Annotated in this window: 215 protein-coding genes, 4 tRNA genes, 7 pseudogenes and 1 riboswitch; of the genes and pseudogenes, 100 read left to right on the forward strand and 126 right to left on the reverse strand. The window is 62.2% G+C overall.

Annotation, left to right across the window (positions count from 1 at the left end):
• Window positions 1–137: 137 nt before the first annotated feature.
• A complete protein-coding gene (locus D0Z70_RS00005) occupies window positions 138–623 on the reverse strand; it encodes an Lrp/AsnC family transcriptional regulator (protein WP_220475603.1) in 486 nt (161 codons plus the stop codon).
• 64 nt (window positions 624–687) lie between these two features.
• On the opposite strand from D0Z70_RS00005, the gene D0Z70_RS00010 reads away from it, so the two are divergent.
• Together D0Z70_RS00010 and D0Z70_RS00015 are read left to right on the forward strand one after the other, a co-directional pair.
• Complete coding sequence (locus tag D0Z70_RS00010; protein WP_239018755.1) at window positions 688–4212, forward strand: indolepyruvate ferredoxin oxidoreductase family protein; 3525 nt, start codon at window positions 688–690, stop codon at window positions 4210–4212.
• Window positions 4213–4221: 9 nt separating this feature from the next.
• Window positions 4222–4833 (forward strand): annotated as a pseudogene (locus tag D0Z70_RS00015) (acyl-CoA dehydrogenase family protein); the annotation flags it as partial.
• Between the two features lie 231 nt (window positions 4834–5064).
• On the opposite strand, the gene D0Z70_RS00020 reads toward D0Z70_RS00015, so the two are convergent.
• From D0Z70_RS00020 to D0Z70_RS00040, 5 genes are all read right to left on the reverse strand, one after another.
• Window positions 5065–6243, reverse strand: a complete 1179-nt coding sequence (locus D0Z70_RS00020; protein ID WP_119743388.1) for a CaiB/BaiF CoA transferase family protein — start codon at window positions 6241–6243, stop codon at window positions 5065–5067.
• Window positions 6244–6386: 143 nt separating this feature from the next.
• Window positions 6387–7316 carry a LysR substrate-binding domain-containing protein gene (locus D0Z70_RS00025; RefSeq protein WP_182913783.1) on the reverse strand — a complete coding sequence of 310 codons (930 nt, stop codon included), beginning with the start codon at window positions 7314–7316 and terminating at the stop codon, window positions 6387–6389.
• Complete coding sequence (gene trxB, locus D0Z70_RS00030; protein WP_119743390.1) at window positions 7282–8304, reverse strand: thioredoxin-disulfide reductase; 1023 nt, start codon at window positions 8302–8304, stop codon at window positions 7282–7284. Before trxB ends, D0Z70_RS00025 begins: the two co-directional genes overlap by 35 nt.
• Window positions 8305–8373: 69 nt before the next feature.
• Window positions 8374–9141: a glutaredoxin domain-containing protein gene (locus D0Z70_RS00035; RefSeq protein ID WP_119743391.1), complete on the reverse strand. Its 768-nt coding sequence runs from the start codon at window positions 9139–9141 to the stop codon at window positions 8374–8376.
• Window positions 9142–9279: 138 nt separating this feature from the next.
• Window positions 9280–10182: a LysR substrate-binding domain-containing protein gene (locus D0Z70_RS00040; protein ID WP_119743392.1), complete on the reverse strand. Its 903-nt coding sequence runs from the start codon at window positions 10180–10182 to the stop codon at window positions 9280–9282.
• Between the two features lie 131 nt (window positions 10183–10313).
• Here D0Z70_RS00040 and D0Z70_RS00045 point away from each other — a divergent pair, with 131 nt between their 5' ends.
• Window positions 10314–11201: a hydroxymethylglutaryl-CoA lyase gene (locus D0Z70_RS00045; RefSeq protein WP_119743393.1), complete on the forward strand. Its 888-nt coding sequence runs from the start codon at window positions 10314–10316 to the stop codon at window positions 11199–11201.
• A 32-nt stretch (window positions 11202–11233) separates the two neighbouring features.
• Here D0Z70_RS00045 and D0Z70_RS00050 read toward each other — a convergent pair whose 3' ends face one another.
• Window positions 11234–12592, reverse strand: a complete 1359-nt coding sequence (locus D0Z70_RS00050) for an MFS transporter (protein ID WP_119743394.1) — start codon at window positions 12590–12592, stop codon at window positions 11234–11236.
• A 499-nt stretch (window positions 12593–13091) separates the two neighbouring features.
• Between D0Z70_RS00050 and D0Z70_RS00055 the strand changes: the two genes are divergently transcribed.
• On the forward strand, window positions 13092–15986 hold the full coding sequence (locus D0Z70_RS00055; protein WP_119743395.1) for a TonB-dependent receptor domain-containing protein: 2895 nt from the start codon (window positions 13092–13094) through the stop codon (window positions 15984–15986).
• Between the two features lie 560 nt (window positions 15987–16546).
• Window positions 16547–16666: pseudogene (locus D0Z70_RS00060) on the forward strand (transposase); the annotation flags it as partial.
• Between the two features lie 23 nt (window positions 16667–16689).
• On the opposite strand, the pseudogene D0Z70_RS25275 reads toward D0Z70_RS00060, so the two are convergent.
• A pseudogene (locus D0Z70_RS25275) lies at window positions 16690–16932 on the reverse strand (oxidoreductase); the annotation flags it as partial.
• Between the two features lie 80 nt (window positions 16933–17012).
• Here D0Z70_RS25275 and D0Z70_RS24735 point away from each other — a divergent pair.
• On the forward strand, window positions 17013–17159 hold the full coding sequence (locus tag D0Z70_RS24735) for a hypothetical protein (protein ID WP_182913784.1): 147 nt from the start codon (window positions 17013–17015) through the stop codon (window positions 17157–17159).
• On the opposite strand, the gene D0Z70_RS00070 is transcribed toward D0Z70_RS24735, so the two are convergent.
• From D0Z70_RS00070 to D0Z70_RS00080, 3 genes are all read right to left on the reverse strand, one after another.
• On the reverse strand, window positions 17146–20232 hold the full coding sequence (locus D0Z70_RS00070; protein ID WP_119743396.1) for an efflux RND transporter permease subunit: 3087 nt from the start codon (window positions 20230–20232) through the stop codon (window positions 17146–17148). The two genes, D0Z70_RS24735 and D0Z70_RS00070, sit on opposite strands and share 14 nt — an antisense overlap.
• On the reverse strand, window positions 20229–21278 hold the full coding sequence (locus D0Z70_RS00075; RefSeq protein WP_119743397.1) for an efflux RND transporter periplasmic adaptor subunit: 1050 nt from the start codon (window positions 21276–21278) through the stop codon (window positions 20229–20231). The genes D0Z70_RS00070 and D0Z70_RS00075 overlap by 4 nt, the downstream gene beginning before the upstream one ends.
• Window positions 21279–21394: 116 nt before the next feature.
• Window positions 21395–22009 (reverse strand): TetR/AcrR family transcriptional regulator, encoded by a 615-nt coding sequence (locus D0Z70_RS00080; protein WP_119743398.1) that lies wholly within the window; start codon window positions 22007–22009, stop codon window positions 21395–21397.
• A 92-nt stretch (window positions 22010–22101) separates the two neighbouring features.
• On the opposite strand from D0Z70_RS00080, the gene D0Z70_RS00085 reads away from it, so the two are divergent.
• Window positions 22102–23556: an efflux transporter outer membrane subunit gene (locus D0Z70_RS00085; protein WP_119743399.1), complete on the forward strand. Its 1455-nt coding sequence runs from the start codon at window positions 22102–22104 to the stop codon at window positions 23554–23556.
• Between the two features lie 134 nt (window positions 23557–23690).
• Here the strand turns inward: D0Z70_RS00085 and D0Z70_RS00090 are convergent.
• The 11 genes and pseudogenes from D0Z70_RS00090 to rpsM all read right to left on the reverse strand — a co-directional run.
• Window positions 23691–24298, reverse strand: a pseudogene (locus tag D0Z70_RS00090) (ATPase, T2SS/T4P/T4SS family); the annotation flags it as partial.
• A gap of 231 nt (window positions 24299–24529) precedes the next feature.
• Window positions 24530–25069: a helix-turn-helix transcriptional regulator gene (locus tag D0Z70_RS25805; protein WP_420820348.1), complete on the reverse strand. Its 540-nt coding sequence runs from the start codon at window positions 25067–25069 to the stop codon at window positions 24530–24532.
• Window positions 24982–25230, reverse strand: a complete 249-nt coding sequence (locus D0Z70_RS00100) for an Arm DNA-binding domain-containing protein (protein ID WP_119743401.1) — start codon at window positions 25228–25230, stop codon at window positions 24982–24984. Before D0Z70_RS00100 ends, D0Z70_RS25805 begins: the two co-directional genes overlap by 88 nt.
• 293 nt (window positions 25231–25523) lie before the next feature.
• On the reverse strand, window positions 25524–27083 hold the full coding sequence (gene guaA, locus D0Z70_RS00105; RefSeq protein WP_119743402.1) for a glutamine-hydrolyzing GMP synthase: 1560 nt from the start codon (window positions 27081–27083) through the stop codon (window positions 25524–25526).
• A gap of 191 nt (window positions 27084–27274) precedes the next feature.
• The gene (locus tag D0Z70_RS00110) at window positions 27275–27928 is read right to left on the reverse strand and encodes a YoaK family protein (protein WP_119743403.1); all 654 of its coding nucleotides are present in this window, start codon (window positions 27926–27928) and stop codon (window positions 27275–27277) included.
• Window positions 27929–27937: 9 nt separating this feature from the next.
• The gene (locus D0Z70_RS00115) at window positions 27938–28525 is read right to left on the reverse strand and encodes a hypothetical protein (RefSeq protein ID WP_119743404.1); all 588 of its coding nucleotides are present in this window, start codon (window positions 28523–28525) and stop codon (window positions 27938–27940) included.
• Between the two features lie 61 nt (window positions 28526–28586).
• On the reverse strand, window positions 28587–30758 hold the full coding sequence (locus tag D0Z70_RS00120; RefSeq protein WP_119743405.1) for a prolyl oligopeptidase family serine peptidase: 2172 nt from the start codon (window positions 30756–30758) through the stop codon (window positions 28587–28589).
• A 101-nt stretch (window positions 30759–30859) separates the two neighbouring features.
• The gene (gene rplQ, locus D0Z70_RS00125) at window positions 30860–31285 is read right to left on the reverse strand and encodes a 50S ribosomal protein L17 (RefSeq protein WP_119743406.1); all 426 of its coding nucleotides are present in this window, start codon (window positions 31283–31285) and stop codon (window positions 30860–30862) included.
• Window positions 31286–31490: 205 nt separating this feature from the next.
• Entirely contained in the window at window positions 31491–32555 is a 1065-nt protein-coding gene (locus D0Z70_RS00130) for a DNA-directed RNA polymerase subunit alpha (RefSeq protein ID WP_119743407.1), read from the reverse strand.
• Between the two features lie 119 nt (window positions 32556–32674).
• Window positions 32675–33064, reverse strand: a complete 390-nt coding sequence (gene rpsK / locus D0Z70_RS00135; protein ID WP_004208752.1) for a 30S ribosomal protein S11 — start codon at window positions 33062–33064, stop codon at window positions 32675–32677.
• A gap of 73 nt (window positions 33065–33137) precedes the next feature.
• Window positions 33138–33506, reverse strand: coding sequence for a 30S ribosomal protein S13 (gene rpsM, locus D0Z70_RS00140; protein ID WP_006967373.1), 369 nt, complete (start codon window positions 33504–33506; stop codon window positions 33138–33140).
• A 299-nt stretch (window positions 33507–33805) separates the two neighbouring features.
• On the opposite strand from rpsM, the gene D0Z70_RS00145 reads away from it, so the two are divergent.
• From D0Z70_RS00145 to arsB, 4 genes are all read left to right on the forward strand, one after another.
• On the forward strand, window positions 33806–34360 hold the full coding sequence (locus D0Z70_RS00145; RefSeq protein WP_119743408.1) for a hypothetical protein: 555 nt from the start codon (window positions 33806–33808) through the stop codon (window positions 34358–34360).
• Between the two features lie 478 nt (window positions 34361–34838).
• Entirely contained in the window at window positions 34839–35171 is a 333-nt protein-coding gene (locus D0Z70_RS00150; RefSeq protein WP_119743409.1) for an ArsR/SmtB family transcription factor, read from the forward strand.
• A 16-nt stretch (window positions 35172–35187) separates the two neighbouring features.
• A complete protein-coding gene (arsC, locus tag D0Z70_RS00155) occupies window positions 35188–35598 on the forward strand; it encodes an arsenate reductase (glutaredoxin) (RefSeq protein WP_119743410.1) in 411 nt (136 codons plus the stop codon).
• On the forward strand, window positions 35598–36626 hold the full coding sequence (gene arsB / locus D0Z70_RS00160; RefSeq protein ID WP_119743411.1) for an ACR3 family arsenite efflux transporter: 1029 nt from the start codon (window positions 35598–35600) through the stop codon (window positions 36624–36626). Before arsC ends, arsB begins: the two co-directional genes overlap by 1 nt.
• A gap of 3 nt (window positions 36627–36629) precedes the next feature.
• Here the strand turns inward: arsB and D0Z70_RS00165 are convergent, their stop codons facing one another.
• The 4 genes from D0Z70_RS00165 to D0Z70_RS00180 form a co-directional block, all read right to left on the reverse strand.
• Window positions 36630–36893 (reverse strand): 3TM-type holin, encoded by a 264-nt coding sequence (locus tag D0Z70_RS00165; RefSeq protein ID WP_119743412.1) that lies wholly within the window; start codon window positions 36891–36893, stop codon window positions 36630–36632.
• 270 nt (window positions 36894–37163) lie between these two features.
• Entirely contained in the window at window positions 37164–37703 is a 540-nt protein-coding gene (locus D0Z70_RS00170) for a glycoside hydrolase family 108 protein (RefSeq protein WP_119743413.1), read from the reverse strand.
• Window positions 37704–37822: 119 nt separating this feature from the next.
• Window positions 37823–38062: a hypothetical protein gene (locus tag D0Z70_RS00175; RefSeq protein ID WP_119743414.1), complete on the reverse strand. Its 240-nt coding sequence runs from the start codon at window positions 38060–38062 to the stop codon at window positions 37823–37825.
• Between the two features lie 161 nt (window positions 38063–38223).
• Window positions 38224–38310: transfer RNA gene (locus D0Z70_RS00180), tRNA-Leu, on the reverse strand.
• Window positions 38311–38479: 169 nt separating this feature from the next.
• On the opposite strand from D0Z70_RS00180, the gene D0Z70_RS00185 reads away from it, so the two are divergent.
• Window positions 38480–38977 carry a hypothetical protein gene (locus tag D0Z70_RS00185; RefSeq protein ID WP_239018757.1) on the forward strand — a complete coding sequence of 166 codons (498 nt, stop codon included), beginning with the start codon at window positions 38480–38482 and terminating at the stop codon, window positions 38975–38977.
• Between the two features lie 4 nt (window positions 38978–38981).
• Here the strand turns inward: D0Z70_RS00185 and gltB are convergent, their stop codons facing one another.
• The 6 genes from gltB to D0Z70_RS00215 form a co-directional block, all read right to left on the reverse strand.
• Window positions 38982–43508, reverse strand: coding sequence for a glutamate synthase large subunit (gene gltB, locus D0Z70_RS00190; RefSeq protein WP_119743416.1), 4527 nt, complete (start codon window positions 43506–43508; stop codon window positions 38982–38984).
• Complete coding sequence (locus D0Z70_RS00195; protein WP_119743417.1) at window positions 43508–44239, reverse strand: DUF2059 domain-containing protein; 732 nt, start codon at window positions 44237–44239, stop codon at window positions 43508–43510. The genes gltB and D0Z70_RS00195 overlap by 1 nt, the downstream gene beginning before the upstream one ends.
• Window positions 44239–45687: an NAD(P)-dependent oxidoreductase gene (locus tag D0Z70_RS00200; RefSeq protein ID WP_119743418.1), complete on the reverse strand. Its 1449-nt coding sequence runs from the start codon at window positions 45685–45687 to the stop codon at window positions 44239–44241. The genes D0Z70_RS00195 and D0Z70_RS00200 overlap by 1 nt, the downstream gene beginning before the upstream one ends.
• Window positions 45688–45852: 165 nt before the next feature.
• Window positions 45853–46662 carry an undecaprenyl-diphosphate phosphatase gene (locus D0Z70_RS00205; protein WP_119743419.1) on the reverse strand — a complete coding sequence of 270 codons (810 nt, stop codon included), beginning with the start codon at window positions 46660–46662 and terminating at the stop codon, window positions 45853–45855.
• Between the two features lie 153 nt (window positions 46663–46815).
• Entirely contained in the window at window positions 46816–47742 is a 927-nt protein-coding gene (locus tag D0Z70_RS00210; protein WP_119743420.1) for a complex I NDUFA9 subunit family protein, read from the reverse strand.
• A gap of 76 nt (window positions 47743–47818) precedes the next feature.
• Entirely contained in the window at window positions 47819–48397 is a 579-nt protein-coding gene (locus D0Z70_RS00215; protein WP_119743421.1) for a TMEM165/GDT1 family protein, read from the reverse strand.
• 18 nt (window positions 48398–48415) lie between these two features.
• A riboswitch (yybP-ykoY riboswitch) is annotated at window positions 48416–48603 on the reverse strand.
• A 33-nt stretch (window positions 48604–48636) separates the two neighbouring features.
• Between D0Z70_RS00215 and D0Z70_RS00220 the strand changes: the two genes are divergently transcribed.
• Both D0Z70_RS00220 and D0Z70_RS00225 read left to right on the forward strand, forming a co-directional pair.
• Window positions 48637–49044, forward strand: coding sequence for a DUF1801 domain-containing protein (locus tag D0Z70_RS00220; RefSeq protein ID WP_119743422.1), 408 nt, complete (start codon window positions 48637–48639; stop codon window positions 49042–49044).
• A complete protein-coding gene (locus tag D0Z70_RS00225; RefSeq protein ID WP_119743423.1) occupies window positions 49041–50618 on the forward strand; it encodes an amidase in 1578 nt (525 codons plus the stop codon). The genes D0Z70_RS00220 and D0Z70_RS00225 overlap by 4 nt, the downstream gene beginning before the upstream one ends.
• Here D0Z70_RS00225 and D0Z70_RS00230 read toward each other — a convergent pair.
• From D0Z70_RS00230 to yajC, 4 genes are read right to left on the reverse strand one after another with little or no spacing between them, the layout of a single operon-like run.
• A complete protein-coding gene (locus tag D0Z70_RS00230; RefSeq protein WP_119743424.1) occupies window positions 50615–50956 on the reverse strand; it encodes an Mth938-like domain-containing protein in 342 nt (113 codons plus the stop codon). The genes D0Z70_RS00225 and D0Z70_RS00230 overlap by 4 nt on opposite strands.
• 56 nt (window positions 50957–51012) lie before the next feature.
• On the reverse strand, window positions 51013–51996 hold the full coding sequence (gene secF / locus D0Z70_RS00235; protein WP_119743425.1) for a protein translocase subunit SecF: 984 nt from the start codon (window positions 51994–51996) through the stop codon (window positions 51013–51015).
• Window positions 51997–52017: 21 nt separating this feature from the next.
• A complete protein-coding gene (gene secD, locus D0Z70_RS00240) occupies window positions 52018–53616 on the reverse strand; it encodes a protein translocase subunit SecD (protein WP_119743426.1) in 1599 nt (532 codons plus the stop codon).
• 7 nt (window positions 53617–53623) lie between these two features.
• Window positions 53624–53959 (reverse strand): preprotein translocase subunit YajC, encoded by a 336-nt coding sequence (yajC, locus tag D0Z70_RS00245; RefSeq protein WP_119743427.1) that lies wholly within the window; start codon window positions 53957–53959, stop codon window positions 53624–53626.
• A 201-nt stretch (window positions 53960–54160) separates the two neighbouring features.
• On the opposite strand from yajC, the gene D0Z70_RS00250 reads away from it, so the two are divergent.
• A tRNA-Pro gene (locus D0Z70_RS00250) sits at window positions 54161–54237 on the forward strand.
• 272 nt (window positions 54238–54509) lie between these two features.
• On the opposite strand, the gene D0Z70_RS24750 is transcribed toward D0Z70_RS00250, so the two are convergent.
• The 9 genes from D0Z70_RS24750 to D0Z70_RS00300 form a co-directional block, all read right to left on the reverse strand.
• Entirely contained in the window at window positions 54510–54686 is a 177-nt protein-coding gene (locus D0Z70_RS24750) for a hypothetical protein (RefSeq protein WP_182913786.1), read from the reverse strand.
• Window positions 54687–55218: 532 nt separating this feature from the next.
• The gene (locus D0Z70_RS00260) at window positions 55219–55485 is read right to left on the reverse strand and encodes a hypothetical protein (protein WP_147418720.1); all 267 of its coding nucleotides are present in this window, start codon (window positions 55483–55485) and stop codon (window positions 55219–55221) included.
• A gap of 31 nt (window positions 55486–55516) precedes the next feature.
• A complete protein-coding gene (locus tag D0Z70_RS00265) occupies window positions 55517–55936 on the reverse strand; it encodes a hypothetical protein (protein WP_119743430.1) in 420 nt (139 codons plus the stop codon).
• Between the two features lie 81 nt (window positions 55937–56017).
• Complete coding sequence (locus D0Z70_RS00270) at window positions 56018–56512, reverse strand: DUF5681 domain-containing protein (RefSeq protein WP_220475604.1); 495 nt, start codon at window positions 56510–56512, stop codon at window positions 56018–56020.
• A gap of 30 nt (window positions 56513–56542) precedes the next feature.
• A complete protein-coding gene (locus D0Z70_RS00275) occupies window positions 56543–57295 on the reverse strand; it encodes a hypothetical protein (protein WP_119743432.1) in 753 nt (250 codons plus the stop codon).
• A 263-nt stretch (window positions 57296–57558) separates the two neighbouring features.
• On the reverse strand, window positions 57559–57981 hold the full coding sequence (locus D0Z70_RS00280) for a hypothetical protein (protein WP_147418721.1): 423 nt from the start codon (window positions 57979–57981) through the stop codon (window positions 57559–57561).
• Window positions 57982–58658: 677 nt separating this feature from the next.
• Window positions 58659–60008 (reverse strand): AAA family ATPase, encoded by a 1350-nt coding sequence (locus tag D0Z70_RS00290; RefSeq protein ID WP_119743435.1) that lies wholly within the window; start codon window positions 60006–60008, stop codon window positions 58659–58661.
• A gap of 204 nt (window positions 60009–60212) precedes the next feature.
• Window positions 60213–60449, reverse strand: a complete 237-nt coding sequence (locus D0Z70_RS00295) for a helix-turn-helix transcriptional regulator (RefSeq protein WP_119743436.1) — start codon at window positions 60447–60449, stop codon at window positions 60213–60215.
• A gap of 440 nt (window positions 60450–60889) precedes the next feature.
• Window positions 60890–62218, reverse strand: coding sequence for a tyrosine-type recombinase/integrase (locus D0Z70_RS00300; RefSeq protein ID WP_119743437.1), 1329 nt, complete (start codon window positions 62216–62218; stop codon window positions 60890–60892).
• Between the two features lie 362 nt (window positions 62219–62580).
• Between D0Z70_RS00300 and D0Z70_RS00305 the strand changes: the two genes are divergently transcribed.
• Window positions 62581–62859 carry a hypothetical protein gene (locus D0Z70_RS00305; protein ID WP_119743438.1) on the forward strand — a complete coding sequence of 93 codons (279 nt, stop codon included), beginning with the start codon at window positions 62581–62583 and terminating at the stop codon, window positions 62857–62859.
• Between the two features lie 783 nt (window positions 62860–63642).
• On the opposite strand, the gene D0Z70_RS00315 is transcribed toward D0Z70_RS00305, so the two are convergent.
• Window positions 63643–63855, reverse strand: a complete 213-nt coding sequence (locus D0Z70_RS00315; RefSeq protein ID WP_119743440.1) for a hypothetical protein — start codon at window positions 63853–63855, stop codon at window positions 63643–63645.
• Here D0Z70_RS00315 and D0Z70_RS24755 point away from each other — a divergent pair.
• On the forward strand, window positions 63854–63994 hold the full coding sequence (locus tag D0Z70_RS24755; RefSeq protein ID WP_182913787.1) for a hypothetical protein: 141 nt from the start codon (window positions 63854–63856) through the stop codon (window positions 63992–63994). The two genes, D0Z70_RS00315 and D0Z70_RS24755, sit on opposite strands and share 2 nt — an antisense overlap.
• Window positions 63995–64159: 165 nt before the next feature.
• Entirely contained in the window at window positions 64160–64705 is a 546-nt protein-coding gene (locus D0Z70_RS00320) for a hypothetical protein (RefSeq protein ID WP_147418722.1), read from the forward strand.
• A gap of 422 nt (window positions 64706–65127) precedes the next feature.
• On the opposite strand, the pseudogene D0Z70_RS25280 reads toward D0Z70_RS00320, so the two are convergent.
• From D0Z70_RS25280 to D0Z70_RS00370, 9 genes and pseudogenes are all read right to left on the reverse strand, one after another.
• Window positions 65128–65298: pseudogene (locus tag D0Z70_RS25280) on the reverse strand (IS21 family transposase); the annotation flags it as partial.
• Window positions 65299–65353: 55 nt separating this feature from the next.
• Window positions 65354–66196, reverse strand: coding sequence for a sulfotransferase family protein (locus D0Z70_RS00335; protein WP_119743442.1), 843 nt, complete (start codon window positions 66194–66196; stop codon window positions 65354–65356).
• A gap of 3 nt (window positions 66197–66199) precedes the next feature.
• Complete coding sequence (locus D0Z70_RS00340) at window positions 66200–67405, reverse strand: polysaccharide pyruvyl transferase family protein (protein ID WP_220475605.1); 1206 nt, start codon at window positions 67403–67405, stop codon at window positions 66200–66202.
• Between the two features lie 67 nt (window positions 67406–67472).
• Window positions 67473–69356, reverse strand: coding sequence for a glycosyltransferase family protein (locus D0Z70_RS00345; RefSeq protein ID WP_147418723.1), 1884 nt, complete (start codon window positions 69354–69356; stop codon window positions 67473–67475).
• Between the two features lie 53 nt (window positions 69357–69409).
• Window positions 69410–69586 (reverse strand): hypothetical protein, encoded by a 177-nt coding sequence (locus D0Z70_RS24760; protein ID WP_182913789.1) that lies wholly within the window; start codon window positions 69584–69586, stop codon window positions 69410–69412.
• A 224-nt stretch (window positions 69587–69810) separates the two neighbouring features.
• Complete coding sequence (locus D0Z70_RS00355; protein ID WP_182913790.1) at window positions 69811–74745, reverse strand: glycosyltransferase; 4935 nt, start codon at window positions 74743–74745, stop codon at window positions 69811–69813.
• A gap of 171 nt (window positions 74746–74916) precedes the next feature.
• Entirely contained in the window at window positions 74917–75564 is a 648-nt protein-coding gene (locus tag D0Z70_RS00360) for an ABC transporter ATP-binding protein (RefSeq protein WP_119743447.1), read from the reverse strand.
• A complete protein-coding gene (locus D0Z70_RS00365) occupies window positions 75561–76358 on the reverse strand; it encodes an ABC transporter permease (RefSeq protein WP_119743448.1) in 798 nt (265 codons plus the stop codon). Before D0Z70_RS00365 ends, D0Z70_RS00360 begins: the two co-directional genes overlap by 4 nt.
• A gap of 2 nt (window positions 76359–76360) precedes the next feature.
• The gene (locus tag D0Z70_RS00370) at window positions 76361–77524 is read right to left on the reverse strand and encodes a KpsE/RkpR family capsule polysaccharide export protein (RefSeq protein WP_119743449.1); all 1164 of its coding nucleotides are present in this window, start codon (window positions 77522–77524) and stop codon (window positions 76361–76363) included.
• A gap of 220 nt (window positions 77525–77744) precedes the next feature.
• On the opposite strand from D0Z70_RS00370, the gene D0Z70_RS00375 reads away from it, so the two are divergent.
• Genes D0Z70_RS00375 through D0Z70_RS00400 form a run of 6 tightly spaced genes read left to right on the forward strand, consistent with a single transcriptional unit; the run spans window position 77745 to window position 83176 of the window.
• Window positions 77745–78866 (forward strand): polysaccharide biosynthesis/export family protein, encoded by a 1122-nt coding sequence (locus D0Z70_RS00375; protein WP_338054895.1) that lies wholly within the window; start codon window positions 77745–77747, stop codon window positions 78864–78866.
• Between the two features lie 32 nt (window positions 78867–78898).
• Window positions 78899–79465 carry a dTDP-4-dehydrorhamnose 3,5-epimerase gene (gene rfbC / locus D0Z70_RS00380; protein ID WP_119743451.1) on the forward strand — a complete coding sequence of 189 codons (567 nt, stop codon included), beginning with the start codon at window positions 78899–78901 and terminating at the stop codon, window positions 79463–79465.
• A gap of 3 nt (window positions 79466–79468) precedes the next feature.
• Window positions 79469–80530: a dTDP-glucose 4,6-dehydratase gene (rfbB, locus tag D0Z70_RS00385; protein ID WP_119743452.1), complete on the forward strand. Its 1062-nt coding sequence runs from the start codon at window positions 79469–79471 to the stop codon at window positions 80528–80530.
• Complete coding sequence (gene rfbD / locus D0Z70_RS00390) at window positions 80527–81414, forward strand: dTDP-4-dehydrorhamnose reductase (RefSeq protein WP_119743453.1); 888 nt, start codon at window positions 80527–80529, stop codon at window positions 81412–81414. Before rfbB ends, rfbD begins: the two co-directional genes overlap by 4 nt.
• Before the next feature lie 22 nt (window positions 81415–81436).
• The gene (gene rfbA, locus D0Z70_RS00395; RefSeq protein WP_119743721.1) at window positions 81437–82306 is read left to right on the forward strand and encodes a glucose-1-phosphate thymidylyltransferase RfbA; all 870 of its coding nucleotides are present in this window, start codon (window positions 81437–81439) and stop codon (window positions 82304–82306) included.
• A 54-nt stretch (window positions 82307–82360) separates the two neighbouring features.
• Window positions 82361–83176, forward strand: a complete 816-nt coding sequence (locus D0Z70_RS00400; RefSeq protein WP_119743722.1) for a class I mannose-6-phosphate isomerase — start codon at window positions 82361–82363, stop codon at window positions 83174–83176.
• A gap of 209 nt (window positions 83177–83385) precedes the next feature.
• On the opposite strand, the gene D0Z70_RS00405 is transcribed toward D0Z70_RS00400, so the two are convergent.
• Window positions 83386–84879, reverse strand: coding sequence for a phosphomannomutase (locus tag D0Z70_RS00405; protein WP_119743454.1), 1494 nt, complete (start codon window positions 84877–84879; stop codon window positions 83386–83388).
• A 49-nt stretch (window positions 84880–84928) separates the two neighbouring features.
• Window positions 84929–86014 (reverse strand): mannose-1-phosphate guanylyltransferase/mannose-6-phosphate isomerase, encoded by a 1086-nt coding sequence (locus D0Z70_RS00410; RefSeq protein ID WP_119743455.1) that lies wholly within the window; start codon window positions 86012–86014, stop codon window positions 84929–84931.
• A gap of 630 nt (window positions 86015–86644) precedes the next feature.
• Between D0Z70_RS00410 and D0Z70_RS00415 the strand changes: the two genes are divergently transcribed.
• Window positions 86645–87811, forward strand: coding sequence for a nucleotide sugar dehydrogenase (locus D0Z70_RS00415; RefSeq protein ID WP_119743456.1), 1167 nt, complete (start codon window positions 86645–86647; stop codon window positions 87809–87811).
• A 34-nt stretch (window positions 87812–87845) separates the two neighbouring features.
• On the opposite strand, the gene D0Z70_RS00420 is transcribed toward D0Z70_RS00415, so the two are convergent.
• The gene (locus D0Z70_RS00420) at window positions 87846–88667 is read right to left on the reverse strand and encodes a phosphotransferase (protein WP_119743457.1); all 822 of its coding nucleotides are present in this window, start codon (window positions 88665–88667) and stop codon (window positions 87846–87848) included.
• 453 nt (window positions 88668–89120) lie between these two features.
• Between D0Z70_RS00420 and D0Z70_RS00425 the strand changes: the two genes are divergently transcribed.
• The 4 genes from D0Z70_RS00425 to D0Z70_RS00440 all read left to right on the forward strand — a co-directional run bounded on the left by D0Z70_RS00425 (window position 89121) and on the right by D0Z70_RS00440 (window position 94194).
• Window positions 89121–90743 carry a glycosyltransferase family 2 protein gene (locus tag D0Z70_RS00425; RefSeq protein WP_182913791.1) on the forward strand — a complete coding sequence of 541 codons (1623 nt, stop codon included), beginning with the start codon at window positions 89121–89123 and terminating at the stop codon, window positions 90741–90743.
• A 2-nt stretch (window positions 90744–90745) separates the two neighbouring features.
• Window positions 90746–91522 (forward strand): DUF5672 family protein, encoded by a 777-nt coding sequence (locus D0Z70_RS00430; protein ID WP_119743459.1) that lies wholly within the window; start codon window positions 90746–90748, stop codon window positions 91520–91522.
• Window positions 91523–91567: 45 nt separating this feature from the next.
• Entirely contained in the window at window positions 91568–92542 is a 975-nt protein-coding gene (locus D0Z70_RS00435; protein WP_119743460.1) for a phytanoyl-CoA dioxygenase family protein, read from the forward strand.
• Window positions 92543–92754: 212 nt separating this feature from the next.
• On the forward strand, window positions 92755–94194 hold the full coding sequence (locus D0Z70_RS00440; protein ID WP_119743461.1) for a hypothetical protein: 1440 nt from the start codon (window positions 92755–92757) through the stop codon (window positions 94192–94194).
• 50 nt (window positions 94195–94244) lie between these two features.
• Here the strand turns inward: D0Z70_RS00440 and D0Z70_RS00445 are convergent, their stop codons facing one another.
• The 4 genes and pseudogenes from D0Z70_RS00445 to D0Z70_RS00460 form a co-directional block, all read right to left on the reverse strand.
• Window positions 94245–95456 (reverse strand): DUF1501 domain-containing protein, encoded by a 1212-nt coding sequence (locus D0Z70_RS00445; RefSeq protein WP_239018760.1) that lies wholly within the window; start codon window positions 95454–95456, stop codon window positions 94245–94247.
• A gap of 10 nt (window positions 95457–95466) precedes the next feature.
• The gene (locus D0Z70_RS00450) at window positions 95467–96978 is read right to left on the reverse strand and encodes a DUF1800 domain-containing protein (RefSeq protein ID WP_119743462.1); all 1512 of its coding nucleotides are present in this window, start codon (window positions 96976–96978) and stop codon (window positions 95467–95469) included.
• A gap of 105 nt (window positions 96979–97083) precedes the next feature.
• Window positions 97084–98085, reverse strand: coding sequence for an NAD-dependent epimerase/dehydratase family protein (locus D0Z70_RS00455; RefSeq protein WP_119743463.1), 1002 nt, complete (start codon window positions 98083–98085; stop codon window positions 97084–97086).
• Between the two features lie 253 nt (window positions 98086–98338).
• Window positions 98339–99289 (reverse strand): annotated as a pseudogene (locus D0Z70_RS00460) (IS630 family transposase).
• A gap of 647 nt (window positions 99290–99936) precedes the next feature.
• Between D0Z70_RS00460 and D0Z70_RS24530 the strand changes: the two are divergent.
• The gene (locus D0Z70_RS24530) at window positions 99937–100902 is read left to right on the forward strand and encodes a hypothetical protein (protein WP_182913792.1); all 966 of its coding nucleotides are present in this window, start codon (window positions 99937–99939) and stop codon (window positions 100900–100902) included.
• A 285-nt stretch (window positions 100903–101187) separates the two neighbouring features.
• Window positions 101188–101639: pseudogene (locus D0Z70_RS00465) on the forward strand (transposase).
• A 142-nt stretch (window positions 101640–101781) separates the two neighbouring features.
• On the opposite strand, the gene D0Z70_RS00470 reads toward D0Z70_RS00465, so the two are convergent.
• Together D0Z70_RS00470 and D0Z70_RS24765 are read right to left on the reverse strand one after the other, a co-directional pair.
• Window positions 101782–102612: a TonB-dependent receptor gene (locus tag D0Z70_RS00470; RefSeq protein WP_220475606.1), complete on the reverse strand. Its 831-nt coding sequence runs from the start codon at window positions 102610–102612 to the stop codon at window positions 101782–101784.
• Window positions 102527–102817, reverse strand: coding sequence for a hypothetical protein (locus D0Z70_RS24765; RefSeq protein ID WP_182913793.1), 291 nt, complete (start codon window positions 102815–102817; stop codon window positions 102527–102529). The genes D0Z70_RS00470 and D0Z70_RS24765 overlap by 86 nt, the downstream gene beginning before the upstream one ends.
• 391 nt (window positions 102818–103208) lie before the next feature.
• Between D0Z70_RS24765 and kdpF the strand changes: the two genes are divergently transcribed.
• From kdpF to D0Z70_RS00500, 6 genes are read left to right on the forward strand one after another with little or no spacing between them, the layout of a single operon-like run.
• Window positions 103209–103298 (forward strand): K(+)-transporting ATPase subunit F, encoded by a 90-nt coding sequence (gene kdpF / locus D0Z70_RS00475; protein WP_037492487.1) that lies wholly within the window; start codon window positions 103209–103211, stop codon window positions 103296–103298.
• A 15-nt stretch (window positions 103299–103313) separates the two neighbouring features.
• Window positions 103314–105017 (forward strand): potassium-transporting ATPase subunit KdpA, encoded by a 1704-nt coding sequence (gene kdpA / locus D0Z70_RS00480; RefSeq protein ID WP_119743465.1) that lies wholly within the window; start codon window positions 103314–103316, stop codon window positions 105015–105017.
• Window positions 105018–105030: 13 nt separating this feature from the next.
• Window positions 105031–107067: a potassium-transporting ATPase subunit KdpB gene (kdpB, locus tag D0Z70_RS00485; RefSeq protein ID WP_119743466.1), complete on the forward strand. Its 2037-nt coding sequence runs from the start codon at window positions 105031–105033 to the stop codon at window positions 107065–107067.
• Between the two features lie 26 nt (window positions 107068–107093).
• Complete coding sequence (gene kdpC / locus D0Z70_RS00490; RefSeq protein WP_119743467.1) at window positions 107094–107684, forward strand: potassium-transporting ATPase subunit KdpC; 591 nt, start codon at window positions 107094–107096, stop codon at window positions 107682–107684.
• Window positions 107681–110350, forward strand: a complete 2670-nt coding sequence (locus D0Z70_RS00495; protein WP_119743468.1) for a sensor histidine kinase — start codon at window positions 107681–107683, stop codon at window positions 110348–110350. The genes kdpC and D0Z70_RS00495 overlap by 4 nt, the downstream gene beginning before the upstream one ends.
• Complete coding sequence (locus D0Z70_RS00500) at window positions 110347–111054, forward strand: response regulator (protein WP_119743469.1); 708 nt, start codon at window positions 110347–110349, stop codon at window positions 111052–111054. The genes D0Z70_RS00495 and D0Z70_RS00500 overlap by 4 nt, the downstream gene beginning before the upstream one ends.
• Before the next feature lie 16 nt (window positions 111055–111070).
• Here D0Z70_RS00500 and D0Z70_RS00505 read toward each other — a convergent pair whose 3' ends face one another.
• The 16 genes from D0Z70_RS00505 to D0Z70_RS00580 form a co-directional block, all read right to left on the reverse strand.
• Complete coding sequence (locus D0Z70_RS00505; protein WP_119743470.1) at window positions 111071–111571, reverse strand: L,D-transpeptidase family protein; 501 nt, start codon at window positions 111569–111571, stop codon at window positions 111071–111073.
• The gene (ribA, locus tag D0Z70_RS00510; protein WP_119743471.1) at window positions 111568–112641 is read right to left on the reverse strand and encodes a GTP cyclohydrolase II; all 1074 of its coding nucleotides are present in this window, start codon (window positions 112639–112641) and stop codon (window positions 111568–111570) included. Before ribA ends, D0Z70_RS00505 begins: the two co-directional genes overlap by 4 nt.
• A complete protein-coding gene (gene xth, locus D0Z70_RS00515; RefSeq protein ID WP_119743472.1) occupies window positions 112641–113438 on the reverse strand; it encodes an exodeoxyribonuclease III in 798 nt (265 codons plus the stop codon). The genes ribA and xth overlap by 1 nt, the downstream gene beginning before the upstream one ends.
• A 259-nt stretch (window positions 113439–113697) precedes the next feature.
• Window positions 113698–114333 carry a LolA family protein gene (locus tag D0Z70_RS00520; protein ID WP_119743473.1) on the reverse strand — a complete coding sequence of 212 codons (636 nt, stop codon included), beginning with the start codon at window positions 114331–114333 and terminating at the stop codon, window positions 113698–113700.
• Window positions 114334–114411: 78 nt separating this feature from the next.
• Window positions 114412–114771: an aspartyl protease family protein gene (locus D0Z70_RS00525; RefSeq protein ID WP_182913794.1), complete on the reverse strand. Its 360-nt coding sequence runs from the start codon at window positions 114769–114771 to the stop codon at window positions 114412–114414.
• Window positions 114772–114811: 40 nt separating this feature from the next.
• Window positions 114812–115060: a DUF5678 domain-containing protein gene (locus tag D0Z70_RS00530; RefSeq protein WP_119743475.1), complete on the reverse strand. Its 249-nt coding sequence runs from the start codon at window positions 115058–115060 to the stop codon at window positions 114812–114814.
• A 100-nt stretch (window positions 115061–115160) separates the two neighbouring features.
• Window positions 115161–117479, reverse strand: a complete 2319-nt coding sequence (locus D0Z70_RS00535; RefSeq protein WP_119743476.1) for an FtsK/SpoIIIE family DNA translocase — start codon at window positions 117477–117479, stop codon at window positions 115161–115163.
• A gap of 250 nt (window positions 117480–117729) precedes the next feature.
• Window positions 117730–118224 carry a GNAT family N-acetyltransferase gene (locus D0Z70_RS00540; protein ID WP_119743477.1) on the reverse strand — a complete coding sequence of 165 codons (495 nt, stop codon included), beginning with the start codon at window positions 118222–118224 and terminating at the stop codon, window positions 117730–117732.
• Complete coding sequence (locus D0Z70_RS00545) at window positions 118225–119124, reverse strand: DMT family transporter (protein WP_119743478.1); 900 nt, start codon at window positions 119122–119124, stop codon at window positions 118225–118227.
• 5 nt (window positions 119125–119129) lie between these two features.
• Window positions 119130–119507 carry a type II toxin-antitoxin system VapC family toxin gene (locus tag D0Z70_RS00550; RefSeq protein WP_182913795.1) on the reverse strand — a complete coding sequence of 126 codons (378 nt, stop codon included), beginning with the start codon at window positions 119505–119507 and terminating at the stop codon, window positions 119130–119132.
• Window positions 119504–119752: an AbrB/MazE/SpoVT family DNA-binding domain-containing protein gene (locus D0Z70_RS00555; protein WP_119743480.1), complete on the reverse strand. Its 249-nt coding sequence runs from the start codon at window positions 119750–119752 to the stop codon at window positions 119504–119506. The genes D0Z70_RS00550 and D0Z70_RS00555 overlap by 4 nt, the downstream gene beginning before the upstream one ends.
• A 53-nt stretch (window positions 119753–119805) precedes the next feature.
• Window positions 119806–120966, reverse strand: coding sequence for a flavodoxin-dependent (E)-4-hydroxy-3-methylbut-2-enyl-diphosphate synthase (gene ispG, locus D0Z70_RS00560; RefSeq protein ID WP_119743481.1), 1161 nt, complete (start codon window positions 120964–120966; stop codon window positions 119806–119808).
• A gap of 51 nt (window positions 120967–121017) precedes the next feature.
• Window positions 121018–122313 (reverse strand): OmpP1/FadL family transporter, encoded by a 1296-nt coding sequence (locus tag D0Z70_RS00565; protein WP_119743482.1) that lies wholly within the window; start codon window positions 122311–122313, stop codon window positions 121018–121020.
• A 397-nt stretch (window positions 122314–122710) separates the two neighbouring features.
• Window positions 122711–124081: a phosphoglucomutase/phosphomannomutase PgmG gene (gene pgmG / locus D0Z70_RS00570; protein ID WP_119743483.1), complete on the reverse strand. Its 1371-nt coding sequence runs from the start codon at window positions 124079–124081 to the stop codon at window positions 122711–122713.
• Window positions 124078–124503 carry a J domain-containing protein gene (locus D0Z70_RS00575; protein ID WP_119743484.1) on the reverse strand — a complete coding sequence of 142 codons (426 nt, stop codon included), beginning with the start codon at window positions 124501–124503 and terminating at the stop codon, window positions 124078–124080. The genes pgmG and D0Z70_RS00575 overlap by 4 nt, the downstream gene beginning before the upstream one ends.
• Window positions 124503–125309 carry a division plane positioning ATPase MipZ gene (locus D0Z70_RS00580; RefSeq protein WP_119743485.1) on the reverse strand — a complete coding sequence of 269 codons (807 nt, stop codon included), beginning with the start codon at window positions 125307–125309 and terminating at the stop codon, window positions 124503–124505. Before D0Z70_RS00580 ends, D0Z70_RS00575 begins: the two co-directional genes overlap by 1 nt.
• A gap of 110 nt (window positions 125310–125419) precedes the next feature.
• On the opposite strand from D0Z70_RS00580, the gene panC reads away from it, so the two are divergent.
• Window positions 125420–126265, forward strand: a complete 846-nt coding sequence (gene panC / locus D0Z70_RS00585) for a pantoate--beta-alanine ligase (RefSeq protein WP_119743486.1) — start codon at window positions 125420–125422, stop codon at window positions 126263–126265.
• Between the two features lie 6 nt (window positions 126266–126271).
• On the opposite strand, the gene D0Z70_RS25635 is transcribed toward panC, so the two are convergent.
• From D0Z70_RS25635 to hemE, 3 genes are all read right to left on the reverse strand, one after another.
• Complete coding sequence (locus D0Z70_RS25635) at window positions 126272–126400, reverse strand: hypothetical protein (RefSeq protein ID WP_275402196.1); 129 nt, start codon at window positions 126398–126400, stop codon at window positions 126272–126274.
• 175 nt (window positions 126401–126575) lie between these two features.
• Complete coding sequence (locus tag D0Z70_RS00590; RefSeq protein ID WP_119743487.1) at window positions 126576–127016, reverse strand: CopD family protein; 441 nt, start codon at window positions 127014–127016, stop codon at window positions 126576–126578.
• Complete coding sequence (gene hemE / locus D0Z70_RS00595; protein WP_119743488.1) at window positions 127016–128071, reverse strand: uroporphyrinogen decarboxylase; 1056 nt, start codon at window positions 128069–128071, stop codon at window positions 127016–127018. Before hemE ends, D0Z70_RS00590 begins: the two co-directional genes overlap by 1 nt.
• Window positions 128072–128360: 289 nt before the next feature.
• On the opposite strand from hemE, the gene D0Z70_RS00600 reads away from it, so the two are divergent.
• The 11 genes from D0Z70_RS00600 to D0Z70_RS00650 all read left to right on the forward strand — a co-directional run bounded on the left by D0Z70_RS00600 (window position 128361) and on the right by D0Z70_RS00650 (window position 135478).
• Complete coding sequence (locus tag D0Z70_RS00600; RefSeq protein ID WP_119743489.1) at window positions 128361–129188, forward strand: pyruvate, water dikinase regulatory protein; 828 nt, start codon at window positions 128361–128363, stop codon at window positions 129186–129188.
• Window positions 129185–129778 (forward strand): Maf family protein, encoded by a 594-nt coding sequence (locus D0Z70_RS00605; protein WP_119743490.1) that lies wholly within the window; start codon window positions 129185–129187, stop codon window positions 129776–129778. The genes D0Z70_RS00600 and D0Z70_RS00605 overlap by 4 nt, the downstream gene beginning before the upstream one ends.
• Window positions 129775–130599 (forward strand): shikimate dehydrogenase, encoded by an 825-nt coding sequence (gene aroE / locus D0Z70_RS00610; protein WP_119743491.1) that lies wholly within the window; start codon window positions 129775–129777, stop codon window positions 130597–130599. Before D0Z70_RS00605 ends, aroE begins: the two co-directional genes overlap by 4 nt.
• 11 nt (window positions 130600–130610) lie before the next feature.
• Window positions 130611–131204, forward strand: a complete 594-nt coding sequence (coaE, locus tag D0Z70_RS00615; RefSeq protein WP_119743492.1) for a dephospho-CoA kinase — start codon at window positions 130611–130613, stop codon at window positions 131202–131204.
• Window positions 131205–131236: 32 nt separating this feature from the next.
• Window positions 131237–131938 (forward strand): DNA polymerase III subunit epsilon, encoded by a 702-nt coding sequence (gene dnaQ, locus D0Z70_RS00620; RefSeq protein ID WP_119743493.1) that lies wholly within the window; start codon window positions 131237–131239, stop codon window positions 131936–131938.
• Between the two features lie 76 nt (window positions 131939–132014).
• A complete protein-coding gene (hpf, locus tag D0Z70_RS00625) occupies window positions 132015–132623 on the forward strand; it encodes a ribosome hibernation-promoting factor, HPF/YfiA family (RefSeq protein WP_119743494.1) in 609 nt (202 codons plus the stop codon).
• 131 nt (window positions 132624–132754) lie between these two features.
• Window positions 132755–133222: a PTS sugar transporter subunit IIA gene (locus D0Z70_RS00630; RefSeq protein WP_119743495.1), complete on the forward strand. Its 468-nt coding sequence runs from the start codon at window positions 132755–132757 to the stop codon at window positions 133220–133222.
• Window positions 133182–133679: a PaaI family thioesterase gene (locus tag D0Z70_RS00635; protein WP_119743496.1), complete on the forward strand. Its 498-nt coding sequence runs from the start codon at window positions 133182–133184 to the stop codon at window positions 133677–133679. Before D0Z70_RS00630 ends, D0Z70_RS00635 begins: the two co-directional genes overlap by 41 nt.
• On the forward strand, window positions 133669–134022 hold the full coding sequence (locus tag D0Z70_RS00640; RefSeq protein ID WP_119743497.1) for a DUF1491 family protein: 354 nt from the start codon (window positions 133669–133671) through the stop codon (window positions 134020–134022). Before D0Z70_RS00635 ends, D0Z70_RS00640 begins: the two co-directional genes overlap by 11 nt.
• A gap of 178 nt (window positions 134023–134200) precedes the next feature.
• Entirely contained in the window at window positions 134201–134872 is a 672-nt protein-coding gene (locus tag D0Z70_RS00645; RefSeq protein WP_119743498.1) for a cell wall hydrolase, read from the forward strand.
• 111 nt (window positions 134873–134983) lie between these two features.
• Window positions 134984–135478, forward strand: a complete 495-nt coding sequence (locus tag D0Z70_RS00650; protein ID WP_119743499.1) for an MmcB family DNA repair protein — start codon at window positions 134984–134986, stop codon at window positions 135476–135478.
• A gap of 102 nt (window positions 135479–135580) precedes the next feature.
• Here D0Z70_RS00650 and D0Z70_RS00655 read toward each other — a convergent pair whose 3' ends face one another.
• A complete protein-coding gene (locus D0Z70_RS00655; RefSeq protein WP_420820349.1) occupies window positions 135581–136207 on the reverse strand; it encodes an ankyrin repeat domain-containing protein in 627 nt (208 codons plus the stop codon).
• 41 nt (window positions 136208–136248) lie between these two features.
• Between D0Z70_RS00655 and D0Z70_RS00660 the strand changes: the two genes are divergently transcribed.
• Genes D0Z70_RS00660 through D0Z70_RS00675 form a run of 4 tightly spaced genes read left to right on the forward strand, consistent with a single transcriptional unit; the run spans window position 136249 to window position 138293 of the window.
• A complete protein-coding gene (locus D0Z70_RS00660) occupies window positions 136249–136902 on the forward strand; it encodes an SCO family protein (RefSeq protein ID WP_119743501.1) in 654 nt (217 codons plus the stop codon).
• 3 nt (window positions 136903–136905) lie between these two features.
• Window positions 136906–137331 carry a YcgN family cysteine cluster protein gene (locus D0Z70_RS00665; RefSeq protein ID WP_119743502.1) on the forward strand — a complete coding sequence of 142 codons (426 nt, stop codon included), beginning with the start codon at window positions 136906–136908 and terminating at the stop codon, window positions 137329–137331.
• Complete coding sequence (locus D0Z70_RS00670) at window positions 137312–138028, forward strand: M48 family metallopeptidase (protein WP_119743503.1); 717 nt, start codon at window positions 137312–137314, stop codon at window positions 138026–138028. Before D0Z70_RS00665 ends, D0Z70_RS00670 begins: the two co-directional genes overlap by 20 nt.
• Window positions 138029–138032: 4 nt before the next feature.
• A complete protein-coding gene (locus D0Z70_RS00675; RefSeq protein ID WP_119743504.1) occupies window positions 138033–138293 on the forward strand; it encodes a hypothetical protein in 261 nt (86 codons plus the stop codon).
• Between the two features lie 42 nt (window positions 138294–138335).
• Here the strand turns inward: D0Z70_RS00675 and trhO are convergent, their stop codons facing one another.
• Window positions 138336–139172 carry an oxygen-dependent tRNA uridine(34) hydroxylase TrhO gene (trhO, locus tag D0Z70_RS00680; protein WP_119743505.1) on the reverse strand — a complete coding sequence of 279 codons (837 nt, stop codon included), beginning with the start codon at window positions 139170–139172 and terminating at the stop codon, window positions 138336–138338.
• Between the two features lie 64 nt (window positions 139173–139236).
• On the opposite strand from trhO, the gene pdeM reads away from it, so the two are divergent.
• Window positions 139237–139896: a ligase-associated DNA damage response endonuclease PdeM gene (gene pdeM, locus D0Z70_RS00685; RefSeq protein WP_119743506.1), complete on the forward strand. Its 660-nt coding sequence runs from the start codon at window positions 139237–139239 to the stop codon at window positions 139894–139896.
• A 189-nt stretch (window positions 139897–140085) separates the two neighbouring features.
• A complete protein-coding gene (locus D0Z70_RS00690) occupies window positions 140086–142881 on the forward strand; it encodes a TonB-dependent receptor (RefSeq protein ID WP_119743724.1) in 2796 nt (931 codons plus the stop codon).
• Here the strand turns inward: D0Z70_RS00690 and D0Z70_RS00695 are convergent.
• Complete coding sequence (locus D0Z70_RS00695; protein WP_119743507.1) at window positions 142859–143605, reverse strand: YggS family pyridoxal phosphate-dependent enzyme; 747 nt, start codon at window positions 143603–143605, stop codon at window positions 142859–142861. The genes D0Z70_RS00690 and D0Z70_RS00695 overlap by 23 nt on opposite strands.
• Before the next feature lie 23 nt (window positions 143606–143628).
• Here D0Z70_RS00695 and D0Z70_RS00700 point away from each other — a divergent pair, with 23 nt between their 5' ends.
• Window positions 143629–144186, forward strand: a complete 558-nt coding sequence (locus tag D0Z70_RS00700; protein ID WP_119743508.1) for a thiamine phosphate synthase — start codon at window positions 143629–143631, stop codon at window positions 144184–144186.
• Window positions 144187–144214: 28 nt separating this feature from the next.
• On the opposite strand, the gene D0Z70_RS00705 is transcribed toward D0Z70_RS00700, so the two are convergent.
• Window positions 144215–144598, reverse strand: a complete 384-nt coding sequence (locus D0Z70_RS00705) for a hypothetical protein (RefSeq protein WP_119743509.1) — start codon at window positions 144596–144598, stop codon at window positions 144215–144217.
• 550 nt (window positions 144599–145148) lie between these two features.
• Window positions 145149–145871 carry a hypothetical protein gene (locus D0Z70_RS00710; protein WP_119743510.1) on the reverse strand — a complete coding sequence of 241 codons (723 nt, stop codon included), beginning with the start codon at window positions 145869–145871 and terminating at the stop codon, window positions 145149–145151.
• Between the two features lie 272 nt (window positions 145872–146143).
• On the opposite strand from D0Z70_RS00710, the gene D0Z70_RS00715 reads away from it, so the two are divergent.
• From D0Z70_RS00715 to D0Z70_RS00755, 9 genes are all read left to right on the forward strand, one after another.
• Window positions 146144–146593 (forward strand): DUF3576 domain-containing protein, encoded by a 450-nt coding sequence (locus D0Z70_RS00715; RefSeq protein WP_119743511.1) that lies wholly within the window; start codon window positions 146144–146146, stop codon window positions 146591–146593.
• 135 nt (window positions 146594–146728) lie between these two features.
• Window positions 146729–149257 carry a leucine--tRNA ligase gene (leuS, locus tag D0Z70_RS00720; protein ID WP_119743512.1) on the forward strand — a complete coding sequence of 843 codons (2529 nt, stop codon included), beginning with the start codon at window positions 146729–146731 and terminating at the stop codon, window positions 149255–149257.
• Window positions 149258–149479: 222 nt separating this feature from the next.
• Complete coding sequence (lptE, locus tag D0Z70_RS00725) at window positions 149480–149983, forward strand: LPS assembly lipoprotein LptE (protein WP_119743513.1); 504 nt, start codon at window positions 149480–149482, stop codon at window positions 149981–149983.
• The gene (gene holA, locus D0Z70_RS00730) at window positions 149980–151005 is read left to right on the forward strand and encodes a DNA polymerase III subunit delta (RefSeq protein WP_119743514.1); all 1026 of its coding nucleotides are present in this window, start codon (window positions 149980–149982) and stop codon (window positions 151003–151005) included. The genes lptE and holA overlap by 4 nt, the downstream gene beginning before the upstream one ends.
• Window positions 151006–151047: 42 nt before the next feature.
• Window positions 151048–152136: a type III polyketide synthase gene (locus D0Z70_RS00735; protein WP_119743515.1), complete on the forward strand. Its 1089-nt coding sequence runs from the start codon at window positions 151048–151050 to the stop codon at window positions 152134–152136.
• Window positions 152133–152819 carry a methyltransferase domain-containing protein gene (locus D0Z70_RS00740; RefSeq protein WP_119743516.1) on the forward strand — a complete coding sequence of 229 codons (687 nt, stop codon included), beginning with the start codon at window positions 152133–152135 and terminating at the stop codon, window positions 152817–152819. The genes D0Z70_RS00735 and D0Z70_RS00740 overlap by 4 nt, the downstream gene beginning before the upstream one ends.
• Window positions 152810–153880, forward strand: coding sequence for an NAD(P)/FAD-dependent oxidoreductase (locus D0Z70_RS00745; protein ID WP_239018761.1), 1071 nt, complete (start codon window positions 152810–152812; stop codon window positions 153878–153880). The genes D0Z70_RS00740 and D0Z70_RS00745 overlap by 10 nt, the downstream gene beginning before the upstream one ends.
• Window positions 153881–153911: 31 nt before the next feature.
• The gene (gene msrB, locus D0Z70_RS00750; RefSeq protein WP_119743518.1) at window positions 153912–154313 is read left to right on the forward strand and encodes a peptide-methionine (R)-S-oxide reductase MsrB; all 402 of its coding nucleotides are present in this window, start codon (window positions 153912–153914) and stop codon (window positions 154311–154313) included.
• A 116-nt stretch (window positions 154314–154429) separates the two neighbouring features.
• Complete coding sequence (locus D0Z70_RS00755) at window positions 154430–156514, forward strand: transglycosylase domain-containing protein (protein WP_119743519.1); 2085 nt, start codon at window positions 154430–154432, stop codon at window positions 156512–156514.
• Between the two features lie 112 nt (window positions 156515–156626).
• Here the strand turns inward: D0Z70_RS00755 and D0Z70_RS00760 are convergent, their stop codons facing one another.
• On the reverse strand, window positions 156627–157616 hold the full coding sequence (locus D0Z70_RS00760; protein ID WP_119743520.1) for a retroviral-like aspartic protease family protein: 990 nt from the start codon (window positions 157614–157616) through the stop codon (window positions 156627–156629).
• A gap of 265 nt (window positions 157617–157881) precedes the next feature.
• Here D0Z70_RS00760 and rho point away from each other — a divergent pair, with 265 nt between their 5' ends.
• Together rho and D0Z70_RS00770 are read left to right on the forward strand one after the other, a co-directional pair.
• Window positions 157882–159138 (forward strand): transcription termination factor Rho, encoded by a 1257-nt coding sequence (rho, locus tag D0Z70_RS00765; RefSeq protein WP_119743521.1) that lies wholly within the window; start codon window positions 157882–157884, stop codon window positions 159136–159138.
• 16 nt (window positions 159139–159154) lie between these two features.
• Window positions 159155–159877 (forward strand): YjbE family putative metal transport protein, encoded by a 723-nt coding sequence (locus tag D0Z70_RS00770; protein ID WP_119743522.1) that lies wholly within the window; start codon window positions 159155–159157, stop codon window positions 159875–159877.
• Window positions 159878–160037: 160 nt separating this feature from the next.
• Here D0Z70_RS00770 and D0Z70_RS00775 read toward each other — a convergent pair whose 3' ends face one another.
• Both D0Z70_RS00775 and D0Z70_RS00780 read right to left on the reverse strand, forming a co-directional pair.
• Window positions 160038–161006: a quinone oxidoreductase family protein gene (locus tag D0Z70_RS00775; RefSeq protein ID WP_182913797.1), complete on the reverse strand. Its 969-nt coding sequence runs from the start codon at window positions 161004–161006 to the stop codon at window positions 160038–160040.
• Window positions 161006–161704, reverse strand: a complete 699-nt coding sequence (locus D0Z70_RS00780; protein WP_119743523.1) for a dienelactone hydrolase family protein — start codon at window positions 161702–161704, stop codon at window positions 161006–161008. The genes D0Z70_RS00775 and D0Z70_RS00780 overlap by 1 nt, the downstream gene beginning before the upstream one ends.
• A 148-nt stretch (window positions 161705–161852) precedes the next feature.
• On the opposite strand from D0Z70_RS00780, the gene D0Z70_RS00785 reads away from it, so the two are divergent.
• The 7 genes from D0Z70_RS00785 (at window position 161853) to pepN (ending at window position 170343) form a co-directional block, all read left to right on the forward strand.
• Window positions 161853–162101: a DUF6489 family protein gene (locus tag D0Z70_RS00785; protein ID WP_119743524.1), complete on the forward strand. Its 249-nt coding sequence runs from the start codon at window positions 161853–161855 to the stop codon at window positions 162099–162101.
• A gap of 15 nt (window positions 162102–162116) precedes the next feature.
• Entirely contained in the window at window positions 162117–163400 is a 1284-nt protein-coding gene (mnmE, locus tag D0Z70_RS00790) for a tRNA uridine-5-carboxymethylaminomethyl(34) synthesis GTPase MnmE (RefSeq protein WP_119743525.1), read from the forward strand.
• A 61-nt stretch (window positions 163401–163461) separates the two neighbouring features.
• Window positions 163462–165312, forward strand: a complete 1851-nt coding sequence (gene mnmG, locus D0Z70_RS00795) for a tRNA uridine-5-carboxymethylaminomethyl(34) synthesis enzyme MnmG (RefSeq protein WP_119743526.1) — start codon at window positions 163462–163464, stop codon at window positions 165310–165312.
• Window positions 165309–165953 (forward strand): 16S rRNA (guanine(527)-N(7))-methyltransferase RsmG, encoded by a 645-nt coding sequence (gene rsmG, locus D0Z70_RS00800; protein ID WP_119743527.1) that lies wholly within the window; start codon window positions 165309–165311, stop codon window positions 165951–165953. Before mnmG ends, rsmG begins: the two co-directional genes overlap by 4 nt.
• Window positions 165950–166732, forward strand: coding sequence for a ParA family protein (locus tag D0Z70_RS00805; protein WP_119743528.1), 783 nt, complete (start codon window positions 165950–165952; stop codon window positions 166730–166732). Before rsmG ends, D0Z70_RS00805 begins: the two co-directional genes overlap by 4 nt.
• The gene (locus D0Z70_RS00810) at window positions 166729–167652 is read left to right on the forward strand and encodes a ParB/RepB/Spo0J family partition protein (protein WP_119743529.1); all 924 of its coding nucleotides are present in this window, start codon (window positions 166729–166731) and stop codon (window positions 167650–167652) included. Before D0Z70_RS00805 ends, D0Z70_RS00810 begins: the two co-directional genes overlap by 4 nt.
• Window positions 167653–167745: 93 nt before the next feature.
• Window positions 167746–170343 (forward strand): aminopeptidase N, encoded by a 2598-nt coding sequence (gene pepN / locus D0Z70_RS00815; RefSeq protein ID WP_119743530.1) that lies wholly within the window; start codon window positions 167746–167748, stop codon window positions 170341–170343.
• 11 nt (window positions 170344–170354) lie between these two features.
• Here the strand turns inward: pepN and D0Z70_RS00820 are convergent, their stop codons facing one another.
• Entirely contained in the window at window positions 170355–170870 is a 516-nt protein-coding gene (locus D0Z70_RS00820; protein ID WP_119743726.1) for an outer membrane protein assembly factor BamE, read from the reverse strand.
• Window positions 170871–171034: 164 nt separating this feature from the next.
• On the opposite strand from D0Z70_RS00820, the gene D0Z70_RS00825 reads away from it, so the two are divergent.
• From D0Z70_RS00825 to dinB, 3 genes are read left to right on the forward strand one after another with little or no spacing between them, the layout of a single operon-like run.
• Window positions 171035–171562 carry a ubiquinol-cytochrome C chaperone family protein gene (locus tag D0Z70_RS00825; protein ID WP_119743531.1) on the forward strand — a complete coding sequence of 176 codons (528 nt, stop codon included), beginning with the start codon at window positions 171035–171037 and terminating at the stop codon, window positions 171560–171562.
• A complete protein-coding gene (locus D0Z70_RS00830) occupies window positions 171559–172089 on the forward strand; it encodes a DUF177 domain-containing protein (protein ID WP_119743532.1) in 531 nt (176 codons plus the stop codon). The genes D0Z70_RS00825 and D0Z70_RS00830 overlap by 4 nt, the downstream gene beginning before the upstream one ends.
• A gap of 57 nt (window positions 172090–172146) precedes the next feature.
• Window positions 172147–173235: a DNA polymerase IV gene (gene dinB / locus D0Z70_RS00835; RefSeq protein ID WP_119743533.1), complete on the forward strand. Its 1089-nt coding sequence runs from the start codon at window positions 172147–172149 to the stop codon at window positions 173233–173235.
• A gap of 87 nt (window positions 173236–173322) precedes the next feature.
• Here dinB and D0Z70_RS00840 read toward each other — a convergent pair whose 3' ends face one another.
• Window positions 173323–174108, reverse strand: a complete 786-nt coding sequence (locus D0Z70_RS00840; protein WP_119743534.1) for a DUF1134 domain-containing protein — start codon at window positions 174106–174108, stop codon at window positions 173323–173325.
• A 234-nt stretch (window positions 174109–174342) separates the two neighbouring features.
• On the opposite strand from D0Z70_RS00840, the gene D0Z70_RS00845 reads away from it, so the two are divergent.
• Window positions 174343–174434 (forward strand) — tRNA-Ser (locus D0Z70_RS00845).
• A gap of 20 nt (window positions 174435–174454) precedes the next feature.
• Complete coding sequence (locus D0Z70_RS00850) at window positions 174455–175006, forward strand: arsenate reductase/protein-tyrosine-phosphatase family protein (RefSeq protein WP_119743535.1); 552 nt, start codon at window positions 174455–174457, stop codon at window positions 175004–175006.
• Here the strand turns inward: D0Z70_RS00850 and D0Z70_RS00855 are convergent.
• The 4 genes from D0Z70_RS00855 to D0Z70_RS00870 all read right to left on the reverse strand — a co-directional run bounded on the left by D0Z70_RS00855 (window position 174975) and on the right by D0Z70_RS00870 (window position 180119).
• Window positions 174975–176189: a carboxylate--amine ligase gene (locus D0Z70_RS00855; protein WP_119743536.1), complete on the reverse strand. Its 1215-nt coding sequence runs from the start codon at window positions 176187–176189 to the stop codon at window positions 174975–174977. The two genes, D0Z70_RS00850 and D0Z70_RS00855, sit on opposite strands and share 32 nt — an antisense overlap.
• Window positions 176186–177166 carry a polysaccharide deacetylase family protein gene (locus D0Z70_RS00860; protein WP_119743537.1) on the reverse strand — a complete coding sequence of 327 codons (981 nt, stop codon included), beginning with the start codon at window positions 177164–177166 and terminating at the stop codon, window positions 176186–176188. Before D0Z70_RS00860 ends, D0Z70_RS00855 begins: the two co-directional genes overlap by 4 nt.
• Before the next feature lie 160 nt (window positions 177167–177326).
• Window positions 177327–177824: a flavin reductase family protein gene (locus D0Z70_RS00865; protein ID WP_119743727.1), complete on the reverse strand. Its 498-nt coding sequence runs from the start codon at window positions 177822–177824 to the stop codon at window positions 177327–177329.
• A gap of 33 nt (window positions 177825–177857) precedes the next feature.
• Window positions 177858–180119 (reverse strand): NADP-dependent malic enzyme, encoded by a 2262-nt coding sequence (locus D0Z70_RS00870; RefSeq protein WP_119743538.1) that lies wholly within the window; start codon window positions 180117–180119, stop codon window positions 177858–177860.
• Between the two features lie 111 nt (window positions 180120–180230).
• On the opposite strand from D0Z70_RS00870, the gene mutS reads away from it, so the two are divergent.
• Both mutS and D0Z70_RS00880 read left to right on the forward strand, forming a co-directional pair.
• Window positions 180231–182882: a DNA mismatch repair protein MutS gene (gene mutS / locus D0Z70_RS00875; RefSeq protein ID WP_119743539.1), complete on the forward strand. Its 2652-nt coding sequence runs from the start codon at window positions 180231–180233 to the stop codon at window positions 182880–182882.
• Between the two features lie 9 nt (window positions 182883–182891).
• A complete protein-coding gene (locus tag D0Z70_RS00880; protein WP_119743540.1) occupies window positions 182892–185654 on the forward strand; it encodes a [protein-PII] uridylyltransferase in 2763 nt (920 codons plus the stop codon).
• On the opposite strand, the gene D0Z70_RS00885 is transcribed toward D0Z70_RS00880, so the two are convergent.
• Genes D0Z70_RS00885 through D0Z70_RS00900 form a run of 4 tightly spaced genes read right to left on the reverse strand, consistent with a single transcriptional unit; the run spans window position 185651 to window position 189239 of the window.
• Window positions 185651–186262 (reverse strand): ABC-type transport auxiliary lipoprotein family protein, encoded by a 612-nt coding sequence (locus D0Z70_RS00885; protein ID WP_119743541.1) that lies wholly within the window; start codon window positions 186260–186262, stop codon window positions 185651–185653. The genes D0Z70_RS00880 and D0Z70_RS00885 overlap by 4 nt on opposite strands.
• Window positions 186263–186279: 17 nt before the next feature.
• Window positions 186280–187242, reverse strand: coding sequence for an MlaD family protein (locus D0Z70_RS00890; protein ID WP_119743542.1), 963 nt, complete (start codon window positions 187240–187242; stop codon window positions 186280–186282).
• 3 nt (window positions 187243–187245) lie between these two features.
• Entirely contained in the window at window positions 187246–188130 is an 885-nt protein-coding gene (locus tag D0Z70_RS00895) for an ABC transporter ATP-binding protein (protein WP_119743543.1), read from the reverse strand.
• Window positions 188130–189239 carry an MlaE family ABC transporter permease gene (locus D0Z70_RS00900; protein ID WP_119743544.1) on the reverse strand — a complete coding sequence of 370 codons (1110 nt, stop codon included), beginning with the start codon at window positions 189237–189239 and terminating at the stop codon, window positions 188130–188132. The genes D0Z70_RS00895 and D0Z70_RS00900 overlap by 1 nt, the downstream gene beginning before the upstream one ends.
• 98 nt (window positions 189240–189337) lie before the next feature.
• On the opposite strand from D0Z70_RS00900, the gene D0Z70_RS00905 reads away from it, so the two are divergent.
• Window positions 189338–190012 (forward strand): HAD family hydrolase, encoded by a 675-nt coding sequence (locus D0Z70_RS00905; protein WP_119743545.1) that lies wholly within the window; start codon window positions 189338–189340, stop codon window positions 190010–190012.
• An 88-nt stretch (window positions 190013–190100) separates the two neighbouring features.
• Here the strand turns inward: D0Z70_RS00905 and D0Z70_RS00910 are convergent, their stop codons facing one another.
• The 3 genes from D0Z70_RS00910 to D0Z70_RS00920 all read right to left on the reverse strand — a co-directional run bounded on the left by D0Z70_RS00910 (window position 190101) and on the right by D0Z70_RS00920 (window position 194261).
• Complete coding sequence (locus D0Z70_RS00910; protein ID WP_239018762.1) at window positions 190101–191945, reverse strand: AsmA family protein; 1845 nt, start codon at window positions 191943–191945, stop codon at window positions 190101–190103.
• A 65-nt stretch (window positions 191946–192010) separates the two neighbouring features.
• Window positions 192011–192940, reverse strand: a complete 930-nt coding sequence (locus D0Z70_RS00915) for a 2-hydroxyacid dehydrogenase (protein ID WP_119743546.1) — start codon at window positions 192938–192940, stop codon at window positions 192011–192013.
• Between the two features lies 1 nt (window position 192941).
• The gene (locus D0Z70_RS00920; protein ID WP_119743547.1) at window positions 192942–194261 is read right to left on the reverse strand and encodes a cystathionine gamma-synthase family protein; all 1320 of its coding nucleotides are present in this window, start codon (window positions 194259–194261) and stop codon (window positions 192942–192944) included.
• Window positions 194262–194448: 187 nt separating this feature from the next.
• Between D0Z70_RS00920 and D0Z70_RS00925 the strand changes: the two genes are divergently transcribed.
• The 3 genes from D0Z70_RS00925 (at window position 194449) to D0Z70_RS00935 (ending at window position 199318) form a co-directional block, all read left to right on the forward strand.
• Entirely contained in the window at window positions 194449–196857 is a 2409-nt protein-coding gene (locus D0Z70_RS00925; RefSeq protein WP_119743548.1) for a ligase-associated DNA damage response DEXH box helicase, read from the forward strand.
• A 145-nt stretch (window positions 196858–197002) separates the two neighbouring features.
• Window positions 197003–198670: a catalase gene (locus tag D0Z70_RS00930; protein ID WP_119743549.1), complete on the forward strand. Its 1668-nt coding sequence runs from the start codon at window positions 197003–197005 to the stop codon at window positions 198668–198670.
• A gap of 93 nt (window positions 198671–198763) precedes the next feature.
• On the forward strand, window positions 198764–199318 hold the full coding sequence (locus D0Z70_RS00935) for an ankyrin repeat domain-containing protein (RefSeq protein ID WP_119743550.1): 555 nt from the start codon (window positions 198764–198766) through the stop codon (window positions 199316–199318).
• Here the strand turns inward: D0Z70_RS00935 and D0Z70_RS25285 are convergent.
• From D0Z70_RS25285 to gyrB, 3 genes are read right to left on the reverse strand one after another with little or no spacing between them, the layout of a single operon-like run.
• Window positions 199315–199617 carry a hypothetical protein gene (locus tag D0Z70_RS25285; protein WP_239018763.1) on the reverse strand — a complete coding sequence of 101 codons (303 nt, stop codon included), beginning with the start codon at window positions 199615–199617 and terminating at the stop codon, window positions 199315–199317. The two genes, D0Z70_RS00935 and D0Z70_RS25285, sit on opposite strands and share 4 nt — an antisense overlap.
• 43 nt (window positions 199618–199660) lie before the next feature.
• Entirely contained in the window at window positions 199661–199834 is a 174-nt protein-coding gene (locus D0Z70_RS25290) for a hypothetical protein (protein WP_239018764.1), read from the reverse strand.
• Between the two features lies 1 nt (window position 199835).
• Window positions 199836–202325: a DNA topoisomerase (ATP-hydrolyzing) subunit B gene (gene gyrB, locus D0Z70_RS00945; protein ID WP_119743729.1), complete on the reverse strand. Its 2490-nt coding sequence runs from the start codon at window positions 202323–202325 to the stop codon at window positions 199836–199838.
• A gap of 86 nt (window positions 202326–202411) precedes the next feature.
• Here gyrB and D0Z70_RS00950 point away from each other — a divergent pair, with 86 nt between their 5' ends.
• Entirely contained in the window at window positions 202412–202894 is a 483-nt protein-coding gene (locus tag D0Z70_RS00950; RefSeq protein WP_119743551.1) for a hypothetical protein, read from the forward strand.
• Window positions 202895–202897: 3 nt separating this feature from the next.
• On the opposite strand, the gene D0Z70_RS00955 is transcribed toward D0Z70_RS00950, so the two are convergent.
• From D0Z70_RS00955 to yczE, 3 genes are all read right to left on the reverse strand, one after another.
• Window positions 202898–203404, reverse strand: coding sequence for a DUF1993 domain-containing protein (locus D0Z70_RS00955; RefSeq protein WP_119743552.1), 507 nt, complete (start codon window positions 203402–203404; stop codon window positions 202898–202900).
• Between the two features lie 14 nt (window positions 203405–203418).
• Window positions 203419–204600, reverse strand: a complete 1182-nt coding sequence (locus tag D0Z70_RS00960) for an NHL repeat-containing protein (protein WP_119743730.1) — start codon at window positions 204598–204600, stop codon at window positions 203419–203421.
• Between the two features lie 69 nt (window positions 204601–204669).
• A complete protein-coding gene (yczE, locus tag D0Z70_RS00965) occupies window positions 204670–205272 on the reverse strand; it encodes a membrane protein YczE (RefSeq protein ID WP_119743553.1) in 603 nt (200 codons plus the stop codon).
• A gap of 89 nt (window positions 205273–205361) precedes the next feature.
• On the opposite strand from yczE, the gene yczR reads away from it, so the two are divergent.
• Complete coding sequence (gene yczR / locus D0Z70_RS00970; RefSeq protein WP_119743731.1) at window positions 205362–206825, forward strand: MocR-like transcription factor YczR; 1464 nt, start codon at window positions 205362–205364, stop codon at window positions 206823–206825.
• Between the two features lie 85 nt (window positions 206826–206910).
• On the opposite strand, the gene D0Z70_RS00975 is transcribed toward yczR, so the two are convergent.
• Entirely contained in the window at window positions 206911–207954 is a 1044-nt protein-coding gene (locus D0Z70_RS00975) for a quinone-dependent dihydroorotate dehydrogenase (RefSeq protein ID WP_119743732.1), read from the reverse strand.
• Window positions 207955–208304: 350 nt separating this feature from the next.
• Between D0Z70_RS00975 and D0Z70_RS00980 the strand changes: the two genes are divergently transcribed.
• From D0Z70_RS00980 to D0Z70_RS01030, 11 genes are all read left to right on the forward strand, one after another.
• On the forward strand, window positions 208305–209249 hold the full coding sequence (locus D0Z70_RS00980; RefSeq protein ID WP_119743554.1) for a helix-turn-helix domain-containing protein: 945 nt from the start codon (window positions 208305–208307) through the stop codon (window positions 209247–209249).
• Window positions 209250–209343: 94 nt separating this feature from the next.
• Window positions 209344–209754, forward strand: coding sequence for an RrF2 family transcriptional regulator (locus tag D0Z70_RS00985; RefSeq protein WP_119743555.1), 411 nt, complete (start codon window positions 209344–209346; stop codon window positions 209752–209754).
• Complete coding sequence (gene sufB, locus D0Z70_RS00990) at window positions 209751–211238, forward strand: Fe-S cluster assembly protein SufB (protein WP_119743556.1); 1488 nt, start codon at window positions 209751–209753, stop codon at window positions 211236–211238. Before D0Z70_RS00985 ends, sufB begins: the two co-directional genes overlap by 4 nt.
• A 98-nt stretch (window positions 211239–211336) precedes the next feature.
• Window positions 211337–211738, forward strand: coding sequence for an endonuclease domain-containing protein (locus tag D0Z70_RS00995; protein WP_275402197.1), 402 nt, complete (start codon window positions 211337–211339; stop codon window positions 211736–211738).
• On the forward strand, window positions 211735–212190 hold the full coding sequence (locus D0Z70_RS01000) for a hypothetical protein (protein ID WP_119743558.1): 456 nt from the start codon (window positions 211735–211737) through the stop codon (window positions 212188–212190). Before D0Z70_RS00995 ends, D0Z70_RS01000 begins: the two co-directional genes overlap by 4 nt.
• Window positions 212191–212193: 3 nt before the next feature.
• Entirely contained in the window at window positions 212194–212940 is a 747-nt protein-coding gene (gene sufC / locus D0Z70_RS01005; protein WP_119743733.1) for a Fe-S cluster assembly ATPase SufC, read from the forward strand.
• On the forward strand, window positions 212937–213689 hold the full coding sequence (locus D0Z70_RS01010) for a SufD family Fe-S cluster assembly protein (protein WP_119743559.1): 753 nt from the start codon (window positions 212937–212939) through the stop codon (window positions 213687–213689). Before sufC ends, D0Z70_RS01010 begins: the two co-directional genes overlap by 4 nt.
• Before the next feature lie 118 nt (window positions 213690–213807).
• Window positions 213808–215016, forward strand: a complete 1209-nt coding sequence (locus D0Z70_RS01015) for a cysteine desulfurase (protein WP_119743560.1) — start codon at window positions 213808–213810, stop codon at window positions 215014–215016.
• Window positions 215013–215465 carry an SUF system Fe-S cluster assembly protein gene (locus tag D0Z70_RS01020; protein WP_119743561.1) on the forward strand — a complete coding sequence of 151 codons (453 nt, stop codon included), beginning with the start codon at window positions 215013–215015 and terminating at the stop codon, window positions 215463–215465. Before D0Z70_RS01015 ends, D0Z70_RS01020 begins: the two co-directional genes overlap by 4 nt.
• Window positions 215465–215824 (forward strand): HesB/IscA family protein, encoded by a 360-nt coding sequence (locus tag D0Z70_RS01025; RefSeq protein ID WP_119743562.1) that lies wholly within the window; start codon window positions 215465–215467, stop codon window positions 215822–215824. Before D0Z70_RS01020 ends, D0Z70_RS01025 begins: the two co-directional genes overlap by 1 nt.
• A gap of 11 nt (window positions 215825–215835) precedes the next feature.
• On the forward strand, window positions 215836–216642 hold the full coding sequence (locus D0Z70_RS01030; RefSeq protein WP_119743563.1) for a Rossmann-fold NAD(P)-binding domain-containing protein: 807 nt from the start codon (window positions 215836–215838) through the stop codon (window positions 216640–216642).
• Between the two features lie 249 nt (window positions 216643–216891).
• On the opposite strand, the gene D0Z70_RS01035 is transcribed toward D0Z70_RS01030, so the two are convergent.
• From D0Z70_RS01035 to paoA, 12 genes are all read right to left on the reverse strand, one after another.
• Window positions 216892–217308 carry a hypothetical protein gene (locus D0Z70_RS01035; RefSeq protein WP_119743564.1) on the reverse strand — a complete coding sequence of 139 codons (417 nt, stop codon included), beginning with the start codon at window positions 217306–217308 and terminating at the stop codon, window positions 216892–216894.
• Window positions 217309–217381: 73 nt separating this feature from the next.
• On the reverse strand, window positions 217382–217918 hold the full coding sequence (locus D0Z70_RS01040) for a hypothetical protein (protein ID WP_119743565.1): 537 nt from the start codon (window positions 217916–217918) through the stop codon (window positions 217382–217384).
• A 13-nt stretch (window positions 217919–217931) separates the two neighbouring features.
• Complete coding sequence (locus D0Z70_RS01045; protein WP_119743566.1) at window positions 217932–218486, reverse strand: demethoxyubiquinone hydroxylase family protein; 555 nt, start codon at window positions 218484–218486, stop codon at window positions 217932–217934.
• Window positions 218483–218968: a disulfide bond formation protein B gene (locus tag D0Z70_RS01050; protein ID WP_119743567.1), complete on the reverse strand. Its 486-nt coding sequence runs from the start codon at window positions 218966–218968 to the stop codon at window positions 218483–218485. The genes D0Z70_RS01045 and D0Z70_RS01050 overlap by 4 nt, the downstream gene beginning before the upstream one ends.
• 149 nt (window positions 218969–219117) lie before the next feature.
• Window positions 219118–220464, reverse strand: coding sequence for a S41 family peptidase (locus D0Z70_RS01055; RefSeq protein WP_119743568.1), 1347 nt, complete (start codon window positions 220462–220464; stop codon window positions 219118–219120).
• A gap of 121 nt (window positions 220465–220585) precedes the next feature.
• Window positions 220586–221803: a murein hydrolase activator EnvC family protein gene (locus tag D0Z70_RS01060; RefSeq protein ID WP_119743569.1), complete on the reverse strand. Its 1218-nt coding sequence runs from the start codon at window positions 221801–221803 to the stop codon at window positions 220586–220588.
• A gap of 22 nt (window positions 221804–221825) precedes the next feature.
• The gene (locus D0Z70_RS01065) at window positions 221826–222248 is read right to left on the reverse strand and encodes a 23S rRNA (pseudouridine(1915)-N(3))-methyltransferase RlmH (RefSeq protein ID WP_119743570.1); all 423 of its coding nucleotides are present in this window, start codon (window positions 222246–222248) and stop codon (window positions 221826–221828) included.
• A 117-nt stretch (window positions 222249–222365) separates the two neighbouring features.
• The gene (gene rsfS / locus D0Z70_RS01070; RefSeq protein ID WP_119743571.1) at window positions 222366–222755 is read right to left on the reverse strand and encodes a ribosome silencing factor; all 390 of its coding nucleotides are present in this window, start codon (window positions 222753–222755) and stop codon (window positions 222366–222368) included.
• 12 nt (window positions 222756–222767) lie between these two features.
• Complete coding sequence (locus D0Z70_RS01075) at window positions 222768–223400, reverse strand: nicotinate-nucleotide adenylyltransferase (RefSeq protein WP_275402198.1); 633 nt, start codon at window positions 223398–223400, stop codon at window positions 222768–222770.
• A gap of 40 nt (window positions 223401–223440) precedes the next feature.
• Window positions 223441–225648, reverse strand: coding sequence for an aldehyde oxidoreductase molybdenum-binding subunit PaoC (gene paoC, locus D0Z70_RS01080; protein ID WP_119743572.1), 2208 nt, complete (start codon window positions 225646–225648; stop codon window positions 223441–223443).
• On the reverse strand, window positions 225645–226601 hold the full coding sequence (locus tag D0Z70_RS01085) for an FAD binding domain-containing protein (protein WP_119743573.1): 957 nt from the start codon (window positions 226599–226601) through the stop codon (window positions 225645–225647). The genes paoC and D0Z70_RS01085 overlap by 4 nt, the downstream gene beginning before the upstream one ends.
• Entirely contained in the window at window positions 226598–227233 is a 636-nt protein-coding gene (paoA, locus tag D0Z70_RS01090) for an aldehyde dehydrogenase iron-sulfur subunit PaoA (RefSeq protein WP_119743574.1), read from the reverse strand. Before paoA ends, D0Z70_RS01085 begins: the two co-directional genes overlap by 4 nt.
• A gap of 351 nt (window positions 227234–227584) precedes the next feature.
• Here paoA and D0Z70_RS01095 point away from each other — a divergent pair.
• Window positions 227585–227659 (forward strand) — tRNA-Gly (locus D0Z70_RS01095).
• 589 nt (window positions 227660–228248) lie between these two features.
• Complete coding sequence (locus D0Z70_RS01105) at window positions 228249–228572, forward strand: helix-turn-helix domain-containing transcriptional regulator (RefSeq protein ID WP_119743575.1); 324 nt, start codon at window positions 228249–228251, stop codon at window positions 228570–228572.
• Between the two features lie 497 nt (window positions 228573–229069).
• Here D0Z70_RS01105 and D0Z70_RS01110 read toward each other — a convergent pair whose 3' ends face one another.
• From D0Z70_RS01110 to D0Z70_RS01120, 3 genes are read right to left on the reverse strand one after another with little or no spacing between them, the layout of a single operon-like run.
• Entirely contained in the window at window positions 229070–229690 is a 621-nt protein-coding gene (locus D0Z70_RS01110) for a glutathione S-transferase family protein (RefSeq protein WP_119743576.1), read from the reverse strand.
• Between the two features lie 23 nt (window positions 229691–229713).
• Window positions 229714–230175 (reverse strand): MarR family winged helix-turn-helix transcriptional regulator, encoded by a 462-nt coding sequence (locus D0Z70_RS01115; protein ID WP_119743577.1) that lies wholly within the window; start codon window positions 230173–230175, stop codon window positions 229714–229716.
• Entirely contained in the window at window positions 230175–230600 is a 426-nt protein-coding gene (locus D0Z70_RS01120; RefSeq protein ID WP_119743578.1) for an organic hydroperoxide resistance protein, read from the reverse strand. The genes D0Z70_RS01115 and D0Z70_RS01120 overlap by 1 nt, the downstream gene beginning before the upstream one ends.
• Between the last annotated feature and the right edge of the window lie 86 nt (window positions 230601–230686).

Here is a 230686-nt window from a genome sequence, read left to right on the forward strand (position 1 = left end):
CGCTGGTCAGCGCAATCCGCACCGCCTCCTGCTTAAACTCTTCACTATGCTTCATCATCTCGTCGGTCTCCTGTCACGAACATAAAACGCTCAAGTGACCGGCGCAAAACCGTTACAAGTCCATTGAATAGCCGAACTTAGCTCGAGTTTGCCGGTTCGATTCGCTGGGTAAAGGTCTTGAGCACGAAACTTGATTGAATGTGGGCGATGCCCTCCAGCCGCGTAAGCTGGCCCAACAAGAGTCGATAATGCTCGAGATCTCGGACAAAGGCGTGCAGCATGTAGTCCGAACCGCCGCTCATCAGATAGCCGCCCATGATCTCGGGTAATGCAAGGACCGCAGTTTCGAACGCGCCGAGAACTTCGTCAACTTGCCGTTCCAGGGTGATCGATATGAACACTGCCATCGACCCGATCAGCCGCGTCTGATCGATCTGGGCAGTATAGCCTTTGATGATTCCCTCCTGCTCCAGTTGGCGAACGCGCCGCAGCGTCGGCGTGAGCGAGAGACCGATCCTTTCGGCGAGATCCCGCCAACTGATCCTGCCATCCTTCGCTAGTGTTTTGAGAATCTCGCTATCGGCGCGATCGAGGGGTCGCAGTTGAGTATATTTGTTGGTCATAGCCATAAGAAATTAGCGCAAATCTACTAAGACATTCAACTTTTATTGCTAAATTTGGTCACAAATGCACGAGAAGGAAGGATATAAGCGGTTGGGTGAGGAGAATGCCGTGAAACACGACCGCGTCACCAGCCTGCATGAGATCTATAACGCGGAAATCGGGCCCACTTTCATGACCGGTATCCAGGCGCTCGTGCGCCTGCCGATGATGCAGCGCCGGCTTGATCGTTCACGCGGGCTGAATACGGCAGGTCTCGTCTCCGGGTATCGCGGCTCACCGCTCGGCGCTTATGATCAGCAGCTCTGGAAGGCGGAACAACAGCTCGCCGCCCATGATATCGTCTTCCAGCCAGGCCTGAACGAGGATCTCGCCGCCACCGCTTTGTGGGGCGCGCAGATGCACAGGGCTTACGGCCCGACCAAGGCTGATGGCGTATTCGGGATCTGGTACGGCAAGGGCAACGGCGTCGATCGCACCGGCGACGTATTCCGCAATGCCAATATGTTGGGCACGGCGCCGCTGGGTGGCGTGCTGGCGGTCGGTGGCGACGATCATGCTGCCCAATCATCGATGTTCCCGCATCAGACCGATGGAATCTTCCAGTCGGTGATGATGCCCGTTCTCCAGCCCGCGAATGTATCTGAAATCCTTTCCTTGGGCCTCGCAGGGATCGCCATGTCGCGCTTCTCCGGCGTGTGGGTGGCGATGAAGACGATCGCCGAAGTGGTGGAGAGCTCTGCCACCTTCGAGCTTCCCGACGCCTGTCCCGAATTTCTTTCGCCGGCGGATCTCGTGCCGCCGCATGGCCTCAACTGGGATCCGACGATCGCGTGGCCCGGCCAGCGGGCCGAATATGAAAGGCGCATGATCGAGGAGCGTATCCCGGCCGCGATTGGCTGGGCGACCGCCAACCGGATCGATCGCCCGGTGTTCGAGAGCGCTCGCAAGCGTCTGTGCATAGTGACTGTCGGCAAGGCGCATCAGGATGTGATGCAGGCGCTCTCCAGCCTCGGAATCAGCGAGGACGAGGCCCAGGCGGTCGGGATCTCGATCTACAAGGTGGCGATGAGCTGGCCGCTTGCCGCCGATCCGCTGCTGGCCTTTGCGGGGGACGCCGACGAGATACTGGTGGTCGAGGAAAAGGGCCCGACCGTCGAGGTCCAGATCAAAAACGCCCTGTTCAATCGCGCCGGCAGGCGCATCCGCGTCACCGGCAAGACCGACGAGGTGGGCAAGCCGTTGCTGCCGGTGGTCATGGAATTCACGCCGCTGATGATCGCACAGGCGATCGTAGGGCGGCTTGACGCCGATAATTCGGTCGGCCTTGGCAATCGCCTCGCGGCGCTCACCGCACGCGGCCAGCGCGGAGAGGTCATTCCCTTCCCAGTGCGAAAGCCGTTCTTCTGCTCGGGCTGCCCGCATAACAGCTCGACCAGGACGCCCGACGGGTCGATGTCCGGGGGTGGTATTGGCTGCCACATCATGGCGCTGGCACAGCCCGCGCTCAAGACGCCGACCTTCAGTCAGATGGGCGGTGAAGGCCTGCAATGGGTTGGCGCGGCACCGTTCTCGCAGACAGGACACATCTTCCAGAATCTTGGCGATGGCACCTATCAGCATAGCGGTCTGCTCGCGATCCGCGCAGCGGTGGCATCAAAGGCCAACATTACCTTCAAGATCCTCTACAATGACGCGGTCGCGATGACCGGTGGTCAGCCTGCCGAAGGCGTGATCGAGCCCCGCCGGATTGTCGCGCAGTTGCTGGCCGAAGGCGTCGGGGACGTGCGGCTGGTCAGCGACGACCCCGACAAATGGCAGGACCTGCCTGGGGGGGTGAAAGCACTGCACCGTGACGACATGGACGCGATCCAACGCGAAATGCGCGACATTCCCGGCGTCTCGGCAATCGTCTACGAGCAGACCTGCGCGGCCGAAAAACGTCGTCGCCGCAAGCGCGGCGCGTTTCCCGACCCCGATCGTCGCCTCTTCATCAATCCGCGTGTCTGCGAAGGCTGCGGCGACTGTTCGGTCCAGTCGAACTGCATCGCCGTCGAGCCGATCAAAACCGATTTCGGGACCAAACGCCGAATCAACCAGTCCGCGTGTAACAAGGATTTTTCCTGTGTAAAGGGCTTTTGCCCGAGCTTCGTGGAGATCGACGGGCCCGTGCTGCGCAAGCCCGATGGCGACCGGATCAGGGCGCTGGAAGCCGATCTGTTTGCTACCCTGCCGGAGCCGGCGCGCGTTGCCATCGAAGGCAGCTACAACGTCTACGTCGCGGGTATCGGGGGTCTCGGCGTGCTGACCATCGGCGCCTTGCTCGGCACCGCCGCCCATCTGGAAGGGCTTTCCGCGACGGTTCTCGACTTCACCGGCCTCGCGCAGAAAAACGGCGCGGTGGTCAGCCAGGTGCGGATCGCACCGCACGGCACCGCCATCCATGCCGTGCGGATCGGCGCCGGTGAGACCGACCTGCTGCTGGGCACGGACTCGGTCGTCGCAGCTAGTCCGGATTCACTGGGCAAGTTCGCCGAGGGGCGCGGTGCCATTGTCCTCAACGCCGACGAGACGCCGACAGCGGATATCGTTGCCGATCGCGACGCCGCCCTGCCGACCGCCCGGATGATCGATGTCCTGCTGACGCGCGCCGGCGACAGGGGGTTCCTCCTCAGCGCCACCCGCATCGCGGAAGGGCTGTTCGGCAACAGTGTCGCGGCGAACACGCTGCTCGTCGGCTATGCCTGGCAGAAGAGCCTGCTGCCGCTGTCGGCCCAGGCATTCGAGGCGGCGATCGAGGCGAATGGCGCAGCGGTGGCCCTCAATAAGCGAGCTTTCTCCTGGGGACGGCTTGCAGCAACGGACGCGGCCATGGTCGAAAAAATCGCTGGCATGAGCGGTGCGGGCGACGAGATCGAGGAGGCGCTCGATACATCGATCGACCGGCGCATTGCCGATCTGGTTGCCTACCAGGACCAGGCTTATGCAGCGCGTTACGTCGCGATAATCGAGCGCGTACGAGCCGCGACCGAGGGACTCGGCGCGGAAGGCAATGATCTGCTTCGCGCAGTGGCGGTGAACGCTTATAAGCTCATGGCCTACAAGGATGAGTATGAGGTCGCTCGCCTCTATGCCGATCCGACATTCCGGCAGACGCTGGCGACGCAGTTCACCAAAAGCAAACGCGTTTCGATCTGGCTCGCCCCACCGATCATTTCGCGGATCGATCCGCGCACGGGCCGGCCGGCCAAACGCAAGTTCGGGCCGTGGGTGTTCACCGCCTTCGCCGCCCTTGCAAGGATGAAGGCATTGCGCGGTAGTTGGGCGGATCCGTTCGGCCGCACGCACGAACGCCGCGCCGAACGCGCCCTGCGCGACGACTACCTCGCAACGATCGAAGCGCTGTGTGATGGCCTCAACGAAGCAGGACTCGCGCATGCCACAGCGCTGGCAGGCTTGCCGGACATGGTTCGTGGCTATGGGCCGGTAAAGGAGCAGGCGATGGCGGAATACGAAACGAAGCGCGCCGCGTTGCTGGTGAAGACCAAAGCCGCGCCCACGTCCGCCTCGCGCGCCAGCGAGGCGGCCTGAACGATGACGATATTGTCGGAAACGCAAGTCGCGATCCGCGACTTGGTGCGCGGTTTCGCGCAGGAACGGGTGCGCCCGCATAGCCAGCGCTTCGAAGCCGAGGGCGGTTATCCCGCTGCCTTGTTCCAGGAGGTCGCGGGACTGGGCCTGATGGGCATGACCGCACCCGAGCACTTTGGTGGCGCGGCGGCGGACTATGTCGGCTATGCCCTTGCCCTTATCGAGATCGCCGCGGCGGACGGCGCATTGTCGACGATCATCTCGATTCAGAACAGCCTCATCGTATCGGGTCTCCTCAAGGACGGCACGGCCGAGCAGCAGGCGCGTTTCCTGCTCGAATTGATCGCCGGTCGGATGATCGGCGCCTTCGCCCTGATCGAAGCCGACGCCGGTTTCGATGCAGCGGCGATGCACTGTCGAGCGACCAAGGTCGAGGGCGGCTATCGATTGAACGGCGCGAGACAGTTCATCACTTCAGCCAGCATCGCAGGCCTTGCCATCGTCTATGCCGTCACCGATCCTACGGTCGGCAAGCGCGGCATTTCCGGGTTCCTCGTTCCCACCGATCGCGCGGGCTATGTCGTCGACAAGGTCGAACATAAGATGGGTCAGGGGGCATCCGCATGGCTCCGCGATAGCTAAAACTCACTTTTTATTATGCCGGCACGTTTGACCGAACGCGGTGCGGTTTCGCTTTGGTTTCATTAATGAAAATGTGACCTTGCACATGCGAGTCACGCGGCGCCCTGCGGCCGGCCTGGTAATCCTGCGATGCGGCGGGGATGCCCATCCGTAACCGTTCACTTTTCGGGCTACGAGAATGGCTGCGCTCATGCTGGCAACGGACCGTCTTCACGCAGCATGTTCCGTCCGCCCCACTATGACCGCTGCCTCAGCCGACGAGTACCCAAGTTCGGTCAGGACATTCATCGTGTCGCCACCGAGCAAGGGCACCTGAGTGAGCGTTTCGATGGAATGCTGGTCAAACTCCAGCGGCAGCGCGGGAACCTTGATGATCTGGTCGTCGACGCCCCGCATCTCCACCAAGCCACCGGGCCGGCGGACATGGGGATCGTCGAGCAGATCCTCGGGCGCGTTGATGGGAGCGAATGGCAGTCCGAGTTCGTCCAGCTTCACTAGCAGCACGTCCAGTCTATCCTGCGCGATACGCAGCGCGAAACGGGGAATCAGTTTGGGTCGGGCCAAAATTCGGTCGGATACGGTCTGTAGCTCGGGATCAGTCAACAGATCCTCAAAGCCAAAGGCGGTGCAGAACGCCTGCCACTGCCCGCTCGTCGTCGCCGCTACGAACAGCTTGCGGCCATCGGCGGTCTCGAAAATGTCATAGACAGGCCATGCAGCCGCCTTCTGCGCCATGGGCGGCACCGGTATGCCGGTCATCTGAAACTGCACAATATGTTGCGCCACGGTAAACAGGCAGTTCTCGAACAAACCGATGCGAACTTCCGTACCTCGCCCCGTGCGGTCGCGGTCGCGAAGCGCACTGAGTACGCCGATCACGCCGAACATGCCTCCCATGATATCGTTGACTGAAGCGCCCACTCTGAGCGGCTTTCCCGGTAGGCCGGTCATATGGGCAAGCCCCGTCATCATCTGAACAACTTCGTCCAGCGCCGGGCGGTGCTCGTAAGGACCTGACAAAAAGCCCTTGTGTGCCGCGATGATAAGCCGAGGATACCGTTCCGCGAGTTGGCTCGCTTGAATGCCATTGCGCGCAATCGTTTCATCTTTGAAGTTCTCGACGAAGACGTCTGCCGTCGCGAGCAGCCGGTCGAGCGCTTCTCTTCCGTCGTCCGAGGCGAGGTCGAGCACTATGCTGCGCTTGCCACGATTGAATAAGGGAAAGAAGCTGGTGGCCATGCCCGTGAGTTCACGCGTTTTGTCGCCTGCGGGCGGTTCGACCTTGATCACGTCGGCACCCAGCGTGGCCAGCAACATGCCACATGTCGGGCCCATTACCATGTGGCTCATCTCAACCACCCTGATCCCTTTTAGGGGCAACTGGTCCATTCCATCTCCTGACGCGGCAAAATCTTGTAGGCCGCATCCTATACGGGTGGTGGCATCAGGGCCGCATGGTCGTTCGCGCAGTCAGCCTTCGCAAGACGCGAAGGCATGCTGACATTTCAATTCTTGAATAGCGGGGAGCGGCATCAACTGCTCAATGTAACGCCCTGCCAGGCCCCGCCCTTCACGAGATCGATGATGACGGTTCGTAGCAGAACAGTCACCACGTCCGTCGCGATACCCCGTGCACCCTGGGAGGAGGTGCAGATCGATAAGGGGCGTGAAAAGGCGGGCGTCTTTACGCGCATCACATGGACGTCCCCGGCGGCCTCCTCCTTACTTACGACGGACCAAGGGAGAAATGTCGAGGCGACGTCCTGCGCAACGCACGCCTTGAGCAAGATCAGCGAGTCCAGTTCGGCGACGGGTTCGATGCCGATTCCTGCCTTCGCACACGCCGCGTCGACGATCCGCCGCATGCTGTTGCCGACTTCCGGCATGACCAGAGGTGTCTGAACGGCATCGGCCAATGTGATCGCTGTCTTGCCTGCCGTGGCATAGGCACTTCTTGGGGAGCAGACGTAGAAGAGTTCCTCTTCGAGCACGGGCATGGCCTTAAGGCCCGCCGGCGCCTGCCCAACGAAGAGGATGGAAATATCGAGCCGCCCGCTCGACATGAAGTCGACAAGCAGGCTGCTCACGCCCTCCACGATACGCAATCGCACCAAAGGCAGCCGCTCCGCACACGCCCGGATCATCGCCATGCCGACCATTTCCGCCATGGCCGATGGCAGGCCAAGACTAACAGTTCCGGACGGGACCCCTTCGCTATGCGCCACCTCTTCTCGTGCGATTTCCGACTGCCGCAGGATGGTCCGGGCATGTCTGTACAGGATCCGGCCTGCATCGGTGATTTCGACGCCTCTGGAACGACGCAAAAACAAAGTGCTGCCCAGTTCATCCTCCAGCGAAGCAATTTGCGCGCTGACTGCCGATTGAGTGACGTTCAGCTGGATACTGGCCTTCGAGATGCCGCCAACGTCAGCGACTTTCAGGAAGTATTTCAGCTGCCTCATATCCATAATCGGGAATTCCTGCTCCAGCGGCCGATCCCGCTTCTTCCTCCAGGAAGCGATGGACGTCCAGTGCTGCCATGCAGCCGGTGGCGGCGCTTGTCACCGCCTGCCGGTAAATCTGATCCTGCACGTCGCCGGCTGCGAATACCCCCGGTACGCTCGTCATCGTCGCCAGGCCGCTGGCGCCGCCGCGCGTCACGATATAGCCGTTCCGCATGTCCAGCTTGCCGTCGAAGATGCCGGTGTTGGGTGAATGGCCGATCGCGATGAAGCATCCCTTCACATCGAGATGCTGGGTCGTCATGTCATCAACGCTCTTTACACGAACGCCCGTAACTCCCGATTCGTCGCCGTGGACATGGTCAAGCGTCCAGCCGAACTTGAGCGAAATCTTGCCCTGCGCCACCTTGGCCATCAGACGCTCTACAAGGATCGGCTCCGCCTTCAGACGGTCGCGGCGATGTATTAGCGTTACGCTGTGCGCGATGTTGGAGAGGAGCAGCGCCTCCTCGACGGCGGTATTCCCGCCCCCGACGACGCAGACATCTTCGTCCTGATAGAAAAAGCCGTCGCATGTCGCACAGCCCGAGACGCCACGACCGGCAAACTCCTGTTCCGATGGCAGCCCCAGCCAATTCGCCGAAGCGCCGGTCGCGATGATGAGAGCGTCACAGGTATAGCGTCCCGCCCCACCTTCCAGCGTGAAAGGCCGTTGATCCAAAGAGACTGCGCGAATGTGATCCTCGACCACGTTCGTCTGGAATCGCTTCGCGTGCTTGCTGAAACGCTCCATCAACGCCGGCCCTTGCACCCCGTCAACGTCGGCCGGCCAGTTTTCGACGTCAAGCGTCGTCGTCAGCTGCCCCCCCGGCTCGTGCCCGGCGATCAGGGTCGGCTTGAGGTTAGCACGCGCCGCGTAAAGCGCCGCGGTGTAGCCGGCGGGTCCCGACCCGATGATGATGACCTTGCTGTGCTGTGGAGATTTCATGGCCTGACCTTGATAGTTAGCGAAACCGCCATGCGGGGCATCAGCGGCGAGATAGCGGACCGCAGGCCACTATTCCCAGAGCCCCTTTGGCATCGGCAGGCCCGCATAATCGGCCTGATCGAGCTTTTTGGGAACATCGATGCCATGCTCCTCAAGGCGCGCCAGGAGCTGACGGGTATGTTGGGCGCAATGCCAGGTCGACCGCTCAAGAAACTGGTGCAGCGGGTGTTCGCCATAGAACATCTTCAGAATGCGTGTGCACGATTTGTCCTCCAGCGTTTCCCACCAGCGATCGAGCCTCTCCTTGAGCGGCCAGGCCTCGCGCAGCACGTCTTCTCTGGTGTTGATCCAGTCCGGCGCTTCGATATTGGCGACGGTAGTCCAGTCCTCCAACCCTTCCTCGACGGTCTGCACGAACGCATCGACGACCTGGACGACATGATAGCTCAGGTGGAGATAGGAACGCTCGCGACCTGGAAAAACCTCGGCATGGAGAAGTTCGTCGGGAATGGCTGGCACCATCGTGAACGCGACATCCAGGATCTTGTCCCATTTGGCGAACAATTGCTCCGGCGGCAACCGGTCGGAGATCGCGTCCATGCGATTGACGAACTTTGCGACGTCCTCGATCGACTGCGCATAGGTGAACTCGTTTCCGCGAGACACAATCGGCACCGATCGCGCACCAAGGCGCTTGAGTTCCTGCATGCCCGTTTTGTCGGCGAGCACATCGATGGACTTGAACGGCACCCCGATTTTGGTGAGAAACTCTTTGGTTCGCACACAACTTGAGCAGCCTGGCTGCCAAAAGACGCTGATTTCCGATGCCGCTTCCATGATGCTCTCTCCCAGTGGTTTCCCTCCTGATACCCACTGCAGCAATCGGAAAAAGTCTTATATTAAGATACCGCCATCGGAAATACCGAAACTTTCGTGAGCGATACGACGCCGGTGTCGATAGAATATCGCTCCTGCTCATGCATTGAACGCGCGGCTGCACAGGTGCTCGAGGAGCAGTTTTGCCGCGCTGGAGAGCATCTCGGTTTCCCGGTGGCAGATGTCGAGGACCCGCCGCGTCCATGCATCCTCGATGTCAATCGTGACGATGCGGCCAAGCTGCCGGTCGCGATCAATTGTTGCGATCGGCGCCATGCTGATGCCATGACCGGCTTCGACCATGCTGACCATCGCGTCGAAGCTCGGCACTCGGATACGCATTCGCAGCGGCTTGCGCGCAGAATGAGACGCCGCCACCAGATAGTTGGTCCAGACCTGCTCGGAATGAAGGCCCACGAAATCAAAATCGAGCGCTTCCTCCATCGTCACGGCGTCATAATCGAGGAGGGGGTGGCCCGGCGGGACCACCAATACCATGCGGTCTGCGTTGTAGGGATGAACGCTAAGCTTGTGCGGCACCATGGAAGCGATACAGATGCCCAAATCGGCACTGCCCTCTGACACGCCGCGGATCACCGCCGGCGTGGCCGCTTCGCGCAGCGCAATCTGGATGTCGGGATGGCGTTCCCTGAACAGGCGCAGATCACGCGGAAGAAATTGTATAATCGACGATATGTTGGCGAGCAGCGTGACATGACCCCTGATCCCTCGCGTATAATCCGCAAGGTCGATCTCGGCCCGCTCTACGCTGCCCAGAATCTGTTGCGCGTGATGGTAGAGCGCCAGGCCGGCCGGCGTGGGTTCGACGCCGCGTCGCAGGCGATGGAACAACCGGGTCTGAAGGTTGGCTTCCAGATCGGAAATGCGTTTGCTTAAGGCCGATGGAGCAACGTTGCGGACCAACGCTGCTTGCGTGAGGTTCTTGGTCTCTGCCACCGTCACGAAGAGCTGGAGCGTGTAAATGTCCAGCCTGCTACTCACGGCACTCCCCCCTCAATTAATCTGACTTCTTGTATCACGAAGGCTCCGCTCGGCAAAGGCCGCTTCACAGTGCGCCACCAGTGCGCCAGGTGCGAGGCATGATATCGACTAAAGGCAGAGTAGGAGCACCGATGGTGCAAATTGTGGAAGTCGGGCCGAGAGACGGATTGCAGAACGAGAAACGACTGCTGTCGACGGCAGACAAGATCCTTCTGATCGCACGGCTGATCGAGGCGGGTGCCAAGCGAATCGAAGTCGCCAGCTTCGTCAATCCAAAGCGCGTGCCGCAGATGGCCGACGCCGAAGCTGTGGTGCAGGGCCTTCCAGCCACGAGCGATTGCTCCTACATCGGCCTGGTGCTGAACCGGCGCGGGGCCGAACGAGCATTGACCGTGCCGGTGGACGAACTTGGCATGGCCGTCCCGGGTAGCGAGACCTTTGGCATCCGCAATCAGGGACAGAGCGCGATGGAAGCCATCGCCCAGTTGAAAGACATCGTCGATCTGGCGCGCGGCAGCGGCGTCACGGTCCATGCGTCCGTATCGTTAGCGTTCGGCTGTCCGTTCGAGGGGCAGGTACCCGTTGAACATGTTGTCGATCTGGCGAAGCGGATCGCGGATCTCGACGTTACGGAGATCGGGATGGCGGACACGATCGGGATCGCCGTGCCGGCGCAGGTGACCGACCTCTTTGGTCGGCTGCGTGAGGCCATCCCGCACAGACGGTTACGAGCACACTTCCACGACACGCGCAACACCGGCATTGCCAACGTATGGGCGGCCGTTCAGGCGGGAGTCGATGTGATCGATGCATCCGTGGGTGGCTTGGGCGGCTGTCCGTTCGCGCCCGGCGCGACCGGCAATGTACCGACCGAGGACGTGTGCTACCTTCTGGAATCGTCGGGTGTCGCGACTGGCCTTGCTCTCGATAGACTGGTCGACACCGCGCACTGGATTAATGGGTTGCTGGGTCGTGCCCCGACCAGCGGGCTGTCGCGATCGATGTGCGAACAAGTATAGCCGCGATCGCAGACTGACAGAAACTCTTCCGATCAAGACTGTGCCGGCTCGCCTAACGGCTCGATCGCCAAAGTCAGTATAAGGAATGCCAGACCTGCTCCGGCTGAGATGGCAATGAAGACTGCGTTCCAGCCGTAATGATCGAGCAATAGCCCAGCCGTCAGAGGCACAACAGCCGCACCCAATTGTCCACCAGTGCTGATGTAGCCCATAGCAAGCGGAAACCGCTGCTGATCGCAGAGGCGGGACGGATAGATGACGAATGCAGCGAGGCCGATGCTCAGAAAAAAACCTATCCCGAAAAGAAGGATCGAGAGCGCGAGTGGCTCGTTCGGTGCCGACGTGAGCAGATACATGCTCACCATGGTGAAGACGGCGCTGATCATCATTGCTGGTTTGCGACGCCCTCCAAGAAGCCGATCGGAGATCAATCCGCCTGCCACATTCCCCAGCACTGCCCCCACGAAGGGCGACGCCGCCACGAACCCGACGTTCATGATCGAAAATTTCTTCACTTCGACGAGATAGGTAGGGAGCCATGCCAGGATAAAGCCGGCGGTGCCCTGGATGAAAAAATACGCAACGGTGATAGCAATGAAATTGAACGAGGTGAGGATTTCGCGCGGGGTTTGCAGGAGTGGCGCTTTTCGGGCTCGTAGAAAATAATCAAGGCGATCGAACTTTGTGCGAGGCATGCCGTCCAAAGTCGCATTTTGCAATGAGACTGGAGACGGCTCGTCCGCGTCGATGAAGTCGGCCTCACTCGCAGTGACAAATCTGCTCTTTCGGGGGCCATCTGCCACAAAAATCGCCCAAATCAAGGCCAGGAATGTACCCGGTACGGCCAGCGTCAAGAACACCCAGCGCCATCCAAGCGACACGAGAATCAGCGCGCCCAGCGGAGGAACAATCAACGGAGCGAACTTGGTTGCGGCGTATAAAATGCCCGTCGCCGTTCCCTTCTCCTGTTTGGGAAACCAGTTGTTGATCGTCGTCACCGCAGCGACGCCAAGGGGCGACTCGGCCAGGCCCAATAGAATGCGCAAGCCAAACAGCGCGACCAGGCCCGATGAAAGGCCGGTGCCCAGAGTCACCAACGATGTCAGAATAAGGAAAAGTGGAAGGATCCGCCGAACGCCAAACCGGCTGATCAACAACGCGCCCGGCACCTGGAAACCAGCATATATGAATGCGAACGCACTGATGAGGACGCCAGCCTGCGTATTTGTCAACCCGAACTCAGCCTTGATCGACGGCAGCGTGATACCGATCGCGGCTCGGTCGCAATAAGCAGCGGTATAGACGATGAAGACCAGAGTGACGACAACCCAGCGATATCGTCCCGGTCGGCTGCTCGTCTCAACAGGGGATTGAAGCCAACTCGATGCCATCTGACCGTTCTATCCTCTCGCATATGTTCAAGCCTCGCGCAGTTGCTACCTGCAGCTTGCTCTATTGGACGTCCGATGCGTCGATCGGCAGTTTGTCCTGCCCGCAGCAAAAAGATAGTCGAGAACTCCGAACACTGCGTTCGCATACTGCGATGACACGAAGGAGATGGGTCTTCTTTTGAGGTGATCCACGACCGGCGGGCGCAATCGTCCCCCGGGTTGCCTGCTGAAGCATCCTGTGCTTGACGATGTATATGCGCGCGCAATGAGTGGCGGCTGAGCGGCGGATTAGCCCGCAAAACGATTATTATCCACGATGGTGCGGTTCAGATCGTAGACTAGCGGCGGCAATGACCACAGCGGCTCCATGCCCTTTCAGCGTTTCCATATTGCGAAGCCACGCTTCGCTAAACGCCATTAGTGACGCAGCTTGAAACTGTGCTTTCTAGCTTCAGAAGTGTTGCGGCCTGCCAGCAGCACCATCAGGCGAGGATGTTTTATGAAGGCGCTCCGACTCTTGAATTCTTCCTGTCGTTTACGACTGCTCCACGGTGTTGCAGCTACTCCGCTGTTTCTTGGATTGATGTCGTCGCCTGCTTTTGCGCAGGACGCAGTACAGGCGCAGCCGTCGTCAGTTCCTTCCGGCGCGCCTGCCCCCGCCGCAGCGACAGCGGACGAATCGGTTGCTACGCCCGCCGACGCCGACGGGCAGACTTCTGGTTCTGTCGCTTCGCGCGGGCAAATTGCAGACATTGTCGTCACCGGATCCAGGATAAAGCGTAATGGCGGCCAATCGCCAACGCCTGAAACAGTCATAACAAGCGCCGACATCAAGGTTGCTGCGCCCGCGAACATCGCCGATTACGTCAATGATCTGCCGCAGCTAGCCGGCTCCAGCACGCCGCGCAACAATCCTTCCAGCGTGTCCAGCGGCAGTAGCGGCTCCAACTTCCTCAACCTCCGCGGGCTTGGCGTCAACCGGACACTGGTATTGCTGGATGGCCGCAGGGTCGTTGGGTCCGGTGCGACAGGTCGCGTGGACATCAACACGCTACCGTCCGCGCTGATCTCGCGCATTGACGTGGTAACTGGCGGTGCTTCCGCCGCCTATGGATCAGACGCGGTGGCCGGCGTCGTGAATTTCGTTCTCGATACCAAATTCACTGGCCTCAAGCTCGAAGCGATGAACGGCGTCACGACTTACGGCGATAACTACCGCAGATCGGTCGAAGCTGCAGGTGGATTGGCGTTCGCCGACGGCCGGGGCCATGTCATCGCATCGGCGACATGGAGCAAGAATGACGGTGTCTTGCAGGCGCAAAGCCGTCCCTGGTTCAACGGCGCTAAAACCATTCCCAACCCCGCTTACACCGCGACGAATGCGGAGCCGCTGTTGATTCAGCCGACCAACGCCAACACCGGCAACGCATCGCTCGGTGGGCTCATTACGACCGGTGTCCTTGCCGGCACCCAGTTCGGCCAAGGCGGAAGCATCAGCCAGCGCGTTTTCGGAACCCCGGCGGGTATGTACTCGATCGGCGGCGAGCTTCAGGACATGGCCGCCTATCAGACCCTGGACATTCCGGTAGAACAGTTCACGGCCTTTGGCCGCGTCAGCTACGACCTATCTGATGCCGTGGAGATCTTTGGAGAGGCCAGCTACGGCAAAGCGACGGTAACCAATCTCTCTGCGTTCAACTGGCGCTTCGGCGATATCACCGTCTCTGCCGACAATGCCTATCTTCCTACCGAACTCCGCACTCGCCTCGCGGCGGCCGGTCAGACAAGTTTCCGTTTTGGCACCTTCAACGGCGACATCGGACAGTGGCGGGTTCGAAACGAGCGCGAGTTGCAGCGCTATGTCGCGGGGGCGAATTTCAAACTCGGCGCGGGGTGGACTGCGGATTTCTACGGCACGTACGGCAGGGTGGACGCACACACCGCTGTCTCCGGCCTCATCAACAAAGCGCACTACGCCTCGGCCATAGATGCCGTGGTCAACCCCGCGACAAATGGGATCGTCTGCCGCTCGACGCTCACAAACCCGGCTAACGGGTGCGTTCCGTTCAACTTGTTCGGCATTGGCGTAAATACGCCAGAGGCGCTTGCCTATGCGACGGGTACATCGCAGCTCGACTCGAAGATCCAGCAAACGGTGGTATCGGGCTCAGCGCAGGGCGAACTTTTCTCCACTTGGGCGGGGCCGGTGTCGGTCGCCTTCGGCGCGGAATATCGTAAGGAGCAAGTTAGCGGCGTCGCCGATCCCGTATCGCTGGTGAACGGCTACTTCGCGGCAAATTACAAGCCAACGAACGGGCAATATGAGGTGAAGGAAGGTTTCGTCGAGGCCGACATCCCGCTCGCGAAGGATCTCCCGTTCTTATACTCTCTGAACCTCAACGCCGCCGCCCGCTACACACATTACAGCACCAGTGGCGGCGTTAAGACGTGGAAGGTCGGGGGCACCTGGAACCCGATCCATGATCTTCGATTTCGAGCGACGCGATCCAGAGACATTCGTGCGCCCAACATCGGCGATCTTTTCCAGGGCGGTGTCGTATCGACGGGCAACACCGTACTGGACAGAGGCACCTCGACAGGCGGCATCCTTGTGACGACCGTGGGGAATCCCGCCCTGAAACCGGAGAATGCGGACACCACGACGGTGGGCGTAGTCTACACCCCCTCCTGGCTACCGGGCCTGTCGATTTCGGTCGATTATTACAACGTCAAGATATCCGATGCGATACTGACGCTTTTGGCACAGGATACGGTGAACCGCTGTAATGGCGGAAATACTGTCTATTGCAGCTTCGTCACGCGCACCAACGGTACGATCACCTCATTGACACTGACCCCCACCAATGTGGCGCAGGAAGTCGCAAAGGGTCTCGACATCGAGGCGAGCTATCAACACCGATTTGCTTCCGATGCGCAGCTTACCCTCCGCGCACTTGCCACCTATGTAGATCAGCGTTCCATCGACGATGGCCTCACCATCAACTATCAACAGGGCGAGAATAGTCCTGACAATATTAGCGGCAGTATCGCGCGCTGGCGTGTTATCAGCTCCGCAGGCATAAGCGCTGGCCCTTTCAGCGGCGTGATCACCGGCCGGTATGTTTCCCCTGGAAAATTCGATAATGCTTATACCAGCAAGCAACTCGCTAATAACCGTATCGCCGGCGCGACCTATTTCGATTTGTCGCTGACAGCCAAATTCCCGGCGATGTCCGGCGATGGCGAGATTTTTTTCAACGTCGATAACCTGTTTAACAAAGATCCTGTAATCATCCCCCAGCAGAGCCAGCCATTTTATCAGGCTCCGGTCAATTCGCTGCTATATGATACGCTAGGGCGCGAATTTAGGGTCGGCGTTCGGCTCAAGTTCTAGATCGCTGATTCCCGCGAAGTGGCGCATGGACTATGATAGTCCGTACGACGATTGAATTTTTTGGGTTTAATGTTCCGGGGGGCAGCGCTGGTTTCGACTTGACCTGCCCCGAACGGGACAGGTCAAGTTCTGATCCGACAGGATATTCCGGCAGGTTTCCGAGGTTGGCACCAAACGTACGGATTTGACGTTGTGATTCATATGTGGACGCCCCCTTGGCAAGGGCATTGTGCCGTGGTGGGTTTTGATCGGTTGCTTTCATATGTCCGGCCTGTTTGCGCGGCGTTGTGGCTACCGCTGACCCTGATGGAAATCCGCCGGTGAGGTCCCTAATCAAGGTCGCGCGCGTTTAAAGCGCAGTGAATCACGCGGGTTGGCCTTACCATTGGCTCGATCGTTACTCATCATCGACTGCCATTACCATTTCGGTTGACTTGAGGTTGATCAGGTCAATTGCGCATAGGGGTGGTAGGCTTCCTTCCGGGTAAGCACTGGACTTGATGTAACGGTTTTGCGCCGGTCAACTGAGCGATTAGAGCTCGCAACAGGAGACCGACGAGATGATCAAGCACACTGAAGAGTTCAAGCAGGAGGCGGTGCGGATTGCGCTGACCAACGGATTGCCTCGCGACCGGGTCGCATCAGATCTGGGGATAGGGAAGTCGACGCTGGGCAAGTGGGTATAGGCGATGCCAAGACCGTCGAGCGCTTCCACTATATGGTTGAACTGCGGTTGCTCGTCACTCGACGGGACGATGCCGCCTGCCGGCGACACCGGCGAGAGGCGCACGCCCGTACGCGGCGCACCGATCTCGCTCGCCACGGCGGCAGTCACCTCGATCAGCAGCCGGGCGCGGTTCTCAACCGAACCGCCATAGGCGTCCGTGCGGACATTGGCGGTTTCGCGCAGGAACTGATCGAGCAGATAGCCATTCGCGCCGTGCACCTCGACGCCGTCGAAACCGGCCGCGATCGCATTGGCCGCAGCCTTGCGTAAATCCGGCTGTCAGCGCTCGCACTCGCACGTTGCTGGCCGACCTTCGCGACGAGTGGGTCAGGCTCGACCAACGGGTCAAGGCGCATGACAACGAACTCGCCACGCTGACGCGCGAGGATGTGCAGGCGCGACGGCTGGCGACTATCCCCGGCATCGGCGTCATCAAGGGGGGGTGATACGATACCAAAGCGCATAGAGGGCTGGCAGGAACAGCAGGGTCAGGACCGTGCCGCCCAGCGTGCCGCCGATCAGCGTGACCGCCATCGATCCCCAGAACACCGAACTGATGAGGGGCACGAACGCCAGGACCGCTGCTAGCGCGGTCAGGATGACGGGCCGAGAACGCTGCACCGTCGCCTCGACCACTGCGTCGAACGGTGTGAGGCCCGCGCGCTCATTGTCATGGATCTGGCCCATCAGGATCAGCGTGTTGCGCATCAGGATGCCGGCGAGCGAGATGAGACCCAGGATCGCGTTGAACCCGAAGGGCTGGCTCGTCAGCAGCAGGATCGGCACAACCCCGACCAAGCCGAGCGGCGCGGTCAGCAGCACGATCCACATTGCCGACAGGCTGCGGACCTGCAGGATGATGACGATCATCATCAGCACGATCATGATCGGGAAGATCGGAGCGAGCGCCGCATTGGCCTTGCCTGCTTCCTCGATCGAACCGGCCATGTCGATATGATAGCCTTCGGGCAGATCGACGATGATCGGCTGAAGCTTCTTCATCATCGCGGTGGACACATCGGGAGGCTGGAGCCCGTCGGCGATGTCGCCGCGCACGGTGATGGTCGGGACACGGTCGCGGCGCTGGAGGATCGGATCTTCCATGCGCACGTCCATCCGGCCGATCTGGCTGACAGGGATGTGCTGGCCCTGGGCGCCGGTCAGCGTGTAATCGCCAATGCGCGCGGGATCGAGACGATCCGTTCCGGTTGAGCGCACGACGACGTTGACGGTGCGGATGTCCTCCCGCGCCTGGCTGACCGTCACGCCGGTCAACAGGAACTGCAACTGCTGCGCGACGTCGCTCGATGTGAGACCAAGGGCGCGCAAGCGATCCTGATCGAGCACGAAATGGAGTGCCGGCGCGCGTTCGCCCCAATCGCTGTTGACCGTGCGCATCATCGGATCGGCCTGCAGGACGTCCTGGACCCTGGCCGCAATGGTGCGAACCGTCGCGAGGTCGGGGCCGTTGACGCGGAACGCAACAGGGAACGGCGAATAGGGACCGAAGACGAGTTGGGTGGCACGGACCCGCGCGGTGGGAGCGAGACCGTCTGCAGCGGCCTGACGCAACCGGACCTTGAGCGTGTCGCGTGATTCTTCATCCGGCGTGCGCACGATGATCTTAGCGAAGGAAGGATCGGGCAGTTCGGGCGAAAGCGACATGAAGAAGCGCGGTGCGCCCTGGCCGATATAGGTGGTAACGACCTTTGCCTCGGGCTGCTTGCTCAGCCATGCTTCGACCTGCTCGGCCGCCTTTTGCGTCTGTGCGATCGCGGTGCCCTTGGGCATCTGCACCTCGACCAGCACCTCGGGACGATCGGAGGCGGGGAAGAACTGCTGCTTGACCAGCGGCATTCCCGCACCGGCGACAAGGAATGCGCCCAGGGTCGCTAGCGCCACCAGCTTCTTACGGCGCACAGCCCAACCGATGAGCCTGCGCACCTTTTGATAGCGCGGCGTTTCGTAGATCGCGGCATGCCCGCCCTCGACGGGCTTGATCTTGGGAAGCAGCTTCACGCCCATATAGGGGGTGAAGATGACCGCCACGAACCACGAGGCGATCAGCGCGAACCCGACGACCCAGAAGATGTTGCCGGCATATTCGCCTGCGGTCGACTGCGCGAACCCGACCGGCATCAGGCCGATGACCGTGAGCAGCGTGCCTGCGAGCATCGGCGCTGCGGTATGGCTCCAGGCATAGGCCGACGCCTTGATGCGGTCATAGCCTTCCTCCATCTTCACCACCATCATCTCGATGGCGATGATGGCGTCGTCGACGAGGAGACCGAGCGCGAGGATGAGTGCGCCGAGCGTGATGCGATCGAGGACACGCCCCGTCGCCCACATGATGACGAGCACGACTGCCAGCGTCAGCGGCACGGCGGCCGCCACGACGATGCCCACCCGCCAGCCCAGGCTGACAAGGCTGACGATCATTACGATTGCGAGCGCCTCGAGGAAGGTATGCATGAACTGATCGACGGCGTCGGAAATGTTCACTGACTGATCCGTGACCGGTGTCAGGCTCATGCCCACCGGTAACTCTGCCGAGATCTTCTCGATCTCGGCCTTGAGCGACTTGCCAAGGTCCAGGCCGTTCCATCCTTCGCGCATGACGACGCCGAGCAGCAGGGCCGGTTCGCCCTCACTGCGCACGAGGAAGGTGGCGGGATCCTCGTAACCGCGATCCACTTTAGCGATGTCGGACAGGCGCAGCGTGCGGCCGCTCGCGACGATGGGAATGTCGCGAATCCTCGACAGGTCGTCGAACGCGCCATCCAGGCGCACGAGCGTCTGCTGGCCTTTGGTCTCGATCGAGCCGGCGGGCGTGATGAGGTTCTGGCTGGCGAGCGCAGTGAAGATGTCGCGCGGCGACACGCCCAGCGTGGCGAGCCGTTCTTGGGCGAACTCGACATAGATACGCTGAGGCCGCTCGCCGATGATGTTGATCTTGTTGACGCCGGGCACATGCAGCAATCGCTGCCGCAGGCTCTCGGCCTCGCGGGCGAGATTGCGCTGCGGCTCGCCCTTGGCCTTGAGCGCATAGAGGGCGAAGGTCACATCGCCATATTCGTCATTGATGAAGGGGCCGACGACGCCTTGCGGAAGCTGCGCGGCCTCATCGCCCAGTTTCTTGCGCGCCTGATAAAATTGCTCCTGCACCTGGTCCGGTGGGGTCTGATCACGCAGCGTCAGCGTGGTGAAGGCGAGGCCTGGCCGGGTGAAGGTCTCGCTGCGATCATACCAGCGCAGTTCCTGCAGCCGCTTCTCGAGCGGCTCGGCGACCTGGTCCTGCATCTCCTGTGCGGTCGCGCCGGGCCATGCGGTCACCACGGTCATGACCTTGATGGTGAAGCTCGGATCTTCCGCCCGGCCCAGGCTCAGGAACGAGAAGATGCCCGCGCCAACGATCGCGATCAGGAAGAACAGCGTGACAGACTTCTCGCGCACGGCGAGGGCAGAGAGGTTGAAGCGCCCCTTTTCGGGCGCGGAGATCTCGGGACCATGCTCGCTCATCGCGCCGCTCCAGCCACGGGGGCGGCAATACGGACAGCTTGGCCCTGATGCAGCATATGCGCGCCCATCGCTACGACCCGCTCGTCGGCCTTGAGGCCCGATGTGATGGTGGCTGCCTCTTCCGCGACCCCGGAAATGCGGACGGGCCGCCATGTGATCGTCGCGGGGGAATTGCCTTTGATGACCCAGACGCCCGATCCCTTGCCGGCATCATGGATGGCGCCAAGCGGCACGACGGTCGCCGCCGACTCGCCCGGCTGTGAGAGTGCGACCGTCACGGTCGAGCCGAGCGGAGCCCGGGCAGCGGCACCGTCGAGCACATAGCGCGCCTCGAATGTCCGGGTTGCCGGATCGGCGGCATCAGAAAGCTGCCGCAAACGCGCGGTTCCTTCTTGGCCGCTATAAGTGCGCGCATCAGCGGTCGAACCGATCGCCGGACGCACCGTCTCGGGCAGTTGCACCAGCGCCTCGCGGGGACCGGACCGGGCCAGCCTCACGACGATCTGCCCCGCCGCGACGACCTGACCGGGTTCGGCGAGCGTTTCCACAACGGTGCCGTCGGCGTCCGCTATCAGTACGGAATAATTGGCTTCGTTGCGCGAGATACGGGCTTGCGCTTCTGCTGCCGCGAGTTGCGCGCGGGCGGAATCCGCTGCGGCCTTCGCCTGATCGTAGGTTGACGCGGACACTGCCCCGGCGCTGACCAGATCGCGCAGACGCCGTTCATCGGCCGCGGTCTGCACGGCGCGAGCCCGCGCGGCCTGCACCGTCTCCTGTGAAGCCCGCGTGGCGAGCGCGAAGTCGGTCTGGTCGATCCGCATAAGCGGTTGGCCACGACGGACAACCTGTCCGGCATCGACAAGGCGTTCGATCACCTTGCCCCCTACCCGGAAGCCGAGATCGCTCTGCACGCGGGCTGCAACAACACCGGTGAACTCGCGATTGGCCGAGCCCTCCGCCGTGGGCGTCATCGCCCGAACCAGCGGCGGCTCGCGACGCGGATCGCTCTGCGCCTTCTGGCACGCCGCCAAGGCAATAGGGAGCATGAGGGCGGACAAACCCGCCGTGATGAAACGACTCGACAAAGAATAAGTCCTCCGAACTTTGGAGGACTATTTGTTTCCTTGTGACTCATATGTCAATGGGTCACTCGTCATTTCCGCTATGGTGCTAGGCTGCGCAGGATAAGACTGGTGACCTCATTGGGCGCATCGGGCAGCAGGTCGAGATTACGCTCCAGGTGAAGCGGATCGATAAACGGCATCATGGCGTACAGGATCGCCCGGCAGGTCTCGTCGAGCGGCGTCTTGCGCTCGAACTCGCCGTTTTCCCTGCCACTTTTAATGATCTCCGCCAGCATGCCCTGGAGTGTCTGCTTATAGGCCTGTGACGATCCCCACTGCTCCGCAGCCGAATGGGCAGTGATGTCATAAATTTTGCGGTCATGGAAAAAGAGATCGACGCTGCGGACCGTCAGACTCCTGAACATACGCCGAAGGCGGTCCGTCGCGCTGTCACCCTCTTCGATTGCCGCACGGGTTTCGGTGACGATCTGTTCGAGACGCGAGCCACAGATTTCTTCGCCGATCGCCTGCTTCGACTCGAAGAAGCGGTAGATATAGGCTTTCGAGAACCCGATCTCCTTGGCGAGGTCGGAAACAGTCGTTTTGGCGTAGCCGTAGCGGGCAAAACATTCATGGGCTGCCGCGATGATCTGGTCGCGCACGGCATGTTCAGCAGGGCCGCGGTTCGGGAGGTCGGTGGTGAGATTGGTCATGCCCTAACCATAATAACAGCGGCCGACATTGACAACATGTGACTATCATATATATCAGTCACAACATTGTAACTGATGCTTTGAGGAAACGAATGCGGCTCCTGAACCCGATCCTGTCCACTGTCGGCGGCGCTGCCCTCCTCGCCGGCTGCGCGGTCGGACCGCGCTATGTGTCGCCGGTCGTGACGCAGCCGCCCGCCTTTCAGGGTGGGCCGTCCGTAGAGGCGCGCGCTTCCGCTGCCGAGACGGCAAATCTGGTCTCATGGTGGCGCGCGTTCGACGATCCACTTCTCACCAGCCTTGTGGAGCGAGGCCTCGCGCAGAATCTCGATCTCCAGCAGGCCAGCGCCCGCGTCGTTCAGGCGCGCGCCGCGCTCAAGGGCACGAATGCCGCGCTGATGCCGTCGGGGCAGGTCAGCGGACAGGCAGGTGAGGTTTACCAATCGAGGGAGACACCGATCGGACGGATCGGCAGCGCTTTTCCGCAGTTCGAGCGCTCGACGGAAACCTATGAGCTGAACCTTGGCGGCAGTTGGGAAATCGATCTGTTCGGCGGACGCGACGCCGCCCGGGACGCGGCCCGAACCCAGTGGCAGGCGTCACAGGCCGGCGCAGTTGCCGCGCGTCTGTCGGTCGTAGCACAAATCGCCGACACCTATGTTGCCATTCGCATGTTGCAGGCGCGGCTTGATGTTGCGCGAGCGCAGCTTGATACCCGGCAGCGTCTGGTCGATCTCGTGGGGCTCCAGTATCGCAAGGGCGTCGCTGCCGAATTGCAGTTGCGTCAGGCGGAGGGCGCCCTGGCCCAGGTCCGCGCGTCCGTTCCGGCGCTGCAGAACGAACTCGACATGGCGATGAACGCGCTCGACGTGATGCTTGGCGTTCAACCCGGCACGACACGCACGGAATTGGCGATCCTTGCCCCGATACCGCTTGCCCCCGCAGTATCTGCCGCGGGCGGGCCGGCTGCGCTGCTGCGACGCCGGCCCGATATCATCGCGGCCGAACGGACATTGGCGGCATCCAACGCGCGCATCGGGGAAGCGATCTCGGAATATTACCCGAAGCTCTCGCTGAGCGGCCTGCTCGGAACGGCCTCTACCGCTGCGGGCGGTCTTTTCACCGGCAACGCGACGCAGGCCAACGGCATATTTGGGCTGCGTTGGCGGCTCTTCGATTTCGGGCGGGTGGATGCGGAGATCAAGGCTGCCAAAGGCGCCAATGCCGAAGCACTGGCAGCCTATCGCCTGACAGTGCTTCGCGCGTCCCAGGATGTCGAGGACGCCTTCTCCACGCTGGTTCAGCAGGAGGCGCGTGCGGCCGCGCTTGTTCAGGGCGAGAACTCGCTGTCGCGCGCGCGAGACTCCTCCATGGCCGCCTATAAGGGCGGGATGGCGAGCCTCATCGAAGTGCTCGATGCCGATCGGCGTCTGCTGGAAACACGCGATGGCGCGATCCAGGCGCGCGCGGCAGCAGCGCGCGGCGCGATTGCGTCGTTCCGGGCGCTGGGCGGCGGGTGGGACGGCGCTAAGATAACGTCATCATAGTGGCAGCGGTAAAGGCGGAATAGCCAGTTCATACCCGGATAACAGCAGACTGACCTGCGTCAGGATAGCAGTAAGCAGTAGAGGAAACACGCATGTCATCTCCAACGCTCTCAAAGATTTTCGTTGTTGGCGGCACGGGCGCGCAGGGCGGATCGCACGAGATCGGACAGCGTAGCGACGCCATCCTTGGTTCGCATCGCGATCAGGTTGGGAGATGTACACTGGAGCTCGCGCGTATCCTCAATGAGGACGATCCTGTCGGTCGTCCTGGCGACCTCGGCCAGAAGCGCGTTGGTGAGCGTCGTCTTGCCGGTCCCTGTGCCACCGGCCACCAGGATGTTCTGGCGCGTGGAGACGGCTTGCGCCAATATGTCGGCTTGGCGCGCAGACATGATATTGGCGGTGACATATCCGCGAGCGTGAATACAGCGACGGCGGGCTTGCGAATGGCGAATGTCGGCGATTGGACGACGGGCGGGAGCAGCCCCTCGAACCGCTCGCCGGTATCGGGAAGTTCCGCCGACACGCGCGGCGCGCCGTCATGAACCTCCGCGCCGTCATGATGCGCCACCAGACGGATGATCCGCTCGCCGTCGGCCGCCGACAGGCAGGCCCCGGTATCGCTGAGGCCTTCGCCCAGCCGATCGATCCAGACATGACCGTCGGGATTGAGCATGATTTCGATGACGCACGCATCGTCGAGCCAGCCGATGATCGCCGAACCGAACGCCGTGCGGAGCATGCGCGAGCCGCGTGTCCTGGCCTCTGTACGGAGCGGATATGCTCATGGATCGACCCTGCCAATTGCCGGACCGTTGGCGGCCCAGCTCAGGGGATGATCAAGAAAGCCACATTACCTCTATCCGCAACATCGAAATCGCTTCGGCGTAGGCTGGCGCAGAAAGACAGGGAAACGGCGGTTTTACAGGTACCATTTGACGAGGGGACGGCGCACCACCCCCTCGAGATGACGTTACCAGTATTTGTGGCGCTGGAAGATTTCGGAAAAAGAGATCAGGCCGTCGAACAGCGCCCGGATCACGAGCGACGTTCTCTTGCGCACGCCATAGCGCTCGCGCGCGAACTTAAGATGCTGAATCACGGTTTCCTTGGAGATGCCCAATATGTCGGCAATCTCCCCGTCGGTATTTCCGCGAGCGGCCCATAGAACGCAGTCGCGTTGACGTTCCGTGATCGCGGAATCCCCAGACAGTGTCGTGCGGCCCAGAAGGTGTTGCCCGCGTTCGAACGCGAGCCCGCCGATCAGTTGCGCGGTCCAGATCTGATCGCGAGGCAGCGGCTCGTCGGCTCGGGTGACGAATGTACAGGATCCGCTGACTTCGCCTGGGATGTGCGAAGGGACGGTAAAACCTTCACCAAGCCCATGAGCTTGTCCGGCAGCAAGTACCGCGCGATCGGCAGGCGTCAGTGTGAGAAATCGTGGAATGCTGAGCCAGGCAAAGCCCAGATGGGTCCGGTGGCTCGCTCGTCGGATATGCCCGAGGGGCCGTATCTACCGAGGGTCACCGTCTCTCGCCGCCCATTCAGACGGTAGTCCAAGCGGAACGAAATAGCCCCGCCAGTGGTGACCCTTACATACATGCCATCCCGGTCCGAGACCTTATATGCTTTCTCTTTTGATTTCAGGTTCTTAAGTGCTGCATCCGTAAGCATTGTGGGACCTCCGCGATAAAAATACCGTCTGCCCGAAAACGCACCCCTCCCGGCCGAAAAAGCTTTGCTTTTTCAGTGGTTATGGAAGAAAAAATACCGTCAGGGACTGTGTTGACCCTGACGGTATCGAGCAATTTGCGATGAGACAAGAGCAGCCGGGACCGTCAGCTTGCGCGACAGATGCGAAGGCTACCCACCGATTGTTATTGAATGTCCGTGATAATAAACTATTTTTTATCAGTTACTTACGTCGTATAATGGCGTAGTTCCAGCCCCCTCTGGAGGGGCCAAAATCATTCCCACTCAATGGTTCCCGGCGGTTTGGACGTATAGTCATAGACCACGCGGTTGATGCCCTTTACCTCATTAATGATCCGGGTCGCGACCCGGCTGAGGAAAGCCGCATCGAACGGGTATATGTCCGCGGTCATGCCATCGGTCGAGGTGACGGCGCGCAGCGCGCAGACGCTGTCATAGGTGCGCAGGTCGCCCATGACGCCTACGGTGCGGACGGGGAGCAGCACGGCAAAGGCCTGCCAGATCGCGTCATAGAGGCCCGCATTGCGGATTTCCTCCAGATAGACCGCGTCCGCCTTGCGCAAGATGTCGCAGCGTTCCTTGGTCACTTCGCCGGGGATGCGGATCGCAAGGCCCGGCCCTGGGAAGGGATGACGGCCCACGAAAATCTCCGGCAGGCCCAGTTCCCTGCCCAGCACGCGCACTTCATCCTTGAACAGTTCGCGTAAGGGTTCGACCAGCTTCATGTTCATGCGTTCAGGTAGGCCGCCGACATTATGGTGCGACTTGATCGTCACGCTGGGGCCGCCGGTGAAGCTCACGCTCTCGATCACGTCGGGATAGAGCGTCCCCTGCGCCAGGAAATCGGCTCCGCCAATCTTCGCGGCTTCCTCCTCGAACACGGCGATGAATTCGCCGCCGATGAACTTGCGCTTCTTTTCGGGGTCGGTCAGCCCTGCCAGACCGCCCAGAAAGCGATCCTCCGCATTCACATGGACCAGTTTGATGCCATAATGCTCACGGAACAGGGTGACGACCTGCTCCGCCTCGCCCAGCCGCATCAGGCCATGGTCGACGAACACGCAGGTCAGCTGATCGCCGATCGCTTCGTGGATCAGCACGGCCGCGACCGCGCTGTCGACACCGCCCGACAGGCCGCAAATCACCCGGCCTTCACCCACCTGCGCGCGAATTTCGGCGATCTTGGTCGCGCGGAATTCCGCCATGGTCCAGTCGCCCGCGAGGCCGCAGACATGGCGGACGAAATTGGCGAGCAGCTTGCCGCCATCGGGCGTGTGGACGACTTCGGGGTGGAACTGGGTGGCGTAGAAGCGCCTGGCTTCATTGGCGGTGACGGCGAAGGGCGCGCCCTCGCTGGTGGCGACGACTTCGAAGCCGTCGGCCAGCTGCGTCACCTTGTCGCCATGGCTCATCCACACCTGGTGCTTCTCACCCGGCGCCCACAACCCGTCGAACAGGGCGCAGGGTTTCTTGACTTCAATGAAGGCACGGCCAAATTCGCCGCTCTCGCCGCCTTCCACATTGCCGCCCAGCTGCTGCATCATGGTCTGCTGGCCGTAGCAGATGCCCAGCACCGGCACGCCCGCATCGAAAATGGCTTGCGGCGCACGAGGGGAATCCTCCCACATGACCGAGGAGGGGCCGCCCGACAGGATCACGCCCTTGGGCTGCATCCGGGCAAAGGCTTGTTCCGCACTGTTGAACGGGGCGATTTCGGAATAGACCCCCGCTTCGCGCACGCGCCGGGCGATGAGCTGGGTCACCTGGCTGCCGAAGTCCACGATGAGGATGGAATCCTGAAGGGGCAGCGTCATCGAATCGCCTTTATGTCGAGCGGTTGAAGGGATTCGCGTCCGGTTAGTCGCCCGGTCCCGATATGTCCAGTTTTCGCGACCTGTGCTGCGTCAACCTCCAGCCCGCGCCCGGCAGCGCAGCCGCAACCAGAAAGGCGCTGCCGATGAAAGCAGGGGGCGGACATGTGTCACCGCCAGGAGCGAAGCGGCCTTCATGCCAGATAATTGGCGCGCGGCAGCGGTCCCAGCCGGACGCTCCAGAGCAGCAACAACCCGCACCAGCCGCAAGCGATCCACAAGGCTCCAAGATCCATCCGTCCAAACAGCAACGCCCCCGCCACAGCGCCCGCCACCAGTCCAAGCCAGAGCAACACATGCGGCACCCATCCGAACAGCGGGCCACCAGTCACGGCGCTGGCCAGTGCCTGCCCCAGCTTCACCAGCGCGCCGGTCATATAAGTGACGCCGATGCTCACCTCGCCATCGCGCTGGAAAACATTGTTCACCGCGCCCATCGCCGCCGCCATCAGCAGGGTCAGGCCGTCGCCAGCCGATCCGGCCAGCGATGCCGCCATGGTCAACAGCGCCAGAACGAGTCCCAGCACGGCCTGCTTGCGCCACCGACCGGCCGCCCGCGCCAGCAACGCGCCGACAAAGACCCCGCCGACAAATGCGCCGATCAGCCCGATCGCCGCCCATGCCAGCGTCGGCTCGGTCGCGATGCCGACCGCCATCCGGGTCGAATTGCCGCTCATGAAGGACACGAATAATCCGCCGAGCTTGAGCAACCCCAAAGCATCGACCATCCCCGCCAGCGCCGCCAGGCCAAAGGCCAGAACATGGCGCGAGGGAGGATGGCGATGCACGGTTGCGGCTTATTGCATCACGACATCGCGACTCAGATAGACCTCTGCCACGCGGCCATCCTTGATCGTGCAGGTGAAACGGCGGGTGGTGCCGGTTGGGGCGCGATAATTGGCGCGGGATTCGACCTCACCGTCGATATTATAGCCATCTTGCGCCGCGCGCGGTTCGTCCATGCGCCGTACCTCGGCATAGCCACCATTCGCGCCCTGCGCCTCATCCCGCGCGGCGACAGCGCAGGCATCGGTCATCTGGTCCTGATCGCCATTGGCCGAGGCTACATCGGAAAAATCATCGTCGCGCCTGACATCCGCGCCATAGTCAGTGCCGTTGGCAGGCGGGGGTGCCGCATCGTCGCCATTGCGCGCGACCTTCTTGTCCTTCGACATGGAGGAGGCGACGATCGCCACCGCGCCGATCAGCGCCGCGACTCCCACGGCATCGCCGAAACCAAAGCCATTGCCGCGATCGCGATGATGATGACCCCAGCCCCGATCATGGCCGCGATCATAGCGCGGACGCGCCTGCGCCGGGGCGATGCTGCCCACCAACAACGCCAGCCCCACCAGCGATCCTGTCATCCAGTGCGTCTTGCCCATGCCTCTATCTCCTGCGGTCAAGCGGTCTCTATCCGCGTCCGGCTGTCGCGCGGCTGAACGATTATTGCGGATCGGCCCTAATCTGCAAACCCGTGAATGACGCCAGAAAGGCATAGCTGTCGGCATATTCGTCGATCAGCTTGTCGATCGGCTTGCCCGCGCCATGACCCGCCCGGCTTTCCACCCGCAGCAACCGGGGTCTGCTGCCGACATCGGCGGCCTGCAAGGCGGCGGCATATTTGAAACTGTGGGCGGGAACCACCCGGTCGTCGGTGTCGGCGGTGGTGACGAGGATTGCGGGATAATCCTTGCCCGACAGGATGTTATGATAGGGCGAATAGCCGTACAGCAACGGAAAATCCTCCGCCCGGCCAGGCGATCCATAATCATCGACCCAGTAGCGCCCGGCGGTGAAACGATCAAAGCGCAGCATGTCCATAACGCCCACGGCAGGCAGCGCGGCGGCGAACAGATCAGGCCGCTGATTGACCACTGCGCCGACCAGCAGGCCACCATTGGAGCGCCCCTCAATCGCCAGCCCGTCGGGCGTGGTATAGCCATTAACCTTCAAATATTCGGCTGCGGCGATGAAATCATCGAACACATTTTGCTTGTTGGGGCCACGTCCGGCTTCATGCCACGCCTTGCCGAATTCGCCACCACCGCGCAGATTGGCGATGGCATAGACCCCGCCCTGCTCCAGCCAGGCCAGCCGCGTCGCCGAATAGCCCGGCGTCAGGCTGATGTTGAAGCCGCCATAGCCGTAGAGGATGGTCGGCGCCGCGATCGCCCGGTCGGCCAGTGCCTTCTTGCGGATCACCGTCATCGGCACACGGGTGCCATCCTTGGACACATAGCTGATCTGCTCCACCCCGAATTCGTCCGGGTTGAAGGGCAGGTCGGGCTGCGCGAACAACTGGCTTTGCAGGGTAGATGTATCGAAGCGATAGATGCTGGAGGGGGTGGTGAAGCCCGAAAAGCTGAAAAATGTCTCCGGGTCGCCATCGCGCCCGCCAAAGCCCGCCGCCGTCCCCATGCCGGGCAAGGGCACGTCGCCTACCTTGCGCCCGTCCAGTTCGACCAGTTCGGCAATCGTTTCGGCCTGCGTCATATAGGCCAGGATCAGCCGGTTGCCGACCAGGGACCCGCCAGCCAGCGCATCGGCGCGCTCGGCGACCACCTGTTGCGGTTTGCGCCGTGGTTGTGCCGCGTCGAGCGTCACCACACGCAATCGGGGTGCATGATCGTCCGTGATGAAAAAGAGGGTCGATCCCCGACTGCCGATCAGCCGCCAGTCCTGCACCGGCCCCTTGACCAGTCGGCGTGGCTTTACTGGCCCGCCGTCCAGCGCCGCGACATGGACTTCGCGGCGCGGATCGATCCCCTCGAACGAGCTGATCACCAGCCAGCGCCCGTCATTGGTGACCTGCGCGGTATGGCTGAGTTTCGGACGGTCGGGTGTGGCGTAGATCAACTGATCCTGCGCCTGCGGGGTGCCGACGCGATGATAGAAAAGCTGCTGATCCTCATTGGCGGACCGGAAAGCGGTATCGCCCTGCGGCGCGGGATAGCGGGAATAGAAGAAGCCCTCGCCACGCCCGTCCCAGGCCAAGGTCGAAAATTTGACCCACTCGATCCGGTCGTCCAGCACTTTGCCCGTGTCCACGTTCAGCAACCGCAGTGTCCGCCAGTCGCTGCCTGCTTCCTGAACCGCAAAGGCCAGCGTGCGACCGTCGGGGGACGGGGTCCATTCGGCCAGCGCGCTTGCCCCGTCCTTCGCCCAGTCATTGGGGTCGATCAGCAAACGCTGCGGTCCGTCCAGCCCTTCCCGCACATAGAGCGGGGTCTGGTTTTGCAACCCCTTGTTGTAGCCGTAGAAATAGCGCCCGCCCGCCTTGCGCGGAACAGTATAGCGCCCATGCGAGAGCAACGCCTGCATCCGCGCCTTGAGCGCCGCGCGGCCCGGCAGTCCGTCGATATAGCGGCGGGTCAGCGCATTTTCTTGCGCCACCCAGTCCCGCACTGCGGGGTCGGCGCGCAGGTCATTTTCCAGCCAGCGATAGGGGTCGGCGACCTTCACGCCGAAATGATCCTCGATCAGGTCGAGCCGCTTGGCGGCTGGATAGCGCAAGCCCTGTCCGGCCGCGTCGATCGCAGCCGTTTCCGGTCCCGCAAGGACCGGGCTAGCCGCCAGCAACAGCGGCAGCAGGAACAGGCGAGCCGTGACGCGCATCCTCTTTCCGTCTCTTTTTATCAAACAGAACAGGCCGTGGCTCCTAAAGAGCCACGGCCTGTCGGTAAAGCATCCAGTCCTCGTCAGGAGGACCGCACCAATCAGGCGGCTTCGAATTCATCCTCGTCAGCAGTCTGCACCGGGCCACTATCCTGCCCCTTGGCGCTGACGTCACGGTCGACCAGTTCAATGATCGCGATCGGCGCAGCGTCCGACGCGCGGATACCGGCCTTGATCACGCGGGTATAGCCGCCGTTGCGATCCTTGTAGCGCTGGACCAGGACTTCAAACAGCTTGGCCAACTGCGCATCGTCCTTCAGGCGGGCATCGGCCAGGCGACGGTTGGACAGGCCACCCTTCTTCGCCAGCGTGATCAGCTTTTCCACATAGGGACGCAGTTCCTTCGCCTTGGGCGTGGTGGTCAGGATCTGCTCATGCTTGATCAGCGAGGCGGCTAGGTTGCGCAGCAGGGCGACGCGGTGACCGGTGGCGCGCTGGAGACGACGTTGACCCATTCTGTGACGCATAATTCATTCCTTCGTTCGTTAAGGGCCCGTTTCAGGTAGCCCAGACCAGGCGGTGATAAGGGCCACCGCCGACACCCATCCTGTCTCCCGGCAACCGTCACGGGAGTAAATCCCGTGACGTCAGTCGGCGCTATGCGCCGCTGGCCGGTCGTTCGCGTTCGCGTTGCGAACCGCCGCGCTGCTGCGCTGCGCGGCTCGCTCCGACTTACCCCAGCAGCTCTTGTTCGAGCTTCTTGGCCATTTCCTCGATATTCTCAGGCGGCCAGCCGGGGATGTCCATGCCCAGGCGCAGACCCATGGACGACAGCACTTCCTTGATTTCGTTCAGCGACTTGCGACCGAAATTGGGGGTGCGCAGCATCTCGGCTTCAGTCTTTTGGACCAGATCGCCAATATAGATGATGTTGTCGTTCTTGAGGCAGTTGGCGCTGCGGACCGACAGTTCCAGTTCGTCCACCTTCTTGAGGAGGTAGCGGTTGATCTGGTTGGTGTCGCTTTCGCCTTCCGACGCCGATGCGACCGCATGGCCACCCTGCGACGGCGCGGCGGTGGGCAGCGCGTCCTCGAAATGGACGAACAGCTGGAGCTGGTCCTGCAGGATGCGCGCGGCAAAGGCGACCGCGTCCTCCGGCGTGACGGTGCCGTCGGTTTCGACGGTCAGCGACAGCTTGTCATAGTCCAGTTCCTGGCCGACGCGGGTGTTGTCCACCTTGTAGGCAACCTGACGGACCGGCGAGTAGAGCGCGTCGACCGGAATCAGGCCGATAGGCGCGTCTGCGGGACGGTTGGCGACGGCGGGGACATAGCCCTTGCCGACGTCAGCGGTCAGTTCCATGTTCAGCGTTGCGCCCTGGTCGAGGTGACAGATCACCAGGTCCGGGTTCATCACTTCGATGTCGCCAACGACGCTGATGTCGCCAGCCTTGACCACGGCCGGGCCGGTAGCCGACAGCTGGAGCCGCTTGGGACCATCGCCTTCCATCCGCAGCGCGACCTGCTTGATGTTGAGGACGATGTCGGTGACATCTTCACGCACGCCGGCGAGCGACGAGAATTCATGCAGGACGTTCTCGATCTTGATCGAGGTGACCGCCGCGCCCTGAAGCGAGGAAAGAAGAACCCGGCGCAGCGCGTTGCCAAGCGTCAGGCCGAAGCCGCGCTCTAGTGGCTCGGCGACGAAGGTCGCCTTGCGCTTGCCGTCGCTGGTTGGCTTGATTTCCAGCGCGTTGGGCTTCTTCAATTCCTGCCAGTTCTTCATGTTGACAGTCATGTAATTCCCCTGGGGATGTGGCCGAAACGCTTATGATCCTGGACCCGACAGGACGTTGCGGCCGATGCAGACGGGTAACGGGCGGCGCGTCCGCCGCCCGCCATATCGCTCAGCCGAATTTAGACGCGGCGGCGCTTGGACGGACGCACGCCGTTATGCGGGATCGGCGTCACGTCGCGGATGGAGGTGATGTGGAAACCCACGGCCTGGAGGGCACGCAGGGCCGATTCACGACCTGAACCGGGACCCTTGACTTCGACTTCCAGGGTACGGACGCCATGTTCGGCGGCCTTGCGGCCGGCATCTTCCGCGCACACCTGAGCGGCGTACGGGGTCGACTTGCGGCTGCCCTTGAAGCCCATCATGCCGGCCGAGGACCAGGAAATCGCGTTGCCCTGGGCGTCGGTGATGGTCACCATGGTGTTGTTGAAGCTGGCGTTGACATGTGCCACGCCCGCCGAGATGTTCTTGCGCTCACGGCGCTTAATGCGCTGGGGTTCGCGTGCCATTTTGCTCTATCCTACTCGAAATGCTGATAAAAGAAGCCGGGAGGGCGAAACCGAAAAGCTCGCCCTCAGACCCTTACTTCTTCTTGCCTGCGATCGCCTTCGCCTTGCCCTTGCGGGTGCGGGCATTGGTGTGCGTGCGCTGGCCACGAACCGGCAGCCCCTTGCGATGACGCAGGCCGCGATAGCAGGCCAGATCCATCAGGCGCTTGATGTTCATCGCGGTGTTGCGGCGAAGATCACCTTCGACGGTCAGATCGGCGTCGATCGTTTCACGGATCTGCAGCACTTCGGCGTCAGACAGGTCCTGCACACGGCGGCTATGGTCGATACCCAGCTTCGTGGCGATGTCGACGGCGGTCTTGCGGCCGATGCCGTGAATGTAGGTGAGCGCGATGATTACGCGCTTGTTGGTCGGGATGTTAACACCCGCAATACGTGCCATGGTCAATTAATCTCCTGCTCCACGGGGCGATTGGCGTCACCCCATCTCAAAGCGTCAGGGTTGAGCAGTCCTTGGCGTGGATGCGCAACCGATGTATACCCCCGGACGCAAAAAAGACGGCCAGTGCGCGAAGCACTGCCGCTCACCAGCGTGTCGGGATGTCCGCGCCCTAGCGATTCGGGTGCGTGGTGTCAATATCGGCAGCGGCAAGCCTTGATGTAGCCCAGCCCGACCTCGCCCCCTTCTCCGCTCATCCTTTTCCGGTTGAGCCGCCCGCACGGTGCAGGCATGGGTGGACGATGCGCTTTACCACAAACCTCGCCCTCGCCGCGCCCTTCCTCATCCTGCTTGGTTCCTGCGTCGGACCTGCGCCGCGTCAGGCCAATCTAGCCCCAAGCCCTGCGCCCCGGCCAATCCCGACACCCGCGCCGATCCAACCAACTGTTCCTCCCGCGCCACTGGCCAGCGAGTGGCAGTATCGCGCGACCGCGCCGGGCGACTGGCGCTGGCAATCCGATGCAGCCATATCGGTCGCCCGGTTCGGTCCGACCGCTGCCGACACCCGCCTGACCATCCGCTGCGATCGGGCCGCGCGCCGGGTCAGCATCATCCGCACTGGGGCGGGTCAGGGGACGATGACGATACGGACCAGCTATGGCGCGACGAGCTGGCCTGCAACCGCATCGACCTCACCAACGCCGCAAGCCGTCGCCGTCCGCGCTGCCGCGGACACGGCGCTGGATCAGATCGCCTATAGCCGGGGCAAGTTTGCGGTCGAGGTGGCTGGGCCGGAGCCTCTGATCGTCCCCGCCTGGCCGGAAGTATCGCGCGTGATCGAGGATTGCCGGGGATAACGACGCAGGCCGAACTTGCGGACGCGAAAGTATGATTCGAAAAAAGAATAATACAAGTCTTGATCATGCCGCGCGTCTGATTCACATTCCATCCCGTGGCCGCACGAAGCGCAGTCGAAGTCGGCCATAACGGGCTTCAACATAGCGAAAGGAGGTGATCCGATGTCTCATGGTTCAGCAATGGGGTCGGTCAAGTCCATTCGGGGAACGCGCCGCTGAGCGACGCCACGCCGTCGATCTTCCTCCACATCGCGAGATAAAGCGCGCCGATATACAGGCCGTCTCCCCGTGGAGAAGATAGCGCGACCTTAGTTTCCCACTAGGCGTTTCCCCTGGGCGGCACTTCCGGCCGCTGACCATGCACATGATGGGCCGTCGGGCTTAGACCCGGCGGCCCCTCTCATTTGCACTTATCCTCCATCGATGCTGTTTCGCGAAAGAGGCTTGCTTGGCATTATATATCCATTAATCTGGATGTATGGAAAACGAATCCGCCATCGCTGCTCTGGCCGCGCTTGCCCAGTCCACGCGGCTCGACAGTTTTCGGCTGCTCGTGCGCCACGAACCCAACGGTCTGCCGGCGGGCGAGATTGCCCGGCTGGTCGGGGTGCCGCAAAATACCATGTCGTCCCATTTGGCCATCCTGTCCCGCGCAGGCCTGGTGCGATCGGAGCGGCATAGCCGGTCGGTCCATTACCGCGCAGACCTGGGCGCGCTGGGGACACTGACCCTGTTCCTGCTCAAGGATTGCTGCGGGGGCAACGCCACCCTGTGCGCGCCGATCGTTGCTGAACTCTCCCCCTGCTGCTGACCCAAAGGAAACCCCCTTGGCCACCGACATCATCATCTATCATAACCCCGCCTGCGGCACGTCGCGCAACACACTGGCGATGATCCGCCATGCCGGGATCGAGCCGCATGTCGTGGAGTATCTCCAAACACCGCCCTCGCGGGCGTTGCTGGAGCAACTTATCTCCCGTGCCGGCATCACGCCCCGCGCCCTGCTGCGGGAGAAGGGAACCCCCTTCGCCGATCTGGGCCTCTCCGACGAAAGCCTGTCCGACGCGGCGCTGATCGACGCGATGATGGCGCACCCGATATTGATCAACCGCCCGCTGGTCGTGTCGCCCAAAGGTGTGCGGCTGTGCCGTCCGTCCGAAGCGGTGCTGGACCTGCTGCCCCATCCGCTGCCGACGCCCTTCGTCAAGGAAGATGGCGACGTGGTGAGCGCCGCCTGATGTCGCTGTTCGAACGCTATCTCAGCCTCTGGGTCGCGCTGTGTATCGTCGTGGGGATCGGGCTGGGGCAGCTGTTTCCGTCCGCCTTCGCCCTGATCGCGGGGGCTGAGGTCGCCCGCGTCAACCTGCCCGTCGCGGCGCTGATCTGGCTGATGATCATCCCCATGCTGCTGCGAATCGATTTTGCCGCGCTGGGCAGTGTGCGGCGGCACTGGCGCGGCGTGGGGGTGACATTGTTCATCAACTGGGCGGTCAAGCCTTTCTCCATGGCGTTGCTCGGCACCTTCTTCATCAGCTATCTGTTCGCGCCCTTCCTGCCTGCCGGGCAGGGGCCGTCCTATATCGCAGGCCTGATCCTGCTGGCCGCCGCGCCCTGCACCGCGATGGTGTTCGTCTGGTCCAACCTGCTGGATGGCGATCCCGGCTATACGCTGAGCCAGGTGGCGCTCAACGACCTGATCATGGTCTTTGCCTTCGCGCCGATCGTCGGGCTGCTGCTGGGTGTCGCGTCGATCAACGTCCCGTGGAATACGCTGCTGCTGTCGGTCGGTCTCTATATCATCGTCCCGGTCATTATCGCGCAGTTGCTGCGCCGGGCGCGGTTGCGGGCGGGCGGACAGGCGGCGCTCGACCGGCTGCTCGCCGCGCTGGGACCGGTGAGCCTTGTCAGCCTGCTCGCCACGCTGGTGCTGCTCTTCGCCTTTCAGGGCGAGCAGATCGTCGCCCAGCCGCTGGTCATTGGGCTGATCGCGGTGCCGATCCTGTTGCAGGTCTATCTGAACGCGGGCCTTGCCTATTGGCTCAGCCGCCGTTTCGGTGTCGCCTGGTGCGTCGCGGGACCGGCCGCGCTGATCGGCGCGTCCAATTTCTTCGAACTGGCGGTGGCGGCAGCGATCAGCCTGTTCGGGCTGCACTCCGGCGCGGCCCTCGCCACCGTGGTCGGCGTGCTGGTCGAGGTGCCGGTGATGCTCTCCATCGTCGCCCTCGTGAAGCGATCGCGGGGCTGGTATGAGAGGGCGGCGGCATAGGTGCTACCGCTCCGCCCCCTTCGCCTTGCCCCAGGCGCGCGCGGCGGTGTAGCCCAGATAGCCGGTGCCAAACAGCGCATAGAGCGGTTCGGGCAGAGCGTTGAGATAGTCGCGCATCCCCGCCGTGATGGCCGCCGCAATGTCGGGCCGCCAGCCCGCGATAAGCCCCATCGGCAGCGACCAGAGCAGCAGCGCATAGATGACATAGAGAAAGGCGGGCCTCGCGCGGCTGGCCCAGGGATCGGTGGTTGGGGTGTCGGTGGTCATGGGGTTCAAATCCTGACTGAAGGGGCTGTTAGGGGCGAAGTTCACACCGTCATGGGAGGCTGGCCCGCCTCCCAACCTCCGTTCGCCCTGAGCCTGCCAAAGGGCCGTCCTTCTTGCGCAATAAGGACAAGGCTTCGACAAGCTCAGCCCGAACGGAAATTGGGTTCGGGCGCTCTCGCGGGGCAAAGTTCACACCGTTGCTGGGACGCGCAAAACGGCGAAGTTCACACCGTCCCTGAACACAAAAATTCCAGATCAAATCATGGTGCATTAACCGATCCGGTTGGCCAGCCAGCCATAGAGAAAGGCCTCATTGGCCGGACGGCTTTCGGCCAGCGCGATATAGCGTTCGCCCTGCATCGCCTCGATCGCTTTGAGCAGCACTGCCTCGCCCGCCTTGCCCCGCAAGGCCCGGAAGGCGCGCAACGCTGCCAGCGTGCGGCCGCCGATCGCCCGGTCAACGATCAGGTCGGGATAATCGCGTCGATTGCGGTTAAGCGCATTGAGCGCGCGCTGGAGAAAGCCGGTCGCGGTGCCAACGCCCATGTTGACGGCTGTGTCGAACAGCTCGGCGGCCAAGGACGGCGCGGCGTCCGCGACAAAGGCATAGCCGGGCTGATCCCAGTAGAGCCGTCGGTAGATTGCCACCGCCGTGGCGCGTGGCAAGGCCCGCATATCCCCGGCATAGCCATTGGCGCGCGCCACCGCATGGGTAATCCCCCAATTGGTCGGCCCGCCCCGGTCAGCGGGATGATTGGAATAACCGCCTTCGCGGGCGATCACTTCGTCAATAAGGGTCTGAATATCCATGGTGCGCCTCCCTGCGTGAAATGAGGCGAATCATTTATCCCATATGGTTTGTTGTAGGACAGGGGAAATATCTGGCTGAGGACGGCGCAGACTGCCCCATGCCCTTAAAGTTGGATTGATCAGCCTTCCGCACGCAGGCGTTCGGCCAGTTGCGCGATTTCATCCGGCTCCAGCAGCCAGGTACGCGTCCGGCGGCCTTCGCGATGGACCGGCTGGGTCAGCAACACGCGGGCCTGCGCCTTGGCTTCCGCCTTGAAGATCGCGAAATGCTGGGCGCACTGGCGGATCGTGCCGATCAGCGGCGCCTTGCCGTCCAGATCGATCATGGTGGCTGGCTGGTCCCAGTCTATGGCGGACATGGCGGCATCCTTTCGTGATGAGGCGGGCGGTCCCGCGCGTTTGCGCCAGATAGGCAGTCGGGCGCCGTCCCCGCAAGGCCCTGCGATCACGCGCAGCTATCCCGGCCCTTGCGGGGGCGGGGGACTATCCATTTGAGCTGACCTGCGTGTAAGCAGGTGAATGGTGCGGCCAAGAAGACTCGAACTTCCACGGGCTTTCGCCCACAACGACCTCAACGTTGCGCGTCTACCAATTCCGCCATGGCCGCACATTCAAAGGGAAACCGGCAGGACCGGCATCTGGTAGGCGCTGGCCATTAGCAAAGGCTTTTACCCCATGCAACAACCGATCTGCATCTGCGTTATGATTGATCCATGGGCAAGACGCAGTGAGCCGAGGGGCTGGCAGCGGCGCGCGAGAGGATGGAAGGCAGGACAATGCACCATTGGATGCTGTCGGGCATGACAGTGGCCGCCGCGACGGTCATGGGGCTGGGTCTTGGTGCCTATGTCACCAGCCCGCAAACATCCACGCTGCCCGACGACGCGGGCGCAGTCTATGCCGATTCCGGTGACAGCGGCGCGTCGAATTATGCCACCGACCCGGTCGATCACGGTCCCGGCGAAATCCGATGCACCGGTTGTGGTCCCAGCCTGGCCGACCGGCGCAGGGCTTTGGATATGGCGGGGCTGGACGCAGACGGCATGATCGATGGTACGAGTGATCCGGTCGTGCGGGACTATCTGGCGCAAGGAGAGGAGACGGACACGGCTTTCCCCGCGCCACCGCCGCCATCGCCAGTTCATCAACTGCCTCAAACGATTGCACGCTTCGCCGCCGGAGAGGCGGTCACGCCTCCTCCGGTTCTGCAACCTGCGCAGGCGGAAGGCGTCCCCGCCACCGTCGCAACGACAGCGGGCGACTCCCTGCCCTAAGCGCTTATTCGGCGGCGACGACCTCCGCCTGCGCATCGCTGAGCGGATGGGCGAGGCGGTTGATCATCTCCTTGGGACAAACCTGCCAGATATAGCGCCGCCAACGGTCCCAATCCTCCAGGATCGTGCCGGACCATTTGCTGTCGGTTGCCTTGGCGTGCTGGGCGATCAGATCCTTGACCTGCGCTTCCCAATATGCGCTTTCCAGCCGCTGCCAGATGATGCCTTCGGGGTTGGCGCGCGACGGGAAGCTGCCATCCTCGTCCAGGATGAAGGCCATGCCGCCGGTCATGCCCGCGCCGAAATTGGCGCCGGTTTTGCCCAGGATCACCGCCGTGCCGCCGGTCATATATTCGCAGCCATTGGCACCGCAGCCCTCGACCACGACCTGCGCGCCCGAATTGCGGACGGCAAAGCGTTCGCCCGCCTGCCCCGCGGCGAACAGCTTGCCGCTGGTCGCGCCATAGAGGACGGTGTTGCCGATGATCGTATTGTCCTTGGACGACAGTGGGCTGGAGACAGTCGTGCGCACCGTGATGATGCCGCCTGACAAGCCCTTGCCGACATAGTCGTTGGCGTCGCCGAAGATTTCCAGCGTGATCCCCTTGCACAGGAATGCACCCAGCGACTGGCCCGCAGACCCGCGTAGCCGGACGGTCAGATGGCCGTCGGCCAGCGTCGACATGCCGAACCTGTCGGTCACCGCCGACGACAGCCGCGTTCCGACCGCGCGGTGCGTGTTGCGCACCGTATAGGTCAGTTGCATCTTCTCGCCCCGCTCGAACACCGCCTTCGCGTCGCGCATCATCTGCGCGTCCAGGCTGTCGGGCACGTCGTTGCGCCATTGCTTCAGGCTGAAGCGGCGCTGGTCGTCGGGCGCATCCACCTTGGCGAGGATCGGGTTGAGATCCAGATCGTCCAGATGCTCGGCACCACGGTTGACCTGCTTGAGCAGTTCGGTCCGCCCGATCACCTCGTCCAGGCTGCGGAAGCCCAGCCGCGCCAGCACTTCGCGCACTTCCTCGGCGATGAATGTCATCAGGTTGATGACCTTTTCCGGTGTGCCGGTGAACTTGGCGCGCAGTTTCTCATCCTGCACGCACACGCCGACGGGGCAGGTGTTGCTGTGGCACTGGCGCACCATGATGCAGCCCATGGCAACCAACGACAGCGTGCCGATGCCATATTCTTCCGCGCCCAAAATCGCCGCGATCACGATGTCGCGCCCGGTTTTCAGGCCGCCATCGGTGCGCAGCTTCACCCGATGCCGCAGCCCGTTGAGGGTCAGCACCTGATTGGCTTCGGACAGGCCCATTTCCCATGGCGTCCCGGCATATTTGATGCTGGTCTGCGGGCTGGCGCCAGTGCCGCCGACATGGCCCGCGATCAGGATGACGTCGGCATGGGCCTTCGCCACGCCCGCCGCGACCGTGCCGATGCCGGCCTGGCTCACCAGCTTGACGCAGACCCGCGCGCGCGGGTTGATCTGCTTGCAGTCGTAGATGAGCTGCGCCAGATCCTCGATCGAATAGATGTCATGATGGGGCGGCGGCGAAATCAGCGTCACGCCCGGCGTCGAATGGCGCAGCTTGGCGATGAATTCGGTCACCTTGAAGCCGGGCAGCTGCCCGCCCTCGCCGGGCTTGGCACCCTGCGCGACCTTGATCTCGATCTCTTCGGCCGATGCCAGATATTCGGCATGGACGCCAAAGCGGCCCGACGCGATCTGCTTGATCACACTGTTGGCATTGTCGCCATTTTCATAGGGCTTGAAGCGCGCGGCATCCTCGCCGCCTTCGCCCGACACCGCCTTCGCGCCGATCCGGTTCATCGCGATCGCCAGCGTTTCATGCGCTTCGGGCGACAGCGCCCCCAGCGACATGCCCGGCGTCACGAAACGCTTGCGGATCTCGGTCGTCGCTTCCACCTCGTCGATCGGCACGGCTTCGCGCGCGAAGTTGAACTCCATCAGGTCGCGCAGATAGACGGGCGGCAAATCGCGCACGCCGCGCGAAAATTGCAGATAGGTGGAGTAGCTGTCGGTCGCCACCGCCGTCTGCAACAGGTGCATCAGCTGCGCGGAATAAGCGTGCGCCTCTCCGCCGTTACGCTGGCGATAGAAGCCGCCGATCGGCAGCCGCACGACCGATGCGTCATAGGCCTGCTGGTGGCGCAGGATCGCGCTGTAATGGAGCGAGGCATAGCCCTCGCCCGAAATCTTCGCGGGCATACCGGGGAACAGATCGTTGACCAGCGCGCGCGACAGGCCGACCGCCTCGAAATTATAGCCGCCACGATAGCTGCTGATGACCGCAATGCCCATTTTGGACATGATCTTGAGCAAGCCTTCGTTGATCGCGACGCGATAACGCTCGAAGCAGGCGTCCAGATCGAGCGACCCGAACAGCCCGCGCGCATGGCGATCTGCAATGCTGGCTTCGGCCAGATAGGCGTTCACCGTCGTCGCGCCCACGCCGATCAGTACCGCGAAATAATGGGTGTCGAGCGCTTCGGCACAGCGCACGTTGATCGACGCATAGGAGCGCAGCCCCTTGCGCACCAGATGCGTGTGGACCGCAGCCGCCGCCAGCACGCCCGCAATCGCGGCGCGTGTCTCGCTGACGCCCTCGTCAGTCAGGAAGATTTCAGTCCGCCCCTCCCGCACCGCCTGTTCGGCTTCCTCGCGGATGCGGGCGATTGCCGCGCGCAGCTGTTCCTGCCCGCCGGTCGCAGGGAAGGTGCAATCGATTTCCGCCACCGCCGGGCCGAAATGCGCCTTCAACCGCGCCCATTCGGCACTGGTCAGCACCGGCGAATCCAGCACCAGCACATGGCTGTTCTGCGCGTCCTGCTCCAATATATTGTGCAGGTTGGAAAAGCGCGTTTTCAGGCTCATCACATGCCGCTCGCGCAAGGGGTCGATCGGCGGGTTGGTGACCTGGCTGAAATTCTGGCGGAAGAAATGGCTGATCGTGCGCGGCTTGTCGGAAATGACCGCCAGCGGCGTGTCATCACCCATCGATCCGATCGCTTCCTTGGCGTCCTCGACCATCGGCGCCAGGATCAGTTCCAGATCCTCCAGCGTCAGATTGGCCGCGACCTGCCGCCGCGTCAGCTCCGCCTTGTCCCAGCCGGGCAGCGCGGTCGGCGCATCGGTCAGGTCGCCGATCGCCATGAAGTCCTTGATCAGTTCGCCATAGGGGCGCTCGGCAGCAATCCGGTCCTTGATCGCAGCGTCATCATAGAGTTCGCCTTCCTGCAGGTCGATCGCGATCATCTGGCCCGGACCCATGCGGCCCTTGCGCACGATCGTCGTCTCAGGAACGACGACCATGCCGGTTTCGGACCCGACGATCAGCAGATTGTCGCCGGTCAGCGTGTAGCGCAGCGGGCGTAGCGCGTTGCGATCCACCCCGGCCACGACCCAGCGCCCGTCGGTCATCGCCAGTGCAGCGGGGCCGTCCCATGGCTCCATGACGGAGGCGAGATAGTCGTACATGTCGCGATGCGCCTTGGGCAGTTCGCCGCTATCGGCCTGCCACGCTTCGGGGACCAGCATCAGCTTGGCAGTCGGCGCGTCGCGGCCCGACCGGCAGATCGCCTCGAACACGGCGTCGAGCGCAGCGGTATCGGACGCGCCCGCCGGGATCACCGGCTTGATATCCTCCGACTGCTCGCCGAAGGCCAGCGAAGCCATCTTGATCTCGTGGCTCTTCATCCAGTTCTTGTTGCCGCGGATCGTGTTGATCTCGCCATTATGCGCCAGCGTGCGGAACGGCTGGGCCAGCCACCATTGCGGGAAGGTGTTGGTCGAATAACGCTGGTGGAAGATCGCCACCCGGCTCTCGAACCGCTCATCTTGCAAATCGGGATAGAATACCGACAGCGACTCCGCGAGGAACAGCCCCTTGTAGATGATCGACCGGCACGACAGAGAACAGACGTAAAAGTCGTTGATCTGCGCCGCGATCACCTGCTTCTCGATCCGGCGGCGGATCAGATAGAGATCCTTCTCGAACTCGGCCTGATCGCGCACTTCGGGCATGGGCCCGGCGATCATGATCTGCTCAATTTCGGGCCGCGTGCGCTGCGCCTTTTCACCGATGACCGACACGTCCACCGGCACCTGCCGCCAGCCATAGATGGTATAGCCCGCGTCGATGATCTCGCTCTCGACGATGGTGCGGCAGGTTTCCTGCGCGGACAGGTCCGTGCGCGGCAGGAAGATCATGCCGACGGCCAGGCGATTGGGCAGCGGCTTGTGGCCAGAGTCCGCAATCGCATCGTCAAAGAAGCGCACCGGCAGGTCGACATGGATGCCCGCGCCGTCGCCAGTCTTGCCATCGGCATCGACCGCGCCGCGATGCCATACAGCCTTGAGCGCATCGATTGCGGAGGCGACGACACGGCGGCTGGGGCGGCCATCGGTAGCGGCCACCAGGCCCACGCCACAGGCGTCGCCTTCAAATTCGGGGCGATACATGCCGACTTCGGCAATGCGGAGGCGTTCGGCTTCCATGCGGTCGGACATCACTTTTGTCCCTTTCCAAAGCTGGCGATATGGGCGGAAACCGCCTCGATGACTTTCGATTGCACGACGGGCATTGTGTTACGAATCAGGGCATTGGTGCCATCGACGCAAATTTTCTGAAGCGCACTGCTATGTTGACCAAATTTTCGCCCAATCGGACTGATACCGAACTGCATGATGCTGGCCAGTTCCGCCTGACTCAATTGAGCGAGCGCAGCCGGGTTCATTAATCCTTGAACATCTGCTGCTTGCATTTGGAATGCATCGGGATTTGCCTTTGCACGCTCGGCAAGCTTAGTGGTGTCAGCTCCTGCCAACATGCTCCGCATCAGTTTCTGACCTGTTGCTGACCCATAAAAGTCGTTAAGTTTGGTCAGTTCGCTCGATGAAAATTGTTGTTCAAGATAGAGAGCCAGCGCATTTTGCATGTTGGGCAGATCACGATCGTACGCCGCGTTTAACACGGCAAGACCTGCACGCTTTCCTGCGGCTTTCAGGCCGGGGAACTGGGCTTCCATCGCGCTATTGCCAGCCGCGCCATCGAAACTGGCGTCGAAATTCTTGTCAAATTCGCGCGTACCGGTTTCTTTGACCAGGTCTGTTGGCAGATAATGTTTGGCCAAAGTCTGGGCTGCCGATGCCGTCGTTGCAGGAACTGCTGGTGCCTGCGCAAGCGCCGTCAGCGACGGCCCCATTGCAAGCAGCGCCAGAACTATGAAGTCGCCCCGCATCACGCCGCAACCCTTTCGCCCGCCGCCTTCGCCTTGGCCTTCAAATAGCGGTGCATATGCTCGGTCACGTCGCGCCCGTCGCGGATGGCCCAGACCACCAGAGACGCCCCGCGCACGATGTCGCCCGCCGCAAACACACCGTCCACGCTGGTCATCATCGTCTTGTGGTCGACACGCAGCGTACCCCAGCGGGTGACCGACAGATCGTCCGCGCCGAACAGCTTGGGTAGTTCTTCGGGGTCATAGCCCAGCGCCTTGATGACGAGGTCCGCCTCCAGCGTATGTTCGCTGCCCGGATCGGGTTCAGGTGCGCGGCGGCCCGATGCGTCGGGCGCGCCCAGCCGCATCCTGGTGACCTTGACGCCGGTGACATGCTCGGTGCCTTCAAAGGCGATCGGCGCGGTCAGCCAGACGAATTCGACGCCTTCTTCCTCGGCATTGGCGACTTCGCGCTGCGATCCGGGCATATTTTCCCGGTCACGGCGGTAGAGGCATTTGACCGACTTGGCACCCTGACGGATCGCGGTGCGGACGCAGTCCATCGCGGTGTCGCCGCCGCCGATGACGACGACATTCTTGCCAGTCGCCAGCAGCGTGCCATCGGCATGTTCGGGCACATCGTCGCCAAAGCCCGCCTTGTTGGAGGCGGTGAGATAATCGAGCGCCTTGACCACGCCCGGCGCGCCCACGCCCGGCGCGCGAATGTCGCGGGGCTTATAGACGCCGGTGGCGATCAGGATCGCGTCATGCTTCTCGCGCAGCGCTTCCAGCGTCGCATCGCGACCGACCTCGAAATTTTCGTGAAAGACGATGCCGCCATCCTTCAAACGCTGAACCCGGCGCATGACGATGTCCTTCTCCAGCTTGAAGCCGGGGATGCCATAGGTCAGCAACCCGCCTGCGCGATCATGCCGGTCATAGACATGCACCTCATGCCCCGCTGCGCGCAGATATTCCGCCGTGGTGAGGCCCGCCGGTCCCGCGCCGATCACGCCGATCGACTGGCCGGTGGGCTTGCCCGCGACCAGCGGTTCGACCCAGCCTTCCTTCCAGGCGGTGTCGGTGATGAACTTTTCGACGCTGCCGATGGTCACGGCGCCATGGCCGGAAAATTCGATGACGCAATTGCCCTCGCACAGCCGATCCTGCGGGCAGATGCGGCCGCAGATTTCGGGCATGGTGCTGGTCAGGTTCGACAGCTCATAGGCTTCGCGCAGGCGGCCTTCGGCGGTCAGGCGCAGCCAGTCGGGAATATGATTGTGTAGCGGACAGTGCGTTGAACAATAAGGCACGCCACATTGCGAACAGCGCGACGCCTGTTCTTCCGCCTTGTCGAGGATGAAGCTGCGGCTGATTTCCAGAAAATCGTCGGCGCGGGCATCGGCATCGCGCTTGTCGGGATAGGCTTGTCCCTTGCCTACGAATTTCAGCATCGGATTGTCGGCCATGTCTCGCCCCTGACTCAAGTTGCAAGGGCGCGCATAGCATAAAGACCCGCAGAGTCACGCGGATTCTGCATTATAGGTCAGTATAACTGACTAATTATCGACCTATGCAAGACCTATTTGCGAAACAATCGCAAAAACTTACCCTATAAATAGACCGTTTCGGCCCTATCTTGTCCCCAGCCACACTAAAGCCGCGATTCCCGCCACGATTCGATACCAGGCGAAAGGCGCGAATCCATGTTTCGACACCAGCCCTACGAACCAGCGGATCACCAGCAGCGCGACGATGAACGACACGACAAAGCCCAGCGCGATACTGTCCCAACCGACCGCCGCGCTGGTGATCTGATCACCCTTTTTGATCAGCTCCAGCGCCGTCGCCCCCAGCATGGTGGGGATGGCGAGGAAGAAGCTGAACTCGGCCGCCGTGCGCCGCTCCACGCCCAGCATAAGCGCGCCCATGATCGTCGCGCCCGACCGGCTGACACCGGGGATCATGGAGACACATTGGACAAGGCCGATACCCAGCACCCGGATGGCTGGAATATCGGCGATGCCGTGGAACCGCTGTTCCTTGACCGCCCGTTCGATCAGCAGGATCGCGATGCCGCCGACGATCAAGGCCCAGGCGACGACCTGCGGCGCGCCCAGCAAAATCTCGATATAGTCGTGGAGCGCCAGCCCGATAATGGCGGAAGGGATGAAGGCGATCAGCAGATTGCGCAGGAACCGCCAGCTTACCGGCTCCCGCCGCAACAGCCCCATGCCGACCGCCCAGAAGGTGCGCCAGTAAAGGACGACGACTGCCAGAATCGCGCCCAGCTGGATCACGACATTGAACATCGCCCAGGTCGACGCATCATAACCCAGCAGTTCGCTGGCCAATATGAGATGCCCGGTCGAGGACACCGGCAGAAATTCGGTCAGCCCTTCGACAATACCCAGCAGGATGACGGTCAGATAATGCAGGTCCATAGGTGGGATCATCCTCCGATAATCCTCCCCTATAAGGGGAGGTGGACCGCTCGCGAAGCGAGTGGTGGAGGGGTGTCCCGCTATCGATAGGGGGACACCCCTCCGTCAGGGCTTCGCCCTGCCACCTCCCCGACAAGAGAAGGATTTACGTGTTCAGGCGTTCGCCCGACCGGCGAAGCGACCATGCCGCCGGTAACGGACCATCCATTTGTCCGCGACCCCGGCCATTGGCGTGGCCACGACGCCGAGCGCGTCAAGACCCTTGGTCCCCGGTGCCACGACATTGTCGCGCCCCAGCATCGCCAGCTGATCGCTGGTGATCGGCCCGCCCGGCATCATCGCCAGCAATTTCGCTGCGGCATGGGGTACATCGACCAGCGGCTTGTTGCGGCCCGTCGCTATGGCGATCCACTGGTTGATGTCCTTCATGCTCTGCACCTGCGGCCCGCCCAACTCATAGGTCTGGCCGCCATGGACGCCCGGCTGCTCGGCGGCGTTGGCGATCGCCTGTGCAACATCGGCGACATAGACGGGCTGGAATTTGGTCGCCCCGCCGATCACCGGCACCACCGGCAGCATGGCGATGATCTGCGCGAAGCGGTTGAGGAACTGGTCCTCCGCGCCGAAGATGATCGACGGACGAATGATGGTGGCGGTAGGGAAAGCGGCCTTGACCGCCGCTTCGCCCGCCACTTTCGATCGGCCATAGGCGGACGGACTGTCAGCATCCGCGCCGATCGCGGACATATGCACCAGTGCGCTGACGCCTGCCTCCGCCGCCGCCTTGGCGACATTGGCCGCGCCGCGATGGTGGAAGGCGTCGAAATCGCCCTTCAATATGCCGACCAGATTGATGACGACATCGCTGCCCGACACTGCCCGCGCCACGCTGGCGGGGTTGCGGATGTCGGCGGCGATGAATTGCACCTGGCCAAGCCCGCCCAGTGGCTTGACCCGCAGCGCTTTCGATGGATCGCGCTGGGCAATCCGCACCCGCGCGCCACGCGCCAACAGCACCTGCGCCACCTGACGACCGACAAAGCCGCCGCCGCCGAATATCGTAACCAGATCGTCTTTCATCACCTGACCCACGTTCGTCTGAGAGGGAATATGCTGCCCATTCCCTTGCCCCAGCCGCGTCGCGCTGACAACCGCTTTACCCGATCCAGCCTGCCAGATCGGCGATCATCCACAGCCCCAGCAGCAGGAACAGCAGAGCCGCGCCGACCTGCAACGCGCGCATCGGCACTTTCTTCGCCAGCGCCTCTCCGAACAGCACGGCAGGCACATTGGCGAGCATCATGCCCAGCGTCGTTCCTATCGTCACCGCGACCAGATTGTCGAACCGTGCGCCCAGCGCGATCGTCGCCACCTGCGTCTTGTCGCCCATTTCGACCAGGAAGAAGGCGACCAATGTGGTCACGAACACGCCCGCTTTTGACGGCGCTTTCAACGGCGCATCCTCGTCAATCTTGTCGGGCACCAATGTCCAGGCAGCCATGGCGATGAAGCTCAGGGCCACGGCATAGCGGAACCAGTCCTGCGTCAGCACGCCAGCGATCGAATGGCCCAGCAGAGCGGCAAGGAAATGATTGGCGATCGTCGCGACCAATATGCCAAGGATGATCGGCACCGGCTTGCGAAAGCGCGTAGCCAGCAGCATCGCCAGCAATTGCGTCTTGTCCCCCATTTCGGCAAGGGCAACGAGCGCAGCGGAGGTGAACAGGGCTTCCATCAGATCATGTCCGGGGCCGGGCGGAAGTGATAGACGCAATGCCACCGTCGCTCCCCGCCCGGCCGGACAGAAAAGCGCCGATGCCATTGGTCTCGCCTTACGCGGTGTCCGCGTCCCCCATGCCATGACCTCTCGGCCAAATATGTTGACATGAGGCCCGCTCCTTTTGCCTCGGAACGGCTGGCTACTCCCCAGATGACGCGCTAGCCTCTACGCGCTGAACGTGGGGATGACAAGCCATGGGGAATAAGACGATTGAGACGGATAGCGATGTAGCGGCGTTCCTGGCTGCGGTCGAGCCGCCCGAACGGCGCGAGGACGGGGAAAGGCTCGTTGCGCTGATGCAGACGGTGTCAGGGCAGCCGCCAAGGCTGTGGGGCTCCTCGATCATCGGCTTTGGCAGCTATCATTATCGTTATGATAGCGGGCGCGAGGGGGACGCCTCCCGCATCGCCTTTTCCCCGCGCAAGGCGGAGCTGGTGCTGTATCTGTCGGGCCTAGCGGATGAGGATTGCGTGCCGCTGGGCAAGCACAAGCGCGGCAAGGGCTGCCTCTATATCAAGCGGCTGTCGGGTATCGACATGGCGGTGCTGGAGGCGCTGATCGTTCAAAGCTGGAACCATATGGAAAGCGCCTATCCCGCATGATCCGTTCCCTTTGCCTCCTTGCCGCCTTGCTCTGGACCTTGCCGGTCGCCGCGCAGGCGGTCGAGGAGGCGACGATTATGTCATTGTCCGCCGATCTCGCCGCCGGGCGAACCAGCAGCGAAGCAACAGTGCGCGCGCTGCTCAAGCGCGTTGCGGCGATGGATCGCAACGGGCCGCGCCTCAACAGCATCATCGCCCACAACCCCGATGCGATCGCACAGGCAAGGACGCTGGACACGGAGCGGCGCGCCGGGCGCATCCGTGGCCCGCTGCATGGCGTGCCGATCCTGCTCAAGGATAATATCGAGGCGGCCGGGATGCCGACCACGGCGGGATCGCTGGCGTTGGCGCGTAACGCGCCGGGACGCGATTCGCCGGTCGCCGCTGCCTTGAAGGCGAAGGGCGCGATCATCCTGGGCAAGACCAACCTGTCCGAATGGGCCAATTTCCGCTCCGAACGCTCGATGAGCGGCTGGAGCGCGATAGGCGGCCTCACTCGCAATCCCTATGCACTGGATCGCACCACCTGCGGATCGTCCAGCGGATCGGGCGCTGCGGTTGCCGCAGGTTTCGCGCCCGGCGCGATCGGCAGCGAAACCAACGGGTCGATCATTTGCCCGGCATCGATGATGGGGCTGGTCGGGCTGAAACCGACCATCGGCCTGATTCCGCGCAGCCATATCGTCCCGATCAGTCACAGCCAGGACACAGCCGGGCCAATGACCCGCACCGTGCGCGATGCCACCATCCTGCTGTCCGCGCTGATCGCCAGCGATCCGGCTGATCCGACGACAGTGGACGCCATGGCCCACGCGCGCGATTATGCCGCTGCGCTCGACCCGACCGCTATCGCTAAAATGCGGATCGGCGTGCTGCGCGGCGGAGCGCAGCCGGAATTGCTGGCCCGTTATGATGCCGCAATCGCCGTGCTGAAGGGGCTGGGCGCGACATTGGTGGATGTAAAGAAGCCCCCGATGGATGGCATGTCAGCGGCCAGCTACGATGTGCTGCAATATGAGTTTAAGGCGGACCTTAACGCCTATCTCGCCTCCACCCGACCGGATCAGGTGGAAAGCCGGACGCTGGCCGACCTGATCGCCTTCAACGCGGCGCACCCGGCGCAGGAAATGCCGCTGTTCGGGCAGGAAATTTTCACCCTGTCGCAAGCCAAGAAGGGTCTGGACGATCCGGCCTACACAGCCGCGCGCGAAAAATCGTTGCGGCTGGCGGGCGCGCAAGGGATCGACGCCATGCTGGCCGCCGACCGGCTCGATCTGCTGATGACGATCAGTTACGGCCCGGCCTGGCCGTCCGACACGGTGTGGGGCGATCAATATGAGGGGCCGAGCGGTTCGACCGGCCCGGCGGCGATTGCCGGCTATCCGCACCTGACCGTGCCGATGGGGCTGGTGCGCGGGCTGCCGGTGGGTTTGAGCTTCATCGGCGCACCCTATCAGGAGCAGCGTTTGCTGGACGCAGGCTATGCCTATGAGCAGGCGGCGGGCCTGAAGCTGAAGCCCGATTTCCGACCGAGCGTCGATACCGGCCCGGAACTGGAAGGGGTTATCCGCTAAAGCGGCAGCAGCGCCGCAACGATCCACCGTTCTTCCGCGCGCAGCACGCCCCAGGCGCGGGCAGCCGCGCGGCTGTCCATTGCCTCTACCCCGATCCCCAGCGCCTCGACCGCGCGAACGAAGGCGCGAGGTGGTTGGCGCAGTCCGGCGCCGGTGCCGAGCAGCAGGAACTCCGGCCGCGGGTCGCCATCGAACAGATCGCCCAGCGCGCCGAGCGTCAGCGCATCGATCGTGGGCGCGTCGTCCCACGCCATCGCGCGGACCGGGCTGAGCAGCAGCCCGGTGGGAAACACATCGTCGCGCACCCGGAAACCGCGCCCCTGGAAACCGGTGACGATCGGACCCTGACCGCTATCGTCGCGGCGCAGTTCGATGCCGATGCGCTTGTCGCCGCTCAGGGCTGCGCTCCGTCGCGCGGGCCGACCCGTTCCGCCTGCGCGGCGATATTCGCCTTGCCCGCCTTCTTTTCCGACGACATCGGGGTCAGCCCCAGCGAAATCAGCAGCGAGGAGGAGACATAGACCGACGAGTAGGTGCCCACGATAATACCCAGCATCATCGCAGCCGTGAAGCCACGCAGCACATGGCCGCCAAACAGCAGCAATGCGCCCAGCGCCAGCATGATCGTCACCGATGTCATCACGGTGCGCGGCAGGGTTTCGTTGACCGACAGGTCGATCAGCGCCTTCATGTCCATCTTGCGATATTTACGCATATTTTCGCGGATACGGTCGTCGATCACCATCTTGTCGTTGATCGAATAGCCAACGATCGTCAGCACGGCCGCAACGATGTTGAGGTCGAACTCCAGCTGCGTCACCGCAAAAAAGCCCAGCGTCATCAGCACGTCATGGACGATGGCGACGAAGGTGGAGACGCCGAACTGCCATTCGTAGCGGAACCAGCTGAACACCGCGATGCCCAGGATCGCCAGCACGACGGCGAGCACGCCATTCTGGATCAGCTCGCCCGACACCTTGCCCGACACCGTATCATAGCGGGAGAAGGTGACGCCGGGAAATTGCGCGGTCATCGCGTTGCGGGTCTTTTCCACCACGGCATTGGCCGCGCCAGCACCGCCCTGTTCGGGCAAGGGCAAGCGGATCTGCACCGTCTTGGGATCGCCAAACTGCTGGAGCGAGCTTTCGCCCACGCCCAGCGTGCCGATGGTCGCGCGGACCTTGTCCGTCTCCACATTCTGCGGAAATTTCGCTTCGATCATCAGGCCGCCGACAAAATCGACGCCCATGTTGAGGCCTTTATAAGCCGTCGCGCCAACCGCCAGCACCGTCAGCAAAGCGGTGAGCGCAAACGCCCATTTCCGCATCGCGACGAAGCCAATATTGGTATTGTCGGGGACGAGTTTCAGAAGTTTCATGGGTGTGTCCTCCCGCCCCTCTTAAATGGTGATGTCCGTCGGCCGGGTGCGGCGCACCCAGTTGGCGACGACCATGCGGGTGAAGGTGACGGCGGTGAACACGCTGGTCGCGATGCCGATCAGCAGCACAATGGCAAAGCCCTTGACCGGGCCGGAGCCGAGCGCGAGCATGATGCCGCCTGCAATGGCGTGGGTCACGTTCGCCTCGAAAATCGTGCGGCTCGCTTCCTTGTAACCATGTTCGATCGACTGGACGACATTGCGCCCGCGCCGTCGCTCCTCGCGGATGCGCTCGTAGATCAGCACGTTGGCGTCCACCGCTGTGCCGATGGTCAGCACGAAGCCCGCGATGCCGGGCAGAGTCAGGGTCGCGCCCAACATGCCCATCACGCCCAAAATCACCGCCACGTTGATGGCGACCGCCAGATTGGCATACATGCCAAAGCGGCCGTAGCTCACGAACATGAAGATCGCGACCGCGACCACCGCGATGATCGACGCGATCAGCCCCGCGCGGATCGAATCGGCGCCCAGCCCCGGACCGACCGTACGTTCCTCCACCACGGTCAGCGCGACCGGCAGCTTGCCCGATCGCAGTGCGATCGCCAGCTGGTTGGCGCTTTCAACGGTGAAATTGCCGCTGATCTGCGCGCTGCCGCCCAGGATCGGTTCGTTGATATTGGGGGCGGACAGCACCTTGCCGTCCAAAATGATGGCGAAGGGGCGATTGACGTTCTGCGAGGTCACCTGTCCGAATTTGCGCCCGCCAGACCCGTTGAAGCGGATGTTGACGATCGCCTGGTTGCTCTGGTCATAACCCTGCGTCGCGTCGGTCAGATCCTCGCCCGACACCATCACCTGCCGCTTGACCGCGATCAGCGGCACGCCCGATGGATTGTCGGGATAGGGCAGCACTTCGCTGCCCACCGGCGCACGACCCTGCGCCACTTCGGCGGGGTTGGCGGTGAAATCGACCAGCTTGAATTCCAGCTTCGCGGTCTGGCCCAGCAAATCCTTCAGCGCCTTGGGGTCTTGCAGCCCCGGCACCTGCACAACGATGCGATTGTCGCCCTGCTGCTGGATCGTGGGTTCGCGCGTGCCCATTTCGTCGATGCGCTTGCGGATCACCTCGGTCGCGACTTCCATCGCGCTCTTGACCGCATTGCTGATGCCGGCATCGGTCGGTGTGATGACGATGGTGGAACTGTTGACCACCTCGACATTGAAATCGCGCTGGCCGGTCAACCCCGCGCCCTGCGTCAGTGGCCGGATGCGCTCGACCGCGGCATCCACCTGGGACGGCTCGCGCACCATGAAACTCAGCTTCCCGTCGCGGCTGGAGATGTCGCCGATCGCGATGCGGGGATCAGCCCGGCGCAATTCGGTGCGAACCTGCTCCTCCATATTGGTCAGCCGCTGCTTGGCGACATCCTGCGTGCTGGCTTCCAGCAGCAAATGGCTGCCACCCGACAGGTCAAGGCCCAGATTCACGCGGGTCTGCATGAATCCCGGCAACCGGTTGACGACCGAATCCGGCAGGAAGCTGGGAACGGCGCACAGCACGCCGATCGCCAGTGGCAGGATGATCGCAAAGATCGTCCAGCGCGAAAAATTCAGCATCGTGGGATCAGTCGTTCGCGGGCTTGGCGGTGGTCGGGTCGAGCACGTCGGTCAGGGTCGACTTGACCGCCTTCACCTTCATGCCCGGCGCAATTTCGACTTCGGCGTAAATCTCGTCAACGCGCATGACCTTGCCCAGCAGGCCGCCGCCGGTGATGACCTGATCGCCCTTTTTGACGGCGTCGATCTTGGCCTTGTGCGCCTTCATCCGCTTTTGCTGCGGACGGATCAGCAGGAAATAGAATACCACGAAGATCAGGACCAGCGGCGCCATCTGCACCAATATGCCGCTGCCGGATGCTGGCCCGCCCGCAGTCTGGGCAAAGGCTGTCGATATGAACATGGGTGGGACTTTCCTGAAGCAGGTCGCGCCTTGGTTTCTGTCGACCGCAAGACGCACGCAGCGCCCACGGATCAAGCCGCGGCGGCTACCACAGATGCGGGCGGTGAGGCAATATGATTAGGGAAATGCTTGGCCCTTGCAAAAGCCCGCATCGAATCCCTTGCAACTTACGTCATGTGCTTCTAAGAGCCGCCCTCCGGTCGGGACGTAGCGCAGCCTGGTAGCGCATCACACTGGGGGTGTGGGGGTCGGAGGTTCGAATCCTCTCGTCCCGACCAAAAATGCTAGCTTTTACAAGCGCTTAGCGGGCAGCGAAAGCTGCCCGTTTCTGTATGTGCGCGCGGTGTAAGGGCAGTGTAAGAACGGCCTCTAGCGCTTATTGAAAAAGGCGGCCCTTTCGAGCCGCCCTTTCCTTAATTGCTGCATTGGTCTGATCGTCGATACCGACTGCTATGAACAGGTTCCAGCGTCTGGCTGTTCTGTTCTGGCTACCGCCTGCTGGCCTTTGTTAGGAACAAGCCGGGTCTTGTCGCGCCTCCGCTAAATGAGATTACTTATGCTTGGTCGGATCGACCAGCACGTAACCCATACCCGGCTTCGGCGTCGGCGGCAGGGGCTCGCCCCGCGTGACCGTGCGCTCTGCGCCAGTGTCGCCACCGCGCGGGCCGACAATGCCATACTGACCCGAACGGGGCGCAGTTTGACCAGGCTTCATAGTCTTGCTCATGTTTTTCTCCTTTCTACCGTCATAAAACACAATATGTTGTGCCTCCTTACCTCGGTAGGCACATCATGAACGAAAAAACGATTCGCGCAATATGGTAAATGACAGAAGAACGAATTAAATACGTTTGGCTGACACAACGTGAACGCTCAAAACAACGCCCCGCTCGCGAGAGCAGGGCGCTGCACAGCGTCAGGACCGTAGGAAGAAAGCCAGTCCCCGCTGCTGCGGATGTTCGATTATCGAGGGACCGTCCGCTGATCCTCGGCGCGGGTAATGAAGAAAACCCCGCACAACCCTAGCTGCCGCTCACGCTCACCGTCAGCTTCCATATAGCCCCTCCCAGCCGCGCAGCGCTGCAACGATGACAATCATATCGTGCTGGTCCAGCGCCCCGCTCTCGATGCCGGGAAGAATTTGGTTCTCAACCCAAGCGTCAAACGACCCATACCAAAGAACGATAGGCGACGGTCGCGGCTTCCGGCCCTCCTCAATCCGCTTAACCCTGCGGCTGAGAGCGCGGAGGCTCATGTGGTTAGCTAAGCCCGAACCGCTCGCGCAGGTTGTCCGGTCGCGCGCGCTGGGTGATGACCACAACGGGCGGCGCTTCCACAGGCGCGGGTTGCGGCTCCGTTGCTGGCATCGCCATCGGCGCAGGCGTCACCGACCGCCCGTCGAGCAGCGCCTTGGCGATACATGCCGTGCGGAGGTTGTGGTCATCCACACCGGCGGCGATTTGATCCCGCTCATCCATAAGGTCAAAGTGGCGCTCCACCATGCGGCGTGACTCGTCGGTGGACATGCCAAACTTCACGATGGGCGGGCACGGTTCATCAGCTTTCATAAGTCACCTTGAGTTGGCGCAGCACCTCGAACATGTCGGCGCGGATTCCGGGGTCGTCGCTATCGCGCATCACTTCGCAGCATGTGGTGACCACGACCTGCCGCATCTGCCCGCGCTCCTGATCGGTCATGCTGGCAACGGCATCGCAAATGGGCTTGAAGCGTCCCGTGTTGCGAATGTCGCTGTAGCAGAGCGGCACGACATGGATGGGATACGCCATCTTGTCGGCCATGCTGACCGCCCATGCGACGGCAGCGTCGTAGTCGCTGATGGGCTGGTATGGCAGGTGGCGCACTGTCAGCCTGCCGGGTTCGTCACCGGGCACCGTCAAGGACACGCGCACGAACACGTCATCCGCTTCCGGTTCCTCTGTGATGACCCTGTTACGCTGTGTGGTTATCGTCGTCATGAGCCGGTGCCCCTAGGAGTGGATTTTCGGTGATGCCGGTCGATCTCGGCTTTCTTGCAAGCGACGCGCATTTTGCTGAAACTACCTTCGGGCATCGCTCGCCGCCTCCAATGCTTCGATCCGAGCGGCCAGCTCTTCACTCGCTCGAACATTTGCGAGGATGCCGATGCTGTCACATATTAGTCTCCCCACATCGGGCGCGACAACACCAGCGGCGATAGCGTCAAGAACCTGTGCAACCTGATCGCCAATTGGGGCAGTGGCATCAAAGTCGAAGTTAACCTTCTCAGCCTGTGCCTTAATTGATGGAAGGCACTTGGCTAGGACTATACTCGCAGCATTCGTATCTCCTTCAAGCGCCTTTCCAATGAGGACGGACACTATCGCCCTCATTTCATCGAGCATCTGTTGGGTAGCGAGAAGCCGCTTGTCGGGACGACCTGGAGGTCTGCCGTTCGGATTCCCAGAAACGCCGGGCTGCCAAGCGGGATTGCCGGGGCCGCGCGGTGCCGATGACACTGGCGCAGGCGCAGGCTTCCAATCAGTGCCCCAAGGGGGCTGAACTACAGCGGTCATCGAACTGTCTCGATTTGATTAGAACAAGGGTCAGATTGCGAACGGCTTGTTGGATTTGTCCCGTTTTGCACGCAATTGCGCCGGGGTGATCTCGCCTGAATACTGACCATGAAGGTCGAAGGTGTTGCCCTTGATTTTGATGGTGCCGACGGCCTTGCTCACCTCCTTGCGCAGCACGCCCAGCTTACGGTCAATAAGATCGCGGGCGGCGGTCACAGCGCGCAGGCGCTTAGTCAGGCCGGGGTTGAACCTCTCGTGATACTCACGAAGCAGAATTTGCTTCATCTCTTCATCGATGCCGCTCAACATGGCGGGCGCGCCAAGCACGGCGGACGCCACAACAGAATCTCCGTCGCGGATCGCTTGGGATATGGCGACCATGCGCTCGCCCGTCTTAAGCCCCTTAAAATGCGCGCGAACCTCACTGCTGACCTGCTGCGATGCCTGAGACACAACCTCTCTGCTCATCTCCTTCTCCCACGCCTCCACCTTGCTATTGAGGCTGGTCGATGCCGCGTCCCACGCGGGGTAGACCTTCGCGATCATGCGCTTGTCGGCAAAATCAGCGACCTTCAGCAAAGCCCCTGCTTCCGTGAGCGTCGGATCTTCCGCGACCGCTGTCTTGGCGTCGTGAATAGCGCGAAGCACGTTGTACGCCTCGGTGAATGCCTTCTTAGCAGGTTCAACGTAAGAACTTGTCTCATCGTCGTAGTCAACGATGGTTGCAATCGCAGCTTCCGGGTCAAGATCGAGACTGACACGGGTGTCAATTTCATTGGCCATATCGAACTACACTTTCGGATTAAAGATACACTACCCTTACAAGGTAGCTATCCACGCTGTAGGTCCGCAATATGATACCAATAAAAACAATTAGTTCAGTTCATTTTCATTTAGCGACCCTCAAACAGCATGTTTGCGCGCCGACAATTTGGGCGAGATAAACACATGCGGGCGGGGCGCTGTGGGGCACGGCAAGGGGTTGCCCGTGCATGGGTGGCGAGCCGCGTGCTTTCGCGCCCCAGCGCGGCGCTGCGCGGCCTGTCCTATGCGTCTCGCTTAAGGCGCAGGGGGTAGTAGTTTCCGCCAGCCTTGCGCTTTCGCCCGAAGAGCGATCCCATCATTTTTCCCCAAGCCGTTTCGGTCGCCAATTCCTCTTTCGCGAGCCGCTTATCGGGCCGGTTTGCGCCGTAGGTCTTGGCGTGGCGGAGATAGCTTTCATACAGCGGCGTGGCGCGGGTCCATTCGCGCGGCTCGCTCGCGGTATCGGTGCAACGGCGCACCCAATCGTCAAAGGCATCTGAGCGCAGCACTGCGCTGTATTCCTCCACCCTCTTGCGGGCGGCTTTCAGTTTCTTGAGATTGGTCGTCGTTGGCTTAGGGGGAGCAGGCGGTTCGGGAGGCTGGTCGCCCCACGGCGTTGGCGCATCCCATATGGCAGTTATGACCACGCGGGCTTCATCGTCCAAGCCTTCTAACGGATCAACCCGCCTCTCTTGCATCGCTAGTGAGCCGGGTTTGGGCTTAGGGCGTGGCGGTAGGGGAAACTCAATATCGCTCATGGAGCGATGTATGGTGTGTATGGTTTAATGAGACGTTTCACCCCACCAAAACTATACACACCATACATCAACAAGACGGGCTGATTGCTCGACGGAAACAGATGTGCGAGATGGAGGCATGGAAGCAAGTAGACGAGAACGGATAGTCCTCTTGGGCTTGGTGCCGATATTGGCGGCAGGGCTGGGGGCGGTGGCAACCGTGCTGGCGCAGAAGTATTTGGGAGACAGCGGCCAGCCAACTGATGCCGTAATAGCAGTGCTTAAGATGCCTGGGCTAACTGCGGCTGACCGCATTAAACTGATCGACGCCGTTACGCGAGATAGCGAACGCTTTTATAGCTTCCTACACCTTATGCTTGGCGCTCTTGGCGCACCGCTCGGCTTCTTGCTCGTGAGGTTTGCCCCTCGCTGACGACATGCGTGGCGCGAGGAAGCTGTTACATGAGCCGCGACAGGCAAACTCATGTAACAACGGTAACATCGGTAACAGCGAGGCTTAAAAAGCATCTAATTATCAAACAACTGTTACCGTTGTTACCGTTGTTACCTCGCTGTGGTCATAGAGGGCGAATGTAACAACTCTCCTAAGCCTGCTTCACGTAATGCACCTTGTTCTGCGGGCCGTTCTCAATGACGACGCGGTATTGGAACTGCATCAGCTTTAGTCGTTCGTCCACCTTGCCCCACTCGCGCCGACTAATTTCCCGGCCAAAGAGATTGTGGACTTGCTCGCGTGTGACGGGCTGACCAGTCCGGTAAACAGCTTCGACCAGCACATCCATCGCCTTGCCAACGAGGCTCTCCTTCTTGCCCCCGCCACCCTCGCCTTCGCGCTCCTCAGGGGGCTTTCGGGTGGCGTCCTCGAACACCTCCATCGACTCGTCTTCACCCCAAACCGTCAAGCCGATGTTTACGCGGACCAGCACGGAGTTTGCGCCCTCCTCTCGCTTGTGAAGAGTATGAACCGGCTCAGTGCTATACAGCGTCGTGAACCGTGTGGTCAGGTTAGACTTCGCCACCCGCATCACGTTCGAGTGCTCCTCGCGAATGTCGCGGGCATGGACGAATGACAAGCGTGGTGAGTTCGTCCATGCACTGGAGCCAGCCACCGTGTCGGCGAAGTATTCATGCTTCGCCTTATTCGAGTGACCGATGATGGCGATCGTGACGTCATACCGCTCTGAAACGCCTTGCAGGTATGCCAGCAGCTTCTTCACCGAAGCATCGTCGTTCGGGCTTTCACCCTTCCGCCAGCCCGTCAGGCCAACCGCCGTATCTAGCACGACCAGCTTGAGCGGGCGCGGCGGAATATACATGGAGTCGGCACCGCGCTTCGCTTTCTGGATTGCTGGCTCCAGATGCTCATAAACATCAATGCTCGACCCGATGGTGCGACCCTGCGCGTCCGCCTTTTCCGGTGCAGCGGTGACGACGAACAGCGTGCCTTCGACACCGCCAATCTTCATATGGCGGACCCTGATCCAGTCGTTCGGTTCTTCAACGCTGATCCACAACGTGGACGCCACGTCACTTATGTCCGCGCCCATTGTGGCCAAGAACGATGACTTGGCGACGCTACCACGCCCAAAGAACCCGACAACGCACCTGCTCGGCAGGAACGGGTCCACGAGGTATTGCAACGCCACGGTGGCGGTATCGCTGTTCATGGCGACCTCCATTGTGATTGAGTCCATCGGTGCCATCGGCGGGGGGATAGGCACTCCACTTTTCAGTTCTGCCTGTTTGGCTTTCGCCTCTTCGATGCGCGCCGTCTTCTCCAACAGCATTTCAAGATGCTTGGCTTCGGCAGCTTTCTCTTCCGCGTTCTTGAAGCTGAAGTCGGGCATTGGCTTGGCAGCATGAATACCAGCATCCCAGTCAGTCTTACCATCAGGCGTCAGTGGCACAGTCCATGGTGGCGTTTGCTCAGACATGATGAGCCTCCCGCCGGGTCGGGCTAGTAGTCAATCTGTCGGGGATACCGATCGCATCCGACAAATTTTTACGCGGCGGTGAATTTTGCCCGAAAACATTCGGGTATTGCGGACCCATAGCAGGGTCGCATAAAATGCTGCTGTTCACGTTGATACCTTTCGGCGGCAGGGGTGGCTCCCTGCCGCTATTCGCGACGGGATGGCTCACGCCGATCTATTGGCGACGGTGTAGCTGCTGGTGCTGGCGTGCAGATGCGCATGGAGCCACGCCATTACGCGCGAACGCTGATAGCGGATGGGCGATGAGGGGTGCTCGCCTAGCTTGATGAACGCCGGGCCTTTGCCCTTGCATCGCCAGATTTCGAGGGTGTTCGGTTTCAAACCGAGAATGGCGGCGGTCTGCTCGTTGCTGAGCAGGTCGTCCAATTCCACTGTGGCCATGTTGGGCCTCCTGAGAGACCTGCCAGTGTGGTCATCATCTGGCAGGCAAGCTGCCGCAGGTGACCCAGAGCGGAAATGGGGTGAACAGTCAGGCGATTAGCGCCGAACCCGATAGCGATGCCCCGCACATTGCAGGGACAGCGGTGTTTTACGTTGCTTGCTTTAGGTCATGCAAGCGACATTTGCGCTGCTGCTTGTCCCGTTCCGGGTCGACGGTCGACAAAATCGGCACCCAGAATTTCGGTTCAAAAAATACGTGAGGGGGATAAGCACCGCATTCGAGGGCTACTGCGTTTTTTGCCCAATTGGTTAGATTGAACTGAGGGACTGGCGGCCGGCTGTAGGGGCGGCGTGGGGCGCGATCGCCGTGCTGCCCTCCCTTACCCGGCGGCGCAGCGCGATCGGGGCTGTGCGCGAGGCTGCGCGGCCCCTTCCCTGCATCACGCTCGCTGCGGCAGCGCCACCACGTTCCCGCCTGTAGCCTTCGCCCGTGCAATCAGCCCCTCGCGCTCAATGTGGTCACTGATGCGCTGCGTCTCTGGATGCAGATATTGCAGGCGGGAGGTTTGCAGGTAATGGCGCGCCGTCACCCCCTCGGGCACATGGTTCGTAAGCAGTTCCATCTTGAACAGTTCGACGTTACAGGCGGAAAATCCGACCGTGACATGCGTGCGGCGCAGGTCGTGGGCGGACAGACCATCCATCCCAAGTGCTTTTTGGAGCCGCTCGAAAGGCGCGCGCGTGTCAGATACATGCCCAGCCTTTGCGCGAGAGGGGAACACAAACGGACTATCACCCTTCCCCAGCTTCTTGGCCTCATCTGCCAGTTTACGGCGCTCCTTGAGCAACGCCACTGCCTGCGACGACAAGGGAAGCTGCACCTCATTGCCGGTCTTGTTGTCCTCCTCGCGCAGATGCCACCAGCATTTGGAAGCATCTTCGTAAAGGTGAACCCGGTCCCATGTCAGAGCAGCCGCTTCGGTGCGGCGCGCTCCGGTCAGGAGCAAAAAACGCACAAGGTCGATAGCCGCAAGAGCATCCGTGTTTTTCGGTGCCAGACGCATTTCGTCCAGCGCATACCATGCCTGCCCTACGTGGTTCAGGTCGATATGGCGCGTGCGCGGCTCAAAGGTCTTCCAATCGTCCTGCGCCATCGCCTTTACCGGGTTCACCGCGATAAGGGGCGACCCGTCCGCACGCGGATAACGGCGGTTGGCGAAGTTGATGAGCGTGCGGAGCGTGACCAGCGAGATTTGCGCCTGTCCGGGCGCTGGGCGACCGTCGATGCCGCTCTCGCACATTTCCCGGTGACGTTGGCGGCAGCCCTCAATCGTAATGGACGCTATGGGCCTGTCCCGCCACTTTGCGAACACCTTGTCGATATGGCGGTTCATTTCCGCCTTGGTGCTTTCCCGAAGCGGTTGGCTAGGTCTGTCGAAATACGCATCTGCGACTTGGCGAAGCGTAATCTTCTCCGCCTCGTCCTGCTTCTTCTGCTCCACCGGGTCGATGCCGTCCTCAAACTGGTGCATTATCTCCTCGGCACGGCGACGTGCGTCGTCCACCGTCCAAGCACCGTAGGTCCCGATTGTGACGCGCCGTTCCTTGCTATGCCCCTTCACCGTTCCTTGCACGATGAAGCTGGCGGCGCCTGACGCGGTGACCCGAAGGCCGAACCCTTTGGTCCGAGTGTCGACGTAGATGACCGTTCCGGCACCGCGTTTGGCAACCTTGTCGATGTTACCCTTTGTAAGCTGGAGTTTGGGCATGAAAACCTCGTGTAAGACCTGTGTAAGAGCTGCGCGTAAAGTTACGGCAATCACCACAAAGTCCGCAAGGACATTCAACGTGTTGTTTTAGAACAGTTTATACAGTGTCGCCAAGCAGCATAAAGTCACCTAAAGTGAGGCTCCTGAACACTGGGGGTGTGGGGGTCGGAGGTTCGAATCCTCTCGTCCCGACCAAGATTACCAGAAAAAGCAATGGTTTAGCGAGCATCCACTGGCAGCGTCAGTGGCACCCCTTGGGGTCGTCTAGCACATATCTAACAGCGCCGCTGATTCACGCTGTCGTAACAACCCTCTTCCATTGTTCCGCATTCGTTCTTGTGCTGGCACCAAGGAGGAATCACATGACCGACACTGACTTCACGGTCGGCGATCTGCGGCGGCAGCTTGCGTATTGCAGCGACGATACGAAACTCACGTTCGGCGGTGGGCTTTTGACCTTCTATCGGGTCAAGAATTATGCCGACGATGAAGTGAACATCGAGTTCAACGAACCCCAAGCCGACCTCAACCCCGCATTCAGAAAGCGCAACCCACATATCAAGGTTGCCTATGTTGACACTGATACCGTCAATTGGGACGAGAACGGCATTATCGGTTCGGTCGACGTTTCAATTCGCTAGGGGGACCGTCGCTATGGTGCAGCGCATGGATTTAGGGCTTACGGACAATCACATTGGCGGGAACTTCGAGTGGGAGCGAGAACCCTGCTGCGACCTGCTGAAAGGTGCAGTTGATGACGAGCAATTCGTTTTCGTGAGCAACTTCGTCTCAGGCCAAGACGGGCCAAACAGCTTTTACATTATGACGCTGGATGCAGACGGTCGCTTAGCGCGAAGCGATGGGCTGTCGATTAGCTACTGTCCTTGGTGCGGCACTAAGATTGACGCGCGCAAGCGGTATCCGACGAGCTAATGTAGCAGCATCCCACGCCCGAAGGCGCAGGGTGCTGGCAGCGTCAGGCAGGAGAAGAACCTGTCCCCGCTGCTGCGGTCGTTGGATTATCGAGGGACGCACCGCTATGCCTCGGCGCAGCGTCAAAATGGAACCGCCGCGCTAACTGAACCTGTCCTCGTCCTCCCTGCATCCTTGCCCACCATCGCACAGCCGCAGGCGCAGCACGTCCTCTGAAAAAATGGGCGACGGCACTTCAAGCACCGCTGCCAGCCTACCTTCCTGACGACACGCGGCGGGCTGGCATCAGCGTCCAGCACCGGCTCCCGGCGCACGCATCCGTCATACTCCCATCGCTTCGGCACAATCATGCCCTGCCAATCAACGCCCGACTTTGCGGGAAGCTGAAAGTGTCACGGGGAGCATATGTCACCAACGGGCGCTCAGGCTTGGGCGAAACCCGCTGCTGATGGTCGCGCTCGCGCCATGCTACCAGCCACGCGGGTTCACCGTCAGCGAGCATATAGCGCCTCACAACCGCGAAGGACGGCGACCACGTCCACAATGTCGTCAGGTTCCAGCGCTCCGCTCTCAACGCCGGGTAACACGTCCTGCTCAACCCATTCGTCAAACGATCCATACCAAATCGCAATGAGCGACGGCTTCGGCTTCCCTGATTCCTCCATCCGCTTCACGCGGCGATTCAGGGCGCGGGAGCCTGCCATGTGGCTATCCAATACCGAACCGCTCGCGCAGATTGTCTGGGAGGGCGGTTGGGTGATGGACACCACGGGATGCGCTGGTGCTGGCACTGAGATTGGCATTGACGTCGCCGCTGCAACGGGTGGACGCTGGGCTGGCTGACCGTTGAGCAGGGCGTATGCGATGCAGGCTACGCGGAGATTGTGGTCCAGCACACCGGCGGCGATTGCCTGCTATTCCTCCGCGACGATGACGTGGCGGCGCACCAGTGCAAGACCCAACTCCGCGCCCATCATTGCAGCACCCCCAGTTGACCGGGCAGGTCCAGTGCCAACTCGCGGTCATGCGACTCGTGGCACTCGCACAGCACGTCAGCCCGGCTTCATCGCATGGACGCTCTTTACGGGCGCGGCAGGTGCAAGTGAGCGTGTCGATCTGGTCGCTTGGACGGATCTCCACAGCGCGCTGGCCGGAGCGCGAATGGTCGGCACTGCGGCGGAGTTTGCCGACTTTCGTGCCTCGGTGGCCAACGTCACGAGCATGGTGCATTATGTGCCTCCCTTGCTCGATCCGCAGCCAGTCGCGGCGGGCAGCGGCGTCGAGGTTGGTCGCTTCAGGTTGAAGCCCGATGTTGAGGAAGGCGCAATGCGCGACGCCTATGATGCCATGGTATCGCGGCACCTTGGCCGTCAGCCAGGCTGGCGGCGCCAGCATCTCGTGAAGTTGCAGGACGGCACCTTCGTCGATCTAGCCTTCGCGAGTGACCGGGATCGTGCCGAAGTGATTTGCGGAAGTTGGGCAGGCAATGGGGATTGCGACCGGTTCCTCGCGATGATCGAACCTGTCAGCATGGAGTTCGGCGCTATCATATGAGACAAGTTACCTGCCGACGCCGCTCCTGCCTGCGCGCAACGACACGGCAGGCGTTCGACGATCATATGTTGTCCGAACATCGACGATGCCAGCCACCAACTTCAAACCTCAAGAATGTACGGGGACGGTCAGACGCCGGAGTTGAATTTCAAGCCCCTTGCGTGTCAATCGGCGTCCAATCGCCCTCCTATCGGCGCGCAAAAGGAATCCCTTTGGGGTTACGTGGCTCGACTGATGCTGGGCGCGGGTTTCGCGCTGCTGGCGGCGCAGAAAGGGCGTAGCCAGACCGGAGGCGGCAGCAGCGCGAAGGCATTTTCTGGGGGTGTCAGCTGCAATGTTTGAAGCGCCCGCCGTCGTTGCCGGTCTCGACGAACGCGCCGGCCATGCCCTGGAGGCCAAGCCCGCGCATCGCCTCGATCTTCTCATGACGCTGCATCGAGGCCTCCCACAGAGTCGTAGCGGGCGCAGTCCGCCGTTGGCGGGTGGCTGAGCTTGAGATTTACGACTATGTAGAGGGGCCGGTCGGATGCCGGCTCGCGGTATCGGGCGAGTATGTTGAGGATCACCTCGTCACTGGCGGCACCGGCATCGAGCGGTGCGCGCCAAAGTCTGTATCAAATAACCGGTTTTTGCAGCTGGTCAGCCGCGTCATGACGACGGCCTGAAAGGGGAATATCTGGAATATCCCATCACCATCATTGCGTTGATGCAACGCGATTCTATCTCCTTGATCTCGGCCAACTCCAATTCTTCCATCCAGCCATAGGCTTCCCCTACCCTGTAGAAATCCTTTCGGGTCTCATGTTTCAGGGTTCCCGCCTCGACGGATCGAAGCTTGTCGATGCCATTTTCCTCGATAATGTCGCCAAGTAATTGCTTGGATGTCTTAAGGTCAGCCCATTTCAATATATTTGACAAATGCTTTGCCGTATCCGCCTTCAGACTTTCATAGCTGACGCACATGAGGCGTTTTTCAGACATGTAACTGCGCGCAGCGAGGTAAGCGGTTATGTAGGATATCCATGATTGGCAGAAATCGGCGATAGACTTGCGCGTCCATCCGCCCCAACTCTCCTGGCTTGCCGCCTTGAAAGACGCATACACCGCCCTTGGATCGCGGACGACGAACAGGAGTTGGGCGTCGGGCTGGATACGCGCGACAAGTTCATGATGCAGGATGTTGCCAGGCGTTTTTTCGAGAATGATCTTTGCCTGATCGGCCTTGGCCGCGATGCGCGAAAATGTCGTCAGCACGATGGGTGCCAGAATCGTGTCGATAAACTCGACCTCGGTGAAAATCGCGCTCAGGCCGTCTGGCGCTTCCAGACTATATTCGTGATCATACCAATCCTTCAGCGGTCCGACATATTTGTCGTAAACATGCGTTTCCCGGCAGGTGACGGTATCAGGATGGGTCGCCAACATGAAATGAACCCAAGACGTACCACTTCTCGGACAGCCACCGACGAGAAGGGTTTTCGCCTTTGCCACGGATCACGTCCCGCTGGCGATTTCAAAACTCGATACCCAGACACCCAGATGCCTGACATCGTCGCCCATGCCATGTTCTACCGGTTTGGAGGCATTCTCGATCTTGAACCGCAATGACAGTTCGCCACTTGCAGGCATGTGGGGCAGCGGGATTTCTATGATTTTGGAAGGTTCGTTACGCATGATACGATGCGTATCGATGACTTTGCCCCCATGGACGACGCGGAAAACGACAAAACCGCCGGTGCCCTTGGGCAGCGTACCTACATTCAGCCGCAGCGTCAGCGGGGATGTAGGCGGCTTCTTGAACAGCACCTCGAAATCGGTCCATTGATCGACCGACCAGACGGCACCGCCTTCGGGCTTGGCCCAACCGGTCGTGAACGGGCCTTCGCCATTCGGCAGGTCTGCCACCTGATAGCATTTATTCTCTTCCACATCGAAGAGGTTGACCGCCAGAACATCCCGTAGTGCGGGATCGAGCAACGGGAACGCCCGCAGGAGCGGTTCAGGATTCCAGACGAGAGGGGCCACCAGTTCGCCATCCAGGCTGCTTTTCAGATCGCGATAGGCCCGGGGGGCCACGCGGTCTGTACCTTCATAATAGTCCGTATATTTGAAATCCGCCTCGAACTGGCTCGCCATGCGCGTGATCGCCTTGCCATAGACGTCTGCGAACACCAATCCATGAAGGGAACTGCTGATGACCCTTTTCGATGCCGAAATATAGGCCGCAACCGTAATGGGGTCCAGGTTGGGGCGGATGAACATCAGATTGTCTTTGAACGGCGCTGTGAAATAGGGAAGAAACCGGTCGTCATTTATGTTCGGAATGACAATCGTTTCAGGCATCGGCACACCGATGGCCTGTGCGGCTTTTTCCAACTGCCCGCGACGGGTCCTGATCTGCTCGTCAAACAGCATCGGGAATAGCAAACCTGGATCGCCATAAACTTCCGGACAGTCAAACCCCTGATCTCGCATCATGAAGCGGGTTAAAGGTCCACGAACCGAATTGAACCGGATATTCGCATTACGGGGCAGAACGGACCGATGCTTGGAATTGACGCCGACGCCCCACACGACATCATCATCCTTCGCTTCATGAAGGATCGAACCGATAGCGAGTATCTTGGAATGGGTGGACAATACCGTCGGGATAATATCATAGTCGAGCTTGAATTTCCGGCACAATGCCTGCACCACCATGGGGCCGATCTCATCCCCGAAATTGATGCTGGTGGCTGGCTTCCAAGAATAAACGTAAACATTCATCTTAGCTGACAACCTCAATCTCGCGCTTGGCATGTTCGGCGACGGCCAATTGGTAAGCGGCCTTGTGCGCCATGCCGACATTGACAGGATCCTGCCGCCAATAGTTGAAGGCATTGACCTTGAACTGCTTTACCATTCTGGCCACAGGATCCCCTTCGAAAGTCTGCTTGATGACAGAGACGGCCGATTTGACGTCCTCGGGAATGAAAATGCCACCGGCCTCAGCCTTTCTCTGCACCTCACCCATCGAATTTTGATCGGGTACGAATACCGGCTTCAGCAAGGAATGACCCAGGAACTGGACACCCGAATTGAGACGATCAAAGCGGGGGACAAGTAATGCATCGCACTGGCTCACCAGGCTGATAACCTGTTCATTGGGCACCTTGAAATGAATGCGCCGGGTCCGTCCGTCCCATTCGTCCCGAAGTCGATGGATTTCCTTCCAGTGGATAAGGTCAGGATGAATGGCCCCGGCAAAGATCATCTGGTATCGCTCTTGGCCCAGCGTTTCGCTGACCTCCAGGCAAAATTTAAGTTCTTTTTCGGTCCTGATATGGCCGAACACCAGGATCTTGATCTTGTCGGATCCAAACACCTTGTCTTCGAATGGCTGGTTATCCAAACGGAAATAGGGTTGATAGTCGCCATGCGGCACGATCGCCGTCTTGACGTCTTTCAGACCATTGATCTTGCCGTGATGGCGGCCATAAGGCTCAATATTATCTGAACTCAAATGGCATATGACCGTGGCATAGTCCGCCAAAGCCTGCATCATGCGCGCCCTGTTCTTGCCATAAGTCGGCATCAGGTCGAAATTATGCGCTGTATAGACAATAGGAGATATAGAGGCGATCTGCTGCATGCGCCGCTCGAACAACCGAACCTGTTCGTCGCTCGGCACTTTCCAGTGGAACAGGGATTCGATCCACTCGATATGCAAAATGTCGCCCGACACGAAATCATGATCCCAGAAGGATGCGACGCCGGTCGTGACATTATCCGGGCCCAGAACCTGTTGCAGGCCGTCGCGCAACGTGACGACATAAGCATTGGGCGAACTGTCCTGCACATCTTCGGCCACATAGACATGGAAGTCATCCTGCTTTGGCGGAAGCGAGGAATATTTCTGTGGAAAGGCGATTTCCTTGGGGATGCGCCACAACTCATCGAAAGATGCAAAACATTCCGCCGGGGCGGAACGCTCATAGACTTCCTTCAATTCAGAAAATGACGTGAGGATATCAGCGTTATCCATCGCCTTGGATTCACGAAGGGCGTCGAGAATCCCGTCCCATGCGATCTTAGATTCGCCTTCGAATTCATATTCGGCGCGCAAAGGCCCCGTATAATGACGCATATAGTCACGCAAATCGGGATCGTAGGTGTTGTTCCAACGAGTATCGATCGGGATGATATTATATTCCTCGACCAGCCGGATGAGATGGCCATTTTCTCCCCAACCAACGTCATGCCGGCCGGAAATAGGCTTCCCCAGACTGGCAACCCATTTCGCGAAAAAATCCAGCGACAGCGGATTGCGATAGGCGAAGATGACCCCGGCGTTCACCCGCCCGGAATGCCCTGCGACGACGCCGATCGGTTTTTCACTCGAAACGGCGAGATGGATCGGAGGACATCCTGGCTGGATGCCGACGTCGGTATCCAGATACAGAACATAGTCATTTTTCAACAGCGCCCCGTAAAGAAGGAGCGCTTTCAGCCATATATTCTCTCGACCGAGAGCAGGGCTACCGTCTTGGGCAACACAGACGTAGCTATATCCATGGCGCTCGCAATATTCTCGCTGGCTTTCGACCGCCGAAGCAAAAGCGACATCATAGCCGCCCTGCCCAAGAGAAAAAACGAGAATACGAGACGCCATGAATATACCTATGCAATTTTGATCATTTACGGCAGGCAGATGCTATAAATGCATCAATACCAGGTACCCGTCTTTATGATCTGGAAACGCTTGATCGCCACCCACGTAACTTCATCGTTGTGGCGCAAATAACCAAGAGTGATTTCACCACTTTTCTGACTGCTGACGCTAACAACGCGGTCCATGTTGACGAAGAGAAATTTTCCGTCACTCAGTTCACACTGGATCATTTATCTAGTCCCTTTCCTGATTGTACTACTATGTGAATACGACCATTAATTGCCAACCTCAACTGGTTTTCAGTCAAAGCACCCGTATCAACGGGTTAGCGCCCTTGTCAGGAGACTGAATTGCTCCGAGAACGCCCCCTCCCAACGTGACATACTGACCATACAAGATCGCTGGACATCTCATCCGCGCAACGCCGTAAGCAGCCATCTGTTAGTCCCGGCTATCATCCAATAACGCTATAAAACAGATTTTCCATCGCCTGCATAGAATAATGCCTGTTGGTATAGGCCCAGGCATTCCGCGCGCGCGCTGCTGCTTCGTTGCGGTCAGTCAAAGCTTGAATGACGGCTTCGGCAAATGCGTCTGCTTCACTTGCCAGGAACATGAGGGATGCGGGATCCTGCAACCCTTGAGCCCCAATAGGCGTCGTGACTAACGGAACACCAAAAGCCATGGCCTCGATCACCTTGCCCTTGACCCCGCCGCCAAAACGCAGCGGCGCGACCACGAGAGAGGTTTCCTCATACAGGGTCAACAGGCGGTCGTCGCTGACGAAGCCGGCGATATCCACCCCGTCACTTTCCAGCGCTAGAACGCTTTCCGGCGCGTTGGAACCAACGATTGTCAGTTGCACCTTGCCCAGCTTCCTCTGCACAATCGGTAGAATGTTCTGGACGAACCAGATGATGCCGTCCGCATTGGGCGTATGGTTGAAGCCGCCCACAAACAGCAGGTCGAATGCCGTCTTCTGGATGATGCTGTTCAACGTCCGCTCACTTTGAGCAAATATGTCCTTTTCAAAGGCATAGACCGGCAATGCCTTGTAGGTCCGATCACCACCCAGTTCCTGTTCGACCAGATCGACTTCGGTCTGGTCGGGATAGAAAATGACATCGGCCTGCGAACAGACATCCAACTCCTGGCTGCGCATCAGGCGGATGTCCAGGTCGGACACCGACTCGCCAATGGATTGTGCTGTCATCAGGCGCTTGAAGTGGAGATCATGACCATAATAGATGATCTTGATTGCACTATTCGTCGCCCGGATGATCTTCAGGTAATTGGGCGCGATATGGGGTCTGTTGACGAATACGGCGTCATAAAGATCACGGCGCTTCTGCAGAAATTCGCCAAATTTATCGCGATATTCACTGCCATAGATAACTTCAACACCCATTTCCTGAAGTGTGGGCGTATATTGCGGATCGCGCCACAGATTGTCGGGCCAGAATGTCACCGCATAGCCCTGGCCCAGCAGCGCCTTTATGGCCATCAAGGTTGAACGCGATCCGGCGTCGCGGTCCCATTGCGGCACATAATGGTCGATGACCAGGACATGCTTCTTTTTGAAGGAACGGTCGCGTGCACGCAGTACATTCTGCGCATTGGGGTAATGATCGCGCGCCAGCACCGACCGCCAACGTTCCAGGAAGGTCTCTTGGTTTTTGATCTGATAGGCCTTGATCCCGGAATTGAGGTCACGGCCATGGCTGCGGCCTTCATGATGCAGCACTTCCGAAGCCGGATTCAACACGGTACGATAGCCTGCCTCGCGTAGACGGAAGGCAATATCTGCGTCCTCGCAATAGGCCGGGGCATAGATTTCGTCGAAGCCACCCATAGTGCGCCAGACATCGGTCGGAACGGCAATCGCAGCCCCGGAGATATAATCGACATCCTTTAGATAGTTGAATTCGGCCGCACGGGCATTCGCACCGCGCCCGAAATTCCACGCCGACCCGTCGTTCCAGTAAATGCCACCCGCTTCCTGCAGGGTGCCGTCCCAACTTATGAGCTTGGATCCAGCAAGGCCAACCCGCTCATGCATCTCGAACGTATCGAGCAGTGTGTCGAGCCAATAAGGCATGACCAGCGTGTCGTTGTTGAGAAAAATGACATGGCGACCGCGGGCCTGCTTTGCCGCTTCGTTGCAATTGCCGACAAAGCCGTAATTGCGGGGCTGGCGCAGATAACGGACGACGCCGCCGAGCGTGGCGATGAGTTGGGGGGTCGCATCGCTTGACCCGTCGTCAGCGACGATGATCTCGTAGGACGCCGAAGCTCTGTCCTCCAGCACAGAACAAATGCACAATAACGTGTCGATCACGTTGTTATAGACCGGGATAATGATCGATGCGTCGGGCTGATCTGGAAGGGCAGCGACACGCGCCGCCGACTGTGCCTTGATCCTGTCCGAAATCTCCAGGCAATGGCTGGATGACGGGAAAGTCTCCGGCACTTCCTGATAGGCAGCCATGACCGAACAGAGATAGGTGTAGAGGTCAATCTCGCTCTCGAGGTGACCGTCGACAAGAAAATCGCGCAGCTTTTGCGGAATCCAGAAATCGTTCAATCGCTCTGGCGGCCATTTTGCAGGAACCACTGCCGAAGCTTCTGGCGTGAATTCTTCTGCGGGCAAGGCAAGGGGCGGATTGTCCAGCATGAAGTCAAGCAGGCCGAGCGAACGATCCGTGCCGGTCAGCAGCGACTCCCATGCCGGGTTCACGGACGAGAGCGGGACTTCTCTCTTTTCCGCGCGACCGTAGACGATATAATGGGTTAGAGGCTCAAGCCCCGCCTGCGCTACATCTGGATAGCGGTCCAGATAGGCTTGCGGATTGAAGAGCGGATTGGGCGCACGTCCTTCGCGCCAGCCATGCTCCAGATAATGTTCGAGCGGGCTGACTGCCAAATTCGTCAGCAGGTCCCGATTCTGGTTCAGATACCAGTCGTTAAGGAAATAGGGATGCGGATTGCGCCCTTCACGCCAGCCCATCTCCAGATAATGGCGCAGCGGGCAAACGCCTTCCGCTGCGACGTCAGGATTTTTCCGCAGATAATAAGAGGATGCGAACAGCGGGTGCGGATCCAGCGACCACAGGCTGGGATCGCGCAAATAGCGGCCCAGGCGCACGCCGACGGCATCGGCCGATTGCGTTGCCAGCCAGTGGCTATCAAACAATTTTGTACGGAAACGTGTCGCGTCGCGATCGAATTTCCGCCTCAACCGCCTGACCACCGATTCCTGGACCGCGGGCCTTGGCTGAGGGACGATATGTCCGCGCACATCCTGCCCCGCAACGACGATCTGCTGGCGGATGTTGCCATGTATCTGGACAAAGCGCTCCAATTCCCTGCGCGCGCCGGCATTCTGCCTGGCGGCGACCTTGGCAGCGCTAGTCTGGGCCAGCCCGGAACTCGCGGAACGCGACTGTGCGTCGGACTTGGTGCGTGGCGGGACAGATTGTGTCGTCGGCGACGCAGCGCGCGCCTGCTCAGCGCCCTGCTGCGCGCGTTCCAGCGCCGCGTTTGCCTCGGCCAGCTGCCGCCGCAGAATCGCCATATCCTGCTCGGATGTCGTCAACGCCGCCCGTTCGGCTGCGATCTTGGTCTTGGCTTGCTGGCTATTTTGGCGTTCAATCTCAAGCAACGCCTGCGTTTCTGCCAGTTTCGTTTGGATCTCGGTAAGTTGCGTACTGGTCGCCGCCGCACGTTCCTCCACAATGGCGAGCTGAGCTTCGAAAGCCTTGGCTGCCTCCAGTTGATTACGCAAGGCTGCAAGCGCTTCATTGGCTTGGCTAAACCGGTTCTGGAACTGACGGGCCTCAGCCTGCTCCTTCTCAAGCGATGTCCGGGTATCGGTGAGCTCCCGGTTCCTTTCTTCAAGGCGTAGTCGGATATTCTGGAGTTCACTGCGTTCCTGAGCCAATAGAGCGTTGGCGACTGCCAGCTCGGAACTAACCTGAATGACCTGGTTCTGCCGGGCTGCCGCATCCTCTTTGGCAAGGTCCAACTGGTCGCGCTGCGCCGCCATGATATGGTTGAGCCCGCTAACCTGCGCTCTCAGGCCTTCGGCTTCGCCTCGCTCCCGACCCAGCTGGCTATTGGCATCCATCAGCTGCGCACCCACTTGCGACAACTGCGCCTGATGAACGGCCACGGCTTTGTCTGCGGCATCCAGCTTCGCGCGCATGCTGCCAGCTTCGCGCTGCTCCTGGTCCAGCATCGCGTTCACATTGACAAGGCGCAACTGCGTCTCTGCCAGTTGTTCGCGCAAGCTCGCCATAGTGCTTTCTGCAGTCGCGAGAGTGTCGGACATCTCTTGCGTCGCTTCTAGCTGGCTGCTTTGCGCCGCCATGAGCTGGTTGAGGCTGAACAGCTTTTCGACGATGGAATCGGCATTGGTCGCGACCATCGTGCCGGTCATCCGCGCCAGAAGCCGGGAGAAGGTCACGGTTGAAGCGGCATCGATGTTCAATTGATTATAGCGCACTTCAAGCTGCGCCTTGTCCTCCAATGCCTTGTTCAAATCGTCCCGCAGCGCCTGCATCTGGTCCTGCGCATGACCCAGTTCGACGCCCAGGACCGGATCCTCAGAGCCTGGTCCTGTCATCTCCGCCGGGATACTGCCGGCATGATCCAGCCAGCGCGCCTCGTCGCGCGGCATGAACAGGCTGGCCCCCGTCTCTTCAGCAGACAGGGAGTGCATGGAACAGAGCGCGATGATCAGATCCGGTTGCTCTGATGATATTTCGTCGGCCTGTACGTCCGGGACGCCCTCGTTGAAATCACCCAGAAAGGTCAGAGCGCTGGGCCGGTTGGTCCGCTGTTTGTGCTGGTCCAACCTGAAGCTGAGCGAAACCCTGCCCTGGCGCAGCCCGGTCAGTTGGACGTGGCTGAACTGGCGGCTCAGCATTTTTCGGAATGGCGCGGGATCGTTAGCGCTGCTTCCCGACAGTTCGACATCGGCCCGACTCTCGCGGATGGAAGCACCGGACGATGTTGTGATGAAGAGACCGTCCTCCTTGAGCACGCGCTTCAATTCTATAATCAGGCTCTTCTGATCCTGCGCAAGAGCCATGATGTCTTTGCAGATGACGACATCGAAATGGCTGTCATCAAAGGGAAGATCGGCAAGATCACTAAACAGGAAATGGATGTTCTGACCGGAATGCTGCTTTTCCGCGTCGGCAACGACGTCGTTGTCAATACTGACTACCGTGACTGAAGCCGCGCGCTCGTTCAACAAATAAGTGCCGTAGATTGCTCCGCCCACAATATCCAGAACGCGCTTTCCATCGACATATTCACGACAAAGCGTATAAAAGTGGAGATGTTCGCAACTAATCCGGCTTGCTCGCTCTGCGGTGTCCAACATTTCCAGTCCTTGTGACATTATGTACAGGGCCTCGCCTTTGTCATTTTATATATGCTACATGAAAAATGGTCAGAATATTGATACTGACCTTTCATGCGTATTCAAAAATCCGAAACGAATTTCATTCTTAATGCAACACCGTTAGCGGCATGTTACATCTATCAAAACATTTCACAGGTTTGAATAATCTTCAATTGCTGTGTCGATATCGTCATAAATGGTCGCATCGCCTTTGTGAATAACAACGGCCTTGGTGCAAAATTGCCTGACGAATTCGGTGCTGTGGGACGCAACGATCATGCCCCGGTCGGTGCGCTTGTCGAACATTTCGGCTTGGCATTTGCGTTGGAAATTCTGGTCGCCCACCAGGATGATCTCATCGATCAGATAGCATTCGAACTCAATCGCAAGTGACAGGGCAAAGGCGAGGCGCGCGCGCATACCGGACGAATAGGTCTTGACCGGCATCCGCAATTGACGACCTAGTTCGGTGAATTCCTCCACGAACTGCCGGACCCTGTCATAGTGACGATTGTAGATTCGGGCGATGAACCGGGCATTGTCATAACCGGTCAGGCTGCCCTGAAACGCGCCTGTAAAGCCAAGGGGCCAGGATACCGACATCTTGCGGATGATCCTGCCGGACGTGGGCAGTTCCACGCCGCCGATCAGTTTGATAAGCGTGCTCTTGCCGGCACCGTTCCGTCCCAGCAATGCGATCCGTTCACCCGGTTGCACGATGAGGTTAATACCATTCAGAACCTGCTTGCGCTCGCCATGATGCTTGTAGGATTTGGTGATGTTGTCACAAATAATCATTCGACGCTCAACTTCCCGCGCACGACGCGACACAGGATCAGGCCGAACATGGTAAAGACAATCGTACAGCCAATGGGATTCCAGATATTATAATAGGCTGTAATATTCGCGCCCCATATGCCCTTACGCATCATTTCCATGCAATTGACGAATGGCGACAGGAGCAGGAAGTCGCGCACACTCGGATGCATCCAGGATACAAGGTAAAGTAGCCCGGAGAAAGGGATCATCACGTAGGTCGTCACAGGCACGAATTTTTCCATCGCTTCTGATACTTCGGACAGCGGCGCGATGATCAGGCACAGCGAAAAACAGAATAGGGCGTAAAGGAACCAGCCTGCAATCAGCAATCCAATATCGTCGGGAACGGGAAATTCACCGACGGCATGTAGCACGATGCCCATGAAGAGATAGGCCATCATCCCACCGAGCAGTTCGATGTTGAACCGGGCGATGATGAAGTCCACGATCTTGATCTGGCGATGGTATAGCAGGCTCTGATTGACGGTGAAGACCGCTACGCTGCGCGATACGCTGTGACGGAACAGGGTGATGGGAATATAGCCGGTCGCCACGAATGCCATGATGCCTATTCCATGTTCGGTCGGCCCATGGGTGAAATGCCAGATTATGCCGACCAACCCGCCAAATAGCAGCGGTTCGGCCATGATCCAGAGAAAGCCAATATTTTCCCGGCCAAAGCGGGTGATCAGCTCACGGATCATCAACGCATGGATGACGCGGATCTGGGCCGCCCATCCGTCGCGAAGTTTATGCAGGCCGCTTTTTGCCATGCTCACTCGTCCGGCGCGTGCTCGAGAATGCCGATTCTGAACATCCACATAATGAAATACAGGCAAAATGCGGCGGCTGCGACGGTTATGATGTTGATCAGCCGCTTGGGCAATAGCGGCATGTCTGGCAGGTTGGGATTGACCACGCGCTCCAGATAGAATTGCTGACGCTGCGCTTCGGACCGGGCCTGAACCAGCGCGGCGTTGGCCGCATTCAGGCTCTGGGTAGCAAATTCCTGCTCCACCAGCAGATTTTCATAACCACCCATCTTGGATGCAATGCCGTTGCCACTTCCAACGACTCTACTATCCTGCCCGGCAATCTGCACCGAAATGGCATTGATGCGATTACGCAAGGCAGGGATTGATGGATTGTTCGGCGCGACTTGCCGCATCAGATCCAGCTGGGCCTGCAACGTGGCCCGCTCGGCCACCATGGCGTTGGCTATCTCCAGCACCCCAACCGCCTGCTTGCCTGGATCGATCAGTGACTGACTGTTGCGATATTGCGACAGAAGTATACGCGCGCTCCTCGCGCGTTCGGTAGCAAGGGCCACCTGGGCCTGGGCTTCGGCAATGGCCTTGCTTTGTGCTCGGGCGTTAAGACGGTTGACCAGCGCCTCGCTCAACTCCAACAATCGGCGGTTAATGACATAGGAGTCCTGGGCCGTGAAAGCCTTGACTTTGATGGTTGCCGTGCCTGTTTCCGCGTCCATCCGCGGATCGACCATCTTTTCATAAAATTTAAACAGGCTTTCGAAGCTGTTGTCGGAAAAAGGCTTGGGAAAGCGGCTCAGAAAATCGGCCTGCGGCGACGAAAATCTCTCCCGGACCTGGATGTCCTTTTCCAACTCCCTGAGAGCGTCGCGAGAGCGGACATAGGCAAGCACCTCATTCGCCTGTTCCTGCCCGCCCGACAGGCCTGTCGTCTGCACAAGATTGGCCAGCGACGAGATTTGCGATCGTTTCTGGTCGGCACTCTTGATGGTGAACCGCGATTCCGAAATGTATATGTCAGCGGCGATCAGACCATAATATAGGATGGCAAGGGCGGTCGGCAAAACGACACAAAACAGGAACATGCGTCGTTTTTTTACCCATTGCAGGGGCGTAGCATGACGAACCGGCATCTCGGCATCAGCGGAGAATGAGGGATTGACGTTCATAAATTTGCGCAGCGCCTCATACGGTAATCTAATCACCCTTGCGCTAGGCCAACATCACCTCAGGTGCAAGGCCAAGAAGCATGAAGGACAAACATGTTGGATAAAGTGACGCAGGCGCAAGAGGAACTATTGTCCATTCTCGGATCGCAATGCTAAGGCGTAGCGTTGATAAGCCGCAGCTTCGAGATATTTATCCATGCACGCAAAAAATAGCATTTATTTGGCCCTGCTCACAGGCCTTGCAGGCTGCGCCACCCTGCCTTCGAGTGGCCCGACCGGCGGGCAAATCGAAAAATCGGCCGTTGCGTTACAGGATGGCACTCCTATCCAGTTGGTCCAGATCAAGTCCGGGGCCGATGTTCCGGTACCAGTCAACGCTCCATCGCCCTCGACGTTTCTGCCGGTTCTGGCGCCCACGCCGACCAACATGGTGGGGCCGGGCGATATATTGGACATCAACATTTATGAAGCGGGCGTCAGCCTGTTTTCGAGCGGTGCCACCGGCGGATCACTGTCCCAGGTCTCCACCATGCCTGGCGTGCAGGTGCAGAAACTGCCGCCGACGCGCGTCGACGACCAGGGCAACATCACTATCCCCTATGCCGGGAAGATGCAGGTCGCGGGGCTGACGACCGCAGAGATTGAAGCGACGATCCGCAATTCGCTTAAGCGCCTTTCGCAAAATCCGCAGGTGTTGGTAACATTGAGCCAGGTGATCACCAACTCGATCATCGTGGGCGGTGAAGTGGCGAAGCCGGGACGCCTCGTACTACAGACGAATCGCGAAAGCCTGTCCGACGTTATCGCTCTTGCTGGCGGGTATCGTGGGGATTCGAAGGACCTGATGGTCCGCATCCTGCGCGGTAATTCCAGTGCGGATATTCGCATAAACGATATGGTCGAAGATCCCACGCTCGACATTCGCATCCGCCCTGGCGACCGGCTGATGCTGGTGGACGATCCGCGGACCTACTCCATTCTCGGCGCTTCGGGCCGGGTCGAACAGGCATCCTTCCGCCGCTCGTCGGTATCCCTGGCCGAAGCGGTCGCTACTGCCGGCGGCACCAATCCCAATCTTGGCAATCCTGCCGCGATCTTCCTGTTCCGCTACGTCAAGGATGCGGAGGGCAAGGAAGTGCCGATCGTCTATCATATCAACATGATGCAGACCGGCTCCTATTTCCTCGCTCAGAAATTCACGATGCAGGACAAGGACGTCCTCTATTTTGGCAATGCAGCAGCCAATCAGCCCAGCAAGCTGGTTCAACTCATCAGCCAGCTCTTCTCACCCGTGCTGAGCGTCACGAGCGCGGTTTCCGTGATTCAGAACAGCGGAAACTGATCAGAACCGGCTCGCGCTTTTTGAGAGATACTATGGAAGTTCAGACCTACGCTATTGCAGGCGTCAAGCTTTTGATCCCTCGCCACATTGGCGACGATCGGGGCTATTTTGCGGAAACCTTCCGCGCCGATTTGTTCGCTGAGCAAATCGGCGAATATTCCTTCCTGCAGGACAACGAATCGCGCAGTGCCAAAGCAGGCACGATCCGCGGCCTGCATTTCCAGAGCGAGCCCTATGCCCAGGGCAAGCTGGTTCGCTGTACTGCCGGTGCCCTGTTCGATGTCGCGATCGACATCCGCCAAGGGTCGCCCACATATGGCCAGTGGGTCGCCGAAACATTGACCCCCGACAATGGCAAGCAACTCTGGATCCCACCGGGATTCGCTCATGGCTTGTGCTCGCTCGAACCCGATACCGTCATCGCCTATAAAGTCACGGGCAGCTATTACAGCGTCGAATGTGACAGGGGCATTGCCTGGAACGACCCGGCGATCGGTATCCAATGGCCCGATGCGGCCGACCCCGAAACCCTTTCGGCAAAGGATCGCAACCATCCGTTGTTGGCCGATCTTCCTGCCTATTTCAGCTGGAGCAACTAATCCATGCGTGTAATCGTCACCGGCGGCGCCGGTTTCATTGGCTCGGCCCTTGTCCGCTATCTGGTGCTGGAAAAGGGTTATAACGTCCTGACCATCGACGCACTGACCTATGCAGGTTGCGAAGCCTCTCTCAAGGAGGTCGAGGGCAAAAACACCCACCAGTTCCTGCACGCCAATATCTGCGATCGCGACGCGATGGATGCGGCGATCACCGGGTTCAAGCCCGACCGCATCATGCATCTGGCCGCCGAAAGCCATGTCGACCGCTCGATCACCGGCGCGGCCGATTTCATCCAGACCAATGTCGTAGGCAGCTTCACCCTGCTGGAAGCCGCCCGCGCCTATTGGAACGGCCTCGACGCCGATGCCAAGGCTGCCTTCCGCTTCCTCCATGTCTCGACCGATGAAGTCTATGGTTCGCTGGGCGATGAAGGCCTGTTCGAGGAAACGACCCCCTACGATCCAAGCTCGCCCTATTCTGCGTCCAAGGCAGCGTCCGATCACCTCGCGAAAGCGTGGCAGCGTACCTACGGTCTGCCGGTGGTCGTGTCCAACTGCTCGAACAATTATGGGCCGTATCACTTCCCCGAAAAGCTGATCCCGCTGACCATCCTCAACGCGCTCGAAGGGCGCAAGCTGCCGGTTTATGGCAAGGGCGAGAATATCCGCGACTGGCTCTATGTCGATGATCATGCCCGCGCATTGGACATCATCATCGAAAAGGGCGAACCGGGCGAAACCTATAATGTCGGCGGCCGTAACGAGCGCAAGAATATCGACGTCGTGCTGCGCATCTGCGCCGTGCTGGACGAACTGGTGCCGACCGATACGCCGCGCGCCAATCTCATCGAATATGTCACCGATCGTCCGGGCCATGACGCCCGTTATGCGATCGATGCAACCAGGCTGGAGAATGAACTGGGCTGGCGCGCGCAGGAGAATTTCGACACCGGCATCGAAAAGACGGTGCGCTGGTATCTGGAAAACAAGTGGTGGTGGCAGCCGCTTCGCGAACAATATGACGGTCAGAGGCTCGGTCTGACCACGGCCAAGGTGCCTGCGTGAAGATTGCCGTCACCGGGAGGACAGGCCAGGTCGTCACCAGCCTGATCGAACTGGGTACGGCCGCCGGGCATGAAGTGATCGCAATCGGCCGCCCTGATCTCGACCTGGCCGACCCGGCGTCGGTCGCGCGGGCGCTGACGGCAGCAGCGCCCGACGCGATCGTGTCCGCCGCCGCCTATACCGCGGTGGACAAGGCTGAAAGCGAAAGCGATCTCGCTTTTGCGGTCAACGGCGCAGGGCCGGGCGCGGTGGCGCTGACGGCCAAGTCGCTTGGCGTACCGCTCATCCACCTCTCGACCGACTATGTGTTCGACGGGATGCTGGACCGGCCCTATGTGGAAAGCGATCCGACCGGTCCGACCGGCGTCTATGGCGCGTCGAAGCTGGCAGGGGAAAAAGCGGTGCTGGACGGCCACGACAACAGCGCCGTCCTGCGCGTCGCCTGGGTCTACAGCCCGTTCAGCAGCAATTTCGTCAAGACCATGTTGCGTCTGGCCGGCGACCGCGACGAAATCGGCGTAGTGAGCGACCAGGTCGGCAATCCGACCAGCGCGTTGGCGATCGCCGGCGGCATCTTCCAGGTAGCTACCAATATGGTCGCTGATGCTAGCCCGTCGTTTCGCGGCGTCTTTCACATGGCAGCGCAGGGCGAAGGCAGCTGGGCCGATTTCGCGCAGGCAATCTTTGCAGCATCGGCAGCGCGCGGCGGCCCGTCCGCATTGGTGCGGCCTATCGGCACGGCCGACTATCCCACGCCTGCCGCACGGCCTGCCAATTCGCGGCTCGACTGCGGCTTGATCGCCCGCATCCATGGGGTAACGCTACCGGACTGGCGCGGGTCGCTGGACGATGTGATGGATCGTCTGCAACCGGCCAACAACTGATTATCTGAGGGACCATATGAGCATGAAGGGTATCATTCTTGCCGGGGGCAGCGGAACGCGCCTCTATCCGATGACGCTGTCGACCTCAAAGCAGCTCATGCCAATCTATGACAAGCCGATGATCTATTATCCGCTCAGCACACTGATGCACGCAGGTATCAGGGAAGTGCTGATCATCTCCACCCCGCGGGATCTGCCTGCTTTCCAGTCGCTGCTGGGCGACGGTTCGGCCTGGGGCATGACCATCGACTATGCCGAGCAGCCCAGCCCGGACGGTCTGGCGCAGGCCTATATCATTGGTGCCGATTTCGTCGCGGGCCAACATTCCGCGCTAATTCTGGGCGACAATATCTATCATGGCCATGGCCTGCCCGAAATTCTCGCCAGCGCATCGTCGCGGACCAGCGGGGCGAGTGTGTTCGCCTATCATGTCAACGATCCCGAACGCTATGGCGTGGTGAGCTTCGACGATGCCATGAAAGCTGTCTCCATCGAGGAGAAGCCGGAAAATCCCCAATCCAACTGGGCCGTCACCGGCCTCTATTTCTATGACGAACAGGTCGTGGACATAGCCGCAAACCTCCAGCCTTCGCCCCGTGGCGAACTGGAGATTACCGACGTCAACCGCGTCTATCTCGAACGCGGCGAACTGAACGTGGAAATCATGGGCCGCGGCTATGCCTGGCTTGATACCGGCACGCCCGACAGCCTGCTCGACGCCGCCGATTTCGTTCGCGTCCTCGAAAAGCGCCAGGGTTTCAAGATCGCCAGTCCAGAAGAAATCGCTTATCGGCAAGGTTTTATCGACGGGCCACAACTGGAAAGGGCGATCGTCAAGCTCGGCAAATCCGATTATGGCCGCTATTTGCGGAACTTGTTGATCGAACGCTGAGGTACCCGATTACCCCTTGGTTCCACAGAAACGGATATGACGGATATGGATGAGATGCAGATACAAAAGCTTTCTCCCCATTATGTCGAAAAGCCGTGGGGCCGGACAGACCTCCCATCACTCTTCGCTGCGGGCGCGGGCCGCCAGATCGGGGAAGTCTGGTTTGAAAGCCCCGATCGGCGCGACCTTCCACTGCTGGTCAAATATATCTTCACCAGCGAACGGCTGTCGATCCAGGTGCATCCCGACGACGTGCAGGCCGTGGCCAAGGGGCTGCCGCGCGGCAAGGAGGAAATCTGGTATATCCTCGATTGTGAGCCGGGCGCGACCTTGGGTATCGGCCTGACGGCCCCCATGTCCCCCGACCAGTTCCGCACAGCGGCGCAGGACGGATCGCTGGAACAATGGATCGACTGGAAGCCGGTGAAACCGGGCGACTGCTATTTCATTCCCGCTGGCACCGTCCATGCCATCGGCGCGGGCATCACGCTCGTTGAAATCCAGCAAAATGCGGATATCACCTATCGACTCTATGATTATGGCCGTCCCCGCGAACTGCATCTGGACGATGGTGCCGCCGTCAGCCGCCTCCAGCCCTATGGCCGCGCCCTGACCGAAGCGCCGCTGGGCAGCGAAGCCCGGCTGATCGCCGACAGCGAAGCGCCCTTCTCACTCGATCTGGTGCATTGGACGACGGATCAAAGCCTCTCCCTGCCCGATGGCAAACTGCTATGGTTCACACCGCTGACTGGCGCAGGCACGGTCAATGGTCTCAGCTGGGAAAAGGGCGACTGCCTGCTGCTGGAGGGCGAGTGCATCTTCACCCTGACGGCAGGGCCGGTATCGGCCCTGCTCGCCATCCCGCGCTGAACCGGCCGATATATTGCCCGCCTCCGCCTGCGCGTAAAATGGGCAACCGGCCAATATCCGCAAGCCCCTGATTGTAAAGGGAAATAGGATTATTCCGGCTACATCTGGAACGGAGCAGCCAAAATAAATCGTTGATTTACCACGATTTGCTGTTGTGCAAACAGCCAGTCATTGTCCAGCTCACTGTCGGCTTTTCCGCTGATATCAGGTCAGACCACGATAGTGTAATCGCGAACCAGTTTCAGAGCCTGCTCGTTAAGGGTCGCGGCCCGCTGGACATTGTCGCTTTCGGTGTAGCAGCGCAGTTCCGGCGCATTGCCGCTGGGTCGTAAATGGATGATGTCGCCGCCAGTAAAATGGATGCGCAGTCCGTCGGTCCGGTCGATCCTGTCCGCTTCGCCCGCCAGCGCCCCGAACATATCCGTCAGCCGCGCCAATATCTCCGCCTCGCTCCCTTGCTCCAGATGCGCGATCAGCGCCTGGCTCTGGGCTGTTGGGTAATTCTCCAGCCGCTCGCTGAACGTATAGCGCGCCGGCAATTGTGCCTGTAGCGCGGACAGAGTGACGCCCCGCCGGCGCGCATCGACCAGCACCGACAGGATCGGCAGCACTGCGTCGCGCGTCGGCAGCGCGGGCAGAATGCGTCCTTCCGCCTCGACCGGAGTGGCGATCAGGAAACCGCCATTGGCCTCATAGCCGCAAACGCTCCCCTGCCCTTCTGCGACCAGCCCGTTCATCGCCTCGATCACGAAGGGCGATCCGATGCGGGTCCGCCGCACGGACCCAAACAGGCCCGACAGTTCGACCGCGCTGTTGCAACTGACCGGCGTTGCAATCGCACCGATCCCCAGCGCTCGCGCGCTCAATATGCCCAGCACATCGCCGCGCATCCACAGGCCATGCTCATCAGCCAGCAAGGGCCGATCGGAATCCCCGTCAGTGGACAGGATCGCGTCCAGCTTGAGCGCCGCCGACCATTCCTGCGCCAGCGCTTGGTCCTGAGGGCGAACCGCCTCGGTATCGACGGGAATGAATCGGTCGGACCGGCCCAGTGACACTGCATCCCCGCCCAGCGCCTTGACCAGCGCAACCAATAAGTCGCGGCCGACGGCGGAATGTTCATATATGCCCAGTTTCAGTCCGGCCAGCGCCTGCCCACCGAAGAAATCGACATAGCGCGCGATATAGGCGGTTGCGACATCCACCAGCGGCGCTGCGGGCTGCGCATCCTTCAGCATCCCGTCCCCATCGAACAGGTCAGGCAGGGACACGCTCTGGGTGCGAATGGCCAGTTCGTCGGGTTTCAGCACCTCCCCGTCGATGCGGTTGAATTTGATGCCGTTGCGGTCGTCGGGAATATGGCTGCCCGTCACCATCAGCGACGGGATGCCCCGCGCGAACCCGTAGGCTGCGACTGCGGGCGACGGCACGAAACCGCAATAATCGACTTCCCCGCCCATATGCCGCACCGCCGCCGCGCAGGCCGCCATGATGCGAGGGCTGGAAGGACGCAGATCACCCGCGATCGCCACATGGGTGCCGGGTGAGAACTGCCCGATATCGGCCAGATGCTGTAGGAAAGCACAGCTATAGGCGAAACAGACCCGGTCCGTCATGGCGCTGACCAGCCCGCGCGCTCCACTGGTGCCGAACGCGACGCCGGACTGCGTCATCAGGTCGGCGATGGAGGCGGATTGCATCATATATTTCCTTATGCCCGCATGTCTGCGCGGCCGTGCGATGGAAAGAAAATCAGTGTGTGGTGGTAGCGGCCGTGAGGGACTTGAGCGCTTCAGTCACCTTGCGCACTTTCTGGGATTCGCCGCGCTTAAGGATCATGACATCGCCGTCCGACACGACGACGATCAGGTCGTCGACATCGACCAGCGTAACCCGCGGACCGTCGCTGTGAACAAGGCAATTTTGAGCACCCAGCAGCAGCGCTTCGCCCCGCACCGCATTGTTGGCCGCATCTCTGGCGCTGATGGCGTGCAGGGAATCCCAACTCCCCACATCCGACCAACCCATGGCGACAGGGACGCAGGCGACATGCGCTTCGCGTTCCATGATCGCATAGTCGATCGAGTCCGAAGGACAGGCATGAAAGGCCATGGCTTCGGGAAAAACATGCGCGCCATCACGCCTGGCCTGCGTCATCGACGTCCGAACAGCCGCCAGCATATCCGGTTGATGCCGTCCCATGGCGGCCAGATAGGCGTCGGCGCGAAACAGGAAGATGCCTGCGTTCCAGACATGGTTGCCTTCTGCCAGCATCTTTTGCGCATTGGCGACATCGGGCTTTTCTACGAAGCGCACGACCTCATGCACCGCCTCGCCGCAGGACTGGCCCATCTGGATATAGCCATAGCCGGTTTCCGGGCCGTCGGGGGTGATACCGAAGGTCACAAGCGACCCTTTGCCAACCAGCGGCAAGGCGCGCGCGATAGCTGCGTGGAACGCGGGCAGATCGGCGATGACATGATCACTCGGCATCACCAACAGTGCATCATCAGCCTGCGCTTCTAGCGCAGCAAGCGCGATGGCGGGCGCGGTATTCCGGCCGATCGGTTCCAGAATGAGAAGATAATCTTCAATTCCGCTCTGTCGCAACTGGTCATCGATAATGTCCGTATGTGCAGCGTTCGCCACCAGGATCGGACGGCCGATCGGTGCGGAGTCAAAACCTTCTAAGCGCATAGCTGTCAATTGAAGCATGGTCAGTTCGGCGGTCAACGGCAGCAATTGTTTGGGATGTTCCGGCTTGGAAACGGGCCAAAGCCGCGTACCCGATCCTCCAGACAAGATGACGGGAACAATATTCATGAGGTCGCTAGCCATGTTTCGCCTGAATTAATCAAAAGATATTGCTGCTTTGCAGGCTCATACCGCAACCTGCCTAAACGTCATGTGTGCAAAGTGAAAGCTTGCCAAGCCTTTAAAAGCTCCCACAGCAATGTGAAACAGCAGACTTTGTGATCCGGCCGCAACCTTTAGTCAACCATGACCGGGTCAAGAAACGCAAAGCTAGATTCGTTCACTCATAAGGCCGACCTTCTGACCATAGCGGCTCTCGCGGACCATCGGTAACCGGCCGTGTCGGCATGTAACGGGGCCGCGTGCCCGCTACATGATGAACAGTGCCATTGCTCGATTTTTAGCCTTCAGTTGCATGTCGGAATTGATATGAGCAGGCCCAAAATCCAATATACGCCTAAAATGCCAATCGATGGAGGCACGAACATCGAAACAAAACGCAGCGATTATGTGATCAGTTCTTTGTGACATATAAATGAAAAGAAAGGAAAAAATTTGCGCTTGTGCTTCGCCCCGCGAACGGCTGTAAGCTGACGGCATCGGTCACAATGATGTGTAAACTCGGATGGCTTACATTCAGGTTTGCGTGAGAATCGGGTCCGCACCCTAATGGCGCAAAATTCGCCACCACTGTCGCGTGATGCGGGGGAAAGAATGAAGATCGCAGTTTTCGGGATCGGCTATGTCGGGCTGTCCAATGCCGTCCTGCTGGCTCAGCATAATGAGGTTGTGGCTGTCGATATCACGGCCGAACGCGTCGACATGCTCAACGCGCGCAGATCGCCGATCATCGACGCCGAACTGGAAGAATTTCTCGCAACCCGGCCGCTCAACCTTGTCGCCACGCTCGATCCGCAACAGGCTCTGACCGGCGCCGACTATGTGGTCGTTGCCACGCCGACCAATTATGACGTCGGAAGCAACAAGTTCGACACATCCTCGGTAGAAGCCGTGATCCAGACCGCCAAGGTCATCAGCCCCGACGCAACGATCGTCATCAAATCGACCATCCCCGTCGGTTTCGTAGAAGATGTCCGTCGGCGTCTGACGACCGATCAGGTCATTTTCAGCCCGGAATTTCTTCGCGAGGGGAAGGCATTACAGGATAATCTCCACCCTTCCCGCATCATCGTGGGCGAGCGGTCGGAACGGGCGCGCATCTTCGCCGACCTGCTGTTGCAGGGCGCGATCAAGAAGGATGTCGACATCCTCTTCACCGATCCCAATGAGGCCGAGGCGATCAAGCTGTTCGCCAACACCTATCTCGCCATGCGGGTCGCCTTCTTCAACGAACTGGACAGCTATGCCATCGCGCATGGCATGGACTCGCGCCAGATCATTGTCGGCGTCGGCCTCGATCCACGCATCGGCTCTCATTATAACAACCCCAGCTTCGGTTATGGCGGCTATTGCCTGCCCAAGGACACCAAGCAGCTGCTAGCCAATTATTCCGAGGTTCCGCAAAATCTGATCCGCGCGATCGTCGACGCCAACCATACCCGCAAGGATTTCCTGGCCGACCAGATCATCGCCAAGGCACCGCAAAGGGTTGGCGTTTTCCGTCTGGTCATGAAGGCAGGATCCGACAATTTCCGCCAGTCGTCCATTCAGGGCATCATGAAGCGGATCAAGGCCAAGGGTATCGAAGTGGTGATCTACGAACCCGCCATGCAGGAGGAAGCATTTTTCGGATCGCGGGTGGTGCGCGATCTCGCTGCCTTCAAACAGGAATGCGACATCATCATCGCCAACCGCATGACGTCGGATATCGAGGATGTATCGGACAAGATATTTACGCGCGACCTGTTCGGATCGGATTGAGCGCAAGGCACCGCACTATAGTATAATTATATAGTTACTCCTGGTGCAGACGCCCAATTCCGCTGCTACGCAACGCGTCATCCAGATAGCGATGAAATGCCGGCGTCCGTCCAGCGTTTCGTGCTCGTAGCCAGGCTAGCGCCACGACGGGTCGCCAAAGGTCCATGTCGCGGGGCGTTAGGGTACCCGCTGCCAAATAGCTTTTGCGCAATCGCCCCGCTGCCCAGTCCCGCCACAGATTCGTCACCCAGTCGCTAGGTCCGATACCGAAACGCATCAGCATCTCGGATCGCACGGCATCGGCCGCCGGATGCCCCGCCGCCGCCTTCGACCAGTCAATCACCTTCATCCCCTGTGGCGTCATCATGACATTGCCCAGGTGAAAGTCGCCATGGGTTAGCGCGTCCCCGTCGGGCAGCGTTTCGAGATAGGCAATAGCCGTCCGTTGCAGCGCGATCGAGGCAGGGCCATATGCAATGTCGGTCGCCAATACCTGTTTCAAAGGCCGCAACGCCCCTCCACTCTCCCGATGCATCGCGGCTTGGATGGCCGCCATTCTATCCAGTGCCCATCCGGCCCGCATCGGATTGCGGCGGATCCAGGCCATCAGCGTCCCGCCGTCGAGCCGGGGATAGACGATGCCGCGTCGCCCGTCCCATGCCCGCCGCCCCACCGCGGCTGCGGCAGGTACGCCGCAGGCATAGGCATGACAGGAGGCGTCAACTTCCCGCGCGATCATCTCGTCCGACACGCTATCGCGAAACAGTTTGAGCACCTGGCCATTTCCAAGGTCAAACAGTTGCGCGCTCTCTCCTCTGGCCATCAGGCGTGGCTGTTCACCAAACGGTGCAGACATGCTAGTGGGACTATCCATATCGGCCTACCCATGGCGGCAAATTGCCCGTTTTTCCACCGCAGATAATGCAGATCATGAAGATGGCATGACATTGTACCAGCTTGCCTGAATGATCTGATGATGTAGCCGCGTTCCATACTGGATCGGACAAGCTGCGCCCCGTCAATCCATCAATCATAACGAGAATCTTGTGGCTGAATAAGACGGCTCGCTTTGCCCAGTGATCATTTGCCGATCCACCTAGTTTGGCCAGTGCGCCAGATGCGAATGGCCCAGGATGTTCGGAACGGCCAGGAAGCGAAAGTCGAAATATTTGTACGCATCCATAGCGCCATGAAGTTGTGGCGATTCGACGATATCGGGCAGCTATCTGGAATCGGCTGGTAGGAGTCGCATCCGATCAGACGGATTTTCGTTGTCATCCAGTCCGAAGTCGCTATTTGGTGGGTTTCCATGCAATCGAAATCGACAGGCTATTATCTCGGACGGATTGCGGAAATCTGGCTGACCATATTGGTTCATTTCGATGCCTTCCGTGCTGAGCCGCGGGCTTACCTCACTGCAACGAAATGGTGGTTGAAGCGCAAGCGAGTCCGCGCGCGCGGGCAATTCGCGCCACTGCTCAGCCGGTCGTCGCGGGCTTATCGGCTTTGGATCAGGCGGCAAGACCGAAATGGCAGGCCGTTCAGCCTGCCCGATGCAGATCACCCGATCATCGTCCTGATCGACCTTGAGGGCGGCTATGAGTCCAAGGATTTGGCGGCCTCACTGGAGAGTCTGGCTGCTGAACGCCTGCCTGTGCTTCTGATCGGGTCTCCTGAAACACCAACACTGGGTGCTGCAATCGACCGGATCAACTGGTGCGATCATCCATGGTTGCTGCCTGTCAGCCCCGGCGACAGGATCGCACCCGGTGCTGCCGCCGCCTATCGAGCGGCGATGGAAGAAACGGTCGCGCGGGTCATTTATGCCGATGATGATCTGCTGATCGGTCGCCGCCGCCAACGGCCATATTTCAAGCCGGATTGGAACAGCGAACTATTTCGACATTGTGATTATATAACGGGTGCCTGCATATTGCGGGCGTCCCGATCTGACCTCGAAGCAGTGGCAGACGAGCCAGACTGGCCGGAGCGACTGGTCCGCCGCCTGGCCGGGAAGGAACCACCGCTGCATGTGCAGGTGATGCTACACCATCGCCGCTGCCGTCCTAAGCCCAGGCTGTCAGCAAAACCGCTCGACGTGGCGACCGCCCTGCCTCGAATCTCCATCATCGTGCCGACTCGCAATCGGGTGGACCTGCTGCGCACATGTCTCGACGGCGTCATGTCGACCGACTATCCTGATGTAGAAGTCATTGTGGTGGACAATGACAGCGACGATCCTGATACGCTGGCCTATCTGGCTGCGCTTGATCCGAAGCGATATCAGGTGCTGCGCCATGGCGGCGCATTCAACTATTCGGCAATCAACAATCGGGCAGCTCATGCAGCGCAGGGACGACTGCTCTGCCTGCTCAACAATGATATCGAAGTGACGGAGCCACATTGGCTCGCCACTCTGGCAACACAGGCGCTCCGCCCGGAAGTCGGCGCAGTCGGCGCGCGCCTGCTTTATCCCGATGGGCGCATCCAGCACGCAGGCGTGGTGATCGGCATTGGCAATGCCGCAGGCCATGCTCACCGTTTCCTTAGGCCTGAGGCCGAAGGGTATTTCCATCGCCACAACTTGCCGCAATTCACCATGGCAGTGACCGCCGCCTGCCTGGTGGTCGAGCGCGACAAGTTTCTGGCCGTAGGCGGTCTGAATGAGCGGAATTTCGCTGTCGCGTTCAACGATGTCGACCTCTGCCTTCGCCTGAACAAGCAAGGCTGGCAATCGCTCTATGAGCCGCGTGCCACGCTGATCCATCATGAATCGGTATCGCGCGGCCTGGATTGCGATCCGGTCGGGGTTGTGCGCTTTGCCGGAGAGTTGGCAGCGCTCAAGCAATTGTGGAACACAGACGAGATATACGATCCCTACCATCACCCACAGCTTAGTCGGGCCAGTGAGCAATTTGCGGTGGCGCTCTGATAATGCGTGACCCGTCACCCCGCCTTCATCTGCCGCAGGTCACGTTGTGTGCGGTCAGCTCGGTCAATGTCGCGGCCACCATCCTGGCGCTGGAAACCTGTTTGGGGCAGATTGACGTCGCTGCCTGCAAACTGTTCACCGACAGTCCGGTCAATGTCGTTCATCCCGGGATTACCGTGGTGCCAATCGCACCCATTGCCTCCTCGCGTGCCTATTCCGATTTTCTGCTTTCGCAGATGGTCGATCATGTCGACACGACGCACTGCCTGATTGTCCAGTGGGACGGGCATGTTCTGGATGCGAAATGCTGGCGTTCGGACTTTCTCGATTATGATTATATCGGCGCAAGTTGGCCCCAGTTCACCGATGGACATGATGTCGGCAATGGCGGCTTTTCCCTGCGCAGCCGGCGCCTGATGGAAGCATGTCGTGACCCTGCCTTTCGCCCGCACCATCCCGAAGATGTTGCGATCGGGCGGATCAACCGGACTTGGCTGGAAAGCCAGGATATGCGCTTTGCCCCGCGCGATCTGGCCGATCTGTTTTCGGCGGAACGGGCAGGGGACGTGTCGCGCAGCTTCGGCTATCATGGCGTCTGGCTCATGCCTCGCGCGATCGGCGTGGATGCTTTCTGGGCTCTATATCGCGATCTGGACGATCAGCGTACGATCCGGCATGACTTTTCTGCTATTTTGAAGCAGGTCAGCAGGGGACGAGGATCAATAGGACGAACCCTGCGCCTTCTTTTGGACCAGATGGCCCATCGGGTCGGACGATGATCCTTTCTCGTTACCAATTGCCCACTGGATAAGAGACCGCTGCGCTTGACCAATATCTTTCCTGGCCTGCCTCTGATCGAATCCCCGATATTCGCCGCGTTGAAGGCGGATTGGGGGCTGAATGCGGAAGAAGAGCGGATCGCCACCAGCCTGTATGAAAAGGGCTATGCCGTTTTCGACTTCCCCGATATCGGGCTGGACGATCGCATCGCCCGTATTCAGCATCATCTGGCACCGCGCTATGGCGTCGATTTCTCAGATCCCGGTGCCGACAAGACGTGTGGCGAACGCCGCATCCAGGACGCCTGGACTTTCGATGAGGATGTACGCGCCATCGCCGCCAACCAGGCCGTCATCGACCTGCTGGGCAAGCTGTATGGCCGCACGGCCTTTCCCTTCCAGACGCTGAATTTTCCGGTCGGGACGCAGCAAGAGGCTCATTCGGACTCGGTCCACTTCTCCAGCCTGCCTGAACGTTTTATGTGCGGCGTATGGCTGGCGATGGAGGATGTAGGCCCGGATGCAGGGCCGCTCTTTTATTATCCCGGATCGCATCATTGGCCAATCATGACCAATGCGCTGATCGGGCGCCAAGGCTTTGGCAGTATTCTGGAATCGGCGCAGGATCCCTATGGGCCCGGCTGGCGCGCCTTGTGCGATGCTCACGGCGCGCAGCCGGAAACCTTCCTTGCCCGGAAGGGGCAGGCTCTGATCTGGTGCGCAAACCTCCTCCATGGTGGCAGTCGCCAGAATAATCCGATGCTGACCCGCTGGTCACAGGTCACCCATTATTATTTTGACGATTGCATCTATTACACGCCAGCCTTTTCGGACGAGGCGATCGGCAAGCTCGCCATGCGCAATCTGGTCGCCATCAGCGACGGGGAACCGCGGCCCAACCAATATCTAGGGCAGGTGGTGAAAAATGGAGACAATCCTGAAGGCAAGGCTATGCCTTGGCTCAAACGGCTGAAAGGCTATGCAAAAAGGATGGGCTTGACAACCGGCCACCAGAGCTGATTTTCCAGCTTGCTCTCTCGATCAAAACGGCCTGTAATTTATGAGAGAATATTATATGGAGAGTGTTTATACCGAACATTCGATCAGCGCTGATTTTTTATTGCCCGACAGCAGCAAGTGATATCGGAAAAGAAATTCCCTAAGTTCAAAGTTTGATAAATATATTTTTATCACTAGCGCGTTCTATATATTCTGTAACGAGACAGATTTAAATGCAAAAATATTTCAATATCGATGTTGACTATGGTTCATACGATATTCTTCGTTTTAATCCGGATAATATCGATGATATTGAGAAGGAAATGCAATCCTATGGCGCTCCATATATTCGGAGCCTTATAGAGGAAATCAGCAAAGCGAATCAGTGGTCGTCAAAAAATGTTAGGCAATATGTCTACGACATTATTGAACTGACGTCTTTTTGTATAACTGATCCAATGAATGGATCCATACTACGTCTGGGTGCGACATATACGTTTGATGATTTTCAGACTATATTTTTCTTTTTTGGAAAAGAAAATGTCATAGGTGTCGTTGCAAGTGATCTTGCGGCGGGATTTCCACTTTCGACTATTATATTTTTTAACAGCAAGACAATAGTCCATTTGACGGAGAGTTTCTGGGGCTTGGGGGAACGGCATTTTCAGACGCTGTCTGCACGGGGTGAGCAGGTCATTCGCGAGCGCCCTGCCGATTGCGGCATATGTTTGGTGACGGGTGATGCGAATTTCGCGCACCATGCTTGGAACGAACTGAGCGCGCTTCAGGAAATTGTCGAGGCAGGGCTTGATCGTAAGACATCGCTTGTCACTGTTCATGAACCATTGGGGCCGGTGAACGATGTCCTTGGTTCGCAATTCAATGTCGTTTTCAAACTGACCAAAGCGGAAGTACCGGAGGTAAATCGCCTAGGGGCACTGACTTTCTGCGCAACGGGCACCTTCATTGATGCGGGCCTAGTGGATAAAATTATTGATTTCGCAGAAGGCAATCTAAGTTCTTATGCGGTCAAGGTGAAAGAAGATCTGATATCGTATGCCGGGCGCAGCCTGTGGGTCAGCGTAAGGACGAGAAATAGAACGCTGAACCCGCAGACCGACATATTGGCAACGGTGATCATCGACTATTTACAGGGTCGTAATGATCGGATGGTTGTGATCGATGGTCATTCACTTCCCTTCGATCAAGAACTTGATGCACCTTATATACAAGAATTGAATGATGCGATCGTCCAGGACGATAATATCGTCGCAGATCAAATCATTGCCACTGTCAGACAAGCTTTGCCGACAGCGAATATAGTCAAATTCCTGGGCCAGAAGATTCACGAGAGCATTGCGGTCGGTCGCCATGTCGGATTTTATTTCTGTCACCACGGCACAGTGCAACATAAACTGGGATGGTTCTCAGACGTTCAGGGCATCGTTCACTGCAATCGTGAAATCATGGCAATTCAGCCTGATATTTGGGTTAGTCGGCAATCCGAGATTGCCGCTCTTCCAGTCTATGTCCCGTCTGATCTTATCGAGGAAGTCGATCAAGATGAGGAGATAGGCGAGCTACAGCTTCACCTCAAGCATATCGATTACAAGATTGCCGATGCTTCGCGATTGGCGAGGATCATCGCAGAGTTTGCACAGAAGGTTGAGTAATTAGCCTGATTGTTGATGCCATTCGCAAATGTAAATGACACCATGCCATCCTAAATCAGGCGCAGATTTGTCGGCGGTGCACCGGGGAATAGTCTGCCAATCTGACTCGCATTCAGGCCAAATTGCTGCATCGCGAGCCCGCCGATCAGACCGCGATAGTCGGTCAGGACCGGCAGATCGCGTCCCTCATTGAGGGTCTGGGGCGACAGGGCAACCTGTTCGCCCGCGATGCGCCCGCCCGAGACACCACCGCCCAGCACCCAATATATGCTGCCATGGCCATGATCGGTTCCCTTCGCACCATTCTCACGGAAGGTGCGACCGAATTCGGACACCACAACCACCGTCGTCGTGCGCCAGGCTTCTGGCCCGATCGCGTCGGCAAAGGCGACAAGACCCTGCCCGAAATCGCCGATCCGGTCGGCCAACGTGCCGGTCAGCCCGCCCTGATTGACATGGGTATCCCAACCGCCGACATCGGCAAAAGCCAGATTGTAATGGTTCCGCATCAGCGTACCCATGCGCCGTGCCGCCAGTTGGAACCCCTTGCTCGTCACCGCACCTCGGCCAGAGGCCTTCATTTCATCGTCGAGCGTCTGAAAGGCCATATCTCGGACTTGGAAACCCTCCTTCACCGACTGGGCCAGCCCTGCATGGCTCTGATACATGCTTTCTATCAGTTGCGCCTGCCGTGGATTGACCGGCTTGCCGACATTGGCGAGCGCCAAATTGGGAATGGGCGCGCCGCTGCCGCGAAAGCATAGCGGCAGCTGATCGGTAAAGGCGATCGACGCCCCCTGTCGTTCTGTCACGCTGGCCAAGCGCGCCATGAAGCCTGACGTATAGTCGCGCCGCTGGCCGACCGACTGCCCCATTTCGATCGTATCCTGGGTTTCGAAATGGCTGCGGCTCACATCGTTGGTGCCGGCAAAGGGGATGAAGGCGATCTGCTTTTTCTGCCAGAGCGGCAGGATGCTCTGCTTGAGCGCGGGATGCAGGCTCCAGTCGCTGTCCAGCGGCACGGGCGTGCCGGGATCATGGGGATCAGGCCTGGCTAGGCCGATAGTGGGTCGCGCTTCATAATAGAAATCGGTGCCGGTCGGAATGACGACATTGAGCGCGTCATAGGCGCCGCGAAGAAACACGACGAGCAGCCGACTACCTGCATTGGGAGCGGCGAAGGCGCGGCCGAAGGTCATCATCGGCCCCATCGCCATCATGCCAGCAATCATGTCCCGGCGGCTGAAACTAGCTCTGCTCACGGACGATCTCCTATCGATACATGAATTCGGGGGATGACAGGAACAGGATGTTCCATTCACGGTCGTTGATCGCCTTGGCCAATGCGGCCTGGGTCTGGGCGCTGAATTGGCTCCCCAGTCCGTCATGGTAGAAGCGAGTGCGGATATCGGGAAAGACAGGCTGATCAGTTGTGTCACCAGCAGGGCGGAATATTCCGCCCGCGCCGACCCCGATCTGGCGGGCAATGTCGAACCGGCTCGCCATCTGTCCCGGTGACGACCAAGCGTCGGACGTCATGCCATAGCCATCCGGCGTCTGGCGTCCATATAGGGTGCCGCCCATATAGGCGATCCAGCGCACCACCGTCTGGGCGTTTACGACGACGCGGTCGCCATAGGACAGGCGCAGCGCGGAAATGGCATATTGAACGGGGTTTTTGAAACTCTTGCCCAGCGACGCGGCAAAGGCGGGGTCGTCCACCATGGTGCGGATCACCTGGGACATGTCGCCTTTGGTCTGCTGGAATGTCTGCGCCATCTTAGCTATAATGGCGGCCGGCGGATTGTCGCCCATGAAGAAGATTGCCAGTTGGCTGGAGATATGGCGCGCCGTCGCGGGCGACCCGGCGATCAGGTCGAGCGCTTGCTCCACTTCTCCCATGCCGCTGCCCTTGATCACATGACCCAGGAACAGCTTGTCGCCAAAGTCGTGTTTGGCGGGATTGAATTCGAACAGCCCCGACCGGATATAAAGTGGCTGCCATTGCGGCTTGATCGTCGGCCTTTCGGGACCGATGCGCACGCCCACGCCGGTCAGGATGCGGGCCAGTTCCTGCACATCCTTCTGGGTATAGCCGGTGCCTACGCCCATACTATGCAATTCCATGATTTCGCGGGCGTAATTTTCATTGATATGGCCGACCGAATTCAGGTCATTGTCGAGGTAGCGCAGCATGGCGGGATGCCGCAGCGTCGCTTCCAGCAGATCACGGAAATTGCCTAGTGCGCGGGTTCGCAGCACGTCCTCATAGTCGCCGACCATCGCCCTTATGTCGCGTTTGGTGGCGAATATGTTGAAATGGTTGAACCAGAACCACGTCATTTGTTCCCGCAACTGGTCAGGCGCATAGAGCGCCCGCAGGACAAAACGCTGCCGCGCCTCGTCAGCTAGGCCGTTCATGCTTTTTTCGTAGGCGACCCTGGCCGCCTCTCTTTGCGCGACGTCCTTCATTGCCGTGAACGCATGATACCGGGCGAGCATGTCCTGCGCCAATTGTGGCATCGGCGTCTTTTCGATCTGCATCGCGGTAATTTGTTCAGCCGCCTGCGGAGGCAGGGCGCGGGATGGCTTACCAAGCTGACCAGACAGCCACTGGTCGATGCTACCGCTCGATGACATGGATGAGGTGGCCCCCCAGGTCAGCCGATTTGCCCAGCGCATATCCATGGACACGCCATTTGCGGCCCAAGCGACGCCTGCAGGGAAGGACCATAACAGCAGGCCGGCCGTGACTAGGCCTACCACGCCATACGATCGACTCATGTCCCACTCCCTCATCAGAGATCAGCAAGACCAGCATAGCGAAGGTGAATACAGGCTGTAGGATGCGGCGAAGCGTTCGCCTTCTTGGACCGTAGACTGATTGCTTCAGGCAGCACCGGTTCCAGCAGGCGGGAAAGCGTCGCGATTCATCGTATGTGGAAGCTCTGAATAGTTGATTCGCGACATTAGACCCGCGTCCTGCAAAATCTCGCTGAGGCCGTCCTCAAGGCGGATTGTAGGCTGCCATTGGAGAACATTTTTTGCGCGTGAGATGTCCAATCGGGCGAAGTCAGGATCGCTCACATCAGCCTCAACACTTATCTTGTTCAGTTCGCGTCCACTTAACGTCTCAACCATCGCGATCAACTGGTTGATCGATGTGCCATGACCTGTGGCGATATTGACGATCCCGGCACCCTTGGCGCGGACAGCTGCGGTGATGGCTCTTTGGACGTCAATCACATTGACATAATCTCTTTGCATCTCACCATTTCCCAAAACCGTGAACGCCGATCCGTTCTTAAGGGCGCTGATCATGGTGGGAATGACACCGAAACCGGGCTTTATGGTTTGCCCTTGGCCATAGGCATTAGATATCCGTAAGATCGACACGTCGAGACAGTTCTGCGCGGCGGACAGAAGAGACGTCTCGACGATCATTTTCTCGAGACCATATTCGGTTTGCGGATTGCAGGGCGACTGCTCGTTCAGGGACGTAAGGGCAGTATTGCCGTAAATGGCACCACCCGACGACAGATAAATATAATGTATGTGGCTACGATTGTTGAGCAGGCCATCAATTATTCGTAGATGCGGCCTGATCCGTTTGTTGATATCCCGATGTTGAGTCGCGCGTGCACGACCTTGTGAGACAAGATCGATAATGACATCAGCTTGGCTTAACCATGAAAGATCAATATTCTCAAAATCTTCTACTATGTGGGGTTCAGGAAGGCCGGGAATATCTGGCGAACAGGATTTTTTTCTTTTTATCCAGTGAAGGTTAACGCCTTGATCCAGGACAAGTTGGTTAAGAAGTTTAATTCCGATGAAGCCAGTCCCACCAAGGACTATGACGCTTTTTTTTGTACCCTCATCTCTCGGCATTAAAAATCCCCAAATCCGCACTTTTGGTTATGGCGATGGCGTAACTGCGGCAGATATTTTTCCACAACGCAATAGGCATCGCCCGGCCTCTAAAGAGACCCCCCCTCCCCATCATCTCATTATACCGCGCCTGTTTGTGCAACAAAGATTTTCTGGATCGGCACTCTTGCTGTATTTCTGGAAAATACAAAGTCGGTTTTGCCAAATTTTGCGGCGTGAGTCCATCCGACTGTACGGCTAGAGCATTTTTCTATCATTCTGGCTTATATCCGCATGATCTGAAGTAGTTGGCACATTCTATTGGCTGGACGATGCCGACGAGTTTCCCGATCAGATCCCAGAGGCTGCTGACGGTTCGCTCTTCGGCCTTTCGCAGCAATGCTGTGAGTTTGGGAAAGGCTTTCTCGATCGAATTGAAGTCCAGGCTGTAAGGCGGCAGGCACCGCAGTGTGCGCCCGCCGCTTCAATCAGTTCGCGCCCACAAGCGCGCTTGTGGGTCGATAAATTGTCCATGATCACGACATCACCGGGCTTCAAATCGGGGATAAGGATCTGGCTCACACAGGCTTCGAACCAGCCACCGTTGATCGGGCGGTCGAGCACCATCGGCGCGATCATGCCGCTCATGCGCAATCCAGCCACCAGCGTGGTGGTTTTGCGGTGGCCATGCGGAAAGCCCATGCGCAATCGCTCGCTCTTCGCGCAGCGGCCATGGCTGCGGGCCATGTTGGTGGCGGCCCAGGTTTCATCGATGAATAGGAGGCGTTCTGGCTCCAGATCGATCTGACCATCGAACCACTCACGACGTTGTTTCAGGACGTCTGGCCGGTCCTGCTCGATTGCATGAGCAGTCTTTTTTGCGCGTCATGCCACGGCGCACGAAAAAGCGGTGAATACCGGCAACCGAAACGGGCAGACCAATCCCAGCCAGGCCAGCGCGCAGTTCCTCCAGTGTGATGTCTTTGCGGCCCTCCCACAGGGCGAGAATATCCTGCCCTCGTCCTCGATCATGCAAGAGCGCATGCCCCCCCCCCTTGAGGCTTGAGGCTTGAGGCTGCAATGCGGTCGCCCGCCACTGCGCCTGCCACCGGATCGCCGTCAATGGCGCAACGCCAAACCGCGCCGCCGCCGAACGACTGCTCATGCCGCCATCAATCGCAGCCAGAAGCCGGACACGCAAATCCATAGACAAAGGCTGCCCCATCCATGCTGGCCTCTTCCACAAGCATGGATCCTGAATCAGAATATCATGCCCTTGGGAACCCTGGTCGATTCATGACAATCGAAATCCGCCCTAATACCGTCTTCACAGATATCAAAAGGTAACTCGCGCGTATCGGGGTAGATCGGATGCTCCACCAGGACGTAAATAGATGCGCTCTTTCAATGCCATTCCGGCTGCGGAATCTCATTCTTGACAACACCGCCCCGTAAATCATTGAATAAAAATTATTTAGTAAAATAGCTGATTATGGTTCCAAACCGGCTGACTGAAGAGAGCAAAGAAAATTTTGACGTGCGAAAATTTTCTCGCGATGAACGTCTGATATATTGATACAATATTTTCACGGGGCGTTTTCAATCGCTCCGCAAAGCTTCCTATGGTGCGCGATTCACGCTCGGGGCATACCAAAAAATCCCTAGCTTATGCTTAATAGGTCGGTAGAGTTTGATCAATTTATAATATATTATAAATAATTTATGTAATATTATTATTAAAATTTGTTAATTATTAATTTATACTTTATATTCACGATAAATTTCTAAGAAATTACTATATAAAAATCAAGTAATCAATTTACATAAGAGGAAATATTGAACATTCTATTCTATGGCGGATGCCACGCATATGTGTTAAAAAACACGTTTGAATCCTTTTCTTTGGGAGATCATAATTTTGATTGCCTAATTAACTTTGATCTTATAAGAAAAAATAAGCCTTTCCCTTGGGCAAAGGCGCGAAAATATGATGCAATTGTTTTTTCTCCTATCCAGCACGCCGATTACAGAACAGAGTTGCTCAAAGAATTTTGCGAAAAACATGGTATCAAGTATATCTCTTATCCTTGGATGCAGTGGAATGGATATTTTCCTGAAGCAAAAAAGGGAGAATTTCTAGGTGGTGTTTCATGGATGTATCCTGTTCTCTATGATAAGAAGAAAAATAACTTTAAAAATAAATATTTTATAGAAAACTTACGCCATTCTGATAAACTAATTCAAGATTTTGAAATAAAGCATGAAGTTGATATACGAATTTCGAATTTTATAGAAAATAATTTTAGAAATAAAAGATTATTCCTTACACCAGATCACCCTACTGCGTTCATGTACAGATATCTTGTCAATGAAGTCGCGGATAAGCTTTCTATAAATATGGACATGTCATACTGGTTGTCAGCTTATGAGCCGCAGGGAGGTATAAAACTACCAATCAGACCTGGTGTTGCCGAAGCCTTGGATCTAGATTTTGTAGATGCGGATTTTGAAAACTGTACAGCCTTTGGAGATTTGACCATGCCATGGTCAGCATATCTTCAATTGTATGATATGAAGGACGGAGTAATTCTCGAAGCTAAATCAACGACGATTATCAAGGATCGTGCTGTAACAAGGACTGAATTGGCATCAACAGAGTTTACAGTTGTAAGCCCAGGTGACATAATAATTTTCAGCACCGATGGTATGCCGTCGATTGATGGTCATGTTTTTGGAAAATCTCTTCTGGCTAAAAGATCAAAATATGCAAAATTCTCAAATTACAAGGGATATTTATTCATAAATCATTGGATAGAGAAAAAGATAGGTCTCATTTAATTGTGTCAAGTCTGAGACATTATGTAGTAATGGTAGGAGTTTGCAGTTCAACATCATCGCGAACACTTCCGCATATGTAGGCATAGTCTATGTGCGAACAAACCTTCTTCCTTGCCCTTGCCTGTTTTATCGAGGCTATCCGGGGCAAATTAAGGTGGTGCAGAATATCTGGACGGGATTGACCCATCTCGACCTTAGACGCTGTGTCAGGACGCATACGTAATGGTGGACGATCGAGTTTCGATATGATTCCGAGGGGTTGCGACACCAACCTTGGAAATCATCATGTGGAACCCGACCGCCGTGCGCATCATAGCCGTGCGCAGCTACGGTATGAAAGTGATCTTACTGACACGGAATGGCGTTTGATTGAGCCATATCTGCCTGTGCCTTGCCATTGCGGTCGCCGACGCCGCTGGCCGATGCGGGAGATCATGGAAGCCATATTCTCCCTTCTACGGGCAGGCTGCCCTTGGCGACTTTTGCCCGACAGCGCCTACAATGGCGATCGCGTCCGTGACGCCACCTCCATCGCGATCGAAATTGTCCGCAAATTCGCCGATCAGACCGGGTTCGTCGTTCATCCCAGACGATGGGTGGTCGAACGCACTTTCGCATGGCTCAACCAAAATCGCCGCTTGGCCAAGGACTTCGAGCGAACAATCAAATCCGCAACTGCTCTTCTCTATGCTGCCGCAGCCAGCGTTCGCATCAGGCGCATCGCTCGTTACGCTTGAGATTCAAGACAGGCTCTGAGAGGGATTGATCGTCGGCTGGCCATTGGGCGCGATAATCCCGCGGCTTGGCGCGACAAAGCGGTTATAGTTTACCAGAAACGGGATACCGGTGACCTCTGGCGCATTCCCAACGGCGACCAGCTTATTGGGGGCAGAATGCGCGCGCGCGCGCACGGGTATAGTCGCCACCAATGTCTATAGTGACCGCGTCGTTTGGCTGGAAACGCAGTTTTGCGCGGATCATGTCCGCATTGCGATCTCCCTGGTCAGTGCCGTCGATCAACCTCGTGACATAGCCGTCCCGGTTAATGGTTGCCGCCGACAATCGGATGGCGAGCTTGTCCTGGATCAGCGGCACGTTGATCGCGCCCTTTACGTCGATGCGATTGAAACGTCCAGTGGTCCCTTCGATCCGGCCACTGACATCGTCAAGATCGGGATTGGCAGTGCTAATCAGCATCCCGCCGCCAATAGTGTTTTTGCCGAACAAAGTTCCCTGCGGCCCGCGCAGAACCTGCACACTCGACAGATCAACAGCATCGAGGATGTCGCCTATCGATCGCGCATAATAGACATCATCGACATAGATGCCCACGCCCGGATCGGAAAAGATCGCAAAGTCGTTCTGGCCCACGCCGCGAATGAATACAGTCGCGTTATAATTGCCACCCGACAACGCCGCAGCACCGTCGAACCGGATATTCGGCGTGTATTTTGCAACCTGGTCGAGCGTATCGATCGACCGCTTCTGCAGGGCGGCTTCCCCGAAGGCGGTCACCGCAACCGGGATATCCTGCAGATTTTCCGCGGTGCGCCGGGCAGTGACAATGATTTCTTCGTCACTCACCCCGACCGGCGCAGTCGCCTCCAGCCCCATTCCGGTGGAGTCAGAGGCGCTGCTTTGCGCGATTGCCTGAAACTGCCAGGCCGTCGTCGTCAGTAGAGCCACGAGCGTCACAGTCTTGCTTGTCATTTCTCCCTCTCCCGTTGCGTGATGACAGGCGCTTTGGCGCGCTCTTCTTGTCTGGGGTGTTGGACTTGGCGGTGATTTCATCGACGATCGCAAAAAACGAAGCTTCCGCCTCTTTACCCATCCACCCGAAAATCTTGTCGTGCAGCTCGATCTCGACCTGAAGCGCTGCACGGAATGCCTCTTCGCCCTCGGGGGTCAGGAACAAGGCGTTCGTCCGTCGGTCGGGGCCGGGTCTCCGCTCTACAAATGCGTGGATTTCAAACTTGTCGGAGCGCCACAGGCGCTCGACGACAACATTATCGCGCCACGCTCACCCGCCATCCATGCTTGTGGCGATCTTTTCCCCGAGCAGAACACCAGTGAGCCGTGTCCTTCCATATGCAAATACTATGCGCTTGGGATATCCTCCGTCTCGAATTCCAACGACGCCCTGCAATATCTAGGCGACTGCAGATGACTCATGCGGCTTCCTTCGCGCGAGCACTGTGGGAGACAACCCATGCAGGACATCCTCTGGATCGGCCTCATCCTCGCTCTGCTCGGCGCTAGCCTTGGCTATGTCGCCCTGTGCGACAACGCGTGAGGGTGGCCCGACAATGACCCTTGATCTCTGGCTCGCGGCGATCACCGCCCTTGGCCTCCTTCTTTATCTGGTCGCCGTACTTGTGCGGCCCGAACGCTTCTAGACAAAGGAAGCTCTCATGACTTTCCAGGGATGGCTGCTGATCGCGGCCTTTGTGGGCATTTTGCTGGCGCTGACCAAGCCGGTCGGCCTTTGGCTGTTCGCTCTGTATGAGGGACGCCCCACACCGCTTCATGCCATACTCGGCCCGGTCGAGCGTGGGTTTTACAAATTGTCGGCCATCGATCCGAACGAGGATCAGAGCTGGCGGCGCTACGCCGTCCATATGCTGATCTTCAATGCCGCGCTGCTGCTGCTGACCTACGCCATATTGCGGTTGCAGGCAGGGCTTCCGCTCAATCCGCTGGGATATGCCGGGCTGAGCGAACATCTCTCGTTCAACACCGCGGTCAGCTTCACCACCAACACCAACTGGCAAAGCTATGGCGGCGAATCGACCATGTCGAACCTCAGCCAGATGCTTGGCCTGACCATCCATAATTTCCTGTCGGCCGCGACCGGCATCGCGCTCGCCTTTGCCTTTTTTCGCGGATTCGCGCGGCGCAGCGCGGCGGGTATTGGCAATTTCTGGGCCGATGTGACGCGGGTGACGCTCTATCTGTTGCTGCCGATCTGCATCGTTTATGCGCTGTTCCTGATTGCCAGCGGCGTGCCGCAGACATTGGCCGGTTCGGTCGATGTGACGACCCTGGAAGGCGTGAAGCAGACACTTGCGCTTGGCCCGGTCGCCAGCCAGGAAGCGATCAAGATGCTCGGCACCAATGGTGGCGGCTTCTTCAACGCAAATTCGGCCCACCCGTTCGAGAACCCGACCGCGCTCACCAATTTCGTGCAGATGGTGTCGATCTTCCTGATCGGCTTCGGCCTGACCTGGACCTTCGGCAAGGCGGTCGGCAACACGCGCCAGGGTTGGGCAATCCTCGCCGCGATGCTCACCATCTTCCTGATCGGCGTGACGGTGGTCTATACGCAGGAGGCGGCCGGTAATCCGATCCTGCACGGCCTGGGTGTTTCCGGCGGCAATATGGAGGGCAAGGAGGTCCGCTTCGGCATCGCCGCTTCGGCACTCTTCTCCGTCGTCACCACGGCGGCGAGCTGCGGTGCGGTCAATGCGATGCATGACAGTTTCACAGCGCTGGGCGGCATGATTCCGCTGTTCAACATCCAGCTGGGCGAAGTCGTCGTCGGTGGCGTCGGTGCCGGTATCTACGGCTTCCTGCTGTTCGCCATCCTGGCCGTGTTCGTCGCTGGCCTGATGGTTGGCCGGACGCCGGAATATGTCGGCAAGAAGATTGAGAGCCGCGAAGTGAAGCTGGCGGTGCTGGCCATTGCCGTTCTGCCGCTCATCATTCTTGGCTTCACCGCTATCGCCTCGGTCATGGATGCCGGACTCGCCGGACCACTCAACAAAGGGCCACACGGCTTTTCGGAGATACTCTACGCCTTTACCAGCGCAGTCGGGAATAACGGGTCGGCTTTTGCGGGTCTTACCGCCAACACGCCCTTCTATAATGGGCTGCTGGGCATCGCGATGTGGCTCGGGCGTTTCTTCGTGATCATTCCGATGCTGGCGATCGCAGGCAGCCTTGCCGCGAAAAAATATACACCGGCGACAGCGGGCAGCTTCCCGACCACCGGACCGCTCTGGACCGGCCTCCTGATCGGCATCGTGCTGATTGTGGGCGGCCTCACTTTCCTACCCAGCCTCGCGCTTGGTCCCATTGCCGATCATCTTGCGATGATCCGCGGCCAGCTTTTCTGATCGGAGCATAAAGATGGCACGCACAGCGTCCAAATCGCTCTTCACCGCAGACCTGATCGTTCCGGCGATCGGCGATGCATTCCGCAAGCTCAACCCTAAAAAACTGATCCGCAATCCGGTGATGTTCACGACCGCGGCGGTGGCTGTTCTTCTGACCGTCCTTTTGGCTGTCGGGCAGGACGGACTGACGGTCGGCTTCAAACTGCAACTGGTCATCTGGCTGTGGCTGACAGTGTTGTTCGGCACCTTTGCCGAAGCCATCGCAGAGGGGCGTGGCAAGGCGCAGGCCGTGTCACTGCGCGCGACCAAAGCCGACCTGACCGCCAAGCGCCTGAAAGGCGACGGCCGCGAGAGCGAAAATGTGCCGGCGAGCGCGCTCCGTATGGGCGACATCGTCCTGGTGGAGACAGGCGACCTGATCCCTGCCGATGGCGAGGTCGTGTCAGGCGTCGCGTCCGTCAACGAAGCGGCCATTACCGGCGAAAGCGCGCCTGTCATCCGCGAAGCTGGTGGCGACCGGTCGGCGGTCACGGCAGGCACGCGCGTCATTTCGGACGAGATTCGCGTCCGCGTCACCGTGAACCCCGGCCAGGGTTTCCTTGATCGGATGATCGCCCTGGTCGAAGGGGCCGAGCGGCAGAAAACCCCCAATGAGATTGCTCTCACCATCCTGCTGGTGGGCCTGACCATCATCTTCCTGATCGCGGTGGGCACCATTCCCGGCTTTGCAAGCTATGCTGGCGGGTCGATTCCCGTCGCGATCCTGGCCGCATTGCTGATCACCCTCATTCCGACAACGATCGCGGCGCTCCTGTCCGCGATCGGCATCGCCGGCATGGACCGGCTCGTGCGCTTCAACGTGCTTGCCAAATCCGGCCGTGCCGTCGAGGCTGCTGGCGACATTGACGTGCTGCTGCTCGACAAGACCGGCACCATCACGGTCGGCGATCGGCAGGCGACCGAGTTCCGCCCGGTCGGCGGGGCAAGCCAGGCTGCGCTCGCTGAGGTCGCCCTGCTCGCCAGCCTGGCCGACGAGACGCCGGAAGGCCGCTCCATCGCCCTGCTCGCCCGTGACAAATGCGGCCAATCGGCGCAGGCTTTGCCCGACGGCGCGGAGGTGATCCCGTTTACGGCACAGACGCGGATATCCGGTGTGAAGGTCGGCGGCAGCGTGATCCAGAAGGGGGCGGTCGATTCCATCCTTCGCGCCAATCCCGGCCTGGACAAGAAACCGGCCACGCAGGAACTGCGCCGCATCACCGACGAGATTGCACGCGCGGGCGGCACACCGCTGGCGGTTGCCAAGGACGGCAAGCTGCTGGGCGCGATATTCCTGAAGGACATCGTCAAGGCGGGCATCCGCGAACGGTTCGGCGAACTGCGCGTCATGGGCATCCGCACGGTCATGATCACCGGCGACAATCCCCTGACCGCCGCGTCGATCGCCGCCGAAGCTGGCGTCGATGATTTTCTTGCCCAGGCGACGCCGGAGGACAAGCTGGCGCTGATCCGCAAGGAACAGGAGGGCGGACGCCTGGTCGCCATGTGCGGCGACGGCACCAATGATGCGCCAGCGCTCGCCCAGGCGGATGTCGGCGTCGCGATGAATACCGGCACCCAGGCAGCGCGGGAAGCGGGCAATATGGTCGATCTGGACAGTGATCCGACCAAGCTCATCGAGATAGTGGGGCTTGGCAAGCAGCTGCTGATGACCCGCGGCGCGCTCACCACCTTCTCGGTCGCCAATGATGTCGCCAAATATTTCGCGATCATTCCGGCCATGTTCGTGGTGCTTTATCCGGGCCTGGGCATTCTCAACGTCATGAAGCTTGCGACACCGCAGAGCGCGATTCTGTCGGCGATCATCTTCAATGCGCTGATCATTCCGCTGCTCGTGCCGCTGGCGTTGAAGGGTGTGACCTACCGCCCCATCGGCGCGGGACCGCTGCTGGCGCGCAATCTCGCCATCTACGGGCTTGGTGGCCTCCTGTCGCCGTTCGTCGGCATCAAACTCATCGACCTGGCCGTCAGCGGCCTTGGCCTCGCCTGACATCATCGGGCCTGAAGGAAAGCATCATGGGCAAGGACTTCCTCACCTCTCTCCGGCCAGCGTTCACGCTGACCATCCTCTTCGCGCTTCTGCTCGGCATCGTCTATCCGCTGACAATGACGGGCATCGGCCAGACCCTCTTCCCGCATCAGGCCAATGGCAGCCTGGTCGAGGAGCAGGGCAAGCCCGTCGGCTCGTCGCTCATCGGCCAGGGCTTTGCCGACCCGCGCTATTTCTCCTCGCGCCCGTCCGCGGCTGGCAAGGGCTATGATGGACTTGCCTCATCAGGTTCCAATTTCGGTCCGACAAGCCAGGCGCTGGTCGATCGCACGAAAGCCGATGTCGCCAAATTTCAGCAAATGTCCCCCGGTCTCCCTGTTCCGTCCGACCTGGTGACAGCCTCCGCCTCAGGCCTTGATCCTGATATCTCGCCTGAGGCGGCTTTTTATCAAGTTGCGCGTGTCGCCGCCGTTCGCGGCCTGCCCGCGGCGCGCGTTCGCGCCCTGGTGCAGGACACGATCAGGACGCCGTTCCTGGGCTTCCTGGGCGACCCCAGCGTCAACATTCTCGATCTTAATCGACGGCTGGACCGGATCAGCGCTACAACAGCACAGTGAACGACACCGACAAACGCCCTTCGCCAGAGTCCTTCCTGCGGGTAGCCGCGCAGGAAGGACGCGGCCGTCTCAAGCTGTTCCTCGGCGCGGCGCCTGGCGTCGGCAAGACTTACGAGATGCTCAGCGACGGAATGCGGCGGCTCAAGTCGGGCGTCGATGTCGTCGTTGGCGTTGTCGAGACGCATGGCCGACGCGAAACCGAAGCGCTGATCGTTGGTCATGAAGTAATACCAAGGCGGCAGATCGACCATGGGGGGATCAGCCTTGGCGAAATGGATCTGGATGCCATCCTTGAGCGGCAGCCAAAGCTCGCCCTGGTCGATGAACTGGCGCACAGCAATGCACCGGGCAGCCGTCACCCCAAACGCTATCAGGACGTCGAGGAACTGCTCGACGCCGGTATCGACGTCTATTCGACGATCAATATCCAGCACATAGAGAGCCTGAACGACGTCGTCGCATCCTTCACCCATGTGCGCGTGCGCGAAACCGTGCCCGATTCGATTCTGGAAACCGCGGAGATCGAGGTCGTCGACATATTGCCCGACGAGCTGATCGAACGGCTCAAGGAGGGCAAGGTCTATATCCCGGCAGAGGCGACGCGAGCGCTCTCCCATTTTTTCTCCAAGTCCAACCTCACTGCCCTGCGCGAACTGGCGCTGCGCCGGGCCGCGCAGGCGATCGATACGCAGATGCTCGATTATGTCCGCGCCCACGCGCTGGCGGGCAGCTTCGCGGTGGGCGAGCGCGTCGTGGTCGCCGTCAGCGAGCAACCGAGCGCGCCGGGTCTGGTCCGCGCGGCCAAACGCCTCGCCGATGCACTCAAGGCGCCCTGGACTGCGGTGCATATCGAAACCCGGCGCGCGCAGGCCTTTTCCGACGAAGAGCGCAAGGCGCTGGCCGATACGCTGGCGCTGGCATCGCGACTGGGCGCGGCGACGGCCAGCATTCCGGCGGAAAATGTTGTCGAAGGTCTGCGAAGCTTCGCCGCCGATGCGCACGCGACTCAGATTGTCATCGGCAAGTCGAGCCGATCCTGGTGGTTTGAGCTGCGCCACGGCTCCGTGGTGGATCGGCTTGTCCGCGATATCGGGTCGGTCGCGGTCCATGTCCTTCCATCCGACGACGATCTTGCGCCGCCGCGCAGCCGGCATTCGACCCGCATGGCATGGGGCAAGCCGACCGACTATCTCTGGTCGGCGCTGATGATCGCCGCGATGACGGTGGTTGGCCGCCTGCTGCTGGAAGTCATCGACCTTGGCAATATCGCCTTGCTGTATCTGGTCCCGGTCATGTTCGCCGCAGCAACCTACGGCCTGCGCGCCGGGCTGTTCGCTGGGCTGGTATCGAGCCTTGCCTATAATTTCTTCTTCCTGCCGCCGACCGGCACGTTGACCGTCAACAACCCGGAAAATGTCATCTCCATCCTCGTGCTGCTGGGCGTTGCGATCGTCACCAGTCAGTTTGCCGCGCGGGTCCGCGGGCAAGCCGATCTTGCACAATCCAGTGCCCGCCAGAATGCGGCGCTTGCCGGTTTCTCCCGACAGCTGACCTCCGCCGCCAGCCAGGATGATCTGATCCAGGCGATCTGCGCGGAGATTGCGCGGCTGCTTGACGTTCGCACGGTCATGCTGCTGCCGTCCGACGCCGGTCCCGCGTTGCGCGCCGCCTACCCGCCAGACGACAGGCTTCAGGAAATCGAGCGGGCAGCGGCGCAATGGGCGATGAACAATGCCCAGCCTGCGGGCCGCGGATCATCGACGCTGACGGCGTCCGACTGGCTGTTCCATCCGCTGCGCACCCAGCGCGGTGTCCTGGGCGTGCTGGGGATGGCGCGCGACGACGCAGGCGAACCGCTGCGATCGGATCAGACGCCCCTGCTCATGAGCCTTCTCGATCAGGCGGCCATTGCGCTTGACCGCATGGCGCTGGAGGAAGAGATGCAGGGCGCGCGGCAGATTCACGAACGCGACCGTCTGCGATCCGCGCTGCTGTCCTCCGTCAGCCATGACCTGCGCACACCGCTCACGACGATCATGTCCGCGGCGCAGGAATTGCGGAGAAAGCAACCATCGGCGTTGCTCGACACGATCGAGGGTGAAGCGCAGCGCCTCAACCGGTTCGTCGCCAACCTGCTGGACATGGCGAGGGTAGAAGCCGGCGCCCTGCCGATGAAGATCGAGCCGACCGACCTGTTCGACGCGGTGGCCAGTGCCATCAGGGACACCCGCCAGTCGCTTGTCGGCCACGAGGTCAGGGTCGACATTCCTTCGGACATTTCGCTGGTGCGCGTCGATCCGGTCCTGCTGCACCACTGCCTGATCAACCTGCTCGACAATGCGGGCCGCTATGGTGAGCCGGACACCCCGGTCACGATCAGCGGCAAGCGGGTCGCCGATGCCATCCTGCTATCCGTCATCGACGAGGGACCGGGCATCCCGGTCGGCGCAGAAAAGAAGGTGTTCGATACGTTCACGCGTCTCGAAGGTTCGGACCGGGTCAAGCATGGCACCGGGCTTGGCCTGGCCATCGTCAAGGGTTTTGCAGAAGCGATGGGCTTGGGCGTCGATGCGTCTACCAACAGCGAACCACGCGGTGCCTGCTTTACATTGCGCATACCCGAACATCTCATCATCAGCGATTTTCCCGGCGAGCCACTGACATGACCATCCGCCACAAGGTTCTTATCATCGATGACGAGCCGCAGATCCGCAGGCTGATCAACGCGGCGCTGAGCCGCGCCAATTATGCGACCGTAGAGGCCGAAAATGCGCGCGACGCGCTGGAAAAATTGCGGACCGAGCGACCGGATATCAGCCTGCTTGACCTGGGCCTGCCCGACCGCGACGGACTGGAACTGGTGCCGCTGTTCAAGCAGAAGAGCGATACGACCCTGATCATCGTGTCAGCGCGGGACGCCACCGAAGAGAAGGTCGCAGCGCTCGATCTGGGCGCGGACGATTATCTGACCAAGCCCTTTGATACGGACGAATTGCTGGCGCGGGTTCGCGTGGCGCTGCGCAACCGCATGACCAAGGGCGGCGGCGTCCCGTCGGTGCGGGCGGGCAATGTCGAGATTGATCTGCTGGGCCGGGTAGTGAGGAAGGCCGGGCAGGAGGTGCATCTGACGCCCAAGGAATATGCGGTGCTGGCCCAGCTCGCCCAATTTCCCGGTCGCGTGATCACCCATGGCCAGATCATGAAGGAGGTCTGGCCCAAGGAACATGAGCATCATGTCGAATATCTGCGCGTCCTTGTCCGCACCTTGCGGCAAAAGCTTGAGGATGATCCGCAGCGCCCGCAGATTATCGGCAATGAGCTGGGGATCGGTTACCGCCTCCGCTTCTCAAATGAGCTGTCCGACGGTTAAGGTGACCAGCCCGATCTCAAACAATCTCCATCGCATCGTCCGGTTGCAGCAGCGGTAGCAACCGCAGCATATCGGCCCGCTCTACCGCGACACAGCCTGCAGTCGGTCGGCCTTCGGACAGGTGGAAGAAGATCGCACTGCCCTGCCCCTGCACCGGCGGCCGGTCGTTATGGCCCAGGGTGACGATCACATCATAGGCGTCGTCGGCGCGGATCAGGCTTTCGGCAGAGAAACCGCGCGGCAAGTGGACCGGGCGATTATAGGCGGGATCGGCCGGGTCATCCGACCAGCCATCGCCCGCCCGCACCCAGCGCCAGGGTAAACGCAGCCCCGCCGGATCGACCGTGCCCAGTCGCAGCAGCACGCCCCGCAGCGGCCAGACGCCCAGCGGTGTGCAGCCGTCGCCCTCGCGCTTGTCGCTCGCCGCGCAAACACCGCTCCGACCAATGGTGCAAGCCATGGAGATCGCGCCAAAGGTCAGGCGACCCGCGCCGCTATCGACGCGGATCAGGCTCATAGCTGGTGGCCGGTCCGGTCGCGCTTGGTGGCGAGATAGCGTTCGTTATGCGGGTTGGTCGGCAGGATGATCGGCAGCCGTTCGGCCACGCTGATCCCCGCCGCCTCCAGCCCCGCCACCTTTTGCGGATTATTGGTCAGCAGCCGCACGCTGCGCACCCCGATCAGGTCCAGCATCCGCGCTGCGACCGAAAAATCGCGCGCGTCGATGGCAAAGCCCAGCCGGACATTGGCGTCCACGGTGTCGAAGCCCTGATCCTGCATCGCATAGGCGCGCAATTTGTTGACGAGGCCAATGCCGCGCCCTTCCTGACGCAGATAGAGCAGCACGCCCCAGGGCGCGTCAGCAATCTGGTGGAGCGCTTCGTGCAGTTGCGGGCCGCAGTCGCATTTCAGGCTGCCCAGCACATCGCCGGTCAAGCATTCGCTGTGCAGGCGGACGACGGGGGGTGAGGAGTCGCGTTTCCCGACAATGAGTGCGACATGTTCGCGCGGTTCATCGGGGCTGCGGAAGGCAATGATTTCCGCGCTTTCGCTGGCCGACACCGGCAGGCTGGCGCGGGTAGCGATGGCAAGGTGGACGGCATCATCATAGGCGTCGATCGCGTCGGCGCTGACATCCACGTCCCGGTCGCCTTCGCCATCCAGCGCGAAATAGGCGGGGAGGATGCCGGCCAGGCGGGCGAGGCGCAGCGCGGCCTTCGCCGCCAGTGGCGCAGTGAGGGTGCGGGCCTGAAATGGTCCCTTAAGCGGGGAGGCAAGGTCCAGCACCGGGTCGGAGATGGCGGTCGCCACATCGGCGTCGATCCACGGCGCGCGGGCGATCAGTACCGGCATGTCGGGATCGGCCGCCGCGATCTGGTTGGCGAGTTTGAGCGTCTGGCCGCGCGCGGCGGAGATTAATATGTCGGCTTTGCCCGCAGGATCAAAGTCGGCCAACGTGACCGCGTCCGCGCCCTCCACCGCCATCAATCGCAGCGCGCCATCGGCGGCCGACACCCGCACCGCCCAGCCGCGGCGCAGCGCGTCGATCGCCCGCGCCGCGTCGCGCCCGATCGCCCGCCTGTTCATCAGAAGGCGAATTCGGTAATGATGGGGATATGGTCGGACGGCTTGCCCCAGTTGCGGGCGGGTTCGACGACGCGGTGGGCAACCGCCTTTTCGGCGACGTCGCGGGTCATCCACATATGGTCAAGCCGGCGACCGCGATCCGATTCGGCCCAATCCTTGGCCCGATAGCTCCACCAGGTATAGAGCCGCGCTGGTGCAGGGTGGAAATGACGGCCAATGTCAACCCAGTCGTTCGATGCCTGCAAGCGGGCGAGGATTTCACACTCGATAGGCGTATGGCTGACGACGTTGAGCAATTGCTTGTGACTCCACACATCGCATTCCAGCGGCGCGATGTTGAAATCGCCGGTCAGGATGGTCGGCTTGTTATCCAGCGCCGACGACCATTGAATCATACGTTCGATAAAATCGAGCTTCTGGCCAAATTTGGGATTCTGCTCCCGATCGGCAATGTCGCCTCCGGCGGGAACATAGACATTTTCGATCCGCACCCCATTGTCGAGACGGACGCCGACATGGCGTGCCTCGCCATTGGCCTGCCAGTCGAGCCGGTCATCCTCATATATCGGCACCCGGCTCATGATCGCGACGCCATGGTGCATTTTCTGGCCGTTCAGCACCTGATGAACATAGCCCAGACGGCGGAACATATCGGCGGGGAAGGTCTCGTTCACCACCTTGGTTTCCTGAAGGCACAATATGTCCGGCGCTTCCTGCGTCAGGAATTGTTCGACAATGTCGATGCGCGCGCGGACGCTGTTGATGTTCCAGGATGCGATGGAAAGAGTGTCGGCCATGGTGTCGCACTAGGAGGCTAATCCGCACCATGCAAGACGGCTGCGCGCACTGCGGACAAAGTAAGACCCCCGCTCCGGGGGCATGGAACGGGGGTCTCGATCGCGCCCTTGAAGCGCTTTGCGACGGGAGGACTGTGCCGGGTAACAGGGGGGAAATCCCGGTTGGCCTCTCGCCGTGGAGTTCTAAATAGCGCCCCGGATATGAGCGGCAGATGAACGGAACGGCAAGTTTTTCCGTCCATCGTGCGGGGCGGTCGTTTCAGCCGCCCGCCGAGCGGCCCTTTGGCCGGGGATCGGTCCAGCGGAAGGCGGAATCGGCGATTGGCACGCCATAGCGCTGGTTGGACAGGCGGATGGCGGTGCGGTTATTCTGCGAATCGAGCGCGACCCAGCCATAGAGTTGCAGGCCCGCCGGGCTGGCGGCATCGCGCCGAAAGATCATGGTGATGGTGCCATATTCGGGCCGTTTGGGATCGCGCGCCTGCACGCTCAGGATCGACGGGTCGCCGGTCGGCACGACCTTGCCAAATTTGGACAGATCCTTGCTGGGATCCAGCAGCGCGCCCAGCGGCGAATTGCCGATCGGCCAGCGCTGCACCTGCCGCACTTCATAATCAATCATGGTCAGCGCCTTGCCATCGCCGACAATCAGCAATGGCACGCCCTTCTGATATTGAAAGCGGATCTTGCCTGGCTGCTTGAGCGTCAGCTGGCCGGTCAGCGTCTGGCCATTGCGGTCGGTCTGGCTGAAATCGGCGGTCATGCTGCTGACTGCGCGGATATAGGCATTGACACGGCTGAGTTCAGACTGGCCCTGCTGCGCCAGCAAGGGCGCGGCGAGCGGGACGGCAAGGACGACAGGCGCGGCGGCCAGCGCGAGACTGATGCGCTTCATGAATACTCTCCGGTTGTTACGGATGCGGTGTAGGATGAAGCGATTGAACGACCTGTGAACCCGCCCGTTCCCTGCCGTTCAGCCAAAGACGAGCCGACATCTTCCATACCGATCGATCGAGAAATCACATTGGCGCAGTATGTCCATGCCGATCAGTGCAGTAAAATGCTGGCTGCCCGTCAGACCGATTCCGTAGCTGGCATCAAAGATGAACGGCAAGCTCGTCTCGTCAGAGCCGTCCGACATCAGCCCGATACGAAACATGAATCGTTCTGTATGCGCCAATCCGTGTGCCGACTGGAGTGGTCGCTTACCAAGCGGCTCCAATTCTAGCTTTTCCGCAATGCTATAGTCGATCCCGCTGACTGTTGCACCGGTATCAACAAGTGCGACAGCCTCAAGAAATGTGAGGTCGAACGGATTGTCGGCCCGCATCATGCGAACCGGCAATGTTATCCTTCGTCCGTCGTGCGACCAGTTAATTTCCGACATGCGAGAAGAAACCCAGATCGATGGGTTCGTCGGTCACTTCCTGAATCGAGAAAACACCATCTGGGATGCTCTCACGCGCAAATTGATACGCCTCTCCGGGCTGGTCGAAGAAATCGACGACTTTCCGACCTTTCAGCACCGCATAACGGCCTGCATGGTCAGTCAGAAATTCGCCAAGATGGCGAAGGAAATAGTCGTAATTCGCATCGACCTCGGCAGCTTGGCTATGGCTCATTCCTTGTCCCCTTTAGAGAAGAGGCTATCATTGTTTCGCGATGATCGGCGCTGCGGGGCGCGCAAAATGCGCCGAAGCGATTCTTTCCTGAGTCGAACCGTTATAGCGGATTCCCATTCTCATCGCGCAACACTTCGCGGCGGCCGACATGGTTGGGGGGGCCGACCAGCCCTTCTTCCTCCATTTTCTCGATCAGGCGCGCAGCGCTGTTATAGCCGACGCGGAGCTGGCGTTGCAGCCAGCTGGTCGAGGCTTTCTGATTCTCGAACACCAGCTGGCACGCCTTGCGGAACAGCTGCGCGTCGGGGCTGTCGTCGCCAAGGTCAACGCCGTCTAGGGCGAAGCTGCCTTCTTCGGGTTCTTCGGTGACGGCCTGGATATAGTCGGGCTGGCCCTGCGCGCGCCAATGGTCGGCGACGACGCGGACTTCATCGTCCGAGACGAACGGCCCATGAACGCGCATCAGCCCCTTGCCGCCATGCATGTAGAGCATGTCGCCCTTGCCCAGCAACTGTTCGGCCCCCTGTTCGCCGAGGATGGTGCGGCTGTCGATCTTGCTGGTCACAAAGAAGCTGATCCGGGTCGGCAGGTTCGCCTTGATGACGCCGGTGATGACGTCGACCGAGGGGCGCTGGGTTGCGAGGATCAGGTGGATACCGGCGGCGCGCGCCTTTTGCGCGAGGCGCTGGATCAGGAATTCGACTTCCTTGCCTGCCGTCATCATGAGGTCAGCCAGCTCGTCCACCACGACCACGATCTGCGGCAGCGGCTGGAAATCGAGCTGTTCTTCCTCATAGATGGGCTTGCCATTTTCGGGGTCGTAGCCGGTCTGGACGCGGCGGCCCAAGGGCTTGCCCTTCGCTTTGGCGGCGCGGACCTTTTCGTTGTAATTGGCGAGGTTACGGACGGAGATGGACGCCATCATGCGATAGCGATCCTCCATCTGCTCCACCGCCCATTTGAGCGCGCGGATCGCCTTTTGCGGTTCGGTGACGACCGGGGAGAGAAGATGCGGAATGTCGTCATAGGTCGACAGTTCCAGCATCTTGGGATCGATCATGATCAGACGCAGCTGGTCCGGCGTCATGCGGTAGAGCAGGGACAGGATCATGGCGTTAAGTCCGACTGACTTACCCGACCCGGTGGTGCCCGCGATCAGCAGATGGGGCATGGGGGCCAAGTCGGCGATGATCGGTTCGCCGGAGATATTCTTGCCCAATATGATCGGCAGCGTCCCTTCGCCGCCAAATTGCTCGCTGGTGATGAGTTCGCGGAAGGACACGCCTTCGCGATGGGCGTTGGGCAGTTCGATGCCGATGACGGTGCGGCCCGGAATCGTCGCGACACGGGCCGACAGCGCCGACATGTTGCGCGCAATATCGTCGGCCAGCGCGATCACCCGGCTGGCCTTGATGCCCGGCGCTGGTTCCAGTTCATACATGGTGACGACCGGGCCGGGGCGGACCTCGACAATATTGCCCTTCACATGGAAGTCGTCGAGGACGGATTCGAGCAGCCGGGCGTTGCGCTCCAGCGCTGCCTTGTCGATCTTGCCGCCCTGGCTGGCGGGAACCGGGTTGAGCAGGTCGGGCGAGGGCAGCGAGCTATGGCCGAACAGATCATCCTGGCTGACCGGGGCCATGGGCCGCTGGGCGGGCGCGGGCTTGGGCGTCTGGATGGTGATCGGCGGCTTGGGTTCGTTGGACACGGTCTTGCGCGGGGCGATGACCCGTTCGCCGACCTCTTCCTCCTCCTCATCATCCGCCGCGCTGTTGCCCGCAAAGCCAAAGCTGGGCTTGGGCAGGCTGAGTTTGGGCAAGGCCGGACGACGCAGGGCGATGATCGGCCTTTCCAGCGCCAGACTGCGATAGCAGGCGAACAGGCCACCAATCATGGCGATGATCACGATAGCGCCAGTGATCCATGGCTGCGCCACCGGCACTTGCGCCGTCAGGCTCAATATCCCCTTGGCAGTGACCAGCGCGATCACCCCGCCCCAGCCTGCGGGCAGGCCGACCAGCGGATTAGTCTGGAACAAGGCCAGCGCGATCCCGATCAGGATGATGCCGAACAGGCATTGGCCAAACTGGCCCTTCCACGCGCTCATATCCTGGTCACCCCACAGGCGGCGCGCGGTGACCGCCATCAGCGGCAGGATCAACGCGATGGGTACGCCCAGCAGCCAGAGCAGGAAATCGGCGGTCCAGGCGCCCGGTGCCTGCATGACATTGGCCACATGATCGCCCGCGACCGTATTCATCGACGGGTCGCTGGGCGTGTAACTGAGCAGCGCCAGCGCCAGGAACAGGGTCGCCAGCATCAGCGCGATCGCGCCGATCAGCGCGCCGCTGCGGAGCAGGCTGCGCTTGAGCATTTCGCGCCATTCGGGCGTGCGCTTCACTGTGCGGCTGACAGCCATGTTAACCCCGTGTCCCCCAAATGTTCCGTTTGCGCACAATGCGCCGGGCGGGGAGTCGGCGTCAAGGGTGCGCGCCCACGGCTCGTCCCGACTGATCCGTAACATTCCGTATGGCGGGCGGGGTCTGCGGCGGGGCAGGAAGAGGCCCGAAAGGAATTCGCCATGATCGCCGATTATTTCCCTGCCGTCGTTGCCCTGTCGCTGGGCGCCTTTGCCGCCATGCTGATCTTTGTCAGTGTCGAGGACGCGCTCAAGCGGTGATCGGGGCGGTGGCGGCGAGTGCGCGGAGCGCTTGGCCGTCCAGCCGCTGCACCGTCCATTCGTCCATCGGCTGCGCGCCGATGGCACGATAGACGGCGATGGCGGGTTCGTTCCAGTCCAGCACCGACCATTCCAGCCGGGCGCAGTCGCGATTCAGCGCCATCTGCGCCAGCCGGGCGAGCAACGCCCTGCCCGCGCCGATGCCGCGCGCCTCCGGCTGCACGAACAGATCCTCCAGATAGATCCCCGGCCGCCCTTCAAAGGTCGAGAAATTGTGGAAGAAGAGCGCAAAGCCTATGGCCGCGCCGTCGCTTTCAGCGATCAGCACTTCGGCCATAGGGCGCGGACCGAACAGGTAGCGGGCCAGCGTGGCTGGATCTGCTTTCACCGCATGGGCCAGCTTTTCATATTCCGCCAGCGCGTGGATGAAGCGGACGATCGCGTCGAGATCGTCCGGCGTGGCGGGGCGGATGGTCAGGGTCATTCAGGCGGTTCCCGGTTCGACATGGGCGATGGCCGCCCGCTTGCCGCGTGCGGTTATCAGGCAGGCAACGATGATGAGGGCGGCCCCGGCTACCGTCGTCAGGGTCAGTCGCTCGCCAAAGGCCAGCCAGCCGACCACCGCCGCCCAGAGGAAGGCGCTATATTCGACCGGGATCAGCCGCTGCGCTTCCGCCCGAGCATAGGCCCAGGCCAGCGCGGCAAGCGAGGTGAACGCCAGCACTGCCGCCAGCAGGATCAGCGGGATGGCTGACGGGGCGGGCAGCCGGGCGTAGAAAGGTGCGCCGATGGCAAACACGCCCAGCATGACGAGATGCTGGAAGAAGGCGACCTCGATCGGCGAGGCGCGCTGCGCCTGCTGGCGTTGCAGGATGAGGTTCCAGGCGAAGAGGACCGCCGACAGCAGCACTGCCAGTGCGCCCAGCAAGGCGTCGCGATCATAGTGGCCCTGCAAACGCCCAGACAGGATCACGCCGACGCCGACCAGCCCCAGCACAGACGCACCGATTGCCTGCCGCCCGATCGTTTCGCCCAGCAGAAGCGCGGCGAGATAGAGTGCGATCAGCGGCGCGATGAAGGACAGGGCTATCGCTTCGGCGAGCGGCATCCGCATCAGCGCCCAGAAGAACAGCCCGGCCATCAGCGCCACGACCGATCCGCGCAGCATGTGGAGGCGCAGCACCGCGGGGTCGGGCCAGCGCTGGCGGGTGAGGAGCATCAGGCCAAGGCCAAGCAACGTCCCCGTGACCGCGCGCCACAACAGGGCGTTGTAGAGACCGATGGCAAGGCTCAGCCCCTTCATCGCCGCATCCATCACGGAAAACAGCGCCACGCCGACGCAGCAGACGGCAAAGGGAATGAGGAAGCTGGTGCGCGCGGGCATGGCGGTCAGCGGATGAGCCGGATGTCGATGCCGATGTCCAGTTCCGCCCAGACCTGATCGGCCGTCAGAACCGGCGCGTCGAGACTGCGCGCCAGAGCAAGGCAGGCGCGATCCCCCAGGGACAAGCCTCTGGACCGCGTGACGGCGCGCAAGTCAGCGGCGATCAAAGCCTGGTCCCGATCGAAAGGCCGGATATCTACGCCGAATCTTTCAATCTGCGCGACGAGTTTTTGTGCCGCATGTCCCTGAGCGATGCCACGTTCCAGCGTTTCGGAAAGGTTGACCGAGGACAGGATGGATTCGCGCATGACGGGCAGGACCGCGTCCGCGCCCTTTTCACCAAGAAGGACGGCCAGCAGCGCAGACGAGTCGAGAATGATCAATTCTCTTCGCCCCACATGGCTTTGCGCTCAGCCAGAAATTGGTCGACGGAATAGTCGTCACCAACCAAAGCACGAAATTCCGCCTGGGCTTCACGCACGACCTGAAAATAGGATTTAAGGACAAAAGCGCCCTTATCGTCACGCTCGATCACTAGCGTATCGCCATCCTTGATCCCCAATTCGCGCCGCAATTCCGCCGGGATGACGATCTTTCCGCCTGAAATCACCTTCGCGCTGTAGGACATATCTGCCTCCCCAAGACCTGATCCTATCACAGGTCTGATTATACAAATAGGACCTATTCCGCCGCTTCGGCCTTGCCTGCGTCGGTCATGTCGGATTCGGCGTTGGCTGCCTCGATCTCCGCTGCCTTGGCCTCGACCAGCCGGACGATATGATCGACCATATTTTCGTCCTGAATGGTGTGGTCGGTGATGCCCGACAGATAGACCATATGCTTGCCATTGCCGCCGCCGGTCAGGCCGATATCGGTTTCGCGCGCTTCGCCGGGGCCGTTGACGACGCAGCCCAGCACCGAGAGCGACAGGGGCGTGTGGATATGCTGGAGCCGTTCTTCGAGCGCTTGGACGGTACGGATGACGTCGAAGCCCTGGCGCGCACAGGACGGGCAGGAGATGACCTTCACCCCGCGGGTGCGGATGCCCAGCGATTTGAGGATCTCGTAACCGACGCGGACTTCCTCTTCGGGTTCGGCGGACAGGGAAACGCGGATCGTGTCACCGACCCCGGCCCAGAGCAGATTGCCGATGCCGATCGCGCTCTTCACCGTGCCGCCGATCAGGCCGCCCGCTTCGGTAATGCCCAGATGCAGCGGGCAATCGACCGCGTCGGCCAGCTGCATATAGGCGGCGACGGCAAGGAACACGTCGCTGGCCTTTACCGCGACCTTATATTCATGGAAATCCTGGTCCTGGAGCAGCTTGATATGGTCGAGCGCGCTTTCGACCAGCGCTTCGGGACAGGGTTCGCCATATTTTTCGAGCAAATCCTTTTCCAGACTGCCGGCGTTGACGCCGATGCGGATCGCGCAACCATTCGCCTTGGCCGCGTCTACCACTTCCTTGACGCGGGCGGATGATCCGATGTTGCCGGGATTGATGCGCAGGCAGGCGGCACCAGCATCGGCGGCTTCCAGTGCGCGCTTATAGTGGAAATGAATGTCCGCGACGATCGGCACGCGCGCGGCGCGGACGATCTGCTTCAGGGCAGCGGTCGATTCCTCGTCGGGGCAGGATACACGGATGATGTCCACGCCCGCCTCTTCGCAACGGCGGATCTGGTCGATCGTCCCCTTGATGTCATGGGTCAGCGTGTTGGTCATGGTCTGGACCGTAACCGGCACACCACCACCCACCGGGACATTGCCGACCATGATCTGGCGGCTCTGGCGGCGGGCAATGTCACGCCAGGGGCGCAGGCCGGGATTATGGTCGGACATCTATGAACGGCTCCATCAATATGGAGCCGCTATAGGGATGTTTGGTGACGGTTAAAACCGGATCGTTAGGGAAGCGGCCAATTGATCCGCATTGCCGCTGGCGCTCGACAGCGTCGTGGTGGTTACCGTGGCGGGGGCGGGATAATAATGGTCCGGGCGGATGATGTTCGCTTTTTCCACGAAGGTATGCGCGTAGCTGAGGTTCAGCGCCAGCGCGGCGGACATATTCCAGGTCGCGCCACCGCTCAGCCAGACGCGGTCGCCATCGGGCACGCGGGTGGTCAGAAATTGCGGATTGGTGGGCGTGCGATCGAACATGGTGCCGGCGCGCAGGGTCAGGCGGTCGCTGACATCATATTCGCCGCCAGCGCTGACGCTGTAGCTGTCATGATAGTGCATTTCCTTGACCGAAGTGCCGGTCGCGGTGTTGATCGTGATCGCCTTGAACACAGACCAATTATACCAGCGCGCCGTCAGCATCGCCCGCAATTTTGGCGTCAAGCGGTGCATGATGCTGACCGTGACGATATCGGGCAGTTCCAGCGGCGCATTGGCGGCGAAAGTGCCGTTGGCCCCGGCCAGCGGGCCAAGAAGCCCCGAAATCTCCTGCTCACCCTTCAGCTTGTGGGTCATGCCTGATCGATAATGGACGCCGAAATTGGTATTGCCGGTCGTATAGAACAGGCCTGCGTTCCAGCCGACCGACAGATCGTCGCCCTCGATCGAGGCATGGCCATCGGCCAGCAGCGGGGAGAGTTGCGGCAGGGCGTTGGTGAGCGTCACCTTGACATATTGCACGTCGACGCCGCCGCCGATCGAAAGATTATCGCTCAGCTTGTAGGCGGCGGAAGGCTGGACATTATAGGTTTTCAGGTCGGTATGGAGGGAATCGTACCGGCCGAAATAGCTTTCGTCATAGTCCAGCTTCAGTCCGAACGGCGCGTTGACGCCCAGGCCCAGCCAGAGGCGGTCGCTGAGTTGCGCGGTAGCGTAGAAGCTGGGGATCGGGATGATTTTGGCAAACGGATTGCCGCCATCATTGCCGGTGACCGGCACGGATGTAGGCAAGCCCGGCACCGAACGGCTGGACCCGCGATTGCCCTGCTGGGCGGTCGCGGACAGGATGATGCCGCCCACCGAGGTCTGGATGCCCGACAATTGGGTCATCGCCGCCGGATTGAAATAGATGGTCGATGGATCGTCGCCCGCCGCCGCGCCACCGGACAAAGCGCGACCGGTTTCCTTGGGTGATTGTTCCTGCAGGTAGAAGCCGCCCGCCAGCGCCGGAACCGGGGCCGCCAGCACGCCTGACAGCAGGAAGGGAAGAAGGCGACGGCTGAGCGACATGGACGATCCTCTATTCAATATCGTGCCGGCACCCGCGCGCTATCCTGCGCGCTGGCCGACTTTGCGCAGCGCGGATAGCAGTATCATGGTTAATTTCCAGTATCGAGCCTGCCCGGTTCATCGCATTTACAGGCGGTTGCGACGGTCAACGACAGTCGGACGCTACGGCAGGAACGCTATACAAAGGACAAAAAAAAGCCGCCCCGAAGGACGGCCTTGAAGTTTTAGGAGAGGATGCCTGAAAGGCGAGTTTCTTTTGCGGTGCAGCAGCGATTGTCGCAAATGCGAAATATGACGGGGTGATTGCAGAAAATGCAATCATGTCCGCGTTTACAGCTTTCCGTAAGGGAAAGGCCAAGGGCGCGGTGATAGCGATATCAACTTTTTTATCGGACAATCATGTAACGGGCCGCCTGATTCCCGATTCGTGCAGCTGTGCGTCGATCTGATCCATGAGTCGGGCCAACCCTGCGCCGTCTTGCGATTCGGCGCGGGCGACCAGCGCCGCCTGGGTATTGGAGGCGCGCAGCAGCCACCAGCCATCCGCCGTGCTGACACGCGCACCGTCGATCGCGTTCACATCGGCACCACTGGCGCGCAGCCGGGCCAATATTTCGTCGATCACCGCGAATTTGCGATCCTCCGCCACCGCAAAGCGCAGTTCGGGGGTGTTGGCAAGGTCAGGCATCGCGCTGCGCAGATCGGTGATGCTGCGATCCGGCCGGGCGGCGCGGATCAGGCGGACGGCTGCATAGAGGCCGTCATCATAGCCATAATAGTCGTCGGCGAAGAAGAGATGCCCGGTCATCTCGCCGCCTAGCGGGCTACCAATCTGCTTCATTCTGGACTTGATATGGCTGTGGCCGGTTTTCCACATATCGGGTCGGCCACCCAGCGCCGCGATGCCGTCGAACAGTGCCTGACTGGCCTTCACATCGGCGACAATGGCGGCACCGGGACGTTTTTCCAGCACGCCTGGCACGAACAGGCCCAATAGCTGGTCGCCAGCAATCACCCTGCCCTGCCCGTCAATCACGCCGATCCGGTCGCCATCGCCATCAAAAGCCACACCGAAATCGAGCTGCTTGGCAAGGACAAGGGCGCGCAGGTCGGCCAGATTCGTTTCCTCGGAAGGGTCGGGATGATGGTTGGGAAAATTGCCGTCTATGTGGGTGAAGAGCAGATGATGCTCACCGGGCAGGCGCTGGACCAGCTTCTCGACCACCTGGCCCGCCGCGCCATTGCCCGCGTCCCAGCCAATGCGCCACGCTATTCCATCAAATCCCTCGACCAACCGATCGACATAGCGGTCGATGATCGTGATGCTGTGACTCTGGCCAAAGCCATCGTCCCAGTCGCCCGCCGCTGCCATAACGCCCAGTTGCTGGATCGCTTCGCCGAAAAAGGGCGCATGACCCTGCACCAGCTTGAAGCCATTTTGATCGCCGGGATTATGGCTGCCGGTTATCTGAATGGCGCCGTCCACCTGACCGACCATTTCGGCATAATAGAGCATCGGGGTCGGCCCCAGTCCGATGCGCAGCACGTCGATACCGCTGGCGCACAGCCCGTCGATCAGCGCAGCTTCGAGCATCACTGAACTCAACCGTCCGTCATAGCCCACGGCAATGCGCGATCCCCCTGCCCGCGCGACGACGGTGCCGAAGCTGCGCCCCAGTGCCCAGGCGTCGGCCGCGTTCAGCGTTTCGTCCACCGTGCCGCGCATATCATAGTCGCGCAGCAGGGTCGGGTCGAAACGGTGAGTCACCTCTCCGCCTGATGGCGCAGCAGCAGGTCGCGGGCGGCGTTGATCTGGGCCGCCAGCGCCTCCGTCCCGCCCTTGTCGGGATGGACCGAGGCAATCAGGCGGCGGTGGGCGGCGCGAATCATGTCCGCGTCAGCATCAGGCGCTACGCCCAGCAGGACGCGGGCCTGCGCAATATCCTGCGGTGGCAGGGGTTTGGGCGCGGCGGTCTTGCCTTTGCCGCGCAGCTTGCCTTGTCCTACGAAGAACATGGCCGCGCCGATCAGCAGCGGCGCGCCGATCACCGGCTTGCCCTTGGCCGCCAGCACCGCGCCCACCAGCGCCACGCCCAGCGCCATTCCGTCTTTCGCGCTCATGCGTTGCAGCCTTCCTGTCCAGATCAGCCAGCCTGCAAGGCCCGCCAGCAGCAGCGCGAGCCAGCCCATCAGGCCGCGCCGATCAAGTCCATGGAGCCAACGCCGCTGCGTTCGGGGAGAGCAAGGCCCGCCACCATTTCGCGCAATTCCTGCCGCGCGGCGATGTGGCTGACGCCCAGTTCGCCCAGATGCCCCTTGTCCAGCAGGGTCAGGCCCGACGGGAAAAGTTCGCGGAAGATCACGCGCTCCGACAGGCCCGGAATGACGCGGAAACCGACGCGGCGGGACAATTCCATCAGCGCGTCGCCGACCCGCTTCTTGTTGCGGGCGTCCTGATGCTGGACGCGGTTGCGCAGCACGACCCAGTCGATCGAGACGCCATCGGCCTTGGCCCTGGTCTTGCGCGCTTCAAAGATAAGTTCGGAATAGAAGGACAGGCGCTTGACCTTGAAACTTTCGGCATCGACCTGCCCGATCAGGTCGAAATCGACGAAACTGTCGTTCATCGGCGTGACCAGCGTGTTGGCGCGCGCGGCCATATGGCGGGCGAACAGATCATCGCGGCCGGGCGTATCGACGATCAGGAAATCCGTGTCCTGCGACACGGCAGCGACTTCGGATTCGAGCGCGTCGATAGTGTCGCCCTTCAACACCGCAAAAGCCGGCGCGACCAGTTCAATGCCGCGGCGGCGCGCGGTTTCGGCGCGATTTTCCAGATAGCGGGTGACGGTGCGCTGGCGCGGATCAAGGTCGATCATGCTGACGCGATGGCCCAGCGCCGTCAGCGCGATCGCGGTGTGGACAGCAGTGGTCGATTTGCCGGTTCCGCCCTTTTCATTGGCGAACACGATGAGATGCGGCTGCGAATTGGCCATTGGACCCCTGATAACCCCGTTGATTGTCGCAATGATTCTTGACCGTCCAGCGACTGCGCGCCTAGCAGGACGTCCCTGTCACCCCTGCCCTTATCGGAGCCGTTCCTCCCGTGCAAACCCTGTCTGACCTGCCCGCGCTGCGCGCCGCCATCGCTGCGCTGAAAAGCGACGAAAAGCCGCTGGTTCTGGTGCCGACCATGGGCGCTTTGCATGACGGGCATATGGCATTGGTCGAGGAAGCGCGGCGGCACGGGCGGCATGTCGTCGTGTCGATCTTCGTCAATCCCAAACAGTTCGGGCCGAACGAGGATCTGGCCGCCTATCCACGGCGCGAGGCCAAGGACGCGCAGATGCTTAGCGCCGCCGGGGTCGAGATTTTGTGGATGCCCACGGTCGAGGTCATGTATCCGGCAGGCTTTGCCACCAACATCAGCGTGAGCGGGGTCAGCGACGGGCTGGACGGGGCAGCGCGACCGGGCCATTTCGATGGCGTCGCGACGGTGGTGACCAAATTGTTCAACCAGGTGCGGCCCGATGTCGCGATCTTCGGCGAGAAGGATTATCAGCAGCTCGCCGTCATTCGGTGCATGGTGGCCGACCTCGACATGGGCATAGAGATTGTCGGTATGCCGACCCAGCGGGCCGAGGATGGGTTGGCCCTGTCATCGCGCAATGCTTATCTCAGCGACGATGAGCGCAAGGCGGCGCTGGCTTTGCCGCGGGCGCTGGGCGAGGCCAAGCGGCAGATGGAGAAGGGCGGCGCGGTCGAGGAGGCACTGGCCAAGGCGGTCGCGATGCTGAGCGCCCAGGGCTTTGACCCGGTCGACTATGTGACTTTGTGCGATGCGGTCACGCTGGAGCCGATGCATGTGCTGGACCGCCCGGCCCGGCTGCTGGGGGCAGCGAAGCTGGGCAAGACGCGGCTGATCGACAATATCGCCGTCAATCCGGCCTGATCTGCGTCAGAACAGCTGTTTGGCAAGGATGGCGGCCGCTACCAACAGGCCGATGATAGCCCAGCCTTCCCAGCTACGCGGACCCCATCCCCAACCAAGACGCTTGCGACCAAACCAGAGGCGGGGATGATTCATCGGACGACTCCATCCTGATGCTTAACTTCGCACTTTTCCCGGTAAATCGGACATTTTATTGCGCGGGTCTGATCCTATCGGAAAGCGACAGCGGGATTATAGCAGCGCGGCAGGGTGTAGGATAGACACCCTTCCACCACCCTGCGGGCGGTCCCCCTCCCCGTGCCGGGGAGGATCAGAAGGGCTTGACGATCACTGCGATGACGATGACTGCGGCGGCCACGCCGGGGACTTCGTTGAACAGGCGCAACTGACGGTCGGTCAGGGTCCGCTGTCCCCTGGCCAGTTTCTTCCTATAGCCTGCAATCCAGCCATGATAGGCTGACAGGCCCAGCACGAAGAGCAGCTTCAAGTGGAACCAGCCAGAACTCCACGCGCCAAGCTCCACCATCAGCATCAGGCCGAAAATCCAGGTCAGCACCAGCGAGGGGTTGAGGATGATCTTGAGCAGCCGCTTTTCCCGCTCGATCCATTTGCGGTCCTCGTCCGATCCGGGCGCGCTTTCCTGATGATAGGCGAAGAAGCGCGGCATCATGAACAGGCCCGCCATCAGGAAGATGACGAAGATGACATGGGCAGCCTTTACCCACAGATAAGCGGCACCAAGATAGGCCATCAGACATGCTTTCCATTGCGGACACAGGCGATCAGCGCCTCGACATGCGCGATCGGCGTGTCGGGGAGGATGCCATGGCCCAGATTCATGATGTGTGGACGGTCAGCAAAGGCGGCGCGGATATTGTCCACCGCCTGTTCGACCGCCTGCCCGCCCGCGATCAGTGCCAGCGGATCGAGATTGCCCTGAACCGGCAAGCCCTGGGGCAGGACGCGGTTGGCCCAGTGGGGATCGACCGTTTCATCGACGCCGATCGCATCGACCCCGGTGCCAGCGGCATAATCGGCCAGTTTCGCGCCCGCACCCTTGGGGAAGCCGATGATCGGGATAGTGGGATGCAGTGCCTTCAACTTGCGCACGATCGCGGCATTGGGCTGGATCACCCAACGGTCGAACTGGAGCGGGGCGAGGCTGCCGGCCCAGCTGTCGAATAGCTGCACCGCCTCGACGCCAGCCTCGATCTGGCCAGACAAATAGGTGACGGTCGCATCGACAATGGTGTCGATCAGCGCGCCGAAGCGGGCGGGATCACCATAGGCGAGGCGACGGGCCGCGCCCTGATCCTTGCTGCCCTGCCCAGCCACCATATAGGTGGAGATCGTCCAGGGGCTGCCTGCAAAGCCAAGGAAGGTGACCGAGGGGTCGAGCGCTGCCTTGACCTGCCTGACCGTTTCATAGACCGCCTCAAAGCGGCTAAAATCGGGTTTAAGGGTGCCAAGATCCGTTTCAGCAAGGATGGGAGCAAGGCGCGGGCCTTCGCCCGCCTCGAACCACAGATCCTGTCCCATGGCGTAGGGGACGATCAATATGTCGGAAAAGAGGATGGCGCCATCAAAGCCGAACCGGCGCAAGGGCTGGAGCGTGACCTCCGCAGCGGCCTCGCTGTCATAGACAAGTTCGAGGAAGCCGCCCTTGTCCGCCCGCAATGCGCGATATTCGGGCAGATAGCGCCCGGCCTGGCGCATGAGCCACATCGGTGGCACGGATGGGACATCGCCCTGGAGGACGCCAAGCAGAGGCTTGGTAGCAAGGACCGTCGGCGCGTCGAGGCTCATCTATTCTCTCTTAATATAGATTTAAGTAGGATGATGGAGATAGTAGGGACGTTGGCAGCGGGGTTTATGCGCTGTGCCCGGATTTGCCAACAACTTGACTCCCTCGGCTTACGCTTTGCCGCCTGAGTCAGTCACTCTATCCCCGTTATCCACAGGCTGTGGATGAAAAATCGGGTCTGTTGGGGGGCTGTGGGTAAGATTTGCGGTGTCGTGGACGGAGCAAAAGCGGGGATTTTGTCCCCAACTCCTCCCTTGCTTTATCCACAGCCTGCCCACACAGATATGGGCCATGTCGCGCATCCACCTGCACCTCCTGTCGGACTCCACCGGTGAAACGCTGGAGAATATCGCCAAGGCCGCGATCGGCCTGTTCGAGAATGTCGAGGCGATCCGCCATTTCTGGCCGATGGTGCGGTCCGAAGTCCATCTCGACCGGATCATGCAGGAAATCGCCGCCAATCCGGGGCTGGTGCTGTTCACCCTGACCAACCATGTCTTGCGGCGGCGGCTGGAAACGCGCTGCCGGGCGCTGGGCCTGCCCCATGTCGCCGCGCTCGACAGCGTGGCCGACGCGCTGTCCAACATATTGGGGCAGGAAACGCGGACCCGGCCGGGGCGCAAACATATTCTCGACGAAGCCTATTTCGCCCGGATCGAGGCGATCCAGTTCACCATCGCCCATGATGATGGGGTGGGCCATGAAAATTGGGAGGAGGCGGACATCGTGCTGGCGGGCGTGTCGCGCGCGTCCAAGACGCCGACCTCCATCTACCTCGCCAATCGCGGCTACAAGACCGCCAATATCCCGCTGGTGCCGGAATCGCCGCCGCCCAAAAGCCTCTATAGCCTGAAACATCCCATGATCGTCGGCCTGACCGTCAGCCCCGATCGCCTGATCCAGATCCGCCGCAACCGGCTGCTCTCGCTCAATCAGGCGCCGGAGACGGCCTACGTGGATAATGAGAAGGTGCAGGAGGAGCTGGCTTTCGCCCGGCGGATGTTTGCAGATAATGGCTGGCCGGTGATCGACATGACCCGCCGGTCGATCGAGGAAGCGGCCGCGGCGATCATCAACCTGTTCAACGACCATGTTCTGGGTGAAGGGGCGGCATCATGATCGTGCTGGCATCGCAAAGCGCCAGTCGCCGGGCGCTGCTGGAGGCGGCGCAGGTGCCGTTCGAGGCGCTCTCGCCCGGCGTGGACGAGGAAGCGGCGAAGGATGCCTTGCGCGCCGACGGGCTGGACGCGCGGGCGCTGGCCGATGCGCTGGCGGAGTTGAAGGCGCTCAAGGTTTCGCGCCGGGTGCCGGGCGGGCTGGTGCTGGGATGCGACCAGACGCTGAGCCTGGATGATGGCAGCATGATCGACAAGGCGGTCGACCGGGCCGATGCGGCGCGGATACTGCGGTTGCTGTCGGGGCGGGTGCATCATCTGCACAGCGCGGCGGTGATCGTGCTGAATGGCGAGCCGATCTGGCGGCATGTCGAGCGGGTGCGGATGACGGTGCGGCCCCTGAGCGATGGCTTTATTGACACCTATCTGAACGGCGACTGGGACGAATGCCGCTGGTGCGTGGGCTGCTACCGGATCGAAGGGCCGGGCGCGCAATTGTTCAGCAAGGTGGAGGGCAGCCAGTTTGCGATTCAGGGCTTGCCGCTGCTGCCGCTGCTTGACTTTCTGCGCGTGCGCGGCGTTTTGGCGGCATGACCGACACGCTCCCCTATGCCGAAGTGATTGGCGATCCGATCGCCCACAGCAAATCGCCGCTCATTCATAATTTCTGGCTGAAAGCGCTGGATATCGAGGCGGAATATCGCAAGACCCATGTGACAGCCGAGGGGCTGGCCAGCTATTTTCTGCAACGGCGCGCCGATCCCGACTGGCTGGGCTGCAATGTCACCATCCCGCACAAGATTGCGGTGATGGAGTATACCGACGATCCGGGCGGGGTGCGCACGCGGATCGGGGCGATGAACACGATCGCCAGCGAAACCGGCGGGCCGCTGATCGGCACCAATACCGATGCGGGTGGCTTCCTCCAGCCCTTGCTGCGCGACAAATGGAAGGGGCAACGGGCCGTCCTGATTGGTGCTGGCGGCGCGGCGCGGGCGATCCTGTTCGCATTGTCGAGCCTGGGCGTGCCGGACATCACGATCATGGCGCGCGATGTCGCCAAGGGGCAGGCGCTGCTCGACCGGGCGGGGGTGAAGGGACGGATCATCAGCCTGACCGATCCGCTGCCGGCCTGCGACCTGCTGGTCAACAGCACGTCGCTGGGCATGGTGGGTCAGCCGGTGCTGGACCTTGACGTTGCCCCCCTGCCCGCCAGCGCGACCGTCTATGACATTGTCTATGCGCCGCTGGAGACCGATTTGCTGAAAGCGGCGCGGGCGCGGGGTCTCAAGACGCTCGACGGTCTGGAAATGCTGATCGGGCAGGCGGCACTGGCGTTCGATATTTTCTTCGATGCGCAGGCGCCGCGTGAGCTGGACGCCGATTTGCGCGCGCTGCTGCTGGCGGCGGACTGACGGGCGATCCCATGAAGATTTACGGCCTGACCGGATCGATCGGCATGGGCAAGTCGGCGGTGGCGGCGATGTTCCGGCGCGAGGGCGTGCCTTTGTTCGATGCCGATGCGGAAGTGCATCGGTTGCAGGGACCGGGCGGCGCGCTGATCCCGGCGATCGAGGCGCGTTTTCCCGGCACGACCGGACCCAGGGGGGTGGACCGGGCGAAGCTGGGCGCGGCGGTCTTTGGCCATCCCCATGAGCTGCGGGCGCTCGAAGCCATCGTTCATCCGGCGGTGCAGGCGGCGCGGCGCGCTTTCCTGCGGCGGCACCGGTCGCGGCGTTTCGTGATTCTCGATATTCCGCTGCTGTTCGAGACGCATGGGCAAAAGCGGCTGGCAGGCGTGATCGTCGTCACCGCGCCGGCGTGGAAACAGCGCAAGCGGGTGTTGGCGCGACCGGGAATGACCCCTGCCAAATTTCGCCGGATCGTCCATCTCCAGACCCCGGACGCGGAAAAAAGGCGGCGGGCCGATCATATCATCCACACCGGCACCACCTTTACCCAGACCCGCGCGCAGGTGCGGCGTCTCGTCGCTTGCCTTGGCGCAAAGATGGGTCGATAAGGGTTTGCCCAAGAGTCGATATGAAGAGGGCGATGCGCGAGATTATTTTCGATACCGAAACGACCGGATTCGATCCGGCATCCGGCGACCGACTGGTCGAGATCGGCTGCATCGAACTGATCAATCGCGTGCCGAGCGGCCGCACCTTCCATGCCTATTATAACCCGCAGCGGGACATGCCTGCCGCGGCGGAGGCGGTGCATGGCCTGTCGTCGACTTTCCTGAAGGACAAGCCGCTGTTCGCCAGCGGCGTCGATGATCTGCTCGCCTTTCTGGAGGATAGTCCGCTGGTCGCGCATAATGCGCGCTTCGATTTCGGCTTCCTCAACCATGAATTGCGGCTGTGCGGCCGCGCCGATGTGTCGATGACTCGCATGATCGACACGGTGGCGATCGCACGGACGCTGCATCCGGGCGCCAAGCACAGCCTGGACGCGCTCTGCACCCGCTACGGCATCGATCGCAGCCATCGCATCAAGCATGGCGCGCTGCTCGACGCCGAATTGCTGGCGCAGCTTTACATCGAACTGACCGGCGGCCGTCAGATCGGCCTGGGTCTTGCACAGGAGGAGGAAAAAGCAGCCAGTGACGGGGAACTTGGCGCTGGCGCCATGGTTCGCCCTGTTCGTCCCGCGCGCGTTTTTGCAGCGAGTGCGGCAGAGCTGGAACGGCATGGCAGGTTCATTGCGACCCTGGACAAGCCGATCTGGCTGGAGGAGGCGCAGCCGGGCTGACAAAAACGGTCCGTGTCCGTGCCTCCAGGTCATCCGGGCCGCTTCCTGCGACCCGGCAAGAATAAGGAGAAGGCATATGGATATTCGTGTTTCCGGGCATCAGGTCGACACGGGCGATGCGCTCAAGCAGCATGTCGCCGACCGCATGGAGGCGATGGCCGAGAAATATTTTTCCCGCACGATTTCGGCCCATGTGACCTTTCGACCCGCGCCGCACGGCGCCTTCCACTGCGACATCGTCTGTCATGTCATGACTGGCCTGATCCTGAAAGGGGCAGGCGAGGCGCAGGAGGCGCATCCGTCCTTCGACCAGGCGGCGGACCGGATCGAAAAGCAGCTGCGCCGTTATATGCGCCGTCTGAAGGACCGGCACAGCCAGGCGACCGCCGCGGAGGCGCAGCGGGTCAGCAGCTTCAGCGTCGATGATATTGACGGGGCGGGCTACACGATCTTCGCCTCGCCCGTGGACGAGCATGAGGAGGTGGTCGAGGATTCGCCGCTGATCGTCGCGGAAACCCGCGTCGATATTCCCGAAGCCAGCGTGTCCGACGCGGTCATGATGCTCGACCTGCGCAACACCAATGCGCTGCTGTTCGTCAATGCCGGGACCGCGGCCTACAACATGGTCTATCGTCGCCATGACGGCACCATTGGTTGGGTAGAGCCGCGTTTGACGGCGGGCTGAGCCGGGCCATCTGCCATGGGCCGCCTGTTGACCTGATGGTGCAGGCGGCTTATGGGGCCGGGCTTTATATTCCCCGATCGCCGCGCATCTAGACCCCAGGCTGGGCGCGGCCCGGCTGGTTCGGACAGACCATGGTTGATTTCCACGACATCGTTTCAGCGGACGCGCTCGCCACGGGCCTTTCGGTGAACGGCAAGAAGCAGTTGTTCCAGAAGATCGCGGCGCTGGCGTCCTGCGCCTATGGGCTGGACGCCGACGAGGTTGGCGACGCTTTGTTCGAGCGGGAGCGGCTGGGTTCGACCGGCTTTGGCGGCGGTGTCGCCATTCCCCATGCCAAGATTGCCGGGCTGGAACGGATGTGCGGCATGGTCGTGCTGCTCGATCCGGCAGTGCCATTCGATGCGGTGGACGATGCGCCGGTCGATATCGTCTTTGCCCTGCTCTCGCCCGTGGATAGCGGTGCTGAACATCTCAAGACGCTGGCGCGGGTGTCGCGCTATCTGCGGGACGAAAATCAGGTCGTGCGGTTGCGCGGGGCCAAGTCTGCCGCCGCGCTCCATGCGCTGCTGGCTGGTGGCGGGGCGCGTGACGCTGCCTGAGACAGGCGCGCCCGCCAGCGGCGAGGTCGCGCATTTCCGTGCGCTGGAAAATCTCTATCGCTCCGCGCCGATCAACCGGCTGTTCCGGTCGGAGATCGCGATTCAGGAGCCGGGCCGTTGCATCATCGATTTCGATGTCGATGAAAGCCAGTTCCACGCCGCCGGCGCCGTCCATGGCACCGTCTATTTCAAGATGCTGGACGATGCGGCCTTTTACGCGGCCAACAGCCTGGTCAGCGACCGATTCCTGCTGACCACCGCCTTCAACCTGCTGTTCACCCGCCCGATCGCGCCCGGCCGGATTCGCGCCGAGGGGCGCTGGATCAGCGGCAAGCGCCGCGTCTATGTGGCCGAGGCGAGTCTGGTCGATTCGGACGGCGAGGAAGTCGGGCGCGGCACCGGCACCTTCATGCGGTCACAATTCCCGCTCTCATCGTTGCCGGGATATGGTGGCTGAGTCGCAGGACAGTGCGCGGCTGACCAGTGCGATTCTGGTCAATGCGCTGGTGCGGCGGACGAACGCGGCGGGCGGCTTTGCGATGGTGCTGGTCAAGGGCGACGCGACCAGCGGCGTGATCCTGATACAAGCCCTTGAAAAAGGTAAGGAAACCGGGTTGTTCGAGCGGGTATCGAACTTTGCCGGGGGTCATGCGTTGATGCGCTGTGGACCTTCCCCGGAGGAGGGGCCGGAGGCGCTTGCCACCTATGTGGCGCGCCGGCGCAGATCGGACCCCGATCTGTGGATCGTCGAACTCGATATCCCGGAAGCAGAACGGTTCGCCGCTGAAACGATCTGCTGATCGTTGACATAGCGCAATGGCCTGTGCGAGAGGCCCGCCCACGCTGAACGCGCAGGTTGCTGCATTCGTCCAAGGGGGGTGAATGTCGTAAACACGCAGACGGGGGGCGGCCCAACGTCAGGGAATATGCGTTAAAAAACGACGTTTAAGGCCAAGAACCGCACGTTTTTGAGTAGTAATGAGTTTTCGTCTGAGAGCCGCGATCATCGTGGCATTTGCACTGTCCGCCACTGCGGCAGTGACCGCTTCCGACATGTCGATCGCCAGTGAGTCGGTCCAGTCGGTAGCCTCCCTTTCCAGGGATACGGTGCTGATTCCAGCGCCTGTGGCCGCCCAAAAGCCCGCCATCACCTTTGCCGCGCCGCGCGAAATCGTGCAGCCGCTGGCTTCGGCCTCCAAGGCCGACCTCACTTATTCCCCCGAATCCGACGTCCAGGTGAGCAGCCTGTCCGCGCTGGTTGCTGCCCATGGCGACGCCGAAGCCGTGGACGGCGACATGAAGTGCCTGGCCGGCGCGGTCTATTTCGAATCCAAGGGCGAAAGCCTGGAAGGTCAGCTGGCCGTGGCACGGGTGATCATCAACCGCGCCAAGTCCGGCCGTTTCGCCGACAGCCTGTGCGGCGTCGTTTATCAGCCCAGCCAGTTCAGTTTCGTGCGTGGCCACGGGATGCCGCCGATCCGCATCGACAGCCGCAGCTGGCGCGAAGCCGTCGCCATCGCCCAGATCGCGATGAACGACAGCTGGAACAGCCCGGCCGAAGGCGCGCTTTTCTTCCACGCCCGCCGCGTTTCGCCGGGTTGGGGCAAGGCCAAGCTGGCGATGATCGACAATCATATCTTCTATCGTTGAGGGACGGCGCGCGATTGGCGCGCATCTTTTGGGGTGGATCATGAAAAGGCCGATTTGGTGTTTACCGAATCGGCCTTTTCTTTTGTTCCCGACCTGTTCTAAAGTCGCGCAATGAGTAGCGCCCCAATTGATAGCTGTTCCCCGTTGACCGACGGCACCGCGCTGGCGGTGGCGCGGGGAACGTTGCGGCTGTTCTTTCGCCATGACATGAGCGGCATATTGGAAGTGCCGCTGCCCAATGGGCGACGAGCCGACATCATGGCGATCGACGGGGCGGGGCGGCTGACGATCGTGGAGATCAAGTGCAGCCGCGCGGACTTGCTGGGCGACATGAAATGGCCCGACTATTTCGACTATTGCGATCGCTATTATTGGGCGGTGCCGATGGGGTTCGACCTGTCGCTGTTCGATAGTGAAGCGCTATGGCCCGCGCGCACCGGGCTGATCGTTGCGGATCAATATGACGCTGAACTGGTCCGCCCCGCGCCGATCGAGCCATTGGCTGCGGCCCGGCGCAAGGCGGAGACGTTACGCTTTGCCCGGCGCGCGGCGCGGCGACTAACCGTGATCAGCGACCCTGATCATGCGGCGGAGATCGGGTGGTAGGGGGTAGCTGGCACGACGCGCAGACGCCCTCACCCAGCTTCGACTAGGCAGCACGCTGCCAAGTCTGCGCAACCCTCTCCCTCAAGGGAGAGGGGAAAATGGTCAAAACACCGGACCCTGCACTGGTCCCTTGGGCGTGGTGCTGGTCTTGGCGGCGGCGAGGGCTTCGGCGAGGCCGGGGGTGCGGTTGTCGCGGTTGGCATAGTCGCGGGCGGACATGCCGGCGATGCTGTCGCGCTTGTCGGGATTGGCACCCTGCGCCACCAGCAGCCGGACGAGGCCGAGGTCGCGCAACTGCACCGCCCGGATCAGCGGGGTTTCGCCGCTGCCATTGGTCTTGTCCACCTGCGCGCCATGGGCGATCAGCGTGCGCACGCCTTCCTCGAACCGGCCCTGCACCGCCTTCATCAGCGGGGGATTGCCTTCATTGTCGGCCAGATTGGGGTTGGCCCCCTTGGCCAGCATGAAAGCGAGCCAGGTGGCGTCGCGCCGGGCGATGACGATGTGCAGCGCGGTTTCGCCGGTCGTGACGTCGCGGCTGTTGACCACGGTGGAGCCGGGTTTTTGCAGCAGGTCGGTGACCTTCTGACCGTCGGCATCCTTCACGGCTTTCAGGAAATTATAGCTGTCGGAAAATTGCGCCTGCGCCGCGACCGGGGACAGCAGCGCCAGCGTCAGCGCGGCGGCGCGTCCCAGACCCATCCATGCGCTCAACCCGGTCTTGATCATCATTGGCCCCGTATCATTTGCAAATCGGCCCATAGCAAGGCATGGCTGGCGGCACCATGAACAAAGCAAAGATTGCGATCGCCCTGCCGCTGCTGGCCTTGCTGGCTGCGTGCAATATGGGGGCGGATGGAAACGCATCAAGCGGCGATAGCGCGGCAGGTGAACTGGCAGGCGCGCGGATCGGCGCGCCCTTCACCCTGACCGATCAGGATGGCAAGCCCCGACGCTGGGACGATTTCAAGGGCCGGTATCGGCTGGTCTATTTCGGCTATACCTATTGCCCCGATGTCTGCCCGGTCGACCTGCAACGCATCATGCAGGCCTTTGCCCAGTTCGAGAAAGCGCAGCCCGCGCTGGCGGCGAAGGTCCAGCCGATCTTCATCAGTGTCGATCCCGCGCGTGATACCCCCGCAATCCTGAAACCCTATGTCGCCGCCTTTCACCCGCGCCTCATCGGCCTGACCGGCACGCCGGAGCAGATCGCCAAGGTCGCCAAGGATTTCGTGGTCCTCTACAATGTGGAGGGCAAGCCTGGGGACAAGGACTATCTGGTCAGCCACAGCCGCACGCCGTACCTGTTCGATCAGCAAGGCAAGCCGGTCGCGTTGGTGCCGGTCGATGATCAGGGGACGCCGGACGTGGACGAGGGCGCGCCGGACAAGGTGCTGGCGTCGCTCGAAAAATGGGTGAAATAGGGCTTGGACTTCTGGGAAAAGCCTCTCCACACGCTGGACGCCGCCCAATGGGAGGCGTTGTGCGATGGCTGCGGCAAATGCTGCCTGCACAAGGCGGAGGATGAGGATACGGGGCATATCTACCCCACCAATGTCGCTTGCCGCCTGCTCGACCGCCATAGCGGCCAATGCACCAGCTACAAGAATCGCCGCAAATTCGTGCCGGACTGCGTGCGGCTGACCCCGGCCAAGGTGAAGCAGATCAGCTGGTTGCCGCGCACCTGCGCCTATCGCCTGCGCGAGGCGGGCGAACCGCTGCCCGACTGGCATTATCTGGTGAGCGGTGACCGGGAAGCGGTGCATCGCGCGCAGGAATCGGTGCGCGGCTGGACCGTGGCGGAGGCGGAAGCGGGCGACCTGGAGAATCATCTTGTCGACCGGGACATCTGATCCTGACGCCGCGATCGTTATCGACGGTGTGGCGATGCCGGTGCGGGTGCGCCGGTCGGCACGGGCGCGCGCCTACCGGCTGACGATCGACGGGGCGCGGGGCGAATTGCGCCTGTCGATGCCGGTGCGGGCGAACCTGAAACGCGCGCTGGGCTGGGCGCAGCAGCATGAGGGCTGGGTGCGCACGCACATGGCGGCGCAACCGGCGGTGACACTGCTGGACGATGGCGCTTGCCTTCCGCTGGAGGGGCGGGAGGTGCGCATCTGCTGGGTCGAAGGCGCGTCGCGCACGATAAGGCTTGAGGGTGATCGGCTGATGCTCGGTGGTGCGGCGGAGTCGGTGAGTGCGCGGGTGCAGCGCTGGCTGGTCGGACGGGCGAGGGCGGTGCTGGAGACCGAGACGCAGGAGTTGGCGCGCGACCATGGGCTGATCGTTGCGTCGGTCGGCGTGGGCGATCCGCGCAGCCGCTGGGGCAGTTGCACCTCAGCCGGCGCGATCCGCTATAGCTGGCGGCTGATCCTCTGCCCGCCCGACGTGCGGCGATCGACTGTGGCGCATGAGCTGGCGCATCTGCTGCATATGGACCACAGCCCGGCCTTCCACGCCGCCCATGCGCGGATTTATGGGGCGGACCCGCGACCTGCGCGGGCCTGGTTGCGCGCAAACGGGGCGGGGCTGCACCGCTATCGGGGATAGGCGAATGGCACGCCGGAGACGCTATCTGACTGCCACCATGCCGGACGGCTATGTCAAGACGATCGGGCCGACCGCGGACCCCTTCACCCATTATTGGCGGATCGTCGCCGTGCTGGACAATGGCAAGACGGAAGTGTTCTGGGGCCATGTGCGCTCGCTCGCCGAAGCGAAGAGGAAACGGGCGGCGGCGGCGGATGGCGCGCGGATGCGCGGCTGGAAAAGCTATGCGTTCGAGATTGCGGAGCTGGTGGAGACGGGGGGATGATACGGCGTGTTCCCGCGCAGGCAGGAACACGCTGTGTTTATTCTAACCCCGATGTGGCCACACCCCTGAGCCGTCGGCGGCGCACGCATGGGCTGTATCGTTGGGATAGGGCAGGCCGCAGGCGCGGCAGGTGCTGTAGTCGCCGACTTTCAGCCCATGGCCCACCGCCACCCGTTCATCGAACACATAGCAGTCGCCCTGCCAGCGGCTTTCGGACTCCGGCATTTCCTCCAGATAGCGCAGGATGCCGCCCTTGAGGTGATAGACATTGTCAAACCCGCGCGCCTTGACCAATGCGGTGGACTTTTCGCAGCGTATGCCGCCGGTGCAGAACATCGCGATCTTGGGACTACGGCCTTGCGCCTTCAAGTCGGCGGCAAAGGCGTCGAACCAGCCGGGAAAGTCGCGGAAGGCGCGGGTGCCAGGGTCGATCGCGCGATCGAAGGTGCCGACCGCGACTTCATAGGCGTTGCGGGTGTCGATGACGATCGTGTCGGGATCGGCGATCAGCACGTTCCAGTCGACCGGGTCGAGATGCGTGCCGGCCTGATGCGCAGGGTCCAGATTGCCGACGCCCAGCGTGACGATCTCCGGCTTCACCTTCACCTTCATCCGGGCGAACGGGGCGACATGGGCCGTCGCATATTTGACGTCGAGATCGGCGCAGCCGGGCAGCTGGCGGAGATGATCAACCAGCGTTGCGATCGCGTCGGCTCTGCCCGCCACGGTGCCGTTAATCCCCTCGCCCGCGACGATCAGCGTGCCGCGCGTGTCGAGCGACGCGCAGAGCGAGCGCAGATCCGCCGCGATGCCCTGGGGATCATCGAAGCTGGCGAAGCGGTAGAGGGCGGCAACGGTGAAAGGCGCAGTGTCGGACATGGCGGCGCTATAGGCGTTCGTTGGCCCTCTTGAAAGCGGGACCGCATCGGCGCATAGCCGGGGGATGGTTCCCCTTTCGTTCGCTGGTGAGGCGTTTCTGGCGCTGCCGCAGGCCGCGCTCTATTGGCCTGCGCGCGCGGCCTTGCTAGTCGCTGACCTGCATTTTGAAAAAGCGAGCTGGTATGCCCGCTTTGGCCAGTTCCTGCCGCCCCATGACAGTGAGGCGACGCTGGACCTGATCGAGGCGCTGGTGGCGCAGACGGGCGCGCGGTCGGTCTGGTCGCTGGGCGACAGTTTCCATGATGCCGGGGGGGCGGCGCGGCTGGACCCGCGCGCGCGCCAGCGGCTCGATTCCCTTACGGAAAGGGTGGACTGGACCTGGATTACCGGTAATCATGACGTCGGCGTGGCGGACATGCCGGGGGGACGCAGGCTGGTCGAGGCGGAACTGGGCGGGATCATCCTGCGGCATGAGGCGCAGCCGGACGATCCACGGCCCGAAATATCCGGCCATTTCCACCCGAAATTCCGCCTGTCGGTGCGCGGTCGCCATGTGGCGCGCCGCTGCTTCGTGGAATCGGCCACCAAGCTGATTCTGCCCGCGCTTGGGGCGCTGACGGGGGGACTGGATGCAGGCCATGGGGAGATTCGGCGTGTGGTGGGACCCGGAGCCAGTGCTTTGGTGCCGGTTTCGGACCGATTGTTACGCTTTCCGTTATCGTAAAGAAACGCTACGGAAACCGGATTTTAAGCCGTTGCCGATAAGCAACAGGGTGTGAATATCACGCCACCCAACCCCGCAAAAGGCGCAGAAAAGCTAGGCTCTCTTGCCTTCGCCGGGCTGTGGCAGCATAAACAGGCACAGCACCCGACACGCCGAAAAGGCGTGCGGGCCAGGAGAGGATCGACCATGATGACAGACAAGAGCCTTTGGCTGACGACCGCCGGCATGATCGCATTGACGATGGCGATGCCCGCCGCCGCGCAGGAGACGGCCGCGCCGCAAGCCGCCGTCGATCAGGACAGTTCGGAAATCATCGTGACCGCCACCCGGCGCGCCAGTCCGCTGTCCGACGTGCCGATCGCGGTGTCGGCTGTGAGCGCGCAGGCGATGCAGAATAGCGGCGCCAGCGACATCCGGACATTGAACCAGCTCGCCCCGTCGCTGCTGGTGTCATCGACCGGATCGGAAGCCAATGCGTCCGCGCGTATTCGCGGCATCGGCACGGTTGGCGACAATCCGGGGCTGGAAAGCTCGGTCGCGGTGTTCATCGACGGCGTCTATCGTTCGCGCACCGGCGCGGGCCTCAATGAGTTGGGCGAGATTGAGCGGGTCGAAGTGCTTCGCGGGCCGCAGGGGACTTTGTTTGGCCGCAATGCGTCGGCGGGCCTGATCAACATCATCAGCAAGGCACCGGAACGCACGTTCAGCGCCAAGGGTGAGATCACCTATGGCAATTATGATTATTGGCGGCTGTCGGGCCGTGTCACCGGGCCGGTGGCGGACGGTATTGCGCTCAGCCTGGACGGGGTATGGTCCAAGCGCGACGGCTTCTACAAGCTGGTCGATACGGCAGGCAACACGGTTGGCGACACCAATGACCGCGACCGCTATTTCCTGCGCGGACAGGCGCTGATCGAGCCGAATGACGATCTGTCGATCCGCCTGATCGGCGATTATACCAATCGCGACGAAAGCTGCTGCGGCGCGGCCTATACCGAAGCGCGGGAACGGACCCCGGCGGCGGGCGGCGGATACAACACAGCCAGCTTCAACCGGATCGCCGCGATCCTGGCGGGGCAGGGCAGCGTGATTGCCGCCGACCCTTATGATCGCGAACTTACGACCACGCCGGGCCGCGATTATGTGAGCAAATTGAAGGATTGGGGCGTGTCGGGCGAGGTCAATTATGACCTGGGCGGTGCGAAGCTGACCAGCATCACCGCCTATCGCGATTATAAGTCGAGCGACTATGGCGATTATGACTATAATCGCGCCGACCTGCTCTATCGCGATCCCAACACCTATCGCCAGTTCAAGACCTTCACCCAGGAATTGCGGGCGCAGGGCTCTGCCTTTGGCGAGATGCTCGACTGGCTGGTTGGTGGCTATTATGCCAATGAGCGGCTGACCTTGCAGGATAATATCCGCTTTGGCGCCGATTATGGCCGCTTTTCCGCCTGTCGCCTGATGGCGGGGGCGGGCGTCAACAGCAACTTCCCGCCATCCACGCTGGCCGCCTGTGGCAGCGGACTGGCGACCGGGGCGCTGATCACCGGCACGCAGGCCAATCTGAATGCTGGTCTGAACGCGGCCTTCCTGAACGCTGGCCTGCCTGCGCCAGTCGCGGCGGGGCAGGCGGGCGCAATCTCGACGGGTCTGGGCAATGGCCTGCGCGCGCTGGCGGCGATCCCGTCGGGCACCGGCGACATTGCATCCATCTATCGCCAGAAGAGCGAGAATTGGGCGCTGTTCACCCATAATATCGTCCACATCACCAAGCGGCTCGATCTGACGCTGGGCCTGCGCTACACGCATGAGAGCAAGACATTCTCGTCCGATTTCAACAATAACAATGCGACCTGCGCGGCGTTGCAGCCGGGGCTGGCACCGATCGCCAGCAATCCGGCACTGGGCAGCGCGGCGGCATTGGCGGCCGGCATATTGACGCTGGGGTGCCTGGGCAATGGCTCCACCAGCCTCAACGCGCTCGACCTGAACGACAAGATCAGCGACGGCGAATTTTCCGGCACGGCGGTGCTGTCGTGGAAGGCGACCGACGACCTGATGGTCTATAGCAGCTATTCCAAGGGCTATAAGGCGGGCGGCTTCAACCTGGATCGCTTCCAGCTGGGATCGACCGGGCTGAACGTCATCCCCGCCGTATTCGCGCCGCGCACCAATGCCGACGTGACCAGCCTGCGCTTTGCCGCGGAAAAGGTGGATTCGTTTGAGGTGGGCCTCAAATATAGCGCGCCCAAATGGAGCGTGAATCTGGCCGGATTCCGGCAGGAATTCAAGAATTTCCAGCTCAACACCTTCAACGGCACCAGCTTCGTCGTCCAGAATATCAATGGCTGCGACGGGGCGCTGAGCGCGGCGCGGACCTGCGCGGCGGATGATGTCGGGCCGGGCCTGATCAGCCAGGGTATCGAACTGGAATGGTCGGTCACCCCGGCGCGCAATTTCCGCGTGGCGGGCGGCGCGACCTATGCCGAGGCGAAATTCGCCAACCGGCTGGTCGGCAGCGGCAATGGCGCGGTGCCGCTGGACCCGGCCTTGTTCCTGCTGCCCGGCGCGATCAACAGCAATGCGCCCAAGATGGTGACGACCGCCAGCATGGCCTGGACGCCAGACATCGGGACGAGCGGCCTGTCAGCGCTCTTCTATGTCGATGGCCGCATGACCAGCGACTATAATACCGGGTCGGACCTGTTCCCCGAAAAGCGGCAGGATGGCTATGCCATCTTCAATGCGCGCGTCGGCATTCGTGGTCCCAACCAGCGCTGGGCGGTGGAGTTCTGGGGCCAGAATATCTTTAACCAGGACTATACCCAGGTGTCGTTCAGCAGCCCGCTCCAGTCGAGCAGCCCGGCGACCTCCACGACGGGCCAGTTCGCCGCAGGCGCGCCGATGGCGAACCAGCTGATCTCCTCCTACCTCGCCGAGCCGCGCACCTACGGCATCACGCTCCGGGGGAGTTTCTAAGCATCCCCAGCCCGCTCCGGGGTACGGGGCGGGCTGGCGGAGGCCGATCGCCGAACAGGGCGGTGCCGACGCGAATGTCGGTCGCCCCCAGCATGATCGCGGTTTCATAGTCGCTGGACATGCCCATAGACAGTCGGGGCAAACCTTCCTCCCGCGCCATTTTTGCAAGCAGCGCGAAATAGGGGGCAGGCTCCACATCGGCGGGCGGGACCGCCATCAGGCCGAGCAGGGGAATGTCGGCGGCGCGGGCAGCGGCGATCAGCGCGGGCGTGTCGGCGATCGCGCAGCCGCCCTTTTGCGGCTCCGCGCCGATATTGACCTGAATATAGCAGGGGACACGCTTGCCCGCCGCGTCCATCGCCTTGGCCAGCGCGGTCAGCAGCGAAGGGCGGTCAAGGCTGTGGATGACATCGAACAGGGCGACGGCATCGGCGGCCTTGTTGGATTGGAGCTGGCCGACCAGATGCAGGCTTATGTCGGGATGCGCCTGTCGCAGCGCGGGCCATTTCTCCTGCGCCTCCTGCACCCGGTTTTCGCCAAACACGCGCTGTCCTGCCGCAATCAGCGGGCGGATGGCGTCGGCATCCTTGGTCTTGGAGATGGCGATCAGGGTGACGGCGTCGGCGGTCCGGCCGGTCAGGCGGGCGGCCCTGGCGATGTCGTCCTGGATGGTGGCCAGGCGGCTGGCGGCGTCATGGGTGGCAATGCTGCTGTCTGTCGTCATGCGCGCTGCTATAGGGCAGGGTCATGACCTGTCGCCACCGCAAAAATATGCCCCTGATCTGGTTGATGACCGACGAGCGGATCGGCGACGCCGCTTTGCTGGCGGCAGTGGCGCGGCTGCCCAGGGGGCGGGCGGGGATCATCTTTCGGCATTACCGGACGGATTCGGGGGTGCGGCGGGCGCTGTTCGATGCGGTCCGGGCGATCGCGCGGCGGCGGCGGCTGGTGCTGATGCTGGCGGGGACGGCGCGGCAGGCGGCGGCTTGGGCAGCGGATGGCTGGCACGGGCGCGACGCGCGCCGGGCAGGGCGACCGATGCGGCACAGCGCGCCAGTGCATGACGCGCGGGAGATGGTGGCGGCGGGGCGGGGCGGGGCGGATATGGTGTTGCTGTCGCCCTTGTTTCCTACGCGGTCACATCCGGGTGGGGCGAGTCTTGGCCGGGTGCGGTTTGCGGCCCTGGCGCGGGGGGCGATGATGCCGGTTGTTGCGCTGGGTGGCATGACGCGGGAGCATGGCCGGATGTTGCGCGGCATCGGGGCTGCGGGATGGGCGGCGATTGATGGGTTGGCTGGGGAGTGAGCGGCGAATTGGGGTGGATTGCGGATTGTCAGGTGTCGGGAACAGACGGAAACAAAACGTCTTGCTCCAAAGCCATCGACGATCCCTCCATGCGCTTTTGCGCGCAGTCGAAATGGGCGTAGATTATTTGTGTCGGCGGTTCGTCACATTGATCGGACCAGAGATCGCTAAGACCAATGGCTAACGCCTGACGACCATTCTGCTCAATACCTTCGCCACAAAACCAACATTCATAGGCTGGACCAAGTAGACTATTGGCTATTCCGTGAGGATTGTCGACCTCGACCGCGCCGAGTAGTTCAACTACCCTTTCCCTACTCTTTTCGTCGATTGCTGCGTCGAACTCATCAAGGATGCCCGCTGCAAACAAGCGTTCGTTCAACGTCATTCCCGAATAGTTGGTTTTCTCCATGCCGGATCCTTAGCCGACCTTTGGGAGGTCCGCTATCGGGCTTGGCCTTGGTAACTATGGATGACTGCAAATGGTCGAGGACGCTCGTCACTAATTTAGAAGAAAATTAGTGGCGTCGCGACAAAGGCCCGGCTCCCACCATTTCCCACCCATGTCCAAGCAAGTGTCTATGGCAACCTCTCCTCTGAGGAACCAGCCAGCCGCTAAGCCAACGATTAATGCCAAGGCAATGGGCAGAACGCGCTTCCACATCGTGTCACGCTACAGCCATTTTGAATGGCAGCAAAGAGGACAGAGCAGAGCGTGCTGAAAAGGCCGCAAATGTCATTGCCTACCGACAACCGCCGTCATCCTGACGACCCGAAGGGCAGCGTAGCTAACGTCAGGAGTCATTGGCGCCTTCTTCACGCACAATCGCAACGCTTGCGTGAATGGATCCCGGATCAAGTCCGGGATGACGGCGGCGGAGAAGTCTGCCTTTTCGAGACATCGACTTTTAACGCGATCAGGCAGTATACTCGACGTTCCGCAATCCCAGCCTTTCAGCCGATCAGAATTTGAACACAGTGCCCAGATAGACGGCCTGGCTGTCCTGACGGTCGTCGGTCATCGGGGTCAGGCGGCCTGCGACGCTATTGTTGTAGCGCACGCCCGCAGTGACGTTCAGGTTGCGCGTCAGCGAATAGGAGCTGGCGAGATCCAGCGAATAATCCTTGTCAGCCGCAGGCCCTCGCGTCGCGGCGATGGCGTCGCGGCGGGTTTCGATCAGCATCTTGGTGCTGAAACGATCCTTCTTGCTGCTATCCAGCGAGAAATTCTTGGCATCGACCATGGTTTCGACCGCCACCGGATCAAGCGCCTTGCGGCCAACCGCTTCGGGCAGGGCGAACTTGCGCCAGCCATGGGCGCCGTTCAGGCTGAAAGCGACCGGGGCGATATTGACCGGGGTCAGGGTGCTGTTCACCGCAACCCGATCATTGCCGCCCGCGCGCACCATCACGGTGATTGCGCGCTGGCCGCTGAGCGAGCCGCTGGTGGGCGTGAAGCGGAAGCCCTGACGGCTGGCCGACGCGGCAATCTTTGCATAGGCGGCGGCAAGGCGCGGGTCTTTGGTCGTGGGCGTGAAGGAGGAGATGCTGCCCAGTGCGCCGAGCGACACCGGCGATTGCATACGCACCAGATCGGTCGCTGCGCCGATGGCAGGAGACAGCATGAAGCCAGCCACGGCAACCGCCGCGCCCGCCAATGCCAAATGTCCCCTATTCACACGCATGACTCGATTCTTTCCCCACCGACTTATAGTCCATAACGCTCTACACGCCCAAAGCCGCCACTGGCTAGTGCCACCCCCATGATATCCCCCTTTTTGTCTGAGCTGTTGCACGGAACACACAGGCGCGCCGCAATGATCCATGCCCGTTTGCGATCGATTGCGCCCGATCGCGCGCGGGCCTGCCCGCCGCGCCTTGCTCCCCCTTGCTCCTGCGCGCGGTGCCACTATAGAAGGCGCGAGCTTTTTTCGTCTTTTCAGCTAGGACATGCCTGATGGCCAGCCGCCTTTTCCGTTCCGTTTCCGCCGCAATGCTGCTGACCGCCCTGTTGCCGCTGGCCGCCTGTGGTGGCGGGTCCAAGGACCGGCCCAAGGCGGATCTGGCCGCGTCGAAGGTGACCACGATCGGCGTCAACGCCTATCTGTGGCGCGCGAGCCTGGATACTTTGTCCTTCATGCCGATGGTGCAGACCGATTCCAACGGCGGCGTGATCGTCACCGACTGGTATGCCAACCCCAACAGCCCCAATGAGCGGATGAAGCTGACCGTATCGATCCTGGACCAGGATCTGCGCGCCGACGCGCTGCGCGTTGCGGCCAGCCGTCAGGTGAGCCAGGGCGGCCAGTGGATCGACGCGCCGGTGCAGGCTGCGACCGTGCAGAAGCTGGAAGAGGTCATCCTGACCAAGGCCCGCGACCTGCGCCGCACCGCGATTGCGGGCTAAACATCGGACTATTTTTTCCGTTCGGGCTGAGCGAAGTCGAAGCCTTCCGCCGAACGAAGCGAAGTGCCTTCACTTCGTTCTGGCGTGCCCTTCGACTTCGCTCAGGGCGAACGGATGTGAGGGAACAGGATAATCATGCAAAGGCGCTTCAATCCGCTGGAGGCCGACGCCCGCTGGCAGGCGATCTGGGACGAGAAGCAGAGCTTTCGGGCGGACGATGCGTCGCCCAAGCCGCGATCCTATGTGCTGGAGATGTTTCCCTATCCGTCCGGGCGCATCCATATCGGCCATGTCCGCAACTATTCCATGGGCGACGTGCTGGCGCGATTCCGCCGGATGACGGGCCATGAAGTGCTGCACCCGATGGGCTGGGACGCCTTCGGGATGCCGGCCGAAAATGCCGCGATGGAGAAAAAGGTTCATCCGGGCAAATGGACCTATGAGAATATCGCCAACATGAAAGCGCAGCTCAAGAAACTGGGCTTTGCGCTGGACTGGAGCCGCGAACTGGCGACCTGCCACCCCGATTATTATGGCCATGAACAGGCGCTGTTTCTGGACATGCTGGACGCGGGGCTGGTCTATCGCAAGGAGTCGGCGGTCAATTGGGACCCGGTCGACATGACCGTGCTGGCGAACGAACAGGTGATCGACGGCAAGGGCTGGCGGTCGGGCGCGACGGTCGAGAAGCGCAAACTGTCCCAATGGTTCCTGAAAATCACCCAATTCGCCGACGATCTGCTGGAGGGACTGAAAGGCCTCGACCAGTGGCCCGAAAAAGTGCGGACGATGCAGGAAAACTGGATCGGCAAGTCGGTCGGGCTGCAATTCAAGTTTCAGCCGGTCGCGCCGTTCGATCAAGCGATCGAAGTCTATTCGACCCGGCCCGACACGATTTTCGGGGCGAGCTTCGTGGCGATCGCGGCGGACCATCCCGTGGCGCAGGCCGTGGCGGCGGACAATGCGCAGGCGCAGGCCTTTATCGACCTGTGCAAGGCGGGCGGGACTACGGCAGCGGAGCTGGAGACGGCGGAGAAGCTGGGTTTCGACACAGGCCTGACCGTCACCCATCCGTTCGATCCCGACTGGCAGTTGCCGGTGTTCATCGCTAATTTCGTGCTGATGGACTATGGCACCGGCGCTGTGATGGGCGTGCCCGCGCACGACCAGCGCGACCTGGATTTTGCGCGCAAATATATGTTGCCGGTCGAGCGCGTCGTCGCGGCCGAGGGCGATGAAACTGCGCCGATCCACAATGAAGCCTATGTCGGGCCGGGCAGGCTGGTGAACAGCCGCTTCCTCAATGGCATGGCGGTCGAGGAGGCCAAGGCCGCCGTCATCGCCCGCGCGCAAGGCGAAGGCTGGGGCGCGGGCAAGACGGTGTTCCGCCTGCGCGACTGGGGCGTGTCGCGCCAGCGTTATTGGGGGACGCCGATCCCGGTGATCCATTGCGATGGCTGCGGCGTGGTGCCGGTGCCAAAGGCGCAGCTGCCCGTCGTGCTGCCCGACGATGTGACCTTCGACATTCCGGGCAATCCGCTCGACCGCCATCCGACCTGGAAGCATGTGGAGTGCCCGGCGTGCGGCAAGGCGGCGGTGCGGGAAACCGACACGCTGGACACGTTCGCCGATTCAAGCTGGTATTTCATCCGCTTCGCCAGCCAGCCCAAGGACAAGCCGTTCGACCGGGAAACGGTCGAAAAATGGCTGCCGGTCGGCCAATATATTGGCGGGGTCGAACATGCGATCCTGCACCTGCTCTACGCGCGCTTCTGGACGCGCGCGCTCCAGCATATGGGGCAATTGGGCTTTGCCGAGCCGTTCACCGGCCTGTTCACGCAGGGGATGGTGACGCATGAGACCTATAGCCGCGAACAGGGCGACGGCCTGCCGCCGGTCTATTTCGCGCCGGGCGAGATTGAACGCGCAGCCGACGGCGCGACCCTGATCGCGGACAAGGCACCGGTCGAGGTCGGCCGGGTCGTCAAAATGTCCAAGTCCAAGAAGAATGTCGTCGATCCCGATGACATCATCGCCCAATATGGCGCGGATGCGGTGCGCTGGTTCATGCTGTCCGACAGCCCGCCCGAACGCGACCTGCCCTGGACCGAAAGCGGGATCGAGGGATCGTGGCGCTTCGTCAACCGCTTGTGGCGCCTGTTCGGGCAGATCGAGGCCGGGGCGGAAGGGGCGGAGAAGGCACTCGACCGCAAGCTGCATCAGACCATCGACGGGATCGCCAAGGATATTGAGGCACTGTCCTTCAACAAGGCGGTCGCCAAGATTTACGAACTGGCCAATGCGGTGGAGAAGGCCGCGCCGTCCGCGTCGCGCAATGCCGCGATCCGCGCGCTGGCGCTGCTGGTCGCGCCGATGACGCCGCATCTGGCGGAGGAGGCCTGGGCCGACATGGGCGAAACCGGCCTGATCGCCGATGCGGCATGGCCCGCAGTCGATCCGGCGCTGCTGGTGGATGATGAAGTGACCATCGCCTGCCAGGTGATGGGCAAGCTGCGCGACACCATCACCGTGCCCAAGGGGACCGACAGGCAAGAGCTGGAGCGGCTGGCGCTGGCCGCGCCCAATGTGGTCCGCATCCTCGACGGGGCGACGCCCAAGAAGATCATCGTCGTGCCGGATCGTCTGGTGAATCTGGTTATCTAACAACAAGGTGCGATGATTGCGGCCCCCCTCCCCGGCGGGGAGGGGTCGGGGGAGGGGGAGCAAGGCGAAGCCGCGCGTCCACACTGGCGGCAGCACACCCCCACCCAACCTCCCCCTCAAAGGGGGAGGGGTCTTATCGGTCATGATCATGGCAACTTGCTATGCCAACAACACGTCAATCCCGCTTTCGCAGGAACGATGGAGGGTTTAAGGGTTCAGGTCATGAAGCGCATCATCCCCCTCCTCGCCGTCCCGCTCCTGCTCACCGCCTGTGGCCTGCGCCCGGTCTATGGCGGGGGCGCGAACGGGACGGTGGCACAGGCGTTGGGCCATGTCGAGGTGCAGCCGATTGCGGGCAAGAATGGCTGGTTGATGCGCAACGCGCTCAACGACCGGCTGGCCGCGATGCAGCAGGGCGGGTCCGGGCCGCGCTACAAGCTTGTGGTCAAGCTGGACGACCAGATTACCGGCTTCGGTCTGCGGTCCGACGCTGCCGTCACCCGCGAACGCCGCACCTTGCGCGCGCGCTATCAGCTGGTGGATGAGGCGACGGGCGCGCAATTGCTGGACGACAGCGCCGGGTCGGACGCGGGCATCGACGTCACCTCCAGCGAATTTGCCACGATCGCGGCGGAAGATACGGCGCTGGAACGCCTGTCCCAGACGGTGGCGGACCAGATCATCGCGCGGCTGGCCCTTTATGCCAACCGGGATCGCACCCCTTGAAGGCCAATCGCGGCCAGATCGAAAAGGCGCTCGACGCGCCATCGGCAGCGCTGCGCTTCATCCTGCTCTATGGCCCGGACGAAGCGGCCAGCCAGGCGCTGGTCCGGCGGCTGGAGCGGGCGATGGGACCGGGGGCGGAGCGGGTGGACCTGGACGGATCGACCCTGCGCGATGATCCGGCCCGCCTGTCCGATGAAGCCGCGTCCTTTTCCATGTTTGGCGACAAGCGCTGGATTCGCGTCCATGGCATGGGCGAGGAATCGCTGCCCGCGCTGACCGCGCTGCTGGAGGCCGAAGCGGCGGGCAATCCCGTCATCGCGGTGGCGGGCGCGCTGAAAGCCACGTCGAAGCTGCTCAAGCTGGCGCTGGATCACAAGGCGACGCTCGCCTTCGTCTCCTACCAGCCCGATGCGCGCGAATCGGAGCAGATTGCCATCGGCATCGCGCGCGAGGGCGGGCTGCGGCTGTCGACCGAACTGGCGCGGCGGATCGTCGATCTGGCCAACGGCGACCGGGCGCTGATGAGCGGCGAGGTGGAGAAGCTGATCCTCTATCTCGACGCCGCGCCGGACCGTCCGCGTGAGGCGACGGCCGAAGCGCTGGATGCGCTGTCGGCTGACAATCCCGATACGGAGGTTGCGCCGCTGGTCAACGCCGTGCTGGGGGGTGACCTTAAGGCCATGCACCGCGAACTGACCAGCCTGTCGGAGGTTGGCGCGAGCATGGCGTCGGTCATCCGCCCGCTGCTGACCCGCGCCATGCTGCTGGCCAATATCCGCGCCGATTTCGACAGTAGCGGACGGCTGGAGGGCGCGGTCGAGGCGGCAGGCAAGGCGGTATTCTGGAAGGAAAAGGGCGTGGTGACGCGGCAGGTGCGGCTGTGGGACGCGACCGGCATCGCCCGCGTCATACAGCGGCTGGCGCAGGCCGAGCGCGCCACACGATCGGGCAGGGGGACCGGCGACCTGCTGGTCCGGCACGAACTGCTGACGATCGCGCGGCAGGCGGCGCGGGAACGATAGGCGGCGACAGGCGCTTTGACGGCTAAACAGGTCGCGACACGGATGGCAGGACCGGGCCACCGCGCCAGCGCGCAACAAAGGCAGCGCATCATTTCGTCCACCGCCACCATCCACGCCATCGGCACCGCTGTTCCCATGACTGACGTCCACCCGGCCTTTATCGACTGGGCAGGTGCGCGCATTGCCGACCGGCGAGAGCGGGCGCTGTTCGTGCGCATGGCGCAGCGCAGCGGGATTGCGCATCGCTGGTCGGTGCTGGAATCGCCGACCGCGCAGGGCGGATTTTATGGCGCGGCGTGGCCGACCACGGCGCAGCGCATGGCCATTTATGCCGACGAAGCGCCGCTATTGGCCGCGCGGGCTGTGTCGGCGTTGGGGGAGCAGGTCGCGATCGACGGCATCACCCATCTGGTGGTCGCCAGCTGCACCGGCTTTACTGCGCCGGGGATCGACCAGCGGCTGATTACGCTGCTGGGGCTGGCCCCTTCGGTCGAGCGGCTGATGGTTGGCTATATGGGCTGTTATGCCGCGATCGTCGCGCTGCGCTCCGCCCGGCACATCGTGCGGTCGGAACCGGGCGCGCGGGTGCTGGTGGTGTGCGTGGAACTGAGCAGCCTGCATTTGCAGGACGATGCGCGGGTCGAGCCGTTGCTGGCGATGCTGCAATTTGGCGATGGCGCGGCGGCGGCCTTGGTAAGCGGCGGGCCGGGCGGGATTGCGCTTGGGCAACCCTTTGCCATGACGGTGCCGGATACGGCGGGCCTCATCCGCTGGGATCTGGGCGACCATGGTTTTGCCATGCATTTGTCGGGCGAAGTGCCGGGCGCGATCGCGCAGGCTCTGGCGGGGACGGTGACGCTGCCGGTGCCTGCCGAAAGCGTCGATCTGTGGGCGGTCCATGCCGGGGGACGCTCCATCCTCGACGCGGTGGCGCGGGCGCTGGATCTCGCGCCGGACGCGCTGGAGCATAGCCGGGCGGTGCTGCGCGCCTTTGGCAATATGTCGTCGGCGACTTTGATGTTCGTGCTGGCGCGGATATTGGCGGGCGGCGAGACCGGGCAGGGGATCGCGCTCGCCTTCGGACCGGGGCTGGCGGCGGAGGGGCTGACCTTTCGTCGCGAAACGCCATGAAGCGGTCGCTGGCCCAGGAACAGATGGACGCGGTCGATCTGCCTGCCGATATCTATGCGCGGGTGCTGGTCGATCTCGACCGGGTCAACCGGGTGACGCTGGCGGCGCGACCGACGCTTGGCTTTCTCGATCGCGCAGCGACCGGGCCGTTTCGGCTGCTCGACGTTGGCTATGGCGATGGCGGGATGTTGCGGCAGATCGCGCGATGGGCGAAACGGCGCGGCATGGCCTGCGAACTGGTGGGTATCGATCTCAATGCACGCAGTCAGGCCGTGGCGCAGGCGCACACCGACCCGGCCATGGCGATCGACTATCGCACCGGCGACTATGCGGCGCTTGGGGCCGCGCTGGCGCATGAACCATGGGACATCATCATTTCCAGCCTGGTGACGCACCATATGGATGATGCGGAGCGGCTGGCGTTCCTGCGCTTCATGGAGGATCAGGCGCGCATGGGCTGGTTCGTCAACGACCTGCACCGCCATGGTTTCGCCTATCATGGCTATCCATTACTGGCCCGGCTGCTGCTTGTGCATCCGATCGTGCGGCAGGATGGGCAACTCTCGATCGCGCGCAGCTTCGTGGCGGACGAATGGCGGACGATGCTGGCCGCAGCGCATATAAGCGAGGCGCGAATAGAGCGCGTCTTTCCCTTCCGGCTGTGTGTATCCCGGTGCCGATAATCATCGGGGCAGGCCCGGCTGGCGCAGCAGTGGCGATGCGGCTGGCGCGGGCAGGGGCGGCACCGCTGTTGATCGATCGGCAGGTCGTGCCGGGTGATGCGCTATGTGGCGGGTTTCTCAGCTGGGCGACGGTCGCGCAGATCGCGGCGCTGGGGATTGAGCCGGTAGCGCTGGGTGGCCACAGGATCGACAGGCTGGCGCTGTTTGCGGGTGGGCAGGAGATCGTCCTGCCGCTCCCCGCGCCGGGCATGGGCCTGTCGCGGCACCGGCTCGATACGCTGTTGCGCGCCGCTGCGCAGGATGCGGGGGTGACGTTCCGCCTCGGCCATGCGGTGCGGACGCTGTCGTCCACCACCATCATGATGGATGATGGCGACGCGATCGACTGGGACAGCCTGTTCCTGGCGAGCGGCAAGCATGACCTGCGCGGGGCGGCGCGGCCCCATGGCGGGGCGGACCCGGAGCTGGGGTTGCGCCTTCGCCTGCCGCCCAGTGCGACGCGGCATCGGCTGATCGGTGGCCGGATCGAACTCCACTGGGTCGATGGCGGCTATGTCGGCCTGTTGTTGCAGGAGGATGGCAGCGCCAATCTGTGCATGGCGATGCGCAAGAGCGCCTTGGCAGCGGCGGGCGGGCGTCCGATGGCGTTGATCGCGCAACTGGCCGATCAGGCCCCCGCACTGGCGGATCGGTTGGGGGATGTGCCGGGTGATGCGCCTGTCGATGCGATCGGCGACGTTCCCTATGGCTGGCGCGCGACGACCAGCTGGCCGGGTCTCTACCGGCTGGGCGATCAGGCGGCGGTGATCCCTTCGCTGGCCGGGGAGGGGATCGGCATCGCGCTGGCCAGTGCAGAGGCGGCGGTGGCGCAGTGGCAGGGAGCGGGGCGCGAGGGCGCGGCGCGATATCAGCGCGATTTTGCCCGGCGGGCGTTGCTGCCGCTGCGCGCGGCGGCGGGATTTCGGGCGTTGGGGCGCAGGCCGGGGCTGCTCCGTCTGCTGGCGGCGACGCCGGGCGCGGCGCGTCTGGCGATGCGCCTCACCCGTATCGCAGGCGCTTGATCGGCGCGCTGCCTGCGCCCATATTGCGGCCATGGACAAGCTCAACCTGACCGACGCCGAATGGCGCGACCGCCTATCCCCCGAACGCTATCATGTGTTGCGCGAGGGCGGGACGGAACGGGCCTTTACCGGCAAACTCAACAGCAACAAGGCCGACGGCGTCTATTATTGCGCTGGCTGCGGCGCGGAATTGTTCGACGCGGAAGAAAAATATGACAGCGGGTCGGGCTGGCCCAGCTTTACAGCGCCGGTGGACATCGACGCGGTCGAGGAAATTCGCGACGCCAGCCATGGCATGATCCGCACCGAAGTGCGCTGCGCCACCTGCGAAGGGCATCTGGGCCATGTGTTCCCCGATGGTCCGGGCGTCAATGGCCTGCGCTATTGCATGAACAGCGCCTCGCTCGACTTCAAGCCGCGCGAGGAAGAATAACCGTTCATGCCATGTAAAGCGGTGATCTTCATGGAGACGGTCACGGCAATTTTCCGGGCAGGGCGCATGAAACACGCTGGCCGGGGCCGGGATTAGCGGGTATCCGGGGCGCACAGATGGCAGGATCAGGCAAGAGCAAGGGCACGCCGGGCAAGGCGAAGCGATGGCTGGTTCGCGGCCTGAAGATCAGCGTCGCGGCCGGGGTCGCCGGGCTGCTGGCGGTGGTGATCGCCGTCGTCATCGCAATGCAGTCGTTGCCCGACTATGACAGCCTCAAATCCTCCCCCAATGGCCAGATGATCCGCGTCCACGCCGCCGATGGCAGCGTCATCGTATCGCTGGGGCCAAGTTTCGGGCGCTGGATGGATTATGACCAGATTCCCAAGGTCATGGTCGACGCGATGATCTCGACCGAGGACAAGCGTTTCTACCTCCACCCCGGCGTCGACCCGATCGGCATGGCGCGCGCTGCCTGGGTCGCGGTGGAAAATCGCGGCAAGGGTCGCCGCTGGCAGGGTGCGTCCACCATCACCCAGCAGGTGACGCGCAACATTTTCCTCAACAACAGCTATAGCTGGGGCCGCAAGGTGCGGGAAATGGTGCTGGCGATGGCGCTGGAGCGCAAATTCTCCAAGCGCCAGATCCTCGAACTCTATCTGAACAAGGTCTATTTCGGCGGTGGCGCCTATGGCATCGACGCTGCCAGCCGCAAATTTTTCGGCCATCCCGCCACGACACTGAACCTGCCCGAAGCCGCGATCATCGCGGGCCTGGTCAAGGCGCCGTCGAGCTACTCGCCCACCGCCGACGCGGACGCCGCGATCGGCCGTGCGGGCGTGGTGCTGGACCTGATGCGCGACAATGGCGTGATCAGCGCGTCGGAGCGCGCGGCAGCCGACATAGACGGGGTCAAGCTGGCCCCCGAACCGCCGCAGAACAGCGTGCGCTACTTCACCGACTGGGCGCTGCCCCAGCTTGACGTGCTGATGGACGAGCCGAACGAGCCGCTGGAAGTCTATACCACCATCGACCTCAACATGCAGAAGGCGGCGACCGCAGCGATCCAGGCCAATGTGCCTGCGGGGACGCAGGGCGCTTTGGTGTCGCTCGACCGCGACGGCGCGGTGCGGGCGATGGTCGGTGGTCTCGATTATGTGACGTCCAACTATAACCGCGCGACCACCGCGACCCGCCAGCCCGGATCGGCGTGGAAAATCTTTGTCTATATGGCAGCGCTGGAGGCGGGCTATACCCCCGACACCGGCGTCAGTGACGAGCCGGTCGATATTAACGGGTGGAAGCCGCGCAACAGTTCCGGGCGCTTTTCCGGCGATATCGATATCCGCACCGCCTTTGCCTATTCGATCAACACGGTCGCGGCGAAGCTGGGGGTGGAGGTCGGCTTCCCGACCGTTGCCGACATGGCGCGCCGCTTTGGCGTAACCACGCCGATCAACACCCACCCTTCGATGGTGCTGGGTACGTCGGACGTGCGCTTGATCGACATGACCCGCGCCTTCGCCTCGATCGCGCGCAAGGGGATTGCGGTCACCCCCTATGGCATCACCAAGGTAACGACAGCGGATGGCCGTACCCTCTATGAGCATCAGGACGATACCAGCCGCGTGCTGGTCGCCCCCTGGGTCGCGGCGGGGATGACAGACCTGATGCAGACCGCCGTGTCCACCGGCACTGGCAAGGCGGCGCAGATCGGACGGCCCGTGGCGGGCAAGACCGGCACGACCAGCAGCAACAAGGATGGCTGGTTCCTGGGCTTTTCCAGCGGCGTCACCACCGGCGTATGGATGGGCCGCGACGACGCACGCGCAGTCGGCGTGTTGCAGGGTGGCCGCGCGCCAGCCCGCGCCTTTGCCGATTATATGAAGGTGGCGGTCGCCAAACGCCCGGTCGAACCGTTCGAGACCGAAGTGACTTTGCCGGAATGGCAATTGGAGCCGGACGCCGAAGCCTATTATGGCAGCCCCGATAATGGTGCCGACAGCGGCATGATGGTGGATGAGAATGGCCTGCCGATCGAGCGCGCCCGCCCGACCGCCCCGGACCCGCGCGATGATCAGGATCTGGAGGTCGATCCCCAGGATCGACTGTCGTCGCAGCGGATCGACCAGCAATGGATCGACAATGTGCTGGGCCGCGACCGGCAGCGCCAGCCGCCTTCGCGGCCTGCGCCTAGTCCGTAGGGTTTGATCACGTCACCTTGATCCGTTCGTTTCGAGCGAAGTCGAGAAACCGCGCGCTGCCGTTTCTCGACTTCGCTCGAAACGAACGGAGGTTTTTGCTCCGCTCGCTCGATTATTGAACGGGCAGTGTATCCGGCGGCACAACCGCCGCCAGCTGTGTCTGGCTGATCACACTGGCATCGGGCAGCAGGAAATCCACCTTCCCCCGGCCAAAGTCGATCGCCACCTTGTCGAAGATGCGCAGCGCGCTGATCCCCAGCAGCAGGGCGGGCTTGTCCTTCATCCCCAGTTCGGCAAAGGGGCTGGCGTCGGCGAACAGCACCGGCACCTGGGTCAGGTTGACCCGCCCCATCCGCACCGACTTGATCCGCCCGACTTGGCCCGTCAGCTGCCCGCCGGTCACGCTGGTCAGGACCGCTTCTGCCATGTCCGGCGCGCGCTTTTTGGCGATCAGCCGGTCGCGCAGCGCCAGATTGCCGATGCTGAAATGGCTGCCAGTGTCCAGCATGACCGCGACCTTCATGCCGTTCACCTCGGAATCGAGCAGGATCAGCTGGCCGCGCCGCCGCCGCGCCTCCACCACGATTGCATCGGGGTCGATCGCCACGCGGCGGCGCGATCCGCTGGCGCTGATCTCCATCCGTCCGGTGCGGAAATTGAGCAGCAGCCGCTTGGCGTGCAGGCTGTCCAGCCCCAGCAGGCCGGGTGCGCCCAGATGCTCGCCCTCCAGCACCGGTGCCTCGATATCGTCGATCGTCCCGCCGCCAAAGCCAAGGCGTGGCACAGCGACAGTCCCGGCCTCCGACCGGCCGGTCATGCTCAGGATCGTTACATTGGCGCGGGGGGACAGCGCCAGCTGCTCGGCCAGATCGCGGGCGATGACGGTGCGTTGCGATCCGGTGTCGATGATGAAGTTCCACGGTCCCTTGCCATCGATATGGATGGGGATCGTTACCCGTTCGTCGGGCGAGGGGCCGGTGCGGACGATGGCGGGCGGAATGGCCGGATCAAGCGCAGACATGTCCTGCGCGGCCAGCGGCAGTCCGGCAGTCATCAGGCCGATCGCCAGCCCCGTGAGCCGCATCGCCCGGTGCCATCCCATTGCCGCATCCTTTCCCGATTTTATGGCACGACTATAGCATGAAGCCGGGTGGTCGCACCAGTGACACCCCTTAACCCGAATCGACGCTGCGCCGCCATTTTCCCTGGTCCCGCGCACAGTCCTGCCTTGACTTGGACCGGCCCGCTTCGCTAAATGCGCCCACTATCGACCCTGCCTGTCCTGGGCAGGCGTCTGGCGGCGTCCTGCTCGCCTGTGTCCCGCCGTTTCCGGCGCTATTCTCCTCTCGTCATCGGACCGACTCGCAATGCATCTCAAGGACCTCAAGAAAACCGCGCCCGCCGACCTCGTCACTATGGCAGAGGAACTGGGCGTCGAGGGCGCGTCGACCCTGCGCAAGCAGGATCTGATGTTCGCGATCCTGAAGGCCGAGGCCGAAAATGGCGAGCAGATCATGGGCGAAGGCACGATCGAGGTGCTGCCCGATGGCTTCGGCTTCCTGCGCAGCCCGGAGGCCAATTTCCTGGCCGGTCCCGACGACATCTATGTTTCGCCCAATCAGGTGCGCCGTTTCGGCCTGCGCACCGGTGACACGGTCGACGGCGAAATCCGCGCGCCCAAGGATGGCGAGCGCTATTTCGCCCTCGTCAAGCTCAACACCGTCAATTTCGACGATCCCGATGTGGTCCGCCACCGCGTCAATTTCGACAATCTGACGCCGCTCTATCCCGAATCGAAGCTGACGCTCGATCCCTATGATCCGACCCAGAAGGACAAGTCGGCGCGCGTCATCGACATCGTCTCGCCCCAGGGCAAGGGCCAGCGCACGCTGATCGTCGCGCCGCCGCGCGTCGGCAAGACGGTGATGCTCCAGAACATCGCCAAGGCCATCACCGACAATCATCCCGAAGTGTTCCTGATCGTCCTGCTGATCGACGAGCGCCCGGAAGAAGTCACCGACATGCAGCGCAGCGTGAAGGGGGAGGTCGTCTCCTCCACTTTCGACGAACCGGCCACCCGCCACGTCCAGGTCGCCGAAATGGTGATCGAAAAGGCCAAGCGCCTGGTGGAGCATAAGAAGGATGTGGTGATCCTGCTCGATTCGATCACCCGTCTGGGCCGCGCCTACAACACGGTGGTCCCCTCGTCGGGCAAGGTGCTGACCGGCGGTGTGGACGCCAACGCGCTCCAGCGGCCCAAGCGCTTCTTCGGCGCTGCGCGTAATATTGAGGAGGGCGGCTCGCTCTCGATCATCGCCACCGCCCTGATCGACACCGGCAGCCGCATGGACGAAGTCATTTTCGAAGAATTCAAGGGCACCGGCAACTCGGAAATCGTGCTGGATCGCAAGGTCGCCGACAAGCGCATCTTCCCGGCGCTGGACGTCGGCAAGTCCGGTACCCGCAAGGAAGAATTGCTGGTCGACAAGGCCAAGCTCAGCAAGATGTGGGTGCTGCGCCGCATCCTGATGCAGATGGGCACGATCGACGCGATGGAGTTCCTGCTGGACAAGATGAAGGACAGCAAGACCAACGAAGATTTCTTCGATTCGATGAACCAGTAAGCGGGGCTGCGACACTATGTTCGACCTTCTCACGACCGCCGCCGCTGCCGCTCAGGGTCTGGGTTCGCCCGCCGATATCTGGGGGCATATCGTCCATGATTTCAGCAATATAACATCGCCCAGCGCGCTGGCCGCCTTTGGTCAGGTGCTGATGATCGACATTTTGCTGGCGGGCGACAATGCCATCGTCGTCGGCGCTCTGGCCGCTGGCCTGCCCGCTGCGCAGCGCAAGAAGGTGATCCTGATCGGGATCATCGCCGCGCTGGTGCTGCGCATCGGTTTCGCGCTGGTGGTCAGCCAGCTGATGCAGATTGTCGGCCTGATCCTGGCCGGTGGCCTGCTGCTCCTGTGGGTCAGCTTCAAAATGTGGCGGGAGCTTCACCCCAAGCGGGGCGGGGATACGCCGGGCGACACCAGCGACGACGATATATCGGGCCTGCGCCCGGCCAAGAGCTTCGCGGCCGCCGCCTGGGCCGTGGCCGTTGCCGATGTCAGCATGAGCCTGGACAATGTGCTGGCCGTCGCTGGCGCGGCCAAGGACCATCCGGGCATCCTGATCATCGGGCTGATCCTGTCGGTCGCGCTGATGGGCATCGCGGCGAACATCATCGCCAAATATATCGAACGCTTCCGCTGGATCGCCTATCTGGGCCTTGCCGTCATCATCTATGTCGCGGTCAAGATGATCTATGACGGCTTTGTCGATCATCAGGTGGGGATTTTGACGCTGTTTGGCTGAAGGCCCGACGCAGCGACGCGACAAAAAGGGGGCGGAACCACACAGGTTCCGCCCCCCCCTTTTTGTTTCTGCGCTACCGACCGGTCGTTTCGAGCGAAGTCGAGAAACGCTGGCGCGGCGCTTTTCACTTCTCGACTTCGCTCGAAGCGAACGGATGTTGTTAAGGGATCAACACCGTCGACCCGGTCGTCTCCCTTGCCTCCAGCGCGCGATGCGCTTCCGCCGCATCGCTCAGCGCAAAACGCTGGCCGATCACCGCCTTCACAACCCCGCGTTGCATCCGGTCGAAAAGCCGCTCGGCGGTGTGCGCCAGTTCCTGCGGCGTCGCGATATAGTCGAACAGGGTGGGGCGGGTGACGTAGAGCGATCCGCCCCGGCTCAGCTCCAGCAGGCTGACAGGCGGCACCGCGCCCGACGCATTGCCATAGCTGACCATCAGCCCGCGTCGTTTGAGGCTGGCGAGCGAGGAAGCCCAGCTATCCTTGCCCACGCCATCATAGACGACATCGACGCCCTTGCCGCTGGTCAGGTCGCGCACGGTTGCGGCCAGGCCATCGAAGGGTCCGTGCAGGCTATGGTCGGCATCGACCAGCGCCGCTTTTTCTGCCGATCCGCAATGGGCGATGACGATGACGCCCTTGTCGCGCAGCCACGGCACCAGCACCGATCCGACCCCGCCCGCCGCCGCATGGACCAGCGCGACCTGTCCGGGTTCCAGCCTGATCATATCCTCGGCCAGATAGCAGGCGGTCATGCCCTTGAGCATCATCGCCGCGGCATCCTCGTTGGATACGCCATCGGGGATTTTGACCGCCTTGTCGGCGGCGATGATGCGGTGGCTGGCATAGGCGCCCAGGCCGCTGGCGCAGCCGACCCGGTCGCCGATAGCAAAGCCGGTGACGCCAGCGCCCACCGCCACGATCTGCCCCGCACCCTCCGACCCCAAGGGGACGGGCAGGGGCGCGGGATAGAGGCCGGTGCGGTAATAGGTGTCGATAAAGTTGAGGCCGACCGCGTCCTGCGCGACCAGCAATTCGCCTTCACCCGGTGCGCCCGGATCGAAATCCTCCCGCGCTATCACCTCCGGCCCGCCATGGCTGCGGGCGACCATGCGCCACCCGCCGCTCATCAGGCGAGATGCTCGGCGAAGAAATCCGCCGTCCGCTTATCCGCCAATTGCGCCGCGGCCTCGTCCCGGCGATTGCCCATTTCGGCGGCAAAGCCATGATCCAGCCCGTCATAGTCGTGCAGCGTCAGGTGGCGATTATCGTCCAGCCCGGCGTGCATCGCTGCCTGTGCTTCGGCCGGAACGAAGCCGTCAGCGGTCGGGATATGCAGCAGAGTCGGCTTGCCGATCGCATGTTGCTCGCCCAGCAATCCGTCGATGCCCACGCCATAATAGGCCACGAACGCATCGCCATCCGTCCGGCACGCCGCCATGAACGCCAGCCGCCCGCCCAGGCAATAGCCGACCAGCCCGACCTTGCCGCCGCCCGCAGCCGCGCGCGCCGCCCGGATCGTCGCTTCAAGGTCGCGGATCGCCTGATCCTGATTGAGTTTCTGCATATGGCCGATCGCCGCCTGGAAATCCTCCGGCACGTCGGCGTCGAGATCCACATGCGGCTTTTCCCGCCAGAACAGATCGGGCGCATAGGCGACATAGCCCGCCTTGGCCCAGCTGTCGCACTTGCGGCGGATGCCTTCATTCACGCCGAAAATTTCCTGGATGACGATGATCGCAGCGGTGGCGTCCTCTGCCGGCTTGGCCACATAGGCGTCGAATGCGCCGTCGCCTTCCAGCGTCGGGACGGAAATAAAGCCTGCCATGGGGAATCCCTTCCATTTGTTGTGCCGCCCATATTGGCCTGTTCGCGGGGCAGCGCAACGGGCGAGTCACCCAAAAAATTTGCCATGACCGCCCCATTTGCGGCATGACGGGCGCAACGGAATTTTCCGTGCTGGAAGGGCTTGGGATATGAAGGTGACCGTTGATGTCGATTGCAGCCCGGCCGAAGCCCGCGCCTTTCTGGGCCTGCCCGATGTAACCCCGATTCACGACAAATATATCAAGACGATGCTGGAGGGATTTGAAGGCGTCGCCAATGTCGAGCAGATGGAAACATTGTTCAAAAGCTTCTCCCCCATGGGTGACGCGGGGGTGCGATTGTTCCAGCAGATGATGAATATCGGCCTGTCGGGCATGTCGGGCACCGAGAAGAAATAGGCCGCGCCACCTCCCGTGACCGATACGATTTTCGCCCTGTCGAGCGGCGCGCCGCCCGCAGGGATTGCGGTGATCCGCGTCAGCGGTCCCGCCGCCCGCACCGCGCTGGAGACGTTGGCCGGACGTGTGCCGCCGCCCCGCACCGCCAGCCTAGCGCTGCTGGTCGATCCGCAGGATGATGCGCCGCTCGATCGGGCGCTGACGTTATGGTTGCCTGGTCCGACGACCGTGACCGGCGACGATCTGGTCGAACTCCACTGCCATGGCGGCCGCGCGGTAGTGGCGGCAGTCGAAGCGGCGCTCGGCGCGATGCCGGGCCTGCGCCGGGCCGAGGCAGGGGAGTTTACCCGCCGCGCCTTCGCCAATGGCCGGATGGACCTGAACGCGGTGGAAGGGCTGGCCGATCTCCTGGCCGCCGAAACACAGCAGCAACGCCGCGCCGCGCTGATGATGGCGGAGGGGCATTTTTCGCGCCGGATCGAGGGCTGGCGCGCGACCCTGCTTGACCTGTCGGCGATGGCCGAAGCGGCGCTCGATTTTTCCGACGAGGATGATGTCCCCGATGCGGCGATCGAGACGCGGATCGGTGCAGGGATTGCGGCACTGGCGCGTGACGTGACTGCCGTGCTGGCCGCGCCATCGGCCGAACGCTTGCGCGATGGGGTGCGGGTGGTGCTGGCCGGGCCACCCAATGCGGGCAAATCGACCCTGCTCAACGTGCTGGTCGGGCGCGATGCCGCGATCGTTTCCGACATTGCCGGGACGACGCGCGACAGGATCGAGGTGCCAGCGGCGATCGGCGGCGTCGCTTTCCTGTTCACCGACACGGCGGGGCTGCGCGACGAGACGGGCGACGCAATCGAGGCGATCGGCATTGACCGGGCGCGATCGGCACTGGCGGCGGCGGACATCATATTGTGGCTGGGTGACGCAGCGGACGCGCCGCGCGAGAATGCGCTGCTGATCGCGGCGCAATGCGACCGGGACGGGGAGGGGGATCGACCCGGCCTCCGCCTGTCGGCCCGCACTGGCGAAGGGATGGAGGCACTGGTCGCGCTGCTACTCGATCGTGCGGCAAAGCTGTTGCCGGGCGAGGGCGACTATGCGCTGCACGCGCGACAGCGACAGCGAGTCGGACATATTGCAGCCTTTCTCGATTCCGCCGCCAACGCCCATGATCTGCTGATCCTTGCCGAGGATTTGCGACAGGCGCGGCGCGAGATCGACGCGCTGACCGGGCAGGCGGGGACTGAGGATATGCTCGACCGTCTGTTTGCAGGATTCTGCATCGGCAAATGAGCCACATGTTCCACGTGGAACGCTTTTGCCCCCGCCGCGCCTTTCTGATAAGGGCGGCACCATGCGAACAAGCTATGATGTGATCGTGGTCGGTGGCGGCCACGCCGGGTGTGAGGCGGCCGCCGCAGCAGCGCGCAAAGGCGCTGCGGTGGCGCTGCTCACCTTCGAGCGCGCGACCGTGGGCGCGATGTCGTGCAACCCGGCAATCGGCGGCCTGGGCAAGGGCCATCTGGTGCGCGAGGTCGATGCGCTCGACGGACTGATCGCCCGCGCCGCCGATGCCGCCGCTATCCATTATCGGATGCTCAACAGCAGCAAGGGCGCCGCCGTACAAGGGCCGCGCGTCCAGGCTGACCGCAAGCGCTATCGGGCCGCGATCCATCAGATGCTCGACGCGCAGTCCGGCCTGACCATTGTCGAGGGTGAAGCCGACGCGCTGCTGCTCGACGGCGATACCGTTGCCGGGCTGGCGCTGGCCGATGGCCGCGTCCTCCACGCGCCCTCGGCCGTGCTGGCGACCGGCACCTTTCTGGGCGGCAAGCTGTTCCGGGGCGACGAGCGCGAGACCGGCGGTCGTGTTGGCGAACGCGCTGCCACGACGCTCGGCATCCAGCTTCGCGCCATCGGCCTGCCGATCGGGCGGCTCAAGACCGGCACGCCACCGCGCATCGACGGGCGCACGATCGACTGGGCGCAGCTGGAGGCGCAGCCTTCCGACAGCGCTGCATGGACCATGTCGCCGTTGTCGACCGGGCGTGTGCTGCCGCAACTTGCTTGCGCCATCACCCGCACCAACGAACACACTCACCAGATCATCCGCGAAGGTCTGGGGCGCTCGCCCCTGTTCAGTGGCGCGATCGAAGGGCGGGGACCGCGTTACTGCCCGTCGATCGAGGACAAGATCCAGCGCTTCGGTGACCGCGACGGGCATCAGATTTTCCTGGAGCCGGAGGGGCTGGACGATCCGCTCGTCTATCCCAACGGCATCAGCACATCGCTGCCGACTGATGTGCAAATCGCCATGGTCCGATCCATGCGCGGGCTGGAGCGGGCCGAAATTGTCGTGCCGGGCTATGCCGTCGAATATGATCATGTCGATCCGCGCGCGCTCGATTCCACGTTGGAAGTCCGCGCTATTCCCGGCCTCTTCTGTGCCGGACAGATTAACGGCACCACCGGTTATGAGGAAGCCGCCGCGCAGGGGCTGATCGCCGGGGCCAATGCCGCCGCGCGGGCGCGGGGTGAGGGGGCTTTGGTGCTCGACCGGGCCAGCAGCTATATTGGGGTGATGATCGACGATCTGGTGTTGCAGGGCGTGACCGAACCCTATCGGATGCTGACCGCCCGCGCCGAGTATCGGCTGCGGTTGCGCGCCGACAATGCGGAGACGCGGCTGGGCGCGATTGGCCTTTCGCACGGGCTGATTGGCCCGGATCGCGCCGCACGTCTGACCGATCGCGCGGCGCAACGTGCTGCCGTGGAGGCTGAACTGGCCCGTCCCATGACTGCCACCGAAATGGCGCGCGCTGGCGCAACCGTGCGGCAGGATGGCGCGCGGCGCAGCCTGTTTGAATGGGCGCGCTTCCCCGAAGTCGATCAGTCACTATTGCTGTCTCTTGCTCCCGGCCTGCGCGATGCACCCGATGACCTGCGCGCCGAGATGTTGGAGGATGCGCATTACGCCCCCTATCTCGAACGGCAGGATGCAGAGATTGCCGATATGCGCCGCAACGAACGGGTCATGATCCCGGCCGATTTCGACTTCGCCCTGATCGGTGGCCTGTCCACCGAAATGATCGAGCGGCTCGATGCGGCCCGGCCCGATACGTTGGCGGCGGCCAGTCGGATCAGGGGGATCATTCCGGCGGCGTTGGCCGCGATCCTCGTCCATGTGCGCCGGGTGGCCGCGTGACCGAAGAGGAAGCGCGGGCCTGGCTCGATACGCAGTTCGATGTTTCACGTGAAACATGGGACCGGCTGGAGCGCTATGTCGCGATCCTGTTGGCGGCGATGGACGAGCAAAATCTGATCGCCGAATCGACCCGCCCCCATATCTGGGCGCGGCATATCGTCGATTCCGCGCAACTGCTGCGCCATGCCGAAAATGCGGGCGAGGGGGAGTGGTATGACCTTGGCTCCGGCGCAGGCTTGCCCGGCATCGTCGTTGCCTGTCTCTCCACCCGCCCGGTGACGATGGTGGAATCGCGGCGCAAGCGGATCGAGTTTCTCGACGCAGTGATCGACCAGCTCGACCTCAAGCGCGCGCGCGTATTCGGCGGGCGTGTCGAGGCGGTCCCGGCGACGGCCGCAGCGGTGATCAGCGCCCGCGCTTATGCCCCGCTACCCAAACTCCTGTCGTCCGCCGCGCATCTGGCGAGTGAAAAAACGCTCTGGGTGCTGCCCAAGGGACGAAATGCGCAAAATGAACTGGAGGCGGTGCGCCCATCGTGGCAAGGTGTCTTTCACATGGAAGCCAGCGTAACGGATGCCGATAGCGCCATCCTGATCGCCCAATCCGTCAAACCCGTCGCCAGGAGGAAAGGCCGCGCATGATCTGCATCGCCATCGCCAATCAGAAGGGCGGCGTGGGCAAGACCACCACCGCGATCAATCTGGCCACAGGATTGGCGGCTACGGGATTGCGGGTGTTGCTGGTCGATCTCGATCCGCAGGGCAATGCCTCGACCGGGCTGGGGGTGATGCAGGCTGACCGCGCGCAGTCCAGCTATGATCTGCTGGTTGGCAATTGCGCGCTGGAGGACGCCATCGTCGCTACCCGCGTGCCCAAGCTCGATCTCGTCCCGGCGACGCAGGATCTGTCAGGCTGCGAAATCGAACTGATCGAATATGAGGAACGCACCCACAGGCTGGAGCGCGTCTTGTCCGAAGCGCCTGCGGGCCGCTGGGACATTTGCCTGATCGACTGCCCGCCCTCGCTGGGGCTGCTGACGATCAACGCGATGGTGGCGGCGCAATCCTTGCTGGTGCCGTTGCAGTGCGAATTTTTCGCGCTCGAAGGGCTTTCGCAACTGCTCCAGACGGTCGAGCGTATTCGCGGTCGTTTCAATCCGGGTCTGTCGATCATGGGTGTGGCGCTGACCATGTATGACCGGCGCAACCGGCTGACCGATCAGGTGGCCGACGATGTGCGCGCCTGCCTGGGCGATCTGGTGTTCACCACCGTCATTCCGCGCAATGTGCGCCTGTCCGAAGCGCCCAGCCATGGCGTTCCAGCGTTGATCTATGACTTCCGCTGTTCGGGATCGGAAGCCTATATGCGACTGGCGCGCGAACTGATCGCGCGCCTGCCCCGGCAGGAGGTAGCGGCTTGAGCGACGACACCAGCGAAAAGCCCAAGGTGGTGAAGCGCCCGCACGGGCTGGGTCGCGGCCTGTCCGCACTGCTTGGCGACGTCGCGCGTGAGGAGCCAGTGGCCGCAGCCGCGCCGTCGCCATCGGGCAAGGCGATCCAGAGCATAGAGGTCGCGCTGATTCAGCCTCACCCCGAACAGCCGCGCCGCCATTTCGACGAAGGCGCGCTACAGGAACTGGCCGAAAGCATCGCCAAGCGCGGCGTGATCCAGCCGATTATCGTCCGGCCCCATGGTGGCGGCTTCCAGATCGTCGCGGGCGAACGCCGCTGGCGCGCGGCCCAGCGCGCCCATCTCCACCGCATCCCCGCCATCGTCCGCGATTTTGACGAGGCGGAGACGCTGGAAATCGCGCTCATTGAGAATATCCAGCGCGAAGATCTCAACCCGATCGAAGAGGCCGAAGCCTATCGCAAGCTGATCGCCGAATTTGATCACAGCCAGGAAGCGCTGGGGCGACTGGTCGGCAAATCGCGCAGCCATGTCGCCAATCTGATGCGGCTGCTCGATCTGCCCGCCACGGTGCAGCAGCAGGTGGTCGAACAGAAGATCAGCATGGGCCATGCCCGCGCCCTGATCGGCGCGCCGGATTGCGAGGCGCTGGCGCGGCAGGTCGAACAGAAGGGGCTGTCCGTCCGCGACACCGAACAACTGGTGCGCCGCGTCAAGAAGGGCGAGGATGCGCCCGTCGTGCGGCGCGGCGGCGGTTCGCGCGACAAGGATGCGGACATCGCCGCGCTGGAACAGCATCTGGCCGATATCTTGGGGCTGAAGGTCGATATCGACCATATGAGCGGCGCGGGCGGCTCCCTGTCGCTGCGCTACTCGACGCTCGACCAGCTCGACATGCTGTGCCAGCGTCTGTCTGGCGAACGCATCTAGGCCGTGAATCACCATGGTCGATATGGGCGAAGTTTGACGAGTTAGACCCAAAGCAGTCTGGTCTTTTGCCCACCCGCTCCCTAGGTTGCGGGCATGGCCGACATGCAAAGCTCCACCGCCGCCCCCGCGATCATCCGCCGCTGCGACTATAGCCCACCCGATTGGCTTGTCCCCACCATCGCGCTGGATTTCGATCTCGACCCGGCGCTGACGAGCGTTCGCGCGACGCTGTCGGTGACGCGCAATGGCGATCATGACCAGCCGCTGCGGCTGGATGGCGACGGACTGGTGCCGCTGGAGGTAAAGGTCGATGGCGCGGTGCTGGCTGCGGATGATTGGCATCTGGAGGCCGGGTCGCTGATCATCGCCCTGACCGGCACCGCGCACAGCATCGAAACGCTGGTCGAACTGGTGCCGGAGAATAACAGCAAGCTGATGGGCCTCTACGCCAGCGGCGGCCTGCTCTGCACCCAGTGCGAGGCGGAGGGGTTCCGCCGCATCACCTTCTTTCCCGATCGGCCCGATGTCCTGTCGCGCTACAGTGTGCGGCTGACCGCCGATAAGGCGCGCTTCCCCATCCTGCTCGCCAATGGCGATCCGGTCGAACAGGGAGAGGGTGATGATGGCCGTCACTGGGCGCGCTGGAACGATCCCTTCCCCAAGCCCTGCTATCTCTTCGCGCTGGTCGCGGGCGACCTGGCCTGCAACGCCGACCGCTTCGTGACGATGAGCGGGGGCGCGGTGCAACTGGGCATATGGGTGCGGGAGGCGGACCTGCCGCGCACCGCCCACGCCATGCAGGCGCTCAAGGACAGCATGGCCTGGGACGAGCGCGTCTATGGTCGCGAATATGATCTGGACGTGTTCAATATCGTCGCCGTCGCCGATTTCAATTTTGGCGCGATGGAGAATAAAGGTCTCAACATCTTCAATTCACGCTATATTTTGGCCGACCCGGAAACCGCGACCGACATCGACTATGACGGGGTCGAGGGTGTGGTGGCGCATGAATATTTCCACAACTGGTCGGGCAACCGCGTCACCTGCCGCGACTGGTTCCAGTTGAGCCTCAAGGAAGGCTTCACCGTTTTTCGCGACCAGAATTTCTCCGCCGACATGGGCAGCCATGCGGTCAAGCGGATCGAGGATGTCCGCATCCTGCGCGCGGCCCAGTTTCAGGAGGATAGCGGTCCGCTCGCGCACCCCATTCGCCCAGAATCCTATATGGAAATCAGCAACTTCTACACCGCGACCATCTATAATAAAGGCGCGGAGATTATCCGCATGATGGCGCTGATGCTGGGCGCCGAACGCTTCCGCGCGGGGAGCGATCTCTATTTCGACCGGCATGATGGGCAGGCCGCGACCTGCGAGGATTTCGTCGCCGCCATGGAAGAGGGCGGGGGTATCGACCTGACTCAGTTTCGCCGCTGGTATGAGCAGGCAGGCACGCCGCATGTCCGTGCGCTGCTGCGCCATGATCCTGTGACTGGGACGGTCGAGCTTGATCTGCAACAGAGCATCCCGCCAACCCCCGGCCAGCCCGACAAGCAGCCGATGGCGATCCCGCTGCGTGTCGCGCTGTTTGATCCGGCAACTGGCACGCATCAGGGCGACCAATTGCTGATGCTGACCGAGGCGCAACAGAGCTTCCGTTTCGAGGGCTTTACCGCCGCGCCGATCCTGTCGATCAACCGCGGCTTTTCTGCCCCGGTGATCGTCGAAACCAACCGCAGCCAGGATGATCTCGCCTTCCTGTCGGCGTGCGACGATGATCCGTTCGCCCGCTATGAGGCGATGCAGCAACTGATGGTCAATGTGCTGATCGGGGCGATCGCCGGGCAGCCGGTCGATGACGCCGCCGTTATCGCGGCAGTGCGCAACACCATCACCGATCCGCTGCTCGACCCGGCCTTCATCGCCGAAACCATCCGCCTGCCCAGCGAAGCCTATCTGGGGGACCAGATGGCGGTGGTGGACGCGGATGCGATTCACGCCGCGCGGGAAGCGCTGCAACAGCGGATCGGCGCGGAGCTGGAACCGCTATGGCGCGACATTCACAGCCGCACCAAGGCAAACGGCTTTTCGCTGTCGCCCGCGGCCAAGGGCGCGCGCAAGCTGCGCAACGCCGCGCTCCATTATCTGGTGGCGTCGGGCGCGGAGGATGGCCCCGCCATCGCCTTTGCCCAATTCCATGAGGCGGATAATATGACCGAGCGGCAGGCGGCGCTTGCAACGCTGGCCAATGGCACCAGCGCGGAGCGCGATGCGGCGATCGATATATTCTACAACCGCTATGGGCATGACGCGCTGACGCTCGACAAATGGTTTCAGACCCAGGCGTTCGCGCTGCATCCCGATACGGTCGACCAGGTCGAGGAATTGGGGCGGCACAAGGCGTTCACTTTGTCGAATCCCAACCGGGTGCGGTCGCTCTATGGCGCGTTCGCGGGCAATCAGTGGGCATTCCACCACCGGTCGGGCAAAGGCTATCAGCTGGTGGCGGACTGCATCATCGCGCTCGATTCGCGCAATCCGCAGACCGCCGCACGGCTAGTGCCGCCACTGGGCCGCTGGAAGCGCTTTGACGCTGATCGCGCCGCGCTGATGCGGGCGCAACTGCAGCGCATATTGGCGCAGCCGGGTCTGTCGAAGGATGTCATCGAACAGGCGAGTAAGAGCCTGGAGTGAGGGGCAGCGAGTTAGCTGCCGTTCGGGCCGCCGCCCGGACCGCTGCCGCCGCTATTGCCGCCCATGCCACCGGCACCGACCGCGCCGATATTGCCGAATATCTCGTCAAACAGGCTGCGATTGCGACCCAGCGTCGGGGTCTTGTCGCCCATGGGGGAGATGTTGGCGACCTGCTCAAGTCCCGCGCGATCCACCGCCACGACATTGCCCGCCGCGTCGAAGCGGACGCGCAGCACGGTCTGGTCGGCGGGCTTGGGGTTGGAGAAGGCCAGCGAGCGCATGTCGCGCGACACATAATACCAGTCCTGCTCACCGAATTGCGACGTGAAGCTGGGGCGACCCAGCGTCCCTTCCACCGATGCGCGATTGTCGATGCCCGGCTGGACCGAATCGACCAGCAGCTTATCGACCTGATAGCCCTGATGGGTGCGAATACGGGTGCAGCCCGATGCCCCCAGCACCAGCGCGCCAAGGCCCAGAGCCAACAGGAAACGCCCGCGTGTGGAATGACGGCTGAACTGACGCATGGACTTCTCCTGGCGGAACGCACCCGCGAACCCAATAAACATGATGCCGCCATTGCATTGGGCAGCGGCTCGATCAATATGGAAATGCGTCGCTCCCGGCAAGGGGCGACACTTGGCAGGACGGCGTCCCGTCCAACGATCCGTCTTAAAAAAGCATAGTCCTCATGTCCACAGCCTCCCCTTCCTTCCTCCAGCGCCTGTTTGGCCGTGCCGATCCCAAGGCCGGGCTGATGCCGCTCTACCATGCCGTGGTCGCGGAGGGTCGCCAGCCGCATTGGTATATGGAGGGGGCGGTGCCCGATACGCTGGACGGGCGATTCGACATGATCGTGGCGGTGCTGGCGCAGGTGCTGATGCGGCTGGAGCAGCAGGGAGCAACCCAGGAAAGCGTCTGGCTGACGGAATTGTTCGTCGACGACATGGACGGCCAGCTGCGGCAGGAAGGCATTGGCGACGTTGTGGTTGGCAAGCATATCGGCCGCATGATGAGCGCGCTGGGTGGTCGGATCAGCGCCTATCGCGCGGCGCTGGCGGGCGAGGCGGACATGGCCGACGCGCTGCGCCGCAACCTCTATCGCGGGGCGCCGGTGAATGATGCGGCGCTCGCCCATGTCGAAGGCGCGTTGCGGGTGCGTTGGACACGGCTGGGGTGCCTGACCCGCGACGCGATGCTGGCGGGGGATCTGGGATGAGCGCGCTGCCGACGCCTGAATTTTCGCGGCCCATCAGGCTGGACCAGATCGGCCATATCAGCGGCAACACGACCATCACCGCCGATTTAGCCGAGCGCGAGGCGCTGATGCGCCGCTTCGCGCTGCTGGCGCTCGATGCGCTGGAGGCGGACTATGCGATCAGTGAGGAGAATGGCAGCATCTTCGCGCGCGGTCGGGTGCGGGCCAGCCTGACCCAGGCCTGCGTCGCGACCGGTCTGCCGGTGCCCGAAACGATCGACGGCGATTTCCTGCTCCGCTTTGTCGCCGAGGATGGTGATATCGTCGAAGGCGCGGAAATGGAGCTGGACGCGGAGGATTGTGACACGATCGGCTATAGCGGCAATATCATCGACATGGGCGAAGCCGTCGCGGAAACCGTGGCGCTGGCGATGACGCCCTATCCCCGCGCGCCCGATGCCGACGCGGTTTTACGTGAAGCAGGCGTGCTGCGGGAGGATCAGGCTGGTCCTTTCGCCGCCTTGCTGGCGCTCAAAGACAAGGAATAAGCGTCGCGGCGGCAACGCTGTTTCCCTTTCGTTCCTGTCATGGCATAAGATCGCGCCATGGACGCCCCGCCGCCACCGCTGCGCAAGATCATCCATATCGACATGGACGCCTTCTATGCGTCGGTGGAACAGCGTGATGATCCCACGCTTCGGGGCCAGCCGATCGCGGTTGGCGGTGGCGGGCCGCGCGGGGTGGTGGCGACGGCCAGCTATGAGGCGCGGGCTTTCGGCGTGAAGTCCGCCATGCCCGGTGCACGGGCGCGACGGCTCTGCCCCGGCCTCATCTTCGTGCCGCCGCGATTCGACGCCTATCGCGCCGTGTCCGGGCAGATCCGGGCGATCTTCGCGCGCTTTACCGACTTGATCCAGCCATTGTCGCTGGATGAAGCCTATCTGGACGTCACGGTGAACAAGCCGGGCATAGCGTCGGCGACGCAGGTCGCGGCGGAGATTCGCGCGCTGATTCGCGCCGAAACCGGCCTCACGGCGTCGGCGGGCGTCTCCTATAACAAGCTGATCGCCAAGCTGGCGTCGGACCAGAACAAGCCTGACGGCATGTGCGTCGTGCGGCCCAGCGAAGGCCCGGCCTTCATCGCAGCGATGCCGGTGCGGCGCATCCATGGCGTGGGACCGGTAACGGCGGCGCGGATGCACGCGTTGGGGATAGAGACGGGGGCCGACCTGCGCGCACGCGACCTGCCCTTCCTCCAGGCCCATTTCGGCAGCGCGGCGGACTATTATTATCGTGCCGCTCGCGGACAGGACGACCGGCCAGTGCGCGAACGCGATCAGCGCAAGTCGGTGAGCGTCGAGGATACATTCTTCGACGATCTGATCGACCGGGAAAGGCTGGTCGCGGAGATTGACCGGATTGCCACCAGCCTGTGGGGCCGGATCGAGAAGGCGCAGGCATGGGGCCGGACGGTGACGCTGAAGATCAAATATGCCGATTTCCGCATCATCACCCGGTCGCGCAGCTTTGCCACGCCAGTGCGGTCGCCGGACCTGCTGGCACAGGCGGCGCGGGAGCTGCTGCTGGCGCAGCTACCCCTGCGCATGGGCGCGCGGTTGCTGGGACTGGGGGTGCATAATCTGGAAGCGGCGGAGGAAGGTGAGCAGGGCGATCAGCTGGCATTGGGGTTGTAGGCTCGGGACTGCGTGCTCTCGCGCAGGCGGGAGCCCAGTCCCACGCTCAGAACTAGGCTCCCGCCTGCGCGGGAGCACAAACGCCCCTCAGAACGGCAACCAGGTGCGCTTTTCGCTGAACTTCATATAGCCGGCATTGACCCCCAGCCGATAGCCGACGCCCAGGCGGATCGGGATCAGCACGACATTGCCCCAGCGCAGATAGCTGGCGGTGAAACCACCGACCAGATAGGCGGTGCCTTCGGCGGCCGGGAAGCGGTGATAGAGATCCTGCGTGTCGTAGAGATTGTAGACCAGCACAAAGGTATTGGCTGCGTTGCCGCCCACGTCAAAGCCGATCGACGGGCCGGTCCAATAGACTTCGCGCTTGCCCTCCACCTTGTGATTGAGCGTGCCGGAACCATAGCGCAGCCCGACGACGAAGGCGCCCGATGCCTCACGCCCGGCGATATAGGCGTTGGGGCGTCCCTGATCCTTCAGCACTTTTTCGATCAGCCCTGCCAGCCCTTCCGCGCCCTTGCCGAACACGCCTTCGGCCGCGCCGATCAGATCGTCCTGCTGGAAGGAATCACTGGGTGCGATAGCAGCGGGGGGCGATGCGGCGGTAACGGGCGCGCCGGTCGCGGTCGTGCCGGACGTGACGGCGCTGTCGGCCGGGGTGTCGCTATAGACGCTGGGATCGACGCCGGGTTCTGTGGGGGCGCTGCGCGCGGGCGGTGGCGGCGCGAGATCGGCATCGATCGCGGTGTTGGGATCGATCGTGCGCACCTGTGCCGAAGCCGCGACGGGGCTGAGCGCCAGCCCCGCCAGCGCCGCGACCATCGCGCCTGCCCGCGCCAGGCGGGCGCCTGTCCGTCCCATAATCCCGATCATGCCCGAAGCTCCCCGCAAATTGCTATCTTAACCATCCCCCAGACTATCGGCTTTCAACCTGAAACGACAATGAACGAACGCCCACCTGAGTCGATTCCGGGCCGGAACGATTTACGAGCATGGCAAAGGGGCAAAAAATCCCCGAACAGGACCGTTGCCATGCGCCAAAGCCGTCGCTATAGGACACGTCGCCTAGCCGCAGCCCCGCCCCAAGCGGGCGTTCAGGCCATGTTTGGAGACGTGGGTGAGTGGCTGAAACCAACGGTTTGCTAAACCGTCGTAGGGATAACTCCTTACCGAGGGTTCGAATCCCTCCGTCTCCGCCACCCTTTTTCGGACTGAGCCGATGATCCGCGCCCGTTTCGGCACTTTGCGCGGGTTGGTCCGCCTGATTCTATCCTATCCACAGCTCGCGCTGGGCCTGTCCGCCAGCCGCGCTGCTGAGCCTGCGCAGGTGCGGCGGCTGGTCTTTGTGTGTCAGGGCAATATCTGTCGCAGCGCCTTTGCCGATGTCGTGGCGCGCCGGGCGGGGTTAAATACCGCCTCCTTCGGCCTGTCGACCACCACTGGCCGCGCCGCGCATGATCCCGCCATCGTTGCTGCCCACGCTTTGGGGCATGACCTGTCGCAGCACCGGGCGATCGATCTGGCCGATTATGTGCCGCAGGAGGGCGACCTGCTGCTGGCGATGGAGGTACGGCAATTGCACCGGCTGGCCGCCGATCCGCGTCTGAACCATCTGCCGCGGCAGTTGCTGGGGCGCTGGACCCGGCCGATGCTGCCGCATCTGCACGATCCCTATGGGCTGGACGACCGCTATATGGCGACGTGCCTGGCCCGGATCGAACGGGCGGTCATGCGGCTGGTCAGCGCTTTTCCCGGCGCACGGCTTTCCTGAGCATCTGCGTCATATCCCGCACCCAGGGGCGCGGATCGGACAGGGTCAGCACATAATAGCGGGTGGCGGGGTCGAAAAAGCCCAGCATATAGCCGATCAGATCCCTGATCGGCCGCCGCCTGAAGAAAGGATCGCCGATTCGTCCGGGCGCTACCCACAGGCGCACCAAGCGCTTGGTTTCCGGCACCATATAGCGCGCGCGCAGATCATCGCGCGGCGGCGGAGCCAAATCACGCTGGCCCAGCACGATGCGGCGATAGGCTTCCCAGGCGAAATGCGCGCCGCAATGGCGGGCGAGCGGCAGGCTGCCCCAGAAGCGGCCATTCACCTCCATCAGCCAATAGCGCCCGCTGTCCGGCTCATAGCGATATTCGACCATCGCCTGCCCGTCCCAGTCGAGCGCGCGCAGCAGCGATTCGGACAGGGCCATTTGCTCGCCATGGCGGCTGGCCGGTTCGGCCCGACACAGGGTGGACACGCCCCCTTCGGGTGGCCATTCGTGCAGGCGGCGATGCTGGAAGCGCAAGGTAGCCTGCCCCTGTTCCATATAGAGCATCTGCCCCAGGCCAACGCCCCGGCAATATTGCTGGATCAGCGGCCAGTGCCCGATAGGGGCATAGCGTTTCAGCAGAGCAGTCAACTCTTGCGGGGTGCGGACATAATCGGTCTTGAGCCATTCCAGCCCGGCCCGTTCTAATATCGGCATGACGGCAGGGGGATTGGCCCATTTGGCGACCAGCGGATAGCGCATCGCTACGACGCGCGCGGCGAAATCCTCGCCGATCAGCGGCTGCCATGTCTGCGGCACGCGCAGGCCGACCCTGGCGGCGATGTCCAGCGTGCGCAACTTGTCGATGACTTTCGCCAGCCGGTCAGGCCGGGGGACCAATATGTGACAGTCGCCGATCATCGGCGGCAGGTCCGCCAGTTCCAGCAGGTCCGATTCGGATACCGCTAGCACCGCGCGTGCGCCGGTGCGGGCAATCATCTCCGGTAGCCAGAGGGAAACAGGGCCTGGAGGGCGCAGGAGCAGGTCGGTACAATAGCGCGAGGCTGCGCCGACACTGTGCGCATCGCGGGCCACGCCATGGACCGGCACGCCATGCTCACCCAGTTCGCGCACGACCGTCAGGCCGATGGCGTTCTCCAGACCCAGGACGATGGCACCGGGGAAAGGTGTCACGCAGGCACCAGCCGATGTTCGTAGCGCCAGGTCGCCCAGGCCTGCTGCGCGACCCGCAGCCCTGTGCGTAGCCGGCTGGGTGCCACGCGGGTCAGGCTGCGGTCCGGGCGGGCGGCCAGATCGTCAGGCAGGTCATGGAAGCCTGCGCTGCTGACCTGGGACAGGCGGGCGGCCTCCCGGCACAGCGCGACGAACCGCGCCTTGACCGCGCCATTGGCGCGCTGGCGGTCGCGGGACAGCATTTCGAAACTGTGGGTCACGACGACGAAGGCATCATGCCCTTCGCGTGCGGCATGGCGCAGTCCGGCGCGCATCTCGGCGGCGGACATGGCGCAAATCTGTGCCGGACGAAAGCTGCCGGGTCGATCGCTAATCCCCGATACCGGCAATTCGGTGATGCCGTGCAGGCGGGTTGCGCCTATCTCGCCCGGATCGGCGGATATGTGACAGTCGCGGTCGAGATAGGCGGGGTTGACGCTGCTGTCCCACGCCACGCCGATCTCCGCGAGCGCGCGCAGCGTATCGTCATTGGCACCGAAATTACCGGCGCGAAAGGCGGTGATGGCGGGCGCCCCGGCCTGTTCCAGCAAACCCTTGGCCAGGCCCAGCAGGACAATCTGGTCGGCCAGCATGAAGTCGCCGATATTGCGGCCCTGTCGTCCTTCGACCGGCGATTGTTTCGCCCAGGCGAGCCATTCGGTGTGGATGTGCATCTGCACTTCATGGCCGCGTTCCACGATGGCAGCGACGATCGGGTTCAGGAAATCGGCACCATGGACCAGCGCTGGCAAGGGATCGAGGAAGAACACGCCTTTCAGACCATAGCGGTCGAGCATGTCCATCTGCCAGCCGATGCCATGCGCCTGCCCCTGTGCTTCCGCCCAGATCGAGCGCCTGACATTCTCCTCCAGACTGATGCCGCGCTGCTGAAGCGAGGAGGAGAGTTCCGTATCGACAGTGATGAGCAGCGCAGTCATGGGCGATCCGGTCGGGGAGGCATCGGGCAGGAATAGGCGACAGTTATTAAGGAGCAGTAATACTTCTCCTCAATGTCGACCGGTTCACATATCGGAAAGACGGCTTTGGTTCGTCAATCCGCCACTCTCCCTGTCAAACGCCGCGATCGCGCCTCCGCCGTCACGCGATCAGTGAAAATTCGCCATAATTGCCCTGGAAGAATAATAAGGGCCGCTCCGGCCGATCGACCTCCAGCGCGACGACCTTGCCCAGCACGATATAATGATCGCCTGCTTCATGCACGGCGTCGAGCGTGCAGTCGATCCAGGCGACGACATCGTCCAGTATCGGTGATCCATTGGCGGATACGCGGTGCGAGACACCGGCAAACTTTTCCTCACTGCGCCCGGACAGCTGGCGGCACAGCACCTGCTGGTCGCTGGCCAGTACATTGACGCAGAATTTGCCGACGGCAGAGAGGCGTGGCCAGCTGCTCGACGTTTTCGCAGGGAAGAAGGCAACCAGCGGCGGATCGAGCGAGACCGAGGTGAAAGACCCCACCACCATACCGACGGGCGCGCCATCTGCCTCCACGGCGGTGACGACGCACACGCCGGTGGGATAATGGCCCAGCACGCGACGGAAGGTTGCACTGTCGAAACTGGTGGTGTCATTCATGTCCGCTTTTCCCATCTTGCGCCCGTGTGTCGATCAGAGCGCGATCCCGCCAGCCGCCAGCACCGCCAGCGTCAGCAGTTCCGACGCGTTGGATGCCATCGTGGCGATCTGCACCGATTTTTCCATGCCGACCAGCACCGGGCCGATCATCGACGTGCCGCCCAGTTCGCGCAACAGCTTGGCCGAGATATTGGCCGATTGCAGCCCCGGCATCACCAGCACATTGGCCGGACCGGACAGGCGGCTGAACGGATAGTTTTTCATGACGGCCGGGTTCAGCGCCACGTCTGCGGTCATTTCGCCTTCATATTCGAAATCGACATTACGTTCGTCGAGCAGCTTCACTGCGCCACGCACATTTTCCAGAAACGCGCCCGGCGGGTTGCCGAAATTGGAATAGGACAGGAAAGCGACGCGCGGGTCATGGCCCATGCGCCGGGCGACCGCGACCGTGCCTTCCGCAATATCGGCCAGTTCGCTGGCCGTCGGGCGTTCGTTGACCGTGGTGTCGGCCAGGAACACCGTCTTGTCCTTCGATACCATGACATGGATGCCAAACGGTGTGCGCCCTGCTGCGGGGTCCATCACCCGCTTCACTTCGCGCAGGGTCTGCGCATAGGGGCGGGTCATGCCGGTGATCATCGCGTCGGCTACACCCATCTTGACGAGCAATGTGCCAAAGATGTTGCGGTCCCGGTTGACCATCCGCTCGCAATCGCGGCGCAGATAGCCGCGCCGCTGGAGCCGGGCGTAAAGCAGGTCGACCATGTCAGGCACCAGCGGCGAGTTCACACTGTTGTGCAGTTCGAAACTGTCCGGATCGCGCACGCCCAGCGCCTTGAGCTTGTCGACCACATCGCCGCGCCCGACCAGCACTGGAACGCCATAGCCCAGATCGCGGAACTGGATCGCCGCGCGCAGCACCACTTCCTCCTCCGCTTCGGCGAACACGACGCGCTTGGGATTGGCCTTGGCCATTTCATAGGCACTGGTCAGCACCGATGTGGTCGGGTTGAGCCGGGCTTTGAGCGACTGGCGATAGGCGGCCATGTCGGCGATCGGCTTTTGCGCCACGCCGCTGTCCATTGCCGCCTGCGCGACAGCGGACGGCACCACTTCCATCAGGCGCGGGTCGAACGGGGCGGGGATGATATAGTCCGGACCGAAGCTGTGCGATCGGCCATAGGCCTTGGCCACTTCCTCCGGCACCTGCTCACGCGCCAGTTCGGCGATGGCATGGGCCGCGGCGACCTTCATCGCTTCGTTGATCGTCGTCGCCCGCACGTCCAGCGCACCGCGGAAGATGAAGGGGAAGCCGATAACGTTATTGACCTGATTGGGATAGTCTGACCGGCCGGTGGCGACGATCGCTTCGGGACGCACGGCCTTGGCATCGGGCGGGGTGATTTCCGGGTCGGGATTGGCCATGGCGAAGATGATCGGCTTTTCGCCCATATCCTTGACCATGTCCGGCGTCACCGCGCCCTTGACCGAAAGCCCTAAGAACACGTCCGCGCCCTTCATCGCTTCTTTCAGCGTGCGTGCGTCGGTCCTGACCGCATGGGCCGATTTCCACTGGTTCATGCCCTCGGTGCGGCCCTGATAGATCACGCCCTTGCTGTCGCACATGATGACATTGTCACCCGCCACGCCCAGCGCCTTGATCAGTTCAGTGCAGGCGATCGACGCCGCGCCCGCGCCATTGACCACGACTTTCAGGTCTTTGAGCTCGCGCCCGGTCAGCATCGCCGCGTTGATGACGCCCGCCGCCGCGATGATCGCGGTGCCATGCTGGTCGTCGTGAAATACCGGGATGTTCATCCGCTCTTTCAGCGTCTGTTCGATGATGAAACATTCCGGCGCCTTGATATCTTCAAGGTTGATGCCGCCAAAGGTCGGCTCCATCAGTTCCACCGCGTCGATGAAGCGATCGACATCCTCGGTCTTGAGTTCGATGTCGATACTGTCCACGTCGGCGAAGCGCTTGAAGAGGACTGCCTTACCCTCCATCACCGGCTTGGACGCCAGCGCGCCCAGATTGCCCAGACCCAGGATCGCCGTGCCGTTGGTGATGACGGCGACCAGATTGCCCTTGGCGGTATAGTCATAGGCCGTCGCAGGGTCCGCCGCGATCGCCAGCACCGGCACGGCAACGCCCGGCGAATAGGCCAGGCTCAGGTCGCGCTGGGTCGCCATCGGTTTCGACGCGATGATCTCGATCTTGCCGGGGCGACCGGTCGAATGGAAAAACAGCGCCTCGCGCTCGGAAAATTCCACATTCGACTTGTCGGTCATCACTTACCCGCCTTTGCTGTCCGTTGCGTCGGCCCTAGCGGCAAGCGCGCCTTGTGGGCAAGTGCGAGAAGGCTTCTTTCCTGTGCTGCGGCTTGGCGCTATCGCACCATCATGCCCAGCGCCCCGAACGACACTACGACCCAGCCTGCCCCCACGCCGATGATGGCGCAATATCTGGCGCTCAAGAGCCAAGCGCGTGACTGCCTGCTCTTCTATCGTATGGGTGATTTCTTCGAACTGTTCTTCGACGATGCCAAGGCGGCGGCTGCGACGCTCGACATTGCGCTGACCAGCCGGGGCGAACATGGTGGCGCGCCGATTCCGATGTGCGGCGTGCCGGTGCATAGTGCGGAGGGTTATCTCGCGCGCCTCATCAAGGCAGGCCATCGGGTCGCCATCGCCGAACAGACCGAAACGCCCGCGCAGGCCAAGGCGCGCGGGGGAAAGACGCTCGTGGCGCGCGACATCGTGCGCTATGTGACCGCAGGCACGCTGACCGAGGAGACTTTGCTCGATTCCCGGCGCGACAATATGCTTGTCGCCCTCGCGCAGGTGGGCGGAGAAAGCGAGATCGGCCTCGCCGCCGCCGATATATCGACTGGCCGGTTCGAAACGATGACCTGCCGCGCCATCGACCTGCCCGCCGAACTCGCGCGCCTGCGCCCCAGCGAGACGGTGGTCGCGGATGGATCGACGCTCGACATAGCCGACGCCCATATGTTCGATCGCGCAGCCTTTTCCAGCAGCCGCGCTGAAACGGCGCTCAAACGGCTGTTCGGGGTCGCGACTCTGGACGGCTTTGGCCAGTTCAGCCGGGCAGAGCTGGCGGCGATGGGCGGGCTGATCGCCTATCTCGACCATGCGGGGAAGGGTACGCTGCCCTTCCTTGCCCCACCCCTGCGCCAGACCAGCGGCGGTCATGTCGCGATCGACGCGGCGACGCGCGAGAGTCTGGAGATTGTCGCGACGATGAGCGGCGCGCGCGCGGGCAGCCTGCTGGGCGCGGTCGATCGCACGGTGACGGGGGCAGGGGCGCGGCTACTGGCGCAGGATCTGTCCGCACCGCTGATGGATATGGGGCTGATCGAGGCGCGGCTGGGGCTGGTGCAATTGTTCCACGACGATGCGGGGCTGCGCGACCAGTTGCGCGGTGCATTGCGCGCCCTGCCCGACATTGGCCGGGCGCTGGGCCGGGTTGCAGTGGGCCGGGGCAGTCCGCGTGATCTTGGCCAGTTGCGCGATGGCCTTGGCGAAGCGCGACTGCTGCGCGAGCGGCTGGGGCGCTTGCCCGACCAGCCGCTGCTACTAGCCCGCCTGTTGCCAGCGCTCGATGGCCATGGCGCGCTGGTCGACAGTCTGGCGCGCGCGCTGGTGCCTGCCCCGCCGACCGAGACGGCAAGCGGTGGCTATATTGCCGACGGCTATGATCCCGCGCTGGACGAACTGCGCCGCATGGCGGGTGATGGTCGCCGCGCGATCGCCGCGCTGGAGGCGAAATATCGCGCGCAAACGGGCATTTCGACGCTCAAGATCCGCCATAATGGCGTGCTGGGCTATCATGTCGAAGTCCCGGCCCGCGCCGCTGACTCGCTGATGCAGCCCGACAGCGGCTTCACCCATCGGCAGACGCTGGCAGGCGTCGTGCGCTTCAATTCGGTCGATCTGCATGAGGAAGCCGGGCGCGTTGCGCAGGCGGGCGGCCATGCGCTGGTCGCCGAAGCGGCGCATCTGGAAGATTTGATCGCCGCCGTGCTGGACCGCAAGGCTGACATCGCCCGCGCCGCGCAAGCGTTGGCCCGGCTCGACGTTGCCGCCGCGCTGGCGGAACGGGCGGCGGAGGGCGGCTGGCAGCGACCGCATTTCGTCGCGGCGGACGGGGCGGGGCCATGCCTCGATATCACCGGCGGGCGGCATCCAGTGGTGGAGGATGCGCTGCGACGCGAAGGGCAGGCCTTCGTCGCCAATGATTGCCGTCTGGTGCAGGATGATCGGCTCTGGCTGGTCACTGGCCCGAACATGGGCGGCAAATCGACGTTCCTGCGGCAAAATGCGCTGATCGTCATATTGGCGCAGGCGGGTGCCTATGTTCCGGCGCAGGCCGCGACGCTCAGCCTGGTCGATCGACTGTTCAGCCGGGTCGGCGCATCGGACAATCTGGCGCGGGGCCGCTCCACCTTCATGGTCGAGATGGTCGAAACCGCCGCCATCCTGGCGCAGGCGACTGCCGACAGCTTCGTCATCCTCGATGAAGTCGGGCGCGGCACCTCCACCTATGACGGGTTGGCGCTGGCATGGGCGGTGGTGGAAGCAGTGCATGAGGTTAATCGCTGCCGCTGCCTGTTCGCCACCCATTATCATGAACTGACGCGGCTCGCCGAAAGCCTGTCCTCGCTCTCGCTCCACCATGTCCGCGCGCGCGAATGGAAGGGCGATCTGGTGCTGCTGCATGAGCTGAGCGATGGTCCGGCGGATCGCAGCTATGGCTTGGCCGTCGCGCGGCTGGCGGGCCTGCCCGCCGCAGTCCTCAAGCGCGCCAAGGATGTGCTGGCACGGCTGGAGGCGGGCAAGGCCAGGACCGGCGGCATCGCCGCGGGGCTGGACGATCTGCCGCTGTTCGCCGCCGTCGCGGTCCAGTCCGAACCCGTGATTGACCCGCTGCGCGCGGCGCTCGACGGTATCGACGCCGACGCGCTGTCGCCGCGTGAGGCGCTCGATCAACTATATCGGCTGAAACAACTGGCCGCGACCAGCGACCATGACTAGATAGCCTCCATGGTCATGCAATTTCCCGCGCTGGGATCGCGCCGTGCGATCATTGATCGGCGCGCGATTTCCGACAACATTACCGCTCAGGCGCAGTTGCACCGTAGCGATCCGATGCTGCTGCGCGGCCTGATCGTCAAGGAATTGAAGGCAGCGCTGGATGAGGGGCGGGCCGAGGTCGCCCGGCGGCTGGAGGCGAAGCCCACGCGCGGGCGGGAGGCGGTGACTGCCTTTGCCTTCCTGATCGACCAGATTTTGCGCCTGCTTTACGATGCGACGACCCACCATCTCTACCCATCGGGCAACCGCAGCACGGGCGAGCGGATCGCCCTGATTGCGGTCGGTGGCTATGGCCGGGGCGAAATGGCGCCGCATAGCGACGTCGATATCGGCTTCATTACGCCCTGGAAACCAACCGGCTGGACCGAGCAGGTCATTGAATCCATGCTCTATTCGCTGTGGGATTTGGGCCTGAAAGTCGGCCACTCCAGCCGCTCCATCGACGAAACGATGCGGATGGCCAAGGCGGACCTGACCGTTCGCACCGCCCTGCTGGAGGCGCGCTATGTCTGGGGCGACCGGGCGCTGTACGAGGAAACATCGACCCGCTTCGACGCGGAAGTCATGCAGGGCACGGCCCGCGCCTTCGTTACCGACAAGCTGGCCGAGCGTGAGGAGCGGCACAAACGGATGGGCGACAGCCGCTATGTCGTCGAACCCAATGTGAAGGAGGGCAAGGGCGGCCTGCGCGATCTGCATACCCTGTTCTGGATCGGCAAATATGTGAACCGGGTGCGGTCGGTCGCTGAGTTGGTCGATGTCGGCCTGCTGACCCAGCTGGAATTGCGCCAGTTCCAGAAGGCGGAAGATTTCCTGTGGGCGGTGCGTTGTCACCTCCATACCATCACCGGACGGGCGGAGGATCGGCTGACCTTCGACCTCCAGCTGGAAACCGCGACGCGGATGCGCTTTACCGGACGGCATGGCCGGTCGGGGGTGGAGCGCTTCATGCGCTATTATTTCCTCAACGCCAAAATCGTCGGCGACCTGACCGCCATGTTCCTGGCCCATCTGGACGACCAGATGGCGGCGAAGGGGCGGCGCTATATCCCCGCCATGTTCCGTCGGCCCAAGAAGCTGGACGGCTTCGTGCTGGAGCGCGGGCGGCTTTCGCTGCCCAGCGATGATTTCTTTCAGGTAGATCCGGTCCGGCTGATCGAAATTTTCGCCGTGGCCGACCGCCATGGCCTGTCGATCCACCCCAGCGCAATCCGCGCTGCCAGCCGTGACGCTGGCCTCATCACCGCCAAGGTGCGCAAGGACCCGCGCGCCAACGCCGCCTTCATGGATGTGCTGACAAGCCCGCGTGACCCGGAAACCGTACTGCGCTGGATGAACGAATCCACCGTTTTTGGGCGTTTCGTCCCCGATTTCCGCCGGGTCGTGGCGCAGATGCAGTTCGACATGTATCACCACTATACGGTGGACGAACATACGATCCGCGCCGTCGGCCTGCTCGCCCGGATCGAGAAGGGCGAACTGCCCGAAGATCATCCGCTAGCGTCTGAACTGATGGGCAAGCTCCTGTCGCGCCGCGTTCTCTATGTCGCGGTGCTGCTGCATGACATTGCCAAGGGGCGGGGCGGGGACCACAGCATATTGGGCGCGGAAGTCGCCGAACATCTCTGTCCGCGCCTGGGCCTTACCCCGGCGGAGACGGAAACGGTCGCCTGGCTGGTGCGCTATCATCTGCTGATGTCGGCCACCGCCTTCAAGCGCGATCTGGCTGATTACAAGACGATCCTCGATTTCGTCGATGTCGTGCAAAGCCCGGAGCGGCTGCGGCTGCTGCTCTGCCTGACCGTGGTGGATATTCGCGCGGTGGGACCAGGGGTGTGGAACAGCTGGAAGCGGCAGTTGCTGGGCGACCTCTATGATTCAGCCGAAGAATTGCTGCGCCTGGGCCACAAGCAGAAGGGTCGCAGCGAACGGGTCGCGGCCAAGCAGGAAGCGACGCGGCTGGCGCTGGGGCTGCCGGACGCAGAGTTTGAGCGGCTGCGCAGGCGGCTGCCCGAATCCTACTGGATCGCCGAGCCAGAGGATATATTGATCCACAACGCGCACCATATATTGGCCTCTGCCGATGCGCCCTTGTCGATCGCGGCCCATTATTATCCCCAGCGCGGTGCGACGCTGGTGACAGTCTATGCCACCGACCATCCGGGGCTGTTCTACCGCATTGCAGGCGCCATCCATCTGGCGGGCGGCAACATCATCGACGCGCGCATCCATACGACGCGCGATGGCGTGGCGATCGATAATTTCCTGGTGCAGGACCCGTTCGGCGGCGCATTCCATGATCCTGATCAGCTGACCCGCATCCGCAACGCGATCGAGGATTCGCTGTCCAACCGCCACCGGATGATCACCAAATTGTCGGCGCGCCCGCTGACTCGGACCCGCGCCGAAGCCTTCCGCATCGTCCCCAATGTGCTGATCGACAACAAGGCGTCAAACCGCTTTACCGTGGTGGAGATCAACGCTGCCGACCGGCCAGCCCTGCTGTTCAGCCTCGCCAATGCGTTGTTCCAGTCGAAGGTCACGGTCCACAGCGCCCATGTCGCCACCTATGGCGAGCGTGCGGTCGATACTTTCTACGTCACCGACCTGCTGGGCGGGAAGATAGAGAGCAAGGCGCGGCTGCAAACGCTCGAACGCCGCCTGCTCGAAGCGGCCGGCGGGGAGGTGGATGAGGCGCTGGAGCGGGCTTAACCCGGCTGCGTCGCCAGCCAGGCTGCGACATCCGCCGCCACCTTGTTCGCCGCCGCATTGAGCGGCACGCCGATCGTGCCTGCCTCGATCTTCGCACCCACTGGCACACTGGCGGTGAAGCGCTGCCGCGCGATCACGGTGCCGCTGCCCTTGGTCAATATGGCGTCATAGGTGACGACTGCGCTATTGCCCGGCGCATCGATGCCAAAGGCAACCAGTTCGCCCATCAGCCGCTGGCCATTGTCGCCAGCATATTGGCCGGGGGCCAGGACGATGCGGTTGCTGGTCGCGGCAATCGTTTCGGCCAGCAGCGTCTGGAACAGGTGGCGCGGCGTGTCGGCCCATTGCACCTTGGTCACATAGGCGACCGAGGTGGGCGACAGCTGCACCGGCACCCGCACCGTATCCAGCATCTTGGGCGCATCGGGATCGGCCACGGTCAGGCTCGGTCCCTGCGCGCCGGTCAGCAAGCGCCCCGGCGCGACCGTCTGCGTTGCGCTGAGCGCCAGCAACTGTTCCGGCGGCTTGGCACCAAAGGACACGCAGCCTGCCAGCAGGAAGGCAGCAGTGAGCGCAATCGCGGCGCTGCGCGGTTGGTGGATGAACATGCGCCTGGTCCCTCTCATCATGGCTTGTAATCCGGCAATTTGGGTGATCCGACCAGCGAACCGGCCCCTTGCTGGTCCAGTTTCTCGGCCACGCCGCGGAAGGCGCGCGACATTTCGCGCAGGTCGCGGACCAGCTGGTTGACCTCCGGCATGGTCTGGTTGCTGAACGCGCGCACGCCCGGCTGGGCCTCGGCAATCGTCTTGTCGAGCGTGTCGATGCTGCGCGTTGCCGACTGCACACTCTTGCGCAGGTCGGCCATCAGCGGCTTGCCCTCGTCGGTCAGCATCGCGTCGGTCGTGGCAGCCAGCTTGCCAATCTGCTCGGCGGCAACCCCGGTGCGCTGCACCGCGATCCGCGCTTCGGCCAGCGTGGCGGAGATTTCCGGGCTGCGATCGGCCAGCGAGCTGGAGATACGCTCGACATTGGCCAGGATGCCCGCGATCGACTGCTGATTCTTGTCGTTCAGCAATTCGGTCAGCCGCTCGGTCAGGGTCGACAGCCGTTCCAGCAGCTGCGGCGCATTGTTGAGCAATTCGCCCAGCGCGCCCGGCTTGGTCGGGATCACCGGCACGCCGTCGGGGCAGACCGCCAGCGGGTTATTGGCTGGGCACTGGATCGGCGGCGCGCCCTTGACCGCGCCGTCCAGCACGATTTCGCTGACGCCGGTAAAGCCCACGCCCGCGATCGTCGCGGTGGTGCCTTGCAGGACGGGCGTGCCGTCCTTGACCGAAATGCGCACCTTCACAAAGCCCGGATCGCGCTTCCACAGCTCGATCTTCTCGACCTGGCCCGACGGGACGCCGGAATAATTGACGCTCGATCCCTTCGCCAGGCCGTTGACCGACTGTTTGAAGAAGATGTCATATTCCTTGTTCTGCCCGTCGGAGATGCGCGAGAACCAGAAGGCCGCCGCAATGATCGCCGCCAGCAAGATCAGCGTGACAGCGCCCACCAGCACATGGTTGGATCGGGTTTCCATATCCTATTGCCTTCCATCGGGCGGGGTCTGTGCCGCCCTATCCTGTTCGCGGTCATGATGACGCGCCACCGCCGCCGTTGCGGCGCGGCCACGCGGGCCGTTGAAATATTCCTGTATCCAGGGATGATCGGTCGCCAGCAATTCCTCGATCGTGCCGACCGCAATGACCTTCTTGTCGGCCAGCACGGCGACACGGTCGCAGATCGAATAGAGCGTATCAAGATCATGGGTGATCAGAAACACAGTCAGCCCCAGCGTCTGCTGCAACTGGCGGGTCTGTTCGTCAAACGCCGCCGCGCCGATCGGGTCCAGCCCGGCGGTCGGCTCGTCCAGAAACAACAGGTCCGGGTCCAGCGCCAGCGCACGGGCAAGGCCCGCGCGCTTCTTCATGCCGCCCGACAGTTCGGACGGATATTTGGGACCAGCCTCAGCTGGCAGCCCGGTCATGCGGATCTTGTAAGCGGCGATTTCGTCGCGCAGTTCAGCGCCGATATTGGGATAATATTCGCGGATCGGCACTTCGACATTTTCAGCGACCGTCAGCGTCGAAAACAGCGCGCCGCCCTGAAACAGCACGCCCCAGCGCTTGCGGATCGCCAGCGCCTCATCATCCAGCCGCCCGACCATCGATTCGCCAAAGACGTGAATTTCGCCCTCGTCCGGGGTCTGGAGGCCGATGATCGCGCGCATAAGCACCGACTTGCCGGTGCCCGACCCACCGACCACGCCCAGAATCTCGCCCTTGCGCACGTCCAGGTCCAGCCCGTCATGCACCACCTGATCGCCGAAACTATTGCGGATGCCGCGCACCGAAATCGCGATGTCGCTCTGCGCCATCATCGATTCGACCCGCGCTTCCTCGGCCGTGATGTCGTCCTGCTCTGCCATCAGTTCCACCCCAGCCAGGTGAAGAATACGGCGAATATGGCGTCGAGGACGATGACCAGGAAGATCGCCTGCACAACCGCAGCGGTGGTGCGCAGCCCCACTTCCTCGGCATTGCCCTTGACCTGCATCCCCTGGAAACAGCCGGAAATGGCGATAATCAGGCCGAATACCGGTGCCTTGATCAGCCCCACCCACAGGTCGGTGATCGGCACGACCTCGCGCAGCCGCTGGACGAAGGTGATCGGCGGAATGTCGAGCGCAATGGCGCAGAGAAAACCGCCGCCAATCACCGCCATGATCGAGGCGTAAAAGCCCAGCAGCGGCATCATGATGACGACCGCCAGCGTGCGCGGCAGCACCAGCGCCTCCATCGGCGACACGCCGATCGTGCGCATCGCATCGACTTCCTCGGTCAGCTTCATCGTGCCAAGCTGCGCGGCAAAGGCGGAGCCGGATCGTCCCGCAACCATGATCGCGGTCATCAGCACGCCCAGTTCGCGGAAGGTCAGCCGACCGACCAGATTGATCGTCAGCATCTCCATGCCGAACTGGCGCAACTGCACCGATCCCTGCTGTGCGATGACGATGCCGATCAGGAAACTCATCAGGCCGATAATACCCAGCGCGGACACGCCAACCACCTCGAACCGCTGAACCACGGCATTGACGCGGAAACGGCTGGGGTGGCGGATGACACTCCAGGTGGCGACCAGCGTGCCGCCGAAAAAGCCCAGCAGGCCCAGCATGGTCGATCCCGCAGTGCTGACCGCCTCGCCAATCTGGCTGACGACGCGGGTGACGGCAGGGACATGATCGGGACGGATCGCCACCGGCTCGTCCAGTGCGCCGACCGCTTCGATCAGCCGCATCGTATCGTCGCGCCCGCCGGTGATCGGGCTGTTCAGCCGCTTGGCGGTGCGATGCACGGTCCATGCGCCGATCGTGTCGATATGCTCCACGCCCGACAGGTCGATGGCGCTGACCGGTCCCTGCACGGCATCCAGCCGACCCGGCAGGTCATGCAGACAGGCGACCGCCAGCGACCCGGAAAGCCGGATCACTGTGCCGTCGTCACGCATTTCTTCAGCAAGATCGGCGGCTTTGTTCATGCGATGGGATTACTGGTCCAATATCGGTTGCACGGCAAGCCGAAACGGCCCAACTGCAAGCCAGAACGAAGCAACAGGGCAAAAGTTTCGGACACGGCATGACGCACCGGCTGGCAATTTACGACATGGACCGGACGGTGACGTTCAGCGGCACCTATACCGGCTTTCTCATCCATATGGCGCGCGCCATGGCGCCGTGGCGGCTGGCGCTGCTGCCCTGCGTCGGGCTGCTGATGCTGGCCTATGTAGTCAAGCTGATCACCCGCCAGCGCCTTAAGGAACTGAATCAGGCGCTGATGATCGGCTTCAATGTCGAGCGTGCGCGGCTGATGCCCCATGTCGAAACCTATGCTGACAAGGTGTTGGCGACCAATGTGCGTCAGGGCGCGGTGGCGCAGATCGCGCAGGACCGCGCGGACGGCTATCGCCTTGTCCTCGCTACCGCCTCCTATCGCCTCTATGTCGAGCCGATCGCCCGGCGGCTGGGCTTTGACGCGGTGATCGCGACCGATCACCTGTCCCAGGATCTGCGCTATGTCCGCGCGAAGATTGCGGGCGAAAACTGCTACGACACCGGCAAGCTGCGGATGATCAAGGCGTGGATGGCGGCCGAGGCGATCGACCGTGGCCAGGCCCATATCCGCGCATATTCCGACCATGTGTCGGACGCGCCGATGCTCGAATTTGCCGACATCCCCTTCGCCTCCAACCCGCACAAGAAGCTGGCGAAGCTGGCGGCGGCGCGGGGCTGGACGCGGGTGGACTGGACGTAATACCCCCCACTCCGTTCGTTTCGAGCGAAGTCGAGAAACGTCGCGCATCGGTTTCTCGACTGCGCTCGAAACGAACGGAAATTTGTGTTTAGCGCATAGCCGACCGCGCCAGCCCCTCACAGTCCGCGTCCGCCGCGCGGGGCACCTTGTCGCCCGCAATCGCCTTGCCGATCATCTTGAGGATGCCCTTGGTCGATCGTACCTCGGCAGGCACGCGAATGTCCGGCTGCTTGATTGTCCCGCCAATCGGCACGGTGCCGCTCAGGCGCAGCAGGCTGCCATGTTTGGGCGTGCCACGCATCGTCAGCGCCATCACCTCGTCGCTCAGGCGGATCGTGCCGGTGACGCGGGTCTGCGCGCGGGAAGTGTCGATCAGCACCGGATTGGCCCGCGCCACGCCGCTGGCCACGTCGAACCGCGCCACCACGCAGCGCAGCACCGCCATCTTGTCCTTGTCCACCGTCAGCCCCTTGCCGACATCCTGTCCCATCAGCGCCGCCGTGCGCGCCGGGATCGACCCGTCGCGCGCCACCAGCGCGATCGTGCCGGATGATCGCCCGACTGCCTGCCGGATCGTGCGCCCCGGCCCGCTCAGTGCGATCCGCCCGACCAGCCCGCCGTCGATCCGCGTTTCGGGAAAGAAATCGAGCAGGCGCGCCGATCGCAGGTTGAGCGCCAGATCGAGCCGGGGTCCGCCCGGCCGCTGATCCACCGCCAGCCGCCCGCTCAATATGCCGCGCGTCAGGTCCATCCGCAGCGGTTCGACCACCAGCCGACTGCGCTCCAGTGTCAGCACGCCGCTCAGCGACCGGAACGGGCTGGAGCCGGGCCACAGCAGTCTGTCCGCCCGCAATGCCAGCCGCCCGTCGGTGCGCGCCATGCGCGACAGGTCGATGGCGGTGTCGGGGACCAGCCGGTCGCCCGACTGTGCCCGCTTGGCCGCTGCCTTGCGCTTGCCCTCATTGGACGACAGGTCGTCGAAATCGAACCGGCCCGCATGGATCGCGCCGTCGATGCGGGTCCGGCCGTCACGTTTGCGGATTGTGGCGTGGCCCGCAATATCGGACCGACCGATCGTCCCTTTCAGATTCTCGACGGTCCAGTCGGGCCGGTCGCGCACCACCTGCGCGGTCAGCCGCACTGGCTGCGTGCCGGGCAGGCCCGCCTCGATGATTGCGTCCAGCACGCGCAGGTCGATCGCATGGCCGGTGACTTTGCCGCGCAAATGGCCGATGTCGAGCGGCCCGTCCATCGTGCCGTCGAACGTCATGCCGACCGCATCACCGGCTATCTCCGCCTTGAACGGCCAGCGCACACCCGCCCGATGCCCCAGGATCGGCGCGCCGCTGGCGGTCACCCTCACGGGATAGCCGCGCACATCGCCGGTGCCGGACAGGCGCAATCCCTTGCCGTCCACGATCAGCGCTGCATCGACCGACCGGCCACGCTTGTCGTCGCGATAGGCGATGCGGCTGTCGCTGACGGTCAGGCTGCGCAGGGCAGGGCGCTTGCCCTTGCTATCATCGGCGCGGCTGCGCTCGCCGCTCCAGCTTTCCCGTCCGTCGGCGGCGCGATAGAAGGACAGGCGCGCGCGGCGCAGCTCCAGCGTTTCCAGCACCGGTCCGCCGGTCAGCAGGGCCAGCGCGGAAAAGCCCACCCGCGCCTCGCCCACCCGTGCCAGATCGGCGCTGCCGGGCGCCCAGTCAGGCTGGGGCACGCGCATGTCGGTAAGCCGCACGACGGGGTGAAAGGACAGGGCATCCTCGCGCACCATCGCGCCGATCGTCACCGGTTTGCCGATCCGGTCGGACAGGCGATCCTCGATCCGGCCCTTGAACAGGCCCCATGGGAAAGCGGCCAGCAGCAGGACGGCCAGCCCGATCAGCCCGGCCGCTATGCGGACAGCCCATCGCGATCCTGCTATCCTACCCACTGCGCACCCCCTCCTGCACCGGCGTCATCGCCGTGCCGCGCTCAACGCACGACTCGACGCAGGGTTCAGAGGCGAACGGGGGAGGGGAGTGGCTGACCGGCAAAATGGGCGGACAGATTGGCGATCAGCATCTGCGCCATCTGCCCGACCGCCTCATGCGTTGCCCCGCCGGTATGCGGGGTCAGCACGACATTGGGGACGTCCGCCCAGCGCGCCGGATCGGTCGGTTCGGGATCGAACACGTCGATCGCCGCGCCGCCCAGCCGCCCGTTTTTCAGCGCGGCGATCAGCGCCTCCTCATCCACCAATTGCCCGCGCGCGACATTGACCAGCAGACCCTCCAGCCCAAGCGCCTCCATGATCGCCGCCGAAATCATCTTGCGGTTGCTCTCGTCGGCGCGCGCCGCAACCAGCACAATGTCGCTCTGGCGCGCCAGCGCTTCCAGACTGTCGGCGCGCGGCCAGGGGAGGGCGGGCTTGTCGCGCGGCCCCCACCAACTGACCTGCATCCGCATCGCCTGCGCCCGCTCCGCCGCAGCGATGCCGATCGACCCCATGCCGACGATCCCCAGCTTTGCCCCGCCCATCGACCGGGTGCGCGTCTTGGCCTCGATCGTCCACAGCCCCGCGCGCAAATGCCGGTCGCCGCCCACGATCCAGCGGCGATGGGCGATCATCAGGCCGATCGCATGATCGGCCACGTCGTGCGCATTGGCGTCGCCCGCATGGGTCACCGCAATGCCGCGCGCCTTGGCCAGCGCCAGATCGACCCCGTCATAGCCTACGGTGAAGCAGGCGATCAGCGACAGGTTCGGCATCGCGTCGATCAGCGCCCGTTCCAGCGCAAATTCGCCCGCCCAGACCACCGCGTCCACCTGCGCCAGCCCCGCCGTGTCCGGCTGCTCCCACAGAGTCATGACGTCATAATCCTGCGCCAACAGCGGCACGATGGGGGCCAGCAAAGGCTGGCCCACCAACAGTAGAGGACGGCGCATCTCAGCCAATCGCCCGCAAGGCTTGGGCAAAATCGGCGATCAGATCGTCGGCATCCTCGCAGCCGATCGAGATGCGCACCATATTGTCGCCAATCCCCAACGCTGCCTTGCGCGCGGCTGGCACCGACAAATGGGTCATCGCGGCGGGATGACTCGCCAGCGTCTCGGTCCCGCCCAGGCTGACCGCCAGCTTGGCGATCTTGAGGGCATCCAGAAAGGCGAACGCCTCCGCCTCGCCCCCTTTCAGGTAAAGCGAGAAGGTCGATCCCGCCCCGCTGCAATGGCGCGCATAAATGTCGCGCTGCCGCTCGCTTTCGGGGAAGCCCAGATAGACGATCTTCTCCACCTGGGGCTGGTCCTTGAGCCAGGCGCAGACCTTGGCGGCATTCTCGCCCGCCCGGCTCATCCGCAACTCCAGCGTCTCAAGGCTGCGCAACAGCATCCACGCGCTATGCGGGTCCAATATTGTGCCGATCGTGTTGCGCATCAGCCGGATCGTGGTGATCAGCGCATTGGACCCCAGCACCCCACCGGCGACCAGATCGCTATGCCCGCCGGCATATTTGGTCAGGCTGTAAATCACCAGATCCGCGCCATGGGCCAGCGGCTTCAGCCATAACGGCCCCAGAAATGTATTGTCGATCGCGATCGGCGGGACATGGCTTTCGCCCGCAAACAGGAAGTTGCGCCGCGCGACAACCGCTTCGATATCGACCAGCACATTGGTCGGATTGGCGGGGCTTTCGAGATAGATCATCGCGACGCGGCCCAGACCCTTGGCCTTCTCGATCACCGCGCCAATCTCATCCTCGCTCGCGCCAGCGGGGAAATCGAGCCACTGCACCCCGAACTTGCCCAATATCCGCCCGATCAGCGATTCGGTCGCGGCATAGAGCGGCGCGCTATGGACGATCACGTCGCCCGGCTGCACCATCGCCAGCAACGTCGTCGCGATCGCCGACATGCCGCTGGAAAACAGCAGAGCGTCCTCGGCCTCCTCCCATACCGACAGCCGATCCTCCGCAATCTCCTGATTGGGACCGTTGAAGCGCGAATAGACCAGGCCTTCCGATCCGCCCGGCCTTATGCCCGTCACCCCTTCAAAATGCCGCTTGCCCGCCGCCGCGCTCTCGAACGCGAATGTGGAGGTCAGGAAGATCGGTGGTTTGAGCGATCCCTCCGACAGGGTTGGGTCATAGCCGTGTCCCATCATCAGCGTCGCGGGTTTCAGCTTGCGTCCGTCAATCTCCATGATCGGCGGCTTGGGACGGCGGCGGTTGGATTCGACACCGGTAAGGTCGGCCTCGGTTTCGCCAGACATATGTTTTCTCCTGCTCGATACGGCGTCTGCTGCGCCGTTCCTGATGGCGCGATGATAACGCAGGGACAGGCAGGAGGGCCAGAGGGTGGCGTAAGAATATTTCGTGCGTTGGTATTTTAGTTACCACGCAAGCGGTCGCTCCTACGAAGCCGGTGACACCGGACGGGCGGCTCCCTACATCCCGTCCATGGATCTTCTCCCCCCCGTGCTGGAACAATGGTTCGCCGCGCGCGACTGGACCCCGCGCGCCCATCAGCGCGCGATGCTCGCCGCCGCGCGCCGGGGCGATCATGCGCTGCTCGTCGCCCCGACCGGCGCGGGCAAGACGCTGGCGGGCTTCCTCCCTACCCTCGCCGACCTGATCGACCGCCCGACCGACCGGCTCCACACCCTCTATGTCTCGCCTTTGAAAGCACTGGCGGTCGATGTTCGTCGCAACCTGCTGACCCCGATCGAGGAGATGGCGCTGCCGATCCGCGTCGAAACCCGCACCGGCGACACGCCGTCGGACCGCAAGGCCCGCCAGCGCGTGAAGCCGCCCCACATCCTGCTCACCACGCCCGAATCGCTGTCCCTGCTGCTCAGCTATCCCGACGCAGCGCTGATGTTCGCGGACCTGCAAACCGTCATCGTCGACGAAGTCCACGCCTTCGCCACCCAGAAACGCGGCGACCTGCTCAGCCTGTCGATGGCGCGGCTCCAGACGATCAACCCCGGCCTGCGCCGGGTCGCCTTGTCCGCCACCGTCGCGGATATCGACGCCTATCGCGCCTGGCTCGCGCCCGATGGCGATATCGACACGGTCGCCGCCGTGCTGGGCGAAGCTGGCGCAGAACCCAACGTCACTATCCTGATCCCGCAAGGCCGCGTCCCCTGGTCGGGGCATTCGGGCAAATATGCGGCCAGTCAGGTCATGGCGGAAATCGCCGCGCACCAGACGACTTTGGTGTTCTGCAACACGCGCGGCCTCGCCGAACTTATCTTTCAGTCATTATGGTCGGCCAATGACGCCAACCTGCCCATCGCCATCCACCATGGCAGCCTGTCGATCGAGGCGCGGCGCAAGGTGGAATCTGCCATGGCCGACGGCAAGCTCCGCGCCCTCGTCGCCACCGCGTCGCTGGACCTGGGCGTCGACTGGGGCAATGTCGATTGCGTCATCCAGATGGGCGCGCCCAAAGGCTCCTCCCGCCTGCTCCAGCGCATCGGCCGCGCCAACCACCGGCTCGATCAATCGAGCGAGGCGATCCTCATCCCCGGCAATCGCTTTGAATATCTCGAAGCCCGCGCCGCTCTCGACGCGGTGGAAGCGGGCGAACGCGATGCCGATGATTTTCGCGCGGGCAGCCTCGACGTGCTGGCCCAGCATATCATGGGGCTTGCCTGCGCCGGGCCGTTTCGCGAAGAGGCGATGCTGGCCGAAATCCAGTCCGCCACCCCCTATAGCGCGCTGACGCCGCAAGCCTTCGCCGCCGTCCTCTATTTCATCGAGGGCGGCGGCTACGCCCTGCGCGCCTATGACCGGTTCAAGCGGCTCACTCGCGATCCCGACGGCACATGGCGCGTCTCCCACCCCCGCTTCATCCAGCAGCATCGCCTGAACGCGGGCATCATCGTCGATCAGCCAGCCCTCGCCGTCCGCTTCGCCAATGGCCGCAAGCTCGGCACGGTGGAGGAGGGCTTCGCCGCGCAGTTGACGCCCGGCGACAGCTTCTTCTTCTCCGGCATGGCGCTGGAGGTGGTGAAGATGGACACGAGCGACCTGATCGTTCGCGCCACGTCCAAACAGGCGCGCATCCCCAGTTGGGGCGGCACCCGCATGGCCATGTCCACGCGCCTCGCCGACCGGGTCCGCACTTTTCTTGCCAGTCCCGATCAATGGCACCGCTTTCCGCCCGACGTCCGCGAATGGCTCGACATGCAGAAATTGCGCTCGGTCCTGCCGCAACCGGGGCAATTGCTCATCGAAACCTTCCCCCATGAAGGCCGCCATTATCTGCTCTGCTACAGTTTTGAAGGCTGGAATGCGCACCAGTCGCTGGGCATGTTGCTCACCCGCCGTATGGAGAGCCAGGGGCTGATGCCTTTGGGCTTCGTCGCCAACGACTATGCGCTGGCCATCTATGGCATGAAGCCGGTCATCGATCCGCAAAGTCTGTTTTCCGCCGACATTCTCGACCATGAATTTATCGACTGGGTCGAACAGTCGAGCCTGCTCAAACGTGCCTTCCGCGACGTTGCGGTCATATCCGGCCTGATCGAGCGCCAGCATCCGGGCAAGCGCAAGACCGGGCGGCAGGTGACTTTCTCCACCGACCTTATCTACGACGTGCTGCGCAAATATCAGCCCGACCATCTGTTGCTCAAGGCCGCCTGGGCCGACGCGCGCGCGCGCATGACCGATGTGGGGCGGCTCGGAGACCTGATCGACCGCGCGGCGACGACCATGCTGCATGTCACGCTCGACCGGGTCAGTCCGCTTGCCGTCCCCGTCCTCATCCTCATCGGTCGCGAACATGTCGCGCAAAGCGCGGCGGACGACGCGCTGCTGATCGAGGCGGAGGCGCTGGTTGCCCAGGCGATGCGCCCCGATTGAATATGTCTGGAGCAATCATCGAAAACGCCACTATCTGAAAGCAAGATAAGGTGTTTCTCTTGGCGAACTTTCGGGTTCATTCAGCGTTTCCCAGTCCGAGGGGTGTCGATCGCCACGATCGACGAAACAACAGAGGAACCTGATCATGCCGAATTCACCGATTTCGGCCGCGCCCTTGCGCGGCCTGACCCTTGCTGCCGTCAGCCTGTCCGCGCTTATCGGCGCACAGGCGCTCGCCCAGACGGAAACGCAGGTCGCCGGACGCATGGCGACCGTGACCCTGCCCGCTGACGCTGGTAAAACCATGGCGGTCCCAGCCGAAGCCGCACCCGCTGCTGTCCCCAACCTCACCCGCGACAATGGCGCGCCGATCGGCGCCAACCGCAACAGCAAGACGGCGGGCGATCTTGGCCCGGTCCTGCTGGAGGACACGACGCTCATTGAAAAGCTGTCGCGCTTCGACCGTGAGCGCATCCCGGAGCGCGTCGTCCACGCCCGCGGCACAGGTGCGCATGGCATATTCCGCGCCACCGCCGACATTAGCGACCTGACCCGCGCCTCGCTCTTCACATCGGGCAAGGAAACCCCGGTATTTGTCCGCTTTTCCAGCGTCATCCACCCGTCGGGCAGCCCTGAAGGCCTGCGCGATCCGCGTGGTTTCGCGACCAAATTCTACACCGATCAGGGCAATTGGGATCTGGTCGGCAACAACCTGCCGGTCTTTTTCATCCGCGACGCCATGCAATTCCCCGACATGGTGCACAGCCTCAAGCCTTCGCCCGTGACCAACAAGCAGGACCCCAATCGCTTCTTCGATTTCTTCTCCAACACCCCTGAATCGACCAACATGCTGACCCAGCTTTATTCCAATCTGGGTACGCCATCTTCCTACCGCACGATGGACGGCAATGGCGTTCACGCCTTCAAGCTGGTGAATGCGCAGGGCAAGGTGACCTTCGCCAAATTCCGCTGGATCAGCCGTCAGGGCGTCAAGAATCTGACCGCCAAGGATGCCGGGGCGGCGCAGTTCAACTTCATGACGGATGATCTCTATCGCGAAGTCGGCAAGGGCAATGCCCCGACCTGGGATCTGATGATCCAGACGATGACGCCGGACCAGTTTGCAGGTCTCGACTATAACCCCTTCGACGATACCAAGGAATGGCTAGACGTCCCCTTCCGCAAGATCGGCGAAATGACGCTGAACAAGATGCCCGCCAATTTCTTTGAATTTACCGAACAGTCGGCCTTTGCGCCCGCCAATATGGTGCCGGGTATCGAGGCCTCACCCGACCGCATGTTGCAGGGCCGCCTGTTCAGCTATTCCGATACCCAGCGCTATCGCGTCGGCGCGAACGTCATGGCATTGCCCGTCAACAAGCCGATGGCGCCGGTGGTGAATAATTATCAGGACGGGGTAATGGACGGGACGGGTTCGACCTCCAACGTCAATTATTTCCCCGCGATCGTGCAAAAGCAGGCTGCGGCCGAATTTGGTCAGTCCACCTATGACGTGAACGCCACGGTCGATGCCAAGCCGATCGAAAAGACCAATAACTTCGCGCAGGCGGGCATTTTCTACCGTTCGCTGTCGGCCAAGGACAAGGCGGACCTGATCGCCAATCTCGCGGGCGATCTGGGGCAGGTGACATCCGACCGCACCCGCACGATCATGGTCAGCTATTTCTATCAGGCCGACAAGGACTATGGCACGCGCATCGCCAAAGCGGTCAACGTGCCGATGGGCGAAGTGACCAAGGCCGTGTCGGAATATGAAACCGCCTACCCGCAACAGCGCCTGACCGTGCGTTGATAACAACCATAAAAGCCCCTCCCCTTCAGGGGAGGGGTTGGGGTGGGGGCGTGCCTCGCGAAGCCACGCCAGAAAATTATTAAGGACATCCCCATGCTATCCCTCCTCCTTGCCACCGCGCTCGCGACCGCGACGCCATCCCCCGCAGCGGACGCCCTCCCAACCCCCGAACGCCGCCAGGAACTCCTCTTCGACGCCGCCCGCCTTGGTCGCACCGACATGGTCGCCCCGCTGGTCAAGGCTGGCGTGGACATCAACGCGACCGACGCGCGCGGTTTCACGCCGCTGATCCTGGCCGCCTATAATGGTCAGGCAGAAACGCTCGACGCCCTGATCGCGGCAGGCGCTGACCCGTGCAAGCCAGACGACAGCCAGGGCAACACCGCGCAGATGGGCGTCGCGTTCAAGGGCAATGATGCCATCGCCGCCCGGCTGCTGACCGCCGGTTGCGACGTCAACGCCCGCAACAAGGCAGGCCAGACCGCGCTGATGATGGCCGCCCTGTTTGGCCGCAGCGCGCAGGTGACGATGCTGGTCAAGGCAGGCGCGGACCCGGCACTCGCCGATGCGTCAGGCCGCACCGCCAAAGCCGTGGCGCAGGGGCAGGGCAATGACGCCATGGTCGCGCAACTGGAAGGACGCAATTAGGGCGTGCTCTGGCCCTCGTCCCGCTCACCCCCGCAGCCTTTCAGCACGCCATCCCCAAAAGCCACCGCCACCCGGTCACGCCATACCGCATCGCTCATCCCGTCGCTGCACGGCCCTTCGCTGATCGTCATGGCAAGCCCGTCGCCGGAATAGCGAATCACCCTTTCCTCGACATGACGCGCCACCGCGAAGCGCATCGGCGGATGATCCGGTCGTTCCAGCGTTGCGGCGTCCCCGCGCACCGTCACCGCCCAAAAGGGTTCAGTGCCGATCGCCCGATAATCGGGTGCAGGTCGCACCTCGGTCGGGGCCGCTTGTGTTTCACGTGGAACGGAAAATCGGTCATTTTTCAAGATCTTGGGCTGAATAGCCGGCGCAGCGACATGCACCGGCGGCGCTGTTCACCACCACTGGCGTGGCCTGATTGATCGATCCTGTATCATTGTCCAGCTCAGTGTCGCAGCCAGCAAGCCCCGCGCCCATCAGCACGACACAAGCCAGCCGCAAGCCCGTCACCTTACACGTCCAGATTGGCGACGTTCAGCGCATTGTCCTGAATGAACTCGCGACGCGGCTCGACGATTTCGCCCATCAGGCGGCTGAAAATCTCGTCGGCAACGTCCGCCTGCTCGACCTCGACCCGCAGCATCGACCGGTTATCCGGGTCCAGCGTGGTTTCCCACAGCTGTTCCGCGTTCATTTCGCCCAGCCCCTTATAGCGCTGGATCGCCAGCCCCTTGCGCCCGGCGGCCAGGATCGCGGCCAGCAATTCGCTGGGCCGCGTGACCAGAGTCGAGCCCTTGGCCGCGACCACGGGCAGGTCATCCTCACCCGCTTCCTCCGCCGCCTGCGCCGCCTTGGCGCTTACCAGCCGCGATGGGGTTACATAGCTTTGCGATTCCTCGATCGCCAGCGTGTGCAGCTTGCGCGCTTCGGCCGACCCGACAAAGCCATGTTCGATGACATGATGGTCGGTCACGCCGCGCCACAGCCGTTCGAAATGGAAGCCGCCTTCTTCCGCGATCCGGCCGGTCCATTTGCCTTCGGCATCTTGCGCGCCCATCCAGGCGACGGCTGCGGCCAGGCGGGTCGCCTGCTCGGCCTGCGACAATTCGGGGTCCAGCGCACCGGTCAGGCTCAGCGCCTCGATGATCGTGGGATCATAACGGCGCGGCACATAGCGCATCACCGCGCGCATCCGCCGCGCATGGTCGACCAGGCTTTTGAGGTCATTGCCGGTCCGGCTGCCGCCCGGTCCTTCCAGCACCATCGATTCGACGCCATTATCGACCAGATATTGCTCCAGCGCGGTGTCGTTCTTCAGGTAAAGTTCACTCCGTCCCCGCGTCGCCTTGTAGAGCGGCGGCTGGGCGATGAAGAGATGCCCGGCCTCGATGATCTGCGGCATCTGGCGGTAGAAGAAGGTCAGCAGCAGCGTGCGGATATGCGCGCCATCGACGTCGGCGTCGGTCATGATGACGATCTTGTGGTAGCGCAGCTTTTCGATGTTGAAATCGTCGCGGATGCCGGTGCCCATCGCCTGGATCAGCGTGCCGACCTCCTTGGAGGAGATCATGCGGTCGAACCGCGCGCGCTCGACGTTCAATATCTTGCCCTTCAGGGGCAGGATCGCCTGATTATGCCGGTTGCGGCCTTGCTTGGCTGATCCGCCTGCCGAATCGCCTTCGACCAGGAACAGTTCGGACTTGGCTGGGTCGCGTTCCTGACAGTCGGCCAGCTTGCCGGGCAGGCTGGCAATATCCAGCACGCCCTTGCGCCGCGTCAGTTCGCGCGCCTTCTTGGCGGCTTCGCGCGCGGCGGCGGCATCGATCACCTTCTGGATGATCATCTTGCCATGGGCGGGATTTTCTTCCAGCCACTCGGCCATCTTGTCGGCCATCAGGCTTTCCAATGGCTGGCGCACTTCGGAACTGACCAGCTTGTCCTTTGTCTGGGACGAAAATTTGGGATCGGGCAGTTTGACCGAAACGATCGCGGTCAGCCCCTCGCGCATATCCTCGCCGGTCAGCGACACTTTCTCCTTCTTCAACATGCCCGACTTGTCGGCATAATTGTTGAGGGTCCGGGTCAGCGCCGCGCGGAACGCGGCCAGATGGGTGCCGCCGTCGCGCTGCGGGATGTTATTGGTGAAACACAGCACATTTTCATAATAGCTGTCATTCCATTCCAGCGCGACGTCGATGGTCACATCGTCGCGCGTGCCGGAAATGGCGATCGGCTCCGGCATCATCGCCGCCTTGTTGCGATCGAGATATTTGACGAAGGCCGCGATGCCGCCTTCATAATAAAGCTCAACCGTCTTGCTTTCCTCATGCCGCGCATCGGTCAGGAACAGGCGCACGCCGCTGTTCAGGAACGCCAGCTCGCGATAGCGATGCTCCAGCTTGTCGAAATCATAGTCCGTCACATTCTTGAAGGTGTCGGTGGAGAACATGAAGGTGACCTTGGTCCCCTTCTGCCCCGGTGCGGCCGGACCCAGCACCTTCAATGGTGCTTCGGCGTCGCCGTTGCGGAACCGCATCCAATGTTCCTGCCCGTCGCGCCATATGTTCAGCTCCAGCCAGTCGGACAGGGCGTTCACCACCGACACGCCCACGCCATGCAGGCCGCCCGACACCTTATAGGCATTGTCGTCGCTGGTATTCTCAAACTTACCGCCCGCGTGCAGCTGGGTCATGATGACCTCGGCCGCGGATACGCCTTCTTCGGTGTGGATGCCGGTCGGGATGCCGCGGCCATTGTCCATCACGCTGACGGAGCCATCGGGGTTCAGGGTGATGTCGATCCGGTCGCAATGCCCGGCCAGCGCCTCGTCGATCGCATTGTCGCTGACCTCGAACACCATATGGTGCAGGCCCGATCCGTCGTCGGTATCGCCAATATACATGCCGGGCCGCTTGCGCACGGCATCCAGCCCTTTCAGCACCTTGATGCTGTCCGCGCCATATTCGTTATTGTTCGGGCTATTCTGGGGTTCGTCGCTCATGCCGAGCATATAGGGAAAGCCTCGCTGAAACTAAAGCGAAACATGGTGCCTTCCCCCGCACGCCGGACCAGTCTATCCCCTGTGCCATGTCGCGCACCATCGCCCTGTTTTTCCTGCTCGCCGCCTGTTCCGACAGTCGGGAGGTGCTGGACGAATTGCCCAACAGTTCGCTGGCGGGCGCACCCCGCGCCGAAGTCCCCGAAAGCCGCATGGACGCGCCGGTCGCCCGCGCCGTGACGATCGGTGAGGATGGCCCGCGCATGGACGCTTGTGGCGGCATGGGGCAGGTGGCGCGCACGGGGCCAAACGGCCTGCCGCTGCGTGCCGCGCCCTTTGGCGACGCGAAAATCCTGACCAGCCTGGCAGAGGGCGACCGCGCCTATATCTGCACCCGCAGCCTCGACCAGAAATGGCTGGGCGTGGTGCTGGCCCCACCACCCGCTACCGACAACAGCTCGGAAGCCGCCGATTGCGGCGTCTCTTCCCCGGTCGACCGCAAGCAGTCCTATGACGGCCCTTGCGTCAGCGGATGGGTGGCCAGCGCATATGTCCGGCTGATCGCCGGCTAAATCTTAAACCCCGCCCAGAAAGTCTAGTTTGCCGATCGGCACGCCCGCCTGACGCAGCAGCGCATAGGCCATGGTCAGGTGGAAATAGAAATTGGGCAGGGAAAAGGTCAGCACATGGCTGCGCCCGGTGAAGGGAATCTCGCCACCCGGCACCTTCAGTACCACGGCGGCATCCTCCCGCCCGTCAATCTTCTCGCGCGGCACCGCTTCCAGCAGCGCGATCGTCCTGGCGATGCGCGCCTGTAACTCGTCGAACGTCAGTTCCGTGTCCGCCATCGCCACCGGCTCCAGCTCGCCCAATCGCGTCACCGTCCCCTTGGCGGTATCGCAGGCAAACTGCACCTGCGCGGTCAGTGGCTTCATATCCGCGATCAGTTGCGCGCCGGTCAGCGTCGCGGGGTCGATGCCCTTGTCGGCGGCAAAAGCCGCGCCCTTGTCGAGCAGCCCCGACAGCGCAGTCAGCCCACGGATGAACATGGGAACGGTCAGGTCGTATAATGCGGTCGCCATGTGGCGTCCCCCTCTCATTGGATGCCGGTGAACACCAGCTTCTGTACGCGCCGGCCGGTATTGACCTCGGTTGCATAGATATTGCCGTCGCTGTCGGTATCAATGCTGTGCAGCCAGGTAAATTGTCCCGCCTGCCGTCCGACCCGGCCAATCGCGCCCAGCACCTCATGCGTCTTGCGCAGCAAGATCCATATCCGCCCGTTCATCATGTCCGCGACATAAAGATAGGTCTGGTCGGGATCGGGCGAGAAGGCGATGTCGGTGACCGTGTGGGTGCCGCCCGTCTCGCCCGCAATCACCAGATCGCGCACGAAGGTCAGGCCGCCATCCTTGCCCCGCCTGAACAATTGCGCCCGATTATTGTTGCGATCGCAGACATAGACATGGCCATCCCGTGTCGGCACCACGCAATGGACGATGTCGGCGAAGGTCTGCGCCTTGGGATCGGCGATCTTGCTGGGATCGACGGCATGGCTCTGGTCGAACGCGCCTTGCCGAGTCGGTGCAATCGGCGGCCTGGCATAGGCGCCCCAGCGCCCCTTATAGCCATTGGTCCGGGCATCATATCCGATCACCCGCCGGTTCACATAACCATCCGAAATCAGGACCATGCCGTCGGAATGGTTGACGTCGGACGGGTTGCCCAACTGGTCGGTCGCATCATTGCCGCCGGTCTTGCCCCGCTGGCCGAAAGCGCGGATGAAGGTGCCATCGGCGCGATAATTCAGCACGACATGATCGTCCTTGCCATTGCCCCCGAACCAGATGGTGCCATCGGCGTCGACAAAGATGCCGTGCAGACTGGCTGGCCACTGGTTGACGCCATCGACGTTCGGCGCGCTGCCAGGCCCGCCCCAGCCGCCCAGATAGCGTCCGTCGCTGCCAAAATGGACCACGGGCGGGGCTGGCGTGCAGCAGACGGCGATGGGCGGGTTATGGGCCAGGCCGGTGTCGGTCGCGGTCAGGCTATGCGGGCGATGCACGACCCAGACCGAATCATCGGGCGCGACCGCCACCCCGCTCACCTGTCCCAGCAACAGATCGCCGGGCATGTTGGGCCATGCGGCATCGACCTTGAACCGGGGCATTTTCGTGCCCGCAGGCGCAACCTGCTCAAAGGCGAGCGGGGCGAGTGCGCTGCTATCAGTCGTGGCACCGGTCAATATCAGCAGGCAGGCGGCAATCAGGGGGCGCATCGGGACGGCTCCGGTGTCGGGGGTGGACCGGTCGATCATGCCCGGATGGTCGCCCCGGTCAATCTCCCTTCAGGCCAGCGCCACGCGCTCCGGCGCGTCGATACGGAACCAGGGCAAGGCATGGTGGACGATCCAGCCAATGCTCATCGCATAAAGAACCGTGCCAGCACCCACCGTTCCGCCCAACAGCCAGCCGATGGCCAGCACGGCCAACTCTATCCCGGTGCGAACCCATTTGACCGGCAGACCCGTGCGACGACACACACCCGTCATCAGCCCGTCGCGCGGCCCCGGTCCCAGCCCCGCGCCGATATAGGCACCCCCGGCGATGCCGTTCAGCACGATCCCTGCACCCAGCCAGGCCGCGCGCATTGCCAAGCCCTCCGGCATCGGCAGCAGCATCAGCGACAGGTCCACCGCCGTGCCGATCATGACGATATTGGCGACCGTGCCAATTCCCGGCCGCTGGCGCAGCGGCCACCACAAAAGCAGCACGACTGCGCCGACCAGATTGACCGTCATGCCGAAACTTAAGGCCAGCCGGGGTGCCATCCCCTGATGCAGCACGTCCCATGGGTCGAGGCCCAGATTGGCGCGCAGCATCAGCGCCATGGAAAAACCATAGAGGCCAAGGCCCCAGAAAAGCTGGAAAAGGCGGCGGTGCATCATCATGGGAGGCTTCTTCGTCACAATTGGCCTTTTCCAAAAGGACCATTTCGACATAAATGGCCCTGACCGTCCGCAAATTGGATCAGATCACCATGTCCACTTCCTTCCTTCGCCCGCCCTCCCTGCTCCGCCTGCTCGGCGCATGGCGCGCGCAGGACAGCGCCCAGCCCGCCTATCGCCAACTGGCGCAGGCGCTGCGGATGCTGGTGCTGGACGGGCGCGTGGGCCTGAACGTCCGCCTGCCGGGCGAGCGTGAACTTGCCGCCGCGCTGGGCTTGTCGCGCACGACGATCGCGGCGGCGTTCGACCGGCTGCGGGACGAGGGCTATCTGGAAAGTCGGCAGGGTTCGGGCAGCGTCACCCGCCTGCCGCCGGGCCGTGTCGAACCGCCACAGGCGGAGATCGACATGATCTCTGGCGGCAATCTGCTCAACTGGACCCACGCCGCCCTGCCCGCTGCGCCGGGCGTCGGCCGTGCGATGCAGGCAGCGGTCGAGGCGCTGCCCGCCTATCTGGGCGATCTGGGTTATGATCCGCTCGGCCTGCCCGTATTGCGGCGCGCAGTCGCCGCCCATTTCGACCGGCGCGGTTGCCCTACGGATGCGGACCAGATCATCATCACCAATGGCGCGCAGCAGGGCTTTTCGCTGCTGCTCCACTGGCTTGCCGGGCCGGGCGATCGCGTCGTCATCGATCACCCGACCTATCATAACGCGATTCAGGCGTTGCAGCGCGCCCATGTCGTGCCCGTCCCGGTCGGCCTGCCGACCCATGGCTGGGATATTGACGCGATGGACGCCGCTTTCCGCCAGACCGCGCCGCGCTTTGCCTATCTGATCGCCGATTTCCACAACCCCACCGGGCGCAGCATGGACCCGGCGACTCGCCGCGCGCTGGTCGCCGCCGCCACCCGCAGCCACACACCGCTGGTGATCGACGAAACGATGGTGGCGATGGGGCTGGATTTCGCCCCGCCACCGCCGGTCGCGATCCATGATCCGTCAGGGCGGCAGGTCATCACCATGGGGTCAGCCAGCAAGATATTCTGGGGCGGGCTTCGGGTGGGCTGGATTCGCGCCGATCCGCAGACGGTCGCCGCGCTTGGCCGCCTGCGCACGACGATGGACATGGCGAGTCCCGTGGTCGAACAGCTGGCCGTCGCCCACCTCATCGACGCCGACGAAGGGCTGGGCACGCGGGCGGATATGCTGCGCGGACGGCGGGACCATCTGCTGGCGCTGCTCGAACAGCATCTGCCCCATTGGCGGGTCGAATCGCCCGCGGGCGGCCTGTCGCTCTGGGCCGAACTCCCCCGCGCGGAGGCGACCGCACTCGCCGCGCTCGCCGAAAGCCTGGGCGTCCGGGTCGCCGCCGGACCGCGCTTTGGCGTCAGCGGTGCATTTGAACGCTTCCTGCGCCTGCCCTTCACCCTGCCCGAAGCGCAACTCGCTACCGGCGTGGAACGGCTGGTGCAGGCCGACGCCCATCTCCACGCCCGCACCCCCAGGGGTCGCGATTCGCTGGCGCTGGCGCTGGAGGCGGACCGACTGATCTGAAGCGTTTGTTTCGAAATGCGCCTTTGGTGCGGCAATCGAAATGCGCTCTTTCGCGCATTTCGACACAGACTCTAAACGACAGCGATCAGGCGTCGATACCGACAATCTGGTCGATGGTGGAAAAGCCGTCGCGCGTCATCAGCGCCTTGAGGCCGTGATTGATCCGCTTCGCCAGATATGGCCCTTCATAGACCAGGGCGCTGTAAAGCTGGACCAGCGACGCGCCCGCGCGGATGCGGGCATAGGCCTGCTCCGCATTGGCAATGCCGCCGACCCCTATCAGCGGCAGCTGCGCGCCCAGCAACCGACGGAAATCGCGCAACTTCTGTAGCGACAGGTCGGTCAGCGGCGCGCCCGACAGCCCGCCGGTCTCGCCTGCATGAACCGACCGCAGCGCCGGGCGGGTGATGGTCGTGTTGGACACGATCAGCGCGTCGATCCGATGGTCGAGGCAGGCGGCGGCAATATCCTCCACATCCGCGGGTTCCAGATCGGGCGCGACCTTCAGGAAAATAGGCGTCGCGCGGCTACCCCGCGCCGCCATCACCGCGCCAAGCAACTCATCCAGCGCGGCGCGATCCTGCAACGCGCGCAGCCCCGGCGTGTTGGGGGAGGAGATATTGACGGTCAGATAGTCGGCCAGCGGGGCCATCACCTGCACGCCGGTAACATAATCGGCGATCCGGTCGGTAGCCTCCTTGTTCGCGCCGATATTGATGCCGATGACCGGCCCTTCCCCCACCGGACGGCGATAGCGCGCGATCCGGTCCGCCGCCGCGCCCTGTCCGCCATTGTTGAAGCCGAAACGGTTGATCACCGCCTTGTCCTCGACCAGCCGGAACAGACGGGGGGTAGGGTTGCCCGGCTGGGCCAGCGGGGTCAGCGTCCCCAGCTCGGCAAAGCCAAAGCCCAGGCCATGCATCTTGTGCGCGACTCGCCCTTCCTTGTCATAGCCTGCCGCCAGACCGACCGGATTGGGGAAGGGGATTCCCGCGACCTTGCTCGCCAGCATCGGATCCGGCGTCAGCGGGCCGGGCGTCGGCATCAGGCGCAGCGCGGCGATCGACAGATTATGGGCGCGCTCGGCATCAAGGGTGAACAGCAGCGGGCGGATCAGACGGTAGGGCATGGCCGCGCTATGCCAGCGGTGGGGCCGTCCGTCGAGTCGCTGTTGCAGCATAGCCACAGCCTCACCCTAACGTCATTTCATAACAGGAAACGTCATGATTGAGATCGTTTTCGGCTGAGAAATGTCCGATCCGTCCAATAATATTGCCGTGATTCGGGGGTAAAGCGTCCTTGCGACCCGAAGGCTCTTAGGCTTCCAGCCGATGAGACCTTTTACTGGCCCGGCAATGCAAATTGCCGGGCCATTTTTTGTGCAGCGCGACACAAGCGAACAAAAGTTACAGTTTATTATCCATCCCGCTTGCGCGCCACCGATGTTGGCGCATAGTAAATCCCAACTGGGGTAAGATAATGGGGTCGCATCATATCGACATGACCGGGGGCGGTGTCGCTCTGCCGGACGACCGGGGGCCGCTATCCTATACCGTGGCTGCCGCGCAGGGTCCCGTGCGGCTGCGCTACTTTGCGCCGCCTGAACATTTGCGCGCCTATTTCGGTTCTCTCTATCTGTTCACTGTATCGGCCGACCATTATGCCGACGTAACCCGTGCCGACGTGCCGCAACTGCGCTTCATGCTGGACGGCGGGGGCCATTATCATTTTCAGGACGGTGTGGCGATGGCGACGCCCGACGTCTGCCTGCTGGGGCCGACCATGGGCGCGACCCGGTTTGAACTGGACCGGCCTGCACGGGTCGTGGGCATTTCGCTGTTGCCGGCTGGCTGGCTGGCGCTGCATGGCGGCGATGCCAGCCTGCTTGCCGACCGGTTGTGCGATCTGGCGGCGGAACGGGGTGATGCTTATGCGCGCCTGCTCCATGACCTGCGCGCGCTGAAAGATGATCAGGCGGATGCGATGGCGGCTCTGTGCTGGGCGCAACTGGGGGCGATGATCAAGCCGCCCCGCCAGGCGACCTGGGCGCTGCTCCATGCCGTCGACGCCTGGCTGATGGACGAAGGATCGCCGCGGATCGAGATATTGGCGGAAACCACCGGCCTGTCGCCGCGCCAGCTCGCCCGGCTGACCAATAAATATTATGGCGCGCCGCCCAAGCTGCTGGCGCGCAAATATCGCGCCTTGCGCTGTTCGGCCAAGATCGCGCTCGACCAGGAAAGCTGGCAACTCCTGTGCGAGGAAGCCGGTTTTTACGACCAGTCGCATTTCATCCGCGAGATCAAGCATTTCATCGGCCTGACCCCGCACCAGTTGCAGACCGAACCGTCCGCCGTGGCGCAACTGACCTTGCTACGCCGGTCGCTGGGCGCAGATGTCGCGACGCTCAACCGCTTGAGCTGAAGATGGCCTAAAAAGGCCTTGATAAATGGCGCGCGGGGGACCAAATGCGCAATCAGACGAATATGGTCTGATTTGAGAATGGTTCGCAACGCGCATGAAATTGTCCAGCTTCGCTGACTATGCCGTGGTCCTGATGTCGGCCGCCGCGCGCCATTGTGGTGCCACCAAGATGAATGCGACTACCCTGGCGGCTGAAACCGGCATCCCTCTGCCCACAGCGCAGAAGCTGGTGAGCCGCCTGTCCGCCGCGGGTCTCCTCGAATCGAGCAGAGGCACTGGCGGCGGCGTGCGCCTGTCGCGCCCGCCCGCCACGATCACGCTGGCCGACGTGGTGGAGGCGGTCGAGGGGCCGATCGCCATGACCGCCTGCGCCGATACCGGCGCGCATGACTGCACGTTGGAGCAGGACTGCCGCATCCGCCCGCACATGAATGTGGCGAACATGGCGATCCGTTCGGCACTGGCCGGGGTGACGATCGCGAGTTTGACGAGAGAATTGGCATGACAGACGTAACCACCAGAGAAGCCCGCAATGCCGAGGCGCAGGAGGCCGCCGACCGTGCGTCCACCTATGAACATGGCTGGGCGTCGGACATTGAGCAGGACTTCGCGCCCAAGGGGCTGAACGAGGATACGGTCCGCTTCATATCCGCCAAGAAAAACGAGCCGCAATGGCTGCTCGACTGGCGGCTGAAGGCCTTTGCTATGTGGCAGACGATGACGCCGCCCGACTGGGCCAAGCTCAATGTCCCGCCGATCGACTATCAGGACGCCTATTATTACGCCGAGCCGAAGAAGAAGGTTGAGCTGGACAGTCTGGATCAGGTCGACCCGGAAATCCTGGCCACCTACAAGAAGCTGGGCATCCCGATCGCCGAGCAGGAGATGCTGGCCGGCGTCAAGGGCAGCCGCCGCATCGCGGTGGACGCTGTGTTCGACTCGGTGTCCGTCGCCACCACCTTCCGCAAGGAACTGGAGGAAGCGGGCGTCATCTTCCGCTCGATCAGCGAAGCGGTGCGCGAATATCCCGATCTGGTGAAGAAGTGGATGGGCAAGATCGTGCCGATGCACGACAATTATTTCGCCACGCTGAACTGCGCGGTCTTTTCCGACGGCACCTTTGTTTACATTCCCAAGGGCGTGCGCTGCCCGATGGAACTCAGCACCTATTTCCGCATCAACGCGGAAAATACCGGGCAATTCGAGCGCACCCTGATCGTCGCGGACGAGGGCAGCTATGTCTCCTATCTCGAAGGCTGCACCGCCCCAATGCGCGACGAGAACCAGCTGCACGCCGCCGTGGTGGAACTGGTCGCGCTGGACGATGCCGAAATCAAATATTCGACCGTCCAGAACTGGTATCCGGGCGATGCGGACGGGAAGGGCGGCATCTATAATTTCGTGACCAAGCGCGCTCTGTGCCAGGGCAGGAACAGCAAGGTCAGCTGGACCCAGGTGGAAACCGGCAGCGCCATCACCTGGAAATACCCAAGCTGCGTGCTGAACGGCGAAAACAGTGTCGGCGAATTTTACTCGGTCGCGCTGACCAATAATATGCAGCAGGCCGACACCGGCACCAAGATGATCCACAACGGGAAAAACACCCGATCGACCATCGTGTCGAAGGGGATCAGCGCAGGCCGCAGCAACAACACCTATCGCGGCCTCGTCCGCGTCGCGCCGGGCGCGGAGGGCGTACGCAACTTCACCCAGTGCGATAGTCTGCTGCTCGGCGACCAGTGCGGTGCCCACACCGTCCCCTATATCGAGGTCCGCAATCCGTCCGCACAGATCGAGCATGAAGCGACGACCAGCAAGATCAGCGACGACCAGCTCTTCTACGCCATGCAGCGCGGCCTGGACCAGGAAAGCGCCGTCGGCCTGATCGTCAACGGCTTCGCCCGCGAAGTGCTGCAACAACTGCCGATGGAATTTGCGGTCGAGGCGCAGAAGCTGCTGGGGATTTCACTGGAAGGCAGCGTGGGGTGAGGTCGCTCACGCCTCGTGATCAGGCGCACCGCCTAAACTCCCCTCCCCTTCAGGGGAGGGGCCGGGGGTGGGGGCTATCGGTTGAGCGCCTCGCTCAATTGGATGGCTTCGCTCACGACATGCGTTGTGATCCCACCGAACCGGAAAAGCGCTTATGGACTCGCTTGTCCCGTTCCCAACTCGGCGGCCACAAATTCCGTCGCCAATCAGTCATAGGTCCGTTCATTGCCGATTTCTTTTGTCCGCAAAAGGGTCTGGTCATCGAAGTGGATGGCGACACACATGATATTTTGGCGGACCTCAAGCGCGATGCAGCGTTGAACAGGCTTGGCCTTTCGGTGCTGCATGTCGGCAATGCAGATGTGATCGGCAATCTTGACGGGGTGTGCGAAACGATCCTGCATCGGCTTGAACAGGCGCTGGATCGTTGGGCATACCCCCACCCCAACCCCTCCCCTGAAGGGGAGGGGCTTTCTCCCTCTCAAGGAACAGAAATTTGAGCGACGAAGACGATATTCAGGATGCCCTCGCGGATTTCGCGGAGGATGTCGGCAATGGCCAGTCATGGACCGCCGCAATCCGTATCCTGACCGAGGATTATGAGCTGGAAGAGGGCGAGCTGGAACCGCGCGCCCGCGCCGATTTCGGCGATCTCGATGCGTTCGAGGCGCAGAGCCGCGACGCCCTGCAAAAATCCGACGCGGCGATGACGGAGAAGCTGCGCAAGGACAAGGCGTTCCACAAGGCAAAAGCCCCCAACTTGGCCCGCATGGGTCCGGTCAGCGAATTCGTCGTCGCGCTGCTTGAAAAAGGCCCGCCGGAAAAGGACGCCGACTGGTGGCCCTATATGCCGATCAAGCGCCATATCGACACGCTGTTTCCGGCCCCCGGCGATGTGCGCGACATGGCCTTCTGGACCGCCCGCACGCTCCAGCGCGCGCACGAAGGATAAATGATGCTGACGATCGACACGCTCACTAACGAAATTGACGGCAAGGCGATCCTGAAAGGACTGTCGCTCACCATCAACGCGGGCGAAATCCACGCGATCATGGGGCCGAACGGCGCAGGGAAATCGACGCTGGCCTATACGCTGGGCGGGCGTCCGGGCTATGAAGTGACCGGCGGCACGGCGACGTTCGACGGCGCCGACCTGTTCGATCTGGACCCGCATGAGCGCGCCGCCGCCGGCCTGTTCCTGGGCTTCCAATATCCGGTCGAAATCCCTGGCGTGTCCAACCTCCAATTCCTGCGCGAAAGCCTCAACAGCCAAAAGCGCGCGCGCGGCGAAAAGGAACTCAATGGCGGCGAATTCATCCGCCTCGCCAAGGAAAAGGCCGCACTGCTCGGCCTCGACATGGACATGCTCAAGCGCCCGGTGAATGTCGGCTTTTCGGGCGGCGAAAAGAAGCGCGCCGAAATGGTGCAGATGGGCATCCTCGATCCCAAGCTGGCAATTCTGGACGAGACCGACTCCGGCCTCGACATCGACGCGCTGAAAATCGTTGGCGCGGGCATCAACGCGATCATGCGCAAGCCTGACAAGGCGGTGCTGCTCATAACCCATTATCAGCGGCTGCTCGACTATGTGAAGCCGGACTATGTCCATGTGCTGGCGGGTGGGCGGATCGTGAAGTCGGGCGGCCCGGACCTAGCGCTGGAGCTGGAACGTGAGGGTTATGCCGAGGTGGTTGCGGCGTGAACGCACTGACTCTCCCCACGCGCGCGCGCGAAGAATGGCGTTACAGCGATCTCGATGCCGTCGCCGCCATCTGGCCGACGCCTGCGCCGACGCGAATCGACGTGGCGGCAGGCGATGCGGCGCACCATCATATGTTGCAGGATGCGGCCGATGGCACGGCGGCGGTGCATGATTATGTCGTGACCGTGGGCGACGGTGCGCGCTGCGATTTCCATGTCCTCAACATCGGCGGCAGACTGGGCCGGGTGACGATCAATGTGAAGCTCGGGAAGGGCAGCCATTTCGAACTGGGCGGCGCAATCCTGGGCAGCGGTGACCAGACGTTGGAAATCGTCACCAGCGTCACCCATGCGCAGCCCGACGCGACCAGCGGCCAGACCATCCGCTCTATCCTGTCGCAACGCGCTACCGGCAGCTATCTGGGCAAGATCGCGGTCGCCCGCGACGCGCAGCGCACCGACGCCTTCCAGTCGGTCAAGGTGATGCTGCTGGACCGCACCGCGACCGCCAATGCCAAGCCGGAGCTGGAAATCTACGCCGACGACGTGAAATGCGCCCATGGCGCGACCGTGGGCGAACTGGACAAGGCGGCGCTCTTCTACATGGCCTCGCGCGGCATGGACCCGGCGACCGCCAAGACGCTGCTGCTCCGTTCCTTCGTGGCGGGCGTGTTCGACAGCGTGGCGGACGAAGCGGTGCGCGAGACGCTGGAAGCCGCCGCCATCGCCAAGCTGGAGGCAATGGTATGAACGCTGTTCCATCCCATTCCGTCATCCCGGACTTGATCCGGGATCCAGGGCGGCACGCGCGGTGCGGGAGACTCTGGATGCCGGATCACGTCCGGCATGACGAGGAAGGTAAAATCCTGTGACCGTCATCGCCCCCGAACGCCTCTCCCTGCGCGCCGATTTCCCCGGCGTCCTCGACTGGCATTATCTCGACAGCGCCGCGACCGCGCAAAAGCCGCAAGCGGTGATCGACGCCATCGCCCGCGCCTATGGCCCGGACTATGCGACCGTCCATCGCGGCGTCTATGCGCGATCGGCCAATATGACGCTGGCCTATGAATCGGCCCGGCGCAAGGTGGCCGACTTCATCGGGGCCAAGTCTGACAGCGAGATCGTCTATGTCCGCGGCGCGACCGAGGGGATCAATCTGGTCGCCCAATGCTGGGCGGGCGAGCAACTCAAGGCGGGCGACCGCATCCTCCTTTCCACCCTCGAACATCACAGCAATATCGTGCCGTGGCAGATGGTGGCGGAAAAGGTCGGCGCCCATATCGACGTCATTCCCCTGACCGACGATGGCCGGATCGATCTCGACGCGATGCGCGCGATGATCACGCCGCGTCATCGCATGGTGGCGCTCGCCCATGTGTCCAACGTGCTGGGCAGCGTGCTGGATTGCCGCCGCGCCGCCGACATCGCTCATATGGTCGGCGCGCGGATATTGATCGACGGCTGCCAGGCGGTGCCGCGCCTCGCCGTCGATGTGCAGGCGCTCGATTGCGATTTCTACGTTTTTTCCGCGCATAAACTCTATGGCCCGACCGGCATCGGCGTGCTGTGGGCGCGGGGCGAATTGCTCGACGCCATGCCCCCCTATCAGGGCGGCGGATCAATGATCGACAAGGTGACGTTCGAAAAAACCACCTACGCCCCTGCGCCAACCCGGTTCGAGGCGGGAACGCCGCACATCAGCGGCGTGATCGGGCTTTCCGCTGCGATCGATTATGTGCAGGTGATCGGCCTGGACGCGATCCACGCGCATGAATGTGCGCTGGTGGCAAAGGCGCGCGCCGCGCTGGAAAACATCAACAGCGTCCGCCTGTTCGGGCCGGACGACAGCGCGGGCATCCTGTCTTTCGAGGTTCAGGGGGTGCATCCGCACGATGTCGGCACCATATTGGACGAAGCGGGCGTCGCGATCAGGGCCGGGCATCATTGCGCCCAGCCGCTGATGCGCCATCTGGGCGTGGAAGCGACCGCACGGGCCAGCTTTGGCATCTATAGCGATCAGGGCGACGTGGACGCTCTGGTTCGGGGTTTGGAACGGGTAAGGAAGATCTTCGGATGACCGAGGCGAACAAGATCATGGTGGAAGAGGTCGAGGGTGTGGATGCCCCACCCAAGGCGCGTGTCGAGGAGGCACCGCGCCAGCGCGACTATCTCGACGGCTTCCTCGCCGCCAAGCCTGCGGAAACACCTGCGGGCGAGCCGGGCGGCAATGTTTATGACGGCGTGATTGACGCGCTCAAGGATATTTTCGACCCCGAAATCCCGGTCAACATCTATGATCTGGGCTTGATCTACGGCGTCGATGTATCGCCCGACAATCATGTTGTCGTCACCATGACGCTGACCACGCCGCATTGCCCGGTTGCCGAATCCATGCCTGGCGAAGTCGAACTGCGCGTCGGCGCGGTGCCGGGTGTCGGCGACGCGCAGGTCAATCTGGTCTGGGACCCGCCATGGGACCCGGCCAAGATGAGCGACGAGGCGAAGCTGGAACTGGGGATGCTCTGATGACGACCGAGACCAAGACCCGCACCCGCCCCGCCGCCGTCATCCTGACGCCGAGCGCCGAGCAGCGCATCGCCGACCTGATGGCCAAAGCGCCGCAGGGGACGATCGGTGTGAAGCTGTCGACGCCCAAGCGCGGTTGTTCGGGCCTCGCCTATTCGGTCGATTATGTCAGCGAGGAAGCGAAATTCGACGAGAAGATCGCCACGCCCGGCGGCGCTTTTTACATTGACGGCGCGTCGGTGCTGTATCTGGTCGGATCGACGATGGACTGGGTGGAGGATGATTTCACCGCAGGCTTCACCTTCGCCAACCCCAATGCCAAGGGCGCCTGCGGCTGCGGCGAGAGCTTCACGGTCTAAGGCGGCGTCCCATGCCCCATATGCTGATTCTGGGGATGGGCTATACCGCGTCGCGTCTGGCCGACCGCTTACGAGCCGATGGCTGGCACATAACCGCCACCCGCCGCCACGCCGACGCGGACACGCTGGCCTTCGATGATGAACCCGGCGTCCGCGACGCCATCGCCAGCGCCACCCATATCCTCTCCTCCGTCCCGCCCGAAGGCGACGCCGATCCGGTGCTGGCCCGCTATGGCACCGCGATAGCCACCGCACGGGCGCCATGGATCGGCTATCTCTCTTCCACGGGCGTCTATGGTGACGCACGCGGGGCATGGGTGGATGAGGGCAGCCCGGTCGGCACCGGTCGCCGCACCGCCCGCGCCGATGCTGACCTGGCCTGGGGCGCACTGCGCGCCGATGCCCGCCGCTTCCGCCTGCCCGGCATTTACGGTCCGGGCCGGTCTGCGCTGGACCGGGTGCGGGCGGGGAAGGCGCATCGTATCGACCTGCCAGACCAGATTTTCAGCCGGGTCCATGTCGACGACATCATGGCCGGGATCATCGCCTCGTTTAACGGGCCGCCGGGCATCTATAATCTGGCCGATGACCTGCCCTGCGCACAAAACCGGGTGATAGAGGCGGCCTGCGACATGCTGGGCCTGCCCCATCCGCCGCTGCTCACACTGGAACAGGCCGCCCTGTCCCCCATGGCGTTGGCCTTTTATGCGGAAAACCGCCGCGTCGCCAATGGCCGCGCCAAACGGCTGCTGGGCTGGTCGCCACGCTACCCGACCTATGCGCAGGGACTGGCCGCCTGCCACTCGGCGGATGCCTGATTCGGTTGGGCGCAAAGGGCCACCGGCGATTACCGCTTGTTAACCACATGGCCGCGATAGCGGGTCATCACTTGTCCGGGGACAGAGCGATGGATCGCATCGACCACATATTTTGCACGCTCAGCCAGCGAATGAGCAATCTGTCGCACCCCGACCGTACGATGCCCGCGCCTGAATCCCTGACCAGCCTGATCGACAAGGTCAACGCAGCCAAGCGGCGCTATCAGCCCGGCATGGGCCGATAAAGGCTCAGGGTTCGCCCTTCGATTCCTGCATCCGCCGCTCGGCGAACCATTGTTGCAGCATCTGGGCGGTGCAGCCGGTAAAGCCGTTGCTGCCGATCGCGGAACAGCTGCCGGGCAAGGTCTGGCGCTGGACCTGTTCCATCGTCGCCACCTGGCTGCCCCAGCCGGGGCCACCCGCCACGGCTGGCTTCTCGCGTAGCTTCTTGGGAATGCGATAGCGTTCGGATTCCGGCTTGCGCGCGCACACCACAATCTCGCTGTCATCCTTGCCCTTGGGGCAGGGATCATCGCCATAGACAATCAGGTTGAAGATGCGCTCAGGCGGCGGTTCGGGCTGCGCCAGCGCGGGCATCACCGGCACCAGCGTCGCCGCGATCAGGGCCATGGACATCGACAGACGCATCACCGGAAAATCCTTCATTCGCCCCTGTCATGTCCCGCCTTGCCCAAAGGCGGGGAGTCGTCATCCAGACGCCGCCCCGCGCCCGGACCCGTCAGGGTTGCGAAGCCGGAGCCGCCGCAGCCTTGGCCTTTTCCTCCGCCACGACCCGCGCTTCGATCGCGTCGCTGTCGGCGTCGATCGTGGACAGGCGCTTGCCCCGCTCGGCCTCGACCAGATCCTTCCAGCTCGCATTGTCGAGCGCCTGCCGCTCCGCCTTGGCCAGCCGCGCCAGCTGCGCGAAGCAACCGGTCGCGCCGCCGCCGCCAACCGGCGAGCAGCTTTCAGTGCCGGACCGGCCGACATATTCCATCGACCGCACCCGCTCGCCCCAGGCCTGCTTGCTCGGTTCATTGGGGTCGCCGCGCAGCGGTTCGGGGATGCGATAGCGTTCCGCCTCACCCTTGCGCGCGCATACGACGATATCGTCGCCCTGGCTCTGCGGGCAGGCATCGTCGCCATAGACGATGACCAGGTTGACCTTCTCGGTTGTCGGCGCGGCGACAGCGGTAGGCGCGCTCGACGGCTGCGCCAGAGCGGGCATGGCCGCGCCCATCAGCAACAGCGCGGCGATCATCGGGGTCTTGGTCATCCGTCGGTCCTTTTCAGATGCGCTTCGACAGCGCGATGGCGGCCCGGCATCCCAAACGGATGGCGCCCGACAAGAGGGGGTAGGCAGGCGCTTGCTGCGCACCATGCGCCAGCGCAGCGTCGCGATGCTCGACTTCCTCTGCCTGAAAATCCGCAATGGCGGTGGAGAGTTCCGGGTCGTCGCTGCCCAGTTGCGCTAATTGTTCGCCATAATGGCGGTCTATCTCTGTCTCGATCGCGGCGGTGCAGGCCATCGCCGCCTTGGGACCGATCGCCGCCGTCACCGCGCCCAGCGCAAAGCCTGCGACATTCCAGATCGGCGCCAGCGCGGTCGGGCGCACGCCGCGTCGCGCGATCATCGCGTCGAACGTCTGCCGGTGGCGTTCCTCCTGCGCGGCCATGCCCGCAATGATGCGCGCATCGGGATGCCGATCACCCATCACAGCCAGTTGCCCGGCATAGATGCGAGTCGCACCAAATTCGCCAGCCTGATCGACCCGCAACATGGAGGCGCGATTCGTAGGCTTGCTGCGGCGACCGGGGCGGGGAAAATCCTGCTTCTCGCTCATGCGTTGCGTCCTTTGCGTGCCAGCAGCATCAAGATGGCGAGCGCACCACCCACCGACAAGAGGCCGTTATAGCCCGCCAGCGAAATGCCCAGCAGGCTCCATGGCGCAACGTCGCAGCGGGTGATCGGCGTCGCCATGATCTGGTTCAATATGTCGGCTGCACTACCCCCGGTCGGCGATGTAGAGCAGGCGGTCAGCCCTTCCCACCAGCCATATTCGACGCCGGCATGGAACAGGCCGATGCCGCCGCTTACCGCTATGGCGATCGCCGCCAGCGTCGTGAACATCGCGCTGGTGCGGCGGTTGCCCTTTGCCGCAAAGGCCAGCAGCGCCAGCCCGATCGCCACCATATGCGGATAACGCTGCCACCAGCACATTTCGCACGGATGCAGCCCGCCCACATATTGCGACACATAGGCACCGCCCAGCAGCACGACGGGAATCAACAGCGCCAGCGCGCGAGCGAGGGGAAGTTTGCTCATTACCCCCGCTTAAACCCCCCGGCACCTTTCGTCATGCTGAACTTGCGGGAGGGGCAACATGCCTGTCTCAAAGCAACATGTTCCCGTGCAGGCGGGAAGCCATTCCCACCGCCTGAACTGGATTCCCGCCTGCGCGGGAACACGATATCCTACTTCGCCCCCGGCTTCCTCGCCGCCGCCTGCGCGATGGTCGCGCCGGGCGTGCTGGCCAGGCGCGAAATCGTCTTGAGCGCATAGTCGAGCTGGAAATCCTCCACGCCCTTTTTCTTCAGCTCCTCGGCCGACATCGCAAAGCGCGGATCGTCCTTGGCATCTTCCTCCAGCGACTTGTCGTCGGTCTTGATCTCGTTGATCAAATGGCGGCGCAGGTCGCTTTCGCGATATTTCGGGCGATTCTTGTAATCCGGGTCGGACAGTTGCGGCACGCGGATGTCGGGCTGGATGCCGCCTTCCTGCACGCTGCGGCCCGACGGCGTATAATAGCGCGCGGTCGTCAGCTTGAGCGCGGTGGTATTGGACAGCGGCAACATCGTCTGGACGCTGCCCTTGCCGAAGCTGCGTTCGCCCATCACCAGCGCGCGATGCTGGTCCTGCAAAGCGCCAGCGACGATTTCCGACGCCGACGCCGATCCCGCATCAACCAGCACGATCACCGGTAGACCCTTCGCATCGTCACCTGGCTTGGCATAATAGCGTTCGACATCGCCCTTGGCCCGGCCGCGCTGCGACACGATCTCGCCGCGCTCCAGAAATGCGTCGCTGACCGACACGGCTTCGTCCAGCAGGCCGCCGGGGTTGGAGCGCAGGTCCAGCACATAGCCGGTCGGCTTATGTCCCAGCGACTTGTCGATGCTGCGGATCGCCTGCCGTACATCGGCCCCGGTATTGGCCGAGAAGCTGACGATATTGATGACGCCGATGCCGTTCTTCACTTCCCACTTCACGGGCTTGAGCTGAATAATCTCGCGCGTCAGGGTCAGGTCGATCGGCTTGTCCCGGCCCGACCGCACGATGGTCAGTTTGAGCGAAGTGCCGGGGGCACCGCGCATCTTGTCGACCGCCTCGTCCAGCGTGCCGCCATAGATGAGCTGCCCGTCAATATGGGTGATATAGTCGCCCGCCTTGATCCCTGCGCGCCAGGCCGGTGTATCCTGCGTCGGCGCAATTACCTTGACCGCGCCATCCTCCTGCGTGACCGACAAGCCAAGGCCGCCATAGCTGCCTTCGGTCTGGGTGCGCAGATTCTGGAAATCGCGCGCGTCGAGGAAGGAGGAATGCGGATCGAGGCTGGCCAGCATCCCGTCGATCGCGCCCTTGATCAGCTTTTCATCGTCGACCTTCTCGACATAGTCGCTGCGCACCTTCTGGAACACATCCATGAATTCATCGAGCGCCTTGTAGCTCGACGCCTCCCCGTCGGCGAGCGCCGCAGTGGTGGCGGGAATGAGCGCGAGCGCCCCAAGCGCAAGCGCGCCCTGGAGAAAGGTAGATTTCATGGGCATCCTTGATTCCGGCATCTGCGACCCATCATAAGCCGATTCGCGTCCCGACGCAAAAGCGCGCTTCGACGAATGTTGCGCAGGGTCGATGAGCGTCGGGTTAATGGGCGCGCGATCCTCACCCCAGTCCCACCAGCGGCACGATATCCACCGGCCGCCCGTTGCGGCGCAGCTCTATAGTGATGGTCGGGCGACCCGGGCCGGTGATGGCGACGGGATCGCCCTGGCGCACGCTGTCGCCGACTTGCGCGGTGACGCGGTGCAGGCCGGTGATCAGCGTCGTCCAGCCTTGACCATGGTCGATAATGAGGATCTGCCCATAGCCGCGATACGGCCCGGCAAAGGCGATGCGCCCGGCGGTCGGCGCGACGGCCTGCGCGCCGGCCTGCGTCACCAGCGTCAGCCCGCGTGACCGGACGCCGCCGTCATTGACCTCGCCCATGCCGGTGACGAGTTGCCCCACGACCGGCAGGCGATAGGGTGGCGGGCCGGTCAGCGCCACCGAGGGTTCGGCGGCAGGGGCACCGGTCTGGTCAGGACGCGCCGGACGCAACAGCGGGCCGGGCAGCGCCGCCAGCTGTTCGCGCAGGTCGCCCGCTTCCTCCAGCCGGTCCATCAGGTCGACAATGTCACGCGCCCGTTCGCCCAGCGCCAGCGCGCGTTCGCTCTCCAGCCCCGCATTGGTGCGATAGTCGCGCGCGGCGACCCGCTTTTGCGTCTCCAGTGCGGCGAGTTGCGCCTGTCGGTCCTTGCGCTGCTGCTGGCTGCTGGCGAGCGCGTCGGCGGCCTGCTGCGCGGTGGCCCGCAGCCCCCGGCTGCGTTCCAGTTCCGCGCGCAGCCCTGCTGTGCGCTGGCGGATCACCGGCAGCACCTGCCCCAGCACCGCGCGCATATGCACGGCATCGGTGACTGATCCGGGCTGGACCAGCGCCAGCGCCAGCGGGCGGCGCGCCATCATCTGGAGCGCGGCGGTCAGGCGCACCACCGGTTCCTGCTTGGCCGCCAGCCGCGCCGCCTGCACCCTCTGCATCCGCGCGACGATGGCGATGCGCGCCTGTGCGCCTGCAATATCGGCTTCGGCCTGCTGGATGCGCGCGGCCATGGCGGCGGCGCGGCGGCGTGCCTGTTCGGCCTCGTCCCGCGCGGCCCCGGCCTGCTGGTCCAGCCGGACGGACCGGTCCCGCGCCTCGTCCGACTGGCGACGCGCGGCCTTCAGTGCGGCCTGTTCCTGCTGCAATGTGGTCCCGGCGGTGCCTGGCAGGATGATCGCCCCGTCATCGGCGGCGGGCAGGCGCGACGCAGCCAAGGCTCCAAGGCCCGCCACCATCGCGATCATGATCCTGCCCCGCTTCACCGGGCTATCCTTCGCGATGATAGGGGTGGTTGGCAAGGATGGAGCAGGCACGCCATAATTGTTCGGCCAGCATCGCGCGCGCCATCATGTGCGGCCAGGTCATAGCGCCAAAGGCGATCAGCAGGTCCGCATTCGCCCGGTCGGCGTCGTCGAACCCGTCCGCCGCGCCGATCAGGAAGCGACACTCGCGCGTCCCAGCGTCGCGCCACCCCTCGATCCGCCGGGCAAAGTCCATCGACGAAAGCTGTTTGCCCTTTTCGTCCAGCATCACCGTGACGGTGCCGGGCGCTTGCGGCGGCAGCTTGCCGCCCCGATCGGGCATTTCGGTAATCTTGTGCGGCATGGTCAGCCGCTTGACATAGCGGTCGACCAGATCGGCTTCGGGCGACCGCCCGATCTTCCCGCGCGCGATGATGTGGAGGAGCATTCAGCCTTTATCCGTTCGCCCTGAGCGAAGTCGAAGGGTTCGGCTGAGCCGCAGGCGAAGCCACTTCGCTACGCTCAGTGGAAGGCTTCGACTTCGCTCAGCCCGAACGGTGTCGGGTTACGCCGTCCCCGCGACCGGTGCGTCGACAAAGCCCCACATCCGTTCCAGATTGTAGAAGCTGCGCACTTCGGGCCGGAACAGATGAACGATCACGTCGCCCGCATCGATCAGCACCCAGTCGGCGACCGGCAGCCCTTCGATGCGGCACGAACGACCGGTGCCTTTCTTGACCCGCTCGGCCAGATGCTGGGCGATCGCCGCGACCTGACGCGACGAACGACCGCTCGCAATCACCATATAATCGGCGATGCTGCTTTTGCCTTCTAGGGGGATGGAGATGGTTTCCTGGGCCTGGTCGTCGTCGAGCGACTGCATGACGAGGGCGTGCAGGGCAGCCACGCTATCGGCCGCTTCGGCCGTATCGTTGGCAATAAGGGGTCTGGTCAAAAAAGCTCCATTCTAGACGATCAGCCGACGCGTGAGCGGGTCCCGCACACGTGCATGTTCATATTCGCGATGCCAGAGGGGGTTCGCCTGCCGAAACAGGGTCGCCGATCTTGGATCAGGGCGAAAGCGCAATAGCACGAGCGCCGGCGGTCTCCAATTCGTCCAGCCTGCTTTCTGGCAAGCGGGCAGGACGAAGCGCCGCAGCCAGCTCATGGCCACAGAGCCACGGGCCTGATCATCATAGCCCGGACGGGCGATCACGGCAATGGGCATTTGCCGGGCGATGCCGCGCCAGTCCTTCCACTGGGCAAATTGCGCCAGATTATCGGCCCCCATCAACCAGATGAAGCGATTGCGCGGGTAGCGACGGGTCAGCGCGCGCAGCGTATCGGCCGTATAGCGCGTACCCAGCTGCGCCTCGATCGCGGTGGCGCGAATCGGGGCGCGGCGCGCGACCGTGCGCGCACGGGCCAGCCGGGCGGGCAGCGGGGCCATACCAGCGCGAGGTTTCAGCGGATTGCCAGGCGATACCAGCCACCACACCTCGTCAAGCCCAAGCGCCTTGGCCGCGAATAGAGAAATCGCGCGATGCCCGCCATGGGCCGGGTTGAAGGAGCCGCCGAGCAGGCCGATGCGTGTCATCATCCCGCCATGCCAGTTGGCGCAAGCGGCTGCAATTGCCCCGCTATGCCGTCTGCGCCCGCAACAGCTTGTCGATCGTCAGCGGATAGTCGCGCAGTCGCAGGCCGGTGGCGTTGTAGATCGCATTGGCGACCGCCGCCCCCGCGCCGCAAATGCCCAGCTCGCCCACGCCCTTGGCCTTCATCGGTGAGCTTTTATCGTCCAGCTCATCGATGAACAGCACGTCCTGCTCCGGTATGTCAGCATGAACCGGCACCGCATATTCGGCCATGTCATGATTGATGAACAGGCCAAAGCGGGTATCGACCTCCAGCGCCTCCATCAGCGCCGACCCCGCCCCCATGGTCATCGCGCCGATCACCTGGCTGCGGGCGGACTTGGGATTGAGGATGCGCCCGGCGGCGAACGCCCCGCCCATGCGGCGGATGCGGACCTCGGCGGTATCGATATCCACCCCGACCTCGCAGAAATGCGCGCCGAACGTCGCCTGGACATAGCGTTTGTCGAGATCGCCAAATTCGATGCTATCCTCCGCCCACAGCCCCTCGCGTCCCGCCAATGCGGCCAGCGTCTGTGACTGATTGCCCAGCTTCACCAGCCCATCGTCAAACTGCGCCTGATCGATCGGATAGCCCGCTTTCTCCGCCAGCTTCGCGCGCAACGCCATGGCAGCGGCATAGACGCCCGCTGTCGAACTGTTCGCCCCCCATTGCCCACCAGAGCCAGCCGATGCGGGGAAGCGGCTGTCGCCCAGCCGCACGATGACATCATCCAGCGACACGCCCAGCATTTCCGCCGCGGTCTGGCCGATGATAGTATAACTTCCGGTGCCGATGTCGGTCATGTCGGTTTCGACGATGACCTTGCCCGCGCCATCCACGCCGATCCGCGCGCCCGATTTGCCGACCAGATTGTTGCGGAAGGCGCTCGCCACCCCCATGCCGACCAGCCAGCGACCATCGCGGACCTTGCCGGGCTTGGGGTTGCGCTTGGCCCATCCGAACCGGTCCGCCCCGGCGCGCAGACACTCCACCAGCTTGCGGCTGGAATAGGGCCGCTGCGTCCCGGCTTCGGGATCATATTGCACATCATTGCGGATGCGCAGCTCGACAGGATCGACGCCGCAGGCTTCAGCCAGTTCATCCATCGCCACTTCCAGCGCCAGCAGGCCGACCGCCTCGCCAGGCGCACGCATGGCATTGCCTTCAGGCAGGTCGAGTGTCGCCAGCCGGTGCGCGGTCATGCGGTGCGCGCCACCATAGAGCAGTCGTGTCTGCATCGCCGCTGTCTCGGTGCCACCACCAGGCAAGTCGCCCGACCAGACTTCATGGCCGATCGCGTCAATCACTCCATTCTTGTCCGCGCCGATGCGGATGCGCTGGATCGTCGCGGGGCGATGGGTGGTGTTGTTGGGGATCTGGTTGCGGGCGATCGCGACCTTGACCGGTCGCCCGATTTGCCTCGCCCCTAATGCCGCGAGCAGGGCGTCGGCCCTTAGCCACAGCTTCGCCCCGAACCCCCCGCCAATATAGGGCGCGACCAGGCGGATATTGGCTTTGGGTATGCCCAGCGTCTTGGCGACCTCCCCCACGCTCCAGGCAATCATCTGGTTCGCCGTCCATAACGTCAGCTTGTCGCCGTTCCACGCCGCCGTCGTGGCGTGTGGTTCCAGCATGGCATGGCTGTGATCGGGGGTTGTATAACGCTGGTCGATCCTGACGGCGGCCTTGGCAAAGGCTCCATCGAAATCACCAACTGCGCTGTCGGCCGCACCGCCAAAACCGCCGTCTGGAGGTTTGACGGCATTGCCCTGTTCGGCGGCCAGATCGAATTTACCGTCCTGCGGCGCATAGTCGATCCGCACCAGCTTCGCAGCGGCGCGCGCATTTTCAAGCGTATCGGCGATGACCAGCGCCAGCGCCTGATCATAATGCATGATCGCCGGGCCGCCGAGCAGCGGGGCGGTGTTATAATTCCCCTTGCCCAGTTTCCCGGCATTGGCGTGTGTGACGATGCCCAGCACGCCGGGCGCAGCTTCGGCGGCGCGCAGGTCCAAGGCCGCGATCGTCCCCTTGGCGATGGCTGACCCGACGATCCAGCCATAGGCTGCATTGGGCGCGGCATCATGCCGTTCATAGGCGTAGGGCGCGCTTCCGGTGACCTTGGCGGGGCCGTCGATCCGGTCATGGGCAACGCCGACGACGCGGCCCTTGTCGATGGGATTGGTGGTGGCGGGCGTATCGAACTTCACGGCCGGGCCTCCTTCTGGCGATAGAGCGACGCCAATGTCCGTTCGACCAGCGTCTTTTTGAAATCACTATGATGGGTCGTGCGCGCGCCGCTTAGCGCTGCTTCCGCCACAGCCTTGGCCCCCGATGAGGCAGCAGCGTCCGCGCTGGGCGTTCGCCATGGCTTGGCCCCGATCCCGCCAAAGGCGAAGCGGCCGCCGCCATCCTTGCCGAACACCGCCGCCACCGAAACGAGCGCAAAAGCGTAGGACGCGCGGTCGCGCACCTTGCGATAGACATGGGTGCCGCCGATCGGCTTAGGCAGGGTGACCGACGTGATGATCTCGCCGCTTTTCAGCGCGGTTTCGACATGGGGGGTGTCACCGGGCAGACTATGGAAGTCCGCAATCGGGATGGCACGCGCCACGCCGTCCGCGCCGACCGTATCGACCTGCGCATCCAGCAGCCGCATCGCCACCGCCATGTCGCTGGGATGCTGGGCGATGCAGGCATCGCTCACCCCCAATATTGCCAGGCTGCGACTGATACCGCCGATCGCGCCGCAGCCGCTGCCGGGCTTGCGCTTGTTGCATGGCATGTTGGTGTCATAAAAATAGGGGCAACGGGTACGCTGGAGCAGGTTGCCTGCCGTCGTCGCCTTGTTGCGCAATTGCCCCGATGCGCCGGCCAAGAGCGCGCGGCTCAGCACGCTATAGTCTCGGCGCACGACCTTGTCGGCGGCGAGATCGGTATTGCGGACCAGCGCGCCGATGCGCAGGCCGCCTTCCGGCGTCGGCTCGATCCGGTCGAGGCCCAGATGATTGACGTCGATCAGATGGGTTGGCGTTTCGATCTGGAGCTTCATCAGGTCGAGCAAATTGGTGCCCCCCGCAATGAAGCGCGCGCCTTGCGTCGAGGCCGCGGTTTTGGCGGCATCCGCGACACTGGTCGCGCGACTATAGGTAAAGGGCTTCATGCCTTTGTCTCCCCGGCCACGTCATTCATGGCGGCGATGATGTTGGGATAGGCGGCGCAACGGCAGATATTGCCGCTCATCCGCTCGCGCAGTTCGCTGTTGGATAGCGATACCTTGTCCAGATCCGGCGTGACATGGCTGGGGATGCCCGCTGCAATCTCGTCCAGCACCGCGACCGCTGAGCAGATCTGCCCCGGCGTGCAATAACCGCACTGATAGCCGTCATGCGAGATGAAGGCGCGCTGCATCGGGTGCAACTTTTCGGGCGTGCCCAAGCCCTCAATCGTCGTCACCTTGTCGCCATCATGCATCACCGCCAACGTCAGACAGCTGTTGATCCGCCGTCCCTCGACAATGACGGTGCAGGCGCCGCACTGGCCCTGATCGCAACCCTTCTTGGTGCCGGTCAGGTGCAGATGCTCACGCAGCGCGTCGAGCAGGGTTGTGCGCGGGTCAAGCTGCAGATGCACCTCGCGCCCGTTCACGGTCAATTCCACGGGGATCATCCCGGTTCCTTCCTTGGCTGTCGGCCGTGCAGCGGCGGCACCCGTGGGCACGAGTGCGGGGGCGGCTGCGGCAATTGCCGCGCTACCCTGCAACAGGGAGCGGCGCGTGAGATGATCGGACGGCATGGCGGGTGCTTCCTCCTGTTCGGTCTGTCATACGAAGGGACGCGACAAATGATCCGCCGCTTGGTTCAAATATGGGATTGGATGACAAGATTAACAGAATGACCAAGCTAGCAAAGTTGCAAAACGCCACGCACGTCGATTTGATTGGAGCGAATCATCCAATCGCGCCGAAACGCTGGCACAGATGCCATGACAGCCAGGTCATGCGGGCGCAAAGCTCAGCAAAGCTGCCATTTTCGAGCTAGTGGGAAGGATTTTCGCAATCCGGGCGATTCTCCCCTTGCCCATCCTGAAAAGCGCTGCTAGTTGCCCGCCTCACCCGACGGGGACAGCGTCTCCATCAAGCGCCGAGCGGGCGTAGCTCAGGGGTAGAGCACAACCTTGCCAAGGTTGGGGTCGAGGGTTCGAATCCCTTCGCCCGCTCCAGTTTTCCTAGGAAAACTAAAGATTTAGTCCGATCAGAATAGTTAGACTCGCTTTCCTTTAGGAACGGCGGGTCCACAACGGGTCCACCATCAAGTCTCGCTCAAGCGTAGCTGATGGTACTGGATCGGGCTAGATTGCCTAAATCCTCCGAAGCTCAAGACGCCTCGCTCTCCCGAGCAGCGGCCTCGCCGCTTCACATACCGTCGTCCGGCTGTGCCGGCGATCGAGCATGGGCCGGGATCAGGAGGCATTGCCGTCGCACGCCCACTGGTAGCCACCGCAGGATTTCTCGGGCGAGCCAAGTCCCTCCGACATCCCAAGAACACGGCGCTACCCTCGGAGCGAATTAGTTCGGAGAATCGGTCAACGCCCGGTCCCGGCGCCTCAGAGCTACTGATCCACCAAATCGCTTGGTGGGCCGACTGTTGTGCGTCAGATTGCGGCTGACGCGGGGGGCCAATGAATTGGCGTTTGATCCGGGCAATCTGTCGAACGTCAAATGGATCGGTGGCGGGCTGGGCGAATAGTGCGCTGCTGAGCGAGTACAAAGCCCGCAAGGCGGCGGCGAGGAAAGGCAGGAGTTGACGAGATGGTGCTGACCCGTGATTTCAAGGAAACGGTGAAGGAGCGCGCCGCGCGCGATCCCGCCTTCGCCAAGGCTATGCTCGATGAGGCAGCTACCGCCTTTCTTAATGGGGAACCGCACGTGGCACGATTGATCCTGCGTGATCTTGTCAATGCCTCGGTCGGTTTCGAGGAACTGGCGACCGAGACCAACCGCCCAAGCAAGAGCCTGCACCGGATGCTGTCCGAGAACGGCAATCCGAGCATGGACAATCTTGCTGCCATCTTCGGCGCAGTGCGCAAGCGTCTGGGCGTTGCCTTTGAAGTTCATGCAATCGAGGCGGCGTAAGGCTTGGGATCCTGCACTTATGCCAAGCCAGAAGAGCTTTCTGCGGGGCAGCCTAAGCGATTGATTTATCAATCAAATCATAGACTTGGTAAGTCGCCAGAGGCAGTATTAGCATGCTTTCAATTCGTGGAAAAGGCCGGACGGGGATGGACGTGATGGTTTGAGTCCTTGCGCCTGCTAAGTGGCGTCTGGCCATGGGACAAACCTGCCAATCGTGAGCATGAATGGCAATGACCGGTGTCCGCAACAACAGACATACATGCGGTTACGCCGATCACCCTATGATAGTCACTTATAACCCGGCCGAACGGCAGGTCGTCGCCAGGAAGTGTAACGCGCCGCCCGTTTGCTTTCGGGAAAGCGAGTGACAATAGCTGACGTCAATCCGAGGGGGCGGCCGGCGCATGACTGTCCGCCCGTTCATGATCAGGACTGCCCGCGCCCGCACTTAACCTGTCTTCAGGGGCGCCCTGGGCACGCGGACCTGCGGTTAAGGATCAATCGATCTGCAGTTTCCGATCGGGGTCGGCCTTCGCCATCGCGCTCCGAAATGCCGGGCGATCAGCCACACGGTGCAGATAGGCACGCAAGTTTGGGTATGGCGACAAATCAACCGGGACGAATGCCCGCATCGTGGTGAGCGGGAACATGATCATGATGTCAGCGATTGTGAAGGCATCGCCGGCCAACCACCGGTGCCCTTGTGTGAAATGCGCTTCGAGCGCCGCCAAATTTCGGGCCAGGCGGTCGCGCATGATCCCTGTCAGGCCGCCTGCGCCCATCAGCATCATCATGCATGGCATCAGCGACCCGTTGGCGAAATGGTACCAGTAAAGGAACTGGGCAAAATCCGGATGCTCCGCCTGTAAGGTCAGCTTTCTGCCGCCATGTCTGGCCACGATATAGTCGATGATGGCGCCGGACTCGGCGAGCGTCAGCCCTTCGTCTGTGATGACCGGTGCAGTGCCGGATGGATGCAGCGCTTTGTAAGCCTCCGGTGCGAGCCGGGTGACAGGATCGCGTTCATAGCGCACCAACTCGTAAGGGATGCTCAATTCCTCGCAAAGCCAGACGATCCGATCAGACTGGGATATGCCCAGATGGTGTACGGTCAGCATTTTCGTTTTAATCCTTCGACAGCCTAGGCATGCGCCTTGAGCACCGCGACGAGGTCTCGAACCTGGCTGCGCAAGTGCGCAATGCTGGCCTCGTCGATACCCAGTTCCGCGGACAAGATCGCCGGCACCTTTTCGGCGTCGGAACGGAGTTCACGACCTTTCGCAGTCAAGTCGATCAGCACACGGCGCTCGTCGTCAAGGTCGCGGGTGCGGCTGATCAACCCTGACTGCTCCATCCGCTTCAACAGGGGCGTCAAGGTGCCGCTGTCCAGATGGAGCATGTCGCCGATAGACCTGACGGTCTGGGGGGCGTCCTTCCAAAGCACCAGCATGGTAAGATATTGCGGATAGGTGAGGCCCAGATCACCGAGTATCGGACGGTACAGACGATTTAGCATGTTGGAGGCGGCGTAAAGCGGGAAGCAGACCTGTCGGTCCAGGTCCAACGGGTCACCGCCCTCCAATCGGTCCTCCGCCACGACCATCAGTTTACCGACACCGCGATAGCAACATCGATATTGCCTTTCACGGCGTTCGAGTAGGGGCAAACCGCATGGGCCTTTTCTACGATCTCCTGAGCTGTCGCCTGATCAAGGCCGGTGATCGTGACATCAAGCGCCACGGTCAATGCGAAGCCGCCGGCCCCATTTGGTTCCATGCCGACATCCGCCACCACTATGATCGCATCGTCCTTCACCTTCTCGGTCGTCGCCCGGGTGACGTGGATGACCGCGTTTTCAAAGCAGGCGGCATATCCTGCTGCGAACAGCTGCTCCGGATTAGTCGCATCTCCCTTGCCACCCAGCGGCTTGGGAAGTGCGAGGGAAAGATCGAGCAGGCCATCATCGCTTTTGACGGAGCCAGCCCGCCCCCCGATAGCTGTTACGCGTGTGCTGTATAGTGCGCTCACAAACCAACTCCTCTGATTTGATTGCTATGGGGTATATTGTGCACAATCTATATATGTCAATCTGTCTTTCACGGCCCCGACTCGAT

Origin of the sequence: Sphingobium terrigena (assembly GCF_003591655.1) — a bacterium.
GTDB classification, from domain to species: domain Bacteria; phylum Pseudomonadota; class Alphaproteobacteria; order Sphingomonadales; family Sphingomonadaceae; genus Sphingobium; species Sphingobium terrigena.

Bases quoted from the DNA above. Each gene is read 5' to 3' on its own strand.
- secF (WP_119743425.1), bottom strand. From the start codon at position 51,996: ATGAAACTTCTGAAACTCGTCCCCGACAATACCAATATTGGCTTCGTC.
- D0Z70_RS00005 (WP_220475603.1), bottom strand. From the start codon at position 623: ATGACCAACAAATATACTCAACTGCGACCCCTCGATCGCGCCGATAGC.
- D0Z70_RS00690 (WP_119743724.1), top strand. From the start codon at position 140,086: ATGACAGACAAGAGCCTTTGGCTGACGACCGCCGGCATGATCGCATTG.
- D0Z70_RS00195 (WP_119743417.1), bottom strand. From the start codon at position 44,239: ATGCGGGGCGACTTCATAGTTCTGGCGCTGCTTGCAATGGGGCCGTCG.
- D0Z70_RS00360 (WP_119743447.1), bottom strand. From the start codon at position 75,564: ATGATTATTTGTGACAACATCACCAAATCCTACAAGCATCATGGCGAG.
- D0Z70_RS00980 (WP_119743554.1), top strand. From the start codon at position 208,305: ATGGGGTCGCATCATATCGACATGACCGGGGGCGGTGTCGCTCTGCCG.
- dnaQ (WP_119743493.1), top strand. From the start codon at position 131,237: ATGCGCGAGATTATTTTCGATACCGAAACGACCGGATTCGATCCGGCA.
- D0Z70_RS00300 (WP_119743437.1), bottom strand. From the start codon at position 62,218: ATGCCCAAACTCCAGCTTACAAAGGGTAACATCGACAAGGTTGCCAAA.
- D0Z70_RS24755 (WP_182913787.1), top strand. From the start codon at position 63,854: ATGTGGCTATCCAATACCGAACCGCTCGCGCAGATTGTCTGGGAGGGC.
- rpsK (WP_004208752.1), bottom strand. From the start codon at position 33,064: ATGGCACGCGAACCCCAGCGCATTAAGCGCCGTGAGCGCAAGAACATC.
- D0Z70_RS00655 (WP_420820349.1), bottom strand. From the start codon at position 136,207: ATGATCAAGACCGGGTTGAGCGCATGGATGGGTCTGGGACGCGCCGCC.
- D0Z70_RS00565 (WP_119743482.1), bottom strand. From the start codon at position 122,313: ATGTCGCTCAGCCGTCGCCTTCTTCCCTTCCTGCTGTCAGGCGTGCTG.
- lptE (WP_119743513.1), top strand. From the start codon at position 149,480: ATGAAGCGCATCATCCCCCTCCTCGCCGTCCCGCTCCTGCTCACCGCC.
- D0Z70_RS00165 (WP_119743412.1), bottom strand. From the start codon at position 36,893: ATGACCACCGACACCCCAACCACCGATCCCTGGGCCAGCCGCGCGAGG.
- D0Z70_RS00455 (WP_119743463.1), bottom strand. From the start codon at position 98,085: ATGCCGAGAGATGAGGGTACAAAAAAAAGCGTCATAGTCCTTGGTGGG.
- trhO (WP_119743505.1), bottom strand. From the start codon at position 139,172: ATGTCCGACACTGCGCCTTTCACCGTTGCCGCCCTCTACCGCTTCGCC.
- leuS (WP_119743512.1), top strand. From the start codon at position 146,729: ATGCAAAGGCGCTTCAATCCGCTGGAGGCCGACGCCCGCTGGCAGGCG.
- D0Z70_RS00115 (WP_119743404.1), bottom strand. From the start codon at position 28,525: ATGGGCAAGACGCACTGGATGACAGGATCGCTGGTGGGGCTGGCGTTG.
- D0Z70_RS00305 (WP_119743438.1), top strand. From the start codon at position 62,581: ATGACCGACACTGACTTCACGGTCGGCGATCTGCGGCGGCAGCTTGCG.
- D0Z70_RS00035 (WP_119743391.1), bottom strand. From the start codon at position 9,141: ATGGAAGCGGCATCGGAAATCAGCGTCTTTTGGCAGCCAGGCTGCTCA.
- secD (WP_119743426.1), bottom strand. From the start codon at position 53,616: ATGCTGAATTTTTCGCGCTGGACGATCTTTGCGATCATCCTGCCACTG.
- hemE (WP_119743488.1), bottom strand. From the start codon at position 128,071: ATGAGCCTCGACGCGCCGACGGTCCTTGCTACCAAGCCTCTGCTTGGC.
- D0Z70_RS00185 (WP_239018757.1), top strand. From the start codon at position 38,480: ATGCACCATTGGATGCTGTCGGGCATGACAGTGGCCGCCGCGACGGTC.
- dinB (WP_119743533.1), top strand. From the start codon at position 172,147: ATGGACGCCCCGCCGCCACCGCTGCGCAAGATCATCCATATCGACATG.
- D0Z70_RS00290 (WP_119743435.1), bottom strand. From the start codon at position 60,008: ATGTCTGAGCAAACGCCACCATGGACTGTGCCACTGACGCCTGATGGT.
- D0Z70_RS00905 (WP_119743545.1), top strand. From the start codon at position 189,338: ATGACGCACCGGCTGGCAATTTACGACATGGACCGGACGGTGACGTTC.
- aroE (WP_119743491.1), top strand. From the start codon at position 129,775: ATGACCGACACGCTCCCCTATGCCGAAGTGATTGGCGATCCGATCGCC.
- D0Z70_RS00400 (WP_119743722.1), top strand. From the start codon at position 82,361: ATGCAGATACAAAAGCTTTCTCCCCATTATGTCGAAAAGCCGTGGGGC.
- D0Z70_RS00265 (WP_119743430.1), bottom strand. From the start codon at position 55,936: ATGACGACGATAACCACACAGCGTAACAGGGTCATCACAGAGGAACCG.
- D0Z70_RS00710 (WP_119743510.1), bottom strand. From the start codon at position 145,871: ATGCGTGTGAATAGGGGACATTTGGCATTGGCGGGCGCGGCGGTTGCC.
- guaA (WP_119743402.1), bottom strand. From the start codon at position 27,083: ATGACGCTGCCCCTTCAGGATTCCATCCTCATCGTGGACTTCGGCAGC.
- D0Z70_RS00630 (WP_119743495.1), top strand. From the start codon at position 132,755: ATGGTTGATTTCCACGACATCGTTTCAGCGGACGCGCTCGCCACGGGC.
- rho (WP_119743521.1), top strand. From the start codon at position 157,882: ATGCATCTCAAGGACCTCAAGAAAACCGCGCCCGCCGACCTCGTCACT.
- D0Z70_RS00870 (WP_119743538.1), bottom strand. From the start codon at position 180,119: ATGACCGACAAGTCGAATGTGGAATTTTCCGAGCGCGAGGCGCTGTTT.
- D0Z70_RS25635 (WP_275402196.1), bottom strand. From the start codon at position 126,400: ATGAATCATCCCCGCCTCTGGTTTGGTCGCAAGCGTCTTGGTTGGGGA.
- D0Z70_RS01115 (WP_119743577.1), bottom strand. From the start codon at position 230,175: ATGGTCGTGGCGGAGGACCGATTGGAGGGCGGTGACCCGTTGGACCTG.
- arsB (WP_119743411.1), top strand. From the start codon at position 35,598: ATGTCGCTGTTCGAACGCTATCTCAGCCTCTGGGTCGCGCTGTGTATC.
- D0Z70_RS00715 (WP_119743511.1), top strand. From the start codon at position 146,144: ATGGCCAGCCGCCTTTTCCGTTCCGTTTCCGCCGCAATGCTGCTGACC.
- D0Z70_RS00175 (WP_119743414.1), bottom strand. From the start codon at position 38,062: ATGTCCGCCATAGACTGGGACCAGCCAGCCACCATGATCGATCTGGAC.
- D0Z70_RS00525 (WP_182913794.1), bottom strand. From the start codon at position 114,771: ATGATGCGGGCCGACAATCCGTTCGACCTCACATTTCTTGAGGCTGTC.
- rfbC (WP_119743451.1), top strand. From the start codon at position 78,899: ATGGAAGTTCAGACCTACGCTATTGCAGGCGTCAAGCTTTTGATCCCT.
- coaE (WP_119743492.1), top strand. From the start codon at position 130,611: ATGAAGATTTACGGCCTGACCGGATCGATCGGCATGGGCAAGTCGGCG.
- D0Z70_RS00070 (WP_119743396.1), bottom strand. From the start codon at position 20,232: ATGAGCGAGCATGGTCCCGAGATCTCCGCGCCCGAAAAGGGGCGCTTC.
- D0Z70_RS00900 (WP_119743544.1), bottom strand. From the start codon at position 189,239: ATGAACAAAGCCGCCGATCTTGCTGAAGAAATGCGTGACGACGGCACA.
- D0Z70_RS00805 (WP_119743528.1), top strand. From the start codon at position 165,950: ATGATCTGCATCGCCATCGCCAATCAGAAGGGCGGCGTGGGCAAGACC.
- D0Z70_RS00500 (WP_119743469.1), top strand. From the start codon at position 110,347: ATGACCATCCGCCACAAGGTTCTTATCATCGATGACGAGCCGCAGATC.
- D0Z70_RS00170 (WP_119743413.1), bottom strand. From the start codon at position 37,703: ATGGATATTCAGACCCTTATTGACGAAGTGATCGCCCGCGAAGGCGGT.
- D0Z70_RS00700 (WP_119743508.1), top strand. From the start codon at position 143,629: ATGACCTGTCGCCACCGCAAAAATATGCCCCTGATCTGGTTGATGACC.
- D0Z70_RS01060 (WP_119743569.1), bottom strand. From the start codon at position 221,803: ATGATCGCGATGGTGGCGGGCCTTGGAGCCTTGGCTGCGTCGCGCCTG.
- D0Z70_RS00355 (WP_182913790.1), bottom strand. From the start codon at position 74,745: ATGTTGGACACCGCAGAGCGAGCAAGCCGGATTAGTTGCGAACATCTC.
- D0Z70_RS00555 (WP_119743480.1), bottom strand. From the start codon at position 119,752: ATGTCCTACAGCGCGAAGGTGATTTCAGGCGGAAAGATCGTCATCCCG.
- D0Z70_RS00505 (WP_119743470.1), bottom strand. From the start codon at position 111,571: ATGAGCCTGATCCGCGTCGATAGCGGCGCGGGTCGCCTGACCTTTGGC.
- D0Z70_RS00775 (WP_182913797.1), bottom strand. From the start codon at position 161,006: ATGAGCGGCGGGTGGCGCATGGTCGCCCGCAGCCATGGCGGGCCGGAG.
- D0Z70_RS00645 (WP_119743498.1), top strand. From the start codon at position 134,201: ATGAGTTTTCGTCTGAGAGCCGCGATCATCGTGGCATTTGCACTGTCC.
- D0Z70_RS00955 (WP_119743552.1), bottom strand. From the start codon at position 203,404: ATGGCGACCGCATTATACGACCTGACCGTTCCCATGTTCATCCGTGGG.
- D0Z70_RS00890 (WP_119743542.1), bottom strand. From the start codon at position 187,242: ATGGAAACCCGATCCAACCATGTGCTGGTGGGCGCTGTCACGCTGATC.
- D0Z70_RS01110 (WP_119743576.1), bottom strand. From the start codon at position 229,690: ATGCTGACCGTACACCATCTGGGCATATCCCAGTCTGATCGGATCGTC.
- rfbB (WP_119743452.1), top strand. From the start codon at position 79,469: ATGCGTGTAATCGTCACCGGCGGCGCCGGTTTCATTGGCTCGGCCCTT.
- D0Z70_RS00600 (WP_119743489.1), top strand. From the start codon at position 128,361: ATGTCGCGCATCCACCTGCACCTCCTGTCGGACTCCACCGGTGAAACG.
- D0Z70_RS00020 (WP_119743388.1), bottom strand. From the start codon at position 6,243: ATGGACCAGTTGCCCCTAAAAGGGATCAGGGTGGTTGAGATGAGCCAC.
- D0Z70_RS00430 (WP_119743459.1), top strand. From the start codon at position 90,746: ATGCGTGACCCGTCACCCCGCCTTCATCTGCCGCAGGTCACGTTGTGT.
- msrB (WP_119743518.1), top strand. From the start codon at position 153,912: ATGGACAAGCTCAACCTGACCGACGCCGAATGGCGCGACCGCCTATCC.
- D0Z70_RS00820 (WP_119743726.1), bottom strand. From the start codon at position 170,870: ATGCGTCAGTTCAGCCGTCATTCCACACGCGGGCGTTTCCTGTTGGCT.
- D0Z70_RS00545 (WP_119743478.1), bottom strand. From the start codon at position 119,124: ATGCCCGCGCGCACCAGCTTCCTCATTCCCTTTGCCGTCTGCTGCGTC.
- D0Z70_RS00145 (WP_119743408.1), top strand. From the start codon at position 33,806: ATGCGCTTTACCACAAACCTCGCCCTCGCCGCGCCCTTCCTCATCCTG.
- D0Z70_RS00440 (WP_119743461.1), top strand. From the start codon at position 92,755: ATGCAAAAATATTTCAATATCGATGTTGACTATGGTTCATACGATATT.
- gyrB (WP_119743729.1), bottom strand. From the start codon at position 202,325: ATGAGCGACGAACCCCAGAATAGCCCGAACAATAACGAATATGGCGCG.
- kdpC (WP_119743467.1), top strand. From the start codon at position 107,094: ATGGGCAAGGACTTCCTCACCTCTCTCCGGCCAGCGTTCACGCTGACC.
- D0Z70_RS00205 (WP_119743419.1), bottom strand. From the start codon at position 46,662: ATGGACCTGCATTATCTGACCGTCATCCTGCTGGGTATTGTCGAAGGG.
- D0Z70_RS00575 (WP_119743484.1), bottom strand. From the start codon at position 124,503: ATGGGCTGGCTCGCGCTGCTGCTGGCGGGCCTTGCAGGCTGGCTGATC.
- D0Z70_RS00345 (WP_147418723.1), bottom strand. From the start codon at position 69,356: ATGGCGTCTCGTATTCTCGTTTTTTCTCTTGGGCAGGGCGGCTATGAT.
- D0Z70_RS00275 (WP_119743432.1), bottom strand. From the start codon at position 57,295: ATGGCCAATGAAATTGACACCCGTGTCAGTCTCGATCTTGACCCGGAA.
- D0Z70_RS01075 (WP_275402198.1), bottom strand. From the start codon at position 223,400: ATGATGACACGCATCGGCCTGCTCGGCGGCTCCTTCAACCCGGCCCAT.
- D0Z70_RS00930 (WP_119743549.1), top strand. From the start codon at position 197,003: ATGCCGAATTCACCGATTTCGGCCGCGCCCTTGCGCGGCCTGACCCTT.
- D0Z70_RS00830 (WP_119743532.1), top strand. From the start codon at position 171,559: ATGAGCGCGCTGCCGACGCCTGAATTTTCGCGGCCCATCAGGCTGGAC.
- D0Z70_RS00705 (WP_119743509.1), bottom strand. From the start codon at position 144,598: ATGGAGAAAACCAACTATTCGGGAATGACGTTGAACGAACGCTTGTTT.
- D0Z70_RS00520 (WP_119743473.1), bottom strand. From the start codon at position 114,333: ATGAAGCGCATCAGTCTCGCGCTGGCCGCCGCGCCTGTCGTCCTTGCC.
- D0Z70_RS00695 (WP_119743507.1), bottom strand. From the start codon at position 143,605: ATGACGACAGACAGCAGCATTGCCACCCATGACGCCGCCAGCCGCCTG.
- D0Z70_RS00780 (WP_119743523.1), bottom strand. From the start codon at position 161,704: ATGGCAGGCTTTATTTCCGTCCCGACGCTGGAAGGCGACGGCGCATTC.
- D0Z70_RS00985 (WP_119743555.1), top strand. From the start codon at position 209,344: ATGAAATTGTCCAGCTTCGCTGACTATGCCGTGGTCCTGATGTCGGCC.
- D0Z70_RS00405 (WP_119743454.1), bottom strand. From the start codon at position 84,879: ATGATGCAATCCGCCTCCATCGCCGACCTGATGACGCAGTCCGGCGTC.
- D0Z70_RS00885 (WP_119743541.1), bottom strand. From the start codon at position 186,262: ATGTTCATCCACCAACCGCGCAGCGCCGCGATTGCGCTCACTGCTGCC.
- mnmG (WP_119743526.1), top strand. From the start codon at position 163,462: ATGCGAACAAGCTATGATGTGATCGTGGTCGGTGGCGGCCACGCCGGG.
- sufB (WP_119743556.1), top strand. From the start codon at position 209,751: ATGACAGACGTAACCACCAGAGAAGCCCGCAATGCCGAGGCGCAGGAG.
- D0Z70_RS00420 (WP_119743457.1), bottom strand. From the start codon at position 88,667: ATGTCTGCACCGTTTGGTGAACAGCCACGCCTGATGGCCAGAGGAGAG.
- pepN (WP_119743530.1), top strand. From the start codon at position 167,746: ATGGCCGACATGCAAAGCTCCACCGCCGCCCCCGCGATCATCCGCCGC.
- D0Z70_RS00425 (WP_182913791.1), top strand. From the start codon at position 89,121: ATGCAATCGAAATCGACAGGCTATTATCTCGGACGGATTGCGGAAATC.
- D0Z70_RS00215 (WP_119743421.1), bottom strand. From the start codon at position 48,397: ATGGAAGCCCTGTTCACCTCCGCTGCGCTCGTTGCCCTTGCCGAAATG.
- mutS (WP_119743539.1), top strand. From the start codon at position 180,231: ATGCCCAGCGCCCCGAACGACACTACGACCCAGCCTGCCCCCACGCCG.
- D0Z70_RS00865 (WP_119743727.1), bottom strand. From the start codon at position 177,824: ATGAATGACACCACCAGTTTCGACAGTGCAACCTTCCGTCGCGTGCTG.
- D0Z70_RS00840 (WP_119743534.1), bottom strand. From the start codon at position 174,108: ATGATCGGGATTATGGGACGGACAGGCGCCCGCCTGGCGCGGGCAGGC.
- D0Z70_RS00540 (WP_119743477.1), bottom strand. From the start codon at position 118,224: ATGACCCTGACCATCCGCCCCGCCACGCCGGACGATCTCGACGCGATC.
- D0Z70_RS01030 (WP_119743563.1), top strand. From the start codon at position 215,836: ATGCCCCATATGCTGATTCTGGGGATGGGCTATACCGCGTCGCGTCTG.
- D0Z70_RS00590 (WP_119743487.1), bottom strand. From the start codon at position 127,016: ATGGCCTATCTTGGTGCCGCTTATCTGTGGGTAAAGGCTGCCCATGTC.
- ribA (WP_119743471.1), bottom strand. From the start codon at position 112,641: ATGAACAGGCGGGCGATCGGGCGCGACGCGGCGCGGGCGATCGACGCG.
- D0Z70_RS00220 (WP_119743422.1), top strand. From the start codon at position 48,637: ATGGGGAATAAGACGATTGAGACGGATAGCGATGTAGCGGCGTTCCTG.
- D0Z70_RS00850 (WP_119743535.1), top strand. From the start codon at position 174,455: ATGATCCGCGCCCGTTTCGGCACTTTGCGCGGGTTGGTCCGCCTGATT.
- D0Z70_RS01085 (WP_119743573.1), bottom strand. From the start codon at position 226,601: ATGAAGCCCTTTACCTATAGTCGCGCGACCAGTGTCGCGGATGCCGCC.
- D0Z70_RS00660 (WP_119743501.1), top strand. From the start codon at position 136,249: ATGGCTGGCGGCACCATGAACAAAGCAAAGATTGCGATCGCCCTGCCG.
- D0Z70_RS00675 (WP_119743504.1), top strand. From the start codon at position 138,033: ATGGCACGCCGGAGACGCTATCTGACTGCCACCATGCCGGACGGCTAT.
- D0Z70_RS01045 (WP_119743566.1), bottom strand. From the start codon at position 218,486: ATGAGCGAGAAGCAGGATTTTCCCCGCCCCGGTCGCCGCAGCAAGCCT.
- D0Z70_RS00120 (WP_119743405.1), bottom strand. From the start codon at position 30,758: ATGCGCGTCACGGCTCGCCTGTTCCTGCTGCCGCTGTTGCTGGCGGCT.
- D0Z70_RS00740 (WP_119743516.1), top strand. From the start codon at position 152,133: ATGAAGCGGTCGCTGGCCCAGGAACAGATGGACGCGGTCGATCTGCCT.
- D0Z70_RS00470 (WP_220475606.1), bottom strand. From the start codon at position 102,612: ATGACAAGCAAGACTGTGACGCTCGTGGCTCTACTGACGACGACGGCC.
- trxB (WP_119743390.1), bottom strand. From the start codon at position 8,304: ATGAAATCTCCACAGCACAGCAAGGTCATCATCATCGGGTCGGGACCC.
- D0Z70_RS00050 (WP_119743394.1), bottom strand. From the start codon at position 12,592: ATGGCATCGAGTTGGCTTCAATCCCCTGTTGAGACGAGCAGCCGACCG.
- D0Z70_RS00260 (WP_147418720.1), bottom strand. From the start codon at position 55,485: ATGTCCACCGACGAGTCACGCCGCATGGTGGAGCGCCACTTTGACCTT.
- D0Z70_RS00960 (WP_119743730.1), bottom strand. From the start codon at position 204,600: ATGCGCCCCCTGATTGCCGCCTGCCTGCTGATATTGACCGGTGCCACG.
- D0Z70_RS00760 (WP_119743520.1), bottom strand. From the start codon at position 157,616: ATGGGATGGCACCGGGCGATGCGGCTCACGGGGCTGGCGATCGGCCTG.
- D0Z70_RS01065 (WP_119743570.1), bottom strand. From the start codon at position 222,248: ATGCTCCTCCACATCATCGCGCGCGGGAAGATCGGGCGGTCGCCCGAA.
- D0Z70_RS00340 (WP_220475605.1), bottom strand. From the start codon at position 67,405: ATGGTGGTGCAGGCATTGTGCCGGAAATTCAAGCTCGACTATGATATT.
- D0Z70_RS00640 (WP_119743497.1), top strand. From the start codon at position 133,669: ATGGTGGCTGAGTCGCAGGACAGTGCGCGGCTGACCAGTGCGATTCTG.
- D0Z70_RS00915 (WP_119743546.1), bottom strand. From the start codon at position 192,940: ATGCGCCGTCCTCTACTGTTGGTGGGCCAGCCTTTGCTGGCCCCCATC.
- D0Z70_RS00895 (WP_119743543.1), bottom strand. From the start codon at position 188,130: ATGGCAGAGCAGGACGACATCACGGCCGAGGAAGCGCGGGTCGAATCG.
- D0Z70_RS00130 (WP_119743407.1), bottom strand. From the start codon at position 32,555: ATGACTGTCAACATGAAGAACTGGCAGGAATTGAAGAAGCCCAACGCG.
- D0Z70_RS24760 (WP_182913789.1), bottom strand. From the start codon at position 69,586: ATGATCCAGTGTGAACTGAGTGACGGAAAATTTCTCTTCGTCAACATG.
- D0Z70_RS00085 (WP_119743399.1), top strand. From the start codon at position 22,102: ATGCGGCTCCTGAACCCGATCCTGTCCACTGTCGGCGGCGCTGCCCTC.
- yczR (WP_119743731.1), top strand. From the start codon at position 205,362: ATGTCCACTTCCTTCCTTCGCCCGCCCTCCCTGCTCCGCCTGCTCGGC.
- D0Z70_RS01055 (WP_119743568.1), bottom strand. From the start codon at position 220,464: ATGAAATCTACCTTTCTCCAGGGCGCGCTTGCGCTTGGGGCGCTCGCG.
- sufC (WP_119743733.1), top strand. From the start codon at position 212,194: ATGCTGACGATCGACACGCTCACTAACGAAATTGACGGCAAGGCGATC.
- D0Z70_RS00605 (WP_119743490.1), top strand. From the start codon at position 129,185: ATGATCGTGCTGGCATCGCAAAGCGCCAGTCGCCGGGCGCTGCTGGAG.
- D0Z70_RS00415 (WP_119743456.1), top strand. From the start codon at position 86,645: ATGAAGATCGCAGTTTTCGGGATCGGCTATGTCGGGCTGTCCAATGCC.
- D0Z70_RS00580 (WP_119743485.1), bottom strand. From the start codon at position 125,309: ATGGCCAATTCGCAGCCGCATCTCATCGTGTTCGCCAATGAAAAGGGC.
- pdeM (WP_119743506.1), top strand. From the start codon at position 139,237: ATGGTTCCCCTTTCGTTCGCTGGTGAGGCGTTTCTGGCGCTGCCGCAG.
- paoA (WP_119743574.1), bottom strand. From the start codon at position 227,233: ATGCCGTCCGATCATCTCACGCGCCGCTCCCTGTTGCAGGGTAGCGCG.
- D0Z70_RS00950 (WP_119743551.1), top strand. From the start codon at position 202,412: ATGTCGCGCACCATCGCCCTGTTTTTCCTGCTCGCCGCCTGTTCCGAC.
- ispG (WP_119743481.1), bottom strand. From the start codon at position 120,966: ATGTCCGACCATAATCCCGGCCTGCGCCCCTGGCGTGACATTGCCCGC.
- D0Z70_RS24750 (WP_182913786.1), bottom strand. From the start codon at position 54,686: ATGAGCAAGACTATGAAGCCTGGTCAAACTGCGCCCCGTTCGGGTCAG.
- D0Z70_RS00785 (WP_119743524.1), top strand. From the start codon at position 161,853: ATGAAGGTGACCGTTGATGTCGATTGCAGCCCGGCCGAAGCCCGCGCC.
- D0Z70_RS00295 (WP_119743436.1), bottom strand. From the start codon at position 60,449: ATGGCCACAGTGGAATTGGACGACCTGCTCAGCAACGAGCAGACCGCC.
- D0Z70_RS00270 (WP_220475604.1), bottom strand. From the start codon at position 56,512: ATGACCGCTGTAGTTCAGCCCCCTTGGGGCACTGATTGGAAGCCTGCG.
- D0Z70_RS00150 (WP_119743409.1), top strand. From the start codon at position 34,839: ATGGAAAACGAATCCGCCATCGCTGCTCTGGCCGCGCTTGCCCAGTCC.
- D0Z70_RS00045 (WP_119743393.1), top strand. From the start codon at position 10,314: ATGGTGCAAATTGTGGAAGTCGGGCCGAGAGACGGATTGCAGAACGAG.
- rpsM (WP_006967373.1), bottom strand. From the start codon at position 33,506: ATGGCACGTATTGCGGGTGTTAACATCCCGACCAACAAGCGCGTAATC.
- D0Z70_RS00935 (WP_119743550.1), top strand. From the start codon at position 198,764: ATGCTATCCCTCCTCCTTGCCACCGCGCTCGCGACCGCGACGCCATCC.
- D0Z70_RS00650 (WP_119743499.1), top strand. From the start codon at position 134,984: ATGAGTAGCGCCCCAATTGATAGCTGTTCCCCGTTGACCGACGGCACC.
- D0Z70_RS00535 (WP_119743476.1), bottom strand. From the start codon at position 117,479: ATGGCTGTCAGCCGCACAGTGAAGCGCACGCCCGAATGGCGCGAAATG.
- D0Z70_RS00410 (WP_119743455.1), bottom strand. From the start codon at position 86,014: ATGGCTAGCGACCTCATGAATATTGTTCCCGTCATCTTGTCTGGAGGA.
- kdpA (WP_119743465.1), top strand. From the start codon at position 103,314: ATGACTTTCCAGGGATGGCTGCTGATCGCGGCCTTTGTGGGCATTTTG.
- D0Z70_RS00210 (WP_119743420.1), bottom strand. From the start codon at position 47,742: ATGAAAGACGATCTGGTTACGATATTCGGCGGCGGCGGCTTTGTCGGT.
- D0Z70_RS00055 (WP_119743395.1), top strand. From the start codon at position 13,092: ATGAAGGCGCTCCGACTCTTGAATTCTTCCTGTCGTTTACGACTGCTC.
- D0Z70_RS00075 (WP_119743397.1), bottom strand. From the start codon at position 21,278: ATGCTCCCTATTGCCTTGGCGGCGTGCCAGAAGGCGCAGAGCGATCCG.
- rplQ (WP_119743406.1), bottom strand. From the start codon at position 31,285: ATGCGTCACAGAATGGGTCAACGTCGTCTCCAGCGCGCCACCGGTCAC.
- kdpB (WP_119743466.1), top strand. From the start codon at position 105,031: ATGGCACGCACAGCGTCCAAATCGCTCTTCACCGCAGACCTGATCGTT.
- D0Z70_RS00825 (WP_119743531.1), top strand. From the start codon at position 171,035: ATGTCCACAGCCTCCCCTTCCTTCCTCCAGCGCCTGTTTGGCCGTGCC.
- D0Z70_RS00925 (WP_119743548.1), top strand. From the start codon at position 194,449: ATGGATCTTCTCCCCCCCGTGCTGGAACAATGGTTCGCCGCGCGCGAC.
- D0Z70_RS00080 (WP_119743398.1), bottom strand. From the start codon at position 22,009: ATGACCAATCTCACCACCGACCTCCCGAACCGCGGCCCTGCTGAACAT.
- D0Z70_RS00880 (WP_119743540.1), top strand. From the start codon at position 182,892: ATGGTCATGCAATTTCCCGCGCTGGGATCGCGCCGTGCGATCATTGAT.
- yczE (WP_119743553.1), bottom strand. From the start codon at position 205,272: ATGATGATGCACCGCCGCCTTTTCCAGCTTTTCTGGGGCCTTGGCCTC.
- D0Z70_RS00365 (WP_119743448.1), bottom strand. From the start codon at position 76,358: ATGGCAAAAAGCGGCCTGCATAAACTTCGCGACGGATGGGCGGCCCAG.
- D0Z70_RS00530 (WP_119743475.1), bottom strand. From the start codon at position 115,060: ATGAGCCATAGCCAAGCTGCCGAGGTCGATGCGAATTACGACTATTTC.
- D0Z70_RS00920 (WP_119743547.1), bottom strand. From the start codon at position 194,261: ATGTCTGGCGAAACCGAGGCCGACCTTACCGGTGTCGAATCCAACCGC.
- D0Z70_RS00010 (WP_239018755.1), top strand. From the start codon at position 688: ATGCACGAGAAGGAAGGATATAAGCGGTTGGGTGAGGAGAATGCCGTG.
- D0Z70_RS00770 (WP_119743522.1), top strand. From the start codon at position 159,155: ATGTTCGACCTTCTCACGACCGCCGCCGCTGCCGCTCAGGGTCTGGGT.
- D0Z70_RS01040 (WP_119743565.1), bottom strand. From the start codon at position 217,918: ATGACCAAGACCCCGATGATCGCCGCGCTGTTGCTGATGGGCGCGGCC.
- D0Z70_RS00860 (WP_119743537.1), bottom strand. From the start codon at position 177,166: ATGACTGCGCTGCTCATCACTGTCGATACGGAACTCTCCTCCTCGCTT.
- D0Z70_RS01035 (WP_119743564.1), bottom strand. From the start codon at position 217,308: ATGAAGGATTTTCCGGTGATGCGTCTGTCGATGTCCATGGCCCTGATC.
- D0Z70_RS00200 (WP_119743418.1), bottom strand. From the start codon at position 45,687: ATGGCCGACAATCCGATGCTGAAATTCGTAGGCAAGGGACAAGCCTAT.
- D0Z70_RS00450 (WP_119743462.1), bottom strand. From the start codon at position 96,978: ATGAGTCGATCGTATGGCGTGGTAGGCCTAGTCACGGCCGGCCTGCTG.
- D0Z70_RS00225 (WP_119743423.1), top strand. From the start codon at position 49,041: ATGATCCGTTCCCTTTGCCTCCTTGCCGCCTTGCTCTGGACCTTGCCG.
- D0Z70_RS01020 (WP_119743561.1), top strand. From the start codon at position 215,013: ATGACCGAGGCGAACAAGATCATGGTGGAAGAGGTCGAGGGTGTGGAT.
- D0Z70_RS00025 (WP_182913783.1), bottom strand. From the start codon at position 7,316: ATGAGGCAGCTGAAATACTTCCTGAAAGTCGCTGACGTTGGCGGCATC.
- D0Z70_RS00100 (WP_119743401.1), bottom strand. From the start codon at position 25,230: ATGCTTACGGATGCAGCACTTAAGAACCTGAAATCAAAAGAGAAAGCA.
- rfbA (WP_119743721.1), top strand. From the start codon at position 81,437: ATGAAGGGTATCATTCTTGCCGGGGGCAGCGGAACGCGCCTCTATCCG.
- kdpF (WP_037492487.1), top strand. From the start codon at position 103,209: ATGACCCTTGATCTCTGGCTCGCGGCGATCACCGCCCTTGGCCTCCTT.
- gltB (WP_119743416.1), bottom strand. From the start codon at position 43,508: ATGTCCGACCGCATGGAAGCCGAACGCCTCCGCATTGCCGAAGTCGGC.
- hpf (WP_119743494.1), top strand. From the start codon at position 132,015: ATGGATATTCGTGTTTCCGGGCATCAGGTCGACACGGGCGATGCGCTC.
- D0Z70_RS00370 (WP_119743449.1), bottom strand. From the start codon at position 77,524: ATGAACGTCAATCCCTCATTCTCCGCTGATGCCGAGATGCCGGTTCGT.
- yajC (WP_119743427.1), bottom strand. From the start codon at position 53,959: ATGTTCATATCGACAGCCTTTGCCCAGACTGCGGGCGGGCCAGCATCC.
- D0Z70_RS00755 (WP_119743519.1), top strand. From the start codon at position 154,430: ATGGCAGGATCAGGCAAGAGCAAGGGCACGCCGGGCAAGGCGAAGCGA.
- D0Z70_RS01050 (WP_119743567.1), bottom strand. From the start codon at position 218,968: ATGAGCAAACTTCCCCTCGCTCGCGCGCTGGCGCTGTTGATTCCCGTC.
- D0Z70_RS00975 (WP_119743732.1), bottom strand. From the start codon at position 207,954: ATGCCCTACCGTCTGATCCGCCCGCTGCTGTTCACCCTTGATGCCGAG.
- D0Z70_RS00635 (WP_119743496.1), top strand. From the start codon at position 133,182: ATGCGCTGCTGGCTGGTGGCGGGGCGCGTGACGCTGCCTGAGACAGGC.
- D0Z70_RS00735 (WP_119743515.1), top strand. From the start codon at position 151,048: ATGGCAGGACCGGGCCACCGCGCCAGCGCGCAACAAAGGCAGCGCATC.
- D0Z70_RS00315 (WP_119743440.1), bottom strand. From the start codon at position 63,855: ATGGCAGGCTCCCGCGCCCTGAATCGCCGCGTGAAGCGGATGGAGGAA.
- D0Z70_RS01025 (WP_119743562.1), top strand. From the start codon at position 215,465: ATGACGACCGAGACCAAGACCCGCACCCGCCCCGCCGCCGTCATCCTG.
- xth (WP_119743472.1), bottom strand. From the start codon at position 113,438: ATGGCCGACACTCTTTCCATCGCATCCTGGAACATCAACAGCGTCCGC.
- D0Z70_RS01105 (WP_119743575.1), top strand. From the start codon at position 228,249: ATGGTGCTGACCCGTGATTTCAAGGAAACGGTGAAGGAGCGCGCCGCG.